General features: G+C 72.1%; 202 protein-coding genes, 3 rRNA genes, 11 pseudogenes and 2 riboswitches (2 of these 218 only partly in view). Of the genes and pseudogenes, 119 read left to right on the forward strand and 97 right to left on the reverse strand.

The window, feature by feature from the left end:
- The 5 genes and pseudogenes from E6W39_RS35335 to E6W39_RS35350 form a co-directional block, all read left to right on the forward strand.
- Positions 1-322, forward strand: partial view of a hypothetical protein gene (locus E6W39_RS35335; RefSeq protein WP_228718539.1) — the 3' end only. The gene continues 1,199 nt to the left of window position 1, outside the view; the window shows 322 of its 1,521 coding nt (coding positions 1,200-1,521); its start codon lies beyond the left edge, outside the window; the stop codon is at positions 320-322.
- Between the two features lie 290 nt (positions 323-612).
- Positions 613-1,427, forward strand: a pseudogene (locus tag E6W39_RS35340) (hypothetical protein).
- Positions 1,428-1,511: 84 nt separating this feature from the next.
- Positions 1,512-6,065, forward strand: a complete 4,554-nt coding sequence (locus tag E6W39_RS40005; protein WP_181799763.1) for a coiled-coil domain-containing protein — start codon at positions 1,512-1,514, stop codon at positions 6,063-6,065.
- Positions 6,066-6,237: 172 nt separating this feature from the next.
- Positions 6,238-6,903 (forward strand): TMEM175 family protein, encoded by a 666-nt coding sequence (locus tag E6W39_RS35345; protein ID WP_141636932.1) that lies wholly within the window; start codon positions 6,238-6,240, stop codon positions 6,901-6,903.
- A 56-nt stretch (positions 6,904-6,959) separates the two neighbouring features.
- Positions 6,960-7,559: a cadmium resistance transporter gene (locus E6W39_RS35350; RefSeq protein WP_141636933.1), complete on the forward strand. Its 600-nt coding sequence runs from the start codon at positions 6,960-6,962 to the stop codon at positions 7,557-7,559.
- Here the strand turns inward: E6W39_RS35350 and E6W39_RS35355 are convergent.
- The 3 genes from E6W39_RS35355 to E6W39_RS35365 all read right to left on the reverse strand — a co-directional run bounded on the left by E6W39_RS35355 (position 7,549) and on the right by E6W39_RS35365 (position 11,184).
- On the reverse strand, positions 7,549-9,315 hold the full coding sequence (locus tag E6W39_RS35355) for a DUF1003 domain-containing protein (RefSeq protein ID WP_141636934.1): 1,767 nt from the start codon (positions 9,313-9,315) through the stop codon (positions 7,549-7,551). The two genes, E6W39_RS35350 and E6W39_RS35355, sit on opposite strands and share 11 nt — an antisense overlap.
- Before the next feature lie 196 nt (positions 9,316-9,511).
- Positions 9,512-10,705: an FAD-dependent oxidoreductase gene (locus E6W39_RS35360; protein ID WP_141636935.1), complete on the reverse strand. Its 1,194-nt coding sequence runs from the start codon at positions 10,703-10,705 to the stop codon at positions 9,512-9,514.
- A 29-nt stretch (positions 10,706-10,734) separates the two neighbouring features.
- The gene (locus E6W39_RS35365; RefSeq protein ID WP_141636936.1) at positions 10,735-11,184 is read right to left on the reverse strand and encodes a hypothetical protein; all 450 of its coding nucleotides are present in this window, start codon (positions 11,182-11,184) and stop codon (positions 10,735-10,737) included.
- 104 nt (positions 11,185-11,288) lie between these two features.
- On the opposite strand from E6W39_RS35365, the gene E6W39_RS43255 reads away from it, so the two are divergent.
- From E6W39_RS43255 to E6W39_RS35390, 7 genes are all read left to right on the forward strand, one after another.
- Complete coding sequence (locus E6W39_RS43255) at positions 11,289-11,918, forward strand: PadR family transcriptional regulator (RefSeq protein ID WP_141636937.1); 630 nt, start codon at positions 11,289-11,291, stop codon at positions 11,916-11,918.
- Positions 11,919-12,018: 100 nt separating this feature from the next.
- A complete protein-coding gene (locus E6W39_RS35375; protein ID WP_141636938.1) occupies positions 12,019-13,332 on the forward strand; it encodes an ATP-binding protein in 1,314 nt (437 codons plus the stop codon).
- Positions 13,329-14,075 carry a tetratricopeptide repeat protein gene (locus tag E6W39_RS35380; protein WP_228718541.1) on the forward strand — a complete coding sequence of 249 codons (747 nt, stop codon included), beginning with the start codon at positions 13,329-13,331 and terminating at the stop codon, positions 14,073-14,075. Before E6W39_RS35375 ends, E6W39_RS35380 begins: the two co-directional genes overlap by 4 nt.
- A complete protein-coding gene (locus E6W39_RS42295) occupies positions 14,033-14,233 on the forward strand; it encodes a hypothetical protein (RefSeq protein WP_228718542.1) in 201 nt (66 codons plus the stop codon). Before E6W39_RS35380 ends, E6W39_RS42295 begins: the two co-directional genes overlap by 43 nt.
- On the forward strand, positions 14,230-14,427 hold the full coding sequence (locus E6W39_RS42300; RefSeq protein ID WP_228718543.1) for a hypothetical protein: 198 nt from the start codon (positions 14,230-14,232) through the stop codon (positions 14,425-14,427). The genes E6W39_RS42295 and E6W39_RS42300 overlap by 4 nt, the downstream gene beginning before the upstream one ends.
- Positions 14,397-16,061 carry an alkaline phosphatase family protein gene (locus E6W39_RS44365; protein WP_181799591.1) on the forward strand — a complete coding sequence of 555 codons (1,665 nt, stop codon included), beginning with the start codon at positions 14,397-14,399 and terminating at the stop codon, positions 16,059-16,061. The genes E6W39_RS42300 and E6W39_RS44365 overlap by 31 nt, the downstream gene beginning before the upstream one ends.
- A gap of 98 nt (positions 16,062-16,159) precedes the next feature.
- Positions 16,160-16,915: a GntR family transcriptional regulator gene (locus tag E6W39_RS35390; protein ID WP_141638146.1), complete on the forward strand. Its 756-nt coding sequence runs from the start codon at positions 16,160-16,162 to the stop codon at positions 16,913-16,915.
- A 45-nt stretch (positions 16,916-16,960) separates the two neighbouring features.
- Here the strand turns inward: E6W39_RS35390 and E6W39_RS35395 are convergent, their stop codons facing one another.
- From E6W39_RS35395 to E6W39_RS35410, 4 genes are all read right to left on the reverse strand, one after another.
- Positions 16,961-18,265: a M1 family metallopeptidase gene (locus E6W39_RS35395; RefSeq protein WP_141636940.1), complete on the reverse strand. Its 1,305-nt coding sequence runs from the start codon at positions 18,263-18,265 to the stop codon at positions 16,961-16,963.
- A gap of 20 nt (positions 18,266-18,285) precedes the next feature.
- Complete coding sequence (locus E6W39_RS35400; protein WP_228718544.1) at positions 18,286-22,128, reverse strand: Pls/PosA family non-ribosomal peptide synthetase; 3,843 nt, start codon at positions 22,126-22,128, stop codon at positions 18,286-18,288.
- A 406-nt stretch (positions 22,129-22,534) separates the two neighbouring features.
- Positions 22,535-22,927, reverse strand: a complete 393-nt coding sequence (locus E6W39_RS35405; protein WP_181799592.1) for an SSI family serine proteinase inhibitor — start codon at positions 22,925-22,927, stop codon at positions 22,535-22,537.
- 43 nt (positions 22,928-22,970) lie between these two features.
- Positions 22,971-23,348 carry an ArsR/SmtB family transcription factor gene (locus E6W39_RS35410; protein WP_228718545.1) on the reverse strand — a complete coding sequence of 126 codons (378 nt, stop codon included), beginning with the start codon at positions 23,346-23,348 and terminating at the stop codon, positions 22,971-22,973.
- A gap of 167 nt (positions 23,349-23,515) precedes the next feature.
- On the opposite strand from E6W39_RS35410, the gene E6W39_RS35415 reads away from it, so the two are divergent.
- Positions 23,516-24,622 carry an NADH:flavin oxidoreductase/NADH oxidase gene (locus E6W39_RS35415; protein ID WP_141636944.1) on the forward strand — a complete coding sequence of 369 codons (1,107 nt, stop codon included), beginning with the start codon at positions 23,516-23,518 and terminating at the stop codon, positions 24,620-24,622.
- Between the two features lie 130 nt (positions 24,623-24,752).
- Here the strand turns inward: E6W39_RS35415 and E6W39_RS35420 are convergent, their stop codons facing one another.
- Together E6W39_RS35420 and E6W39_RS35425 are read right to left on the reverse strand one after the other, a co-directional pair.
- Entirely contained in the window at positions 24,753-25,043 is a 291-nt protein-coding gene (locus E6W39_RS35420; protein WP_141636945.1) for a hypothetical protein, read from the reverse strand.
- Between the two features lie 142 nt (positions 25,044-25,185).
- Complete coding sequence (locus E6W39_RS35425) at positions 25,186-25,881, reverse strand: FadR/GntR family transcriptional regulator (protein WP_141636946.1); 696 nt, start codon at positions 25,879-25,881, stop codon at positions 25,186-25,188.
- Between the two features lie 239 nt (positions 25,882-26,120).
- Here E6W39_RS35425 and E6W39_RS35430 point away from each other — a divergent pair, with 239 nt between their 5' ends.
- From E6W39_RS35430 to E6W39_RS35440, 3 genes and pseudogenes are all read left to right on the forward strand, one after another.
- Positions 26,121-26,624, forward strand: a complete 504-nt coding sequence (locus E6W39_RS35430) for a gluconokinase (protein ID WP_141638147.1) — start codon at positions 26,121-26,123, stop codon at positions 26,622-26,624.
- Positions 26,608-28,010 (forward strand): annotated as a pseudogene (locus E6W39_RS35435) (GntP family permease). The gene E6W39_RS35430 and the pseudogene E6W39_RS35435 overlap by 17 nt, the downstream one beginning before the upstream one ends.
- A 96-nt stretch (positions 28,011-28,106) precedes the next feature.
- Positions 28,107-28,556, forward strand: a complete 450-nt coding sequence (locus E6W39_RS35440) for a nitroreductase family deazaflavin-dependent oxidoreductase (RefSeq protein WP_141636947.1) — start codon at positions 28,107-28,109, stop codon at positions 28,554-28,556.
- 42 nt (positions 28,557-28,598) lie between these two features.
- On the opposite strand, the gene E6W39_RS35445 is transcribed toward E6W39_RS35440, so the two are convergent.
- From E6W39_RS35445 to mmuM, 7 genes and pseudogenes are all read right to left on the reverse strand, one after another.
- Entirely contained in the window at positions 28,599-32,918 is a 4,320-nt protein-coding gene (locus E6W39_RS35445) for an amino acid adenylation domain-containing protein (RefSeq protein ID WP_141636948.1), read from the reverse strand.
- A 240-nt stretch (positions 32,919-33,158) separates the two neighbouring features.
- The gene (locus tag E6W39_RS35450; RefSeq protein ID WP_141636949.1) at positions 33,159-33,680 is read right to left on the reverse strand and encodes a YbhB/YbcL family Raf kinase inhibitor-like protein; all 522 of its coding nucleotides are present in this window, start codon (positions 33,678-33,680) and stop codon (positions 33,159-33,161) included.
- 113 nt (positions 33,681-33,793) lie between these two features.
- The gene (locus E6W39_RS35455; RefSeq protein ID WP_141636950.1) at positions 33,794-35,389 is read right to left on the reverse strand and encodes a glycerol-3-phosphate dehydrogenase/oxidase; all 1,596 of its coding nucleotides are present in this window, start codon (positions 35,387-35,389) and stop codon (positions 33,794-33,796) included.
- Positions 35,390-35,512: 123 nt separating this feature from the next.
- The gene (glpK, locus tag E6W39_RS35460; RefSeq protein ID WP_141636951.1) at positions 35,513-37,030 is read right to left on the reverse strand and encodes a glycerol kinase GlpK; all 1,518 of its coding nucleotides are present in this window, start codon (positions 37,028-37,030) and stop codon (positions 35,513-35,515) included.
- A 60-nt stretch (positions 37,031-37,090) separates the two neighbouring features.
- Positions 37,091-37,828 carry an MIP/aquaporin family protein gene (locus E6W39_RS35465; RefSeq protein ID WP_101379097.1) on the reverse strand — a complete coding sequence of 246 codons (738 nt, stop codon included), beginning with the start codon at positions 37,826-37,828 and terminating at the stop codon, positions 37,091-37,093.
- 385 nt (positions 37,829-38,213) lie between these two features.
- Positions 38,214-38,978 (reverse strand): IclR family transcriptional regulator, encoded by a 765-nt coding sequence (locus tag E6W39_RS35470; protein ID WP_101379096.1) that lies wholly within the window; start codon positions 38,976-38,978, stop codon positions 38,214-38,216.
- A 148-nt stretch (positions 38,979-39,126) separates the two neighbouring features.
- Positions 39,127-40,049: pseudogene (gene mmuM, locus E6W39_RS35475) on the reverse strand (homocysteine S-methyltransferase).
- Between the two features lie 29 nt (positions 40,050-40,078).
- Between mmuM and E6W39_RS35480 the strand changes: the two are divergent.
- Positions 40,079-40,642, forward strand: coding sequence for an NUDIX domain-containing protein (locus tag E6W39_RS35480; protein WP_141636952.1), 564 nt, complete (start codon positions 40,079-40,081; stop codon positions 40,640-40,642).
- An 87-nt stretch (positions 40,643-40,729) separates the two neighbouring features.
- Here E6W39_RS35480 and E6W39_RS35485 read toward each other — a convergent pair.
- Positions 40,730-41,242: pseudogene (locus E6W39_RS35485) on the reverse strand (TIGR03085 family metal-binding protein); the annotation flags it as partial.
- 199 nt (positions 41,243-41,441) lie between these two features.
- On the opposite strand from E6W39_RS35485, the pseudogene E6W39_RS35490 reads away from it, so the two are divergent.
- Positions 41,442-43,525, forward strand: a pseudogene (locus E6W39_RS35490) (acetoacetate--CoA ligase).
- A 45-nt stretch (positions 43,526-43,570) separates the two neighbouring features.
- On the opposite strand, the gene ptsP reads toward E6W39_RS35490, so the two are convergent.
- The gene (ptsP, locus tag E6W39_RS35495; protein ID WP_141638148.1) at positions 43,571-45,241 is read right to left on the reverse strand and encodes a phosphoenolpyruvate--protein phosphotransferase; all 1,671 of its coding nucleotides are present in this window, start codon (positions 45,239-45,241) and stop codon (positions 43,571-43,573) included.
- Positions 45,242-45,333: 92 nt separating this feature from the next.
- Entirely contained in the window at positions 45,334-45,783 is a 450-nt protein-coding gene (locus E6W39_RS35500; protein WP_101379092.1) for a PTS sugar transporter subunit IIA, read from the reverse strand.
- Between the two features lie 732 nt (positions 45,784-46,515).
- Here E6W39_RS35500 and E6W39_RS35505 point away from each other — a divergent pair.
- The 14 genes from E6W39_RS35505 (at position 46,516) to E6W39_RS35570 (ending at position 63,078) form a co-directional block, all read left to right on the forward strand.
- A 16S ribosomal RNA gene (locus E6W39_RS35505) occupies positions 46,516-48,037 on the forward strand.
- Positions 48,038-48,317: 280 nt separating this feature from the next.
- A 23S ribosomal RNA gene (locus E6W39_RS35510) occupies positions 48,318-51,436 on the forward strand.
- A gap of 83 nt (positions 51,437-51,519) precedes the next feature.
- A 5S ribosomal RNA gene (gene rrf / locus E6W39_RS35515) occupies positions 51,520-51,636 on the forward strand.
- The 16S, 23S and 5S rRNA genes sit together here, the layout of an rRNA operon.
- 120 nt (positions 51,637-51,756) lie before the next feature.
- Complete coding sequence (locus E6W39_RS35520; RefSeq protein ID WP_101379090.1) at positions 51,757-52,365, forward strand: CDP-alcohol phosphatidyltransferase family protein; 609 nt, start codon at positions 51,757-51,759, stop codon at positions 52,363-52,365.
- Between the two features lie 126 nt (positions 52,366-52,491).
- The gene (locus tag E6W39_RS35525; RefSeq protein ID WP_141636953.1) at positions 52,492-54,987 is read left to right on the forward strand and encodes a sugar phosphate nucleotidyltransferase; all 2,496 of its coding nucleotides are present in this window, start codon (positions 52,492-52,494) and stop codon (positions 54,985-54,987) included.
- 98 nt (positions 54,988-55,085) lie between these two features.
- Positions 55,086-56,123: a DUF881 domain-containing protein gene (locus E6W39_RS35530; RefSeq protein ID WP_228718546.1), complete on the forward strand. Its 1,038-nt coding sequence runs from the start codon at positions 55,086-55,088 to the stop codon at positions 56,121-56,123.
- The gene (locus tag E6W39_RS35535) at positions 56,120-56,452 is read left to right on the forward strand and encodes a small basic family protein (RefSeq protein WP_101379087.1); all 333 of its coding nucleotides are present in this window, start codon (positions 56,120-56,122) and stop codon (positions 56,450-56,452) included. Before E6W39_RS35530 ends, E6W39_RS35535 begins: the two co-directional genes overlap by 4 nt.
- Before the next feature lie 11 nt (positions 56,453-56,463).
- Positions 56,464-57,417, forward strand: coding sequence for a DUF881 domain-containing protein (locus E6W39_RS35540; RefSeq protein WP_141636954.1), 954 nt, complete (start codon positions 56,464-56,466; stop codon positions 57,415-57,417).
- A 226-nt stretch (positions 57,418-57,643) separates the two neighbouring features.
- Positions 57,644-58,492 (forward strand): FHA domain-containing protein, encoded by an 849-nt coding sequence (locus E6W39_RS35545; RefSeq protein ID WP_141636955.1) that lies wholly within the window; start codon positions 57,644-57,646, stop codon positions 58,490-58,492.
- Positions 58,493-58,610: 118 nt separating this feature from the next.
- Positions 58,611-59,381 (forward strand): transcriptional regulator FtsR, encoded by a 771-nt coding sequence (gene ftsR / locus E6W39_RS35550; RefSeq protein WP_141636956.1) that lies wholly within the window; start codon positions 58,611-58,613, stop codon positions 59,379-59,381.
- Between the two features lie 59 nt (positions 59,382-59,440).
- Positions 59,441-59,914: a bifunctional nuclease family protein gene (locus E6W39_RS35555; protein WP_101379083.1), complete on the forward strand. Its 474-nt coding sequence runs from the start codon at positions 59,441-59,443 to the stop codon at positions 59,912-59,914.
- Positions 59,915-60,178: 264 nt separating this feature from the next.
- Positions 60,179-60,862: a MerR family transcriptional regulator gene (locus tag E6W39_RS35560; protein WP_228718547.1), complete on the forward strand. Its 684-nt coding sequence runs from the start codon at positions 60,179-60,181 to the stop codon at positions 60,860-60,862.
- Positions 60,863-60,957: 95 nt separating this feature from the next.
- Positions 60,958-61,638 carry a SanA/YdcF family protein gene (locus E6W39_RS35565; protein WP_141636957.1) on the forward strand — a complete coding sequence of 227 codons (681 nt, stop codon included), beginning with the start codon at positions 60,958-60,960 and terminating at the stop codon, positions 61,636-61,638.
- Between the two features lie 36 nt (positions 61,639-61,674).
- The gene (locus tag E6W39_RS35570) at positions 61,675-63,078 is read left to right on the forward strand and encodes a DNA polymerase IV (protein ID WP_141636958.1); all 1,404 of its coding nucleotides are present in this window, start codon (positions 61,675-61,677) and stop codon (positions 63,076-63,078) included.
- Positions 63,079-63,159: 81 nt separating this feature from the next.
- Here E6W39_RS35570 and E6W39_RS35575 read toward each other — a convergent pair whose 3' ends face one another.
- The gene (locus tag E6W39_RS35575) at positions 63,160-64,656 is read right to left on the reverse strand and encodes an MFS transporter (protein ID WP_141636959.1); all 1,497 of its coding nucleotides are present in this window, start codon (positions 64,654-64,656) and stop codon (positions 63,160-63,162) included.
- A gap of 188 nt (positions 64,657-64,844) precedes the next feature.
- Positions 64,845-65,840 (reverse strand): PRC and DUF2382 domain-containing protein, encoded by a 996-nt coding sequence (locus E6W39_RS35580; RefSeq protein ID WP_141636960.1) that lies wholly within the window; start codon positions 65,838-65,840, stop codon positions 64,845-64,847.
- 170 nt (positions 65,841-66,010) lie between these two features.
- Positions 66,011-66,127: riboswitch (glycine riboswitch) on the forward strand.
- A gap of 1 nt (position 66,128) precedes the next feature.
- A riboswitch (glycine riboswitch) is annotated at positions 66,129-66,256 on the forward strand.
- A 101-nt stretch (positions 66,257-66,357) separates the two neighbouring features.
- On the opposite strand from E6W39_RS35580, the gene gcvP reads away from it, so the two are divergent.
- Positions 66,358-69,255: an aminomethyl-transferring glycine dehydrogenase gene (gene gcvP, locus E6W39_RS35585; protein WP_141636961.1), complete on the forward strand. Its 2,898-nt coding sequence runs from the start codon at positions 66,358-66,360 to the stop codon at positions 69,253-69,255.
- A gap of 130 nt (positions 69,256-69,385) precedes the next feature.
- On the opposite strand, the gene E6W39_RS35590 is transcribed toward gcvP, so the two are convergent.
- Both E6W39_RS35590 and E6W39_RS35595 read right to left on the reverse strand, forming a co-directional pair.
- Positions 69,386-69,577, reverse strand: a complete 192-nt coding sequence (locus tag E6W39_RS35590) for a DUF5999 family protein (RefSeq protein ID WP_101379078.1) — start codon at positions 69,575-69,577, stop codon at positions 69,386-69,388.
- A 329-nt stretch (positions 69,578-69,906) separates the two neighbouring features.
- Complete coding sequence (locus tag E6W39_RS35595; protein WP_141636962.1) at positions 69,907-70,479, reverse strand: hypothetical protein; 573 nt, start codon at positions 70,477-70,479, stop codon at positions 69,907-69,909.
- Between the two features lie 344 nt (positions 70,480-70,823).
- Here E6W39_RS35595 and E6W39_RS35600 point away from each other — a divergent pair, with 344 nt between their 5' ends.
- Both E6W39_RS35600 and E6W39_RS35605 read left to right on the forward strand, forming a co-directional pair.
- On the forward strand, positions 70,824-72,326 hold the full coding sequence (locus E6W39_RS35600) for a glutamate--cysteine ligase (RefSeq protein ID WP_141636963.1): 1,503 nt from the start codon (positions 70,824-70,826) through the stop codon (positions 72,324-72,326).
- A 49-nt stretch (positions 72,327-72,375) separates the two neighbouring features.
- On the forward strand, positions 72,376-73,179 hold the full coding sequence (locus E6W39_RS35605) for a CPBP family intramembrane glutamic endopeptidase (RefSeq protein ID WP_141636964.1): 804 nt from the start codon (positions 72,376-72,378) through the stop codon (positions 73,177-73,179).
- A 93-nt stretch (positions 73,180-73,272) separates the two neighbouring features.
- Here the strand turns inward: E6W39_RS35605 and E6W39_RS35610 are convergent, their stop codons facing one another.
- The 8 genes from E6W39_RS35610 to E6W39_RS35645 all read right to left on the reverse strand — a co-directional run bounded on the left by E6W39_RS35610 (position 73,273) and on the right by E6W39_RS35645 (position 79,370).
- On the reverse strand, positions 73,273-74,088 hold the full coding sequence (locus tag E6W39_RS35610) for a PhzF family phenazine biosynthesis protein (protein ID WP_141636965.1): 816 nt from the start codon (positions 74,086-74,088) through the stop codon (positions 73,273-73,275).
- A 118-nt stretch (positions 74,089-74,206) separates the two neighbouring features.
- Positions 74,207-74,398: a YegP family protein gene (locus tag E6W39_RS35615; protein ID WP_141636966.1), complete on the reverse strand. Its 192-nt coding sequence runs from the start codon at positions 74,396-74,398 to the stop codon at positions 74,207-74,209.
- Positions 74,399-74,789: 391 nt separating this feature from the next.
- Entirely contained in the window at positions 74,790-76,682 is a 1,893-nt protein-coding gene (locus tag E6W39_RS44370) for an eCIS core domain-containing protein (RefSeq protein ID WP_407658560.1), read from the reverse strand.
- Positions 76,683-76,877: 195 nt separating this feature from the next.
- Positions 76,878-77,735: a class I SAM-dependent methyltransferase gene (locus tag E6W39_RS35625; RefSeq protein WP_141636967.1), complete on the reverse strand. Its 858-nt coding sequence runs from the start codon at positions 77,733-77,735 to the stop codon at positions 76,878-76,880.
- Positions 77,736-77,749: 14 nt separating this feature from the next.
- A complete protein-coding gene (locus tag E6W39_RS35630) occupies positions 77,750-78,094 on the reverse strand; it encodes a VOC family protein (protein WP_141636968.1) in 345 nt (114 codons plus the stop codon).
- On the reverse strand, positions 78,091-78,276 hold the full coding sequence (locus E6W39_RS35635) for a ribbon-helix-helix protein, CopG family (protein WP_141636969.1): 186 nt from the start codon (positions 78,274-78,276) through the stop codon (positions 78,091-78,093). Before E6W39_RS35635 ends, E6W39_RS35630 begins: the two co-directional genes overlap by 4 nt.
- Positions 78,277-78,439: 163 nt before the next feature.
- Positions 78,440-78,682, reverse strand: a complete 243-nt coding sequence (locus E6W39_RS35640) for a hypothetical protein (protein ID WP_141636970.1) — start codon at positions 78,680-78,682, stop codon at positions 78,440-78,442.
- A gap of 79 nt (positions 78,683-78,761) precedes the next feature.
- Positions 78,762-79,370, reverse strand: a complete 609-nt coding sequence (locus tag E6W39_RS35645; protein WP_181799593.1) for a TetR/AcrR family transcriptional regulator — start codon at positions 79,368-79,370, stop codon at positions 78,762-78,764.
- Between the two features lie 80 nt (positions 79,371-79,450).
- On the opposite strand from E6W39_RS35645, the gene E6W39_RS35650 reads away from it, so the two are divergent.
- Positions 79,451-80,776: an MFS transporter gene (locus E6W39_RS35650; protein WP_141636972.1), complete on the forward strand. Its 1,326-nt coding sequence runs from the start codon at positions 79,451-79,453 to the stop codon at positions 80,774-80,776.
- Here E6W39_RS35650 and E6W39_RS35655 read toward each other — a convergent pair.
- Positions 80,722-81,999, reverse strand: a complete 1,278-nt coding sequence (locus tag E6W39_RS35655) for an MFS transporter (RefSeq protein WP_141636973.1) — start codon at positions 81,997-81,999, stop codon at positions 80,722-80,724. The two genes, E6W39_RS35650 and E6W39_RS35655, sit on opposite strands and share 55 nt — an antisense overlap.
- A gap of 163 nt (positions 82,000-82,162) precedes the next feature.
- Between E6W39_RS35655 and E6W39_RS42320 the strand changes: the two genes are divergently transcribed.
- A complete protein-coding gene (locus E6W39_RS42320; RefSeq protein ID WP_228718548.1) occupies positions 82,163-82,789 on the forward strand; it encodes a hypothetical protein in 627 nt (208 codons plus the stop codon).
- A 56-nt stretch (positions 82,790-82,845) separates the two neighbouring features.
- Entirely contained in the window at positions 82,846-83,262 is a 417-nt protein-coding gene (locus tag E6W39_RS42325; RefSeq protein ID WP_228718549.1) for a hypothetical protein, read from the forward strand.
- On the opposite strand, the gene E6W39_RS35665 is transcribed toward E6W39_RS42325, so the two are convergent.
- From E6W39_RS35665 to E6W39_RS35680, 4 genes and pseudogenes are all read right to left on the reverse strand, one after another.
- On the reverse strand, positions 83,234-83,920 hold the full coding sequence (locus E6W39_RS35665; protein WP_141636974.1) for a dienelactone hydrolase family protein: 687 nt from the start codon (positions 83,918-83,920) through the stop codon (positions 83,234-83,236). The two genes, E6W39_RS42325 and E6W39_RS35665, sit on opposite strands and share 29 nt — an antisense overlap.
- A gap of 148 nt (positions 83,921-84,068) precedes the next feature.
- On the reverse strand, positions 84,069-85,532 hold the full coding sequence (locus E6W39_RS35670) for a sugar porter family MFS transporter (protein WP_141636975.1): 1,464 nt from the start codon (positions 85,530-85,532) through the stop codon (positions 84,069-84,071).
- A 58-nt stretch (positions 85,533-85,590) separates the two neighbouring features.
- Positions 85,591-86,220: an FMN-binding negative transcriptional regulator gene (locus tag E6W39_RS35675; RefSeq protein WP_141636976.1), complete on the reverse strand. Its 630-nt coding sequence runs from the start codon at positions 86,218-86,220 to the stop codon at positions 85,591-85,593.
- Positions 86,214-86,896: pseudogene (locus tag E6W39_RS35680) on the reverse strand (pyridoxamine 5'-phosphate oxidase family protein). The gene E6W39_RS35675 and the pseudogene E6W39_RS35680 overlap by 7 nt, the downstream one beginning before the upstream one ends.
- Positions 86,897-86,931: 35 nt before the next feature.
- Between E6W39_RS35680 and E6W39_RS35685 the strand changes: the two are divergent.
- Positions 86,932-88,281 (forward strand): aminotransferase class I/II-fold pyridoxal phosphate-dependent enzyme, encoded by a 1,350-nt coding sequence (locus E6W39_RS35685; RefSeq protein WP_141636977.1) that lies wholly within the window; start codon positions 86,932-86,934, stop codon positions 88,279-88,281.
- 55 nt (positions 88,282-88,336) lie between these two features.
- On the opposite strand, the gene E6W39_RS35690 is transcribed toward E6W39_RS35685, so the two are convergent.
- Entirely contained in the window at positions 88,337-89,695 is a 1,359-nt protein-coding gene (locus tag E6W39_RS35690; protein WP_141636978.1) for an NAD(P)/FAD-dependent oxidoreductase, read from the reverse strand.
- Between the two features lie 170 nt (positions 89,696-89,865).
- Here E6W39_RS35690 and E6W39_RS35695 point away from each other — a divergent pair, with 170 nt between their 5' ends.
- The 5 genes and pseudogenes from E6W39_RS35695 (at position 89,866) to purB (ending at position 93,785) form a co-directional block, all read left to right on the forward strand.
- Entirely contained in the window at positions 89,866-90,630 is a 765-nt protein-coding gene (locus E6W39_RS35695) for a HipA family kinase (RefSeq protein WP_141636979.1), read from the forward strand.
- 8 nt (positions 90,631-90,638) lie between these two features.
- A complete protein-coding gene (locus E6W39_RS35700; protein WP_141638152.1) occupies positions 90,639-91,022 on the forward strand; it encodes a DUF3037 domain-containing protein in 384 nt (127 codons plus the stop codon).
- A 73-nt stretch (positions 91,023-91,095) separates the two neighbouring features.
- Positions 91,096-91,545 (forward strand): MarR family winged helix-turn-helix transcriptional regulator, encoded by a 450-nt coding sequence (locus E6W39_RS35705; protein WP_141636980.1) that lies wholly within the window; start codon positions 91,096-91,098, stop codon positions 91,543-91,545.
- Between the two features lie 97 nt (positions 91,546-91,642).
- Positions 91,643-92,304, forward strand: a pseudogene (locus E6W39_RS35710) (sulfite exporter TauE/SafE family protein).
- A 42-nt stretch (positions 92,305-92,346) separates the two neighbouring features.
- Positions 92,347-93,785, forward strand: a pseudogene (purB, locus tag E6W39_RS35715) (adenylosuccinate lyase).
- On the opposite strand, the pseudogene E6W39_RS35720 reads toward purB, so the two are convergent.
- Positions 93,761-95,273: pseudogene (locus E6W39_RS35720) on the reverse strand (MFS transporter). The pseudogenes purB and E6W39_RS35720 overlap by 25 nt on opposite strands.
- A gap of 121 nt (positions 95,274-95,394) precedes the next feature.
- Here E6W39_RS35720 and E6W39_RS35725 point away from each other — a divergent pair.
- From E6W39_RS35725 to E6W39_RS35755, 7 genes are all read left to right on the forward strand, one after another.
- A complete protein-coding gene (locus E6W39_RS35725; RefSeq protein ID WP_141636981.1) occupies positions 95,395-97,932 on the forward strand; it encodes an ATP-dependent Clp protease ATP-binding subunit in 2,538 nt (845 codons plus the stop codon).
- The gene (locus E6W39_RS35730; protein ID WP_141636982.1) at positions 97,929-98,369 is read left to right on the forward strand and encodes a universal stress protein; all 441 of its coding nucleotides are present in this window, start codon (positions 97,929-97,931) and stop codon (positions 98,367-98,369) included. Before E6W39_RS35725 ends, E6W39_RS35730 begins: the two co-directional genes overlap by 4 nt.
- Positions 98,370-98,382: 13 nt before the next feature.
- Complete coding sequence (locus E6W39_RS42330; protein WP_141636983.1) at positions 98,383-99,063, forward strand: PAS domain-containing protein; 681 nt, start codon at positions 98,383-98,385, stop codon at positions 99,061-99,063.
- Positions 99,005-100,024: a PP2C family protein-serine/threonine phosphatase gene (locus E6W39_RS35740; RefSeq protein ID WP_267286782.1), complete on the forward strand. Its 1,020-nt coding sequence runs from the start codon at positions 99,005-99,007 to the stop codon at positions 100,022-100,024. Before E6W39_RS42330 ends, E6W39_RS35740 begins: the two co-directional genes overlap by 59 nt.
- A gap of 180 nt (positions 100,025-100,204) precedes the next feature.
- Positions 100,205-100,699 (forward strand): universal stress protein, encoded by a 495-nt coding sequence (locus E6W39_RS35745; RefSeq protein ID WP_181799594.1) that lies wholly within the window; start codon positions 100,205-100,207, stop codon positions 100,697-100,699.
- Positions 100,700-100,891: 192 nt separating this feature from the next.
- The gene (locus E6W39_RS35750; RefSeq protein ID WP_141636986.1) at positions 100,892-101,656 is read left to right on the forward strand and encodes a VOC family protein; all 765 of its coding nucleotides are present in this window, start codon (positions 100,892-100,894) and stop codon (positions 101,654-101,656) included.
- 94 nt (positions 101,657-101,750) lie between these two features.
- On the forward strand, positions 101,751-102,395 hold the full coding sequence (locus E6W39_RS35755; RefSeq protein WP_141636987.1) for a hypothetical protein: 645 nt from the start codon (positions 101,751-101,753) through the stop codon (positions 102,393-102,395).
- A 22-nt stretch (positions 102,396-102,417) separates the two neighbouring features.
- Here E6W39_RS35755 and E6W39_RS35760 read toward each other — a convergent pair whose 3' ends face one another.
- Genes E6W39_RS35760 through E6W39_RS35770 form a run of 3 tightly spaced genes read right to left on the reverse strand, consistent with a single transcriptional unit; the run spans position 102,418 to position 105,155 of the window.
- Positions 102,418-102,897: a MarR family winged helix-turn-helix transcriptional regulator gene (locus E6W39_RS35760; RefSeq protein WP_220140311.1), complete on the reverse strand. Its 480-nt coding sequence runs from the start codon at positions 102,895-102,897 to the stop codon at positions 102,418-102,420.
- 5 nt (positions 102,898-102,902) lie between these two features.
- Positions 102,903-103,553, reverse strand: a complete 651-nt coding sequence (locus E6W39_RS35765) for an NAD(P)-dependent oxidoreductase (protein WP_141636988.1) — start codon at positions 103,551-103,553, stop codon at positions 102,903-102,905.
- Between the two features lie 57 nt (positions 103,554-103,610).
- Complete coding sequence (locus E6W39_RS35770) at positions 103,611-105,155, reverse strand: ATP-dependent DNA ligase (RefSeq protein WP_141636989.1); 1,545 nt, start codon at positions 105,153-105,155, stop codon at positions 103,611-103,613.
- A gap of 97 nt (positions 105,156-105,252) precedes the next feature.
- On the opposite strand from E6W39_RS35770, the gene argJ reads away from it, so the two are divergent.
- Positions 105,253-106,407, forward strand: a complete 1,155-nt coding sequence (gene argJ / locus E6W39_RS35775) for a bifunctional glutamate N-acetyltransferase/amino-acid acetyltransferase ArgJ (protein ID WP_141636990.1) — start codon at positions 105,253-105,255, stop codon at positions 106,405-106,407.
- A 28-nt stretch (positions 106,408-106,435) separates the two neighbouring features.
- Complete coding sequence (locus tag E6W39_RS35780) at positions 106,436-106,651, forward strand: DUF2277 family protein (protein ID WP_141636991.1); 216 nt, start codon at positions 106,436-106,438, stop codon at positions 106,649-106,651.
- 43 nt (positions 106,652-106,694) lie between these two features.
- On the opposite strand, the gene E6W39_RS35785 is transcribed toward E6W39_RS35780, so the two are convergent.
- The 5 genes from E6W39_RS35785 to E6W39_RS35805 all read right to left on the reverse strand — a co-directional run bounded on the left by E6W39_RS35785 (position 106,695) and on the right by E6W39_RS35805 (position 109,664).
- Positions 106,695-107,288, reverse strand: coding sequence for a maleylpyruvate isomerase family mycothiol-dependent enzyme (locus E6W39_RS35785; RefSeq protein ID WP_141636992.1), 594 nt, complete (start codon positions 107,286-107,288; stop codon positions 106,695-106,697).
- Positions 107,289-107,342: 54 nt separating this feature from the next.
- Complete coding sequence (locus tag E6W39_RS35790) at positions 107,343-107,624, reverse strand: DUF6158 family protein (RefSeq protein WP_220140312.1); 282 nt, start codon at positions 107,622-107,624, stop codon at positions 107,343-107,345.
- A gap of 87 nt (positions 107,625-107,711) precedes the next feature.
- Positions 107,712-108,206: a hemerythrin domain-containing protein gene (locus tag E6W39_RS35795; RefSeq protein ID WP_141636993.1), complete on the reverse strand. Its 495-nt coding sequence runs from the start codon at positions 108,204-108,206 to the stop codon at positions 107,712-107,714.
- 127 nt (positions 108,207-108,333) lie between these two features.
- Positions 108,334-108,558, reverse strand: coding sequence for a DUF3040 domain-containing protein (locus E6W39_RS35800; protein WP_141636994.1), 225 nt, complete (start codon positions 108,556-108,558; stop codon positions 108,334-108,336).
- Between the two features lie 38 nt (positions 108,559-108,596).
- On the reverse strand, positions 108,597-109,664 hold the full coding sequence (locus E6W39_RS35805) for an ATP-dependent DNA ligase (protein ID WP_141636995.1): 1,068 nt from the start codon (positions 109,662-109,664) through the stop codon (positions 108,597-108,599).
- Between the two features lie 58 nt (positions 109,665-109,722).
- Here E6W39_RS35805 and ligD (E6W39_RS35810) point away from each other — a divergent pair, with 58 nt between their 5' ends.
- Complete coding sequence (ligD, locus tag E6W39_RS35810; protein WP_181799595.1) at positions 109,723-110,730, forward strand: non-homologous end-joining DNA ligase; 1,008 nt, start codon at positions 109,723-109,725, stop codon at positions 110,728-110,730.
- 19 nt (positions 110,731-110,749) lie between these two features.
- On the opposite strand, the gene lnt is transcribed toward ligD (E6W39_RS35810), so the two are convergent.
- Complete coding sequence (lnt, locus tag E6W39_RS35815; RefSeq protein ID WP_181799596.1) at positions 110,750-112,300, reverse strand: apolipoprotein N-acyltransferase; 1,551 nt, start codon at positions 112,298-112,300, stop codon at positions 110,750-110,752.
- 221 nt (positions 112,301-112,521) lie between these two features.
- Here lnt and E6W39_RS35820 point away from each other — a divergent pair, with 221 nt between their 5' ends.
- The gene (locus E6W39_RS35820) at positions 112,522-113,037 is read left to right on the forward strand and encodes a histidine kinase (RefSeq protein WP_141636997.1); all 516 of its coding nucleotides are present in this window, start codon (positions 112,522-112,524) and stop codon (positions 113,035-113,037) included.
- A gap of 24 nt (positions 113,038-113,061) precedes the next feature.
- Here E6W39_RS35820 and E6W39_RS35825 read toward each other — a convergent pair whose 3' ends face one another.
- Positions 113,062-113,796 (reverse strand): response regulator transcription factor, encoded by a 735-nt coding sequence (locus tag E6W39_RS35825; protein WP_181799597.1) that lies wholly within the window; start codon positions 113,794-113,796, stop codon positions 113,062-113,064.
- An 812-nt stretch (positions 113,797-114,608) separates the two neighbouring features.
- Here E6W39_RS35825 and E6W39_RS35830 point away from each other — a divergent pair.
- From E6W39_RS35830 to E6W39_RS35840, 3 genes are all read left to right on the forward strand, one after another.
- Positions 114,609-117,362, forward strand: coding sequence for a non-ribosomal peptide synthetase (locus E6W39_RS35830; RefSeq protein ID WP_141636999.1), 2,754 nt, complete (start codon positions 114,609-114,611; stop codon positions 117,360-117,362).
- Positions 117,363-117,412: 50 nt separating this feature from the next.
- Positions 117,413-118,351, forward strand: coding sequence for an NAD-dependent epimerase/dehydratase family protein (locus tag E6W39_RS35835; protein WP_141637000.1), 939 nt, complete (start codon positions 117,413-117,415; stop codon positions 118,349-118,351).
- Positions 118,352-118,428: 77 nt separating this feature from the next.
- Positions 118,429-118,830 carry a nuclear transport factor 2 family protein gene (locus E6W39_RS35840; RefSeq protein WP_141637001.1) on the forward strand — a complete coding sequence of 134 codons (402 nt, stop codon included), beginning with the start codon at positions 118,429-118,431 and terminating at the stop codon, positions 118,828-118,830.
- A 45-nt stretch (positions 118,831-118,875) separates the two neighbouring features.
- Here E6W39_RS35840 and E6W39_RS35845 read toward each other — a convergent pair whose 3' ends face one another.
- Positions 118,876-119,277, reverse strand: coding sequence for a winged helix-turn-helix transcriptional regulator (locus tag E6W39_RS35845; protein WP_141637002.1), 402 nt, complete (start codon positions 119,275-119,277; stop codon positions 118,876-118,878).
- Between the two features lie 93 nt (positions 119,278-119,370).
- On the opposite strand from E6W39_RS35845, the gene E6W39_RS35850 reads away from it, so the two are divergent.
- From E6W39_RS35850 to E6W39_RS35860, 3 genes are all read left to right on the forward strand, one after another.
- Positions 119,371-119,844, forward strand: coding sequence for a luciferase domain-containing protein (locus E6W39_RS35850; RefSeq protein WP_141637003.1), 474 nt, complete (start codon positions 119,371-119,373; stop codon positions 119,842-119,844).
- A gap of 121 nt (positions 119,845-119,965) precedes the next feature.
- Positions 119,966-120,952, forward strand: a complete 987-nt coding sequence (locus E6W39_RS35855) for a methyltransferase (protein WP_141637004.1) — start codon at positions 119,966-119,968, stop codon at positions 120,950-120,952.
- A 118-nt stretch (positions 120,953-121,070) separates the two neighbouring features.
- On the forward strand, positions 121,071-121,421 hold the full coding sequence (locus E6W39_RS35860) for a DoxX family protein (RefSeq protein WP_141637005.1): 351 nt from the start codon (positions 121,071-121,073) through the stop codon (positions 121,419-121,421).
- Positions 121,422-121,457: 36 nt separating this feature from the next.
- On the opposite strand, the gene E6W39_RS35865 is transcribed toward E6W39_RS35860, so the two are convergent.
- Complete coding sequence (locus E6W39_RS35865; RefSeq protein ID WP_141637006.1) at positions 121,458-122,216, reverse strand: SDR family NAD(P)-dependent oxidoreductase; 759 nt, start codon at positions 122,214-122,216, stop codon at positions 121,458-121,460.
- 126 nt (positions 122,217-122,342) lie between these two features.
- Here E6W39_RS35865 and E6W39_RS35870 point away from each other — a divergent pair, with 126 nt between their 5' ends.
- A complete protein-coding gene (locus tag E6W39_RS35870) occupies positions 122,343-123,092 on the forward strand; it encodes an ABC transporter ATP-binding protein (RefSeq protein WP_141637007.1) in 750 nt (249 codons plus the stop codon).
- A complete protein-coding gene (locus E6W39_RS35875) occupies positions 123,089-125,041 on the forward strand; it encodes an FtsX-like permease family protein (RefSeq protein ID WP_141637008.1) in 1,953 nt (650 codons plus the stop codon). The genes E6W39_RS35870 and E6W39_RS35875 overlap by 4 nt, the downstream gene beginning before the upstream one ends.
- A 12-nt stretch (positions 125,042-125,053) precedes the next feature.
- Here the strand turns inward: E6W39_RS35875 and E6W39_RS35880 are convergent, their stop codons facing one another.
- Complete coding sequence (locus E6W39_RS35880; protein ID WP_141637009.1) at positions 125,054-126,463, reverse strand: phytoene desaturase family protein; 1,410 nt, start codon at positions 126,461-126,463, stop codon at positions 125,054-125,056.
- Positions 126,464-126,888: 425 nt separating this feature from the next.
- Here E6W39_RS35880 and E6W39_RS35885 point away from each other — a divergent pair, with 425 nt between their 5' ends.
- Positions 126,889-128,100 (forward strand): 4-hydroxybenzoate 3-monooxygenase, encoded by a 1,212-nt coding sequence (locus E6W39_RS35885; RefSeq protein ID WP_141638156.1) that lies wholly within the window; start codon positions 126,889-126,891, stop codon positions 128,098-128,100.
- Between the two features lie 80 nt (positions 128,101-128,180).
- On the opposite strand, the gene E6W39_RS35890 is transcribed toward E6W39_RS35885, so the two are convergent.
- Complete coding sequence (locus E6W39_RS35890; RefSeq protein WP_141637010.1) at positions 128,181-128,768, reverse strand: GrpB family protein; 588 nt, start codon at positions 128,766-128,768, stop codon at positions 128,181-128,183.
- A gap of 204 nt (positions 128,769-128,972) precedes the next feature.
- Between E6W39_RS35890 and E6W39_RS35895 the strand changes: the two genes are divergently transcribed.
- Positions 128,973-129,176: a hypothetical protein gene (locus tag E6W39_RS35895; protein WP_141637011.1), complete on the forward strand. Its 204-nt coding sequence runs from the start codon at positions 128,973-128,975 to the stop codon at positions 129,174-129,176.
- Between the two features lie 37 nt (positions 129,177-129,213).
- Here the strand turns inward: E6W39_RS35895 and E6W39_RS35900 are convergent, their stop codons facing one another.
- Positions 129,214-129,813 carry an NADPH-dependent FMN reductase gene (locus tag E6W39_RS35900; RefSeq protein ID WP_141637012.1) on the reverse strand — a complete coding sequence of 200 codons (600 nt, stop codon included), beginning with the start codon at positions 129,811-129,813 and terminating at the stop codon, positions 129,214-129,216.
- 178 nt (positions 129,814-129,991) lie between these two features.
- On the opposite strand from E6W39_RS35900, the gene E6W39_RS35905 reads away from it, so the two are divergent.
- Complete coding sequence (locus E6W39_RS35905) at positions 129,992-130,840, forward strand: helix-turn-helix domain-containing protein (RefSeq protein ID WP_141637013.1); 849 nt, start codon at positions 129,992-129,994, stop codon at positions 130,838-130,840.
- A 47-nt stretch (positions 130,841-130,887) separates the two neighbouring features.
- Here the strand turns inward: E6W39_RS35905 and E6W39_RS35910 are convergent, their stop codons facing one another.
- Both E6W39_RS35910 and E6W39_RS35915 read right to left on the reverse strand, forming a co-directional pair.
- Positions 130,888-131,376, reverse strand: a complete 489-nt coding sequence (locus E6W39_RS35910) for a hypothetical protein (protein ID WP_181799598.1) — start codon at positions 131,374-131,376, stop codon at positions 130,888-130,890.
- Positions 131,377-131,418: 42 nt separating this feature from the next.
- Positions 131,419-132,369 carry a hypothetical protein gene (locus E6W39_RS35915; RefSeq protein WP_141637015.1) on the reverse strand — a complete coding sequence of 317 codons (951 nt, stop codon included), beginning with the start codon at positions 132,367-132,369 and terminating at the stop codon, positions 131,419-131,421.
- 64 nt (positions 132,370-132,433) lie between these two features.
- Between E6W39_RS35915 and E6W39_RS35920 the strand changes: the two genes are divergently transcribed.
- The gene (locus E6W39_RS35920; RefSeq protein WP_141637016.1) at positions 132,434-133,081 is read left to right on the forward strand and encodes a TetR/AcrR family transcriptional regulator; all 648 of its coding nucleotides are present in this window, start codon (positions 132,434-132,436) and stop codon (positions 133,079-133,081) included.
- Here the strand turns inward: E6W39_RS35920 and E6W39_RS35925 are convergent, their stop codons facing one another.
- The 5 genes from E6W39_RS35925 to E6W39_RS35945 form a co-directional block, all read right to left on the reverse strand.
- Positions 133,082-133,630: a GNAT family N-acetyltransferase gene (locus tag E6W39_RS35925; RefSeq protein ID WP_141637017.1), complete on the reverse strand. Its 549-nt coding sequence runs from the start codon at positions 133,628-133,630 to the stop codon at positions 133,082-133,084.
- A gap of 25 nt (positions 133,631-133,655) precedes the next feature.
- Complete coding sequence (locus E6W39_RS35930) at positions 133,656-135,146, reverse strand: MFS transporter (RefSeq protein ID WP_228718550.1); 1,491 nt, start codon at positions 135,144-135,146, stop codon at positions 133,656-133,658.
- A gap of 89 nt (positions 135,147-135,235) precedes the next feature.
- Positions 135,236-136,015, reverse strand: a complete 780-nt coding sequence (locus E6W39_RS35935) for a class I SAM-dependent methyltransferase (RefSeq protein WP_141637018.1) — start codon at positions 136,013-136,015, stop codon at positions 135,236-135,238.
- 176 nt (positions 136,016-136,191) lie between these two features.
- Positions 136,192-138,852, reverse strand: coding sequence for a glycoside hydrolase family 31 protein (locus tag E6W39_RS35940; protein ID WP_181799599.1), 2,661 nt, complete (start codon positions 138,850-138,852; stop codon positions 136,192-136,194).
- A gap of 301 nt (positions 138,853-139,153) precedes the next feature.
- Positions 139,154-140,053: a LysR family transcriptional regulator gene (locus tag E6W39_RS35945; protein WP_141637019.1), complete on the reverse strand. Its 900-nt coding sequence runs from the start codon at positions 140,051-140,053 to the stop codon at positions 139,154-139,156.
- Positions 140,054-140,180: 127 nt separating this feature from the next.
- On the opposite strand from E6W39_RS35945, the gene E6W39_RS35950 reads away from it, so the two are divergent.
- Complete coding sequence (locus E6W39_RS35950; RefSeq protein WP_141637020.1) at positions 140,181-141,194, forward strand: NADP-dependent oxidoreductase; 1,014 nt, start codon at positions 140,181-140,183, stop codon at positions 141,192-141,194.
- On the opposite strand, the gene E6W39_RS40010 is transcribed toward E6W39_RS35950, so the two are convergent.
- The 11 genes from E6W39_RS40010 to E6W39_RS36005 form a co-directional block, all read right to left on the reverse strand.
- Positions 141,178-141,348: a hypothetical protein gene (locus E6W39_RS40010; protein ID WP_181799600.1), complete on the reverse strand. Its 171-nt coding sequence runs from the start codon at positions 141,346-141,348 to the stop codon at positions 141,178-141,180. The genes E6W39_RS35950 and E6W39_RS40010 overlap by 17 nt on opposite strands.
- A 106-nt stretch (positions 141,349-141,454) precedes the next feature.
- Positions 141,455-142,741: a recombinase family protein gene (locus E6W39_RS35960; RefSeq protein ID WP_141637021.1), complete on the reverse strand. Its 1,287-nt coding sequence runs from the start codon at positions 142,739-142,741 to the stop codon at positions 141,455-141,457.
- 146 nt (positions 142,742-142,887) lie between these two features.
- A complete protein-coding gene (locus E6W39_RS35965) occupies positions 142,888-144,069 on the reverse strand; it encodes a type III PLP-dependent enzyme (protein WP_141637022.1) in 1,182 nt (393 codons plus the stop codon).
- The gene (locus tag E6W39_RS35970) at positions 144,066-145,820 is read right to left on the reverse strand and encodes an IucA/IucC family protein (protein WP_141637023.1); all 1,755 of its coding nucleotides are present in this window, start codon (positions 145,818-145,820) and stop codon (positions 144,066-144,068) included. Before E6W39_RS35970 ends, E6W39_RS35965 begins: the two co-directional genes overlap by 4 nt.
- Positions 145,820-147,043, reverse strand: a complete 1,224-nt coding sequence (locus E6W39_RS35975) for an MFS transporter (RefSeq protein WP_141637024.1) — start codon at positions 147,041-147,043, stop codon at positions 145,820-145,822. The genes E6W39_RS35970 and E6W39_RS35975 overlap by 1 nt, the downstream gene beginning before the upstream one ends.
- Positions 147,040-148,734, reverse strand: a complete 1,695-nt coding sequence (locus E6W39_RS35980) for an IucA/IucC family protein (protein WP_141637025.1) — start codon at positions 148,732-148,734, stop codon at positions 147,040-147,042. The genes E6W39_RS35975 and E6W39_RS35980 overlap by 4 nt, the downstream gene beginning before the upstream one ends.
- Positions 148,731-149,933, reverse strand: coding sequence for an ATP-grasp domain-containing protein (locus tag E6W39_RS35985; RefSeq protein ID WP_141638159.1), 1,203 nt, complete (start codon positions 149,931-149,933; stop codon positions 148,731-148,733). Before E6W39_RS35985 ends, E6W39_RS35980 begins: the two co-directional genes overlap by 4 nt.
- Before the next feature lie 36 nt (positions 149,934-149,969).
- Positions 149,970-150,962, reverse strand: a complete 993-nt coding sequence (locus tag E6W39_RS35990) for an ABC transporter substrate-binding protein (protein ID WP_141637026.1) — start codon at positions 150,960-150,962, stop codon at positions 149,970-149,972.
- Between the two features lie 27 nt (positions 150,963-150,989).
- Entirely contained in the window at positions 150,990-151,781 is a 792-nt protein-coding gene (locus tag E6W39_RS35995) for an ABC transporter ATP-binding protein (RefSeq protein ID WP_141637027.1), read from the reverse strand.
- On the reverse strand, positions 151,778-152,764 hold the full coding sequence (locus E6W39_RS36000) for a FecCD family ABC transporter permease (protein ID WP_141637028.1): 987 nt from the start codon (positions 152,762-152,764) through the stop codon (positions 151,778-151,780). The genes E6W39_RS35995 and E6W39_RS36000 overlap by 4 nt, the downstream gene beginning before the upstream one ends.
- Positions 152,761-153,789: a FecCD family ABC transporter permease gene (locus E6W39_RS36005; RefSeq protein WP_228718772.1), complete on the reverse strand. Its 1,029-nt coding sequence runs from the start codon at positions 153,787-153,789 to the stop codon at positions 152,761-152,763. Before E6W39_RS36005 ends, E6W39_RS36000 begins: the two co-directional genes overlap by 4 nt.
- A 534-nt stretch (positions 153,790-154,323) precedes the next feature.
- Between E6W39_RS36005 and E6W39_RS36010 the strand changes: the two genes are divergently transcribed.
- The gene (locus tag E6W39_RS36010; RefSeq protein WP_141637029.1) at positions 154,324-154,641 is read left to right on the forward strand and encodes a (2Fe-2S)-binding protein; all 318 of its coding nucleotides are present in this window, start codon (positions 154,324-154,326) and stop codon (positions 154,639-154,641) included.
- On the opposite strand, the gene E6W39_RS36015 is transcribed toward E6W39_RS36010, so the two are convergent.
- Positions 154,631-155,401, reverse strand: a complete 771-nt coding sequence (locus E6W39_RS36015) for a helical backbone metal receptor (RefSeq protein WP_228718551.1) — start codon at positions 155,399-155,401, stop codon at positions 154,631-154,633. The two genes, E6W39_RS36010 and E6W39_RS36015, sit on opposite strands and share 11 nt — an antisense overlap.
- 4 nt (positions 155,402-155,405) lie before the next feature.
- The gene (locus E6W39_RS36020; protein ID WP_141637030.1) at positions 155,406-156,155 is read right to left on the reverse strand and encodes a (2Fe-2S)-binding protein; all 750 of its coding nucleotides are present in this window, start codon (positions 156,153-156,155) and stop codon (positions 155,406-155,408) included.
- 91 nt (positions 156,156-156,246) lie between these two features.
- Between E6W39_RS36020 and ku the strand changes: the two genes are divergently transcribed.
- A complete protein-coding gene (ku, locus tag E6W39_RS36025; RefSeq protein WP_141637031.1) occupies positions 156,247-157,284 on the forward strand; it encodes a non-homologous end joining protein Ku in 1,038 nt (345 codons plus the stop codon).
- A gap of 82 nt (positions 157,285-157,366) precedes the next feature.
- Here the strand turns inward: ku and ligD (E6W39_RS36030) are convergent, their stop codons facing one another.
- Positions 157,367-158,263, reverse strand: coding sequence for a non-homologous end-joining DNA ligase (gene ligD, locus E6W39_RS36030; RefSeq protein WP_141637032.1), 897 nt, complete (start codon positions 158,261-158,263; stop codon positions 157,367-157,369).
- A gap of 78 nt (positions 158,264-158,341) precedes the next feature.
- Here ligD (E6W39_RS36030) and E6W39_RS36035 point away from each other — a divergent pair, with 78 nt between their 5' ends.
- Positions 158,342-159,394 (forward strand): PHP domain-containing protein, encoded by a 1,053-nt coding sequence (locus E6W39_RS36035; RefSeq protein WP_141637033.1) that lies wholly within the window; start codon positions 158,342-158,344, stop codon positions 159,392-159,394.
- 65 nt (positions 159,395-159,459) lie between these two features.
- Here E6W39_RS36035 and E6W39_RS36040 read toward each other — a convergent pair whose 3' ends face one another.
- The gene (locus E6W39_RS36040) at positions 159,460-160,437 is read right to left on the reverse strand and encodes a hypothetical protein (RefSeq protein ID WP_141637034.1); all 978 of its coding nucleotides are present in this window, start codon (positions 160,435-160,437) and stop codon (positions 159,460-159,462) included.
- A gap of 472 nt (positions 160,438-160,909) precedes the next feature.
- Between E6W39_RS36040 and E6W39_RS36045 the strand changes: the two genes are divergently transcribed.
- On the forward strand, positions 160,910-161,332 hold the full coding sequence (locus E6W39_RS36045) for a DUF4259 domain-containing protein (RefSeq protein ID WP_141637035.1): 423 nt from the start codon (positions 160,910-160,912) through the stop codon (positions 161,330-161,332).
- 62 nt (positions 161,333-161,394) lie between these two features.
- On the opposite strand, the gene E6W39_RS36050 is transcribed toward E6W39_RS36045, so the two are convergent.
- Both E6W39_RS36050 and E6W39_RS36055 read right to left on the reverse strand, forming a co-directional pair.
- The gene (locus E6W39_RS36050; RefSeq protein WP_228718552.1) at positions 161,395-161,982 is read right to left on the reverse strand and encodes a maleylpyruvate isomerase N-terminal domain-containing protein; all 588 of its coding nucleotides are present in this window, start codon (positions 161,980-161,982) and stop codon (positions 161,395-161,397) included.
- Positions 161,976-162,614 carry a TetR/AcrR family transcriptional regulator gene (locus E6W39_RS36055; RefSeq protein WP_141637036.1) on the reverse strand — a complete coding sequence of 213 codons (639 nt, stop codon included), beginning with the start codon at positions 162,612-162,614 and terminating at the stop codon, positions 161,976-161,978. Before E6W39_RS36055 ends, E6W39_RS36050 begins: the two co-directional genes overlap by 7 nt.
- Positions 162,615-162,749: 135 nt before the next feature.
- On the opposite strand from E6W39_RS36055, the gene E6W39_RS36060 reads away from it, so the two are divergent.
- Positions 162,750-163,868 carry a Gfo/Idh/MocA family protein gene (locus E6W39_RS36060; RefSeq protein WP_141637037.1) on the forward strand — a complete coding sequence of 373 codons (1,119 nt, stop codon included), beginning with the start codon at positions 162,750-162,752 and terminating at the stop codon, positions 163,866-163,868.
- 99 nt (positions 163,869-163,967) lie between these two features.
- Positions 163,968-164,831: a GNAT family N-acetyltransferase gene (locus tag E6W39_RS36065; protein WP_141637038.1), complete on the forward strand. Its 864-nt coding sequence runs from the start codon at positions 163,968-163,970 to the stop codon at positions 164,829-164,831.
- A gap of 14 nt (positions 164,832-164,845) precedes the next feature.
- On the opposite strand, the gene E6W39_RS36070 is transcribed toward E6W39_RS36065, so the two are convergent.
- Positions 164,846-165,523, reverse strand: coding sequence for an alpha/beta fold hydrolase (locus E6W39_RS36070; protein WP_141637039.1), 678 nt, complete (start codon positions 165,521-165,523; stop codon positions 164,846-164,848).
- 197 nt (positions 165,524-165,720) lie between these two features.
- Here E6W39_RS36070 and E6W39_RS36075 point away from each other — a divergent pair, with 197 nt between their 5' ends.
- The gene (locus E6W39_RS36075) at positions 165,721-165,984 is read left to right on the forward strand and encodes an SGM_3592 family protein (protein ID WP_141637040.1); all 264 of its coding nucleotides are present in this window, start codon (positions 165,721-165,723) and stop codon (positions 165,982-165,984) included.
- Positions 165,985-166,041: 57 nt separating this feature from the next.
- The gene (locus tag E6W39_RS36080) at positions 166,042-166,467 is read left to right on the forward strand and encodes a (2Fe-2S) ferredoxin domain-containing protein (RefSeq protein ID WP_141637041.1); all 426 of its coding nucleotides are present in this window, start codon (positions 166,042-166,044) and stop codon (positions 166,465-166,467) included.
- A gap of 91 nt (positions 166,468-166,558) precedes the next feature.
- Here E6W39_RS36080 and E6W39_RS36085 read toward each other — a convergent pair.
- The 3 genes and pseudogenes from E6W39_RS36085 to E6W39_RS42335 all read right to left on the reverse strand — a co-directional run bounded on the left by E6W39_RS36085 (position 166,559) and on the right by E6W39_RS42335 (position 168,782).
- Positions 166,559-167,733: pseudogene (locus E6W39_RS36085) on the reverse strand (globin domain-containing protein).
- A 150-nt stretch (positions 167,734-167,883) separates the two neighbouring features.
- Positions 167,884-168,324, reverse strand: a complete 441-nt coding sequence (locus tag E6W39_RS36090) for an RrF2 family transcriptional regulator (protein WP_141637042.1) — start codon at positions 168,322-168,324, stop codon at positions 167,884-167,886.
- A gap of 188 nt (positions 168,325-168,512) precedes the next feature.
- Positions 168,513-168,782 (reverse strand): hypothetical protein, encoded by a 270-nt coding sequence (locus E6W39_RS42335; RefSeq protein WP_228718554.1) that lies wholly within the window; start codon positions 168,780-168,782, stop codon positions 168,513-168,515.
- 318 nt (positions 168,783-169,100) lie between these two features.
- On the opposite strand from E6W39_RS42335, the gene E6W39_RS42340 reads away from it, so the two are divergent.
- Together E6W39_RS42340 and E6W39_RS36100 are read left to right on the forward strand one after the other, a co-directional pair.
- Positions 169,101-169,424, forward strand: coding sequence for a hypothetical protein (locus E6W39_RS42340; protein ID WP_228718555.1), 324 nt, complete (start codon positions 169,101-169,103; stop codon positions 169,422-169,424).
- Between the two features lie 133 nt (positions 169,425-169,557).
- On the forward strand, positions 169,558-170,358 hold the full coding sequence (locus E6W39_RS36100; protein ID WP_228718556.1) for a DUF4389 domain-containing protein: 801 nt from the start codon (positions 169,558-169,560) through the stop codon (positions 170,356-170,358).
- 22 nt (positions 170,359-170,380) lie between these two features.
- Here the strand turns inward: E6W39_RS36100 and E6W39_RS36105 are convergent, their stop codons facing one another.
- Entirely contained in the window at positions 170,381-171,097 is a 717-nt protein-coding gene (locus E6W39_RS36105; RefSeq protein ID WP_141638164.1) for a FadR/GntR family transcriptional regulator, read from the reverse strand.
- A gap of 203 nt (positions 171,098-171,300) precedes the next feature.
- Between E6W39_RS36105 and E6W39_RS36110 the strand changes: the two genes are divergently transcribed.
- From E6W39_RS36110 to E6W39_RS36140, 7 genes are all read left to right on the forward strand, one after another.
- Complete coding sequence (locus tag E6W39_RS36110; RefSeq protein WP_141637043.1) at positions 171,301-172,848, forward strand: amino acid permease; 1,548 nt, start codon at positions 171,301-171,303, stop codon at positions 172,846-172,848.
- Positions 172,845-174,203, forward strand: coding sequence for a glutamine synthetase family protein (locus tag E6W39_RS36115; RefSeq protein WP_141637044.1), 1,359 nt, complete (start codon positions 172,845-172,847; stop codon positions 174,201-174,203). The genes E6W39_RS36110 and E6W39_RS36115 overlap by 4 nt, the downstream gene beginning before the upstream one ends.
- Positions 174,200-174,913 (forward strand): gamma-glutamyl-gamma-aminobutyrate hydrolase family protein, encoded by a 714-nt coding sequence (locus E6W39_RS36120; protein ID WP_220140314.1) that lies wholly within the window; start codon positions 174,200-174,202, stop codon positions 174,911-174,913. Before E6W39_RS36115 ends, E6W39_RS36120 begins: the two co-directional genes overlap by 4 nt.
- Positions 174,910-176,292, forward strand: coding sequence for an aldehyde dehydrogenase family protein (locus tag E6W39_RS36125; protein WP_141637045.1), 1,383 nt, complete (start codon positions 174,910-174,912; stop codon positions 176,290-176,292). Before E6W39_RS36120 ends, E6W39_RS36125 begins: the two co-directional genes overlap by 4 nt.
- A 4-nt stretch (positions 176,293-176,296) precedes the next feature.
- A complete protein-coding gene (locus E6W39_RS36130) occupies positions 176,297-177,067 on the forward strand; it encodes a 3-oxoacyl-ACP reductase (RefSeq protein WP_101378988.1) in 771 nt (256 codons plus the stop codon).
- A gap of 90 nt (positions 177,068-177,157) precedes the next feature.
- The gene (locus tag E6W39_RS36135; RefSeq protein WP_141637046.1) at positions 177,158-178,576 is read left to right on the forward strand and encodes an aldehyde dehydrogenase family protein; all 1,419 of its coding nucleotides are present in this window, start codon (positions 177,158-177,160) and stop codon (positions 178,574-178,576) included.
- 29 nt (positions 178,577-178,605) lie between these two features.
- A complete protein-coding gene (locus tag E6W39_RS36140) occupies positions 178,606-179,685 on the forward strand; it encodes a Zn-dependent alcohol dehydrogenase (protein ID WP_141637047.1) in 1,080 nt (359 codons plus the stop codon).
- A 143-nt stretch (positions 179,686-179,828) separates the two neighbouring features.
- On the opposite strand, the gene E6W39_RS36145 is transcribed toward E6W39_RS36140, so the two are convergent.
- Entirely contained in the window at positions 179,829-180,413 is a 585-nt protein-coding gene (locus E6W39_RS36145; protein ID WP_141637048.1) for a flavodoxin family protein, read from the reverse strand.
- 140 nt (positions 180,414-180,553) lie between these two features.
- On the opposite strand from E6W39_RS36145, the gene E6W39_RS36150 reads away from it, so the two are divergent.
- Positions 180,554-180,970 carry a winged helix-turn-helix transcriptional regulator gene (locus E6W39_RS36150; protein ID WP_141637049.1) on the forward strand — a complete coding sequence of 139 codons (417 nt, stop codon included), beginning with the start codon at positions 180,554-180,556 and terminating at the stop codon, positions 180,968-180,970.
- Positions 180,971-181,076: 106 nt separating this feature from the next.
- Here the strand turns inward: E6W39_RS36150 and E6W39_RS36155 are convergent, their stop codons facing one another.
- Positions 181,077-182,075: an Lrp/AsnC family transcriptional regulator gene (locus E6W39_RS36155; protein ID WP_141637050.1), complete on the reverse strand. Its 999-nt coding sequence runs from the start codon at positions 182,073-182,075 to the stop codon at positions 181,077-181,079.
- A gap of 154 nt (positions 182,076-182,229) precedes the next feature.
- Here E6W39_RS36155 and E6W39_RS36160 point away from each other — a divergent pair, with 154 nt between their 5' ends.
- Positions 182,230-183,759, forward strand: coding sequence for an MFS transporter (locus E6W39_RS36160; RefSeq protein WP_141637051.1), 1,530 nt, complete (start codon positions 182,230-182,232; stop codon positions 183,757-183,759).
- 109 nt (positions 183,760-183,868) lie between these two features.
- Entirely contained in the window at positions 183,869-185,890 is a 2,022-nt protein-coding gene (locus tag E6W39_RS36165) for an NADPH-dependent 2,4-dienoyl-CoA reductase (protein ID WP_141637052.1), read from the forward strand.
- Between the two features lie 54 nt (positions 185,891-185,944).
- Here the strand turns inward: E6W39_RS36165 and gcvH are convergent, their stop codons facing one another.
- Positions 185,945-186,319 (reverse strand): glycine cleavage system protein GcvH, encoded by a 375-nt coding sequence (gene gcvH, locus E6W39_RS36170; RefSeq protein ID WP_141637053.1) that lies wholly within the window; start codon positions 186,317-186,319, stop codon positions 185,945-185,947.
- Positions 186,320-186,501: 182 nt separating this feature from the next.
- Here gcvH and E6W39_RS36175 point away from each other — a divergent pair, with 182 nt between their 5' ends.
- The 10 genes from E6W39_RS36175 (at position 186,502) to E6W39_RS36220 (ending at position 195,233) form a co-directional block, all read left to right on the forward strand.
- Positions 186,502-187,413, forward strand: coding sequence for a phytoene/squalene synthase family protein (locus tag E6W39_RS36175; protein ID WP_141637054.1), 912 nt, complete (start codon positions 186,502-186,504; stop codon positions 187,411-187,413).
- A gap of 84 nt (positions 187,414-187,497) precedes the next feature.
- Complete coding sequence (gene leuE / locus E6W39_RS36180; protein WP_141637055.1) at positions 187,498-188,178, forward strand: leucine efflux protein LeuE; 681 nt, start codon at positions 187,498-187,500, stop codon at positions 188,176-188,178.
- Positions 188,179-188,248: 70 nt separating this feature from the next.
- Entirely contained in the window at positions 188,249-188,782 is a 534-nt protein-coding gene (locus tag E6W39_RS36185; protein WP_141637056.1) for a PadR family transcriptional regulator, read from the forward strand.
- Positions 188,783-188,877: 95 nt separating this feature from the next.
- Positions 188,878-189,351 carry a carboxymuconolactone decarboxylase family protein gene (locus E6W39_RS36190; protein ID WP_141637057.1) on the forward strand — a complete coding sequence of 158 codons (474 nt, stop codon included), beginning with the start codon at positions 188,878-188,880 and terminating at the stop codon, positions 189,349-189,351.
- 289 nt (positions 189,352-189,640) lie between these two features.
- The gene (locus tag E6W39_RS36195; RefSeq protein WP_141637058.1) at positions 189,641-191,596 is read left to right on the forward strand and encodes a S53 family peptidase; all 1,956 of its coding nucleotides are present in this window, start codon (positions 189,641-189,643) and stop codon (positions 191,594-191,596) included.
- A gap of 160 nt (positions 191,597-191,756) precedes the next feature.
- Complete coding sequence (locus E6W39_RS36200; RefSeq protein WP_141637059.1) at positions 191,757-192,131, forward strand: hypothetical protein; 375 nt, start codon at positions 191,757-191,759, stop codon at positions 192,129-192,131.
- Between the two features lie 122 nt (positions 192,132-192,253).
- Positions 192,254-192,649 carry a large conductance mechanosensitive channel protein MscL gene (gene mscL, locus E6W39_RS36205; protein ID WP_141637060.1) on the forward strand — a complete coding sequence of 132 codons (396 nt, stop codon included), beginning with the start codon at positions 192,254-192,256 and terminating at the stop codon, positions 192,647-192,649.
- 137 nt (positions 192,650-192,786) lie between these two features.
- On the forward strand, positions 192,787-193,689 hold the full coding sequence (locus E6W39_RS36210; protein ID WP_141637061.1) for an adenosine kinase: 903 nt from the start codon (positions 192,787-192,789) through the stop codon (positions 193,687-193,689).
- A 142-nt stretch (positions 193,690-193,831) separates the two neighbouring features.
- Positions 193,832-194,176, forward strand: a complete 345-nt coding sequence (locus tag E6W39_RS36215) for a cupin domain-containing protein (protein ID WP_141637062.1) — start codon at positions 193,832-193,834, stop codon at positions 194,174-194,176.
- Positions 194,177-194,183: 7 nt separating this feature from the next.
- A complete protein-coding gene (locus E6W39_RS36220) occupies positions 194,184-195,233 on the forward strand; it encodes a LacI family DNA-binding transcriptional regulator (protein WP_141637063.1) in 1,050 nt (349 codons plus the stop codon).
- A 70-nt stretch (positions 195,234-195,303) separates the two neighbouring features.
- On the opposite strand, the gene E6W39_RS36225 is transcribed toward E6W39_RS36220, so the two are convergent.
- The 3 genes from E6W39_RS36225 to E6W39_RS40015 form a co-directional block, all read right to left on the reverse strand.
- Positions 195,304-195,840 (reverse strand): DUF3515 family protein, encoded by a 537-nt coding sequence (locus E6W39_RS36225; RefSeq protein ID WP_141637064.1) that lies wholly within the window; start codon positions 195,838-195,840, stop codon positions 195,304-195,306.
- Positions 195,841-195,883: 43 nt separating this feature from the next.
- A complete protein-coding gene (locus E6W39_RS36230) occupies positions 195,884-196,438 on the reverse strand; it encodes a YceI family protein (RefSeq protein ID WP_141637065.1) in 555 nt (184 codons plus the stop codon).
- A gap of 108 nt (positions 196,439-196,546) precedes the next feature.
- Positions 196,547-196,720, reverse strand: a complete 174-nt coding sequence (locus E6W39_RS40015) for a hypothetical protein (protein ID WP_181799602.1) — start codon at positions 196,718-196,720, stop codon at positions 196,547-196,549.
- Between the two features lie 111 nt (positions 196,721-196,831).
- Here E6W39_RS40015 and E6W39_RS36235 point away from each other — a divergent pair, with 111 nt between their 5' ends.
- From E6W39_RS36235 to E6W39_RS36245, 3 genes are all read left to right on the forward strand, one after another.
- Positions 196,832-198,160 carry a serine hydrolase domain-containing protein gene (locus E6W39_RS36235; protein ID WP_141637066.1) on the forward strand — a complete coding sequence of 443 codons (1,329 nt, stop codon included), beginning with the start codon at positions 196,832-196,834 and terminating at the stop codon, positions 198,158-198,160.
- Positions 198,161-198,252: 92 nt separating this feature from the next.
- A complete protein-coding gene (locus E6W39_RS36240; RefSeq protein ID WP_181799603.1) occupies positions 198,253-198,777 on the forward strand; it encodes a GNAT family N-acetyltransferase in 525 nt (174 codons plus the stop codon).
- A gap of 105 nt (positions 198,778-198,882) precedes the next feature.
- A complete protein-coding gene (locus E6W39_RS36245) occupies positions 198,883-199,962 on the forward strand; it encodes a monodechloroaminopyrrolnitrin synthase PrnB family protein (protein WP_141637068.1) in 1,080 nt (359 codons plus the stop codon).
- Here E6W39_RS36245 and E6W39_RS36250 read toward each other — a convergent pair.
- Positions 199,934-200,761: a class I SAM-dependent methyltransferase gene (locus E6W39_RS36250; protein WP_181799604.1), complete on the reverse strand. Its 828-nt coding sequence runs from the start codon at positions 200,759-200,761 to the stop codon at positions 199,934-199,936. The genes E6W39_RS36245 and E6W39_RS36250 overlap by 29 nt on opposite strands.
- A 178-nt stretch (positions 200,762-200,939) precedes the next feature.
- On the opposite strand from E6W39_RS36250, the gene E6W39_RS36255 reads away from it, so the two are divergent.
- The 4 genes from E6W39_RS36255 (at position 200,940) to E6W39_RS36270 (ending at position 204,928) form a co-directional block, all read left to right on the forward strand.
- A complete protein-coding gene (locus E6W39_RS36255; protein ID WP_141637070.1) occupies positions 200,940-201,566 on the forward strand; it encodes a transglycosylase SLT domain-containing protein in 627 nt (208 codons plus the stop codon).
- A gap of 123 nt (positions 201,567-201,689) precedes the next feature.
- A complete protein-coding gene (locus E6W39_RS36260; protein ID WP_141637071.1) occupies positions 201,690-202,790 on the forward strand; it encodes a sugar ABC transporter substrate-binding protein in 1,101 nt (366 codons plus the stop codon).
- A gap of 12 nt (positions 202,791-202,802) precedes the next feature.
- On the forward strand, positions 202,803-203,582 hold the full coding sequence (locus tag E6W39_RS36265) for an ATP-binding cassette domain-containing protein (RefSeq protein WP_141637072.1): 780 nt from the start codon (positions 202,803-202,805) through the stop codon (positions 203,580-203,582).
- 77 nt (positions 203,583-203,659) lie between these two features.
- Positions 203,660-204,928 (forward strand): sugar ABC transporter permease, encoded by a 1,269-nt coding sequence (locus tag E6W39_RS36270; RefSeq protein ID WP_141638166.1) that lies wholly within the window; start codon positions 203,660-203,662, stop codon positions 204,926-204,928.
- Here E6W39_RS36270 and E6W39_RS36275 read toward each other — a convergent pair.
- Positions 204,925-206,319, reverse strand: a complete 1,395-nt coding sequence (locus E6W39_RS36275; protein ID WP_267286720.1) for an MFS transporter — start codon at positions 206,317-206,319, stop codon at positions 204,925-204,927. The two genes, E6W39_RS36270 and E6W39_RS36275, sit on opposite strands and share 4 nt — an antisense overlap.
- 147 nt (positions 206,320-206,466) lie before the next feature.
- Here E6W39_RS36275 and E6W39_RS36280 point away from each other — a divergent pair, with 147 nt between their 5' ends.
- From E6W39_RS36280 to E6W39_RS36335, 12 genes and pseudogenes are all read left to right on the forward strand, one after another.
- Complete coding sequence (locus E6W39_RS36280) at positions 206,467-206,868, forward strand: VOC family protein (protein ID WP_101378960.1); 402 nt, start codon at positions 206,467-206,469, stop codon at positions 206,866-206,868.
- A gap of 65 nt (positions 206,869-206,933) precedes the next feature.
- Positions 206,934-207,823, forward strand: a pseudogene (locus tag E6W39_RS36285) (UTP--glucose-1-phosphate uridylyltransferase).
- A 178-nt stretch (positions 207,824-208,001) separates the two neighbouring features.
- The gene (locus tag E6W39_RS36290) at positions 208,002-208,919 is read left to right on the forward strand and encodes a GHMP family kinase ATP-binding protein (protein ID WP_141637073.1); all 918 of its coding nucleotides are present in this window, start codon (positions 208,002-208,004) and stop codon (positions 208,917-208,919) included.
- Positions 208,912-209,937 carry a pyridoxal-phosphate dependent enzyme gene (locus tag E6W39_RS36295; protein ID WP_141637074.1) on the forward strand — a complete coding sequence of 342 codons (1,026 nt, stop codon included), beginning with the start codon at positions 208,912-208,914 and terminating at the stop codon, positions 209,935-209,937. The genes E6W39_RS36290 and E6W39_RS36295 overlap by 8 nt, the downstream gene beginning before the upstream one ends.
- The gene (locus E6W39_RS36300) at positions 209,934-211,169 is read left to right on the forward strand and encodes an ATP-grasp domain-containing protein (RefSeq protein ID WP_141637075.1); all 1,236 of its coding nucleotides are present in this window, start codon (positions 209,934-209,936) and stop codon (positions 211,167-211,169) included. Before E6W39_RS36295 ends, E6W39_RS36300 begins: the two co-directional genes overlap by 4 nt.
- Entirely contained in the window at positions 211,160-212,509 is a 1,350-nt protein-coding gene (locus tag E6W39_RS40020) for an MFS transporter (protein ID WP_181799606.1), read from the forward strand. Before E6W39_RS36300 ends, E6W39_RS40020 begins: the two co-directional genes overlap by 10 nt.
- Positions 212,506-213,303 carry an SAM-dependent methyltransferase gene (locus E6W39_RS36310; RefSeq protein WP_141637076.1) on the forward strand — a complete coding sequence of 266 codons (798 nt, stop codon included), beginning with the start codon at positions 212,506-212,508 and terminating at the stop codon, positions 213,301-213,303. Before E6W39_RS40020 ends, E6W39_RS36310 begins: the two co-directional genes overlap by 4 nt.
- 98 nt (positions 213,304-213,401) lie before the next feature.
- Complete coding sequence (locus tag E6W39_RS36315) at positions 213,402-214,055, forward strand: class I SAM-dependent methyltransferase (RefSeq protein ID WP_141637077.1); 654 nt, start codon at positions 213,402-213,404, stop codon at positions 214,053-214,055.
- 35 nt (positions 214,056-214,090) lie between these two features.
- A complete protein-coding gene (locus tag E6W39_RS36320; protein WP_181799607.1) occupies positions 214,091-214,807 on the forward strand; it encodes a YqcI/YcgG family protein in 717 nt (238 codons plus the stop codon).
- Positions 214,734-215,285 carry a non-canonical purine NTP pyrophosphatase gene (locus tag E6W39_RS36325; RefSeq protein ID WP_141637079.1) on the forward strand — a complete coding sequence of 184 codons (552 nt, stop codon included), beginning with the start codon at positions 214,734-214,736 and terminating at the stop codon, positions 215,283-215,285. The genes E6W39_RS36320 and E6W39_RS36325 overlap by 74 nt, the downstream gene beginning before the upstream one ends.
- A gap of 137 nt (positions 215,286-215,422) precedes the next feature.
- Positions 215,423-215,953, forward strand: coding sequence for an LOG family protein (locus E6W39_RS36330; RefSeq protein WP_141637080.1), 531 nt, complete (start codon positions 215,423-215,425; stop codon positions 215,951-215,953).
- Positions 215,953-217,119 (forward strand): GNAT family N-acetyltransferase, encoded by a 1,167-nt coding sequence (locus tag E6W39_RS36335; RefSeq protein WP_141637081.1) that lies wholly within the window; start codon positions 215,953-215,955, stop codon positions 217,117-217,119. The genes E6W39_RS36330 and E6W39_RS36335 overlap by 1 nt, the downstream gene beginning before the upstream one ends.
- A gap of 94 nt (positions 217,120-217,213) precedes the next feature.
- Here E6W39_RS36335 and E6W39_RS36340 read toward each other — a convergent pair whose 3' ends face one another.
- The 3 genes from E6W39_RS36340 to E6W39_RS36350 form a co-directional block, all read right to left on the reverse strand.
- Positions 217,214-218,410, reverse strand: a complete 1,197-nt coding sequence (locus E6W39_RS36340; RefSeq protein ID WP_141637082.1) for a M20 metallopeptidase family protein — start codon at positions 218,408-218,410, stop codon at positions 217,214-217,216.
- Positions 218,411-218,479: 69 nt separating this feature from the next.
- Complete coding sequence (locus E6W39_RS36345) at positions 218,480-219,133, reverse strand: GNAT family N-acetyltransferase (RefSeq protein WP_141637083.1); 654 nt, start codon at positions 219,131-219,133, stop codon at positions 218,480-218,482.
- Positions 219,134-219,173: 40 nt separating this feature from the next.
- Positions 219,174-219,776, reverse strand: coding sequence for a TetR/AcrR family transcriptional regulator (locus E6W39_RS36350; protein ID WP_141637084.1), 603 nt, complete (start codon positions 219,774-219,776; stop codon positions 219,174-219,176).
- Between the two features lie 120 nt (positions 219,777-219,896).
- Between E6W39_RS36350 and E6W39_RS36355 the strand changes: the two genes are divergently transcribed.
- Positions 219,897-221,048: an FAD-dependent monooxygenase gene (locus E6W39_RS36355; protein ID WP_141637085.1), complete on the forward strand. Its 1,152-nt coding sequence runs from the start codon at positions 219,897-219,899 to the stop codon at positions 221,046-221,048.
- Here the strand turns inward: E6W39_RS36355 and E6W39_RS36360 are convergent.
- From E6W39_RS36360 to E6W39_RS36370, 3 genes are read right to left on the reverse strand one after another with little or no spacing between them, the layout of a single operon-like run.
- A complete protein-coding gene (locus tag E6W39_RS36360; RefSeq protein WP_141637086.1) occupies positions 221,039-221,296 on the reverse strand; it encodes a hypothetical protein in 258 nt (85 codons plus the stop codon). The genes E6W39_RS36355 and E6W39_RS36360 overlap by 10 nt on opposite strands.
- Positions 221,293-222,630, reverse strand: coding sequence for a vWA domain-containing protein (locus tag E6W39_RS36365; RefSeq protein ID WP_141637087.1), 1,338 nt, complete (start codon positions 222,628-222,630; stop codon positions 221,293-221,295). The genes E6W39_RS36360 and E6W39_RS36365 overlap by 4 nt, the downstream gene beginning before the upstream one ends.
- The gene (locus E6W39_RS36370; protein WP_141637088.1) at positions 222,627-223,490 is read right to left on the reverse strand and encodes an AAA family ATPase; all 864 of its coding nucleotides are present in this window, start codon (positions 223,488-223,490) and stop codon (positions 222,627-222,629) included. Before E6W39_RS36370 ends, E6W39_RS36365 begins: the two co-directional genes overlap by 4 nt.
- Positions 223,491-223,651: 161 nt before the next feature.
- Between E6W39_RS36370 and E6W39_RS36375 the strand changes: the two genes are divergently transcribed.
- On the forward strand, positions 223,652-224,854 hold the full coding sequence (locus E6W39_RS36375) for an ROK family transcriptional regulator (RefSeq protein ID WP_141637089.1): 1,203 nt from the start codon (positions 223,652-223,654) through the stop codon (positions 224,852-224,854).
- On the opposite strand, the gene E6W39_RS36380 is transcribed toward E6W39_RS36375, so the two are convergent.
- On the reverse strand, positions 224,840-225,500 hold the 3' portion of the coding sequence (locus E6W39_RS36380) for an APC family permease (protein ID WP_228718558.1). The gene runs 767 nt beyond the window's last position; 661 of the gene's 1,428 nt are visible here — the last part of the coding sequence; the start codon falls outside the window, past its right edge; its stop codon occupies positions 224,840-224,842. The genes E6W39_RS36375 and E6W39_RS36380 overlap by 15 nt on opposite strands.

Here is a 225,500-nt window from a genome sequence, read left to right on the forward strand (position 1 = left end):
CCCGGACGACAGCCGGTTCTCCGAGGCTCAGTTGGAGGCCGCGCTGCAGCTGCTCGACCTGCCCGCCGACGCGCCCCGGCGGCTCTCCGGGCTGCTGGCCGACGCCCGCAAGCAGGATCCCGAGCTGCCCTACCTGGTCGCTCTGCTCGCCGTGCACGCGGCCAGCCCGCCCGTGGGCACCGCGTACCGCCAGGGGGAGGAGCGGCTGCTGTTCGCCGTCGACGACGGCACCCAGCTGCACGACCCGGAGTTCGGCGGTGCCGACCTGATCGTCGGCAGCGCTCTGCTGGACGCGGTCGGCATGGCGGCGGACCGGCAGTAATCGTCGCCATTAATGACCTGCATTAACCTGGGTCAACCTCAATCGGCCCGAACCAGCCAGACCGGACCCGCCAGTCGTTGCCACTAGCCGCCGCCACTTAGCCACTACCACTAGCCATCACCGCAAGCCATCACAACTAACTACAGCCATTAATCGCGACAATTAACTTAAGTGCCGCCATTAATCTCCCATATTAATGGCCCACATTAATAGCCCCCATTGACCGCCCGTCAGTACGCAAGTGGAGCACCAGGAATGACCACCCCCAGGACGCGTCGGCCACCCCGACGGTGACCGCGGCCGATGTCGCCGACGCCGCCCGGCTGGTCTCCTTCGGCCTGCAGGCCAAACTGCTGCCGGCCCGCGACACCGAGTACACCGAGCTGGTCCGCCGCTACCGGAGGACCCGCAGTTCGCGCGGCTCGCCGACGCCGTGGCCACCGGCCTCGGCCTGGTGGTGCTGGAGGTCTCGCCGCGCGCCGGAATGGCCCTGGCCGGCGCCGAGGACTCGGTGTTCGCCGTCAAGATGGGCGACTACTCGCGCCGCGCCGCCTCCGAGACCACCGACCGGTTCCTGCACGGTCTGGCCCACCTCGCCGTGGCCGCCATGGCCTTCCCGCGCCCCGAGGACCTGGCCGACGACGGCTACCTCGGCCGGATCACCGTCAACGGCGTGGACGCCTTCGTCCGCCAGGCCTGCCGCCGCCTGGAGGAGCGCGCCGAGGCCGCCGGCGACAACACCGACCCCACCAGCGACGCACCCGGCCTGGAAGCCGCCTGGCGGGTCTGGGCCCGCCGCTCCACCACCGGCGCCACCAAGGACGCCCGCCGTCTGGCCGGCTCCACCATCGGCATCACCGGCAAGGCGGTCGCGTTCCTGGTCGACTCCGGTTTCCTGCAGAAGGCCTCCGACGACGCCGGCGGCACCTACCGCACCACCGCCCGCTACCAGTTGCAGGTCCGCGAGCTGGCCGCCAGCGCCGCGATGGCCGAACTGCTGGACCTGGGTGTGGTCCCGGTCAGCGACGGCACCGCCACGCTGCTGCCCGCCGACCACACCGAGGAACTGGTCGCGGACGCCGGCCTGCCGTTCCACTCCCTCTGACCAACCCGCCAACCACGAACCCGCCAACCGCGAACCCGCCAACCGCCAACTCGTCACTTCTCGAAGACTTCTCGAAGGCTGCACATGTACGAGCTCAACCGGATCCGCCTCTACTCCATCGGTCCGGCCGGCGCCCGCTACGCCGACACCGTGCTGGACCTGCGAGGCGTCGGTGAGCCGGTGGCCAACCCCGCGCCGCTGCAACTGGGCATGTTCGGCGAGGAGCCGGCCGGCCCGCAGCGCCGCCCCGCCCCGGCCGGCGTGCTCTTCCTGGAGAACGGCGGCGGCAAGTCGGTGCTGCTCAAGCTGATCTTCTCGGTGATGCTGCCCGGCCACCGAAACACCCTGGGCGGCGCCAGCTCCGGCGTGCTGCGCAAGTTCCTGCTGGCCGACGACTGCGGGCACGTCGCGCTGGAGTGGCAGCACACCGTCACCGGTGAGCTGATCGTGGTCGGCAAGGTCAGCGAGTGGCGCGGCCGCCAAGTCTCGTCCGATCCGCGCAAGTTCGCCGAGACCTGGTACTCGTTCCGCCCCGGCCCCGGCCTGACCCTGGACGCGCTGCCGGTCGCCGAACGCGCCAACCTGGGCGACCCCGACTCCCGCCCGCGCGGCCGCCGTCGCACCATGAAGGGCTTCCGGGACGCGATGACCGAGGCCGCCAAGGCCTACCCGTACCTGGACCTCACCTTCGAGGACGGCCACGACCGCTGGACCGAGCACCTGGGCGAACTCGGCCTGGATCCCGAACTGTTCCGCTACCAGCGCGAGATGAACGCCGACGAGGGCGAGGCGGCCGGCCTGTTCGCCGTCAAGCACGACGCCGACTTCACCGACCTGCTGCTGCGCGCCGTCACCGACACCCGGGACACCGACGGGCTGGCCGATCTGGTGCACGGCTTCGCCGCCAAGCTCGGCCGCCGCGCCGAGCTGACCGCCGAACGCGACTTCACTGCCGGCTCGTTGGAGCTGCTGGAGCGGATCGTCGAGGCCACCACCGCCCGCGAGTCGGTCCGGGAGAGCCACCGCACCGCCGAGCGCCGCACCCGCCGGCTCGCCCAGGCGCTGGCCGGCCGGGCCGGCGCGGAGCGCGAGCGCGCCCAGGACCTGGCGATCGAGGTGGCCGCCGCGGCCTCGGCCGTCACCGCCGCCGAGGCCGACCGCACCCGCCACTCGCTGATCACCGCCGAGCTGACCCACCGCCACGCCACCCTCAGCCTGGCCGCCGCCACCACCGAGGCCGCCGCGCTGCGCCGCGAACTGCTCGACGCCCGCACCCTGTACTCCGCCTGGCAGGCCGCCGAGGCGGCGCTGCGCCACCGCGCCGCCGCCGACCGCGCCGCCCGGGTGGCCGCCGCGATCCGCGAGGCCGAGCTGGACGCCGCACCGGCGCTCGCCGCCCGCGCCAAGGCGGCCGGCGCCCTGGCCCACGCCCTGGAGGCCGCGGCAGCCACCGCCGAGGAGCGCGCCGAGGCCGAGGAGGCCCGCGCCGCCGACCTCCAGCAGGACGGCGCCCGGACCCAGGCAGACGGCCTGGCCGCCGCCACCGCCGGCCAGAAGGCCCGCTCCGACGCCGACCACCTGCGCCAGCGACTGGCCGAGGTGGAGCAGGAGCTGAACGCCGCGGTCGCCGCCGGCTGGATCGACTCGACCGACGACGTCGACCCGGCCCGCGCCGCCCTGCACGCCGCCGACGCCGAGCAGGCCGCGACCGCCGGCCTGGAGCAGGCCCGCGCCGCCGCCGAGCAGGCGGCCGCCCGCACCCGCGAGGCCGCCGCCGCCGAGGGCCGCGCCGAACTCGCCGCCGCCCGCGCCGCCGACGCCCGCTCGGCCGCCCAGCGCGCGCTGGCCACCGAGCAGCGCACCGCCGTCCAACTCGCCGCCGAACCGCGCCTGGCCGAGCTGCTCGGGCTCGCCTCGTACCACGAGGAGGACGAGGAGAACCGCCTCACCCCCGACGTCCTCGACCGGGCCGCCGACGACCTCGCCGAGCTGCTGGACAGCGCGATCTCCAACGCCGAGCGCACCCTGTTCGAGCTGCGCACCGCCGCCGCGGACGACTCCCGGATCCTGGCCGCGCTCGGCGACGGCGGTCTGCTGCCGCCCGGCCCTGACGTGCTGGCCACCGTGGAGTACCTGGGCGAGCACGGCATTCCGGCGCTGCCCGGCTGGCGCTACCTCGCGCAGTCCGTCGACCCGCAGGACCACGACCGGATCCTGGCCGCCCGCCCCGAGCTGGTCGACGGTGTGGTGATCACCGACCCGAACTCGCTGGACCGGGCCCGTGAGGCACTCCAGTCCGCCGCCTTGCTGCCTCGCTCCACCGTCGCGGTCGGCGCGGCCGCCGCGCTGATCGCCCCGATCACCGACGAGCCGGCCTTCTTCCTGGTGCCGCCGAACCCGGCGATGCACGACGAAAGCGCCGCCGACCAGGAGCGTCGCGAACTGCGCGAGCGGGCCGGTGCCCGCGAGGAGCGGATCCGTACGCTCGCGGCCCGGCTCGGCGGCGACCGCGCGCTGGCCGCCCGGCTCGCCTCCTGGCGCTCCTCCTGCCCGTCCGGCACCCTGGCCGAGCTGGCTGACGCCGCGTCAGAAGCCGCCGAGCAGGCCGAGATCGCCACCGCCCAGCTGGCCTCCGCCCGCGCCGCGCACACCGAGGCCGAGCAGGAGCGGACTGCCGCAGCCGCGATCCACGAGGAGCGCCGGGAGGCCGCCCAGCAGACCCGCCGCCGCGCCGACGCCCTGGCCGGCCTGGCCTTCCGGCTGCGCGAGCGCCCGGCCTGGCACCGCTCGGTGCGCGAACTCACCGAGGACGCCGCCGAATGCGATCGCCGCCAGGCCGCCTGTGCCGAGCGCGCCCAGGCCTGCGACGAGGACCGCCGGGCCGCCCAGCGCGCCGCCGACGACGCCCGCCGCACCGCCCGCACGCTGCGCGCCGAGCGGGCCGAGCTGTCCGGCACCGAGACGGTCGCCGACGAGCTGCCCACCGCCTCGCTGCCCGCGCTGCGCGAGGCCTACCGCGCCGCCGCCCAGCTCTACGAGAAGGTCGGCGTCGGTGCCGACCTGCGCGCCGAGCAGGCCCGCGCGGAGAGTGACGAGACTGCTGCCCGGGCCGAACTCGACCGGCTCACCAACAAGGTGCGCGTTCGCGCCGAGGAGCTGCTGACCAGCCCCGACGGCGCCGACGGCCCGGCCCGGCAGGCCGCCGCGGCTCGTGCCGAGGAGCTGGTGGCGACCATCGAGACCCGCGCCCAGGCGGCCAGCGAGCTGCTCGGCCGGCTGCGCGGCGAGGTCGAGCGTTCGGCTCCGGCCAGCGGCGAGGCGCACACCGAGCTGCCCGAGGAGCTGGTGCCGACCGATCCCGAGCACGCCCAGCAGCTGCTGCGCATCGCCACCGGTGAACTGGCCGAGAAGCGCGACCTGTTGGAGAACGCCCGGATCGAGCACACCGAGTTGCTGCGCACCCTGCAGGCCGCGCAGTCGGCGGCCGCGGACTTCGACGAGGCGGCGGCCCAACTGCGCGACGGTCTGCGCGACCACACCCCGGAGGAGGGCGAGGCGCCTGTCGAGCCCTACCTCGATTCACTGACCGAGGCCCGCACCACCGCCACCGAGACCCGCCGGGCGCTGCGAGTCGCTGCCGCCGAGCTGTCGGCCGCCGACCTGGCCGTCCGGGACGCCGCCGACGCACTGGTCCGGCATGCCAACGCCGCCCGCTACGAGGCGGTGCGCACCCCGGCCCGCCAGCAGATCCGTGAACTCCCGGCCGCCCTGCTGCCCGAGCACGCGGCCGCCTGGGCCGAGGCCTTCGCGCCGCGACTGCGGGTGCTCACCGATGAGTTGGCCCAGCTGGAGCGCAACCGCGGCTCGATCGTCGACCGGCTGCGCGGACTGGTGGAGTCCTCGCTCGCCACCCTGCGCGCCGCCCAGCGGCTCTCCCGGCTGCCCGAGGGCCTGGGGGAGTGGTCCGGCCAGGAGTTCCTGCGGATCCGCTTCGAGGACCCGGATCAGACGGTGCTCTCCGAGCGGCTCGGCGAGGTGATCGACGAGGCCACCCGGGCCGCCGTCAAGAAGAACTCCGACCTTCGGCGCGACGGCATGTCGCTGCTGCTGCGCGCGGTGGCGGCGGCGATCGGGCCCAAGGGCGTCAGCGTGGAGATCCTCAAGCCCGATGCCGTGCTGCGCGCCGAGCGGGTGAGCGTGGGGCAGATGTCCGACGTCTTCTCCGGCGGCCAGCTGCTCACCGCCGCCATCGCGCTCTACTGCACGATGGCCGCGCTGCGCGCCAACGACCGCGGACAGTCCCAGTTGCGGCATGCCGGCACGCTCTTCCTGGACAACCCGATCGGCCGGGCGAATGCCACCTATCTGCTGGAGCTGCAGCGCGCGGTGGCCGATGCGCTCGGCGTCCAACTGATCTACACCACCGGCCTGTTCGACACCACGGCACTGGCCGAGTTCCCGCTGGTGATCCGCCTGCGCAACGACGCCGACCTGCGCGCCGGGTTGAAGTACATCTCGGTCGAGGAGCACCTGCGCCCGGGCTTGCCGCCGGAGCCGGACCCGGACGGCCCGGTGATCCACGGTGAGATCACGGCGACCCGGATGTTCAAGCGCCCGGCGGAGGTTGAGAACGCCTAGCCCGCGGGACAGGAACGGCTGGCCCGCGGGAGAGGAACGGCTGGCCCGCGAGAGGGGGACGGCTGGCCAGCGGAACGGGGACGTCGGCTCGGCCGACTTCCCCCTTCTCCGTATCATCCTCCCCGTGCGGTGAACGCGATCTTCCGCACCACGCACCGGGGGAGAACCAACCATGTCCACGATCTACCACCGGGTCGCCGGCAGCAGCGTGCACCGGCTGGCCGCGATCAGCGACGGCATCTTCGCGGTGGCGATGACCCTGCTGGTGCTGGACCTGCACGTCCCGGAGCTCGGCCGGCTCCGCTCCGGGCAGCCGCTCTGGGCCCCCGGCTCGCTGCACGGCGAGGGCCAACTGCTGCACGCCTTGCTGCCGTTGGCCTCCCGGCTCGGGGTGTATCTGTTGGGTTTCCTGACCCTGGGGATGTTCTGGCTGGGCCAGCAGGCCCAGTTGGACCACTTCGTCCGCAGCGACCGGCAACTCACCTGGCTGCACCTGGCGTTCCTCGGCGGCATCTCGCTGATGCCGTTCTCCACCTCGCTGCTGGCCGAGTACGAGGCCTACCGGGTGGCGCTGCTGGTGTACTGGCTGCACCTGCTGGTGCTCGGACTGCTGCTGCTCGCCAGCCTGCGGTACGCGCGGGATGCCGGGCTGGTGCGGGCCGATGCGCCGGACGGGCTGGTGGAGGCGGCCCGGCGGCGCATCGTGGTGGCGCAACTGCTGTACGTGGGAGCGGTGTTGCTCTCAGTAGTAAGCACCTACCTCAGCGTGGCGCTGCTGGTGCTGCTCCAGCTGAACTCGGCAGTGGCCCCGAAGGTCCGTCCGCTGAACCGGTTCTGAACGGCTGTCCGCCACCGATAGCCTGTGCTCGAGCCACTGACGAACGGATCCCCTGGATGGCCGGCATCGCTCGGACCGCTGCCACGGCGGCGGGACTGTTCGCTGGGACCAACATCGACGACCTCGCCGTCCTGGCGGTGCTCTTCCTTGCCAGCCGGGCCGGCGGGACCATCCGACGCCGGCAGATCTGGGTGGGGCAGGCCGCCGGGTTCACGGTCCTGGTGGTGGCCTCGATGGTCGTCGCGCTCGGCCTGGCCGCCGTGCCCGGCGGCTGGATCGGCCTGCTCGGCCTGATTCCGTTGGCGCTGGGCATCGTGGGCCTGGCCAAAGCCGCACGGGCCCACCGCGGTGGCGGGCCAGCCCCCGTGGTTCCGGCCGGCGGCATGGTGTCGGTGATGGCCCTGACCATGGTCAACGGGGCCGACAATCTGAGCGTCTACCCGCCGGTCTTCCGCACCATCGGCACCGGGGCCGCTCTGGTCACCATCGCGGTGTTCGCCGCCGGGGTGGTGGTGTGGTGCCTGCTGGGCTCCCTGCTCGGCTCCCGCCGGAGCATCGTGAAGTTGGTCGAGCGGTGGGGACACTGGATCGTCCCCGCCGCTTTCGTCACCATCGGAGCCGTCCTGCTGCTCGGCTCCGGGGTCCTCACCCGTTGAGTTGCCGGTCGAGTAGCGTCGCGGTTCGGACGGCCTCCATGGCCGCGGCCTCGTTGGGCACCCGGGGCCTGGCGCCCAGGCCGAAGAAGCCGCCTTCGTTGTTGGCGTCGGCGACGGTCGTGGCGATCTCCATCAGGAACGCGCGGAAGCCGGTGAGTTCCTCCGGCGCGGTCCGGGCGACGGCGGCGGTGGCCTCGCGGATCGTCTTCAACGCGGGCCCCCGGTACCCGACATAGGTGGTGTCCGGCCGCAGGCCGGTCTCGAAGGTCGACGAACCCGCGAGTTCGCGGATGAAACGCCGGGGATGGCTGACGCTGGCCTCCCGCAGCAGCTTGACCATCGCGGAGAGCTCCTCGGGATCGGCGACGCCCTCGGCGAGTGCCACCAGCACGCCCGCCGCCATCAGGGACGTCCCCAGCGTTCCCCAGTCCTCGGGAGTGAAGTCCAGCTCACCCGCCCCGTCAGCGCCCGCTCCGGTCCGCAGCACCTGGAAGCCCACGTCGGCCAGCATGGCGGGAAGTCGCCGCACCATGTCCACGGCCTGCGCCCGTGCCCGATCGGACAGCAACTCCCAAGGCACCAGGCCGTCGCCCAGCGTGTCCCGCTGGCTGGGCAGCTCCGCCGCGCCGCGAGCCTTGCGGTCGCTCAGCCGGAGCTCGTACTCCCGCCGGGCCAGCAGCCGCGCCTCCTCCTGGTCGAAGTCGACGATCAGCGACGGGTCGTAGGTCGGGACCATCAGGCAGCCGATCTCGGCCAGCAGCTCACCGAGCTTGCGCGCCTGCAGGCGGTTGGCCTCCTTCAGCTCCTCCGGCAGCTCGTCCCAGGGGCGCAGTGCCGGCCGGCTGCCCGGCTCCTGCCCCGCCGCGACGGCGGCCTCCAGCCTGCTCTGATGGACGGCCCGCGCCAGCTGCCGGGTGACCTGGGTGCTGGTGTAGTCGGCCAGGCTGTCGATGACGCGGTCCTGCGCCACCAGACGCGCCTTCATCCGGCGGCATTCGTGGAGGATCGCCTCGGCATCGAGGAGGGTCTGCTCGGAACGGCGGTCGGCTGCCTTGTTCAGTACGTCCTGCCCGACCATGATCACGATCATGAAGACGAGCTGGGCCAGGGTGGACAGGAAGCTCATGAAGGCGAACGGGTACGGGTCGAACTTCTGCACGCCCAGCTCCGCCATGCCGATCCAGAGCAGCTGTGTCACGGCGGCGACGTAGAAGGCCCACATGCTGCCCAGCCGCTGGGTCAGCCAGGCGGCGATCCGGCCGTTGAGACCCGTGGTCTGGTCGACGGCCTGCGGTGCCGGCTGCACCCGGTGCCGCTGGATCCACGGGTGGGGGCTCGACTCCAGCAGGCTGACCCCGCGCCCGAGCGCGCGGTCGTGCCGGTCGAGATGCGCCTGCAGGTCCGTGACCCTCTCGAAGATCGCTTCGGCGTTCTCGTACGTCTGGACCGCCCGGTGGTCGGCGGCCATGCCCAGCACCCGCTGACCGACCAGGATGACCAGGCAGAGCACCAATTGGACCACGTTGTCCATGAACAGCAGGAACGGGAAGGGGTAGGGATCGGCGCCGCGCAGCGGCCCCAAGGTCGCCAGGGTGATCCATGCGGCGAAGACGACCAACGTGATGTAGAGGGCGGGCATCGAGCCCACCACTCGTGTTAACGCGGCCGCCACGGCACCGTTGAGACCGACCCGCTCGTCCGCGCTCGTCACTGGCTGCTGGCGCGGTAGGTCGGTCGTCGCACCGGCTGTGCTCATGCGCTGCTCCCCCCACTGGATCCGAAGCCGCTGGCGCAGCCCCGAACATGGTGACACTCACCTGTCATGACCTGTTCCGCATTTCGACCGCCGCTCGGCGGTTCGTCGACACGGAGTGGGGCGGAGCGGCCGCTGCCCCGTTGGTGGGGCGCGGCCACGGTCGCCGTCGCATGCTCGGTGGTGGGGTGAGGTTCCGTCAGGCGGCCGGGGCGGCCCAGTCGATCCGGTGGTGGAGGTGGGCCGAGAACTTCTCCGGGTTCATCAGCTTCATGCCGATCGGCATCAGCGCATCGCGCAGCACCCGCCCGACCGGGCCCGCCGCCTTGTTGCTGTTGGTGCGCTCGGTGTGCTTGATGATCCGCTCGACGCGCGGGCGGCGCAGCGCCTCGTAGCGAGCGAGGGCCTCATCCAGCGGCAGGTCCCTTGCGCAGCGCGCCAGTTCGACCGAGCTCTCGATCGCCAGCGAGGCCCCCTGACCGGAGCTGGAGGAGGGTGCGTGGGCCGAGTCCCCGACCAGCACCATCCGGCCGCGGCTCCAGTGCGGCAGCAGGGGCATGTTCTCCATCGGCCCGGTGATCAGCAGCTCGGCCGGGTCGGTGTGCCGGATCAGCTCCAGCGCCGGGGTGCGGTCCTCGGCACAGGCCTCGGCCAGCACCTTCAGCCAGCGCTCGGCCCCGTAGGCGACCGCCTCGGCCGGCGTCAGCGGCTCCGGGTGCGGCAGGTTGACGAACCAGACGGCGTTGCCGCCCACTACCTGCAGGCCGAAGAAGGCCCGCTTGCCGAAGGTCATGAACATCTTCCCGCCGGTGTCCGGCACCGCGCCCGCCAGCGTGCTCACCGAGCCGAAGCCCTGCAGTCCGGCATAGCGCGGCTGCGGGGCGGCCGGGTCGATCAAGTTCCGCACCGTGGACCGGATCCCGTCGGCGCCGACCAGCAACTCGCCGGTGGCGGTGGTGCCGTCGGCGAACTGCGCGGTGACGGCGTCCCTGCCCTCCTGGACCCCGACCAGCCGCTTGCCGTGCTCGATCCGGATGCCGCGGGCGCAGGCCTCGCCGTAGAGCGCCTGGTAGAGGTCGCTGCGCATGACCAGTCGGGTGGGCTCCAGGGTGCCGGGGTTGCCGATCTCGGCGAGCTGCCTGCCGTTCCAGCTCTGCAGCACGATCGACTTCATCGGGTCGCCGAGTCCGCGGACCAGGTCGCCGGCACCGATCGCGTCCAGTGCGGCCAGCCCGTTGGGCGCCAGGCCGAGCGCGGCGCCGACGCCCTCGGCGGTGCCGTCGTACGCCTCGTAGACGGTGGCCTCGATGCCGGCCTGCTGCAGGGCCATCGCGGTGACCGGGCCGGCGACGCCGCCGCCGATGACCAGGGCGGTGTTGATGTGGTCGGACATGTCCGGGTGCTCCTTCTGGGGTAGGTGGGTCAGGCCCGGGTGGGGTCGTCGACGGTGGGGGTGGTGCCGGTGCGGTGGGCCCGGCGGACGTCCTCCAGGTACTCGCGGGAGCACATCGCCGAGAGGATCGCGATGCCGCCGCGGTGGATGCGCACCTCGCTGTTGTCGGCGGTGCCGACCAGCCGGATCCGCGGCCCGGCGGGCTCACCGGTCGGGCCCTGGGCGTCCTTCACCCGGCCGCGAGCGGGCCAGGCCACGTCCCACTGGTCGATCACGGCGCCCTCGGGCACCAGCAGCTTGACCATGGCGCGCCGCAGGTCGATCCGGATCTCCAGCTCGGCGGGCAGTTCGGGGGAGCGCAGGTCGAGCACGACGGATCCGCTGCGCGCCTTGATCTCGAAGCTGCTGGTGGCGGTCCAGCGGCCGAGGCGCTTGGTGGTGGCGTGGTCGACGTGGATGCGCTCGATGGTGGTGATCACTTCGGAACTCCTCCGGTTCGGGACCGGCTCGCCGCCGGCCCATCCATAGTTGCACTGCAACTAGGTCCAGCGCAACTAGTTCCATCGGTAGTAGTATCCGGATCATGAGTACTGCCCCCCAGGTCCCCAAGAGCTCCCCGATCACGCTCACCGTGCTGTCGCTGCTGCACTTCAAGCCGCTGCACCCGTACGGGATGCAGCGGCTGCTCAAGCAGTGGGGGAAGGACCAGGTGGTCAACGTCGGCCAGCGCACCAGCCTCTACCGCGCCATCGACCGACTGCTGGGCGCCGGCCTGATCGCCGTCCGCGAGACCGAGCGCGACCAGCAGTACCCGGAGCGGACCGTCTACGAGATCACCGACACCGGCCGCGAGGCCACTCGCAGCTGGCTGCTGGAGATGCTGCGCGAACCCAAGTCGGAGTTCCCGGAGTTCCCGGTCGCCCTCGCCAACCTGATGCTGCTCACCCCCGAAGAAATCGAGCAGGCCCTGGCCGCCCGCCTCACCGCGGTGCGCGCCGGCCAGGCCGCCCAGCAGCGCTCACTCGCCGAGACGGCGGCGTTCGGCGTCCCCCGCGTCGCCATGCTGGAGAACGAGTACGCGGTCGCCCTGGCCACGGCCGAGGTCGACTGGCTGGAGTCGGTGATCGCCGACCTCCGTGCGGGCACCCTCACTTGGAGCGCCGAGGAGTTGATCGCCGTCGCCCAGGCCAGCGACGCCCAGGCGCCGCAGTAGGACTCGGTCCGGCGCGGGGCGGCGGGCGGGAGCTGGCTGTGCGTCAGACCAGGTCGAATGCGGTTGGTGCGGGTGGGTGGCGCCTTCGTAGGGTTGCTGCATGTTCGACGAACCAACCGACACCCCAACCGGCCCGGCCACCGCCGAGTCCCCACTGATCACAAGCCTGCGCGCGGCCGTTGCGGCGGCGCCGCACGACATACCCCTGCGCCTGCACCTCGCCGAGCTGCTGCTCGACGCCGGGCACGGGGACGCGGCGGTGGCCGAGGCCGCCCTGGTGCTCAGTCAGGCGCCCGCGGATGCGCAGGCGCGGGCTCTGCTGGCGCGGGCCATGGGCGGTGGGCCGGCGGCAGCAGCACCCGCGGAGCAACCAGCGGCTCCCGTCGAGCAGTTGGCCGGGTTCGACTGGGCCGCCGCCGCGCAGGAGATCGGGGATGCCGTCCCGCCCCGGTTCGCGGCGGAGGCTGATGCCAAGGAAGCCCCGCTCACCGTCGACGGCAGCGCAGACCCGGGCGAGGCGAACGCCTACGACGTGGACGCCCCCGACGGACCCGGCGCGGTGCGGCTCGCGGATGTCGGCGGGATGCAGGAGGTCAAGGACCGGCTGGAAGCCGCCTTCCTCGCGCCCATGCGCAACCCCGAGCTGCGCAAGCTGTACGGCAAGAGCCTGCGCGGCGGGCTGCTCCTCTACGGGCCGCCCGGGTGCGGCAAGACGTTCATCGCCCGCGCCGTCGCCGGTGAACTCGGTGCGAACTTCATCAACGTGTCGATCAACGACGTGCTCGACATGTGGATCGGCAACTCCGAGCGCAACATGCACGAGGTGTTCGAGACCGCCCGCCGGCAGGCGCCCTGCGTCATCTTCCTCGACGAGCTGGACGCACTCGGCGCCAAGCGCAGCCGCACCCAGCACAACGGCATGCGCAACACGGTCAACCAGCTGCTCACCGAGCTGGACGGCGTCAACGACGTCAACGAGGGGGTGTTCGTGCTCGCAGCCACCAACGTCCCCTGGGACGTGGACATCGCGCTGCGCCGCCCCGGCCGGCTCGACCGCACCCTCCTGGTGCTGCCGCCCGACGGCCCGGCCCGGGAGGCGATCCTCCGCTACCACCTGCGCGAACGCCCCATCGAGTCAGTCGACTTGGGCAAGCTGGTCAAGGCCACCGAGGGCTTCTCCGGTGCCGACCTCGCCCATGTCTGCGAGAGCGCGGCCGAGTCGGCGCTGCTCGACTCCGCCCGCACCGGCACCATCCGCATGATCAACACCAAGGACCTGGTGGGTGCGGCGAAGGCGATCCGGCCGTCCACCGAGCCGTGGTTCGCTGCCGCCCGCAATGTCGCGATGTTCGCCAACGAGGGCGGCACGTATGACGAGTTGCTCGCCTACCTGAAGAAGGCCCGGAAGCTGTGACGACCGCCCACCACCCGCTGGTCGAGCAGGCCGCCGCCCTGATGGCGCTCGACCGCACCGACGAGGCCCGCGCGCTGCTCGCCCGGCGGCTGGCCGACGACCCGAGCGATGTGCGTGCCTGGACGCGCCTCGCCCGCTGCCACCTCTCGGCCGAGGAGTACGAGGAGGCACTCGCCGCCACCGGCGAAGCACTGGCCCTCGCGCCCGAGGACTATGACGCCCACTGCGTCCGGGTCTACGCGCTGCGGCGCCTGGTCCGGCCGGACGAGGCCCTGGCCGAGGCCCAGGAGACCATCCGGATCAACCCGCAGCTCTGGCAGGGTTATGCCGCCCTCTCGGAGGCCCTGACCGCGTTCCAGCCCCGCTGGCCCGAGGCGCTGGAGGCGGCGGCGACCGCCGTGCGGCTCGGCCTGGACGAGGTCGATGCGCACAGCGCGCTGTGGAAGGCCGCCGTGGTCAATGGCCGCTTCGACCTGCGGCACCGGGCGGTGCTGGAGATCCTGCGCATCGACCCCCAGGATGCCTGGGCGCTCGGCGAGCGGGCCCGGATGGCCGAATGGGAGACCGCTAGGCCGCCGCTGACCGGCGCGGGCGCCAAACTGCCGGCCGCCGCCGAGGCGTTCGCCGACGCGCTCGCCGCCGCCCCCAGGCCCCGCAGGCCGAGCGGCAGCGCAAGCAGCTGGACGTGGCGGTGTTCCGGATGCTGCGCGGAACCCGCTGGCTGGCGCTGCTCTGCCTGGTGATCGCGGCCCTCGCCGCCCGGGTCTTCCCGACCGGCAGTGACCCCACGGCCCTGCCGGGGCCGCTCGGCACCCGGCTCTACGCGCTCGCCGTGATGGGCGCGGTCTGGGGCTTCGGCGCCTGGCGCCGCTACCGGGGCTGCGGGCCGGGGTGCGGATGAGCCTGTGGTCGCTGGTCCGGCGGGTGGGATGGGCGCGGCTGGTGGTCGGGCAGTCGGCCTGGTGCACGCTCACCGCCGTGGTCGTCGACACCGTGCCGTGGTCCGAACGCACCGTCCCGCAGGTGCTGTTCTGGGTGGCGCTGGTGCCGACCCTGCTCACCGTGTGGTTCGAGCGCGCCGCGATCCGCAGCTGACCCGTACGCACCATCCTGCCGTTCGTCTGGCCGACGCCGGACGTGCAACCGGGGGACCAGTCACGTCCTACCAGCGAGTCGAGAATCAACGGCTGTGTGATTGGGCTAGCCCAACCAACTGCATCACCAGCACGTCCTGCACCGCGACCAACAACGGCCTCGGTGACAACCTGGACGCGATCGGCAAGCCCTGGAAGCAGTACATCCAGTCGCAAACCAGCAACTGCCAGACCACCAGCAGCGGCAACTACGAGAACGACGACGCGCCGTTCTACTACGCCGCGAAGATGAAGAACGACACCACATATTGCGCGGCCCACTGGCAGCCGCTGCCCCAACTGCTCGACACCGACCTGAAGTCGACCGCCACCACCCCCGCCTTCGTCTGGGCCGACGCCGACTCCTGCTACGACATGGAGAACTGCGGCATCGCCTCGGGTGACACCTGGCTGAGCCAGACCCTGCCGACCCTGTTCAAGTCGCCCGCCTGGACCCAGCAGAAGTCGCTGCTGATCGTCACCTGGGACGAGGACGGCAGCAACGCCCCGGGTGGCTTCGGCCCGGGCCAGACCAACCAGGTCGCCACCGTCGTGGTCGGCTCCCAGGGCACCGTGAAGGCCGGCTACCAGGACGCCAAGCGGTACGACCACTACAGCACCGCCCGGGTGATCGAGGGCGCGCTCGGCCTGACCGCCACCATGACCAACAACGACAAGTGGGCGACCCCCTACAACGAGGTCTTCACCAGCACCGGCTCGACCGGCGGTAACACCGTCACCGTCACCAACCCAGGCGCGCAGAGCGCCACCGTCGGCACCGCGGCCTCGCTCCAGCTGACCGCGACCGACTCCGACCCGAGCCGGACCCTCAGCTACACCGCGACCGGACTGCCCGCCGGGCTGAGCATGAGCGCTGACGGCCTGATCTCCGGCACGCCGACCGCCGCCGGCAGCTCCACCGTGACCGTCACCGGCACCGACGCCACCGGTGCGTGGGGGCACCCCCGGCCGACGGCTGGGGGAGGCTCGGCCGGTTTCACGTACGGCATCAGCTCGGACGACTCGGGCTCGGCCTACACCCTCCCGATCGCCAACCCCGATGCGGAGACCGACACTTGCGGCAGCGGCAGCGGCGGCGGTGGCTACCCGGTGCAGGGCTGGACCGCGACCGCCAACCAGCCGCAGCAGGTCTGCTACGGATCGCCGACCTACCCCACCGCCGCCCAGGGCCCGCAGGCCCCGGCCGCGCCCGGCGACGCCTTCTTCGACGGCGGCCCCTACGCGTCGTCCCAGATGACGCAGACGGTCGACGTGACCGGCCAGGCCACGCAGATCGGCACCGGCACCCTGCCGTACACGCTCTCCGGCTGGCTCGGCGGCTACAGCACCCAGGGTGACAACGTCGGGGTGGTGGCGACCTTCCTGGACGCCTCGGGCGCCTCGCTCGGCACCGCCACGCTCGCCCCGGTCACGCCGGCCCAGCGCAACAACCGGACGGAGCTGATCCAGGAGCAGGCCACCGGCACCGTTCCGGTGGGCACGGCCTCGGTGCAGTTCACCGCGTCCTTCACCCGCCAGGCCGGAACGGACGACGACGGCTACCTCGGTGACCTGTCGATGAGCTTCGGCAGCTGACCTGCCCCTGAAGGCTCTGAAGTTCTGAAGGCTCTGCAGGCCGAGGCCGCTGTTCAGCGGCCTCGGCTACCCTCACCGATGTGAACCACAGCGGCGCCATGCCCTCCCCGATGCCCCTGGCGGCGGCCCGCGCCGGCGTGCCGGAACGGGGCGAGCTGCCCAAGTACTTCCAGGTCAAGCAGAAGATCGACGCGGTGCTGGACGAGTTGCGCCCCGGTGCGCCGCTGCCCACCGAGCGCCAGTTCGCCGACCGGTTCGGCGTCTCCCGGATGACGGTCCGGCAGGCCATCCGCGAACTGCGCCTGGAGGGACGGGTGCAGCGCAGCGGCCGCTCCTCGGTGGCCGGGCAGCCGAAGCTGGTGCAGCCGCTCACCCTCGCCAGCTACACCGAGGGCGTGCGCCGGCAGGGCCTGCGCCCGGGCCGCCAACTCGTGGTCTTCGAGCGGCTCGCGGCCCCGCCGGCCCTCGCGGCCGGCCTGCGGATCGAGCCTGGGGCGCCGGTCTTCCACCTGGAGCGCCTGCTGCTCGCCGACGAGGAGCGGGTGGGGCTGGAGAGCACCTACCTCTCGGCGGACCGATTCCCCGCCCTGACCGACGAGTTCGACCCGTCCACCTCGCTCTACGGCCATCTGCGGCGCAGCGGTGTGGTGTTCGCGGACGCGGACGAGCGGATCGAGACGGTGCTCGCCTCGCCCCGCGAGGTGCAGCTGATCGGCACCAGCCCGGCGCTGCCGATGCTGCTGCTGAACCGGGTGACCCGGGACGCGCAGGGCTGTCCGGTGGAGTGCGTCCGCTCGCTCTACCGGGGCGACCGCTTCAGCTTCACCGCCCGCCTGACACCCGAGCCGGACTAGCCGGGCGAGCCGGCCGGTCGGCCTGGATCAGCCGGTCGGCCTGGATCAGCCGGGGAAGGCCGGCAACGCGCCCTGGAACAGCCAGGCGTCGAAGAGCCCCGCCAACTCGGCGCCGCCGTACCGCCCGGCATGCGCCAGGAAGTCATCGGTGGTGACCACGCCGTGCCGCCGCGCGGCCGTCCACTCCCGCAGCAGCGCCGCGAACGCCTCGTCCCCGAGGGCCTGGCGCAGCGCGAAGACCGCGAGGCCGCCGCGCTCGTACACCCGGTCGTCGAACATCAGCCGGCGGCCCGGATCGGCCAGCACCAAGTCCTGCGGCAGCTCCGCCAGTTGGGCATACGCACGAGCCGCGTGGATGCTCGCCGCCGGGCCGCCCGCATGCTCGGACCAGGCCCACTCGGCGTACTTGGCGAAACCCTCGTTCAGCCAGATGTGCCGCCAGTCGGCCACCGTCACACTGTTGCCGAACCACTGGTGGGCGAGCTCGTGCGCCACCAGGCGCTCCCAACCGAGCTGGCCGTCAACGTGGTTGGTGCCGAACACCGCCATGCCCTGGGCCTCCACCGGGACGTCCAGCTCCTCATCGGCCACCACCACCGTGTAGCCGTCGAAGGGGTACGGGCCGAACAACTCGCTGAAGAACCGCATCATCTGCGGCTGCCGCCCGAAGTCATGCGTGAACCGGTCCAGCAACGCCGCCGGTACGTATGCGGTTTGCGGCACCTCGCCGGTCAGCAGCACCCGCTCCAGCGGTGCGATCGCCACCCCGACCAGATAGCTCGGGGTCGGCGCGGACTGCTCGTAGACCCAGGTGCTGCTGCTCGCCCGGGTGGTCCGGGAGAGCAGCCGGCCACCCGTCACCACCGTGTACGGCGACGGCGCGGTGAGGGACAGCAGGTACGACGCCTTGTCCGCCGGCCGGTCGTTGCACGGGTACCAGGAGGGTGCGCCGATCGGCTGACTGGCCACCAGCGCGCCGTCCGTCAGCTCCTCCCAGCCCAGCCCGCCCCACTGGCTGCGCACCGGCTTCGGGTTGCCGCTGTAGTGCACCTCGACGGTGAACGCGGCCCCCGCCGGGATCGGCCGGGCCGCCTTGACCCGCAACTTGCCGCCCCGGTGGGCGTAGTGCGCGGCCTTGCCGTCCAGCAGCACCCGGCCGATCCGGAAGTCGGCCAGGTCGAGCACGACTTCACGCAGCGGCTCCGAACCGGCCAGAGCCAGCAGCCGGGCGGTGCCGCCGAGCCGGTTGGGGCCGGGGCGGTAGTCCAGCGTCAGTTCGTAGCGGTGCACCCGGTAGCGCGGATCGCCGTGGTCGGGAAAGTACACATCCGCCTGCTTGCTGGGGCTCACCGAGCTGTCCACTCCCTGCGTCACGCCTGCCAGGCCTCGATCGGGTTGCCCAACCAGCGGGTGTCCGCCGGGACGGACTCGGCACGCATCACCAGCGAGGCCGGCCCGAGGGTGCTGCGGGCCCCGACGGTGCTGCCGGGCAGCACGATTCCGCCAGGGCCCAGCGTGGCGCCCTCGCGGAGGATCACAGTATCCAAGCGCATGATCCGGTCGTGGAAGAGGTGGGTCTGCAGCACGCAGCCCCGGTTGACGGTCACCCCGGTCTCCAGCGTGACCAGGTCGGCCTCCGGCAGCCAGTAGCTCTCGCACCAGACGCCCCGCCCGATCCGGGCACCCAGCGCCCGCAGCCAGAGCACCATCAGCGGGGTGCCCGGCACCGCGCCGACCAGCCACGGCACCGCCAGCACCTCCACGAAGGTGTCGGCCAGCTCGTTGCGCCACACGAAGCCGCTCCACAGCGGGTGCTCCACCGGACGGAACCGGCCGACCAGCAGCCACTTGGCAGCAGCCGAGACCAGCGCGGCCAGCAGCCCGGCGGCCAGCAGCACGAGGCCGCCGAGCAGCGCCATGGCCAACGGATCCCGCACCAGGCACAGCGTGAAAGCGGTCAGCACGCCCACCGCGGCCGAGCAGAACACCGGCAGCAGCCGGGCCAGTTCGACCAGGCCGCGCGCCCAGAGCAGCCGGGTCGGCGGGTCGTACGTCAGGCCCTTCTCGCCCTTCTCGGCGGCGCGCGGCAGCTTGACCGGCGGCAGGCCCAGGTAGGAGCTGCCCTTCTTGGCCTTCTTCGGAGTGGCCGACAGCACCCCGACCAGGCCGCGATCGGGCACCGCCCGACCCGGCGCGGTCATCCCGGAGTTGCCCAGGAACGCCTTGCGCCCGATCTCGGCGCGGTCGATCCGCAGCCAGCCGCCACCCAGTTCATAGGGGGCGATCAGGGTGTCGTCGGCCAGGAAGGCACCGTCGCCGACCGTGGTCAGGCTGGGCAGCGCCAGCACCGTGGAGACCTCGGCGCGCCGCCCGATCTTCATGCCGAGCAGCCGCAGCCAGACCGGGGTGACCAGGCCGGCGTAGAGCGGGAAGAGCCGCTCCCGGGCCTGGTCCATCAGCTGGCTGACCGTCCAGGCCTGCCAAGCGATCCGGCCGTGCAGCGGGTGGTGGCCGGGACGCAGGCCCAGGCTCAGCAGCCGGATCGCGGCGACCAGCAGCCCGGCGTACCCCAGGCCGAAGACCAGCGCGGCCGGCGCCACCGCCAGCAGCGCGCCACGCAGGGCGTCACCGAACGCCGCGTCCGCGGGCACGAACAGCCCGGCCAGCAGCAGCGCCGGCACGGCGGCCAGCAGCGGAAGCACCGTCAGCGCCAGGCCGGAGGCGCCGTAGGCCGCCGCCCAGCCGGAGTGGCGCGGCGGGCGCTGCCGGGGCCAGCCGCGCTCGGCCCGGCCCAGTTTGGCGGCCGGGGCGCCGCCCCAGCGCTGGCCGGTCGGCACCTGCCCGGTGACCGAGGAGCCGGGTGCGATCTCGGCCCGCTTGCCGACCCTGGCGCCCGGCAGCAGGGTGCTGCGGGTGCCGACCACGGCGGCCGAACCGACCCTGACCTGGCCGATCTCCAGCCGGTCGCCGTCCAGCCAGTGGCCGGACAGGTCGACCTCGGCCTCCACCGCGCAGCCCCGGCCGAGCCGCAGCATCCCGGTCACCGGCGGCAGCGAGTGCAGATCGACCTCGGGCCCGATCCGGCACCCCAGGGCTTGGCCGTAGCGCACCAGCCAGGAGCCGGACAGCCCGGTGGCGCCGCTCGCCTCGGCCAGCCGCTCGGCCGCCCAGAGCCGCAGGTGCACCGAGCCGCCGCGCGGATGGCTGCCCGGCTGCACCCCGCGCAGCAGCAGCCGGGCACCGCCCGCCGCGATCGCGATCCGGCCCAGCGGGCTGAACAGCACGGCGGCGCCCGCGCCGACCAGCCACCAGGAGGCGGTCGGCGCCCACGGATAGCCGCCGAGCAGGTGCAGCAGATTGCCCAGCGCCAGCAGCAGCACCGTCCAGCGCAGCCCGGTCAGGATGAACAGCGGTAGCAGCGCGAGCAGTTGGATCAGCTTGGCGCGGGTCGGCAGCGGGGTGACGGTCCGCTCGGCGCCGTCGGCCTGGGCGGTGCCCTCCAGGTGGCGGGCCAACTTGCGCAGCACCGGCTGCTGGTAGATGTCGAGCACGGCGGCGGCCGGATAGCGGCTGCGCAGCAGGGTGGTGAGCCGGGCGGCGGCCAGGCTGCCGCCGCCGATCGCGAAGAAGTCGTCGCGGGCGCTGGCCACTTGCACGCCGAGGATCTCGCTCCACTGCTCGGCGAGCCAGGCCTCGGTGCCGTAGAGCTGCTCGACCGGCCCGGTGGGCTCGGCGTCGGGCAGCGGCCAGGGCAGGGCGTTGCGGTCCACCTTGCCCGAGGTGCGGGTGGGCAGGTCGTCGACGACGGCGAGCAACGGGACCAGCGCGGCCGGCAGTTCGGCGCGCAGCCGGGCCACCGACTGCTCCCGGTCGAAGCCGTCGGAGGTGACCAGGTAGCCGACCAGCAGCTGGTTGCCGCCGCGCGCGGTGCGGACCGCGGCGGCCGCGCCGGCCACGCCGGGCAGCGCCTGCAACGCGGCGTCCACCTCGCCGAGTTCGATCCGGCGTCCGCCGAGCTTGATCTGCTCGTCGGCCCGGCCCAGGAAGACCAGGCCCTCGGGGTCGGCCCGGACCAGGTCGCCGCTGCGGTAGGCCCGGTCCCAGCCGAGCGCCGCCAGGGGCGCGTACTTCTCGGCGTCCTTGGCCGGGTCCAGGTAGCGGGCCAGGCCGACGCCGCCGATCACCAGCTGGCCGCTGCCGCCCATCGGGACCGGCTCGCCGGCCTCGTCCACCACGGCCAGCTCCCAGCCGTCCAGCGGCAGGCCGATCCGCACCGGGCCGTCACCGCCGAGCAGTGCACCGCAGGCGACCACGGTGGCCTCGGTCGGCCCGTAGGTGTTCCACACCTCGCGGCCCTCGGTGACCAAGCGCTCGCTCAGCTCCGGCGGACAGGCCTCGCCACCGAAGATCAGCAGCCGCACATCACCCAGCGACTCGGCCGGCCAGAGCGCGGCCAGCGTCGGGACGGTGGAGACCACGGTGATCTCCTGCTCCGCCAGCCAGGGGCCCAGGTCCGCGCCGCCGCGCACCTGGGAGCGGGGGACCGGCACCAGGCAGGCGCCGTGCCGCCAGGCCAGCCACATCTCCTCGCAGGAGGCGTCGAAGGCGACCGACAGGCCGGCCATCACCCGGTCGCCCGGGCCGATCGGCTCGTCCTGCAGGAAGAGCGCCGCCTCGGCATCCACGAAGGCGGCGGCGCTGCGGTGGCTGACTGCGACGCCCTTGGGCTTGCCGGTGGAGCCGGAGGTGAAGATGATCCAGGCGTCGTCCTCGGGGCGCGGCTCGCCGGCCACTGCGCCGGCGGGCTCGGTGGCCCGCGTGTCGTGCGGCTCGGCGGCCGCCGTGCTCCCCGGGGTTGCCGGGGCTGCCGGGGCTGCCGGGGTCAGGACGGTGAGCGCCAACCCGGCGCCCAGCACCGCGCTCACCCCGGCCTCGCCGAACACCAGGTCGGCCCGCTCCTGCGGGTCCTCGGCGTCCACCGGTACATAGGCGGCACCGGCGGCGAGCACGGCCAGGACGGCGACATAGAGGTCGTTGGTGCCGGACGGCACCCGGATGCCCACCCGGTCCCCGCGCCCCACCCCGGCGGCGGCCAGCCGTCGGCGCAGCGCGGCCACCTCGCCGGTCAGCGCCTGGTAGCTGAGCCGGGTGCGGCCGTCGTCCAGCGCCGGTTCCTGCGGGTGCGCGGCGGCGCTGGCGGCCAGGATCTCCACCAGGGTGCGCGGCGGCGGTGCCGGCCGCGCCGCGAAGATCGCGAGCGGGCCACCGGGCCCGCCCTGCTCACCCCAGTGGTGACCTGCGTCATGACAGCCATCCGGACCTCGTCCCTCGACCCCCGCCCGGGTCGCCGGTATGCCCCTTCCGACCTGCGGTTCTGCGTCGGATCACGGGCCCTCGGCGGCTCCGGAGCACAACAACCCGACCGATACTAGACCCGCATCATCGGCCACGGTGAGTGTCAACTCGACGCGATCAAGGCAAAACTGATGAATCGTCAGCTGTCATCTCGGTGCCGTCCGAATGAAACTGACGGATCGTCAGTCATTTTGACGATCCGTCAGATGGTTTTTCCCGATGTGACCCACTCAACAGCGTGCGGGCGTGTCGTGGTCGGCTTCGTCAGAACCGGAAGACCGGATCGGTGCGGGTGTGCAGGCCGCAGGAGTTGGCGAAGGTCTGCCGCCAGTGCACCGCCATGCCGGCCCAGCTGCCGTCGGCGGTGGCGGCGACCGGCGCGTAGAGGTCGTTGCAGAGCACCCCGGTGCGCGCCTTGAGCTGGTCGAAGTTGCCGCCGGCCAGGTCCAGTGCGTCGCAGGCGGCCCGGGCCTGCGGATGGCTGCCGTCGGCGGGGTGGCAGAGCAACTCGGCGGCGCCGATCGGTTCACCGGTCTCGGCGGCGATCACCCGGAGGGTGAGGTGCGAGTCGGGGAACGGGGTGGCCCGGGCGGGCGTGGCGGTGAGCAGGGCGAGTGCGACGGCGGACAGCGCCGCGCGGATGCGCAGGGAGATCACCCGCACAGAGCTACCACCGGCTGGGCCACCACGCCCAAACCGGTCACTCCATCGTGGGCGCGTCGCTCGCCGGATCCACCGGATGGCGCAGTGCCTCGGCGCGCGCCGCGACCAGGACCCGGTCGAGCAGACCCGGCAGCGTCTGCTCCAGGTCGGCGGTGCGCAGGGTGCTCACCCGGGAGGTGCCGCGCCGGTGCTGGCGGATCACCCCGGCCTCGCGCAGCACGCGGAAGTGGTGCGTGGTGGTCGACTTGCTGACCGGCAGGCTGAAGGCGATGCAGGCCATGTCCTGGTGCCCGTCGGCGAGCTGACGCACGATCTGCAGCCGGACCGGGTCCGCCAGGGCGTGCAGCACGGCGGCCAGGCGGATGTCGTCGGTGGCCGGCTCGGGCAGGAGGGTGGTCGTCGTGGCTTCGGTCACGGGGACAATCGTACGACTTCCTTCGTAGTTCGTCGGCCGTCGTACTTCGACGGATCTCGTAGTACGATGCCTCTCGTAGCAGCTGGCCGGTTCAGCCGGGCCCCTCCGTCCGTCGAAGTCCGTGCAGTCCGCGAAGTCCGTCCGTCGAAGTCCGTCGAGGAGTGCTGATGTCCGCCTTGTTCGAGCCGATCACCCTGCGCGAGCTCACCGTGCCCAACCGGGTGTGGATGGCCCCGATGTGCATGTACTCCGCCGCCACCGAGGGGCCGGAGACCGGTGTGGCCACCGACTTCCACCTGGCCCACCTCGCGGCCCGGGCGGCCGGCGGCACCGGCCTGGTGATCGTGGAGGCCACCGCCGTGGCGCCGGAAGGCCGGATCTCCCCGGCCGACCTCGGGCTGTGGAACGAGCGCCAGCAGCAGGCGCTGAGCCGGGTGACGGCCGCGATCAGCAGCCACGGCGCGGTACCCGCGATCCAGCTGGCGCACGCCGGCCGCAAGGCCTCCTCGCGTCGCCCCTGGGAGGGCGGCGCCGGCATCCCGGCCACCGACGGCGGCTGGCAGACCGTCGGCCCGACCGACGCCGCCTTCGGTGACCACCCGGAGCCGGACGCACTGACGGCCGAGGAGATCCAGCGCATCGTGCGGGCGTTCGGCGCGGCCGCCGAGCGGGCGCTGGCGGCCGGCTTCAAGGCCGTCGAGGTGCACGGCGCGCACGGCTACCTGATCCACTCCTTCCTCTCCCCGCACACCAACCACCGCACCGACGAGTACGGCGGCTCGTGGGAGAACCGGACGCGCTTCGCCCTGGAGGTGGTCGCCGCGATCCGCGCCGTCTGGCCCGCCGAACTGCCGGTCTTCTACCGCACCTCGGCCACCGACTGGCTGACCGAGAACACCGAGGACGCGCGCGACGGCTGGACCGCCGAGGACACCGTGCGGCTCGCCAAGGAGCTGCACCAGGCCGGCGTCGACCTGCTGGACGTGTCCACCGGTGGCCTGGTGCCGGACGCCAGGATCCCGGTGGGCCCCGGCTTCCAGGTGCCGTTCGCCAGCGCGGTGCGGGAGGGGGCCGGGCTGCCGGTCGGCACGGTCGGCATGATCACCGAGCCGGCGCAGGCGGAGGCGATCGTCGCCGAGGGGCGCGCGGACGTGGTGCTGCTCGGTCGCGAACTGCTGCGCACGCCCTACTGGGCGAACCTGGCCGCCCGCGAGCTGGGCGCGGAGCGCCGCTGGCCGACGCAGTACGGGTGGGCGGTGGGCAGCAACGCCTGACCGGGCGGGTGCCCGCTGTCCTGTGGGTGCGTGGTGCTCGCTTGGCGCCCTGTGCGTGGGTGAGCGCCTGCGTGCAACTGCGGCTGACTGAGCGCTTGCTCGCCCCCACCTCCGCCCCGGTGCCGTCCCCTCAGCGCCGGGGCGGCCTGCTGCCCGTCAGCGGGGCGTCCCGCCCGGGCCCGCGCCGCCGTTGTGCGGCGACCTGACGCGAGATCACGATCTCCGCCAGGCACCAGAAGATCCCGAACACCCCGACCCCGCTGACCAGCAGCGCCAGGGTCAGCGCCTTGCGCGCGTGTGCGTAGGAGGCCAGCGTCGCGTAGGTCAGGCTGACCAGGGTGAAGGCGAGGAAGACCACGGTGCGCACGCTGGCCGCGCGCACCTCGTCCGGCATCCGGCGCCTGCGGCGTGCAGCGGCCATCGACGGTACCCCGGCTGTCGTTCGATGGGGCAGCGGACCCACCGCCCCCCGTTCACTGCCTGCCCGCGCTGCCCCATCGCAAACAGCACCCCGCTGACCCACGCGCCCCCCGGCGCGCAGTACGCACAGCGCGCACCCGGCGTCAGCCGAGCTCGGCGTCCAGCTCCTGCAGCGCCCCGGTGACGATGGTGCGCATCGCCCGTTCGGCATCTTCCGCCACGCCCGCGCAGACCGCGTCGGCGACCTCCCGGTGCAGCCGCACCGCGTACTCGCGCGGTTGGTGCGGCATCAGGTTGTGCTCGGTCCGGCCGGTCAGCACCGCGCCCACCGTGTCGCCCAGGTGAGCGAACATCTCATTGCCGGAGGCGCGCAGCACCAGGGCGTGGAACGCCATGTCGTGACGGAGGAACGCGGCCAGGTCGGCAGCCCGCGCCGTCACCGTCAACTCCGCTGCCAGTGCGGCCAGTTCGCGGCACTGGTCAGGGGTGGCATGGTGGGCGGCGAGCGCGGCCGCGGCCGGTTCGACGGCGACTCGCAGCGAGCCGAGCGAGCGCAGCTGGGCGGCCCGGTCGGCGCCGGCGAGCCGCCAGCGGATCACCAGCGGGTCGAACACGTCCCAGACGTTCTTGGGCTGCACGGTGATCCCGACCCGCCGCTTGGAGCTGACCATGCGCATCGACTCCAGCACCCGGACCGCGTCGCGCACCACCGTCCGTGAGACCCCGAACCGCGCTTCCAGTTCCTCGATCCGCAGCACCGTCCCGGCGGGCAGCTCGCCCGCGGCGATGGCCGGCCCCAGTGCGTCGAGCAGTCTGCCGGGCAGCCCCTGGATCTCCATCCGGCCAGCCTAGAGGGCCCGCTTCGGGTGGCCGGTGGAGGACCCGCCGCATCAGCGCAGATAAGTATGACGATTTGATGTCACTGTCTTGAATAAGTCATACCTTTGGCGCGATAGTGACTGCACCGCAGTCAGTCAGGAGCACAACTCATGGGTCTCAACGCCGAGAACCACGACGCCGGAAACCAGGCCGAGGGCACCCAGCCCGCCTCGACCACCCGAAGCCACTGATCGTGGTGATGGGCGTCGCCGGCGTCGGCAAGACCACGGTCGCCGAACTGCTCGCCCAGCGCCTAGGGCTGCCCGAGGCCGAGGCGGACGACTTCCACCCGGCCGCCAACATCGCCAAGATGTCGGCCGGCATCCCGCTGGACGACGACGACCGGGAGCCCTGGCTGCGAGCGATCGCCGGCTGGCTGCACGAGCGCGGTGAGGCCGGCACCGGCGGTGTCGTCACCTGCTCCGCGTTGAAGCGCGGCTACCGCGACATCCTGCGGCAGGGCTGCGCCCGGGTGTTCTTCCTGCACCTGGACAGCAGCCGGCGGCTGGTCGCCGACCGGCTCGCCCACCGCACCGGCCACTTCATGCCGGCCTCGCTGCTCGACTCCCAGTACGCCGTCCTCGAACCGCTGCAGGCGGACGAGTTCGGCGCGGTGCTGGAGGTCGAGCCGGCGGACACCCCCCACGAACTCGTCGAGAAGGCCGTGGCGCTGCTGCGGCCCGTCAATGGAGACCTCGCGTGATCCCGTCCCCACCCTGCTGGCCGCCGCGCCGGCGCTCGCGCACAGCCACAGCGACAGCCGGCTGGTGCTCGCGGCGCTGCTCGGCATCGGCTCGATCGTGCTGCTGATCACCACGTTCAAGGTGCACCCGTTCCTGGCGCTCACGCTGGGCTCGATCCTGCTCGCGGCGGTCGCCGGCGCCCCGTTCGACCAGCTGACCACCAGCTTCGCCGTCGGCTTCGGGGCCACCGTGACCAGCGTCGGCCTGCTGATCGGCCTGGGCGCCATGCTCGGCAAGCTGCTGGCCGACTCCGGCGGCGCCAACATCATTGCCGACACCGTGCTCGGCAAGTCGACCAAGCGCACCCTGCCCTGGGCGATGGCGCTGATCGCCGCGCTGCTCGGCCTGCCGCTGTTCTTCGAGATCGGCGTGGTGCTGCTGATCCCGATCGTGCTGACCGTCGCCCGCCGCGGCAACATTCCGGTGCTGCGGGTCGGCATCCCGGCGCTGGCCGGCCTCTCGGTGCTGCACGGCCTGATCCCGCCGCACCCGGGCCCGCTGGTGGCGATCTCCGCGCTCAAGGCCGACCTCGGCACCACCCTGGCGCTCGGTCTGCTGATCGCCGTGCCCACCCTGGTCATCGCCGGCCCGCTCTACGCCAGGGTCGCCGAGCGCTGGGTGGGCCCGCTGGAGCTGCCCGAGATCGCCGAGGAGCAGCCGGCCGAGCGGCCCGAGCACACCCCCGCGTTCGGCGCGGTGCTGGCCACCATCCTGCTGCCGGTGGTGCTGATGCTGGCCAAGGCGCTGGCCGACGTCGTGATCGACAAGCCCACCGACACCACGCAGCGGATCATGGACACCATCGGCACGCCCCTGATAGCCCTGCTCGCCGCCGTCCTGGTCGGCATGTTCACCCTGGGCAAGGCGGCCGGGTTCGACCGGAAGCGGATCTCCGCGACGGTGGGCGGTGCGCTCGGCCCGGTCGCCGGCATCGTCTTCATCGTCGGCGCGGGCGGCGGCTTCAAGCAGACCCTGGTCGACGTCGGCGTGGGCGACGTGATCAGCCACTGGGCCGGCAAGATGCACATCTCGGTGCTGCTGCTCGGCTGGCTGATCGCGGTGCTGATCCGCCTGGCCACCGGCTCGGCAACGGTCGCCACCATCACCGCCGCCGGCATCGTGTCCCGCTGGCGCACAACATGACCGGCACCCACACGGCGCTGCTGGTGCTCGCGGTCGGCGCCGGCTCGCTCTTCTTCTCGCACGTCAACGACGCCGGCTTCTGGCTGGTGAAGGAGTACTTCGGGATGAGCGTGGGGCAGACGATCAAGTCCTGGTCGGTGATGGAGACGGTGATCTCGGTGGTCGCCATCGCCCTCATCCTTCCCCTCGGCCTCGTGGTCTGACGGATCGCCACCTGAGCGGGGCATGATGGTTCCGTAAGGGCCCTCGGGCGGTTGCCCGAGGGCCCGGGTTCCGGATCGACGGACGGGAGAACCAGCATGCCCCTCACCGGCGAGTACCAGCCGAGCGCAACCCAGTTCGTGCGCGACCAGGTCGCGTTGTACGAGTCCTCCGGCGGCACCGAGGGCACCACCATGCAGGGCAGGCCAGTGGTGGTGCTGACCACCCTGGGGGCCAAGTCCGGCAAGCTGCGCAAGACTCCGCTGATGCGGGTCGAGCATGACGGCCGGTACGCCGTGGTGGCCTCCCAGGGCGGCGCGCCCACGCACCCGGTCTGGTACCACAACCTGGCCGCCGACCCCCGGGCCGAGCTGCAGGACGGGCCGGTCCGGCGGGACGTGACGGCCCGGGAGCTCTCCGGTGAGGAGCGCGACCTGTGGTGGGCCCGGGCCGTCGAGGCCTGGCCGGACTACGCGGAGTACCAGAAGAAGACCGACCGGGTGATCCCGGTCTTCGTGCTGGAGCCGACCGCCGTGCCGCACTCCTGACCCTCGCCCTAGCCGAAGGCCCGCACGCCGCCCGACGGTCCGTCAGGCGGCGTGCAGCCGTACCGGCAGGCTCACATGCGAGTTGATCAGGGTGGTGGCCTTGCGCACCGGCGGGCCGAGCAGCTCGATCCGCTCGACCCGGGCCAGCAGTGCCTCGAAGACCAGCCTGATTTCCAACCGGGCCAGCGGTGCGCCCAGGCAGAAGTGCTTGCCGCTGGTGAAGGCGTAGTGCGGGTTGGGACTGCGGTCGATCCGGAAGGCGTCCGGCTCCGCGAAGACCTCCTCGTCGCGGTTGGCCGAGGTGATCCAGAGGCAGAGCAGATCGCCGGGCTCGAGCGGGGTGCCGCCGACCACCCGCGGCTCCAGCACGGTGCGGATGAAGTGCTGCGTCGGCGTCACCCAGCGCAGCACCTCCTCCACCGCCGAGTCCAGCAGCTCCGGGCGGCGGCGCAGCAGCTCCCACTGGTCGGGGTGCTCGGCGAACGCGACCAGGCCGCCCGCGGTGGCGTTCTTGGTGGTCTCATTGCCCGCCACGGCCAGATTGAGGCAGTTCAGCAGCACCTCGTCACGGTTCAGCCGCTCTCCGTCCGCCAACTCGGTGTCCAGTAGCCGCCGGATCAGGCCTTGCGGTGCCAGCTCGGCATGGTTGAGCAGGCCCGCCAGGTGGATCAGCAGCTGGCTGTTGGCGGTCTTGGTGGAGGCCCGCCGGGCGGCCAGCTCGCCGGCCCGGGGGTCGTCCATGGTCAGCGAGCCGGCGATGGCCCGGCTCGCCCGGTCGGCCAGCCTGTCCCACTCCCGCTCCGGGAGTCCGAGCAGCAACCCGGTGGCGGCGGCGGGCAGCCTGGCGGCGACCGCCGCGACGAAGTCGCACTCGCCGGCCCGCACCGCCTGCTCGACCCATTCGGCCACCAGTTCCTGGAGGGTCCCGTTCACCGTCTTCGCCACGGACTTGTTCAGGCCGCCGCTCAGCAGTCGGCGCAGCCGGGTGTGGCCGGGCGGGTCCGAGATCTCGATCATCTTGCCGGCCGCCGGGTCGCGGCTGCCGAGCGCCGAGTCCAGGGTCATGCCCGACTCGCAGCTGAAACCGGTGGCGTCCCGGAACACCGCGTCCAGGTCGCGGTAGCGGGTGGCCGACCAGAAGCCCGGTGCGTCCGCGCGCTCCTGGCGGTGCAGACCGTCCCGGCGGCGCAGCTCGGCGAACGCGGCGTACGGCGGGGCGGGGTCGAAGGAGCGCGGGTCGGTCAGGTCCGGGCTCACGGCCGGGGTGTCGGTTGCGGCGGGCAGGACGTCAGTCACGGCGGGCACCTCCGGTGGTGGTGGGCGGCGCCGGGATGAACCCGGACGCGTGGAAGTACGCGATGTAGTGGTCCAGCAGTTCCCGGTCGACCGGCGGGCAGTCGATCCCGGTCCCGGCCAGCTCCCGGTCCACCCGGGCGCGGTCCAGCTGCGGTGAGACGCTCTGCGCGGCCAGCTCCTGCACGGTGATTCCACCGGGGGTGACCCGCTTGGTGAAGAGCCGGGTGAGCGGGGTGAACGGGTGGTCGGGCCGGTCGGCGAGGTGTGCCAGCAGCGCCGCGATCCACTCGTCGTACCCGATGGTGCGGATCTCGTGGCCGTGCGCGCGCAGCCGGTCCACCAGATCGGCCAGCACCCTTCGCGGGGGTTGACCAGGTGGTAGGTCTGGCCTGCGGCGGGGGAGTGCAGCGCCAAGTGCACGATGGCGGCGGCCACATGGTCGACCGGCAGCAGATTGAGCGCCAGGTCGAGGTCCGGGGCCAGGCCCAGTTCGGCGATCACCCGGAACAGCTCGCAGAGCGCGGCACCGCTGTTCCAGACGTGCCCGGTGGTGTCGCCGGATATCTCGTAGGGCCGGTGCACCGCCACCGGCAGACCGCCCCGCCCCGCGCTGCGGACCACCTCCTCGGCCACCCACTTGCTCTCCGGGTAGCCCATGGCGAGCAGTTCGACGTGGTCCAGCGGGGTGTCCTCGGTGACCCGGCGCACCCCGGCCGCGCCCATGCCGTGCACCACCGCCAGCGTGGAGACGTGGTGCACCGGCACCGCCCGCCCGGCGGCCAGCCGCAGCACCTCCTGGGTGCCGTACACATTGGCGGTCCGCAGTTTCTCGTACGGGTAGAGGAAGTTGACCTCGGCCCCGCAGTGGTGGATCACATCGGCGGTGGCGGCCAGCTCGGCCCAGTCGGAGTCGCTCAGGCCCAGGCGGGGGCGGGCCAGATCGCCGAGCACCGGGCGGACCCGGTCGGCGGGCAGCGGGTGGCGGGCGCCGTAGCGCTCCTGGGCCTGGGCGAGCCGGCGCCGGGCGTGCCCGGCGTCGTCGGCCCGCACCAGGGCGTGCACCACGGCGTCGGTGCGCTGCAGCAGTTCACGCAGCAGGTAGGCGCCGAGGAAACCGGTCGCACCGGTGAGCAGCACGGTGCGCGGAGCCCGCCAGTCGGGGCGCGGCTCGGCAGCGGCCACCACCGGAACGTCCCAGACCAGGTCGGGCCGCCAGCGGTCGAGTCGCAGCCCGCCGGCGTCGGCGTCCGGGGCGGCGTCGAGGACCCGTTCCACCACGGCGGTGAACGCGCGCAGCGTCGGCTCGGCCAGCAACTCGGTCACCAGCAGGTCGCCCTGGCTGTCGTCGATCTCCAGGGTGCTCTGCACCTCGGCCACCAGTTGCACGGCGGCCAGCGAGTTGCCGCCGGACTGGAAGAAGTCGTCCTCCGGTTCGGCCTGCCCGTCGGGCAGCACCGAGGCCCAGATCCGCGCCACGGTCCCGGCGGGGGAGTCCGCACCGGCCCGCGCCGCCGGGACGGCCACCGGGGCGGGCAGCGCCGCCCGGTCCAGCTTGCCGCTCGGGGTGAGCGGCAGCCGGTCCAGCACGGTCACGGTCGCGGGCACCATGTAGCCGGGCAGCCGCTCACGCAGGAAGGCACGCAACTCGGCGGCGCTGGGCGCCGGTTCGGGCCCGTCCCCGGTGGCCACGTAGGCGGCCAGGTAGCGGCTGAGCGCGTCCTCGTGCGGCAGCACAACGGCGTCGCTGACCGCCGGATGGCCGGCCAGCGCGGCGCGGACCTCCGCCAGTTCGATCCGGTAGCCGCGCACCTTCACCTGCTCGTCGCGGCGCCCGCAGAACTCCAGGGCGCCGTCCGGCCGGTGCCGGCCGTAATCCCCGGTGCGATAGACCCGGACCGGGGATCCACCGGCCCCCAGCGCCAGTTCGACGAAGCGCTCGGTGCCGGCCCCAGGCGCGTTCAGGTAGCCGTCCGCCAGACCGCCGCCGCTCAGGCAGAGTTCGCCCTGCTCACCGGGCGCGGCCAACGAGCCGTCCTCGCGCAGCAGATGGCAGCCGGTATCGGCGATCGGCCGCCCGATCGGCACGCTGACCGCGTCGGCCGGCACCTCGGTGACCTCGTGTGCGAGCGCCACGCAGCCGGCCTCGGTGGGGCCGTAGGCGTTCACCAGGTGCTGCGGACGGCCGAGTTCGAGCACCCGGCGGGCGGCCTGAGGCTGCAGCGCCTCGCCGCCGGTGACCACGTAGCGCAGGCCGGCGAACATCTGCGGCCGCTCCCGCGCCATCAGATGGAAGAGGCTGGTGGTGAGGAAGAGCACGGTGATCCGCTGCTCTTCGATGAACCGGGCCAACGCCGGTGCTGAGAGCAGGACTTCGGTGGCAGCCGGCACCAGGCAGGCGCCGTTCAGCAGGGTCGGCCACAGCTCCAGCACGGCCGCGTCGAAGGAGAGCGTCGAGCCGTGCAGCACCCGGTCCTCGGCGCCGATCGCCAGGAAGCCGTTGTCGATCGCCAGTCGGGCCACGCCGCGCTGGGGCACCGGCACCGCCTTGGGGCGGCCGGTCGTGCCGGAGGTGAACATCACATAGGCGGGAGCCGCGGGCTCGGGTGCCGGCAGCGGGCCCGGTGCGCTGCCCGCGGCCAGCACCTGCTCGAACTCCCAGGCCGGCAGCTCACCGTGCTCGATCCCGGCACTGCCCGGCAGCCGTACCACGGCCACCGCGCGGCCGTCGCCCAGCATCATGCGGCGGCGCTCGGCCGGCAGTGACGCGTCCAGCGGCAGGTATCCGGCACCGGCCAGCACCGTGCCGACCAGGGCGGTGCAGGCGTCGGCCCCGCGTTGGCCGGCGATCCCGACCACCGCCCCGGGGGCCACCCCGAGGCGGCCCAGGCCCCGGCCGAACCGCTCGGCCGCGGCCCGCAGTTCGGCGTAGCTCAAGGCTCCGGTGGCGGTGACCACGGCCGGCCGCCCCGCGTGGCGCTCGGCCTGCCGGGTGAACAACTCGGCCAGTGGGCGCCGATAGTGCTCAACTGCCGCTCCCCGGGCGGGCAGGACACTCTCGATGGTCATCGGCGTGCTCTCTTTCGTCTCCCTGGAATGGCAGCGAGTCTAGGCAGAGCAAAGCTGTTGATGGACCGTCAAATAAGGGCGCTCGCAGGAGGATTGAGCTGCACCTGGACCTCGCGGGCAGCCGGTCCCGGGTCGTCGGGGGGTGGACACTGTGGCACTTTCGTGGTGGCACTGTGTCGAAGCCGTGAACATGACAGTGGCGGGCCCGATCGGGCCCGCCACTGTCATGCCGGTGCGTGCTTACTTGTTCTCGTACTCCGCGATGACCGTGCCGCGGGCCACGGCCCGGAAGCCGATGGTGGCGCCGATCGCCGCCGCCGAGGTGTCCGAGTCCAGGCCCAGCTTCTCGACGCCCAGCGCGGTCACCGAGAAGACGTAGCGGTGCGGACCGTGCCCGGCCGGCGGCGCGGCACCGCCGAAGTTCTTGGTGCCGTAGTCGTTGCGGCCCTGGACCGCCCCGGCGGGCAGGCCCGCGAAGTCGCCGCTGCCGGCGCCGGTGGGCAGCGAGGTCACGGTCGCCGGGATGTCGAAGACGATCCAGTGCCACCAGCCGCTACCGGTCGGCGCGTCCGGGTCGAAGCAGGTGACGGCGAAGCTCTTGGTCTCGGCCGGGAAGCCCGACCAGCTCAGCTGCGGCGAGAGGTCGCCGCCCGCCAGCACCTGGGCCTCGCCCAGCGTGCCGCCGTCGGTCACGTCGGTGCTGGTCACGGTGAGGTCGGGCACCTGGCGCTGGAAGTCGTGCGGGAGCGGTGGCCTGGTCACGGCGGGGACGCCTCCTGGGAGCGGGCTGGAAACTGACGTTGCGCCAGAGCCTAGACGAACGGGCGGCCACCCCCATCCCAGGGTGACCGCCCGTCTCGGCGAGTGCCTTGGCGTCAGCCGTGCGAACGGCCCTTCAGGAACTCGTCGACCTCGGCCCGGACCTCGGGCGTGTCCAGGCCGCGCACCGTCATGGTGGTGCGGCGCCGCAGCACGTCGTCCGTGGTGTAGGCCCACTCGTTGTCGGCCGCGAAGGCGACCTGCGCCCACACGTCCGGGCCGTCCGGGTGGATCGGCTCGCCCAGCGCCGGGTCCTCGGCGATCAGGCGGGCGATGTCGAAGGAGAGGGTGCCGTAGTGGCTGGCCAGGTGCTTGGCCACCAGCGGCTCCATCCGCGAGCCGGGCTCACGGTCGATCAGCAGGCGGTGCGCCACCGCGTTCGGCGCGCCGACGCCCGGCAGCGGCACGGTCGCGGCGATCGGGGAGATGTCCTCGCCGATCCCGGTGCCGCGCACGTGCGCCAGCTTCTCCAGCACGGTCCGGCCGATGTGGCGGTAGGTGGTCCACTTGCCGCCGGCCACCGAGAGCATGCCGCCCTTGCCCTCGGTCACCACGGTCTCGCGCTTGGCGGCGGCGGTGTCACCCGGGCCGCCGGGCAGCACCCGCAGGCCGGCGAAGGAGTAGGTGATCAGGTCGCGGTCCAGGTGCTCGTCACGGATCGCGTGGCCGGCCTCGCCCATGATCTGGTCGATGTCGGCCTGGGTGGCCCGGACGTCCTTCGGGTCGCCCGTGTACTCCTCGTCGGTGGTGCCGAGCAGGACGTGGTCCTCCCACGGAATCGCGAACGACACCCGGTACTTGTCGATCGGGATGGTCAGCGCGGCCCGCCACGGGCTGCGGCGCTTGACCACCACGTGGGCGCCCTTGGAGAGGCGGATCGACGGCGCGGCGCCGGCGTCCTCCATCTGCCGCAGGTGGTCCACCCACGGGCCGGTGGCGTTCAGCACCAGGCGGGCGTTGACGCCGAACTCGGTGCCGTCCAGCCGGTCCTTCAGCTCGGCGCCGGTCACCCGGCCGCCGGTGAACCGGAGCCCGGTCACCTCGGCGTGGTTGAGCACCACGGCACCCGCGTCGACGGCCGCGCGCACGGTCATCACGGCGACCCGGGAGTCGTTCATCTGGTGGTCGCCGTAGACCGCGACCGAGCGCAGGCCCTCGGTCTTCAGTGCGGGCACCTGCTGGGCGGCGTGCGCGGCGGTGGAGACCCGGCCCATGCCGTCACGGAACGCGGAGAGCGCGGAGTAGAGGAAGACACCGGCGCCGAGCTTGGGGGCGCTGTGCGGGCCGCCCTTGTAGACCGGCACGAAGAAGGTCAGCGGGTTGACCAGGTGCGGCGCCACATCGGTGGCGAGCGCCCGGCGCTCCTTGTGGTTCTCCGCGACCAGCTTGACCGCGCCGGTCTGCAGGTAGCGCAGACCGCCGTGGACCAGCTTGGAGGAGGCGCTGGAGGTGGCGCCCGCGAAGTCGCCCGAGTCCACCATGGCGACCTTCAGGCCGGCCTGGGAGGCGGTCCAGGCGACCGCGGTGCCGAGGATGCCGCCCCCGATCACCAGCAGGTCGTAGGTCGCCTTGCCCAGCAGCTCACGGGTCTCGGCGCGGGAAGCGGTGCGGCCGGGGGTGCGCTCGGCGCCCAGGGTCGGGATGGTAGCCATGATGTGTGTTTCCGGGTCGCGGTGCGGGCGACGCCGGGTCTCCTCTCGAATTTCGGTACGGCCGCCGGGGCGGCCAGGCAGTGCGCCGGCCGGGGGCTGTCCGCACCCCGGCCGGCCGTCGGCTCAGCTCTCCTGCTGCTCCTCCTCCACCCAGCCCATGGTGCGCTCCACGGCCTTGAGCCACTTCTTGTACTCGCGCTCCCGAGTGGCCTCGTCCATCCGCGGCGTCCACTCGGCGGCGCGGTGCCAGTTGGCCCGCAGGGTGTCCAGGTCCGGCCAGAAGCCGACCGCGAGGCCGGCCGCGTAGGCGGCGCCCAGAGCGGTGGTCTCGGCCACGTAGGGCCGCTCCACCGGGGCGTTCAGGACATCGGCGATGTTCTGCATCAGCAGGTTGTTGGAGGTCATGCCGCCGTCCACCTTGAGGGCGGTCAGCTCGACGCCGGAGTCCTTCTCCATGGCGTCGACCACCTCGCGGGTCTGCCAGGCGGTGGCCTCCAGGACGGCGCGGGCCAGGTGGCCCTTGGTCACGTAGCGGGTCAGACCGGCGATCACACCGCGGGCGTCGGAGCGCCAGTACGGGGCGAACAGGCCGGAGAAGGCCGGCACGAAGTAGGCACCGCCGTTGTCCTCGACGGTGTTGGCGAGGGTCTCGATCTCGGCGGCGGTCGAGATGATGCCGAGCTGGTCGCGCAGCCACTGCACCAGCGAGCCGGTGACCGCGATCGAGCCCTCCAGGGCGTAGACCGGCTTCTGGTCGCCGATCCGGTAGCCGACGGTGGTCAGCAGGCCGTGGTACGAGTTGACGACCTTCTCACCGGTGTTCAGCAGCAGGAACGTGCCGGTGCCGTAGGTCGACTTGGCCTCGCCCTCGTTGAAGCAGGTCTGGCCGAACAGGGCCGCCTGCTGGTCGCCGAGCGCCGAGGCGACCGGCACGCCCTCCAGGTCGCCGACCGCGTGGCCGTAGACCTCGGCGGAGGAGCGGATCTCCGGGAGCACGCTCAGCGGCACGCCCATCGAGTCGGCGATCTTCTCGTCCCAGGCCAGCGTGCCCAGGTTCATCAGCATGGTGCGCGAGGCGTTGGTGACATCGGTGATGTGCTTGCCGCCGTTGACACCGCCGGTGAGGTTCCAGATGACCCAGGTGTCCATGGTGCCGAAGAGGATGTCGCCGGCCTCGGCGCGCTCGCGCAGGCCCTCGACGTTGTCCAGCAGCCAGCGGATCTTCGGGCCGGCGAAGTAGCTGGCGAGCGGCAGGCCGGTCTCGCGGCGGAACCGGTCCTGGCCGACGTTGCGGCCCAGCTCGCGGCAGAGCGCCTCGGTGCGGGTGTCCTGCCACACCAGCGCGTTGTGCACCGGCTCACCGGTGTTCTTGTCCCACAGCACGGTGGTCTCGCGCTGGTTGGTGATGCCGATCGCGCGGATGTCGTCCTTGGTCAGGCCGGCCTTCTCCAGGGCGCCGCGGACCACGGACTGGACGCGGGTCCAGATCTCGGCGGCGTCGTGCTCGACGTAGCCGGGCTGGGGGAAGATCTGGCGGTGCTCCTGCTGGTCGACGGAGACGATCCGGCCGTCGGCACCGAAGATGATGCAGCGGCTCGAGGTGGTGCCCTGGTCGATCGCGGCAATGTAGTTGGCGGTCATGAAGTGATCCTCGGCTCTGAGGTGGGGGAGGGAAAAGAGGGCGGGCCGGCTCGGCGAGTCCTAGAACAGGGCCTTGTCGAGGAGGCCGGCGAGCAGGCCGCCGATGGCGGGGCCGGCCACCGGGATCCAGGCGTAGCTCCAGTCCGAGGTGCCCTTGTTCGGGATCGGCAGCAGCGAGTGGACGATGCGCGGGCCGAGGTCACGGGCCGGGTTGATGGCGTAGCCGGTCGGGCCGCCGAGGGAGAGGCCGATGCCGACCACGGTGAGGGCGGTGATCAGGATGCCCATGCCGCTGAGCTCCTTGCCGAGCGTCAGCCCGGAGGTCAGGATCAGCATGCAGAGCACCATGGTGCCGATGATCTCGGTGAGCAGGTTCTGGATCGGGTTCCGGATTTCGGGGCCGGTCGAGAAGATGCCGAGGGTGGGCTCCTCGTTGGCCTGGAACTGGCCGAGGTAGACCACCCACACCAGGAAGGCGCCGATGATCGCGCCGAGCAGCTGGGAGCCTATGTAGAGCGGCACGTGGCTCCAGTCGCCGCTCTTGACGGCGAGGGCCAGGGTGACGGCCGGGTTGAGGTGGGCACCCGACTTGGCGGCGGACATGTACGCGGCCACCAGCACCGCGAAGCCCCAGCCGAAGGTGATCGCCAGCCAGCCGGCGTTCTGGGCCTTGGACTTCTTGAGCGTGACGGCGGCGCAGACGCCGCCGCCGAGGAGTATCAGCGCGGCCGTGCCGAGCGTTTCGCCGACGAAGATGTCGCCGTTCGAGAAGGCGGACACAAAGACTCCTTTGTCCATATGGCCGTTTGCCTGGTGGGTGTGGTGCCCGTGGCAGGAGGCGGGTGGGGGAGGACCGGCCGGTTGGGGGGACAGCGGCCGGTGTGAGCAGGCGTTCCCGTCCCTGGGAGGCGTCCCTGCGGCGGCGAGGACGACCGGTGAGCGACGGAATCACCCAATTGGGCTCTTCCGACGGCCACTGTTCGACATTGTCGACCGCTATGCGGGAGTTTTCACCCTGGAAGGTGCCCACGTCAAGGCCGGTGACCTCCCTGTGACCCTCCCCTCGCCGGGCCCCGGGGGATGGTTGGCGAGGCCGGCGAGCAGGAGGGCGCAAACAGGGACAAAACACCGGATGGCGGACAGCACTGCTGCCCACCATCCGGCATGCCCCTCGCGGGGTGGTTCAGAAGCGGTTGGCGCCCAGATCCCGGGAGATCGCCCGGGCTGCGTCACGTACCGAGGCGACCAACTCCGGCCGCACGAAACCGTTCTCGCAGACCCGCTCCACCGCGCCGTTGACGCAGACCGCGCCGACCGGGTTGCGGCGGCGGTCCTGGATCAGCGCGCCGATCGAGGCCACCCCCTCCCAGGTCTCCTCGATGGCGTCCGCCCAGCCGCGCTCGCGGATCAGCGCGCACTCGGCGTCGACATCCTCGACATCGGTCAGGGTGCGCGGCGTGAAGGCCTCCAGCGGGCCGTCGCCCAACTCGCCCCGGGCCACCGGGTCGTAGGCCAGCAGCACCTTGCCCAGCGCGGTGCTGTGCAGCGGCTGCATCGAGCCGACCTCCAGCACCTGGCGGGTGTCGTCGGGCCGGAAGACGTGGTGCACGATCAGCACCCCGTGCTGGTGCAGCACCCCCAGGTAGACCGTCTCGCCGGCCGCCCGGGCCAGGTCGTCCGCCCAGACCAGGGCACGCGCCCGCAGCTCATGGACGTCCAGGTAGCTCTGGCCCAGGCGCAGCAGCTCGGCGCCCAGCTGGTACTTGCCGCTCTCCGGGTCCTGCTCGACGAAGCCCTCCAGCTGCAGGGTGCGCAGGATGCCGTGCGCGGTGCCCTTGGCCAGGTCGAGCGAGGTGGCCACCTCGGAGAGGCCGAGGCGACGCTCACCGCCGGCCAGCAGGCGCATGATCGCGGCGGCCCGGGAGAGCGACTGGATCGGGCCGGGCATGAGGGACCTCCACTGACAAGACTGGCACGCATTCGACAATGTCGCACGGTTCGTGGTCATGTCGACTACGGGGATATCGTCCCGAGTCTGCCAGGCGCAGTGGTGAAGATGCACGTCGCCCACCCGTTCTCGGCCGTTCCGCCACCGGCTACCCGCCCGTAGCGCGATACTCCGCCACCACCGCCGCCAGCTCGGCGATCTGCTCCGGACCCACCCGGCAGCAGCCCCCGACCAGCCGCGCCCCGTCCGCCAGCCAGCCGGCCGCGAAGCGCGACGGCCCCTCGGCGGCGCCCCGCCAGCCGTCCGCCTCCCACCGCTCCCCGCTGTTGGGGTACGCCACCACCGGCTTGCCGGTCACCGCCGCCGCCACCCGCACCGCCCCGGCCACCTCCCGCGGCGCACAGCAGTTCACCCCGACCGCGACCACCTCCGGCACCTCGGCCGCCAGTGCGAACGCCTCCGCCAGCGGCTGCCCGGCCCGGGTCCGCCCGCCGGCCACCGTGTAGCTCAGCCAGGCCGGCACCCCCAGACCCCTGACGGCCCGCAGCAGCGCCCGGGCCTCCAGCGCGTCCGGCACCGTCTCCAGCGCCAGCACGTCCGGGCCGGCCGCCGCCAGCACCTCCAACCGCGGCCGGTGGAACCGCTCCAGCTCGTCCACGGTCAGCCCGTACCGCCCCGGTACTCCGAACCGTCCGCCAGCACCGCGCCGTACGGCCCCACCGAGGCCGCCACCCACGGCGCGCCCTCCCCCAGCCTTCGGCCGGGGGAACCCCCGGATGCCCGCGCCAGCGCCACGCTCGACGCCAGCAGCCGCGCCGCTTCCGCCCGCCCGATCCCGCGCCGGGCGAACCCCTCGAAGCTCGCCTGGTAGCCGGCCGTGATCAGCACCTGCGCGCCCGCATCCAGATACGCGCGGTGAGCGGCGGTGACCGCCTCCGGCGCGTCCGCGAGCAGCCGCGCCGACCACAGCTCGTCCGCCAGATCGTGTCCGACCGCCGCCAGCTGGTTGGACAGCCCACCGTCCAGCACCAGCGGCCCAGCCGCCAGCGCCGCCGCAAAGCCCTCGGCCAAGGCCGTCACCTCCTACTACCATCCACCCCATGACCACTGACCAGGCTGCCACCCGACCCGCGACCTTCGGCCCGGGCAGGCACTGCCACTGGTGCGGCACCGCCTACTCGGCCGACACCCACGGCTGGCCGCGCACCTGCCCCGGCTGCGGCGAGATCAGCTACCGCAACCCCCTCCCGGTCACCGTCGCCCTGCTCCCGGTCAACCGCCCCGACGGCGGCCAGAGCCTGGTGGTCATCCGCCGCACCATCGAGCCCGGCTACGGCGAGCTCGCCCTCCCCGGCGGCTACGTCGACTATGGGGAGAGCTGGCAGCAGGCCGCCGTCCGCGAACTGCGCGAGGAGACCGGCATCCTCGCCGACGCCGCACAGGTCACCCTGGTCGACACCGCCTCCGACAGCCGCGGCGGCTTCCTCTGCCTGTTCGCCCTGCTCCCCGCCCAGGACCTCGCCGCGCTGCCCCCGTCCGTCCCCACCGACGAGACCGAGGGCTGGCAGCTCATCGACACCCCGATCCCGCTGGCCTTCCCCTTCCACACCAAGGTCTCCACCGCCTGGTTCGCGGGGGAGTACGACCGGTACCTCAAGGGCTGACCGCGGGCAGCCCCACCTTCCCCGCAGCAGCGCGACTTCGTCCGGCGGCCCGCTCACCGCCACCCGCGCCCGCGCACCCCGCCCGAACGCGAACAGCAGCAGCTCGCCCGGCTCGCCCACCACCCGCACCGTGCCCACCAGCTTCTGGCCGGCCACCACGTTCCGCCCGTCCGGCAGCGACAGCACCAGCCGCACCGGGGTGCGCCGGTTCAGCTCCATGCGGACCGTCAACCCAAGCCGCTGCCACAGCAGTTCATCCAAGGCGGGGTCGAGTGGCAGCGGCTGTGCCGGTGCGCCGGAAGCCCGCCGCACATCCTCCGCGTGCACGAAGTACTCCACCGTGTTCGCCGCCTCGTCCGCCCCCGGCAGCGCGAACGCCGACCAGCGCGGCGGGCCCTCGCGGAACCGGCGCAGCAACTCCTCGTACGGCAGCGCCGCGTACCGCGCCTGCACCCGCTCGGTGTGCCCCGCCAGCGCCGGCAGCACGATCCCCGTCGCCGCGTCCGGACGGGCCTCGCGCATCACCAGGTGCGCCGCCAGGTCGCGGGTCAGCCAGCCGCCGCAGAGCGTGGGGGAGTCCGGGCCGGCCGCCGTCAGCAGCTCCGCGAGCCGGGCCCGCTGCCCCGAGCGTGATTCGACATGTTGTCAGAGTAATGAAGATCACCATGGTGTGCGCCCGGCGATATGGAGTGATCCACCACAATCGCCGACGGGCCGTCGGCACCCCCTTGGCGAGCCGACGATCACATGGCATGGTCTGCACCGTCAGCACGCAGCGTCGCGGGCCGCGCCACGAGCGATGTTCCCGCGCACCCTCCGGCCGGGAGACCACACCGTGAGCACCGCACCCAAGGGCACCGACCCCACCGAACCGCTCTGGCGCCCGGACCCCGCCCAGGCCGCCGCCACCCGGCTGGTCGCCTTCCAGCAGTGGGCCGCCACCACCCACGGCGCCCCGGCCGCGCCGCTGGCCCCCGCACCGGACGACGCCACCGCCGCCACCCGCTACGCCGACCTGCACGCCTGGTCCACCGAGGACCTGGAGCGCTTCTGGACCGCCGTCACCGAGTACTTCGACGTCCGGCTCAGCACCCCGCCCACCGCCGTGCTCCCCGACGCCACCATGCCCGGCGCCCACTGGTTCCCCGGCGCCCGCCTCAACTACGCCGAGCACGCCCTGCGCTTCGGCGAGACTGGGCCTAATGGTGAGAGGGGTGCCCACGCCGACCGGCCCGCCATCCTGCACCTGGACGAGACCCGCACCGAGCCGCTCGCCGTCAGCTGGGCCGAACTGCGCCGCCAGACCGCCGCCTTGGCCGCCACCCTGCGTGCACAGGGCGTCGAGCCCGGCGACCGGGTGGCCGGCTACCTGCCGAACATCCCGCAGGCCGTGGTCGCCCTGCTGGCCACCGCCTCGATCGGCGCCGTCTGGACCTCCTGCGCCCCCGACTTCGGCGCCCGCAGCGTGCTCGACCGCTTCCAGCAGCTCGCGCCCGTCGCCCTGCTCGCCGTCGACGGCTACCACTACGGCGGCAAGAACCACGACCGCGGCGCCGTGGTCGCCGAACTGCGCCGCGAACTCCCCTCCGTCCGCACCTTCATCCACGTTCCGCTGCTGGGCACCGACGCGCCCGAAGGCGCCGTCGAGTGGCAGGACGCCACCGCGGGCGACGCCGAGCCCAAGTTCGCCCAGGTGCCGTTCGAGCAGCCGCTCTGGGTGCTGTACTCCTCCGGCACCACCGGCCTGCCCAAGGCCATCGTGCAGAGCCAGGGCGGCATCCTGGTCGAGCACCTCAAGCAGGCCGCGCTCCACCTCGACCTCGGCCCGAGGACCGGTTCTTCTGGTACACCTCGACCGGCTGGATGATGTGGAACTTCCTGGTCGCCGGCCTGCTGGTCGGGTCCACCATCGTCACCTACGACGGCAGCCCCGGGCACCCCACCACCGGCGCGCTCTGGGAGGTGGCCGCTCGCACCGGCGCCACCGTGCTCGGCACCTCCGCCGCCTATGTGATCGCCAGCCGCAAGGCCGAGCTGCACCCCGGCCGCGACCTCGACCTGAGCGCGGTCCGCTGCATCGGCACCACCGGCTCCCCGCTGCCGCCGGACGGCTTCCGCTGGGTCTACGACGAGGTGAAGCCGGACGTCTGGCTCGCCTCGGTCAGCGGCGGCACCGACGTCTGCAGCTGCTTCGTCGGCGGCGTCCCCACCCTCCCGGTCTACCTCGGCGAGATCCAGGCCCCCTGCCTGGGCGCGGCCGTCGAGTCCTGGGACGCGGCCGGCAAGCCGCACACCGACGAGGTCGGCGAACTGGTCGTCACCAAGCCGCTGCCCTCGATGCCCACCGGCTTCTGGAACGACCCCAACGGCAGCCGCTACCACGACAGTTACTTCGACACCTACCCCGGAATCTGGCGGCACGGCGACTGGATCACCGTCACCTCCCGGGGCACCGTGGTGATCCACGGCCGCTCCGACTCCACCCTCAACCGCCAGGGCGTGCGGATGGGCTCCTCCGACATCTACGAGGTGGTGGAGCGCCTGCCCGAGATCGCCGAATCCCTGGTGATCGGCCTGGAGGAGGAGAACGGCGGCTACTGGATGCCGCTCTTCGTGGTGCTGGCGCCCGGCGCCGTGCTCGACGACGACCTGCGCGGCCGGATCCGCACCGCCCTGCGCGAGCAGCTCTCCCCGCGCCATGTGCCGGACGAGGTGATCGCCGTCGAGGGCCTGCCGCACACCCTCACCGGCAAGCGGATCGAGGTACCGGTCAAGCGCCTGCTCAGCGGCACCCCGCTGGCCAAGGCCGTCAACCCCGGCTCCGTCGACAACCTCGACCACCTGCGCTTCTTCGAGCAGCTGGGGCAGCAGCGCCGCTCCTGACAACGACTGAGGGCCCCGCCGCGGCGGGGCCCTCACCCGTTCAGCTCACTCGCCCGACAGCACCTGCTGCGCGGCCGCCCGCGCACCCTCGGCGCTGTCCGCCGCCCGGGCCGCCTCGGCAGCCCGCCGGCACTGGTCCAGCGTGAACTTCGCCAGCATGGCGCGCACATACGGGATCGACGCGGACCCCATCGACAGGCTGGTCACGCCGAGTCCGGCCAGCACACAGGCCAGCAGCGGATCGGACGCCGCCTCACCGCACACCCCGCAGCTCTTTCCGGCTGCCCGTGCGGCCTCCGCCGCGGCCGCCACCAGGTCGAGCAGCGCCGGCTGCCACGGGTCCTGCAGCCGGGCCAGCGCACCCACCTGGCGGTCCGCCGCGAAGGTGTACTGGGCGAGGTCATTGGTGCCCAGCGAGAGGAACTCGACCTCCGCCAGGATCGACCGGGCCCGCAGCGCGGCCGACGGGATCTCCACCATCGCGCCGAACTTCGCGTGCAGCCCGGCCTCCCGGCAGGCATCGGCGAACGCCCGGGCATCAGCCCGGTCGGCCACCATCGGCGCCATCACCTCAAGGTGCACCGGCAGCCCCTCGGCGGCCCGGGCCAGGGCGCGCAGCTGGGTCGCCAGCACCTCGGGGTGATCGAGCAGGGTACGCAGGCCGCGCACGCCCAGCGCGGGGTTGGGCTCGTCGGCCGGGGTCAGGAAGTCCAGCGGCTTGTCCGCGCCGGCGTCCAGCACCCGCACCACCACGCGGCCCTCCGGGAACGCCTCCAGCACCTGGCGGTAGGCGGCCAGCTGGGTGTCCTCGCTCGGCGCCTTCGCGGAGTCGTCCAGGAAGAGGAACTCGGTGCGGAACAGCCCGACGCCCTCGGCGCCCGCGGCCACCGCCGCCGGCACGTCCGCCGGGCCGCCGACGTTGGCCAGCAGCGGCACCAGGTGGCCGTCCGAGGTGCGGCCCGGACCGGACGAGCCAGCCAGCGCCGCCTTGCGCTCGGCCGCCACCCGGCGCAGCTCCTGCTGCTGCTCGGCGCTCGGCTCGACCAGCACCTCACCGCTGCTGCCGTCCACCGCCACCGTGGTGCCCTCCGCCAGCTCGGTCGCCCCGGGCAGCGCGACGACGGCCGGCACACCCATGGCCCGGGCCAGGATCGCCGAGTGACTGGTCGGCCCGCCCTCCTCGGTGACGAAGCCGAGCACCAGCGCCGGGTCGAGCAGCGCGGTGTCGGCGGGCGCCAGGTCGCGGGCCAGCAGCACATACGGCTCGTCGCTGTCCGGCACGCCCGGCATCGGCACACCCATCAGCCGGGCCACGATCCGGTTGCGCACGTCGTCCAGGTCGGCGACCCGGCCGGCCAGGTACTCGCCGGCCGAGGCCAGCAGCGCCCGGTAGGCGGCGAAGGCGTCGTAGACGGCGCGCTCGGCACTGCTGCCCACCACGATCCGGCGCGCCACATCGGCCGCCAGCTCCGGGTCCTGGGCCATGAGCGCCTGGGCCTCCAGCACCGCCTGCGCCTCGCCGCCGGCCAGGTTGCCCCGGGCGATCAGGTCGGCGGCCACCGCGTCGACGGCCTGCCGGGCGCGGGCCTGCTCGCGCTCGGCCTCCTCAGCGGGGATCTGAACGGCCGTCGGCTCCAGCACGGCCGTGCCCATGTGGCGCACCTGGCCGATCGCGACCCCGTGGCTGACACCCACACCGCGCAGCGTCTTCTGCATGTCCTTCATTCCTCTCCACCCGGCACTGCTGCCCCGCCCAACCGAAGCACGGCGGGTGGGGCACTGTCCGGCCAATTGCTCGGTCGGGGTTGTCAGTTCCAGGTGAAGAGCTCGCCGCCGCTGGCCACCTCGCCGGTCTCCGCGACCGCGCTGAGCGCCTCGGCGGAGGCCTCCAGGGCCACGATCGGGGAGATCGGCGACTTTCCCTTGGCCTCCACCTCGGCCGGGTTCCACCTGACCACCGGCTGACCGCGCTTCACCTGGTCGCCCTTGCTGACCAGCAGTTCGAAGCCCTCACCGTTGAGCTGCACGGTGTCGATGCCGAGGTGGGTCAGCACGCCGCGCCCGTCGGCGTCCATCACCACGAACGCGTGCGGGTGCATGGAGACGACCAGACCGTCCACCGGGGCAACCGCCGTGGTGGGTTCGCGCACCGGGTCGATGGCGGTGCCGGGTCCGACCATGGCGCCGGAGAAGACGGGGTCGGGCACGTTGGCGAGTCCAACGGCGCGGCCGGTGAGCGGCGACGTCACAGTGGTCATGGTGGAGCCTCCCAGGTGCGGGGTACAGCGTGCGGCCGCTAGCAGCGGCTGGGGGTATGCCGATTGAAGCCTAAATCACGCCAAGTTCGGACATATGGCCACGGAACGGGCCATGAGCCGACTCGATCGAGGCGCCCGCGCGCGATCACTCCACGACGGCCGACGCTCCGATCCCGGGCCGGTCAGGGCCCTGAGCGGCTCAAGTGGTCTAGTCCTCTTGCTCGACGCGCCGCACTCTACGGCATCCGAGTGAGCTCGACGATCGCCCCGGCGCGTCGGACCGTGCGGTGCTGGCGGCCCGGCCGCCGGGTGCGCACGATGCTCGATTAGGCACTCCGGCGCGGAGCGGCTATCGTTACTCGGGTCGCCGCGAGGCGAAGGTGAATCCAGCGACACAGCTGAGTGAATGTCCGGTGAAATCGGACTGAATCTCATCTGATAAGCTCGAAACACGAAAGAACGCAGTGCCTAATGAAACGAATGCCCGGAGAAAACGCGGAAGCGAATTCGAAGGAAGCGTCCGTTCCTTGAGAACTCAACAGCGTGCCAAAAGTCAACGCCAGATATGTTGACATCCCCGGCCTTGATCCTTCCGGATCGGGGTTGGAGATTCCTTTTGAAATAAACACTAGCGAGGACGCAGTGCACGGGGCCGCCCTATTCCGGTGGTTGCTGTGCCGCTCTGCGCGAGTGTCGACCGGCCGCTTTTAATTAAGCATGGCCGAGTATACATTCACGGAGAGTTTGATCCTGGCTCAGGACGAACGCTGGCGGCGTGCTTAACACATGCAAGTCGAACGGTGAAGCCCTTCGGGGTGGATCAGTGGCGAACGGGTGAGTAACACGTGGGCAATCTGCCCTGCACTCTGGGACAAGCCCTGGAAACGGGGTCTAATACCGGATATGACCTGGAGCCGCATGGCTCCGGGTGGAAAGCTCCGGCGGTGCAGGATGAGCCCGCGGCCTATCAGCTTGTTGGTGGGGTAATGGCCTACCAAGGCGACGACGGGTAGCCGGCCTGAGAGGGCGACCGGCCACACTGGGACTGAGACACGGCCCAGACTCCTACGGGAGGCAGCAGTGGGGAATATTGCACAATGGGCGAAAGCCTGATGCAGCGACGCCGCGTGAGGGATGACGGCCTTCGGGTTGTAAACCTCTTTCAGCAGGGAAGAAGCGCAAGTGACGGTACCTGCAGAAGAAGCACCGGCTAACTACGTGCCAGCAGCCGCGGTAATACGTAGGGTGCGAGCGTTGTCCGGAATTATTGGGCGTAAAGAGCTCGTAGGCGGCCTGTCGCGTCGGATGTGAAAGCCCGGGGCTTAACCCCGGGTCTGCATTCGATACGGGCAGGCTAGAGTGTGGTAGGGGAGATCGGAATTCCTGGTGTAGCGGTGAAATGCGCAGATATCAGGAGGAACACCGGTGGCGAAGGCGGATCTCTGGGCCATTACTGACGCTGAGGAGCGAAAGCGTGGGGAGCGAACAGGATTAGATACCCTGGTAGTCCACGCCGTAAACGTTGGGAACTAGGTGTTGGCGACATTCCACGTCGTCGGTGCCGCAGCTAACGCATTAAGTTCCCCGCCTGGGGAGTACGGCCGCAAGGCTAAAACTCAAAGGAATTGACGGGGGCCCGCACAAGCAGCGGAGCATGTGGCTTAATTCGACGCAACGCGAAGAACCTTACCAAGGCTTGACATATACCGGAAACGGCTAGAGATAGTCGCCCCCTTGTGGTCGGTATACAGGTGGTGCATGGTTGTCGTCAGCTCGTGTCGTGAGATGTTGGGTTAAGTCCCGCAACGAGCGCAACCCTTGTTCTGTGTTGCCAGCATGCCTTTCGGGGTGATGGGGACTCACAGGAGACTGCCGGGGTCAACTCGGAGGAAGGTGGGGATGACGTCAAATCATCATGCCCCTTATGTCTTGGGCTGCACACGTGCTACAATGGCCGGTACAAAGGGCTGCGATACCGTGAGGTGGAGCGAATCCCAAAAAGCCGGTCTCAGTTCGGATTGGGGTCTGCAACTCGACCCCATGAAGTTGGAGTTGCTAGTAATCGCAGATCAGCATGCTGCGGTGAATACGTTCCCGGGCCTTGTACACACCGCCCGTCACGTCACGAAAGTCGGTAACACCCGAAGCCGGTGGCCTAACCCTTGGGAGGGAGCCGTCGAAGGTGGGACCAGCGATTGGGACGAAGTCGTAACAAGGTAGCCGTACCGGAAGGTGCGGCTGGATCACCTCCTTTCTAAGGAGCACATAGCCGGATGCGAGCGAATGTCTCGCACGGTTGCTCATGGGTGGAACGTTGACTATTCGGCACACAGGGTTGGTTGTCTCCTAGTACTGCTTCGGCGTGGAACGGGTTCAAGTGATCGGGTGTGTCGGGCACGTTGTTGGGTCCTGAGGGAACGGCCGTAAGGCTGGAACCTCGGTGAGCCGGTCTCATGCGAGATGCCCTGTTGCGGGTGTTGAGTGTGGGTGTCTGGTCGTTGTTTGAGAACTGCACAGTGGACGCGAGCATCTGTGGCCAAGTTTTTAAGGGCGCACGGTGGATGCCTTGGCACCAGGAACCGATGAAGGACGTGGGAGGCCGCGATAGGCCCCGGGGAGCTGTCAACCGAGCTTTGATCCGGGGGTGTCCGAATGGGGAAACCCGGCAGTCGTCATGGGCTGTCACCCATACCTGAACACATAGGGTATGTGGAGGGAACGCGGGGAAGTGAAACATCTCAGTACCCGCAGGAAGAGAAAACAACCGTGATTCCGGGAGTAGTGGCGAGCGAAACCGGATGAGGCTAAACCTTGAGCGTGTGAGACCCGGCAGGGGTTGCGCTTGAGGGGTCGTGGGATTTTTCTTGATCGGTCTGCCGGCCGGTCGGCGAGTCAGAAACCGTATGGGTAGTCGAAGGACATGCGAAAGGTCCGGCGTAGAGGGTAAGACCCCCGTAGACGAAATCTGTACGGCTCGCTTGAAGAACACCCAAGTAGCACGGGGCCCGAGAAATCCCGTGTGAATCTGGCGGGACCACCCGCTAAGCCTAAATATTCCCTGGTGACCGATAGCGGATAGTACCGTGAGGGAATGGTGAAAAGTACCGCGGGAGCGGAGTGAAATAGTACCTGAAACCGTGTGCCTACAAGCCGTGGGAGCGTCGTTGGTCGGCTTGCCGGCCAGCCGTGACTGCGTGCCTTTTGAAGAATGAGCCTGCGAGTTTGCGGTGTGTAGCGAGGTTAACCCGTGTGGGGTAGCCGTAGCGAAAGCGAGTCCGAATAGGGCGATACAGTTGCATGCCCAAGACCCGAAGCGGAGTGATCTAGCCATGGGCAGGTTGAAGCGCGGGTAAGACCGTGTGGAGGACCGAACCCACCAGGGTTGAAAACCTGGGGGATGACCTGTGGTTAGGGGTGAAAGGCCAATCAAACTCCGTGATAGCTGGTTCTCCCCGAAATGCATTTAGGTGCAGCGTCGCGTGTTTCTTGCCGGAGGTAGAGCACTGGATAGGCGATGGGCCTCACCGGGTTACTGACCTTAGCCAAACTCCGAATGCCGGTAAGTGAGAGCGCGGCAGTGAGACTGTGGGGGATAAGCTCCATGGTCGAGAGGGAAACAGCCCAGAACACCGACTAAGGTCCCTAAGCGTGTGCTAAGTGGGAAAGGATGTGGAGTCGCAGAGACAACCAGGAGGTTGGCTTAGAAGCAGCCACCCTTGAAAGAGTGCGTAATAGCTCACTGGTCAAGTGATTCCGCGCCGACAATGTAGCGGGGCTCAAGTACACCACCGAAGTCGTGTCATTCACAGAATACGCCCAACGGCGCTGTGGATGGGTAGGGGAGCGTCGTGTGCCGGGTGAAGCGGCCGAGGAATCGAGTCGTGGACGGTATACGAGTGAGAATGCAGGCATGAGTAGCGATACAAGAGTGGGAAACTCTTGCGCCGATTGACCAAGGGTTCCTGGGTCAAGCTGATCTGCCCAGGGTAAGTCGGGACCTAAGGCGAGGCCGACAGGCGTAGTCGATGGACAACGGGTTGATATTCCCGTACCCGCTTTGAAGCGCCAACGGCGAACCAGGTGATGCTAAGCCCGTGAAGCCGCCCCGGAGTCTTCGGACAAAGGGGAGTGGTGGAGCCGGTGACCCAAGTCTGTAGTAGCTGAGCGATGGGGTGACGCAGGAAGGTAGTCCAGCCCGGGCGGTGGTTGTCCCGGGGTAAGGGTGTAGGACGTGGGGTAGGCAAATCCGCCTCACATATAGTCTGAGACCTGATGCCGAGCCGATTGTGGTGAAGTGGATGATCCTATGCTGTCGAGAAAAGCCTCTAGCGAGTTTCATGGCGGCCCGTACCCCAAACCGACTCAGGTGGTCAGGTAGAGAATACCGAGGCGTTCGGGTGAACTATGGTTAAGGAACTCGGCAAAATGCCCCCGTAACTTCGGGAGAAGGGGGCCCCTCCTGGTGATGGCACGTGCTGCCTGAGCTGGGGGTGGCCGCAGAGACCAGCGAGAAGCGACTGTTTACTAAAAACACAGGTCCGTGCGAAGCCGTAAGGCGATGTATACGGACTGACGCCTGCCCGGTGCTGGAACGTTAAGGGGACCGGTTAGCTCTGATTCGTCGGGGCGAAGCTGAGAACTTAAGCGCCAGTAAACGGCGGTGGTAACTATAACCATCCTAAGGTAGCGAAATTCCTTGTCGGGTAAGTTCCGACCTGCACGAATGGCGTAACGACTTCTCGACTGTCTCAACCATAGGCCCGGTGAAATTGCATTACGAGTAAAGATGCTCGTTTCGCGCAGCAGGACGGAAAGACCCCGGGACCTTTACTATAGCTTGATATTGGTGTTCGGTTCGGCTTGTGTAGGATAGGTGGGAGACTGTGAAGCAGCAACGCCAGTTGTTGTGGAGTCGCCGTTGAAATACCACTCTGGTCGTGCTGGATGTCTAACCTGGGTCCGTGATCCGGATCAGGGACAGTGTCTGGTGGGTAGTTTAACTGGGGCGGTTGCCTCCTAAAGGGTAACGGAGGCGCCCAAAGGTTCCCTCAGCCTGGTTGGCAATCAGGTGTTGAGTGTAAGTGCACAAGGGAGCTTGACTGTGAGACCGACGGGTCGAGCAGGTGCGAAAGCAGGGACTAGTGATCCGGCGGTGGCTTGTGGAAGCGCCGTCGCTCAACGGATAAAAGGTACCCCGGGGATAACAGGCTGATCTTCCCCAAGAGTCCATATCGACGGGATGGTTTGGCACCTCGATGTCGGCTCGTCGCATCCTGGGGCTGGAGTAGGTCCCAAGGGTTGGGCTGTTCGCCCATTAAAGCGGTACGCGAGCTGGGTTTAGAACGTCGTGAGACAGTTCGGTCCCTATCCGCTGTGCGCGTAGGAGTGTTGAGAAGGGCTGTCCCTAGTACGAGAGGACCGGGACGGACGAACCTCTGGTGTGCCAGTTGTTCTGCCAAGGGCATGGCTGGTTGGCTACGTTCGGGAGGGATAACCGCTGAAAGCATCTAAGCGGGAAGCCTGCTTCGAGATGAGCACTCCCACCTCCTTGAGAGGGTAAGGCTCCCAGTAGACGACTGGGTTGATAGGCCGGATGTGGAAGCCCTGTGAGGGGTGGAGCTGACCGGTACTAATAGGCCGAGGGCTTGTCCTCAGTTGCTCGCGTCCACTGTGTTGTTCTGAAACAACGACCCCACCGCATTTGAGGCGGTGGTGCGGCCGATAGTTTCATAGTGTTTCGGTGGTCATAGCGTGAGGGAAACGCCCGGTTACATTCCGAACCCGGAAGCTAAGCCTTACAGCGCCGATGGTACTGCAGGGGGGACCCTGTGGGAGAGTAGGACGCCGCCGAACAATTCTTCAGAAGAAGCCCCCACCGGGCCAACGGTCTCGGTGGGGGCTTCTTCGCGTTCACTCGCACGGCCGGGTAAAGTCGGCCCAGAAAGTCGCCGTACGGACAGAGGAGGCCCCCGGGTGGAGGTCCAGGAGAGGCGCGTCCAGACCGACCGCGTCCTCACCATCCCGAACATGCTGAGCATGGCCCGACTGGTCGGGGTGCCGGTGTTCCTGTGGCTCATTCTCTGGCCGGAGTTCGGCGGGCCCAAGAACGACGGCTGGGCGCTGCTGATCCTGGCGTTCAGCGGGGTGAGCGACTATCTGGACGGCAAGCTCGCCCGTCGTTGGGGCCAGATCAGCCGGCTGGGACAGCTGCTGGATCCGCTGGCCGACCGGCTCTACATCTTCTCGACGCTGCTGGGCCTCACCTGGCGCGGCATCCTGCCGTGGTGGTTGACCGCGATCCTGGTGGCGCGTGACGTGTTCATCAGCGCGCTGCTGCCGATTCTCAACCGGCACGGATACGGTCCGCTGCAGGTGAGTTTTCTCGGCAAGGCGGCGACCTTCAATCTGATGTACGCCTTTCCGCTTCTGCTGCTCGGTCAGGGCCATGGGTGGATCCACAGCACGGCCGCCGCGGTCAGCTGGGCTTTCATCGGATGGGGCACCGTGCTCTACTGGTGGGCGGCGATCCTCTATGCGATGCAGACGCGACAGATCGTCAAGGGAACTGTCACGGGCGGCTAGCCGGGAGGCTAATCGGGCCGACTTTTCGCGCGGATCCGCGAGTCGGATGATTTCAGCCGGGTAGAGGTGTCCTGGAACGGTTTGATGGATGAGGAGTCCATTGCCGTGAAGGAGGACGCACCCGCAATGAAAGCCGTTGTGATGGCAGGAGGCGAGGGAACCCGTCTCCGCCCGATGACTTCGAGCATGCCGAAGCCGCTGCTACCGGTCGCCAACCGCCCGATCATGGAGCACGTGCTTCGGTTGCTCAAGCGGCACGGCCTCACCGACACCGTGGTCACCGTCCAGTTCCTCGCCTCACTGGTGAAGAACTACTTCGGTGATGGCGAGGAGCTCGGCATGAACCTCACCTATGCGAACGAGGAGGTTCCGCTCGGCACCGCCGGCAGTGTCAAGAACGCCGAGGACGCTCTCCGTGACGACTCCTTTCTGGTGATCTCCGGAGATGCCCTGACGGATTTTGATCTTACCGAGCTGATCGCTTTCCACCGGAGCAAGGGCGCTCTGGTGACGGTCTGTCTGACGCGCGTTCCCAATCCGCTGGAATTCGGAATCACCATTGTCGACGACGACGGGCGGGTGGAGCGCTTCCTGGAGAAGCCGACGTGGGGTCAGGTCTTCTCCGACACCGTGAACACCGGCATCTATGTGATGGAGCCGGAGGTCTTCGACTATGTCGCGGCCGGCACCTCGGTGGACTGGTCGAGTGACGTCTTCCCGCAGCTGCTCAAGGAGGGCAAGCCGGTCTACGGCTACGTCGCCGAGGGCTACTGGGAGGACGTGGGCACCCACGAGAGCTACGGCAAGGCCCAGGCCGACGTGCTGGAAGGCAAGGTCGACGTCGAGCTGGACGGCTTCGAGATCTCCCCGGGCGTCTGGGTGGCCGAGGGCGCCGAGGTGGATCCGGAGGCGATCCTGCGCGGCCCGCTCTACATCGGCGACTACGCCAAGGTCGAGGCCGGCGTGGAGCTGCGCGAGCACACCGTGCTGGGCAGCAACGTGGTCGTCAAGCGCGGTGCGTTCCTGCACAAGGCGGTGATCCACGACAACGTCTACGTCGGGCCGCAGACCAATCTGCGCGGCTGTGTGGTCGGCAAGAACACCGATGTGATGCGCGCGGCCCGGATCGAGGACGGCGCGGTGATCGGCGACGAGTGCCTGATCGGCGAGGAGTCGATCATCGCCGGCGCGGTCCGGGTCTACCCGTTCAAGACCATCGAGGCCGGCGCCTTCGTCAACACCTCGGTGATCTGGGAGTCGCGCGGGCAGGAGCACCTGTTCGGCGCCCGAGGCGTCTCCGGGATCATCAATGTGGAGATCACTCCGGAGCTGGCGGTGCGGCTGGCCGGTGCCTATGCAACCACGTTGAAGAAGGGTGCCACCGTCACCATCGCGCGTGACCACTCGCGTGGTGCCCGTGCGCTCAAACGAGCGATGATCTCGGCGCTGCAGACCAGCGCGATCGACGTCCGGGACTTGGAGAACGTGCCGCTGCCGGTGGCCCGGGTGCACACGGCGCGGGGCAGCGCGGGCGGGATCTTCCTGCGGACCACACCTGGCGTGTCCGACTCGCTGGACATCCTCTTCTTCGACGAGCGCGGCGCCGACCTCTCGCAGGCCGGGCAGCGCAAGCTCGACCGGGTCTACGCCCGCCAGGAGTTCCGCCGGGCGTTCCCGGGCGAGATCGGTGACCTCACCTTCCCGTCCAGCGTCTTCGACTCCTACGCGGGCAGCCTGCTGCGGGCCATCGACACCCGCGGGGTGCGGGAGGCCGGCATCAAGGTGGTGGTCGACACCGCGCACGGCAGCGCCGGGCTCGTTCTGCCGAGCATCCTGGGCCGGCTCGGCGTGGAGGCGCTGAGCGTCAACAGCGGGCTGGACGAAGCCCGGCCGACCGAGGACGCCGAGGAGCGCCGCGCGGGGCTGGCCCGGCTGGGCGCGCTGGTGTCCTCGTCGCGTGCGGCCTTCGGGGTGCGGTTCGACACCGTGGGCGAACGGGTCTCGTTCGTCGACGAGTTGGGCCGGGTCATCGAGGACGATCGCGCGCTGCTGGTGCTGCTCGACCTGGTCGCCGCCGAGCGGCGCACCGGGCAGGTCGCGCTGCCGGTGACCACTACCAGGATCGCCGAGCAGGTCGCGGCCTACCACGGCACCCAGGTGCGCTGGACCAGCACCTCGCCGGACGACCTGGCCAAGGCGGCGGCCGCTGACGGCACCATCTTCGGCGGCGACGGGCGCGGCGGCTATGTGGTGCCGGAGTTCAGCGGCGTGCTGGACGGCGCGGCGGCCTTCGTCCGACTGGTCGGCCTGGTGACGCGGACCCAACTGACGCTCAGTCAGATCGACGCCCGGATCCCGCAGGCCCACATGCAGCGGCGGGACGTCGCCACCCCGTGGGCGGCCAAGGGCCAGGTGATGCGCGCGGTGGTCGAGGCGGCGGGCAACCGCACCCTGGACACCACGGACGGTGTGCGGGTCGTCGAGTCCGACGGCCGGTGGACCCTGGTGCTGCCCGACCCGGCCGAGGCGGTCACCCATCTCTGGGCCGAGGGGCCGGACGACGAGGCCACCCAGGCACTGCTCGACGAGTGGGCGGCGGTGGTCGACGGCGCCGGGCGCTGACGGCCCCGAACACCGTGCGGCGAGTGCGCTGCCGGGCGTAGGCCCCTGCCACGGGGGCTGTTCGCCCGGCGGCGCGCTGCCGTGCGACGATGTCCCGCATGCCAGCGACGCGATCACCGAACGAGCGGAACGGCCGTTACGCCCGTCCCGACGCCTCGATGACGCTGCTGAACACGGTGATGGACCAGAGCCTGGACGAGGGCTACGCCGCGGCCGCCCGGGCCCGGGGCGAGGAGGGCCGGCGCCGGCTGCCCACCACCACCCGCGGCAAGCTGGTGCTGGCACTCGGATTGGCGCTGGCCGCCGTGGTGGTGACGGTCAGTGGGGTCAATGCCCACGAGTCCGAGCCGGCCCTGGCCAAGGAGAAGGACGCGCTGGTCAAGCGGGTCACGGACGCCACCGCCGCTGCGGACAAGCTGCAGCGCGATGTGGAGGCGGCCCGCACCCAGGTCGAGCAGCAACAGCAGCGGGCGCTGAGCCAGAGCGGCGGGGACACCGGACTGACCGCCCTGAACGGCACCGTGGGGACCGGGGCGGTGACCGGCCCGGGGGTGAAGCTGGTGATATCCGACGCGTCCGACAGCAGTACGGACGGCGGCATAGACCCGCGCACCTCGGGCGGATTCGGCGGCGGGCGGCTGCGCGACCGGGACCTGCAGCTGGTCGTCAACGGGCTCTGGGAGGCCGGGGCGGAGGCGATCGCGATCAACGGACAGCGGCTGACCGCGCTGTCGCCGATCCGGGCCGCCGGCGACGCGATCCTGGTGAACAACCGTCCGCTGGTGCCGCCGTACACGCTGTTCGCCGTCGGGGACGACAAGCGGCTGCCGGGCGCCTTCCAGGACAGCATGGGCGGTCACTACCTGCGGCTCCTGCAGGACAACTTCGGTATCAAGGCGACCGTCAGCGGCCAGCACGCAGTGGACCTGCCGGCCGCGGTGGGCTTCACACTGCGGCTGGCGGTGCCGGAGTCGCCGAGCCCCAGCCCGAGTGCTTCCAGCCCGAGCCCGAGCGCATCCAGCCCCGGCCCCGGCGCGTCCGGTTCCACCCCGTCCAGCCCCAGCCCGGCCGGCCCCGACGCCGGCAGCTCCGCCGCGCCTTCCACGTCCTCTACGACAGGAGTTCCCAAGCCGTGATCGCCGTACTGGGCCTGGTGGCCGGAGTGGTCGTCGGGCTGTTCGTGCAGCCCTCCGTGCCGTCGGCCGTCGTGCCGTACCTGCCGATCGCCGTGGTGGCCGCGCTGGACGCGGTCTTCGGCGGGGTGCGGGCGATGCTGGACGGCAACTTCGATGACAAGGTCTTCGTGGTCTCCTTCCTCTCCAATGTGGTGGTGGCCGCGCTGATCGTGTTCCTCGGCGATCAGCTGGGCGTCGGCTCGCAGCTGTCCACCGGCGTGGTCGTGGTGCTGGGGATCCGGATCTTCTCGAACGCGGCGGCCATCCGACGCCATGTGTTCCGGGCCTGAGGCGGGCGCGCATGAGTGACCAGGACGACGTGAACCCGGACGACACCGAGGACGAGCAGCAGCAGCCCGAGCCGGAGCAGGCACCCGGCAGCACCCCTGACCCCGAGCCGGAGCCCACGCCCGAGCCCGAGCCGTCCGCAGACCCGGAGCCGGCCGCAGACCCCGATCGCGTCCCCGAGCCCCAGCCCCAGCCCGAGCCGCCCGCCGAGCACCCCCAGGCCCTCGCCGCCCCCGCAGCCCCCTCCGACGGCCGCAAGCGCCTGCGCAGCGCGCTCTGGCCGCCCCGCATCTCCCGGGGCCAGCTGGTGGTCGCCCTGCTGCTCTTCGCGCTCGGCCTGGGCCTGGCGATCCAGGTCCGCTCGACCAACGACCACAGCGCCCTGCGCGGTGCCCGCCAGGAGGATCTTGTTCGGATCCTCGACGAACTGGACAGCCGCCAGCAGCGTCTACAGCAGGAGAAGTCCCAGCTCGACCAGTCCCTGACCCAGCTGCAGACCAGCTCCAACCAGGCCAAGGAGGCCCAGGAGCAGACCCGGCAGAAGGCTCTGGAGCTCGGCGTGCTGGCCGGCACGGTCAAGGCGACCGGTCCGGGCATCGTACTGACGGTCGATGACCCCCAAGGGCAGGTCAAGGCGGATATGCTGCTGGACACCCTGCAGGAACTCCGAGCGGCGGGGGCGGAGGCGATTCAGATCAACGATGTCCGCGTGGTGGCCCACACCTACTTCACCGACGTGCCGTCCGGCGGCGTGCAGATCGACGGCAAGACCGTGGTACAGCCCTATCGGTTCACGGTGATCGGCAACCCGCAGGATCTGACGCCTGCTCTGAACATCCCGGGCGGCATCGTCCGTACGTTGGAGAAGGAGCAGGTGGCCACCAATATCTCGGAGCAGCAGAAAGTGACGGTGGACGCGCTCGTGGTGCCGACTCCGCAGCAGTTCGCCAAACCGGCGGCGAAGTGAGGCGCCGCCCGCGCTCCTCCCAAAGACCTGCGCTGACGGTCCGTCGGCTGCACCACCGCTCACCTGCGTGGTTGAGTGGGCCCCGGTGCGTCGGCCGCGAACGCCGTCGGCCACACTGTGCAGTACCACTGTTGTCGTTGCGCCGGCCGGCGGCCGGATCGGCGGCTTGTCCGAGCTTCTCACCCTGCCCCGCGGGCGGGTCTGTTTCACGCAAGGGGATTCGCCCGTGAGTTTTTTCTCGAAGCTGTTCGGCCGCAACAACCGCCGCGCCGCCGCGGCGGAGGCGCCCACCGCGCGTCACCGCCGGGAGGACGAGGGCGGCCAGCTCCCCGGCATGCGCCCGGCGCCGCAGGACGGCTACCAGACGGCCGGTGACCGGCCGCTTTTCCGTGACGGCGGCTACGGCGCGTCGGTTGACCCCTCGGGTTCGCCGCGCATAGGTTTCCCGGCAGGACCCTCAACCTCTGGTGGAGGGTTTAGCTCGGATTCCTACGCCGGGCACGTCCCTGGGGGAGTGCCGCGCCAGGAGGCTGCGAACATGACCGGCCAGATCGTCTGCCCGCGCTGCGGTAACCACAACCCCGCTTCCGCGCGGTTCTGCAACAACTGCGGGACGCCGCTGCGGGTCGCCGGTGCGGAGAGCGCGGTCGAGACCACCTCGACCATCTCGATCTCCGGCCTGGAGTCCTACGACCCCAACGCCACCAGCACCGGCGCCACTCCCGCGCTCTCGCCCGAGATGCTGGCCGCGATCGACGCGCTGCCCCCGGGCTCGGCGCTGCTGATCGTGCTGCGCGGGCCGAACTCCGGCAGCCGGTTCCTGCTGGACGCCGATGTCACCACGGCCGGCCGTCACCCGCAGGGTGACATCTTCCTGGACGACGTCACGGTCTCGCGCCGGCACGTCGAGTTCCGCCGGCAGCCCGGCGGCGGCTTCTCGGTCGCCGACGTGGGCAGCCTGAACGGGACGTACGTCAACCGGGAGGCGATCGACGAGGTCGCGCTGAACAACGGTGATGAGGTGCAGATCGGCAAGTACCGGCTGGTGTTCTTCGCCGGACCGCAGCACTACTGATCCACCGCCACCGGGTCGGCCGCACGGCCGGCCCGGTGCCATCGGCGGGGCATTCTTTTCGGGCACGGACGGGCACGGGCAGGCGGGGGTCGCACACGACGTCGGCAGGAGAGCGCGAATGACCTCGAATCAGACCGTGACATCCCCCCGCCGCCCCGGGGCCGTGCAGCCGCACGGCGGTGAGCGGCGCGGAGCGGAGCTGCTCAGCATCGGTGCGGTGCTCGCCTGCCTGCGCGAGGACTTCCCCGAGGTCACCATCTCCAAGATCCGTTTCCTGGAGGCGGAGGGACTGGTCGAGCCGCAGCGCACCCCGTCCGGTTACCGCAAGTTCGGGCCGGCCGACGTGGAGCGGCTGGCCTATGTGCTGCGGATGCAGCGCGACCACTACCTGCCACTGCGGGTGATCCGCGAGCACCTGGACGCGATCGAACGCGGCGAGGCCCCGCCCGCGCTGCCCGGCGCCGACGCCCGCCCCGGCCCCCGCGAGGAGGCCGACCGGGAGCTTGAGGCGCCCGCCGGTGGCGTCCGGCTGGGCCGGGCCGAGTTGCTGGCCGCGGCCGGAGCCGAGGAGCGGGACCTCGCCGAATGGGAGTCCTACGGCCTGGTGGCGGCCGGCCCGGACGGCGGCTACGACGCCGACACCCTGCAGATCGCCCGGCTGGTCGCCGAGCTCGGCCGGTTCGGCCTGGAGCCGCGCCACCTGCGCCAGGTGAAGGCCGCCGCCGAGCGGGAGATCGCCTTGGTGGACCAGGTGGTGGCCCCGCTGCGCCGCCACCGCAACCCGCAGACCAGGGCACACGCCGAGGCCACCGCCCGCGAGCTGGCCACCCTGGCGGTGCGGCTGCACGCCACCATGGTGCAGGCCGGACTCCGTGGCAGGGGGCAGTAGTGCCCCGGCCGGACCCGGCCGCGCTTTCCTATCTCGCCCCAGGGTCATAGGGTTGCCTTGTGAATGAGCTCGACGTCGTGGGTGTCCGGGTGGAGATGCCCTCCAACCAGCCGATCGTCCTGCTGCGCGAAGTGGGGGGCGATCGGTACTTGCCGATCTGGATCGGCCCCGGCGAGGCGACCGCGATCGCCTTCGCCCAGCAGGGCATGACTCCGGTGCGCCCGCTGACGCACGACCTCTTCAAGGACGTGTTGGATGCGCTCGGCCAGCAGCTCACCCAGGTGCGGATCACCGACCTGCGCGAGGGCGTCTTCTACGCGGAGCTGGTCTTCGCCGGCGGGGTCGAGGTGAGTGCCCGTCCGTCGGACGCGATAGCCCTGGCGCTGCGCACCGGCACGCCGATCTACGGCGCGGAGGCGGTGCTCGCGGAGGCGGGGATCGCGATTCCGGACGAGCAGGAGGACGAGGTCGAGAAGTTCCGCGAGTTCCTCGACCAGGTCTCGCCGGAGGACTTCGGCGGCAACGCCCAGTAGTCCGGCCCAGTCCGGCCCCGGGCTCCCGATCGGTCGTTTCGCCCACACCCCGGTCGTGTTCGATCCGCAGTCGATCAGCTGTTTTGCCAAAGTGTTCGGTCCTACCCACACTAGGGGCACGCGAAACCACTCGTGTGAGTGATGACGCTTCGCCGGTCCGGCGTGGCGATCGTTGACGCGTCTCGGACCACTGCCTACCGTCATGGATGGCAGCCGGGGCGTGCCCCGATCCCGGCACCGGAGCACCGATGGACGGAGGTTGGCATGAGCAGCAGCGGCGATGAGGCGGCCGTGACGGGCCCGTGCGCCCTCCATCTGCCCCGGGAGCGCCGGGGCCTGGGCGGCAGGCCGTTCCCCACGCAGGCCGCCGAGACGGTGGCCGAGCTGCCCCGGGTCGGCCGCTTTCCGGCGGTCCAGGCCGGGCAGCCCGCGATCGAGCGGATCGGCCCCTCCTCCGACCTGCTCGGCTACCGCGGCCCGACCGCCTGCGCGGCTGCCGGCATCACCTACCGCCAGCTGGACTACTGGGCCCGCACCGGCCTGCTGGAGCCGAGTGTCCGCACCGCCTATCCGGCCGGCGCGCAGCGGCTCTACAGCTTCCGCGACGTCCTGGTGCTGAAGATCGTCAAGCGGCTGCTGGACGCCGGCGTCTCGCTGCAGAACATCCGGGTGGCCGTGAGCCACCTGCAGTCCACCGAGCTCGGCGAGCTGGCGGGGCTGACCCTGATGTGCGACGGCGCCACGGTCTACGAGTGCACCTCCCCGCAGCAGGTGGTCGATCTGCTGAAGGGCGGCCAGGGCGTCTTCGGGATCGCGGTCGGCGCGGTCTGGCAGGAGCTGGAGGTGACCCTCGGGCGGTTGCACGCCGAGCGCACCGACACCGGTGAGACCCTGCTCGGGCAGGACCCGGGCGACGAGCTGGCCCGCCGCCGCAACCGCGCGGTCTGACGGCCGCTCACTTCCGCGGCCCGCGGGAACCACTCGGACGTCGGCGGTCGTCCGCTCCTGACGACGGATCACGGCGGTCCGGCCGAAGGGGGATCATGCGGGTATCCGGGGTGCTGCGCGGGCGGCGACGGCAGCGGCGGGCGTTCCAGGTGATGGTGCTCGCCTGCCTGCTGGCGCTGGTGCCCAGCGGCTGGGAGTTCCTCACCCAGAGCTCGCGGATCCGCACCGTCGCCGACGTGCCGGCCGAGCCGGTGGCCGTGGTTTTCGGCGCCCAGGTGGTCGGCGAGGAGCCCTCGCCCTATCTCGCGGCCCGGCTGGACGCCGCCCTGGACCTGTACCGCGCGCACAAGGTGCAGGCGATCCTGGTGACCGGCGACAACAGCCACCCCGACTACAACGAGCCGGGCGCGATGTACCAGTACCTGGTGGACCACGGGGTGCCGGCCGTCAAGGTGGTGCGCGACTACGCCGGCTTCAACACCTGGGACTCCTGCACCCGGGCGCGGCGGATCTTCGGGGTGGACCACGCGGTCCTGGTCAGCACGGACTACCACGTGCGCCGGGCGCTGGCGCTCTGCCGGGCGGCCGGGATCGACTCCTATGCGGTCGGGGCGCCGGAGCCGCACGACCTGACCTGGTACGCCGGGTCGGTGCGGGAGCTGCCGGGAGCCGGGAAGGCGCTGTTCAGCGCGGTCTTCACGCCCGACCCGGCGCTGCTCGGGCCGTCCGACCCCGGTGTGACCCGAGCCCTGGCGGATTCCTCGGGCCGCCGCTGAGCCCGGTTGTCGTACCCGTGCGCGATCATCAATGGTGTGCGCCCCCTGCCGAGCATCCTGCACCTCGACATGGACGCCTTCTTCGCCTCGGTGGAGCAGGCGGCCAAGCCGAGCCTGCGCGGCAAGCCGGTGATCGTCGGCGGGCTCGGCCAGCGCGGCGTGGTCTCCACCTGCTCCTATGAGGCGCGGGTCTTCGGGGTCCGGTCGGCGATGGCCACGGCGGTGGCCCGCCGGCTCTGCCCCAACGCCGCCTACCTCTGGCCCCGGTTCGTCGCCTACCGGGAGATCAGCGAGCTGGTGATGGCGATGCTGCGGGAGCTGTCGCCGCTGGTCGAGCAGCTGAGCGTGGACGAGGCCTATGTCGACCTGGCGGCCGGGCCGTACGGTCCGGTGCTGGCCGAGGCGACCCTGGCCGAGGGTGTCGAGCTGATCCGGGCGATCGCCGAGGACCTGCGGGCCGACATCGAGCGGGCCACCGGGCTGACCGCCTCGGTCGGCGCGGCCTCCTCCAAGCTGATGGCCAAGATCGGCTCCGAGCAGGCCAAGCCCAACGGGCTGGTGCTGGTGACGCCGGGTCAGGAACGCGCGGTGCTCGGGCCGTTGTCGGTGCGGGCGCTGCCGGGAGTTGGCCCGGCGACCGAGCAGGCGCTGCGCCGGGCCGGGCTGCTGACCGTTGCCGAGGTGGCCGACCAGTCGGAGGAGGAGCTGGTCCGGCTGCTCGGCCGGGCGCACGGAAGTGGCGTCGCGCTGATGGCCCGGGGGCTGGACGGCCGCGCGGTGGTGCCGGACCGGGACGCCAAGTCGGTTTCGGTGGAGGACACTTACGAGGTCGACCTGATGGAGCGCGACCAGGTGCTCTTCGAGCTGGACCGGCTGGCGGCCCGCTGCGTGCGCCGGCTGAAGGCGGCCGGGCGGTCCGGGCGCACCGTGGTGATCAAGGTGCGGCGGTTCGACTTCTCCACCCTGACCCGGTCCGAGACGCTGCCCGGGCCGACCGACGACGCCCGGGTGATCGCGGACACCGCCCGCCGGCTGGCCGAGCAGGTGAGCCTGGCCGGCGGCATCCGGCTGCTCGGGGTGGGCGTCTCCCAGCTCGCCGAGTACACCCAGGAGGACCTGTTCGCCCAGGCCGCCGCCGAGCTCGCCGAACAGGAGGGGGAGGGCGGTGACGAGTCGGACGAGTCCGACGCCGAGGCCCCGCCGACGGCCGCGGCCGTGCAGCCGTTCCGCGAGCAGGTCTGGCTGCCGGGGCAGGACGTGGTGCACGCGGAGCACGGGCGCGGCTGGGTGCAGGGCAGCGGGGTGGGCCGGGTGACGGTGCGCTTCGAGACTCCCGACTCACCGCCAGGTCGGGTCCGCACCTTCCGGATCGAGGATCCGGCGCTGACTCCCGCCGAGCCGCTGCCGCTGCGCCCGCGCGGACCGTCCGAACAGCCGTGAGCCCCCATCCGGGATGCCGGATGGGGGCTCACGGGTGCCGGGGCGGCCGATCCCTGGGCGGCCCCGGCTACGGCAACCTCGTCAGGCGCCGGTCTTGGTGGGCTGCTTGGCCGGAGCAACCGGAGCGTCGGCCACCGGCTGGCTCGGCCGGGCGGTGCGGATCGCGAACGGCACCACGGCGGCGATCAGGCAGAGCGCGGCGGCGACCCAGAAGGCGTGCTTGTAGGCGTCCAGGGTCGGGATCTGCATCGGGATCATCTTGGCGATCTGCGGCGGGAACTTGATGGAGTCCCCGGTCAGGATGGCGCCCATCACCGCGGTGCCGATGGCACCACCGACGGTGCGCAGCACCGCGTTCATGCCGTTGGCGATGCCGCTCTGCTCGGCCGGCACGGCACCGTTGATGTAGGCGGGCATCGCCGCGTACGCCATGCCGACGCCGAGACCGAAGAGGCCGGCGGCGAAGTAGATGTCACCCTCGGTGCCGTGGCGCAGCGCCAGGTAGGCCATCGAGACGGCACCGAAGACGCCGCCGAGCACCAGCGGCAGGCGCGGACCGCGGCGGGCGATCAGCATGGCTCCGACCGGGGCTGCCACCATCGAGCCGAGCGCGGAGGGCAGCAGCAGCACACCCGCGTGCAGCACGGTGGCGGTGAAGCCGTAGTGCGCCAGCTTGGCCGGGGTCTGGGTGAAGTTGCTGATCACCAGGAACGAGCCGTACATCCCGAAGCCGATCAGCAGGCCGGCCACGTTGGTGAAGGCGACGGCCGGACGGGCCATCATCTTCATGTCCACCAGCGGGTGCGCGACCTTGACCTCGACGATGCCCCAGATCAGCGCGACCACGGCGGCGACGGCGAACAGGCCCAGGGTCTTGGTGGAGGTCCAGCCCCACTCGTTGCCGCGGCTGACCGCGATCAGCAGCGCGGAGAGCCAGCCGGCCAGGGTGAGCGCGCCCAGCGGGTCGGCGCCGCCGGCGCGGTCGACCACCGGGTCCTTGGGCACCCGCACCATCACCAGCAGCACCGCGATCAGACCGGCGATCAGGCCCATCCAGAAGATCGACTTGTAGTCCCAGTGCTCCAGCAGCAGACCGGTGGCGACCAGGCCGAGGCCGGAGCCGACACCCATCGAGGCGCTGATCGCGGCGACACCGCCGGTGACCTTCTCGCGCGGCAGCTCGTCACGGACGATGCTGATCGCCAGCGGCAGCACGCCACCGCCGGCGCCCTGCAGCACGCGGGCGACCACCAGCATCGAGAAGGAGTGGGTGGCCACCGCCAGGCCGGAGCCGAGCACCAGGCCGGCCAGCGAGATCAGCAGCATCGGCTTGCGGCCGCGCAGGTCGCCGAAGCGGCCGAGCAGCGGGGTGAGCACGGCGGCGGAGAGCAGGTTGGCCGTCATCAGCCAGGTGATGTTGGAGCCGGAGACGTTCAGCTCCTTGGCCAGCGACGGCAGGATCGGCACCACGGCCGTCTGGATCACGCTGTAGGCCAGCATCGCCAGCACCAGAGCGGGCAGCACCCGGGCACTGCTCGGTTTCACGGCCGTGGCGGCGGGCTGGGCGGCCTCACTCACGGATGGCTCCTTCACTCGGGTGCCGGGGCAGCCAGAGGACTGCTTCAGACACGCGACAGTTAATCGACTGAAGTAACGATCCGAGAAGTGCTTCAGTTTGTCAAATATCTACCGCTGAAGCTTCCCTGGTGCGGCATGCCGCGGCCCCGGCCCGCACTCGGGTCGGGGCCGCGGCAGCCCGGCTGGGCTCAGTGATGGGTGTCGACCGGCGCCGCCGAGCCGGTGCTGTCGTGGATCTCCACCCGCTCCCGGCGCAGCTCGTCCTTGATCACCTGCTCCTCGGTGACCCGCTCCACCACCAGCCGCACCCGCTCCATCGGTGCCAGGTACTTGCGCACCACCGGGCGCTCCTCGCGGAGCGTCACCTCCTCGACGGCCTCGGCGATGTCCTGCGCCGACAGCGCGGACTGCTCGGCGCTGCTCACCGGTACCCGCTCCACCCGGACCCGCTCCCTGGTCACCTGCACCCGGCGCTCCACCGGCTCGGTCACCACGTACTTGCGCATCCGGGCGGTGCCGAGCACGTGCCACTCGTTGGTGATCTCCAGGCGCTCCTCGCGCAGGGTCAGCTCGATCGGGCGGGGCGGGTGGGTGGTGGCCGCGCTGCCAGCGGTGCGCGCCTGCTCCGGGGTCGGCTCGACCGGGCCGGGGGCCGGCTCCACCGGCTTGTCCAGGCCGATGGTCGGCTCGACCGGCCCCTCCCGGCCGACGGCCGACCGGGCGGTGGGTGCGGTGGGTGCGGTGGGTGCGGTGGCCATCGGGCGGCCGGTGGCGGGGGCCGCGGGTGCGGTCACACCGAAGTCCATGTCGTCCGCCCGGCCGCGGGCGGTGCCCTGGGCGGGCGGAGCGGGTGCGGCGGTGCGGTCACCGGTGGGGGCGTCCAGCCCGTAGTAGCGGTAGAGCTGCAGCTCCTGGGCCGGGGAGAGGTGCTGGCCGACGCCGAAGTCCGGCGACTCCTTGATCAGCGACTTGTCATAGGGCACCCGCAGCTCCTGGCCGGAGAACTCGCTCGTGGTCAGGGGCACGAAGGCGTCCCGGCCGAAGATCCCGGTGCGCACGGCCGCCCACTCGGGCTCGCCGGTCGCGTCGTCGAGGTAGACCTCGTCCACGGTGCCGATCTTGTCGCCGTTGCGGTCCACGGCCTTGTGCCCGATCAGGTCTCGGGGATCGATATCGGTCTGCACGCTGTTCCTCTCCTGGTGGTACCGCTGTCGATTCACACCAAATGCCACAAAGGGAACAGCGGCCAGCCGGATGCGGCCGTCCGAGCCGGTGATCGCCCAGGTGGGGGAGTGCGATCGATCACCTGAGCGGTGTTGGCAATGACCGCCGCTGGTACCCTGAACACGACCGCCGAACCCGCACGGGAGAGTCTCCGGCCTTCGATTTCCCAGCGATTTCGAATAGTCCGGAGCGCCGAAGGAGCAAACCCTCCCCGGAATCTCTCAGGCATCCGTACCGTGTGGAATAGGTCACTCTGGAAAGCAGGGCAGGGCCGCCGGTGAGGGAACCGGAGGCGACCACCCTCACCGACGGTGCAAGCCGACGGGGCGTAAGCCCCGTGCGGGCGAAGCTCTCAGGTCCCGATGACAGAGGGGGAGGCCTGTCGGGCTCGTCCGCCACGGCCGCACCGTTCCCCCAGGCGGCGAGGGTCGTGGCTGCGTGCCCCCGCCGGTCCGTGACCAGGAGGCCTCGACCACCATGACTGACCAGCCGACCGCCGGTCGCTCCCAGAACGCGACGCTCGCCGACCTTGAGGCGGCCAGCCCGTTCCAGTCGCGCCACATCGGCCCTGACGCCGCCGCCCAGGAGAAGATGCTCGCCCAGGTGGGCTTCGGCTCGCTGGCCGAACTCTCCACCGCGGCCGTCCCCGAGGCGATCCGCAGCATCACCGCGCTCGACCTGCCCGCCGGCCGCACCGAGGCCCAGGTGCTGGCCGAGCTGCGTGAGCTGGCCGGGCACAACCAGGTGCTCACCTCGATGATCGGGCTCGGGTACTACGGCACCTTCACCCCGCCGGTGATCCTGCGCAACGTCATGGAGAACCCGGCCTGGTACACCGCCTACACCCCGTACCAGCCCGAGATCTCGCAGGGCCGCCTGGAGGCGCTGCTCAACTTCCAGACCCTGGTCTCCGACCTGACCGGTCTGCCCACCTCCGGCTCCTCGCTGCTCGACGAGGGCACCGCGGCGGCCGAGGCGATGGCGCTGGCCCGCCGCGTCACCAAGGTCAAGGGCGGCGTCTTCCTGGTCGACGTGGACACCCTGCCGCAGACCCTCGCGGTGATCCGGACCCGCGCGGTGCCGACCGGTGTCGAGGTGGTCGTCGCCGACCTGTCCGCCGGCATCCCGGCCGAGATCGCCGAGCGCGGCGTCTTCGGCGTGCTGCTCCAGTACCCGGGTGCCTCCGGCGCGGTGCGCGACCTCACCCCGGTGATCGAGCAGGCGCACGGCCTCGGCGCGATCGTCGCCGTCGCCGCCGACCTGCTGGCGCTGACCCTGCTCAAGTCGCCCGGCGAGCTGGGTGCGGACATAGCCTGCGGCACCTCGCAGCGCTTCGGTGTGCCGATGGGCTTCGGCGGCCCGCACGCCGGCTACCTCTCGGTCCGCGCCGAGTACGCGCGCTCGCTGCCCGGCCGCCTGGTCGGCGTCTCGGTGGACGCCGACGGCCACCGCGCCTACCGGCTGGCGCTGCAGACCCGCGAGCAGCACATCCGCCGCGAGAAGGCCACCAGCAACATCTGCACCGCCCAGGTGCTGCTCGCCGTGATGGCCTCGATGTACGCGGTCTACCACGGTCCGGACGGCCTGGCCGACATCGCCCGCCGCACCCACCGCTACGCCGCCGCGCTGGCCGAGGGCCTGCGGGCCGGCGGCGTCGAGCTCGCCCACGGCGCGTTCTTCGACACCGTCACCGCCAAGGTGCCGGGCCGGGCCGTCGAGGTGGTCGCCGCCGCCCGCGCCGAGGGCGTCAACCTCCACCAGGCCGACGCGGACACCGTCTCGATCTCCTGCGACGAGACCACCACCCGCGAGCACCTGGAGATCGTCTGGGCCGCCTTCGGGGTGGTCGGCGCCGAGGTGGCCGAGGCCGCCGACACGCTGCCGGCCGGGCTGCTGCGCTCCGACGAGTACCTGACCCACCCGGTCTTCCACAGCCACCGCTCGGAGACCGCGATGCTGCGCTACCTGCGCCGCCTCTCGGACCGGGACTACGCGCTGGACCGCGGCATGATCCCGCTGGGCTCGTGCACCATGAAGCTCAACGCCACCACCGAGATGGAGGCGGTCACCTGGCCGGAGTTCGGCCAGCTGCACCCGTTCGCGCCGATCGACCAGGCCCAGGGCTACCTGACCCTGATCCGCGAGCTGGAGCAGCAGCTGGTCGAGGTCACCGGCTACGACGCCGTCTCGATCCAGCCGAACGCCGGCTCGCAGGGCGAGTTCGCCGGTCTGCTCGCGGTGCGCGCCTACCACCTGGCCAACGGCGACACCCAGCGCGACGTCTGCCTGATCCCGTCCTCGGCGCACGGCACCAACGCCGCCTCCGCGGTGATGGCCGGCATGCGCGTCGTCGTGGTGAAGACCATGGCCGACGGTGACGTGGACGTCGAGGACCTCAAGGCCAAGATCACCCAGCACCGCGACCAGCTCGCCGTGCTGATGGTCACCTACCCGTCCACCCACGGCGTGTACGAGACCCAGATCACCGAGATCTGCGGCCTGGTGCACGAGGCCGGCGGCCAGGTCTACGTCGACGGCGCCAACCTCAACGCGCTGGTCGGCCTGGCCAAGCCGGGCAAGTTCGGCGCCGACGTGTCGCACCTGAACCTGCACAAGACCTTCTGCATCCCGCACGGCGGTGGCGGCCCGGGCGTCGGCCCGGTCGCGGTGCGCGCCCACCTGGCGCCGTACCTGCCCAACCACCCGCTGCAGTCGGAGGCCGGCCCGGCCACCGGTGTCGGCCCGATCTCGGCCGCGCCCTGGGGCTCGGCGGCGATCCTGCCGATCTCCTGGGCGTACGTCCGGCTGATGGGCGGCGAGGGCCTCAAGCGCGCCACCCAGGTGGCCGTGCTGAACGCCAACTACATCGCCAAGCGGCTGGCCCCGCACTTCCCGGTGCTCTACACCGGCCCGGGCGGCCTGGTGGCGCACGAGTGCATCATCGACCTGCGCCCGCTCACCAAGGAGACGGGGGTGACCGTGGACGACATCGCCAAGCGCCTGATCGACTACGGCTTCCACGCCCCGACCATGTCCTTCCCGGTGGCCGGCACGCTGATGATCGAGCCCACCGAGTCGGAGGACCTGCACGAGATCGACCGCTTCTGCGAGGCGATGATCGAGATCCGCGCGGAGATCGACAAGGTCGGCTCCGGTGAGTGGGCCGCGGACGACAACCCGCTGCGCAACGCTCCGCACACCGCCGCCAACCTGGCCGGCGACTGGAAGCACGGCTACTCGCGTCAGGAGGCGGTCTTCCCGGCGGGCGTCAACCCGGCGGACAAGTACTGGCCGCCGGTGGGCCGGATCGACGGCGCCTACGGTGACCGCAACCTGGTCTGCTCCTGCCCGCCGCTCGACGAGTACGGCGTCTGAGTAGCGCTCGGAGGGCTCAGCGCCCGATGACGAAGTGCCCTGCGGTGGCTGCCGCAGGGCACTTCGCCATATCCGGAGCCATATTCGGAGTCATGTCCCGAGTGCTCCGCCCGGGATCCGCTCGTGGCTGTCAGGCGGCGACCAGCAGCGTTCGGCGCGGCGCGATCACCCGGCCGTCCGGCAGCAGCTCGCCGGTGTCCTCGAAGAGCAGGACTCCGTTGCAGAGCAGGCTCCAGCCCTGCTCGGGGTGGCGGGCGACGGGAACCGCCGCCTCACGGTCAGGAGAATCGGCCGACGGGCACTCAGGTCGGTGCTGGCACATCGTGGTACCTCGTTTCACTACTCACGCTTCACGCCCCCCGCAGCGGAACGCAGGTGTGAACCAGCGCTTCTGTGGGTAGGACAGGTGGTCCTGCCACGCTGTCTCCAGTGTCCGCGCCCAGACCCCATTGCGCAGCCCTTTCGGTGACTTGCGCCACAACTACAGTCCAGAGATCACCCATTCAGATGGGTCCGACCGTGGTGCGCGTGCAAACGGGCCACCCGACCATGACTCGGTCGGGTGGCCCGTTGATGGTCAGTTCGGAGGGTGTCGGGCCACGCTCAGGCCACTTCTCAGTCGACTGCTCAGGCGACTGCTACGGACACTGCTCAGGCCACTGCGGTGACCCGCGGTGTCGGGCGGCCCAGCAGGGTGAGCAGCTCACCGGCCGGGTAGGCCCGGTGCGCGGTGATGCCGAGCGGCGCGGGGGCCAGCGGCAGCAGCAGGTCGCCGGCCGGATCGGCGTCCGTCGCGTGCAGCCACAGGGCAGTCGCGTAGTGGTCGGGCATCGAGAGCAGCCGGGGCTGGTAGGCCGTGCGCCGCTGCTGGACCAGCTGCCAGGCCTCGGCCAGTGCCCGGACCGTGGAGTCCGGGTAGGGGCCGGCCGCGAAGTGCGCGAAGGTGTGCCCCTCCGCCGACCTCACCACCTCGGCTGCCGCCACCACCACCGTGCCGTGCTTGACCAGGAACCGCCAGCCGGTCCGCGGCGCGGCGGCCAGCGCGCGCGCCGTCGTGGTGCCGGGCGGCAGCTGATGGACTGCCAGTGGATGGGCCGGCAGCAGGGCGCTCGCGGTACTTCGCGGGGCGGCCGCGCCGGGCTGCCGCAGGGCGGTCGGCGAGCTCAGGGCGGCCAGCACGGCGCGCAGGGCGCTGGGCGGTGGCTGGGGTGTCTGCAGGGTCATGGCGGGTCGCCTCTCCATGCGAGATCGGCGTGCGAAGGCGGCATACCGGCGTGGCGCGACAGGGCCGGGTCCGGTTGGGCGTGATCGCGGGGCTGAGCGCGCGGGCTCCGGGCAGCGGCACGCCGCACCGGGGTCGGAACCGGTGCGGCCGGGCCGGGACTCGAAGCCCACTCGAACAAGTGCGCAGGGTGACCTGTTTATCACCTTCTGTCGTGCCCGGCAAGTCGAGCGATAGCTGAGAAACCGTCAGTTCCCTTGTGGCATAGGGCATTAGAAGCGCTCGGGTATCGATCTTCCGGATGGGCATGATGCAGGGCACGGTGGACCGGGCGAAGGGGGTATCCATGGGGGAGAAAGTCATCGCAACCCGGGCCGACCTGTCGGACCGGCAGCACTACCGTCGAAAGCTGCAGTCCTGTCAGGAGGCCCTGGAGCGGATGCTGCACGAGCAGCGTTTCGACCGGCCCCGGGCCATGATGGGCCTGGAGATAGAGCTCAACCTGGCGGACGAGCAGGGTCTGCCGCTGATGCGCAACGAGAAGGTGCTCGCGGCGATCGGCTCGCCCGACTTCCAGACCGAGCTGGGCCAGTTCAACATCGAGGTCAACGTCGCTCCGCACCAGCTCAGCGGCCATGTCTTCGAGGAGCTGCGGGAGGAGCTGGACACCGGCCTGCGGTACGCGGACCGGCGGGCGGCCGAGGCCGGTGCCCGGATCATCATGGTGGGCGTGCTGCCGACCCTGGAGACCGTGCACACCGGGCGCGACGCGATGAGCCACAACAACCGCTACAGCCTGCTCAGCGACCAGATCATGGCGGCCCGCGGCGAGGACATCGCGCTGGACATCGAGGGCGTGGAGCACCTGCAGCTGGAGTCGGTGAGCATGGTCGCCGAGGCCGCCGCCACCTCGCTCCAACTGCACCTCCAGGTGACCCCGGACCGGTTCGCGCCGGTCTGGAACGCGGCCCAGGCGATCGCCGCCGTGCAGGTCGCGCTCGGTGCCAACGCGCCGTTCCTGTTCGGCCGGGAGCTGTGGCGGGAGACCCGTCCGGTGCTCTTCCAGCAGGCCTGCGACACCCGTTCGGCCGAACTGAAGGCCCAGGGAGTGCGCCCGATCACCTGGTTCGGGGAGCGCTGGGTGGACTCGGCGCAGGAGCTGTTCGCCGAGAACATGCGCTACTTCCCGGCCCTGCTGCCGATCTGCGACGACGAGGACCCGGCCAAGGTGCTCGCCTCCGGCGGCGTGCCGCGGCTGGGCGAGATGCGGCTGCACAACGGGACCATCTACCGCTGGAACCGGCCGGTCTACGACGTGACCGACGGCGTGCCGCACCTGCGGGTGGAGAACCGCTGCCTGCCGGCCGGACCGACGGTGGCCGACATCCTGGCCAACGCCGCGTTCTACTACGGGCTGGTCCGCGCGCTGGCCGAGCAGCCCCGGCCGATCTGGACCAGGCTGCCGTTCGCCCACGCCGACCGGAACTTCCACACCGCGGCCCGCTACGGGATCGACGCGGTGGTGCAGTGGCCCCGCCCGGGCCGCGGCACCCGGGGCGCGCCCGCGGCGGTGCCGGTGGTCGACCTGGTGCTCGGTGAGCTGCTGCCGCTGGCCTACCAGGGCCTGGACGAGTGGGGCGTGCAGCCGGCCGACCGGGACCGCTACCTGGGGATCATCGAGCAGCGCTGCCTGCGCCGCACCAATGGCGCGGCCTGGCAGGCGGCCACCGTGCACCAGCTGTGCGAGCGGCACGGCATGGACCGGGCGACCGCGCTGGCCACCATGACCCAGCGGTACATGGAGCTGATGCGGGCGGGCGAGCCGGTGCACAACTGGCCGGTGGGGTGACGGTTTGGCGTCGAGGTCGCCTCATCCTGGTGTGACAAGATGATCCGCCATGACGATCGCACCGCCCGCGCAGCCCGCGGACACCCTGCCGCCCGGTGACCGGCGGCGCCGACTGCTCGGGATCGAGCTGCTGATCGTCCTCGGGCTGTCGCTCGGCGCGAGCGGGGTCAGTGCGCTGATCAGCTTCGTCGACTCGGCCACCCGCAACGTGGGACTGGCCCACCAGACCGCCGCGCTGAACAGCTCGGCGGCCCCCGGCCGGCCCTGGATCGACCTGGCCTACCAGCTCTACTACATCACCCGCGGGCTGATGCCGGTGGCGCTGGTCGGCTACCTGCTGGTGCGCGAGGGCACCTCGCTGCGGGTGCTCGGCTTCGACCTGCGCCGCAAGCCGGCCGACCTCGGCCGCGGCGCCGCCGTGGCCGCCGTGATCGGCGGCACCGGCCTGGCACTGTACTTCGCCTCCCGGGCGGCCGGCTTCAACCTCACGGTCGTCCCGTCCGGGCTGCCCGACGTCTGGTGGCGGATCCCGGTGCTGGTCCTCTCCGCCTGCCAGAACGCGGTGCTGGAGGAGGTGGTGGTGCTCGGCTACCTGGTTCGCCGGCTCGACCAGCGCGGCTGGACGCCCGCCGCCGTGCTGCTGACCAGCGCCGCGGTGCGCGGCTCGTACCACCTCTACCAGGGGATCGGCGGGCTGGTCGGCAACATGGTGATGGGCGCCGTCTTCGTGCTGCTCTACCGGCGCTGGGGGCGGGTGATGCCGATGGTGGCCGCCCATGCGCTGATCGACACCACGGCCTTCGTGGGCTACGCGCTGCTGGCGGGGCACGTCTCGTGGCTGCCCACGGGGTGACCAAACGGTTGTTCAGCAGGGGTGGCCGAGCAGGGGTGGCCGAGCAGGGGTGGCCGAGCAGGGGTGGCCGAGCAGGGGTGAGCGAGCGCTTGCTCAGCGGGGGTGGGCGCGCAGGGTCCCCTCGACCACCGTCACCGCGTGCCCGGCCAGCCGGACGCGGTCGCCCAGCAGCTCGCAGTCGAGCAGCCCGCCGCGCACCGAGGCCTGGTACCCGGTCAGCCCGGTGCGGCCGAGGCGCTCGGCCCAGAACGGGGTCAGCGCGGTGTGCGCGCTGCCGGTGACCGGGTCCTCCGCCACCCCGGCGGCCGGTGCGAAGTAGCGCGAGACGAAGTCGTAGCCGCCCTCCCGGTCCTCCGCCCGCGCGGTGACGGCGACACCGCGGGCCGGCTGCCGGGTGATCGCGGCCAGGTCCGGCGCCAGCCCGCGGACCGCGTGCTCACTGCCCAACTCGGCCACCAGGATGCCCAGCCCGCCGGTGTCGCGACAGCTCAGCACTGCAGAGCCGAGCGCCTCGGCCAGCCCGTCCGGGACCGCCGTCTCGGTCAGCGCGGCCGTCGGCAGATCCAGGGCGATCCGGCCGTCGGGGCGCGGAGTGGCGGTCAGCACACCGCTGAGCGTGTGGAACCGCACCGGCTCCGCCGCGACCAGCCCCCCGGTACGCAGCGCATGGGTGGCGGCCAGGGTGCCATGGCCGCAGAGCGGGACCTCGGTCATCGGGGTGAACCAGCGCAGTGCCCAGTCGCCGTCCGGCAGCCGCCGGACGAACGCGGTCTCGGAGAGGTTCATCTCGCGGGCCACCTGGCGCAGCCACCGCTCCTCGGGCCAGTCGCCGTCCGGCAGCAGGCAGACGGCAGCGGGGTTGCCCGCGAACGGGCGTTCGGTGAACGCATCGATGATCGAGATCTGCATGGCCCGAGCTTACGGCTGGTCAGCGGGCGGGCACAGGTCCAATCCCGGTTAGGTGGACCACGACCGGTGCGGGGAGCGGGCTGGTGCCCCGCTCCCCGCACCGATGGCCGGCCCGCGCTCAGGCCGTGCCGGCCGCCGTCTCCTGCACCTGGGCGTACGGCGCGAGCTTGCGCAGCGACTCGATGTTCTTCAGCAGATCCTCACGGGTCTCGTGCGCGTCACCGACCACGACCACCGACCCGTTGCTCGCCTTGAGCCGGAACCGGTGCATGCCGCGTTCGTCGGTGAACAGCTCGAATTTGCCGGCCATGACAGTGGACGCCTTTCGCTAGGGTGACCCCCTCGATGGAAAGGTATGGTCAAACCTCCTGGGACGCAGACCAGTTGACCCAGTCGGGTGGTTACTGTCCGAGTCGCGGGCGGGGTGCCGTCGGGACACCGCCGGGGAGGAGGCCTTGGTCCCCGGTGCACAACCGGTGCACACCGGGGAGCCTCCGGTCACGCCGTAGAGCGGTAGCTCCGGCCGATGGCCACACGAGCCTTGTCGAGCGAGCGTGCGACCCGGGCACGTACCTATGGAGCGTGAAGGCGGGGTCCTCGTGACCGAGGAGGTCGGCCAGGGTGGCCGTTCTCCGCGAAGACAAGAACCTCCCCGGGGCAGAGTCGGACTGTTGGGGTGCGCGGTCGGAGAACCTCCGCGATCACGTCCTCGGCCGCGACGGGAGCGGCCTGTCCTCCTGGTCGCTCTCGCTCTGCGTGAGGTCCTGGTCCTTCTGGTAGGCCTTCTCGGCCCAGTTCACGAGGTTGGCCAGGTCCTGCTTGAGCTGGTCCCAGGTCTTGCGACCGCCCCCGAGCCTGCGGATCTCCATCGGCACCATGACCGACCCGTGCTCGTCGTGAGGCTCGATCGTGTTCATGCCGCCGAACACCTCCTCCTGGGTCACGTCACCCTCTGCCAACCCGGAGCCGGCGCGCTTGAAGGCGGAGTTGGCGTAGTTCTCGAACGACACCTCCCGGGAAGCCTCGTCGATCTGACGGGTGTCCTCCGGGTTGTAGCCCTCCCCATCCTTGCCCGAGAAGGTCTGCTTCTGCATGTCATCGAACAGCTCGGCGAAGACGTTGTCCTCCGCGTTGACGTCGAAGGTGTCGAGGAAGTCCTGCACGCTCTCGGGGAGCCGGGCCCGGACCGTGCCGAGGTTGGAGCGGGACAGGGCGATCAGGGAGTTCTTGGGCTGGCCGTTCTGGTAGTCGGCCATACCCGTCAACTGGGTGTAGACCAGCTGGCTGTACCCGTCGAGGGCGGCCTCGTCCTGCGCGTCGTTCCCGCGCTTGCGCTTCCCCGTGCCGGCCCACTTCCGGAACTCCAGGACCGCGTTGCGGCCGAACTCCTTGGCCTGGAACAGGCGGAACCGCGCCTGCCTGAACTGGTCGCCCGGTGCCGCCTCCTTGTTGCTGTTGTAAGGGTCCCTCTCCCGGTCGTGGGGGTCTGCCGCGCGCAGGGCGTCGAAGAAGACCGGCATGCCGGTGATGGGGACCCCCACCGAGTAGTGGACGAAGAGGCCGCCGTCCCCGTCCTCCTGCCTGGTGTCCCGGTAGGCGAGGTGGCTCGCGAGTTTGGCGGTGTTTCCCTTGTCGGTCAGCGTGAGGTTGAGGGAACCGCCGCTGAGCTTGGACCGGGGGTTATGCGCGGCCTTGGCGTAGAACTGCTGCTGGACCACCCGTATTTCGTCGGCGATGCGGTGCAGTCGCTGGGCGCCCGTCTCGTGGTCCGGCCCCACCACGGACACCGCACCGGTGACGAACTCCATGTTCGAGTACGAGGTCGTGTTGTTCAGGCTTCGTTTGTCGGTGACGACGTCGAAAGCCGGGGCCTGCTCGCCTTCGGCCAGAGGCATGGTGCTGTCACCGAGCTTGGTGTCCCCGACCTCGAACATCTGCCCGTTGCCCTTGGTCACGGGTAGGTCGATCTCCGCCTCGAACCCCACCAGGCGCTGCACGTGGCCCGTCGCCGCCCCGCTCGGCGACGCCTCGGCGTGGCCGAGCGAGGGCGCGTTGCCGGACACCACCCGCTTCGCGACCGCCTCGGCTTCACGCTCGTGTCGGTCACCGGGGTCGCTGACCCGCAGGCCACCGCCCGTGTCCGTGCCCGCGACGGGCCCCCGCCGCTGCTGGACGACGTGGAACAGCTCGTGCGCGAGGGTTTCGCGGTCGAGGGTGCCCGGTCCCGAGACGATGTGGTTACCCGAGGTGTAGGCGTGGGCGCCGAGTTCGACGGCGGAGCGCTGGGCGGCGGTGTCGGTGTGCAGGCGCACGTCGGAGAAGTCCGCGCCCAGCTTCTCCTCCATGTCCTGGCGCACAGGCTGCGCCAGCGGCGCGCCGGACGTGCGCAGGACATCGTGCACGGCGGAGCGTTGGGCGGTGATCATCCGGCTCGTCGCGGCGTTGCCCACCGAGCGCTGCAACGCCATCGCCTGCTGCGGCGACACCGGGTGGTGCGCGCACCCGGCGCCGTGTTCGTGCTCGTGGGAGCGGGTCTCGTTCCGGACGGGCGCCACGTCCTGTGCCCGGCCGTCGTCCCGCTTGTGTGCGTGCACGAATCCCTCCCGGCGTCGACCTCCGGACCCACGCTGACCCAGGCGTTGCCCCGTGAGGAGGGATGGAAGGGTAATGCTGGGGCAAGGTCGTTGCCCGAGAGGGCGGCCATGGCGCTGCGCCGTCCCATGAGTAGGGTCAATGCCCTTGCGGTGACTGCCCGGTGGGCCATCCGAGTGCGTATCCCGGCGGCCGGGTCAGGTGGTGGCGAGCAGGAACTCCTCGGCGTTGGTGGTGCGCAGGCCATCGGTCCGGGCGGAGAAGTAGCGCTCGTTCAGGAGCTGTGCCGAGATGTGCCGGGCGTCGCGGAACCCTGCCGCCAGGGCCAGTTCGAGGAGCCGGTCCGGGTTGAAGAAGCTGACGAACGGGGTGCCGGTGGCCCGGGCCCGCTCCTCGACCATCAGCCGGCCGGGACGTTCCGCCGCTTCGAGCAGCTCCAGGGGCGGCTGGAAGGTCATCGCGAACGCCGACTCCGGGGCGAGCTTGGCGAGTTGGCGGATGGTCGCGAGGTTGGCGGCCTCGGTGAGGTACATGCTGACGCCGGTGGAGGCGATGACGGCGGGCCGGCCCGGGTCGAAGCCGGCCGCGACGAGCTGTGCCCACCAGACGTGCTCGGACTCGAAGTCGCTGGGCACGAAGACCAGGTTCTCCGGGGTGCCGAGCCCGAGGTCCAGCAGCCGGCGGCGCTTCCAGTCCTGGGTCGCGGGGCGGTCCACCTCGAACACCCGCAGCCGGGCGGCGAGGTCGGGGTGCCGCAGCGCGAAGGTGTCCAGGCCGGCGCCGAGGACCACGAACTGGGCGGTGCCGCGCCGGGCCCGCTCGAGCACCAGGTCGTCGACGAAGCGGGCGCGGGCGACGATGCCCGCCCGGTAGGTGCGGGTGCCGGCGACGTCCATGTCCGGTCGGGCGCGCCAGTCCTCGGCGGGGTCGGCCAGGCGCAGGCCGATCTCGTCGTCCAGCACGTGCGGCGGCGGGTCGGCCAGGGTGTGCAGGGCGCGCCACAGGGCGACCCGCACGGCGGTGTGGTCCGGGACGACCGGGGTGTGGTCGGTCATGGCTGGCTCCCGGCTCACTTGGCCGCGGGGGCATGGAGCAGCCACTGGCGGCCGTCGGGGTCGCGCACGGTCGCCTCCCTGGTCCCGTAGTGGGTGTCCTCGAAGGGGGTGAGCAGCTCCAACTCCGGGTTGGCGTGGACGTCCTGCTCCGAGGCCACCTGGAGGACCAGCTGGGATCCGGTCGCCTGGTCCTCGGGGACTTCGGCGATGAAGACGATGGGGGAGTCCCCGTTGCGGAGCTGGCCGGAGTTGTGGTCCGTCTCGAACTCCAGCTGGTACCCCAGGGTCTGGAAGAAGCGGGCGGCCTTGCCCCAGTTGTGGGTCTTCAGGAAGACCGCGCTGATGCCGTTGGTGGTCACTTCGACTCCTGATCGTTGCCAAGGTGCGGTGCTGCGGCGGTGCCGCTGTCGAGGTAGGACCGCAGCGCGTCGGCCACCAGGGCCGACAGCGACGAACCGGTCTCGACGGCGCGCATTTTGACCTGCTTGATCAAGCTGACCGGCAGGTAGACGTTGAATTGCTTCACTTCCTCGTCAGGCACATCCAGAATGCTAGCAAGCTAGATTGCTAGCCGCTAGCCCGCAGGGCAGGCACGGATCTCCGCAGGCGATCGGCCGGACGGTCTCAGCTGATGCCGGGCGATATCAGCCGATACCGAGCGGAATCGGCCGATACCGGGCACTCTCAGTCGATGCCGGGCGGTCTCAGCCGATCAGGCGGATCAGCGCAGTGTCGAAAAGGTCGAACGCGCGCGGCAGCGGGCCCTCGTCATGGTGGTGCAGCGCGGACCAGAAGAGGTCGCCGGGCAGCGCCGAGCGATCCGCGTAGACGCGGTAGGCGTAGCGTCGGCCGTCCACGCCGGCGAGCTCGACCAGCCAGCAGCCGTCGGCCGGTCCATCGGCATCTGACAGATCGTCAATGAGCAGTCGCTGCGGTCGTCGTGGCAATGGGACTCCCTCCCGGGACGACGGGCCTCATCGAGTGGGACGAGCGTCACGGTCGGATGGTTGTAGTGGAACCGGGGATTCAGCTTCCAGCGTCGGCGGCCCGGGCGAACAGCCAGCCGTCCAGCATCAGTTGGATCTCGTCGAGGACCTTGGGATCGCCGTCGGGGGCGAACTTGAAGGCAGTGATGAGCAGTTGGGTGGTGGCGGCGACCACGAGTTCGGTGCGGAAGCGGAAATCGGCGGTGTCGGGGTAGCCGTAGCCGCGGACCAGGGCCGCATGGATCACGGCGGCGATCCGGCGGTCCACCGCCTGGTCGTACTCGCGCAGTTCGGGCGGCGGCGGGGCGTGGAACCACAGGCCCCGGTGGCCGGGCGTCCCGCGCCGCACCCGCACCTGCGCGCTGATCAGGCGGGCGCCCAGCTCGCTGGGCGTGGGCGGGAGTTCGGCGTCGACCACGCTCTCCACGGCGGCCAGGTACTGGTCGAGCCAGTGCACCATCAGGCTGCTGAAGATGGCGTGCTTGTCCGGGAAGAACCGGTACAGCACGCCGATCGACACCTGGGCCTCGGCGGCGATCAGCTTGGTGCCGATCTGCTCGTGGTCGTGCCGCTCCAGGAGCTGTGCGGTGGCGGCCAGGATCCGGGCGACCTTCTCGCGGCTGCGCTGCTGCTGCGGCGCGCGCAGCACGCCGGCCGGCAGCGGGGGAGGGCGGCGTCGGACATCGGGCTCCTTGACAATGCGTCAGAATATGAATCAGAGTCTAGTTCGTGTTCTTCGCGAAGGAGTCCGGAACGGGAGCCGCCGGCGCGCCGCTGGGACGGCGGTTCCAGCTGCTGCTGACCTCGGTCACGGTGTCCAGCCTCGGCGACGGAATGCGCTTCGTCGCCCTGCCGCTGCTCGCCGCGCGGATCTCCGGTGACCCGCGCGACCTGGCGCTGGTCGCCACCATGGAGCAGTTGCCCTGGCTGCTGCTGAGCCTGCCGGCCGGCGCGCTGGCCGACCGGGTGGACCGGCGCCGTCTGCTGGTCACGGTGGACACCGCGCGGACGCTGCTGGTCGCGGGCTTCGCGACGGCGGTCGCGCTCGGCGCGGCCGGCGTGCCGCTGCTCGCCGTGGTGGGTTTCCTGCTCGGCTGCGGCCAGACCTTCTACAACGCCGGCTGGTCGGGGGTGGTCCCCAGCCTGGTCGAGCCGGCCGACCGGCCGCGTGCCAACGGACGGCTGCAGGCGGGCGCGCTGGTCGCCGACTCGTTGATCGGCACCTCGCTCGGCACGGTCCTGTTCGCGGTGGCCGCACTGCTGCCGTTCGCGGTGGACGCGACCTCGTTCGCCAGCGCCGCGCTGCTGATGCTGCTGCTGCCCGGCGGGCTGCCCCGGCGGGACCAGCAGCCCAGCGAGGCGGTCGGCCCGCGCGGCATGCGGGCGCTGTTCGGCGGCGCGGGCGAGGGGGTGCGCAAGCTGCTAAGGCACCGGCTGCTGACCGCGCTCTGCCTGACCGCCACCGCCGTCAACCTGGTGATGGCCGGGGTGACCGCCGTGCTCGTGCTGTACACCCGTCAGGTGCTGCACCTGGGCCCGCTCGGCTACGGGTTGCTGGTGGGCGCCTTCGCGGTCGGCGGGGTCGCGGGGTCGCTCGGCGCGCCCTGGCTGGTCCGCCGGCTCGGCAGCACCTGGACCCTGCTGGTCACCCTGACGGGCGCCGCCCTGGTGCTCGGCGTCGCCGGGCTGACCTCCGACTGGCGCTGGGCGGACCTGGCCACCGCCTGCTACGGCGCCCTCACGCTCGCCTGGGGCGTCACCGCCGTGTCGATCCGCCAGGACCTGGTGCCGGAGCGGCTGCTCGGGCGGATCAGCATGGCCTACCAGATGCTCGCCAACGGCGGCATGGCCGTCGGGGCGATGCTGGCGGGCCTGGTCGCGCACGCCTGGGGACTGCGGGCGCCCATGATGGGCGGCGCCGCCCTGCTGCTGGTGATCACCCCGGGACTGGCCTGGGTGCTGCGGGACCCGAAGGCCCTGGCGCAGCAGGTGGCCCCCGCTCAGGCCGCCACCGGCTCCAGCCGCTTGGCACCCGAGCCGGCCGGGGTCGAGTGACGCACCAGCGCGCGCACTTCGGGCACCGCCAGCACCAGCAGTGAGAGCAGCGTCATCACCGCGGCGCAGCTCCACAGCGCGTCGCCCAGCCCGAGGCCGCCCGCCAGCGGCGCGGCGGCGGCCGTGCCGACCGGGGCCAGCGCCACCGAGCCGCACCAGTCGTAGGCGGCGACCCGGGAGAACTGGGCGGCCGGGATCTCCTGCTGCAACGCCACCATCCAGCTCACCCCGTAGACCGTGCCGCCGACCCCGGAGGCGAACATCGCGGCGCCGACCAGCGGCAGCGGTGCGCCGGCGGCCAGGGTGGCGGCCGGCAGCCCGAACATCAGTACCCCCGCGGTGCCGGCCATCAGCAGTCGGCGCGGCTGCCAGCGGACCATCAGCAGTCCGCCGGCCACCAGCCCCGCGCCCATCGCCGCGTTCACCAGGCCCCACGGCCGCGGCCCGCCGAGCCGCTCGTCCGCCACCAGCGGCCCCAGGACCGACTCGGCGGCGATCAGGCAGGCGTTCACCACGCCGTACTGCACCACCACCGCCCACAGCCACCGCCGCGAGGTGAACTCCCGCCAGCCCTCCCGCAGTTCGGCCAGCATCCCGGGTCCGCTCGGCTGCCGCGCCGGCGCCGCGCCGGCCCGCAGGAAGAGCCGCAGCGCCCCGGCCGCGGCCAGCCCGGCGGCGTCCAGGGCCAGCACCCAGCCTGGCCCGACGGCGGCCACCAGCGCACCGCCGAGCGCCGCGCCGACGATCTGCGAGGAGTTCAGCGCCGTGCGGAACACCGCGAAGGCCCGCGGCGCCTGTCGCTGGTCCACCGACTCCATCACCATGCCCTCGGAGGCCGGCGCGAAGAAGGCCAGCCCGACCCCGTTCGCCGCGGCGAGCACCACGATCTGCCAGAGGCGGGCCTGCCCGGTGAGCACCAGTACGGCGAGCAGCGCCTGCGACAGCGCGTTGCCCAGGTTGGCCGCGACCATCACCCGGTGCCGGGGCAGCCGGTCCGCGAGCGCGCCGCCGACCAGCAGGAAGAGCACGGTGGCGGCCAGCCGGGCGCCGGTGACCCAGCCGATCTCGGCCGCCCCGCCGCCGAGGCGCAGGATCGCGAAGGCGGTGGCGATCGGGGCACCGGCGTTGCCGAGGCCGCTGACCACGGTGGCGGCGCTGTGGATCAGGAAGTCGCGGCCGGCCCAGGTCAACTGGGGGATTCGGTGCTGGTTTAGCTTCGGCATTCGCCCGACTATGACGGTGGCATGGACTGCTGTCCACGCTACGGACAGGTATGAACATCTGCTGACAGGTTGATGGAGGTACCCTTCATCACTCGATGGGAAACGGCCAAGATCTGATCGATAATCGGTTGATCGCCCCTCGGCCCGTCTGGAGGATGCTGCGATGGACCAGATCCTCGACGCCGCCGCCGCCCTGCTGGGTGAGTCACTGTCCGACCCCGCCGACCTGGGCGGCAGCGGCCGCAGCACGGTGCTGCGGGCTCGCGCGGCGAGCGGCCGCAGTGTGATCGTCAAGGCGTTCACCGAGGAACCCGAGGCGCGCCGGGCCTTCACCGGCGAGGCGGTCGGCCTCTCCCTCAAGGCGGGCGGGCCCGAACTGCTGGCCGCCGACCCCGAGCAGCGGCTGCTGGTGCTGGCCGACCTCGGCACCGCGCCCACCCTGGCCGACCTGCTGCTCGGCGCCGACCCGGCCGCCGCCGAGCGGGCCCTGCTGGCCTGGGCCCGCCGGCTCGGCGAGCTGGCGGTGGCCGCCGCGCCCCGCCGCGCCGAGTTCGAGGAGCTCTGGACCCGCTACCAACTCGGCCTGCCCGCTTGGGACAAGGACCCCTGGATCGCGCAGAACGCCTCGCGGCTGCCGAGCGTGCTGGACTGCGCCGGCCTGACCCCGGCCCCGGGCCTGGCCGCCGAGCTCGACCGGATCGGCACCGCCGGCGGCGAGCGCTACCCCGGCTTCACCCCGGCGACACCTGCCCCGACAACAACCTGGTCACGCCCGGCGGCCTGCGCCTGATCGACTTCGAGGCGGCCTGCTTCCAGTCCGTCTTCCTCACCGCCGCCTACTGCCGGATGCCGTTCTCCAGCTGCTGGTGCGTCTTCGTGCTGCCACCCGGCCTGGCCGAGCGGATCGAGCGGACCTACCGGGAGCAGGTGGTGGCGATCCATCCGGAGCTCGCCGACGACGCCGTCTGGGAGGCCGGCCTCGCCGCGGCCGTGGCGGTCTGGACGGTGGACGCGACGGTCCGGCTGCTTTCCAAGGCGGTCACCGAGGACGCGCCGGTGCACCCGCGCCGCCACCCGGTCCCGACCCGCCGTCAGCTGCTCCACCACCGCTGGGAACAGGCCGCCGAGCTGCCGGGCCTGCCGGCGCTGACCGAGACGATGCGCGGGCTGCTGAAGCTCGCCGACGACTGGCAGGTGCCGCGGCTGCCCGGCTATCCGGCGTTCCAGTCGGGCGTCAGCCCAGATGCCCGCGCAGGAAGGTGAGGGTGCGCTGCCAGGCGATCGCGGCCTGCAGCGGGTCGTAGTTGCCGGACGGGTTCTCCTCGTTCATGAAGGCGTGCCCGGCCGGGTAGAAGTGGATCTCGGGACGCCGGTCGGTGGCCTCGCCGATCCGGATCGCCGCCTCGTCCACCAGCTCCGTCGGAATGCTCTTGTCGTGCTCGCCGTAGTGCCCCAGCAGATGGGCGGTCAGGCCGAGGTAGGAGTAGTCCGGCTCGCGCGGCACACCGTAGAACGGCACCGCGGCGACCACCCGGTCGCCCTCCCGCACCGCCAGCCGCAGCCCGAAGTCGCCGCCCATGCAGAAGCCCACCACCGCCACCGCGTCCCCGGTGGTCCCCGGCTGCTCCAGCAGGAAGTCGACCGCACCGGACAGGTCGCGCACCGCGTCCTCGACGGGCAGCTGCCGCTGCCGCTCAGCCGCCTCGGCCGCGCTGTGCACCGTCTCGCCGCCGAACAGGTCGGGGGCCAGCACCGTGAAGCCCTCGGCGGCGAACCGGTCCGCCATCGTGGTGATGTGGGTGGTCAGGCCCCACCACTCCTGGACCACCAGCACGCCGGGGCCGCGCCCGCTCGGCGGCAGGGCCAGATAGCCGTGTGCCTGCTTCCCATTGCTGGGGAAGGTGACGTTCTGCGCTCCCACGTGTCCAGCTCCATCTGCCGCGAGGTAAGGGGCCGAAGCGCCCCGCGGGGTTGATCGTATGTGGGTGGCACGCCGCCTGTCCGCCGGTCATCCAGGCCGTTTTCCGCGTGTTGTCATGACGGATCGTCATTCGACACCTGGCAGGTCGTCAGCCCATCTCCTCCAGGGCCCGGCCCCGGGTCTCCTTGATGCAGAACGCCACGAACGGGATGGAGAGCAGCGCGAAGCAGGCGTAGATGACGTAGGTGGCCGACAGGTTCCAGTTGGCCAGGTCGGGGAAGCTCACGGTGATCAGCCAGTTGGCGATCCACTGCGCCGAGGCGCCGACCGACAGGGCCAGGGCACGGATCTTGTTGGGGAACATCTCGCCGAGCAGCACCCAGACCACCACGCCCCAGGAGAAGGCGAAGCAGAGCACGAAGACGTGCGCCGCGACCAGCGCCACGGTGCCCTGCAGGCTGGGCAGGGTGGCGCTGGTGCCGGTGCCGTGCCGGTAGGAGAACGCCCAGGCGGCCGTTCCCAGTGACGCCGCCATGCCGATCGAGCCGGCCAGCGCCAGCGGCTTGCGGCCGACCCGGTCCACCAGGGCCATCGCGATCACCGTGCCGATCACATTGACGATCGAGGTGGAGATGCTGATCAGCAGCGAGTTGCTCTCGTTGATGCCCACCGACTGCCAGAGCACCGAGGAGTAGTAGAAGATCACGTTGATGCCGACGAACTGCTGGAAGGCCGAGGCGCCGATGCCGACCCAGACGATCGGCAGCAGTCCGAACCGGCCGCCGGTCAGGTCCACCAGTCGCGGCTTGTGCGTGGTGTCCAGCACCGACCGGATCTCGGCCACCCGGGCGTCCAGGTCGACACCCGGCGGCTCCACCTCGCGCAGCACCGCGCGGGCCTGCTGCTCCCGGCCGGTGGCGATCAGATGGCGCGGCGACTCCGGGATGGCCAGCGCCATCAGCCCGTAGACCAGCGCGGGCACGGTCTCCACGCCGAGCATCCACTGCCAGGCCTGCACCGGGCCGAGCTTGTTGGTGGACTCCCCGCCCGCCGCCCTGTTGAGCGCGTAGTTGGCCAGTTGGGAGACGGTGATGCCGAGCACGATCGCCATCTGCTGGAACGAGGCCAGCCGGCCCCGGTAGGCGGTGGGCGCCACCTCGGCGATGTAGGTGGGCGCGACCACCGAGGCGATGCCGATCGCCACGCCGCCCATCACCCGCCACATGCCCAGCAGTTGCACGCTGGGCGGGAACATCGAGCCGACCCCGCTGATCGCGAAGAGCACGGCGGCCAGCAGCATGGTGCGCACCCGGCCGAGGTGGTCGGCCAGCCAGCCGGCCGCCACCGCACCGGCGGCCGAGCCGAGCAGCGCGATCGCCACCACGAAGGCGGTCTCGCTGTTGCCCACGTGGAAGTGCTTCTGGATGCCGGTGACCGCGCCGTTGATGACGGCGCTGTCGTAGCCGAAGAGGAAGCCGCCCATCGCCGCCGCGGCCGAGATGAAGACGACACGGCCGAGGTGGGCGGTGTCGGGCTGCTGCGGCTGCGTCGCCGAGCTGGTAGTTGACACGCGGGCTCCGGGGAAGGACGAGGCGTCGGTGAACCTGACCATGAGATCAGCCGACCGCCCGAAATCCCCGGATTGACCCATGTTGTCGGGCCGGGCGCGGTCAGGCCTCCATCGGGCACCCGCCGCGCTGCGCCAGGCGCCGCAGCAGCTGCTCGCGCGCCCCGGCGTCCTGCGGAGCACCGCGCTCGGCCAGGCGTTCGGCGGCTGCCGCCTGGTGCTCCAGCGGCACCTTGTCGTCGTACTTGAACTTCGCCCGCACCTGGCGCACCGTCAGCCGCAGCCCGCGGATCCCGGACAGCTGCGGGCCGTACGGTGCCTCGCCCGGCACCACCCGGACCTCGGGGGTCTCGGGCTGGAAGTGCGCCAGCTGCCGGTTGAGGATCTCCGCCTTGCCCGCCGCGCCCTCCACCACCTCGGCGGTGCAGTCGAACTGCACCGAGGCGTAGTAGCTGGTGGGCACCGCGCTGGCCCGCCAGGTGGACGGGGCGAAGGCGTAGTCGTCGGTGACCGCCAGGGTGACGTGGGGGTCGGTGCGCACCGCGGTCAGCAGCGGGTTGGGTGCGGCGAGGTGCAGCACGATCTCGCCGGCGTCCGCGTCGAGTAGGAAGTGGATGGGCACCAGGATCGGCGGGCCGTCGGGGTTGTTGGCGGCCAGGGTGCCGAAGTCCCGCCCGGCCAGCCAGGCCCGCCACTCGGCCTCGCTGCCCTGGTCCCAGGAGCGGATCAGCATGCCGCACCTCCGGGCTGGAAGTCCCGCAGGTAGTCGGGCAGTTCGCGCTCGGTGCCCGGGTGCGGGGCCGGCGCGCCGTAGACCGTGCGGACCGGGACCACGCCGGACCAGTAGGGCAGGCCCTGGTCCTCCTCGTCGTCGTCCGCGCCGTCGTCCCGGGTCTTGGCCGACACCTCGTCGAGCACCAGTCGGATCACCGCGGTCGCGGCGAGCTCCTTGGGGTTGGCCCGCCGCACATCGCCGGAGCGGCCCGGCACCGCGTGGTCGACCAGGGCGTCCAGCGCCGCCGCGAGCTCGGCGGGGTCGGTCACCTGCTCGGCGATGCCGTGGGCGACCACGGAGCGGAAGTTGACGGAGTGGTTGAACGCGGACTTGGTCAGCACCAGCCCGTCCACCTGGGTGACCGTCACGCAGACCGGCAGCCCCTCGGGGGCGCCGGCCGCGCGCAGCGGGCGGCTGCCGGTGGAACCGTGCAGATAGAGCCGGTCGTCGATGCGGGCGAAGATGGTGGGCAGCACCACGGGGCGCCGTCGGCGACGAAGCCCAGGTGGCAGACCCAGGCGGTGTCCAGGATCGCGTGGATCTCGGCCCGCTCCCAGCTGGCCCGGTCCTTGTAGCGGGTGGGAGTGGTCCTGGATGTGCGGGCGTACTGCGTGGCGCTCGACGCGTCCGACATGACATCCCCCTTTGTACTAGTGCATAATAGCCTTTGTGCTAGGAGACTATCGGATCCAGGGACGACGCGCCACGGAGATCGCCGCCGACGTGGAACGGGCGGTGGCCTGCGGTGGATTGGAACCCGGACAGACGCTGCCCCCGCTGCGCGAGCTGGCCGGCGAGCTGGGCGTCAACCCCAACACCGTGGCCGCCGCCTACCGGCTGCTGCGCGACCGCGGCGTCATCGAGACCGCCGGACGCAAGGGCAGCCGGATCCGCCCCCGCCCGGTCACCACCTACCGCGACCAGGTCACGCTCGCCGTCCCGGCAGGCACCGTCAACCTCGCCGCGGGCAACCCCGACCCGCGCCTGCTGCCCCCGCTGACCGCCGCGCTGACGGCCGCCGGCGCGGCCGCCGATCGGGAACCCGTGCTCTACGGCTACCCGGCCGCCGACCCCGAGCTGATCGAGCTGGCCGCCGCCGGCTTCCGGGCCGACGGGCTGCCGGACGACGCCTACGCGGTCACTGCCGGAGCCCTGGACGCCATCGACCGCACCCTGGCCGGCCACCTGCGGCCGGGTGACGCGGTGGTGATCGAGGATCCGGCCTGGGCCAGCCTGGTCGACCTGCTGCCCGCCCACGGCCTGCGCGCGCTGCCGGTGGCGATAGACGACGAGGGCCCGCTGCCCGGCGCGGTGGCCACCGCCCTGGCCGCCGGCGCCCGCGCGATGGTCATCACCAGCCGCGCCCAGAACCCCACCGGCGCCGCGCTCACCGCCCGCCGGGCCGCCGAACTGCGCGCGGTGCTGGCCCGGCACCCCGAGGTGCTGCTGCTGGAGGACGACCACGGGCACGGCATCACCGAACTGCCGTACCACCCCGTCGTCTGCGACGCCGACCGGCGGCCCGTCAACTCCCACTGGATGGTGGTGCGTTCGACCGCCAAGGCGTTCGGCCCCGACCTGCGGCTCGCGGTGGCGGCCGGCGACCGGCAGACGGTGGACCGGGTGCTGGGCCGGCAGCGGCTGGACACCGGCTGGGTCAGCCATCTGCTGCAGCGCACCACCGTGGAGCTCTGGCGCACCGTGGGCCCGTCACCCGCCGGGGTGGCCGATGCCTACCGCGAGCGCCGCGAGGCCCTGCTCACCGCGCTGGCCCGGCACGGGCTGCGCGGCCACGGACGCAGCGGGCTCAACGTCTGGGTGCCGGTGCCGGACGAGACCGGCGTCGTGGTCGGCCTGCTGCAGCGCGGCTGGGCGGTGGTGCCCGGGGCGCGGTTCCGCCTGCAGTCCCCGCCCGGCATCCGGATCACCGTGGCCCGGCTGGACCCGGCCGACGCCCCCCGGTTGGCCGCCGATCTGGCCGAAGTGCTGGGCGCGGGCACCGGATCGCGGCAGATCTGACGACGGGAGCGCTGCCGGATGCGGCAGCGCTCCCGTCCCGAACGTCCCGAACGTGTCAGCTCTTGGCCTGCAACGCCTGGACGTGCTCGCGGACCTGATCCTTCGTCAGATAGGCGCCGGTGTACTCGAAGTCGCTCAGTCGGGCGGGCTGGCGAGCCAGGAATCCGGTGCGCACGAAGTCGTCACCGGCGGTCGCGTTGATCAGCCAGTTGCAACCGACCCGGAACTTGGCGACGTTGGTCCGCATCGCCATCAAGTGGTAGCCGCGGGCCACCAGTTGGGCCGGAATCCCGGTCATCTCCACGGCCAGCGGCTTGGAGACCGCGTCCTTGCCGCCCAGGTCCACCACCAGGCCCAAGTCCCGGTGGAAGTAGGGCTCCAGCGGCTGGTTGCGCAGCGCCGCGACCAGGTTGTCGGCCACCTTGCGGCCCTGCCGGGCGGAGTGCTGGGCGGTCGGCGGGCAGACCGCGCCGTCGCCCTTGGCCAGATCGGGCACGGCCGCCGCGTCGCCGAGCGCGAACATGCCCTCGAACTGCGGCACCCGCAGCTCGGCGGTCACCGCGAGCCGGCCGCGCACCGTCTCCGCGTCCAGGGTGCCGACCAGCGGGCTGGCCGCCACGCCGGCCGTCCAGATCAGGGTGCGCGAGGGCACCTCCCGGCCGTCGGTGAAGGTCACCGAGGTGTCGTCAACCTTGGCCACCGAGACGCCCAACGACACCTCGATGCCGCGGTTGCGCAGGATCTGCAGGGCCCGCGTGCCCAGGTGCTCGCCGAGCTCCGGCATCAGCCTGGGAGCGATGTCGATCAGGTGCCACTTGATCAACTGCGGGTCCAGCCGCGGGTAGCGGTCCAGTGCGGCGGTGGTCAGCCGCTGCAGGCAGGCCGCCGTCTCGGTGCCCGCGTAACCGCCGCCGACCACCACGAACCCCAGCCGGGTCTCGCGCTCCCGCTGGTCCAGCGTGTCGGCCGCCAGGTCCAGTTGGGCGATCACGTGGTCGCGCACATAGGCCGCCTCGGCCAGCGTCTTCATGCCGCGGGCGTGGTCGAGCAGGCCCGGGATGTCGAAGGTCCGGGTGACGCTGCCGGGGGCGAGCACCAGGTAGTCGTACGGCTCCACGACCTCCTGGTCGGTGATCTTGCGGATGATGCAGACCTTGGCCCTGGGATCGATGCCGATCGCGCCACCCGGGATGATGTCGGTGCGCCGCAGGGTGCGCCGCAGCGAGACGGCGACCGACTGCGGGGTCAGCACCCCGGCCGCGACATGCGGGAGCAGGGGCAGATACAGCTGATAGCTGAACGGTGCGACCAGCGTGATCTGTGCTTCGGTGGGGGCGAGCTTGCGCTCCAGTCGCCGGGCGCACTCCACACCGGCGAAGCCGCCGCCGACCACCAGGATCCGAGGACGTTCCATCACTCTTCCTTCGCAGCAGGCAACTGTTGCGGACGAACCGGCGGCCCGGCCCACGGGGGTTCCCCCGGCCGCCGGCCGGGGAGGGTCACCACTGCGGCCCACCCTCGCACGCGACCTGGGTAGGCGCCACCGCAACCAGGCGGACGGGGCGGCATGGATAGGGTTGGCGCGTGCTACGTGAAGTGACGGCTGTCCGCTATGTGACGCCACTACGAGAAGGCGGCTCGATGCCGGGCCTGGTGGAGGGCGACGACCACCGGCTCTACGCGTTGAAGTGGAGCGGGGCGGCGCAGGGCCGCAAGGCGTTGATCGCCGAGGTGCTGGCCGGTGAGCTCGCCCGCGGGCTCGGGCTGCCGGTGCCCGAACTGGTCCGGATCGACCTGGATCCGGTGCTGGCGCGCAGCGAGCCGGAGCAGCAGATCCAGGAGCAGATGCGGGCCAGCGGCGGCCTCAACATCGGGCTGGCCTTCGCCAGCGGGGCGTTCAACTTCGACCCGCTCTGCTTCGAGGTGCAGGCCGAGCTCGCCGCCCGGGTGCTGTGGTTCGACGCGCTGATCGGCAATGTGGACCGGTCCTGGCGCAATCCCAACATGCTGGTGGTCGACGGCGAGTTGATGCTGATCGACCACGGTGCGAGCCTCATCTTCCATCACAGCTGGGCGAGTTCGGCCGGCTGGACGAGGCGCCCGTACGACGCGGGCGACCATGCGCTGGGCCGGTTCGTCCGCGATCTGGCCGCTGTGGACGCCGAGTCGGCCGCGCGCTGCACCCCCGAGTTGCTGGCGGCCGCGGTGGCCGCGGTGCCGGAGGAGTACCTGGTGGACGAGCCGGGGTTCGAGGGGCCGGACGCGGTGCGTGCGGCGTATCTGGAGCGGCTGGGCGCGCGGCTGGCCGGGCCGCGCGACTGGCTGCCGGTGCTGGAGGTGGGCGCATGAGTGAGCCGATGACCGAGCTGCGGGAGTACGAGTACGCGGTGATCCGCGCGGTGCCGCGGGTGGAGCGCGGGGAGTGCGTCAACCTCGGGGTGCTGCTCTACTGCCGCTGGCAGGAGCGGCTGCTGGCCCGCACCCTGCTGCCCGAGGCCAAGCTGCTGGCGCTGGACCCGGCGGTGGACCTGACCGGGGTGGCCCGGGCGCTGCGCGGGATCGAGGCGGTGGCCGCGGGCGGACCGGAGGCCGGTCCGGCGGCGGCCGACAGCCCGGGGCAGCGGTTCCGCTGGCTGACCGCGCCGCGCAGCGCGGTGGTGCAGCCGGGCCCGGTGCACACCGGCCTGACCGCCGACCTGGACGCCGACCTGGACCGGCTCTTCCGCGACCTGGTCAGCTAGCTGTTCGACCGGTGCGGTTGGTTCCCTCGGTGAAAGCTGGAGTTAATAAAGCTTTTACGCGTACTGTGATCTCATGGCCGCCATGACTACCGCCGCCCAGGGCATCACCACCGCCGAACTGATGGACGCGGTGGCCGGCGTGAGCTCCGCCTTCTGGATCGACTTCGCCGCCGCCGCGGCCCGGCACGGCCTGAGCGCCACCCAGGCCAAGGCGCTCGGCGCGGTGCTGGAGCCGGTGCCGATGCGGGCGCTGGCCGAGCGGCTGGGCTGCGACGCCTCCAATGTGACCGGCATCGTGGACCGGCTGGAGAGCCTGGGCCTGGCCAGCCGGGCGGCGGCCGCCGCCGACCGCCGGGTCAAGATCGTCACCATCACGCCCGCCGGCACCGACGTGCTGCACGCGGTCCGCGACGACATGACCCGCGCGCACCGGGCGCTGCAGTCGCTGAACGCCGAGCAGCGCGCCGCCCTGCTGGCCATGTGCGCCCAGCTGCTGCCGCTGATGAAGGGCGAGTCGGCCTAGCCGAGGCCAGGACACGGGGGTCGGTGCGGTGGTCGGGGGCTTGGCGGGGGAGTTGCTGCTGGGCGGCGTCGTGCTGGTCGGCGCGTCGGTGCAGCGGATGTCCGGGATCGGGTTCGCGCTGCTGACCGCGCCGGTCCTGGCCATGCTGCTGGGCGCGGAGCAGGGCGTGCTGCTCTGCAACTGCGGCAGCGCGGTGATCAGCGCGATCGGGCTGGCCACCAGCTGGCGCCAGGTCCGCCCGGGCGCCATGCTCCCGCTGATAGCGGCGGCGGGCTGCAGCGTGCCGCTCGGCGCCTGGGTGGCCGCGCGGCTGCCCGAACCGCAACTGCTCGCGGTGATGGGCGCGCTGGTCACGGTCGCCGTGCTGGTGGTGCTGCGCGGTGCCCGGGTGGCCTCGCTGCGCGGCACCGGGGCGCGGTGGCGGCCGGCGTGGCCAGCGGTTTCATGAACTCGGCGGCCGGGGTGGGCGGCCCGGCGCTGTCGCTCTACGCGGTCAACGCGGGCTGGACGGTACGCGAGTTCGTGCCCAACGCGCAGTGCTACGGCCTGCTGGTCAACCTGTTCTCGCTGCTCGCCAGGGGCACCCCGCGGCTGTCCCACCCGGCCTGGCTGGCGGTGGCCGCGGCGCTGGCGCTGGGTGCGGTGATCGGGCACTGGGCGGGCGGCCGGGTGCCGGAGCGGCGGGCCCGCACGGTGGTGCTGCTGCTCGCCCTGGGCGGCGGGGCGACCACTCTGCTCAAGGGCCTGTCGATGCTCTGACGGCGGCCTGCCGTCCGAAGGCGCTGACCTCGACTGTTAGGCTTGCGAAGCGTGAGCGCGAAGCCCCTGATCCCCGATGTCCTGGCCGCCCGGTACGCCTCGGCGACGCTGGCCCAGCTGTGGTCCCCGAGCACAAGGTGGTCCTGGAGCGCCACCTGTGGCTCGCCGTCCTCAAGGCCCAGAAGGATCTCGGGATCGACGTCCCCGAGACCGCCGTGGCCGACTACGAGCGCGTGATCGACCAGGTCGACCTGGCGTCCATCGCGGCCCGCGAGCGAGTCACCCGGCACGACGTCAAGGCCCGCATCGAGGAGTTCAGCGAGCTCGCCGGGCACGAGCAGATCCACAAGGGGATGACCTCCCGGGACCTGACCGAGAACGTCGAGCAGCTGCAGATCCGCCAGTCGCTGGAGCACGTCCGCGACCGCACGGTCGCCGTGCTGGTCCGCCTCGGCCGGCTCTCCGCCGAGCACGCCGAGCTGGTCATGGCCGGCCGCTCGCACAACGTCGCCGCCCAGGCCACCACCCTCGGCAAGCGGTTCGCCTCGATCGCCGACGAGCTGCTGGTCGCGTTCGCCCGCCTGGAGGAGCTGATCGCCCGCTACCCGCTGCGCGGGATCAAGGGCCCGGTCGGCACCGCCCAGGACATGCTCGACCTGCTCGGCGGCGATGCCGAGAAGCTGGCCGAGCTGGAGCGCCGGGTCGCCGGCCACCTGGGCTTCGACAACGTCTTCACCAGCGTCGGCCAGGTCTACCCGCGCTCGCTGGACTTCGAGGTCCTCACCGCCCTGGTGCAGCTGGCCGCCGCGCCGTCCAGCCTGGCCAAGACGATCCGCCTGATGGCCGGTCACGAGCTGGTGACCGAGGGCTTCAAGGAGGGCCAGGTCGGCTCCTCCGCGATGCCGCACAAGATGAACACCCGCTCCTGCGAGCGCGTCAACGGCCTCGCCGTGATCCTGCGCGGCTACGCCTCGATGACCGGCGAGCTGGCCGGCGACCAGTGGAACGAGGGCGACGTCTCCTGCTCGGTGGTCCGCCGGGTGGCGCTGCCGGACGCCTTCTTCGCCTTCGACGGCCTGCTGGAGACCTTCCTGACGGTGCTGGACGAGTTCGGCGCCTTCCCGGCCGTGATCGAGGCCGAGCTGGACCGCTACCTGCCGTTCCTGGCCACCACCAAGGTGCTGATGGGCGCGGTCCGGGCCGGCGTCGGCCGCGAGGTCGGCCACGAGGTCATCAAGGAGCACGCGGTCGCCTCCGCGCTCGCCATGCGGGCCGGCGCCCGGGAGAACGAGCTGCTGGACCGGCTTGCCGCCGACGAGCGGATCCCGCTGGACCGGGCCGCGCTGGACGCCCTGCTGGCCGACCGGCTCTCCTTCACCGGCGCCGCCGGCGCGCAGGTGGCGGAGCTGGTCGACCGGATCGGCAAGGTCGCCGCGAAGTACCCGGAGGCCGCCGCCTACGCCCCCGGCGCCATCCTCTGATCGTCTGACGATCCGCCGGACCGGGACCCGGGGCACTCGTGCCCCGGGTCCACCGGCGGCGAGGCGGTGCCGCAGTACCAGGTGGCGTCCGGCTCGGCCTCGGGCCGGGTCTTCGCCGGGACCGCGACCAGGGCGAGCAGCCCCGACCCGACCAGCAGTCCGGCGCAGATCAGACACGCCGTGCGGAACGCCGCGTTCACCGAGCTCGCCACCCGGTACTGGTCCCCGCTCAGCCCGGTCAGCAGCGGTAGCGCCGCCACCGCGAGCAGCCCGGCGGCGCGCGCGGCCGCGTTGTTCACCCCGCTGGCGATCCCGGCCCGGCGCACGTCCACCGCCGCCAGCACGGTCGCCGTCAGCGGCGCCACCAGCATGGTCAGCCCGATCCCGAAGAACATCGCGGACGGGAACACATCCGACCAGTAGGAGGCGTGCGGACCGATCCGCAGCATCAGCAGCACCCCGCCCGCGGCCACCAGCGGCCCGATGGTGAGCGGCAGCCGAGGTCCGATCCGCGTCGCCAGTCGCCCGGCCCGGGACGAGAACAGCAGCATCAGCACGGTCAGGGGTGCGAACGCCACCCCCGCCACCAGCGGCGTGAACCCGGCGACGGTCTGCAACTGCACCTGCAGGAAGAACGTGATCCCGCTCAGCGCGCCGTAGATGCCCAGCGTGACCAGGTTGACCACGGTGAACAGGCGCGAGGAGAACAGCCCGAGCGGCATCATCGGCTCCGGACTGCGCCGCTCCTGCCGCACGAACGCCACCCCAGCAGCACCCCGAGGACGGCCGAGACCCCACCGCCGCCGACACCCCACCGGACGCCTCGGTCAGCGCATAGGTCACCCCGCCCAGCGAGAACGCCGCCAGCACCGCGCCGGCCACGTCGAACTGCCCGGTGGCCTGCTCGTCCCGGCTCTCCGGCACATGGCGCAGCGTCAGCAGCCCCACCACCACGGCCACCGGCAGGTTGATCACGAAGATCCACCGCCAACCCGGCCCGCTCACCAGCCAGCCGCCCAGGAACGGCCCGACCGCGGTGGCCACCCCGCCGAGACCCGACCAGGCGCCCACCGCGCCCGAACGGTCGTCCGGATGGAAGCTGGCCTGCAGCAGCGCCAGCGACCCTGGGGTGAGCAGCGCCCCGCCGATGCCCTGCAGCGCCCGGGCCGCGACCAGCACGCCGACCGTGGGCGCCACCGCGCACAGCCCCGAGGCCGCCGCGAACCAGAGCACGCCGATCAGGAAGACCCGGCGCCGCCCGTAGCGGTCGCCCAGCGAGCCGCCCAGCAGGATCAGCCCGGCCAGGGTGAGTAGATAGGCGTTGAGCACCCACTGCAGCTGGGACAGCGAGGCGTGCAGGTCGGCGCCGATGTGCGGCAGCGCGACATTGACCACCGTGCTGTCCAGCATCGCCATCCCGGAGCCGAGCGCGGCCGCCAGCACCACCCACCGGCCCTGCGCGCTGCGCAGCCTGATTCCGTTCTCCATGACTGTGATCCTGCCCAACCGGAGGCCGTCCCGCGCGCCCGGGCGCGCTCGGGTGGCGGGGCGTCAACTGCCGGGCGAGGGTGGAGGCGGATCACGTTCCCCCGTAGTCAGGTGACGCGTCATGACGTACCCCTCCGCCTTCGGCGCGGGTGACCCTTTCAGTGACCTGTTCAGCCGCTTCTTCGGGATGAGCCCGATGTCGTCGCCGCCGGCCGTGCAGCGGGTACCGATCGGCCGGCTGCTCAGCGACTCCGCCCAGGAGCTGATCGAGGCGGCCGCCCAGCGGGCCGCCGAGGACGGCAGCAACGACCTGGACACCGGCCACCTGCTCTGGGCCGCCACCCAGGTGGACTCGTCCCGGCGGATGCTGGAGCGGGCCGGCGTCGATCCGGACGAACTCGCCGACGACCTGCGCAACTCGCTGCCCAAGGGCGGCGGCGACATGACCGAGGAACCCTCGCTCACCCCGGCGGCCAAGCGCGCGCTGCTCTCCGCGCACGCCCGCTCGCAGGCGGCCGGCTCCTCCTACATCGGCCCCGAGCACCTGCTCGGCGCGCTGCTGGAGCAGGACCGCTCCGGGGCCGGCCAGGCGATGCGCGGGGTGGCGCCCAGCCAGGAGGCGCTGCGCAAGGTGCTGGACGGCTACGGCACCGGCGGCGAGCGCAGCAGCAGCGGCGAGCACCCCAGCCAGACGCCCACCCTGGACGAGTACGGCCGCGACCTGACCGTGGAGGCCCGGGCCGGCAAGCTCGACCCGGTGGTCGGCCGGGCCGACGAGATCGAGCAGACCGTGGAGATCCTCTCCCGGCGCACCAAGAACAACCCGGTGCTGATCGGCGAGCCCGGGGTCGGCAAGACGGCCATCGTCGAGGGGCTGGCCCAGCGGATCGTCTCCGGCGACGTGCCGCAGACCCTCAAGGACCGCCGGGTGGTCGCCCTGGACCTGACCGGCCTGGTGGCCGGCTCCAAGTACCGCGGCGAGTTCGAGGAGCGGCTGAAGAAGGTGATCGACGAGGTGAAGGCCGCCGAGCAGAGCGTGATCCTCTTCCTGGACGAGCTGCACACCGTGGTGGGAGCCGGCGGGGGCGGCGAGGGTTCGATGGACGCCGGCAACATCCTCAAGCCGGCCCTGGCCCGCGGCGAGCTGAGCGTGGTCGGCGCCACCACCCTGGACGAGTACCGCAGGTACGTGGAGAAGGACGCCGCGCTGGAGCGCCGGTTCCAGCCGGTGCTGGTGCCGGAGCCCAGCGTCGATGAGACCGTGCAGATCCTGGAGGGCCTGCGCGACTCCTACGAGGCGCACCACCAGGTGCGGTTCACCGACGAGGCGCTGGACGCGGCCGCCGCGCTCTCCGACCGCTACATCAGCGACCGGTTCCTCCCCGACAAGGCGATCGACCTGCTCGACCAGGCCGGCGCCCGGGTGCGGCTTCGCGACCTCGGGGCCGCCACCGAGGGCCAGGAGGTGAAGGACCGGATCGCCAAGCTGCACCGGGAGCTGGACGAGGCCGTCGCCGAGGAGGAGTTCCAGCGGGCCGCCGAGCTCAAGCAGCGGCTGCGGCAGGCCGAGGACGAGCTCGCCGAGACCGCGGAGGAGCGCGAGGGCGTGGTCAGCGTGACCGCCGACGACATCGCCGAGGTGCTCTCCCGCCGAACCGGCATCCCGGTCGCCCAGCTGACCGAGACCGAGCGCGACCGGCTGCTGAAACTGGAGGACACCCTCCACCAGAAGGTGATCGGCCAGGACGAGGCGGTGACGGCGGTCTCCCAGGCGGTCCGCCGCGGCCGGGCCGGCATGGGCGACCCGGACCGCCCGACCGGCTCGTTCCTCTTCCTCGGCCCGACCGGCGTCGGCAAGACCGAGCTGGCCAAGGCGCTCGCCGAACTGCTCTTCGGCGACCCGGACCGGATGATCCGGTTCGACATGAGCGAGTTCCAGGAGAAGCACACCGTCTCCCGGCTGGTCGGCTCCCCGCCCGGCTACGTCGGCTACGAGGAGGCCGGCCAGCTCACCGAGGCGGTCCGCCGCAAACCGTACAGCGTGCTGCTCTTCGACGAGGTGGAGAAGGCCCACCCGGACGTCTTCAACCTGCTGCTCCAGGTGCTGGACGACGGCCGGCTCACCGATGCCCAGGGCCGCACGGTGGACTTCCGCAACACCGTGGTGATCATGACCAGCAACATCGGCTCCCGCCGGATCCTGGACCACCACGGCGACGTGGACGCCATCCGCGGCGATCTGATGAAGGACCTGGGCCAGCAGTTCCGGCCCGAGTTCCTCAACCGGATCGACGAGGTGATCGTCTTCCACGCGCTCACCCGGGCCGACCTGATCAAGATCGTCGACCTGCTGCTGGAACGCAGTCGGCGCCGGCTCAAGGCGCAGGACGTCGACCTGGAGGTCACCGACGAGGCCAAGGAGTGGCTGGCCAACAAGGGCTACCAGCCCGAGTTCGGAGCCCGGCCGCTGCGCCGCACCATCCAGTCCGAGCTGGACAACCGGGTGGCCAACCTGCTGCTGGAGGGCACCGTGCGGGAGGGCGACACCGTGCTGGTCACCATCTCGGACGGCGAGTTCAGCTGCACCCTGGCCCGGCCCGCCGCATCCAAGCCGACCGGGGCCGCCGAGCAGGCCGGTGCCGCGCAGGGCGACGCATGACCCGGCGGATCGTGGTCGGCGTGGACGGCTCGCTGGCCGCCACGGCCGCGCTGCGCTGGGCGGTCCGCCAGGCGGCCGCCACCGGCGCCGACGTGGTCGAGGCGGTCAACGCCTGGGAGCTGTCCGGCAGCGTGCTGCCGCCACCGGTCGGCGTCTACGACCCGCGGCAGGTGGCCGCCAACGTGCTGCACGAGGCCGTGGTCGGCGAGCTCGGCGAGACGCCGGAGATCAAGGTCACCGAGCTGGTGCTGCCCGGACCGGCGAGCGCGGCGCTGCTGGGCCAGGCCTCGGGGGCCGAGCTGCTGGTGGTCGGCAGCCGGGGCCTGGGCGGGTTCAGCGGACTGCTGCTCGGCTCGGTCAGCCGCCACGTGGTGGAGCACGCGCCGTGCCCCGTCGTGGTGGTGCGGGCCGAGCACGCCGACGGCACGGCCGGCTGAGCGGTCGTCGGGAATGACCGGCCCGGCCGAAACGCCCGACCCGCGAGCGCCGCTGGACCGGCTGGCGGCGATCACCGCCAACCGGATCGGCTGCTTCGAATGGGTCCCGGCCGACGGGCGGTTCACCCTGGACGACACCGGCCTGGCCGTCTTCGACCTGCGGCCCGAGGAGTACGAGGGCACCATCGCCAGCCTCAACCAGCGGATGCCGGTGGAGGAGGTGATGCGCATGCACCGGCTGCTGGAGGACATCCGGGCCGGGCGCAGCGAGTCCTACAGCAGCTACGTGCGGATCCGGCTGCGGGACGGCGCCACCCGCTGGACCTACGTGCAGGGGCAGGCGGTGCACGACCCGGGCCTGCGGGTGCTGGGTGTGGTCCGCGACGCCACCACCGAGCTGGCCCACTCGGCGATGCGGCTGATGGGGAGGACGACCGGCAGCGTCAGCAGGCCGCCATGCGCGAGATGGTCGACGCGCTCGGCGAGGCGTTCACCGTGGCCGACGTGGTCACCGTGCTCACCGGCGACCAGAGCCGGCGCCGGCTCGGTGCCCAGGGGATCAGCCTGGGGTGGTGGACCACGGGCGGCTGCGGATGATCGGCGCGATCGGGCCGCTCCCGATCGGGGCCCAGGCGATGCGCCGCGCCCGGCTCACCGACCCGTGGCCGCTCAACGACGTGGTGCGCTCCGGTGAGCCCGCGTTCTACACCTCCCAGGCGGCCTTCCTGCGCCAGTACCCGGACCTGGCCGAGCTGGTCGCCGCGAGCACCGCCACCGCCGCGGCCTTCCTCCCCCTGGTCGCCCAGGGCCGCCCGATCGGCGCGATGGCCCTGATCTACGCGGGCCGACGCACCTTCAGTACCGAGGACCGCACCCTGCTCACCGCGCTCACCAGCGCCATCGCCCAGTCGCTGCAACGCGCCATAATGGTCGACCAGTCCCGGGAGATCGCCGCCGGACTGCAGAGCGCGATGCTGCCGCGCCGGCTGCCGGTGCTGCGCGGCGGCTCGCTGGCGGTGCGCTACCGCACCGCCAGGGTCGGCACCTGGATCGGCGGCGACTGGTACGACGCGGTGGCGCTCGCCGAGGACGCGGTGGGCGTGGCGATCGGCGACGTGCAGGGCCACGACACCGAGGCGGCCGCCATCATGGGCCAGCTGCGGATCGCGATGACCGCCTACGCCGCCGAGGGGCACAGCGCGGCGAGCGTGCTGGCCCGCGCCTCGGCCTTCCTCGCCGACCTGCCCGCCGACCGGTTCGCCACCTGCCTCTACGCCCAGGTGGCGCTCGCCACGGGGGAGACCTGGCTGGTCAACGCCGGTCATCTGCCGCCGCTGGTGCGCCGGGCCGACGGCACTGTGCTGCGGCTCGACCTGCCCACCGGCCTGCCGCTCGGCCTGCCCGCCGACTGGGGGGCCGGCGGCTATCCGGCCAGCGTCTTCCGACTGGACCACGGCGACAGCCTGCTGCTCTACACCGACGGGCTGGTGGAGCGGCCCGGCGAGGACCTGGAGCGCGGACTGGCCCGGCTGGCCGAGGTGTTCGCGGCCGGGCCCGCGCAGCTGCCCGCGCTGGCCGACCATGTGCGCGACACCCTGGGGGAGCGGCTGGAGGCGGAGGATGACGCGGCTCTGCTGCTGCTGCACCGGGACTGACGTGCGGATGTTCGGGCCGTGCCCGTTCGGGCTGTGTCCGTTCTGGCTGTGCCCGTTCAAAAAGTGTCAAGGACCGGCCAGATCGCGTAGCACCCGCGTCAAGAGCCGGTCCGCCGCGGCCGTTGCGGGGATGGAATGGAGGTACCCGAAGGGATCGGGGCCGACAGGAGGCGCGAAGCGATGGCTGGACAGGTTCGAGTGATCGTGGGGGTCGGCAGCTCGCTGAGCGCACTGGCCGCGGTCCGGCGCGCCGTCCGGGAGGCCGAGCAGCGGGACGCCGTGCTGGTGCCGGTCGCGGCCTGGCAGCCGGAGGACGATCCGCTGCGCCCGCTCTCCGAGCTGGAACACGCGGCCCGGCGGCGGTTGGACACCGTCTTCGAGCAGGCCTTCGGCGGCTACCCGAGAGGCGTGCTGCTGCACCCCGAGGTGGTGCGGGCGGAGCCGGGCCAGGCCCTGGTGGCGGCGGCCGACCGGTCGAGCGACCTGCTGGTGGTCGGCGCCGGCCGTCCCGGGCGGGTGAGCGGGCTGCGGCACGGCGGGGTGGCGCGGTACTGCCGCGGCCACGCCGGCTGCCCGGTGCTGGTGGTGCCCGCCACCGACCTGCTCGACGACCCGGCCGGCGACCTGGCGCCGGCCGCGGCCCGCTGTCGGACCGGCTTGGCCTACCAGGTCTGATGCGGCGTCAGGGCCCGTGCCAAATGCGGCGGTACGGGCCCTGACGCACGGCCTGCCGGGCGGGCGGACGAATTGCGGCGGGTGCCGCGCGCGCCGCCGGGCGTTGTCAGTGCGGCGGGCTAGAGTCCGGAGCCGAACACCGTAGCGGGTCGAGCGCCGGATGTGATCGACCCTCAGCGAGGGAGCGCCACAGTGCAGAACGACGAGCTGGTCACCAACGGCCCCTGCTGGGTCGAGCTGGCCACCACCGACGCGGCGGCCGCCACCGCCTTCTACACCGGCCTGTTCGGCTGGCAGGCCGCGGCCGACCAGCGCCCCGAGGCCGGCGGCTACACCATGCTCACCCAGGTCCAGGGGCCGGTCGCGGCGCTGGTGCCGCAGCACCGGGATGGCCAACCGCCCGCCTGGACGGTCTCGTTCCTGGTCGAGGACGCCGATGCCACGGCGGCCAGGATCACCGAGGCCGGCGGCAAGGTGCTCGTGCAGCCGATGGACGTCTTCGCGCTGGGCCGCTTCGCGGTGGCCGCCGATCCGTCCGGCGCGGTCTTCGCGCTCTGGCAGGCCGGGGAGTTCGGTGGTTCGGCCGTGCTCAACAAGCCCAACTCGCTCGGCTGGGTGGAGCTGCACACCAGGGATGTCGCCGCCTGCACGGTGTTCTATCCCGAGGTGTTCGGCTGGAGTTGCAGCCCCGGCGAGCACTACACCCAATGGGGCCTGGCGGGGCGGGACTTCGGCGGTATGGCCCGGATGGACGACAGCTTTCCGGCCGAGGCGCCCGCGCACTGGCTGCCCTACTTCGCGGTGGCCGATGTCGATGCCATCGTCAACAAGGCGAGCGGGCACGGCGCCGAGCGCGTGATGGGCCCGATGGACGTGCCGGACGGCCCGCGGATCGCGGTGCTGCGCGACCGGCAGGGGGCGGCCTTCGGGGTGTACCTGGCCGGCACCGAGGGGTGAGGGCCGATACCGACCCGTTCCATGTGAAAGCCCTTGCGGCGGGGCCCGATACCTGAGCTATCGTCGGGTCATCGGTGCGGTGCCGGAGGGAGGGATGGCCGTGTGGCCCGACTCCCGTGCGGCCGTCGGCTTTTCGATGCGCGTCGCGCTGCGCGGCTCCCTGGGGCGCGGTCCCGGCCCGCTCTGGCGGAAGCTGGACCGCTCGCGCAGCCGGGCCCAGCTGCTCCTGGTGCTGGGGCTGCTCGGCGCGGTGCTGTTCGGCTGCGGGGTGGCCGGGCACGGGGTGGGCACCGCCGGTGTGCAGGCCAGGGCCGAGGCCGTCCGGCTGCACCGGATCGACGCCTCCGTGGTCGGCGCGATCCGCCCCGACGCCACCGCGGTGGCCACCCGCTACCGCACCGGTGAACTGGTGTGGGTGAGTTGGACCTATCCGGCCGGGCACGCCGTGGTCGCCCGCTTCGAGCTGCCCGGTCCGGCCGCGGCGGGCGACGCGCTGCCGATCTGGGTCACCGACGACGGCGCGATCGCCGATGCCCCGCGCGGCACCGGCGCCATGGTGCTGCTCGCCCTGGGGACCGGCGCGGCGGCCTGGTCGGCGCTCACCGCAGCCGTGCTGACGATCCATCTGCTGCACCGCCGACTGCTGCGCCACCGCACCGACCGGTTCTGGGCGACCGGTTGGGAGGCCGTCGAGCCGCACTGGTCGGGCCGGCTGCGCGGTCGCCCGGATCGCAGCTAGCCGCCAGGCGCCAGGTCAACTGTCAACGCAGCGGCGGCAGTTCTTCGCGCAGTCGCCGGCCCAGCAGGTCGAGCGCCGTGACCATGGCGGCGGACTGCTCCGGTGCCAGGGTGCGGCGCAGCAGGCGGTCGGTCTCCCGGGTGTGGGCGGCGGCGGCCGTGCGCAGCGTCCGCTCGCCCTGCTCGGTGAGGAAGACCAGCTGCACCCGGCGGTCCTCGGGTGACGGCTCCCGCACCACCAGACCGGCCTCCACCATCCGGTCGACCAGCCGGGTGGCGCCGCCGCTGGTCAGCACCAGATGACCGGAGAGCCGGCTGATCGGAGCGCCCTGCGGATGGGCGGAGAGGATCAGCAGCACCTCGAACATCGAGTGGCTGATCCCGGCGGCCTGCTGGATCGCCGCGCCGAGCAGCCGCTCCAGCAGTGCCGAGGTGTGGAGCAGCACGCCGACCGCCTGTATCCGCGGATCGTCGATCGGCGCCTGCTCGTGGTGCTCTGTCACACGGATCAGTATCCGCAGGCGAAGCGCTGGCCCGGGTGGCGGGGGTGCTCGATCTCGTCGACGGCGGCGACCGCGTAGTCCTCGGCGCTGATCCGGCTGCTGCCGTCCGCGCCGATGACCAGCTCCTCCAGCTCGGTGCGGTAGTCGCCGGTGCGGTCGCCGGGCTCGATCTGGCCGGCGGGGCTGAGGTTGGTCCAGGTCACGTCGGTGACGGTGCGGTAGTAGTCCAGCGCGTCGCCGTGGGCGTGCATGATCTGCAGCAGCCACTCGGGCAGGCCCTCGGCGTCCCAGACCTGCTTGCCGTCGGGCGTGCGCAGCGAGCCGGCGCCGCCGACCGCGATCAGCCGCGGGGCCGCCGAGCCGAGCGTGCGCAGTCCGGCGACCAGCGCCTTGGCGGCGGGCTCGATGGTGGCCAGGTGGCCCGGGCCGTCGCCCCCGCCGACCGCGCTGACCAGCACGTCCTGCCCGGCGGCCGCCTTGGCGACCGAGGCCGGGTCGAGCACGTCGCCGGTGGTCACGGTGAGGTTCGGGTGCTGCTCGGTCACCTTGGCCGGGTCGCGCACCACGGCGGTCACCTGGTGGCCGCGGTTCAGTGCCTCACGGACGATGCGGCTTCCGATGGTGCCGTTGGCACCGAAGACGGCGATCTTGGACATGGTGAGGATCTCCTCTGTTGGTACGGAGTGTTACCTGACTCAACAGTACCTGACTGATCAGGTATTCCCCGAAAGAAGCTCGCGGACCGAAGCCACCGTGTCCGCGTCGGCGGCCGACTTGTCCTCCCGGTACCGCAGCACCCGGGCGAACCGCAGCGTGACGCCCGCCGGGTAGCGGGTGGAGCGCTGCACCCCGTCGAAGGCGATCTCCACCACCAGCTCCGGCCGCGCCCGGACTCCCCAGGCCGGACGCTCCACCGCCAGCTCCTGCAACCGCTCGGTCTGCCAGTCGAGCAGTGCGTCGGTCAGGCCCTTGAAGGTCTTGCCCAGCATCGCGAACGAGCCGTCCGGCTGCCGGGCGCCCAGATGCAGATTGGACAACCGTCCCGCGCGCCGACCGTGCCCCCATTCGGCAGCCAGCACCACCAGGTCAAGGGTGTGCACCGGCTTGACCTTCAGCCAGGCGGTGCCCCGCCGACCCGCCGTGTACGGCGCGTCCAGCGCCTTGAGCACCACGCCCTCCTGGCCACGGGCCAGCGCCGCGGCCGTGAAGGCCTCGGCCGCCGCGCGCTGCTCCGGCTCGGCGGGATCGGTCACCGTGAGTCGCCGCACCAGCAGCGGTTCGGGCACCAGGCGGGCCAGCTCGGCGTGCCGCTCGGCGGTGGGCAGCTCCAGCAGGTCGCGGTCGTCCAGGGCGAGCAGGTCGAAGAAGACCGGAGTCAGCGGCAGTGCCTCGCTGGCCCCGGGCACGTCCAGTCGGGAGCCGACCCGGCCGGCCGTCTGCTGGAACGGTCGCACCCGCCCGGCCGCGTCCAGGGCGATCACCTCGCCGTCCAGCACGACTCGGGCCACCGGCAACTCCCGGGTCGCCGCCACCACTTCGGGCAGTCGCCCGGTGATCTCGTCCAAGGTCCGGGTGAAGATCCGCACGCTCGGGCCGTCGCGGTGCACCTGGATCCGGATGCCGTCCAGCTTCTCGTCCACCACGCACCGGCCGAGCCGATCCAGCGCCTGCGCCACCGTGCCGGCGGTGTGCGCGAGCATCGGCAGCACCGGTCGGCCCACCGTCAGACGGAACCGCGCCAGCGCCGCCGGTCCGTCCGCCAGCAGCCGCTCGGCCACCTCGCCCAGGCTGCCGGCCAGCATCACCGCCCGGCGGACCTCGACCGCCGGCGCGCCGGTCGCCGCCGCGAGCGCGTCCACCGCCGCGGCGTCCAGCGCGCCCTGGCGGACCTCGCCGCCGATCAGCCGGATCAGGAACTCCTGCTCCTCGGCGGTGGCCGCGGCCAGCAGGCGGCCGACCAGCTCGCGCCGCCTGGCCTGGGCCCCGGCCCCGCGCACGGCGCCCAGTTCGGTGAGCGCGGCGTCCACCTGCCCGACGGTCAGCGAGGGCGCCGCGGCCGGCGGTACCGGTTCGGTGAAGCTGCTCCAGCCGACGCCGATCCGCCGCTGGGGCAGCCGCCCGGCCAGGTAGGTGATCACCACGGGGGCCTCAGCCGGTTCGGTCGCCCGGAACAGCTCGGCCAGCAGCGCGGTCTTGCGCGAGCGCGCCGAGGTGGCGGCGACTTCGCGCGAGGTGCGGGCGAGCTCGGCCAGCAGCATGACCTCATGCTCACCCGGTCATCGCACTGGCGCGACCCGTCCTCGTTGATAGAGTATGCAGTTATCGGAATGACTATTCATAAGGGGTGGAGCTTTCATGGACCAGCCGCTGCCGCAGGGCTTTCTCGCCCACACGGCCAACATGGGTCTCAAGGACGTGGCCGACGACTTCGCCGTGGTGGTCTCCGCGGTGCCCGCCGCCTCCGCGGCCGTCTTCACCAAATCGCGGTTCGCCGGACCGAGCGTGCTGCTCAGCCGGGCCGACGCGGCCCGCCAGGACGCCCGGGGCATGGTGGTGATCTCGCGCAACGCCAATGTGGCCACCGGCAAGGAGGGCGCCGCGCACGCCGAAGAAGTGCGGCGGCTGGTCGCCGCGCGGGTCGGGGTGGCGCCGGAGCAGTTGGTGATCGGCTCCACCGGGGTGATCGGACGCCCCTACCCGATGGAGTCGATCCGGGCCGGCATCGCCGCACTGCCGCAGCCGCTGCCGCCCGCCGACTTCCAGGCCGCGGCCGCCGCCATCATGACCACCGACACCCGCCCCAAGTCGATCCGACTGACCTGCGGCGACGCGGTGTTGGTCGGCATCGCCAAGGGCGTCGGGATGATCGAGCCCAATATGGCCACGCTGCTGACCTTCTTCTTCACCGACGCCGAGATCGTCCCCGCCGAACTGGACGCCGTCTTCCGCCGCGTCATGGACACCACCTTCAACGCGCTCAGCATCGACACCGACACCTCCACCAGCGACACCGCCGCCGTCTTCGCCAACGGCCTGGCCGGACCGGTGGACCTCGCGGAGTTCGAGCGGGTGCTCCACCAGGCCGCCCTGGCGCTGGTCCGCGACATCGCCTCGGACGGCGAGGGCGCCGGCAAGCTGATCGAGGTGCGGGTCACCGGCGCCCGGGACACCGCGCAGGCCAAGCGGGTCGGCAAGTCGGTGGTCAACTCCCCGCTGGTGAAGACCTCGGTGCACGGCGCCGACCCCAACTGGGGCCGGGTCGCGATGGCGATCGGCAAGCTCGACGACGACCCCGACCTGGACCCGGCCCGGACCACCATCCACTACGGCGACCTGGAGATGTTCCCCACCGAGCCCGACGACGTGCAACTGGCCGCCGCCCGCGCCTACCTGGGCAACGACGAGGTGGTGATCGGCATCGACCTGGGCCTCGCGGACGCCGCCTTCACCGTCTACGGCTGCGACCTCACCGCCGGTTATGTGGAGCTGAACTCCGGCTACACCACGTGATGTCGGTGCCCGGTGCCAGACTGAAAGCATGTGCCGAAGCATCAAGACCCTGCGCCCTCCCGTGATGCCCGAGGTCACCGAGGAGGACATCCACGCCGCCGCCCTGCAGTACGTCCGCAAGGTGTCCGGGTTCCGCGCGCCGGCCGCGCACAACCGGCTGGTCTTCGAGCAGGCGGTGGCCGCGATCGCGGCGGCCACCGCCGAGCTGCTGGCCGGCCTGGAGGTGCGCGGCGCCCGCAGCTGACCGGGGCGCGAAAGGCCTGTGACACTGCAGGGCGGGCCTCGGCTCAGCCGGTGACCTCCGGGTCGAGGGCCGACAGGGGGGCGGGGTGCCGTCCGCACAGGCCGAGCAGCCGGGCCTGCGGATCACCGGCCGCGAGCGGCAGCGCGCCGCTCTCGCGCAGTGCGAACTCCACCAACTCCGGGGCCAGATGCGGATCCTGGCAGGTGGCATGCGCCAAGTCCCAGGTGTGCACGGTCAGTTCCGTGATCAGCCGGGCGCAGTACGCCACCGCGGGCCGCTCGCCGTCGGCCGTCCGCACGGTGCGGGCCAGCGCATGCGGGGCGGCGAGGGCGGTGCGGGCGGCCTCGGCGGCCCGCACCCAGTCGGCGGCCGCCGTCGCGGTGGGCTCGGTGGGCTCCGGCGCGGCGGCCCGCTCGGCCGGCAGCTCCGGGCCGGCGCCGGCGAGCAGCGCGGGCACCCGGGCCTGCTCGGCGGTCAGCGCGCCGACCAGCCGGCCCACCGACCAGCCGTGGTACGCCGTGGGCGCCGCCCACTGGTTGCGGGCCACCCCCGCCACCCGGCGGCCGAACGAGGCCGTCGCCTCGTCGTAGAGCCGCAGCACCTCGGCGGCGGAGTGCGGAGCGCGGTCATCGGTCATCGGCGGTCCTCGGGTCCTCGGGTCCTCAGGTCGGGGTCAGCTCGGCGGTCGGGGTCAGCTCGGTGTCGCCTCGATCCGGGCGGCGGTCTCCCTGGCGCGGGCACCGGAGCGGGTCCGGGACGCGGTCACCATCCGGACCGGGAAGCGCCGCAGGTACTCGGCCTCCAGCTCGGTGGTGCGCTCGGTGTGCCGGCGCAGCGCATCGTCCGAGCCGTACAGGAAGGTCTCGTGCCGAGTGCGGTGCAGCTGCTCCAGCTCGTGCAGCAGGCGCTCGGCGGACAAGGCGCTCGCGGCGACGCCCTCGACGGCGCCGTTCGGGGTGGCGGTCAATCGCATGGCGGGTGCCTCCGCTGCTGTCGGACTCGGTGCTGTGGTCCTTGATGCCGTCTGACCAGGTCGGTCGTCTGACGAAGTCGCCCCCCGCTATCCCGGTGCCCCCTGGGCGGCGCCGGAAACCGGCCCCGGCGGGTGGCGTGGCGCGGTCTCCCGCACCGCCAGCAGCCGCAGGCCGATCTCCTGGAGGACCTTGCGGGGCAGTGCGGCGCGCAGCTGCGGGAACCAGTCCCGCTCCTCGCGCTCCATCTGCTGCACCGCGGCGCTCAGCAGCGCCGCCATGCCGCTCTCGAAGCCGGGGTCGGTGGGGCCGCGCTGGGCGACCTCCTCGCAGAGCCGGTCGATCGCCTGGTGGTCCTGGAAGCCCTGCAGCGCGGGATGGGACGGATCGCTCAGCAGCGCGGCCACCATCGGGTGGAGCACCTCGTCCACCAGGTAGGAGTGGATGGTGAGGTCGTGCACGATGTGCTGGGCCAGGTCGGCGCGGACCGCCGGGTCGCCGGAGTCCGCCGCACGGTAGGCCTTGAACAGCCGCAGCAGCTCCTTGTGCTCCTGCTTCAGCAGCACGATCGCGTCGGTGGACATCCGCCTTCACCTCTCGGCCCCGCGTAGCCCCTGACTCGATGGTGCCAAACCGGCCGGTCCGGCGGGCGGCTCGTGGCGGCCGATCGAGTGGTTCGCGGGACGCATCGCAGGCCTCTGCCGGGCATCGCTAGGGCAGCGGGATCCGGCCGCGCAGCACCTCGCGCCAGAGCCGGCGCAGCCGGGTCGCGGCCCCCTGGTCCAGATCCTGGCCGGCCGCCAGCGCGGCGGCCTCGGCGACCCGCTCACGGCTGCGCCGCCACTGGTCGAACCGTCGGGCCAGCACCGGATCCTCGGCGGTCAGCCGGGCCTCGATCCGCCGGCTCTCGCGTGCTTCCTGGCGTGAGAGGATCATCGCCCTCACCTGCTGTCCTTTCGGGGTGGCCCCCGGTGTCAGCGTCCGTCGTGCAGGAGCTCGGCCAGGTCGTAGCCGACCGGCTCCTCCAGCTGGCTGTAGTCGCAGCTGCGCGGGGCCCGGTCCGGCCGCCACCGCTGGAAGCGCGTGGTGTGGCGGAACCGCGTCCCTTCCATGTGATCGTACGCGACCTCGCAGACCCGCTCAGGGCGGAGCGCGATCCATTGCGCATCCTTGGCACCGCTCCACCGGCTCGGCGCGCCGGGCAGCCGGCCGGCCTGGTGGGCGCTCTCGTCGGTCCAGGCCGCCCACGGATGGCCGCTCGGGTCGTCCAGTCGCAGCGGGGCCAGCTCCTCGGCGAGCTCCCGGCGCCGGGCCGCCGTGAACGAGGCGCAGACGCCGACGTGCTGCAGCACCCCCGCCGCGTCGTAGAGCCCGAGCAGCAGCGAGCCGACGCCCTGGCCGTCCTTGTGCTCGCGGCAGCCGGCCACCACGCAGTCGGCGGTCCGGCCGTGCTTGATCTTGAACATCGAACGCACCCCGGGCCGGTAGGGCTGGTCCAGCGGCTTGGCGACGATGCCGTCCAGCCCGGCCCCCTCGAACCTGGTGAACCAGACCTCGGCCAGCTCCCGGTCGGTGGTGGCCGGGGCCAGCCGCACCCACGGCCCGGCCTGCGCCAGGGCCCCGGTCAGCGCGGTGCGGCGGGCCGCCAGCGGCTGGGCGAGCAGCGCCGTGTCGTCCAGCGCCAGCAGGTCGAAGGCGATGAAGCTCGCCGGGCGCTCGGCGGCCAGCTTGCGCACCCGGGACGCCGCCGGATGGATCCGCTCCTGCAGCTCCTCGAAGTGCAGCCGCCCGTCGTGGGCCAGCACGATCTCGCCGTCCAGCACGCAGCGCGGCGGCAGTTCGGCCCGGAAGGCGTCCAGCAGCTCCGGGAAGTACCGGGCCAGCGACTTGCCGGTGCGGCTGGCCACCTCCACCTCGTCACCGTCCCGGAACACGATCGCCCGGAAACCGTCCCACTTGGCCTCGTAGTGCATGCCCTCGGGGATGGCGGCGACCGCCTTGGCCAGCATCGGCTCGACGGGCGGCAGCACGGGAAGGTCCATACCCGTGATGGTGCGTCACGCCCGCGCGGTGCGCAGCGCGGCGGCCTAGCGTGGGTGTATGGCGGAATCGGTGGAACTGGAAGCCGGGGGGCGACTGGTCAAGCTGTCCAATCCGGGCAAGGTGTACTACCCCGGGCCCGGCTACACCAAGTTGGACGTCGCGCGCTACTACCAGGCGGTGGCCCCGGCGGTGCTGCGCGGGCTGCGCGACCGGCCCACCACGCTGCAGCGGTTCCCGGACGGCGTCGACGGCGAGTTCTTCTACCAGAAGCGGGCGCCCAAGAACACGCCCGAATGGCTGCCCACCGCGCACATCTCCTTCCCCAGCGGCCGCTCCGCCGACGAGATCTGCCCCGCCGAACCCGCCGCCGTGCTATGGGCCGCCAACCTCGGCTGCCTCACCTTCCACCCCTGGCCGGTCCGCCGCGGCGACACCGACCGCCCCGACGAACTGCGCCTGGACCTCGACCCGCAGCCCGGCACCGACTTCGCCGACGCGGTGCGCGCCGCCCACCAACTGCGCGAGGTGCTCGACCAGCACGGGCTGCGCGGCTGGCCCAAGACCTCCGGCGGGCGCGGCCTGCACGTCTACGTGCCGATCCGCCCCGAATGGACCTTCGCCGAGGTGCGGCGCTGCGCCATCGCGCTGGGCCGGTCGCTGGAGCGGCGGATGCCCGAACGGGTGACCACCGCCTGGTGGAAGGAGGAGCGGGGCGAGAAGGTCTTCGTCGACTACAACCAGATGGCCCGGGACCGCACCATCGCCTCCGCCTACTCGCTGCGGGCCCGCCCCGAGGCGACCGTCTCCACTCCGCTGCACTGGGCGGAGCTGGACGAGGTGACGCCGCGCGACTTCACGCTGGGCACGGTGCCCGCCCGGCTGGCCGAGGTGGGCGACCCGCACGCCGAGCTGGACGAGCACGCCTTCGGCCTGGAGGCGGTGCTCGACCTGGCGGACCGCCAGGAGCACGAGGAGGGGCTCGGCGAGATGCCCTATCCGCCCGACCACCCCAAGGCGCCGGGCGAGCCGACCCGGGTGCAGCCGAGCCGGGCGAAGAAGGACTGATCCCTGCTACCGGGTTCTGTTACCGGGCGGGGCTCGGGGCGTCCTCGGACTCCGGGGCGGGGCGGTCGGCCCCCGGCCCGGTGCGGGCCCGGTACAGGCCGGTCGCGGCGGCGGCCGCCGTCACCGCCAGCGCGGTCCACGGCACCACATCGCCCACCCGGTCGTACCAGGTGCGGTACGTCGCGGCGGGCAGCGCCAGGTGCACGGTGAGCGCGCCGCGGCCGCCGGTGCCCATCCGGGCCAGCTGCCGGCCCTGGGCGTCGAACGCCACCGAGTCGCCGGTCAGCGCCGCCTGCACCGCCGGGCGGCCGGTCTCGGCAGCCCGTACGGCGGCCAGCGCGGCGTGCTGCGCCGGGGCCCAGGTGTCCTGGAAGGTGCTGGTGGCCGACTGGTAGATCAGCAGCTGGGCGCCCTGCAGCGCGGCGGTGCGGGACAGGTCGGGGAAGGCCGACTCGAAGCAGATCAGCACCCCGGCGGGCAGCGGGGTGCCGCTGCGGTCCACCGGCCGGAACAGGTGGAACGAGTGGCCGGGGGTGCGGTTCTGGTCGGCGGCCCTGCTGATCTTGGTCAGCCAGCCGAGCCCGCCCCGGAACGGGATGTACTCGCCGAACGGGACCAGCCGCATCTTGGCGTACCGGTCCTGGATGCCGTTCTGGTCGATCAGCACGGCGTCCTTGGAGATGTGGCCGTCCGTCTTCCGGGCGTCCTCGTTGACCAGCAGGTCGCTGCCGGTGACGGCCGACAGCGCCCGCAACTGGGCCAGCGTGACGGGGTCCCGGGACAGGTCGCTGGTGATGCTGGACTCGCCCCAGACCACCAGATCGGGGCGGTCCGCCAGGTCGCGGGTGATCGCGCCGGCGGCGTCCAGCCGGACGGTGCCGTCCAGGGTCTGGCCCGGTTGGACCAGCACCACGGTGGCGGTGCGGGCGGTGACCGGGGCCGGGTTCAGCGCGAACGCCACCGGGCCGGCGGCCAGCACCAGCACGCCCGCCGCCAGGGCGCCGGCCCGCAGCACCGTGCGGTCGGCGAGCAGGGCGATCAGCACCGCCGTGTTGACCGCCACCACCGCCGCGCTGACCAGCCAGATCCCGCCGAGCGAGGCCAGCGCCAGCTGGGTGGGACGGCGCCACTGGGTCGCGCCGAGCAGCGCCCAGGGGCCGCCGAGCGCCTGCCAGGAGCGGGCGAACTCGGTGACCACCCAGACCGACGGCACCACCAGCAGCGCCGCCAGCGACCGCCGCACCGTCAGCGGGGGCCGCAGCAGGCACCAGACCGCCAGGCCCACCGCCCCCTGCAGCGCCCCGAAGAGCACCGCGATCAGCAGCAGTCCCGGGCCGATGCTCGGGATCAGCCAGTACATCGCCGCCAGCACGAACCCGGCGCCGAACCACCAGCCGCGCACCACCGCCTCCCGGGCCCGCGGCGCCCGCTGCATCAGCAGCAGCCCGGGCACCAGCGCGATCCAGGCGAACCACTCCTGGTCCGGGGCGGGGAACGCCAGCACCGGCAGCATGCCCGCGCCCAGCGAGCCGTACCGGACGGGATGGGCGAGCGCGGCACGCAGCGACATGCGCTGATTGTCCGCTTCCGAGCCGCACCGCACCATGACGCGAACCGAATCGGTGCTCACGTGTCGGGTGGGGTGTGAGTGGCCTTTGGGGCTCATGCGTCGGGTGGGGTATGAGTGGCCTTTGGGGCTCATGTGTCGGATAGTGCCTCGCCTGGCGCGGTGTCAGGTGGCCGTCGTACCGTGCCGTGAGGAACCCTCGCAAAACGGACGAAGGACGTGCCATGGCCGAGCCGACCCACGTCATGCTCTTCATCACCTTCAGTGACCAGGCCGAGGCCACCGCCGCGTTCGGCGAGGCGAAGGAGCTGCCCGGGGCGCACCAGGCCGCCGTGCTGACCCGCTCGGCCGAGGGGCTGCTGGACACGCCCGAGAGCTGGGTGAAGGGCGCGGGCGGGCCGACCGTGGCCACCGGTCTGGTCGGCGGGCTGCTGGGCCTGTTCGGCGGTCCGATCGGCGTGCTGCTCGGTTGGACGGCCGGCACCTTCATCGGCGGCGCGGCCGAGCTGAAGCGGTTCCACGAGGGCGCGGAGGGCCTGCTGGTCTACAGCAAGGACCTGGCCGAGGGCAGTGCCCTGCTGATCGTCGAACTGCGCGAGCACGACCCGGCCGCCGCCGACCAGCTCGCCGCGCGCCACGGCGGGCGGCTGCTGCGCCGCCCGGCCGAGGAGGTCGAGGCCGAGGTGCGGGCCGCGGAGCGGGCAGTCGAGCACGCTACGGACGGCGACTCGGAGTCCTGACGATCCGTCAGTTCGCCGTGGTGCTCAGGCCCCGGACTGCCGGCTGAGGGTGCAGGCGGGTCCGAGTCGGAAGCCGACGCCGCGCACGGTGGTGATCCACTCGCTGGCGCCGAGCTTGCCGCGCAGGCTGCTGACGTGGGTGTCGACGGTGCGCGGCGACCACGAGTCGCCCCAGACCTGCTGCATGAGCCGTTTGCGGGGCACCACGCTGTCGGGGTTGGAGGCAAGGACGTAGAGGAGGTCGAACTCCTTGCGGGTCACCTCGATCGGCTTGCCGGCCAGGCTCACCTGGCGGGCAGCGGCGTCGATCCGCAGCGGTCCGTGCAGGATGACGTCGGCGGGCCTGGGGCGCGGCCTGGCGCGGCGCATGACCGCCTCCATCCGGGCCATCAACTCGCGGAAACCGTACGGCTTGACCAGGTAGTCGTCGGCGCCGGCCTGCAGGCCGAGGACCCGGTCGATTTCGTCGCCCCGGGCGGTGATGGCGATAATCGGCGTGTCGGAGGTCAGTCGGATCGCCCGGCAGACCTCCAGACCGTCCAAATCGGGCAGGTCGAGATCGATCAGCACCATGTCCGCGTCCTGGTAGCGCTGCAGGGCGGCGCCACCGGTTTCCGCGTCCGCCACCGAGTGGCCATGTCGGCGCAGTCCCAGAATGAGGGACTCGGCGGAGCGGATATTGCTGTCGACCACCAGGATCCGCCAGCTCTCGCGGGTGGCGAGCGCCGGCACGGCAGTGCCGCGGGACGATGCCTCCACGGTATTCCATTCGCGGTGCGTGAGCTGATTCACAGTCCCCCCGCGGGCATAGTTCACCAGCCATTCATTGAAATCCGGCCAACCAACCGGTGCTGCGAGTCTAGCCACTGGCACCTGGGAGTCAATGTGCTTGTCCTGCGCGGCTTCCCGGCAGTTGAACGAGGGTTCCAGCGGCCCTGGGCAAGCGATTTGGGATTGGTCAGCCGCTGCCAGCGCCAAGGGGAATCCGGCGGCGCCGGCCAATACTGCGTCAAATGGCCGGGAACATCAATGTCAGTTGGTTACGGAAAAGCTCCCGAGGTGCCGCAAATGGCTCGTACGGCCACATCGCGGACCTTGTGAAGAAATAATGTCGTCCATGTGGTCCGCTGCGGCAGGCGAACCTGCCGCAGTCCCCGCGACGTGCTTATTCCCGTAGGAAAGAGCTTGCCCGGGCCGCCCGGGTGCGGTGTGCTGGGTCCGCAGTCGCACACCGCCGGTTTTCGGCGTGCCCAAGTCCTGCCCCAGCGCTGTTTGACACGGCTCTGACGTGGCGTTGACGGAAATCTGATCCGACTGCGGCGATTTGAGAAACCTGACCCAGCCCTGAACCGGCGGCGCTTGCTCCGTGCCCCGGCCGCGATGAGGGTTGGAGCAGCGCCCGGTGCGAGCGACACCGCCCCCGGGATCACGCTCCCCAGCACAGCCCGACCACCGCGCAGCCACACCGAGACCACCGCCGGCCGAGCAGCCACGCCGCGCGGTGGGGATCCGGGCGCCCCGACCAGCCCGGTCCGTGCACCTCGTCGCGAACCAGAAGAGAGGGCAACGACATGTCCCTGGCCGCTTCCGCGCCCAGCAGCATCGCCCACCTGCTGCTGCGAGCCGCCGAGCAGCACCCCGAGTGCGGCCTGCACTATCCCGAGAACTCGGCGGCGGCGCGCGACCGGCCGCCGCAGACCTACCCCGAACTGCTCACCCGCGCCCGCACCGTGCTGGGAGGCCTGCGCCGACGCGGCCTGCGGCCGCAGGACAAGGTGGTCCTGCTGCTGGAGCAGCCCGAGGAGTTCCTGGCCGCGTTCTGGGCCTGTGTGCTCGGCGGCCTGGTCCCGGTGCCGATGGCCGCGCTCGGTGGGGACCCGGAGCGCTGGGCCGCCCAACTGCAGCACGTCAACACCCTGTTGGACGGGCCGCTGCTGGTCACCGACCGCAAGCTGAAGGCCGAACTGCCGCAGGTGGCGGGCCTGGTGGTGGCCGAGCTGGACGAACTCGCCGGCGCCGAGCCCGCCGTGGAGCTGCACGAGGCCGCGCCCGAGGACCCCGCGATGCTGGTGCTCACCTCCGGCTCCACCGGAAACTCCAAGGCCGTCATCCTGACCCACGCCAACCTGCTGGCCTCGATGGCCGGCAAGAACGGCTACCACCTACTGACCTGTGCCGACGTCTCGTTGAACTGGGTCTCGTTCGACCATGTGGCCGCGCTGCTGGAGTGCCACCTGCTGCCGCTGTACGCCGGCGCCGGCCAGGTGCATGTGAGGGCGGCCACCGTGCTCGGGGATCCGCTGGAGTTCCTGCGGCTCGTCTCGGCGCTCGGCGTCACCATGACCTTCACCCCCAACTTCCTGCTGGCGCTGCTCAATCCGCTCGCCGACCAGCTCACCGAGCGCGGGCCGGTGGACCTCTCCAGGCTGCGGCACATCATCAGCGGCGGCGAGGCCGTGGTGCGCACCACCGGTGAGACCTTCCTGGAGCGCTTCGCGGCCCACGGCTTGCGGCCCGGCGCGCTCTGGCCCGCCTTCGGCATGACCGAGACCTGTGCCGGCAGCATCTACTCCCGGGCTTTCCCAACCGCCGACCAGGGCCAGGAGTTCGCCAACCTGGGCCTGCCGGTCGTGGGCCTGAGGATCCGGGTGGCCGACCAGGACGACCGCGAGCTCGGGGAGGGCGAGACCGGCGAACTCCAGCTGGCCGGCGCCATGATCACGCCCGGCTACTACAACAACGAGATCGCCACCAAGGAGGCGTTCACCGCCGACGGCTGGTTCCGCAGTGGCGACCTGGGCCGGATCGACGAGGGCCGGCTCACCCTGGTCGGACGCAGCAAGGACAGCATCATCGTCAACGGCGTCAACTACTTCAGCCATGACATCGAAACCGTGCTGGGGCAGTTGGACGACGTCGCCGGCTCCTATGTGGCCGCCTTCCCGACCCGCGCGGCGGGCAGCGACACCGAGCAACTGGTGATCGCCTTCCACCCGAGGACTGCCGACGGCGACGAGACCGGCCGCTACCGGGCGCTCTCCGCGGTGCGCTCCGGCGTGGTGGCGCACTGGGGCTTCAGGCCCGCGCTGGTGCTGCCGCTGCCCGAGGACGCGTTCCCCAAGACCAGTCTCGGTAAGATCCAACGCTCGCTGATGCGCAAGCGGTTGGAGGCCGGCGCCTACGCCGAGGTGCTCGAGGCCACCGCGGAGCTGGTGCTGCGCCGGCTCGGCGGCTACCACGCACCCGAGGGCGAGACCGAACGGATCCTGGCCGAGATCTACGCCGAGATGTTCGAGCTGGCACCGGAGAAGGTCAGCGCCACCGCCAACTTCTTCGACCTGGGCGGGACTTCACTGGACATCCTGCGGCTGCGCAACCTGGTGGCCCGCCGGCTGGGCGCCGACGACCTGCAGATCATCACGGTGCTCACCGCGCCCACCGTGCGGGCGCTGGCCGCCCGGCTCGGCGAGGGGGAGGTGGCGCGCCCCTACGACCCGCTGGTGCCGATGCAGGAGTCGGGCGACAAGACGCCGCTGTTCTGCGTGCACCCGGGCGTCGGCGAGGTGCTGGTCTTCGTCAACCTCGCCAAGTACTTCGTCGGCGACCGCCCGTTCTACGCGCTGCGGGCCCGCGGCTTCAACCCGGGGGAGCGGCCGTTCGAGAGCTTCACGGAGATGGTCGACAGCTACGTGACGGCGATCCGGGCCAAGCAGCCGCACGGCCCCTACGCGGTGGCCGGCTACTCCTACGGCGCGGCGGTCGCCTTCGAGATCGCCAAGGTGCTGGAGAGCCGGGGTGAGCGGGTCGACTTCGTCGGCAGCTTCAACCTGCCGCCGCACATCAAGTACCGCATGGATGAACTGGACTTCGCGGAGACCGCCGCCAACCTGGCGTTCTTCCTGGCGCTGATCGACAAGCGGCAGTCCCTGGAGCTGCCCGGCGAACTGCGCCACCTCGCCAAGGAGAAGCAGGCGGCCCGCCTCCTGGAACTCGCACCGCCCGCCCGACTGGCCGAACTCGACCTCACCGTCGAGAAGTTCACCGCCTGGGCCGAGCTCGCCGACGGCCTCACCAACCTGGGGCGCGGCTACGCGCCCGGTGGGTCGGTGCGCGCGATGTCGGTCTTCTACGCGATCCCGCTGCGCGGCACCAAGGAGGACTGGCTGAACAACGAGTTGAGCCGCTGGCAGGAACACACCCGGGAGGGCGTCCGGTTCATCGACGTGCCCGGCGAGCACTACACGCTGATGGGCCCGCAGCACGTTGCGGCCTTCCAGTCCATCCTGCGTGCCGAGTTGGACCGCGCGCTCGGCGAGGGCGACTGACCGGCACCCGACTCCCCGACCCCCGACCGAAGTTCAAGGAGAGGCAGTACGTGGACGGCAAGAAGATCCTGGTCACCGGGGCCACCGGGCAGGTCGCCGGGCCGGTGGCGAAGGCACTGGCCGAGCACAACGAGGTGTGGGCACTGGGCCGGTTCGGCACCCCGGGCTCGGAGGCCGAGCTCAGCCGGCACGGCATCACCACCTTCCGGTGGGACATGGACGACACCGCACCCGGCAGCCTCAAGGGCCTGCCGAAGGACTTCACCCATGTGATCCACTCGGCCGTGCGGCGCGGCGAGGACGGCGACTTCAACACCGCCGTCGAGGTCAACACGGTCGCCGCCGGCCGGCTGATGACGCACTGCCGCACCGCCGAGGCGTTCCTCTACGTCTCCACCGGCGCCCTGTACGCGCGCCAGACCCTGGACCACGCCTACCGCGAGGACGACCCGGTGGACGGCGTCGCCGAGTGGCTGCCGGTCTATCCGGTGGCCAAGCTCGCCACCGAGGGTGCGGTGCGGGCCTTCGCCCGGACCCTCGGCCTGCCGACCGTCATCGCCCGGCTCAACATCGCCTACGGGCCCGGCGGTTACGGCGGTGTGCCGATGGTCTACTTCAAGCGGATGCTGGCCGGCGAGCCGATCCCGGTCCCGATCGAGGGGCAGAACTGGTGCTCGCTGCTCCACACCGACGACCTGATCGAGCAGGTCCCGCTGCTCTGGCAGGCCGCCGGGGTCCCGGCCGTGCTCACCAACTGGGGCGGCGACGAGCCGGTCGGCATCACCGACATGCTGCACCACCTGGAGGAGATCACCGGCGTCGAGGCCAAGCTGGTGCCGAGCGAAGTGACCCGGGAGACCTACCAGTTCGACCCCACGCTGCGCCGACGGCTGACCGGCCCGTGCAAGGTCGACTGGCGCGAGGGCATCCGGCGCACCGTCGAGCTGATGTACCCGAGCACCTCAAGCACTGAACGCCTCAAGCACTGAACGCCTCAAGCACTGAACGCCTCAAGCACTGAACGCCTCAAGCACTGAACAGCTCGGCATTGGAGGGAGATCACCTCATGCGCTACACCGACAACCTGGAACTGATCCGGGCCGCCTACCAGGCCTTCCACGATCGCGACGTGACGGCACTGCTCGGGACCATGGCCGAGGACATGGAGTGGGTCCACCCGGAGAGCATGAGCACATACGGCCTGGGCGGCACCAAGGTCGGGCACGACGGCGTGCGGGCCTTCTTGGCCAAGGTGCCCACGGTGCTGGGCGGGATGAAGCTGCACCCGACGGAGTTCGTGCAGTCCGGCGACCGCGTGGTGGTCTTCGGCGTGCGCGACGTCACCTCGCTCTCCGGGCACACCGAGGAGCTGGAGTTCGTCCACTCCTGGACGCTGCGCGACGGGTTGGCCGTGCGGATGGAGGACATCTTCGACACCGTCGCCTTCCAACGCGTGATCGAAAACTGACGGCACGTCATATCGCTTGACGTGCCGTCGACCACCCCGGTCGGCTCACTCGGAGTCGTAGCTGGCCCGCGCGACGCTGATGTACTCCCGGTGCTGCTCCGACCAGTTGATCAGCGAGCCCACCTCCTTGGAGAGGGTCTGGCCGACCGGGGTGAGGCCGTAGTCGACGCGTGGCGGGGTGGTGGGGGTGACGGTCCGGGTGACCAGCCCGTCCCGCTCCAGGCTGCGCAGGGTCAGCGTCAGCATCCGCTGCGAGATGCCGTCGATGGCGCGCCGCAGATCCGAGTAGCGGTGCGGGCCGTTGCCGAGGATCGCCATGATCAGCACGCTCCACTTGTCGCCCACCCGGTCGAGGACCTCGCGCAGTTGGCAGAGCGGCTGATCCGGTCCGACCTGGGAGGGAACAGCGATGTGCGTAGCGGAATTCGATGTGCTGTCTTCTGTCACGGCGGAAGCATCGCGCAGAATCAAACCGAGCACAAGAAGTAACCAGCGCAATGGAAGTGCGCTGCCTCGGTGCTGCCGACTAGGAGATCCCCCATGACTGTCGATCTGTCAGTTCTACCTGCCCGCAGTGGTGTTCGACCGGCGACCACCGGTCGGGAGATCCCCCATGACCAGCTGGAGGACTTCTCACCGCCCCGGATCCGTGCCCAGTTGGTCGCTAGGGCGCAGGCACTGCCAGGGGTGTTCACCACCGCGAGCCGGGTCTCCGAGCCGTCCTCGCTGGCCTTCCGGCTGCACCAGCAGCAGCGCGACTTCGAGGCCTTCCTGCATCCCTCGGTGGACGAGTTCGGACATGTGCACCCCTCCGGCTTCCTGCACCTGACCGTGCCCCGGGACGCGCTGGCCACGCTGGAGCGGCTGGGCTGGACCGAGCCGCACCCGATCACCCGGCGGGCGGAATTCCCGGACACCATCGTGATGTTCTACGCACCGCGCGACGAGGAGGAGTTGGAGGTCGCGGCCGCCGTGCTGCAGGCCTCCTACGAGCAGGCGATCCGGCAGCGGTAGGCGCCGGACCGACCGACCCGTCCGTCGGTCGCAGATCGGTCGAACACCCAGCTGAACTGAGAGGCTCACCTTGGGAACCCCAGCAGAATCCGCGCCGTCCACGCCCCTGCCGTTTGACCAGATGTTCGACATCGTGGCCAACTACTGGATTTCCCGGGCGGTTTACGCCGGCACCTCGCTCGGCCTGCCCGACCTGGTCGCCACCGGCCCGAAGACCGCCGCCGAACTCGCCGAACTCACCGGCAGCGACCCGCGATCGCTGTCCCGGCTGCTGCGCGCGCTGACCGGTGTCGGCCTGTTCCGCACCGACGAGCAGGGCCGCTACGCCACCACCCCGCTCGGCGACACCGTGCGCTCCGACGTGCCCGGTTCGCTGGGCTCCCTGGTGCAGCTGGAGCTCGGCGACGCCCACCACGCGGCCTGGGGGCGGCTGGTGGACTCCGTCCGCCTCGGCGAGCCGGGCTTCGACAAGGCGGTCGGCCGCGGCATCTGGCAGCACTTCGAGGCCACCCCGGAACTCAACGCCCACCTCGGCCGGGCGATGACCGGCGGGACCGCGATGGTGGCCGGTGCCGTGCTGGCCGCCTACGACTTCGCGCCGTTCGGCAGCATCGTCGACGTCGGCGGCGGCGAGGGCGCCTTCCTCGCCGCCATCCTGACCGCCCACCCGGGCGCTCGGGGGACCGTGCTCGACCTGCCGGACGCGGTCGCCAACGGCCGCCCCAAGGTCGAGGCGGCGGGCCTGGCGGACCGGCTGGAGCTGGTCGCCGGCAACTTCTTCGAGAAGGTCCCCGAGGGCGCCGACCTCTACATCATGAAGTGGGTGCTGCACGACTGGGACGACCAGTCGTGCATCGAGATCCTGAAGACCACCCGCAGGGCGATGCCCGAGGGCGCCAAGCTGCTGGTGGTCGACACGGTGGTGCCCGACGGCGACGACTTCTCACCCAGCAAGATCCTCGACCTCAACATGATGGTGCTCAGCGGCGGTCAGGAGCGCACCGCCGAGGAGTTCCGCACCCTGCTGGCGGCGGCCGGCTTCACCCTCACCCGGATCGTGCCGACCGCGTCGCCGAACAGCGTGGTCGAGGCCGTCCCGGTCCCCTGAACCGCCTGCCCCGCCTGCGGGCCCGCCACCTCCCGAACCGCCCGTCCCCGACCGCCGGCCCACTCCTCCCGAACCGTCCGCCCCCGGGCCGGCTGCCCAACACCCTGATGGAGAAACCGTGTTCATCGCATACATCGTCGTGGCGATCCTGCTCACCCTGGTCCTGGCCGGCTCCGGCCGCGGCAAGCTGGTCCGCGACCCGAAGATCATGGAGGGCATGACCAAGGTCGGCGTGCCGGAAAGCTGGCTGCCGCGGCTGGCCGCGCTGGAGTTCGCCGGGGCGATCGGGTTGATCGCCGGCATCTGGGTGCGCGCGCTGGGCGTCGCGGCCGCGGTCGGCGTGGTGCTGTACTTCATCGGGGCGGTGGCCACCCACCTGCGCGCCAAGGACGGCAAGGGGGCTCCGGTCCCGGGTGCGCTGGCACTGCTGGCCGTGGCCGCCACCGTCCTCGGCCTCGCCACCCTCTGACAACGGCCGTGCGACGGCGGACGGTTGACCTGGAGCTCAGCGAGCCAGGTACCCGCCGTCCACCGGCAGCACCGTGCCGGTGATGAACGAGGCCGCATCAGAGGCCAGGAACGCGATCGCCCGCGCCACCTCCGCCGGCTCACCGAGCCGTCCGAGCGGATGGGCGCGGGCCATCTGGTCCAGGTACTCCGGCCCGCCCGGCTCGTCCTTGAGCGCCCGCACCCGCTCGGTGACGATGGTGCCGGGCGCCACCGCGTTCACCCGGATGCCGCGGTGCGCCCACTCGACGGCCAGGTGCATGGTCAGTCCGGAGGCGACGAACTTGGCCGGGCCGTAGGCGGCTTGGCGCGCCTGCCCGGCCAGCCCGGAGATCGACGAGAGGCAGACGATCGAGCCGCCGTTGGCCTGCATCACCTCGATCGCGTACTTGCAGGTGAGGAACATGCCCTTGCCGTCGACCGCCATCACCCGGTCCCACTCCTCCGGGCTGGTCTCCAGCACGTCGGACAGCGGGAGCACACCGGCGTTGGCCACCGCGACATCCAGCCGGCCGTTCCGCTCCACGGCCGTCGAAACCATCCGCCGGACATCGTGAGGCTCCGTCACATCGCCCACCACGCAGAGCACATCGTGGTGATCGGCGGCAAGATGGGCCAGCCCCACCGCGTCCACATCGGCGGCGACCACCCGGGCCCCGAGCCGCGCCATCAAGGTGGCCGTCGCCCGCCCGATCCCGCTCGCCGCACCGGTCACCAGACAGGACTTGCCCGTCAGGTCCACCAGAGTCTCCGCCATACCGCCGACTCCTTCCGTGATGTCGCACCGTCGTCCCATGGTCGCCCATGGCGGTCTCAACGCCCCGGAGTCGGCGAAAAACGGCTGGTCAGTGCCGTGCCGTCCGTGGTAGGCATACCCCCCGTGATGATCTTGGGGGATGACGCCGTGCTCCGGTTGGAGCAGCTCCACCGCACCTATGGCACCGGCTCGGAGGCCGTCCGCGCACTGGACGGAGTGGACACCGTCTTCGCGCGCGGCACCTTCACCGCGGTGATGGGGCCCTCCGGCTCCGGGAAGAGCACGCTGCTGCAGTGCGCGGCCGGGCTGGACCGGCCGGACTCGGGGCGGGTGGTGCTGGACGGCGTCGACCTGGGCGGACTGACCGAGACCCAGCTGACGGTGCTCCGACGGGATCGGCTGGGCTTCGTGTTCCAGGCGTTCAACCTGATCGGGTCGCTGACCGCCGAGCAGAACGTGGGCCTGCCGCTGCGGCTGGCGGGCCGCCGACCGGACGGGTCCGCGGTGCGGGCCGCCCTGGAGCAGGTCGGCCTGGGGCACCGCACCGGCCATCTGCCCGCGCAGCTCTCCGGCGGCCAGCAGCAGCGGGTGGCGATCGCCCGGGCTCTGATCACCCGGCCCAAGGTGCTCTTCGCCGACGAGCCCACCGGTGCGCTGGACAGCTCCAGCAGCCGCGACGTGCTGGCACTGCTGCGCTCTCTGGTCGACCGGGAGGGCCAGAGCACCGTGATGGTCACCCACGACCCGGTGGCCGCCGCCCACGCCGACCGGGTGCTCTTCCTGGCCGACGGGCGGATCGTCGGCGACCTGGCCGCGCCGAGTGCCCAGCAGATCGCCGAGCTGATGACCTCGCTGGAAGCGGAGCCCACGGCGTGACCGACCTGCTCACCCTGCTGCCGGTGGCCACCGCCGCGCTGCGCCGCCGCAAGGCCGCGTTCGCCGGTTCGTACCTGGCCCTCACCCTCGGCGTCACGCTGATCGCCACCACCGGAGTGCTGCTCAGCAACACTGCGGGCGACGACTCGCCGCTCGGCGCGCCCTCGCTGCACAAGGTGCTCACCTTCAGCGCGGGCATGGCCGCCTTCGTCGCGGTCTTCGTGGTGGCCTCCACCTTCGCCTTCGCGGTCGCCCAGCGCCGCCAGGAGACCGCGCTGCTGCGGGCCGTCGGGGCGACGCCGCGTCAGGTCCGGCTGCTGGTGCTGGGAGAGGCCGCCGTGGTCGCCCTGGCCGCCGCGGTCTCCGGCTGCCTGCTGTCGCTGCCCGCGGCGCCGGCGCTGGCCGCCTGGCTGGTGGACCTGGGCGCCGCGCCCGCCGGTTTCACGGCCCGGCCGGCCGTGGCGCCGATGCTGCTGGCGGCGGCCGTCGGGCTGCTGGTCGCCCTGGCCGGGGCGTTCGCCGCGGCCGTGCGAGCCGGTGGTGTGCGGCCGGTCGCGGCGCTCGGCGAGGCGGCCGTCGACCGCGGCGGGATGACCCCGGTGCGGTGGGTGTGCGCCGGACTGCAGGCCCTCGGCCTGGTCGGCACGGTCGGGTACTACCTGCTGGCTCCGTCACTGCCCCCGGCACCCGGCGGCGGCGACCAGGTCGGCGACCCGCAGTTCGCCACCCAGTGGGTGATGGCCGCCGACCTGATGGCGATCGTCACGCTCAGCCTGGTCGCCCCGCTGCTGGTGCCGCACCTGGTGCGGCTGTTCACGGTGCCGCTGCGCTGGACGGTCGGCGCGCCGGCGCTGCTGGCCCGGCAGAACGCGCTGACCGCCGTGCGCCGCACGGTCTCCACCGCGACCCCGGCGTTCCTGGTGGTCGCCCTGCTGGGCACCGCGCTCGGCTCGACCGCCGCCTTCGCCGACGCCATGACCGCCCAGACACGGGCCGCGACGGCCGCCCGCTATGTGCTGCGCCCGGGGGCCGCTCCGCTGCCCGCCGACGCCGCCAACCGGCTCGCTGCCGCGCAGCCCGGCCTGCGGGCCACCGCGACCGTCTCGACGGTGATCACCGGGCTCGGCGCCGACGCCGCGGCATTCGCGGACCGCTCGGAGGACTCGGAGGCCACGGTGCCCTCGGCGGCCACCGTGGTCGACGGGCCGCTGCCGGACGCGCTCGCGCTGCCCGCCGTCCAGGGCTCGGCCACCGACCTGCACGGCGCCACGCTGGCCGCCTCCACCGACCAAGTGCGGGGACACGGCTGGCACTTGGGCGATCAGGTCAACCTGCGGCTGGCCGACGACACGGTGGTGTCGCTGAAGCTGGTGCTGGTGTTCCGCACCCAGCTGTCACTGGACGAGGTGCTGCTGGCCGGCGATGGCGTCGCCGGGCACCTGGGTGCCGCCCACCCGGGCGCGGTCTACCTGAGCGGGCGGCCCGCGGATCTGCTGCGCGGCTTGCTGACGGATGCCCGGCAGCCCGGCCCGGATCCCGGCGCGCACTACGCCTGGATCGCGACCAGCACCATCCTGGGCCCGGCCCTGCTCTACGCGCTGATCGCGATCGTCAACACCATGGTGATGTCGGCCGCCGACCGGCGCCGCGACTTCACCACGCTGCGGCTGGCCGGCGGGCTGCGCCGCCAGGTGGTGGCGATGGTCGCCGTGGAGGCCGTGCTGGTGGTGGCCACGGCGGCGGTGCTGGCGCTGGCGGTCACGGTGGTGACGCAGCTGGGCACCATCGCGCTACTGAACCACCGGATCCTGGCCGGGCAGACGAGCGTGGCCCTGCGGCTGCCCTGGGGTCCACTGGCCGCCGGCGTGGCGGCCTGCCTGGTGCTGGCGGTGCCGGCCGGTGTGGTGCCGGCGTGGCTGGCGGTGGGGCGGCGGGCGGACCGCGGTTGACCGGGGGCGCGGTCATAGCCGCGCCAGCGCGGATCGGGCGGCGTGGTGGCCGCACATGCCGTGGGCTCCCGGGCCTGGTGGGGTGGCCGCCGAGCAGAGGTAGTGGCCGGGTAGGCCGGTGGCATACGGGTCGACGCCCACGCGGGGCCCGAAGAGCAGCTGCCGCGGGTTCTTGGCGCCGGTGAGGATGTCGCCGCCCACGTAGTTCGGGTTGTCGGTGGGGAAGGCGGTGGTGGGGCGTACCGCGGTGCCGAGCACGCGCTCCCGGAAGCCGGGGGCGAACCGCTCGATCTGCGCGATGATCGCCGCCGTGGCGTCGCCGGTGTAGCCGTGCGGGACATGGGCGTACGTCCAGACCGGATGGACGTCGCCCACCGAGCGCCCCGGGTCGGCCAGATACTGCTGGCCGACCAGCACGAACGGCCGTTCGGGCATCCGGTCGACGCTGATCTCCCGTTCGGTGGCGGCCAGTTCGGCGAAATCGCCGCCCAGGTGGACCGTGCCCGCCCGTCGTGCGGCCGGTGCCGTCCAGGGGACGCCGCCCTCGACCGCGAAATCGACCTTGAAGGCGCCCGGCCCGTGCCGGAAGCGCTGGTACGCCCTGGCCGTCCGCCGGGGCAGCCGGTCGCCCAGGAGCTCGGCCACCGCGCCCGGCGCCAGGTCGTACATGGTGACGGCCACGGGCGGCAGGGCCGCGGCGGAGCGCACCCGGACGCCGGTCTCGACGGTGCCGCCGAGCTCCGCGAGGACGGCCGCGAGCGCCCGGGTGATGGCCTGCGAGCCGCCCGCCGCGACGGCCCAGCCGTGCCGGTGCCCGGCGGTCAGGATGCCGAGGCCGATGCTCGCGCTCAGCGGGTGGTGCAGCGGCTGGAATGCATGGGCGGCGACACCGCCGAACAGCGCCCGGGCCTCGGCCGTGCGGAACAGCCGGGCCGGCACGGTGGCCGGGAGCAGCGCGGGCAGCCCGAACCGGCCGAGCCGCAGCGGGTGGCGGGGGAGCCGCAGCAGCGGGCCCATGACGTCGCCGGCCAGCTGGTCCCAGCCCGCGGCGGGGCCCGCGAACAGTCGCCGCCAGCGCGCCCCGTCCGCGCCCAGCCCGGCCGCGGTGGCGGTGACCGAGCGGTACAGCACCCCGGCCGTGCCGCCGTCCAGCGGATGGGCGCAGTCGACCTCCGGGAGCCGCCACTCCAGGCCGTGGCGGTCAAGGCCCAGACCGCGCAGGAACGGTGAGCCGACGGCCATCGGATGGACGGCGGAGCAGTGGTCGTGCAGCAGGCCGGGCAGGATCCCCTCGCCGCTGCGGGTGCCGCCGCCGATCTCCGCAGCGGCCTCCAGCACGGTAACCCGCAGGCCCTGCTGGGCCAGGGTGACCGCGGCGGCCAGCCCGTTCGGGCCGGCGCCCACCACGATCGCGTCAGTCATGGGTGGCCAGCCCTCCTCCCACACACCGGTGGTCACTTCCACGGTACGGAAGCGCCGGGCGGGCTGCCGCGCCAGGTCGGTGGGGGACCACCGTGGATGCCGCCTCGCTGCGGGGCCGGCCGCGCACGAGGAGCGGCTGATCCGGGGCCCGGCCGAGCCGCTCGCCGGGTCGCGCGCCCGCCTCGGCCGGCTCGCCCGGCTCGGCCGCCAGGGTGGCTTGGTCGGCTCGGCCGCCGAGGTGGCTTGGTCGCCGTCCGGCGATCGCCGCCGCCTGCCTGGGCCGGTTGCCCGAGCCACCTGCTGGTCTCGCTCCGCGACGGGTCACCCCGCGCGAGCCGACGGTGCCGCCGAAGCCGGTGGGCGCGGCCGACTGATGGGTTGTCAACTACGCTGGGCAGCTCTGGGCCTACCTGAACGGGGTGACCATGCTGCTGCGGACCAGGGTGGCGATCGTCGGTGCCGGACCGGCCGGTCTGGTGCTGGCGAACGTGCTGCAACAGGCCGGGATCGACTGCCTGGTGGTCGAGCGGCGCAGTCGCGCCCATGTGGAGAACCGGGCCCGGGCCGGGCTGATCGAGCACCGCACGGTGGAGTTCCTGCGCGCCCACGGGCTGGCCGACCGCCTGCTGTCCGAGGGCGTGGCCCACGGCAGTTGCGAGTTCCGCCACAGCGGCGGGCGGTTCTCCGTCCCGTACCGGGAGTTGGCCGGCGGCCGGGTCCACCACGTCTACCCGCAGCAGTTCCTGGTCCGCGACCTGATCGACGCCTATCTCGCGGGCGGCGGCACCCTGCTCTTCTCCCACCCGGCCGTGGCGCTGGCCGGGTTGGACGCCTCGGACGGCGAGCGGGCCGTGCTGCGGTGCGAGGCGCCGGGCTCCGAACCGGTGGTGATCGAATGCGACTTCATCGCGGGCTGCGACGGCTTCTACGGCGCCGCTCGCCCCGCCGTGCCCGAGGGCGGGCTGCGTACCAGCGCCAAGCAGCACGAGTTCGGCTGGCTGGCGGTGCTGGCCGAAACCCCGCCGGCCACCGGCGAGATCATCTACGCCCTGCACCGGGACGGCTTCGCGGGCCACATGCTGCGCACCTCGTCGGTGTCCCGCTTCTATCTGCAGTGCCCGGTCGGCGATCAGCCGGAGAGCTGGTCGGACGACCGGATCTGGTCGGCCCTGCACCGCCGACTGGGCCTGTCCGAGGCCGAGTTGAGGCCCGGCCCGATCATCGAGAAGACCGTGTTGGAGATGCGCAGCTTCGTGGCCGAGCCGATGCGGTACGGCCGGCTCTTCCTGGTCGGCGACGCGGCGCACATCATCACCCCGGCCGGCGGCAAGGGGATGAACCTGGCCATCGCCGACGCCGCCGAGCTGGCCGACCGGCTGCTGGCCCACTACCGCGGCGGCAACTCCGGCGTGCTGGAGGGATATTCGGCCGCGCGCCTGCCGGACATCTGGCAGGCCCAGGAGTTCTCGCACTGGCTGCTGCACCTGCTGCACAGCCCGGCGGCGGGCCCGGAGGACTTCGCGTTCCTGCACCGCCTGCAACTCTCGCGGCTGGACCAGCTGCGGGATTCGGCGGCGTTCGCGGCGAGCTTCGCGGACAGTTACGCCGGCCCGCCTGCGCGCAAACCGGTGCGCTGACGGGCCGTTGCTCGCCGGTGCGTTGGCGAGCTGTCGCGCGCCGGTGCGTTGGCGAGCCGTCGCGCGCTGAACGGGAGGTACTACGCCGTCCAGCCGGTCTCGGCGGCCCAGCGCTCGGCCACCGTGATGACGAGGTCCACCACCGGGTCCTTGACGTCGGCGTAGACGCCCACATCGGCGACCGCCTCGGCGAGGACGCTCTTGAAGCGCGCATAGGCCGGCACGGCCTCGGGGTGGGCCCGGAACCAGTCGCGGAACAGCAGCGCAAGCCGCTCATTGGGGGAACCGGCCAGGCGGACATGCAGGTTGACGTCCGGGCTGTCCGGGCTGTCCGGGCTGTCCGAGCCCGCCGGCTCGGCCTGGCCGCGCCGCGACCACATCCGCTTCGCCCAGCGCGCCGGGTCGTCGTCGAGCCCGGCGGGCACGTGGTCCCGCTGGTAGGGGGAGCGCTGGAAGCCCTGGCCGGCCAGCGGCCCGTCGAAGACCGCCTCGGCCTGCGCCAGGTCCGCCACGCTCACCTGGAGGTCGAAGATCGGCTTGGCAGCCATGCCGGGGATCGCGGTGCTGCCGATGTGCTCCACGCGCAGTGCCTGCGGGGCGAGCAGGGCGCGCAGTTCCTCGGCGAGGGCGAGGCCGGCGGGCTGCCAGGCGGGGTCGTGGTCGACCACGATGGGGCGGAGCTGGTGTGGGTTGGCATTCCGGTGAGTCTAGTGGCCCCCGAACGGGTGCTCCGGTATCAAGATCCCGTCAGAACGGCCCGGACCCGCGTAGTCCATGCGTCAAGAGCGGGTGCGATCGGCGGATCGGAGGCATGCACTGGACCTGTGGGTCCGATCGCGGCCCGCGCCGCGCCTGGAAGGAAGCCGCACGCCATGACCGACCATCAGGTCCTCCTGTCCGAGCCCGCCGCCCGGCGGCAGCCCACCCCGGCGGACGTCGCCGCCCTGCGCCGGCTGCTGAGCGGCACCGTCTTCGAGCCCGAGCCGCTCGGCTCCCAGGACGTCGAGTTCGAGTCGGAGGAGGACCGGACCGGCAGTGCGCCGCACTGCCGGCACGCGATGTACTACGTCGACTGACTCAGCGACCGACTCGCCGACCGACTCACCCGGCGGACTACAGACCGGTCGCGAACGGCCGGTCGCGGCGGGCGTCGTGCAGCACCGAGCCCCACCACTCCAGCTGGTCCAGCATCGCCTTGGCGGAGCCCTCCGGGCCCGCCGGCTCCAGCAGCGTGCCGTCCGAGGAGAAAAGCTCGTAGTAGCGCGGGAACGAGACGTAGTTGCGGACGGTGTGCGCCTGCAGCTCGTTGAAGATCTGCCGCAGCTGCTCGATCGCCAGCAGGCCGCCGCTGGCACCGCTGTAGCCGACGAAACCGATCGGCTTGGCGTGCCACTCGCTGTAGTGCCAGTCGATGGCGGCCTTGAGGGAGGCCGGGAAGCTGCGGTTGTAATCGGGCGTCAGGATGACGATGGCGTCCGCGGCCTTCAGGCGGCGGGTCAGCTCGGCCATCCCCTCGGGGCGGGGCAGGTCGGGCTGCATGGCCGGCGGCATGGCGGGCAGGGCGAGGGGCAGCTCGACGTCCGCGAGATCGATCAGGTCGACGGTGAAGGCGCCGTGCCGCTCGGCCTGCTCGACGAACCAGCGGGCGATCACCGGGGCGAACCGGCCCTCCCGGACGCTGCCGACGATCACTGCGAGGTTCAACTTGGACATGGGTGTGCTCCTGCTACGAGTGATACGAGTGATACGAGTGATACGAGTGAAGTGCTGGTCGGCCCGAGCGCCGGGCCGTGACCACCACTCTTCCGAGCCGGAGCGGGCTGAGGGAGGCCGAGCTGAGGGTGGTAGTGGAGGGCCACGATCCGGTTCGGCCCCGGTGCTACGTTCGGGGGTGAGCGACAATGAGCTGGGCCTTTTCCTGCGGCTGCGCCGGGAGGCCGTCACACCCGCCGAGGCGGGCCTGCCGACCGGGCCGCGCCGCCGCACGCCCGGGCTGCGGCGAGCCGAACTGGCGACGCTGGCGGGCGTCAGCGTCGAGTACATCACCAGGCTGGAGCAGGGCCGGGACCGGCGGCCGTCGGCGCCGGTGCTGGCGTCGCTGGCGGACGCCCTGCGGCTGGCCCCGGCGGAACGGCTCCATCTGCACCAGCTGGTCAAGGGAGCCGAGCCGGGCTTCAGCTGCATGGGGCCGGCCGGCCCCAACCGCACCGTGCGGCCCACTGTGCGGGCCTTGCTGGACAGCCTGGAGCCGGCGGCCGCCGTGCTGCTCAACCGGCTCTCCGAGGTGCTGGCCTGCACCGACGGCTACCGGCGGCTGGTCGAGCCGATCGGTCTGCTGGACTCCGCGCGACCGAACCTCGCCCGCTACGTCTTCACCGATCCGCGGGCCCGCACGGCCTTTCCCGACTGGGAGTTGGTGGCCGATGAGCAGGTCGCGGCACTGAAGCGCGGGCCCGGCCTCGCCGAGCCCGAAGTCGGGGCGTTGGCCGATGAGTTGACGGTCTCCTGCGGCGCCGACTTCACCGCTCGGCTGGACCGGGTGTCCGGGCTGCCGAGGGCGAGCGCGGTGCTGCGGCTGGCCCACCCGGAGGCCGGCGAGCTGCGGTTGGCCTATGAGACGCTCAACCTGCCCGTTGAGGACGATCAGCGGTTGCTGGTCCACCTCCCGGCCGATGACGCGACCGCCGCCGCCCTCGACCGCTTGGCCGGCCGCCGCCCGGGGGCGCTCCGAGCCGTCTGACCGGGCGCCAGGCTGCCTGCGGGCTGACCGGCGGCACCGTTGTCCGGCTAGGCGTCAGGCTCCCCGCTGACTCGCCAGTCCAGCGTCTTCCTGGCCAGCGCCGCCAGCGCCAGGCTGGACGGCAGCTCGACCAGCAGGGCCATCGCGAGCGCCACGTACCAGTCCGCGCCGCCCTCGGCGGTCATCACGTCGAACCAGGCGTCGAGCAGCAGCAGGGTGGCGGTCGCGGACCCGGCGAGCGCCACCAGCCGCGAACGCCGGACCAGCAGCACCGCCGTGGCGAGCAGGCCGGTCACCTGGAGCAGGTCCATGCCGACCCAGGCCGTTGACCAGTTCCGCACCTCGGCCTGCCCGCGGGTGGTCGACCCGAGCACCAGGATCCAGGCGAACAGCAGCACCGCCACGGCGGCCAGGACCAGGGCCAGCCGCCTACGCAGGCGCGCCGCCGCCCCCGGGTCGTCCGCCCCCGGGTCGTCCGCCGCCAGCCGCTCCAAGACGGCGGCCGTGCTGAGGCCGCCCGGTATCGCTCTTCCCATGATCCACAAGCTATCGCAGCGGTGAGCCGACGGCCGCGCAGGTCAGCTGCCGAGCTCCTGGATCAGCCGGCGGTAGGTGTCGAAGGCGGGCTTGGGCGTGTAGTCGTCCCGCAGCAGGCCGAAGCGGTCGAACAGGCCGGTGCCGGCGGAGTCGGCGTCGCGCAGCGCGAAGAGGCTGTAGCCGGTGAGGTGGAGCTCGTCGCGCAGGCCCGCGATGGTGCGGATCACCTCCTCGACCACCTCGGCCTGGCGCTCCTCGGAGCGCTCCGGGCCGGTGGGCCAGCCGTGCTCGCAGACGTGGATCGGCACCGACGGGGCGATGCCGGCGCGGGCGAGGTGGGTGGTGCGGAACTCGGTGAGCACCGCCGTCGCCGCGGGGACCAGCTGCTCGGGCGGCAGCGGACGGAAGACGTCCGGGAAGAAGTCCAGGCCCACGTAGTCCAGCGCGCGGTGGAATCGGTCGTCGGCGGCCGCGCCCAGCTCGCCCCAGAAGGGGTCGGCCGGGTCGAAGCCGGGCACGGCGTTGAAGCCCACGGCGATGTCGTACCCACACGCCAGCGCCTCCTCCTTGGCCGCGATCACCCCCTGGATCAGGGCCTGTTGGACGTTCGGGATGCTCCCGTCGACGATCGGGAGGTTGAGGTTGGGCTCCTCGCAGATCTGGAGCATCGCCAGCCGCGGGCCCTCGGTGCGCACCGTGTCGCGGATGAAGTCGAGCCAGCCGCCGAGCTCTCCGCTGGGCTCCCGGAACTGCAGCACCAGGTCGAGCTTGCGTCCGTCGCCGAGCAGGCGCTCGGGGTCGGCGGGCGTGCTGGTGGGCCGGCTGGACGCCGCGTAGTGGCGGTAGGCGCGGACCAGCAACGTCGGTGTGTCGCCCTGGAGTCGGCGCAGCGCGGCGGTGATCAGCGCGGGGTCGTCGGGGCTCACGGGATGGCGGATGCCGGTGTCGGTGCCCAGCAGGCCGCCGGGATAGATGCCGAAGGTGAAGGTCATGGGCGCCACCCTAGCCGATAATTTTGGTGTCACTCCAAATTTTCAGTGGCTCTATGATTTCTGTATGGGACTCCGTGAAGCCAAGAAGCAGCAGACCCGGGCCGCGCTCGCGGACGCCGCCATGGGCCTCTTCGTCGAGCGCGGTTTCGACGGCGTCACCGTGGCGGAGGTGGCTCGGGCGGCCGGTGTATCGGTGAACACGGCCTTCAACTACTTCCCGACCAAGGAGGACCTGTTCTTCGACCGGCAGGCCGAGGTGGAGGCATGGTTGGCCGAGGCGGTCCGCACCCGTCCCGCCGGCACGTCCGCGCTGGGTGCGGTCCGCGCGGGCCTGCTGGCGGCGCTGGAGTGCGATGAGCCGACCCTCGGACTGCGCCCCGGGGCCGCGGTGTTCTGGCGGCTGGTCGCCGAGAGCCCCGCGCTGCAGGCACGCGGGCGCGAGATCGCCGAGCGTTCCGAGGCGGCGCTCGCGGCAGCGCTGGCGCAGGAAGCGGAGGAACCGGAGGCGGCGGGCGGTGTGTCAGGGGATCCGCTGCCGGGGGTGGTGGCCGGGGCGATCGCGGGTGCCTACCGTGCGGTGCTGGCGGAGATCCGGCGCCGGGTGGTGGCGGGGGAGCGGCCCGAGGAGATCCGCCGGGCGGTGACGGCGGTGGCCGAACGGGCCTTCGGGCTGCTGGAGTCGGGGCTCGGCGGTTACCTGGCGAGGCCCTGACTAGCCCAATACCGTTCGCCGCATGGCCAGTCGCGGCCACCGGTCCAAGCCGTGCGCCGCCTCCTGCGCCCGGACCTCCCGCAGGCCGGGGCCCAACTCGGCGTCGGGCAGCGGCCGGAAGCCGCAGCGCGCGTAGTAGGGCGCGTTCCACGGGACGTCCGCGAACGTGGTCAGGGTCAGCGCCGGGACGCCCTCCGCGGCGGCCCGCTCGGCGAGATCCTCCAGCAGCGCCCGCCCGATGCCACGGCGGGCGCTGCCCGGGTGCACCGACACCTGCTCGACGTGCAGCGCGCCGTCGATCCGGTCGGCGATCAGATACGCCACCGGCGCGTCGTCACTGTCGACCGCCACCCAGGCCAGCCCGGACCGCTGGTAGCGGGCCAGTTCATCGAGCGGCAGCGGCTCGTCCTCCGCGATTTCGGGCATCCCGATCTCGCGGAAGCACTCACCGGCCGCTCGCTCGATGTCCTGGAGCAGGGGCAGTTCATCAAGGCGGACCTGGCGGACCCGGCAAAGCTGGTGGGCCTGGTGGACCTGGCGGATCGGCATGCCCCGTTTATCTCCCTGGCTGGTCTCAGGCCGCGGTCTGCTGCCGGCCGGGCAGGCCGAGGGCGAGCACGCCGGCGAGGGCGGTGAGGACGGCGGCGGCGAGGAACGCCCGGTCATAGCCGGCGGTCAGCGCGGCCGCACTGGCACCGCCGTGGGCCGCGGTGGTGTGCGAGGCGATGGTGGCCAGCAGGGCGAGACCGAGGGCGCCGCCGACCTGGCGCGAGGTGTTGGTCAGCCCGGAGGCCAGCCCGGCCTCCTCCCGGCGGGCGCCCGCGGTGGCCGCGGCGGTGAGCGGCATCATCGCCAGCCCCATGCCGAGCGTGCAGAGCATGAACGGCACCACCACGCCGGTGGCGTAGCCCCCGTGCGGGCGGAGCAGCGACAGCCACAGGAAGCCGGCCGTGCTGAGGGTCATCCCGGCGATCAGCAGCGGACGCGGGCCGGTGCGGTGGATCAGCCGGGTGGCGACCTGGGCGCAGATGATGATCGAGAAGCACCCGGGCAGGAAGGCCAGCCCCGCGGTCACCGGGCTGTAGTGCAGCACCAGTTGGAAGTAGAGCGACAGCAGGAACCACATCGCGAACATCGCCGCGCCCAGCGACAGCACCGAGGCGTTGGCGACCGCGAGGGTGCGGCGGCGCAGCACGGCGAGCGGCACCAGCGGGTGGGCGCTGCGGTGCTCGATGGCCGCGAAGGCCGCCAGCAGCAGCACCGCCACGGCGGCCGGCAGCCAGACGGCGGGGGCCGTCCAGCCGTGCGACTCGGTGGCGATGATCGCGTAGGTGAGCGCGGTGAGGCCGCCGGTCACGGTGAGCGCGCCCGGCAGGTCGAGCCGGTGCAGCCCGCCACCCGGCGCCTGAGCTGCGGTCACCCGGGCCAGCGCGGCGACCAGCAGCACGATGCCGAGTGGCACATTGACGAAGAACACCCAGCGCCAGCCCGCGTACTGGGTCAGCACGCCGCCGAGCACCGCGCCCGCCGCGCCGCCGGCCGCCATCACCGCGCTCCAGGCGCCCATCGCGCGGGTGCGCTCCCGCGGCTCGGTGAAGGTCGTCATGATCAGCGTGAGGGTGGCCGGGGCCAGCACGGCGCCGCCGAGGCCTTGGATCGCCCGGGCGGCGATCAGCAGCGGTCCGGTGGTGGCCAGCCCGCCGGCCAGCGAGGCGCCGGTGAACAGCACCAGGCCGGAGAGGAACGCCCGCCGCGCACCCACCAGATCGGCCAGCCGGCCGCCGAGCAGCAGCAGCCCGGCGAAGCCGAGGGTGTAGGCGTTGACGATCCACTGCTGGCCGGTGGCGCTCAGGTGCAGCGAGTCGCGCATCTCGGGCAGCGCGACGTTCACGATCGACACGTCGAGCACCACCATGAACTGCGCCGCACAGGCGATCAGCAGGACGGCGGTCTTCGACGACTGGCCGAGCATCGACGAGCCGGGCGGCCGGCTGGTGTCAGCGCGGCCGGCGGCAGTGCTGGCGCTGGCGGCGCCGGTGGTACTGGTAGTGCTGGTGGTGCTCAAAGCTACCCCCGGGAAGCGTGGCCGTCCGGGTGCTTGCGCACTGGCCTCAGCACCCGGACGCCCTGATATGAAGTTGATGTGACGTGACGTCAGCGGACCGCGACGAACATCGCGTCGCTGACGGAGCGCCAGGCGAGGCCCGCCTCACGGAAACCAGCGTCGACCAGGCGCTCGATATTCCACTCGGCGGTGTGGGTGTCGCCGTCCTTGTGGTCGCGGTAGACGGCCGACCGGGCCGCGACCGCCTCGGCCAGCCGCGGGTCGGCGGCCGCGGCCTGCCACCACTGGGCCCAGGTGAGCACCCCGTCGGCGCTCTCGGCCAGTTGGCGCCGCTCCTCGAAGGTCTTGTGCACGGCGTTGAGCAGCGGGGTGCCCGGCTGCGGGCAGTGGTCGGCGTTGAGGAAGACGCCGCCGGGGCGGAGCAGGCCGGTCAGGTCGCGGTACAGGCGCAGCAGCGTGTCGGTGTCCAGCCAGTGCAGGGCGGTGGCGGTCAGCACCGCGTCGAACGGGCCCTCGGGCAGGGCGGCGGCCCAGTCGGGGTCGCGCAGGTCGGCGGTGACCAGGGTGAGCCGCTGGTCGCCGCGGAAGTGGCCCTCGGCGATCTGGAGCAGCGCGGGGTCGAGGTCGACGCCGACGCTGGCGGCCTGGGGCAGCCGGGCGAGCAGGCGCTCGGTGATGCTGGCGGTGCCGCAGGCCAGGTCCAGGATCCGGGGCGCGGGGCCGCCGACCGCCTCGACCAGGTCGATCATCACGCGGAACCGCTCCTCGCGGTCCGGCAGGTACCACCCCTGCTGGCGGTCCCAACTGCGCTGCCAGCCCTCCCAGTAGGCGCGCTCGGCGGTGTCGTCGGCGATCTGGAGGTCCGTCATGGTGATTCCCCCTGTGCAGAAAGCATGGTTGAGTCGAGTAAGGACCTGCTGCACTCAGCAGGTGTTACCTAGCTTGGCGCATGCTTGAGTAATAGGCAAGAGCGAGTAGGGGTTATTACAAAGGCTGGCCGGCGGGGGTGTCGCCACCCCCACCGGCCAGCCTTGGAGCGTGTGGTTCAGCGGCCCAGGCCGCCCGCACCCGCCAGCTGCAGCGAGAAGCCGGCAGCGGTGGACTGCGCCGGGGTGGTCACATGGACCACGCCGGCTGCCGAGTCCCAGCTCCAGGAGCCGGTCGGCAGCGGATGCCCGTCGAGCAGCACCTGGGCCGGAGCCGCGCCGACATGGATGCTGAACTCATAGGCGCGCGCGGCCGGTTTGCCCGCGTAGGCACCGTTGCTCGGGCCGACCGTGATCTGGGTCGCGCCGTGCCCGTGCTGGCCGGTCGCGTGCACGGTCACCAACTGCGTTGCGCTGGAGCCCTGCTGGTAGGCCCGGGTGGTGCCGTCGTCCTCGTAGAGGGTGAACTGCGAGTCGCCCTGGGCGTAGATGTCGTAGTCCAGGCGGCTGGTGTCCCGGGTCTGCCAGGAGAGCGTGCCCTGCGGCCACATCGGCACGATCGCCCCGGCCTTGACGAACAGCGGCAGGGTGTCCAGCGGCGCGTGGTAGCCGTTGATCGTGGTCGGGCCCTGGTAGGTCTTGCCGGTCCAGTAGTCCACCCAGGTGCCCGCCGGCAGGTAGATGCCGTTGCGGGTTTCGGAGGCGTCGTAGACCGGGGCGACCAGGAAGCTGTCGCCGCTGAGGAACTCGTACTTGGCCGCGTCGCCCCAGGTGTTGGGGTCGTTCGGGTAGTCCAGCACCAGCGGGCGCACCGCGCCGACGCCGGACTGGTGCGCCTGTGCGGCCAGCGTGTAGAGGTACGGCAGCAGCCGTTCCTTCAGCTGCAGGTACTTGTTGTTGATCGAGGTGTAGGGCTCGCCGAACCGCCAGGGCTGCTTGTCGCTCTGGGCCCAGCCGTCCATCGTCATGATGGTCGGGATGAAGGTCTTCCACTGCAGGTCACGGGTCTCCACCTTCGGGTCGCTGCCGAAGATGCCGCCCACGTCACCGGTGTTGTAGGCGATGCCCGACATGGTGGAGCCGGCGTAGGTGGGGATCTGCCACTTCACGTAGTCGTAACTGCCGGTCTGGTCACCGCTCCAGAGCACCCCGCAGCGCTGCGCGCCGGCCCAGGAGACCGGCAGCCAGACGAAGCCGCGGGCGTCGCTGTTCTGCTCGATGCCGTTGTACGCCTGCTGGCAGCCGTCCAGCGCGAACTGGTAGCCCGGGCCGACCCAGCCGACGTCCAGCTTGCGCACCCGCACCCCGGCCTTGACCTCATCGCCCTGGTTGGGCAGGCCGGTCGAAGTCCACAGGCCCAGCTGCATGTTGTGGTCGCGCAGACCCTGGCCGACCTGCTGCAGGTTCTCGTAGCCGCAGCCGTAGCCGTCGTTGACCAGCATCCAGCCGAGCGGGGTCTGGTTGGCGGTGTAGCCGTCGGCCACCTTCAGGGCGTCCAGGGTGTGCCGCTCACCGCGGTTGGCGTTGTGCAGGTAGCAGTCCGAGTCGCCCGGCTCCAGGCCGTAGACCGGCGGCATGAAGGGCTTGCCGACCAGATCGGTGTACTGGCCGATCACGGTCTTCAGATCCGGGGCGTTCGGGCTGGCCATGAAGTACCCGTCGAACCGGCTCTCCTGGGCCGAGGTGCGCACCGGGTCGCCGAAGTCGTACACGCCGGGGGCGAAGGTGTTGCGGAACACGCCGTAGCCGGCCGAAGACAGGTAGAACGGTTGGGAGTTGTTGTAGCCGCCCTCGTTCCAGTTGAAGCTGTTGGCCACGTGCACGGTCTGGTCGCGGTGCGAGAAGCTGCCGTTCTGCTCGCCCGCGCCGTAGAACTGCTCCTGCGGGCCGCGCGCCAGGGTCTGGAGCATGGCGTCGCCGGTCCAGGTCAGGCCGTGGGTCTCCTGCCAGACCAGGGTGCGGTTGTCGGCCCGGTAGAGGGCGAACCGCAGCGGGCTCTTGTAGGCGCGCAGGGTGAGGTCCTTGCTGGCGATCGCCCAGTAGTCGCCGGCGTCGAACTCCCTGGTGCTCTTGATGGTTGACGGCGGATTGGGCACCATCTCGCGTCCGGCCGGGTCGGTGAAGGTGCCGGTGGGGGCGAGTTGGAGGCGGAAGACGTCCTCGCTGGTGAAGTCGATCCGGGCGGCCGCGCTGCCGGCCTGGATCCGGTAGCCGCCGTCGGCGCCCTCGGTCAGGCCGGTGGCGTTGCCCACGGTGGTGGCGGTCGGGATGGTCGCGGTCGCGGTGTAGCCCGAGTTGGTCACCGAGTAGGGCACCACCAGCACGTGGTAGGTGCCGGAGGCGTTGGGGATCACGGTCGCCTCGGGATCCGAGGCGGTGGCGCTCTCGGCGACCTCATGGCCGGAGCCGTCGTAGATGTAGAGGTCGAAGTCGTTGGTCGAGTCCGGCCATTGGATGCTGACCGGTACGCCGCCGTCGGGGTTGTCCGCCCAGTAGGAGGCCGGCACGTCGACGGTCAGGTCGAAGTGGTCGCAGGTCTGGTTGTTCGGGTCCTGGGCCTGCGCGGGGCAGTGCGACGGGTCGGGCACCGAGTCGCTGGCGTAGCTGTGGCCCTGCCAGGTGAGCGTATGGCTGCCGGTGAGCGCCAGCGTGCCGGCGGCGGGGGTGGCCGCCCGGGCAGGGGCTTGGCCGCCGAGCAGCGCGCAGACCACGGCGAGCACGGCGGCGAGGGGGATCAGGGGTAACCGGGTGTGGTGCGGTCGGGAGTGGAGTGTTCGCATGCCGCGTCCAAGGGGATCGAGGGCGAGCAGGGGATCGGAGATCGGGGGGATCGGGGGACGGGGCCGCCCGGTCGAGCGGCGCAGAAGGACAGCGTGAGGACAGCATGAGGTGATCATGACAGTCGGATGAGAATACGGGTGCGCGACTGTCCCGGGGAGGCTAGCAGTCCATTTCTGCGCGTTCAATGCTGCTGCGCGCACCTTTGCGCAAGTGGTCGACTGTGTTGGGCGCACGCTGGAAGGCAGGGGGCGAGGTGGTGGGAGATGTTCGTTCGCCACTTGCCACCGGAGCGGAGAAGGGTCAACCGCCCTGCCGCTTGGGCGTCAGGCCGGGCGGTAGCGGCACGGCCCGCAGTTCGCGAATCACCGCCCGCACCGTGGCCGTTCGGGCCAGCGCGGGCGTGCTGACGTAGCCCACCAGCCGGCTCGGCGGCTCGGGCCCCAAGTCGGTCACGGCCAGCCCGTCCGGGGCGCCGAGCAGCGCGAGCCGCGGCATGATCGCCATGCCGATGCCCTGGGCGACCAGGGAGAGCACCACCGTGTCATCGGCGACATTGATCGTGGCCTGCGGGATCCAGTCCTGCCCATGCCACCAACTCCTGGTGTAGGAGCCGCAGTTCTCGTCCCAGTCGACCAGCGGCAGGGTGCGCGGCGCCGGATGCCCGACCGGGTGGGCCAGTGCGTAGCTCTCCGCGAACAGCGGCACCGCGACCAGCCCGGGCCGCGTCGTGGTCTCGTCCATGGTGGCCAGCCCCAGGTCGGCATGGCCGTCCGCCACCTCGCCCGCCGTGCCCCGCCCGATCTCGCGGACGATCCGCACCTGCGGGCTGAGCTCGGGATGCCGCTCGGCCAGCCGCGCCAGCACGGTCGGCAGCAACTGCGCGGCGACGCTGCGGAACGCGGCGATCCGCACCGGGCCGGCCACCCGCTCCGGCTCGCCCTCGCGCGCCTCGGTGCGCATCAGCTCCAGCAGCCGCAGCACCTGCCGGGCCTGGGCCACCACCCGGGTGCCGGCCGCGGTGGGCGTGGCGCCGCTGCGGCCGCGCTCGAAGAGCACCGCGCCGAGCTTGCGCTCACCGGCGCGCACGGCATGGGAGACGGCAGACTGCGTCATGCCGAGCGCGGCCGCGGCGGCGGTGAAGCTCCGCTCGCGCTCGACGGCGACGAGCACGCGCAGCTCCTGCGGAGCGAGATCGGTCATGGGCTCAGTCTTCCATGAACGATCTTTATGGAAAACGCCCATCCATCGATGGCGAGGGCTGCCACCAGCGCATTCGGGTTCTCTAACGTACTTCTCACACCAGATCACCTGTTCGAGGAGTAGGGCCATGACCCGCACCATCCACGCCGTTCACCAGGTCTCCCGCCCGCAGGGTGCGCCCACGGCCGAGAACTTCGCCTTCGTCACCGAGGAGCTGGCACCGCTCGCCGAGGGCACCGCCCTCGTGGAGAACCTGTACTTCTCGGTCGACCCCTACATGCGCCAGGCGATGGACGAGGGACCGGTCGCCGAGGGCCACTGGGCACTCGACGCACCGCTGGAGGGCCGCTCGCTGGGCCGGGTGATCGAGTCGCGGACGCCCGCCCTGGCGGTCGGTGAGATCGTCGGCCACCGCAAGGCCTGGCGCACCCACGCCGTGGTCACCCCGGACGAGACCCGCCGGATCCCCGACCTGGCCGGAGTGCCGCTGAGCGCCCACCTGAGCGCTTTCGGCGGCACCGGACTGACGGCCTGGGTAGGGCTCACCAGGATCGCCCGTCTGCAGCCCGGCGAGTCGATCTTCGTCTCCGCTGCGGCCGGTGGCGTCGGCAGTGCCGCCGGGCAGCTCGCCAAGCTGATCGGCGCCGGCCGGGTGATCGGCAGCGCCGGCTCGCCGGCCAAGGTGAAGCTGGCCACCGAACGGCTCGGCTACGACGTCGCGTTCGACTACCACGACGGTCCGGTCATGGAGCAGCTGCGCGCCGCCGCGCCGGACGGCCTGGACGCCTACCTCGACAACGTCGGCGGCGACCACCTGGAGGCCGCCATCGAGCGGCTGCGGGAGAACGGGCGGATCGCCTGGTCCGGCGCGATCGCGCAGTACAACTCCACCGAGGCGCCGGCCGCGCCGCGCAACCTCTTCGAGGTGAACCTCAAGGCGCTGCGGATGGAGGGCTTCCTGGTCCGCCAGCACATGGACGCGCTGCCCGAGCTGTACGAGTTCCTGGCCCCGCACCTCGCCAGCGGCCGGGTGGTCCCCGAGGAGACCGTGGTCGAGGGCTTCGACCGGTCGGTCGAGGCGTTCCTGGGCCTGTTCCGCGGCGAGAACACCGGCAAGATGCTGGTCAAGGTCGCGGACTGAGCCGGCTGCCGGGCCTTCCGGGCCCGTGCGCGCCGAGCGGGGCGGGCTTGCGGATCAGGGTGGACGGCAGCGGCTCGGCCGGGAGTTCGCGACGGCTCCGCACGGGGGAGCCGTAGACCGGCAGGAAGGCCGTCGCCAGCAGTACTCCGCCCACCCACAACGCTGCCTGTACCCCAGCCAGTTGGGCGATCAGGCCGGCCAGTGCGGCACCGACCGCGATGATCCACAGCGCGGCCGCCGGGCAGCAACGGTAGCTGGGACTAACCGGCGGGGTGCCGGCGGGGGAGGAGCTCGATGCGGCTCGGGTCGAAGACGCTGCGGCTGGTGGACGACGCCGAGATGCGGATGCTGGCGAAGAAGTGCCGGAACACGGCGGCCCGGCGGCCCGGGGTCAGCCGGGACCAGCCGAACCGGGCGGCCTGCCCGACCGGCACACCGTCCAGCACCGGCGCCGACTGCGCCTCCAGCAGGGCGATGGCCCGCTCGGCGACATGCGCCTCCAACGACTCGGCGGCGATGTGCCGCGAGCAGTGCTCGGCCTCCAGGCTGCTGTTGGAGGTGCAGGCATAGGTGGGATAGCCGCCGATCGCGGAGCCCACCATGTGCCGCTCGCACCGGGTGCAGCGCAGCAGCGAGGTCAGCGGATACTCGCGGCGCGGCCGGCGGTTGGCGGCCCGGGCCCGCGCCCGGTCGTTGCGCAGCAGCTGCACCGCCTCCCAGTCGGCGACGCTGACGCAGGGCAGCCAGTCGGCCGTCACGTAACTGCCGTCCGGGGCATGGACGATGGTGCCGTCGAGCACCCGCAGGCCGGCGTAGCGCGGCGCCTCCAGGAGTCGGCCGACCCCGCTGACCGTCCACCGATTGCCGTAGGCGGTGGCGATTTGACGGTCATTCAGATCCACTGCCAGGGCGCGGAGGGACTCGCCGGCCAGGAACCGCGCGAACACCTCCCGGACCACCTCGGCCTCCTCCTCGACCAGTGCGGTCATCCCGGTCGCATAGCCGAACCGCCGCAGCCCGCCGCCGTGCGTGCGCCCCTCGGCCGCCGCCTGCCGGTGGGCCCGACGAGCCCGCGTCGAGGCCTCCCGTGCGGCCCGGGAGGCGCGTTCGGCCCGCTCCAGCAGCTCCTTGCGCACCTCGGGGTCGTTCAAGTCCCTGGGGTGGCCGTGCAGTCGCAGGTCGTACTCGGCGGCCAGCCGCAGCAGTTCGGCGAACGCGCAGGCGTGGCGCTGCAATTGCTCGGCCTGCGGCAGCAGTAGCCGCCGCACCTCCCGTCGTCGCACCGCGGCCAGCAGGCCATGCCAGCCCGGGGTCGGGCGGGCGTTGGCGTCGAGGCCGGCGGGTGGCCGGGGGTCGGTGAAGACCAGGCCGCCGGTCACGGTGAGCCCCAGTGCGGCGGCCTGCTCATAGGCCAGGCCCAGTTGGGCGTCCAGCGCCGCCCGCCGGTCGCGCGCGGTGTCGGCCGCGGCCGCTCGGGACGGGCTGCTCGGCCAGCAGTACACCGCGGCGTGCTGCGCGATGTCGCTGCCGGGAATGGGTACGGGCACGGTCTGGTCCTCGGTGTGGGCATGGCTCCGCCCCTATAACGGTGTCCGACCGGGACTGGTCATGGCGGCGCACGGAAAGCCGCCCGAGACCAGCAGGCAAGGGCAGCCTAAGGAAGGCTAGCCTATCCTCACGGTGCGGGCGCGCACTAGGGGATCAGGTGGAACGTCGGTTGACGGTGCATCAGGAAGTCGTGGTGCGAGATGTTCCAGGCGTAGGCGCCCGCCATCCCGAAGACCACCCGGTCCCCGGTGCGCAGCCGGTCGACCGGTACCCGCTGCGCCAGCGCGTCCTTGGGCGTGCACAGCTGCCCGCACAGGCTCACCCGCTCGCCCGCCACCTCGCCCCGGGGCCACGGCTGCTGCCAGTCGGCGACCGGCAGCACGGTGAAGGGCTGGCTGTGGCCGCGGGTGGCCGGCGTGCGCAGATGGTGGGTGCCGCCCCGGACCACCGCGAACGGTTCGCCGTGACTGCGCTTCACCTCCAGCACCTCCGTGGCGTACCAGCCGCAGTACGCGGTGACCGCCCGCCCGGGCTCGATCCGCAGCCGCAGCCCGGGGTGGCGGTCCAGCAGCCGGGCCAGCCCCGCTCCGTAACCGGTCCAGTCGAACCGGGCGGCCGGGTCCGTGTAGTCCACCGCCATGCCGCCGCCGATGTTGACCTCGTCGATCGCCAACCCGTGGCCGGCTGCCTTCCGCGCCGCCCAGTCGACGATGCGCTCGGCCAGCGCCACCAGGGCCAACGCGTCCAGCCCGCTGGCCAGGTGCGCATGGAAGCCGCGCAGCCGCAGGCCGGTGAACGGCTCGGTGGCGAGCAGGCGCAGGCACTCGTCCAAGTCCGCCGGGTCCAGCCCGAACGGGGTCGGCCGGCCGCCCATCGCCAGCGGCACCGCGTCCAGGGCTCTGCCTGCCACCGGCAGGTTGACCCGCAGCAGGATGTCCAGGCCGCCGGCCGGCCGCCGCGCCGCGAGCCGGTGCAGTTCCGCCACGCTCTCCACATGCCAGCGGTGCACCCCGGCGGCGAGCGCGGCCGTCAGTTCCTGGTCGGTCTTGCCCGGGCCGCCGAACGCCAGCGGCGCATCCGGCACGGTCGCCCGGACGTGCGCCAACTCGCCGCCCGAGGAGACCTCGTAGCCGTCCACGTACTCCCGCAGCGCAGTCAGCAGCGCCGGGTCGGGGTTGGCCTTGGCGGCGTAGTGGAACTCGACCCGAGCCGGCAGCGCGGCCCGGATCGCGGCGGCGTGGGCGCGCAGCGCGCTGAGGTCGTAGAGGTAGGCCGGCAGCGCGTCGACGGGCAGCGCGGCGGCGCGCTCCAGCGCGGTGGGGGTCAACGGGACTCCTCCTTGGGCGAGTTGTGCGAAGTGTGCAAGCTGTGGGTGCGGCCGGCCTGATCGATGACATCGGCGGCCAACGGCGAGGCCAGGCGCACGTATCCGGCCGCCCGATCGGCCTTGCGCTCCCAACGGGTCAGTAGATTGGCCTTCGCGGGCAGCGGCACTCCGGCCAGCAGGCCGCGCAGCCGGGGCGGGCAGCCGTGCGCGTCGGCGTACTCCCGCAGCACGATGCGTACTTCGTCCCACAGCCGCGGCTCCAGCGCGGGGCACTGGTCGGCGATCACGGCGAGCAGCTCGGCCACGTGGTTGACCAGCAGGCAGTACACCACCCGGTCCCAACCGCGCTGCGCGTCATAGGTCATCGGCCCGGCCACCTCCGGCGGCAGACCGGCGAGCAGCGCGGCATGGTGCTCGGGCAGCAGCTTGGTCCCCTCCAGGTCGCGGAACAGCACCTGCCTGGGGCGGCCGCCGGCGTCGACGCCGATCAGTACGTTCTGCAGATGCGGCTCCAGCACCACGCCGTGGTCGAAATAGGCGGCCAGCACCGGTGGGAGCAGCAGCCGGAGGTAGTCGCCCCACCAGCAGAGCAGCTCGGCCGGACCGGCGTCCGGGAGCAGCCGGGCGAACTGCGCCGAGCTGGTCGGATACTCGTCCGCCACGGCGGCGGCCAGCAGCGCGGTCAGGCCGGGCCGGAGCCGGGCCGAGAGGTCCTCCCGGACGATCAGGCCGAAGCCCTCGAAGAGGGCACCCGACGGGTCGTCGGGAAGGGCCAGCGTGCGGAAGGCGGGCTCACGCAGCATGGCCGCGGCCGGGAAGCGGGCGCCCAGCTCGTCCAGCGCGGGCGCCAGCAGCTCGGTCATGGCGACCGCGCCGGTCAGCTCGTAGGCGGCGTTCTTCCGCAGGCAGTTGGTGATCCTGACGTTCAGGCTGAACTTGAGGAACGCGCCGGCGCCGTGCAGGGTGCGCACCGAGGCGGTGGCGGCGAACTCGGGGCCACTGGTGCCCAGATCGAGCACATCGCCGCGATCCAGGGCGGCGCGCAGGGCGGGGTTGTCGGAGAGCAGCTGGTACTGCCACGGGTGTGCGGGCAGCAGCCGGTAGCCGGCCGGCACCTCGCGCAGTCCGTCCAGTACGGCCGTGGCCGCCGGGTCGACGCTGCGCTCGGCGATCAGCTCCTCGCGCACCGCCAGATACCGCAGCGGGAACGCGGCGCGGGCCTCCGGTGCGTAGGCGGCCCAGGTGGTGCCATCGGCGCCGCGCGCCGAACGGGACTTGGGCGCCGGGTGGAAGCGGTGGCCGAAGAGCAGCGCCTGCTCCGACTCCAGGTAGCGGTCCGCCCCGGGCGCCGGGCGCTCGGCCAGCGCGGCCCCGACGCCCTGCGCGCTGGAGGCCAGCTGGTCGAGGAACTCGTCGTTGGCGACACCGGTGCGCAGCGTCAACTCCGCCTGCACCAGCTCGGCCAACTCCCGCCAGCCGAGCGCCGTCCAGTCGTCGCCGGTCGCCAACTCCACCGGGCCGGCGAACCGGTGGGCGCCCAGCAGCGAGGTGCGGCGCAGCGCCACCCGCAGCAGCGCCCCGCGCCTCGGGAGGCGCAGCAGCAACCGCCCGTCGGTGACGGCGGTCTGGTGCTCGGGGCCGGAGACCTCGCGGAGCAGGCAGTTGAGCAGGGTGTGGGTGACGGCCAGGTCGGCGCCGGGCAGGGCGGTGACAGCGGCGGTGGTGGTGGTGGTGGTGGACGAGGGCGACATCAGCGGCTCCCGGGGTTGCTGGGGGAAGGGGCGGAGCGGGGGAGGGAACGGGATCGAAGGGCGCAGCAGAGTGCGGCGGTGAGGGCTGCGGCGGTGCCGATCAGCACCGGGGCGCCGGGCCCGAAGGCGGAGTTGACCAGGGCGGCGACCGCGCCGGCGGCCACCGCGCCGCCCTTGGAGGCGAGTTCGAGGGTGCCGAACATCTGCCCGGGCGCCCGGCCGTGTGCGGCGGCCGCGGCCAGCACCGCCAGGCAGACCAGCCCGAGGGTCATGCCGAGCCCGAGCACCAGGCGGGTGAGTGCGAACGCCGCCACGCTGTGCGCCGGGGCGTGCCCGGCCAGACCGGCCGCGACCAGCACGAACCCGAGCGCCAGCCCGGCCCGCGGCCGGTGCAGCACGGCGGTGTGCACCCGGGAGGCGAGCAGCAGGTAGCACAGGTGCGGCAGGGCGAACAGCAGCCCCGCGACGGTGGAGTTGAGGCCGGGGACCCGCTGCTCCACCAGGGCGATCAGATAGGGGAACGAGACGATGGTGGCGAAGACGAAGGCGAACTCCGCGCCGTAGAGCGCCCACAACGCCGAACTCGGCGTCCCGGTGGAACGCTTGGGTGGCACGCTGACCAGTCGGCCCGGCTCCGGCAGCCGGGTGAGCAGCACCGCCGCGGTGAGCGGCAGCAGCGCCATCACCACATACTGGCGGTGCGGCGACAGCCAGGGCGAGAGCGCCCCCACCAGGATCGGCGCGGCCACCAGCGCCGCTCGGGCGCCGCCCTGCATCAGGGTGAGCGCCTTGGACAGCCCCGGGCCCTCCAAGGCGGCGGCGAGATAGCCGTTGGTGGCGGCAAAGGTGCCGCCGAGGAAGCCCTGCAGCACCAGGGCCAGCGTGAACGCCCACAGGCTGTCGGCCAGCCCGGCCAGCAGGAAGGAGACGCTGAGTCCCAGTTGGGCGCGGAGCAGCAGCCGCTTGCGGCCGAACCGGTCGCCGAGGCGCCCCCAGAGCAGGGCGCCGAGCGCGCTGAACACCGTGGGCACGATGTAGAGCAGACCGGCCCAGCGGCCGTGCGGATCACCGAGCCCGGGCAGGATGGCCGTCAGATAGGGCGGCAGCCCCAGGGCGGCGAACGACGCCACGAAGTAGCAACCCGCGACCGCTTGCACCTGGCGGCGCGAGAGTCCCGCAGCGGGCGCCTGGGTCGACGGCTCGGGGGGAGCGGTGACCGTCATCGGCCCGCCAGGTAGTTGGGGCCGCTGGTGTAGTGCTTGTTGATGTCCGCCGCCCCGCTGCGGGCCTTGCTGTACAGGCTGCCCGCGCTCACCATCGCCTTGACCGGCAGGCGTTCGGCGTCCAGCAGCGCGGCTCGCAGCGGCTCGCCGACCGGCCCGAGCCGTTCGACGGCCTCGCCGAGCCGCTTGCGCAGCAGGCCCAGGGTGGTGTCCAGTGGCGCCCGGCCGTGCTCGGCCAGACCGAAGGCGAGGGCGGCCGTGCACAGGTGGCCGGTGATGGTGGTGAACAGGTCGGTCAGCGCCCGGTCGTCATCGGCGAAGATCCGGCCGTCGTCGAACTCTTCATCGCTCAACGGAAGTCGGCAGCGCGAACGGTTGATCCTGGGCCCGTCGTTGTCCTTGTACAGCAGCCGCAGCCTGGTCCGTCCGTCGGCGCGGTCCAGCAGCAGTGTGGTGTTCTGCTGGTGCGACTCCAGGGCGATGCCGTGGGCGAACAGCGTGGTCTGCCAGTCGAGCAGCAGGGTGAGCAGGGCGTCATAGAGCGCCACCGGGTCACCGCCGTAGAAGCGGTCGGCCAGCCGGTCGATCACCAGGGCGCCACCCGGCTCGGCGGCAAGCAGCGCGGCCAGTGGCACCGCCACCGACTCCGGGGCGGGCGGGAAGCGCCGCAGCAGCACCGCGAGCAGCTCATGGCCGGCGTGCGCATAGCACTGCTCGTCGGCGAGCAGCACCGTGTCGGCGAACCGCGGCTCGCGGGCGATCACCTGCGCCAGCAGCCGCTGACCTGCGGCGCCGTCCCGCAAGGTGCCGGGCTTGATGGTGCGCCGGTTGCGCAGGCCCAGGGTGGCGGTGGCCAGCGGCAGCTTCAGGTGGCAGGCCGGATCGTCCAGGACGGCGACCGTGCGCATCGACAGGGTCGGCCGCACTGCCAGATGGGGGTGCTCGGCGAGCACCGCGTGCTCGGTCAGCCCGGTGGCCCGCAGCGCCTCGGCCAGCGGTGCGCCGAGCGACAACGGGTGGACGGGGATGGTGAGATGGCTCCCGTCCAGCTCCGGCAGGCCGAGCATGGCCGGCGTCGGCCACCAACCGGGCAGCGGGGCGCTGCCGTGCACGGTGAGCGCCTCGGCCGGCAGCGCCAACCAGCGCAGCTCGAAGGAGGGGTGGCACTCCGGGGCGTGGCGCAGCAGGTCGCCGGTGTCGAGGCCGGCCCGGCCGCGTGCGGTCGGATAGACCGGGTGGTCGAGATGGGCGGCGAGCGTGTCGAAGCCCAGACTGGCCAGCGGGCCTTCCCAGGCGGCCGGGTCGTCGCCGTAGCGCTCGACCAACTCGCCCAGCACGACCGGCAGCTGGCGCTCGTGCAGCAGCATGGTGGCAAGCGTCTGGCGGCACTCCTCGGTGAACTCGGTGAATCCGGTGGCATCCATGGGGTCGGCGAGTGCCCGGAAGGCGGCGAGGATCGCCGGGAGTTCACCGCACGGCTCGCCGTCGACCTCCAACAGCGGTAGCCGGGCGCACAGTTCGCACTGGAAGCCGTCCGGCTCCACGGGCAGCGCGATCCGCTCGTCGACCAGCACCAGCCAGCGGCCGTCCGCTCGGCGCGTCAGCCTGCCGCGGCTGCGCAGCCCGGCCACGTCCTCGCGGAGCAGGGCGCTGAGCACCCGCAGGGTCAACTGCTCGACGGTGTCGCTCATGCCGTGATCTCCCAGCGGTTGGCGGCGATGAACTCGGCGACCGCCCGGTCCACGGCGCCCTGGTCGGGGCCGATCGCCCAGACCACGCCCAGGTAGTCGCGGTTGGTCCGGTAGCGCGGATGCCGCTCGCCGATCCCGCGCAGTGGGCGGTAGCGCAGCCGGATCTCGCCCAGTCGCGCATCCTGCGGACCGGGTGCCGCGGTCAGCGTGCCGGCCCGGTCGGCGCAGACCACCTCGTTGCGGGCCCGCAGATCGCCGCGCAGCCCCAGCTCGCGCGGCAGTGACTCCCCGAGGTGCACCAGCAGCACCTGCTCGAAGTACCGGATGCCCAGGATCTCCTGGAGCATCAGGTCGCACTGGTCGCCGATCGCCCGGTAGTTGACCTCGATGATCCGGGCCCGCCCGCCCGGCTGCACCACGAACTCGGTGTGGCAGGCGCCCAGTCCCACGCCGATCGCGTCCAGCTGGGCCAGGACCTGCGCGGTCACCTCGGCGGGGTGGGCCGGCACGAACTCCAGCACCTCCTCGATGAAGTGCGGCGGCGGTGACAGTCGCGTCCGGAAGCCGCCGAGCACCACCCGGTCCCGCCCGTCGCCCAGTGTCTCCAGCGTGTTCAGCTGCCCGACCAGGAACTCCTCGACCACCAGCACGGCGCCGGGTCGCCGCTCCCTGATCTCGGCGCAGCGGCCCAGCAGTTCGGCCAGGTCGGCGACCAGCACCACATCCTCGCTGGCCACCCCCTCGCGCGGCTTCAGCACACAGGGGAACGGCGGGAGTTCGACAACGGCGGGATCCTGGTCGGCCGTGAGTTCGATGCTGCGCACGGTGTCCAGGCCGGCGGCGGCCAGCCGGCGGCGCAGCTCGGCCTTGTTCTTGGCACACAGGGTGGCGCGCCAGTCCTTGGCCGGCAGGCCGAAGTACTCGGCGGCCAGCGCGGCCTGGGTCTGCAGGTGGTCGCTGTTGCTGAACACGGCGGCCGGGCCGTCGTGGTGGGCCGCGATGGCGGCGACCACCTCGCGGAAGTCGCCGACCCGGCACGCCAGCACCTCGGCCGGCAGGCCGAGTTCGGCATAGGCGAGCCGGTGCGCGGCCGGGTCGTCGGTCAGCACGGTCACCGCCAGGCCGAGCCGGACGGCGGCCGGCAGGAAGCCCTGGGAGACGGAGTCGGTGGGGTTGTGGGCGAGCAGATAGAGCCGCATGGCGTCCTCACGCATAGGGATGGGCACTTCGGACAGTCACTTGGGGACGTCGACGCCGGCGGCCTTGGCGATGTCGTTCAGCATCTGGTCGGCGGCCTGGATGCCGATGCCGGACATCCAGGTCTCGTCCGGGACGTTGAAGACCTTGCCGTTCTTGACGGCGTTGAGGCTCTGCCACACCGGCGTGGACTGCACCTGGCTCTGCTGGGTCTTGGTCGGGTCGTCGGCCACGGTGACGAACACCAGGTCGGCGTCGGCCTTGTCGATCTGCTCCGGACTGACGTCCAGCATCGAGGAGTTGACGTCCTGGGAGGCCGGGCGGCGCAGGCCGACGTCCTGGAGCACGGTGCCGCTGAACGAGTCCTTCTGGTAGAGCCGGGTCGGGCCGGCCACGAACCGCACCACGGAGGCGGTCGGCATGGTGCCGCCGTTCTTCGCCTTGATCTCTTCGCCCAGCCTCGCGGCCCGCGCCTGGTAGTCGGCCAGCGCCTGCCGGGCCGCGTCCTCCTTGCCGAGCGCCTTGGCGTAGAGCGTCAGATTGTCCTTCCAGGGGGCGCCGGTGGTCTGGGCGAAGACCGTGGGGGCGATCGCGTTGAGCTTGTCGAAGACCTTCTCGTGGCGGACCTTGGAGGAGAGGATCAGATCGGGCTTGAGCGAGGCGATCAGCTCCAGGTTGGGCTCGGCCATCGGGCCGACGTCCTTGGTGCCGCCCAACTCGCCCTTCAGATAGGAGGGAAAGCCGCCGGCGGTCTTCATGTGCGGGGAGACGGCGCCGACCGGGGTGAGGCCGAGCAGCGTCGCATCGTCCAACTCGCCGCTGTCCAGCACCACGACGCGCTGCGGCCGGCTCTTGATCTCGGCGGTGCCCATCGCGTGCTGGACGCTGCGGGGGAAGCTCGCGGCGGCGTCGTTCCCGACGGCGGAGGCAGCGCCGGTGGTCGGCTTGGCGCCGCCGCTGCTGCCGCAGCCGGCGAGCAGGGCGGTGCCGACCGCGGCGGCGAGCAGAACGGCGGGGAGGCGCTTGTGCATGAGTGCTTCTTCCTTGTGGGGGATCGGTCAGAGAGCCCGGCGGGCTCGGGGGACGACCAGCGGGGTGCCGGTCTCGGGGTCGGTGACGACTTGGCAGGGCACCTCGAAGACCCGCTCCACCAGCTCGGCGTCCAGCACCTCGCCGGGCGGTCCGGCGGCGGCCAGCCGGCCCTGGTGCAGGACGACCAGGTGGTCGGCGTAGCGGGCGGCCTGGCCGAGGTCGTGCAGCACCATGACGACGGTGCGGCCGAGTTCGCGGTGCAGGTCGGCCACCAGGTCGAGGACGTCCAGTTGGTGGCGCAGGTCCAGGAAGGTGGTGGGCTCGTCCAGCAGCAGCAGTTCGGTGTCCTGGGCCAGGGTGAGCGCGATCCAGGCGCGCTGCCGCTGGCCGCCGGAGAGCCGGTCCACCGGCTGGTCGCGCAGTTCGGCGGTGCCGGTGCGGTGCAGCGCGCGCTCCACGGCCTGCTGGTCGGCGGCCGACCACGGGTTGAGCAGCCGCTGGTGCGGATAGCGTCCGAGCCGCACCAGGCCCTCCACGGTGATCGCCTCGGGGGTGACGGGCTGCTGCGGCAGCAGGCCGAGCCGCTTGGCCAGCGTGCGGGCGGGCATCCGGTGCAGGTCGGCGCCGTCCAGGGTGACCGTGCCCGCGGTCGGGTCGAGCAGCCGGGCCAGGCCGCGCAGCAGCGTCGACTTGCCGCAGGCGTTGGGGCCGACCACGGCGGTGATCGAGCCGCCGGGCAGGGCCAGGTCCAGGCCGTCGACCACGATTCGTTCGCCGTATCGCAGGGTCAGTCGGCTGGTCGCCAGTTCGTTTCTCAACGCGCGCTCCGGGTTTGACGGATCATCAGGACGAGCAGCCAAGGGGCGCCCAGGGTGGCGGTGGCCGCGCCGACCGGCAGGCCCTGGACGGGCAGCAGATGCAGCACCACCACATCGGCGCCGAGCAGCAGCAGCGCACCGGTGAGCGCGCTCAGCAGCACGGTGCCGGGAGTCGGCGGTCCGGCCAGCAGCCGCACCAGGTGCGGCACGGCCAGCGCCACGAACCCGACCGGGCCGCTGAGCGCCGCCGCCAGCGAGGCCAATGCGATGGACAGCAGTAGGAGTTGGAGCCTGGCACGGTCCGGGCGCAGGCCCAGGCCGCCGGCCGACTCGTCGCCGAGGTCCAGCACCGCGACCCGCCGGTCCAGCAGCAGCACCGCGACCAGCAGCACGGCGACCGCGGCGCCGCCCACCTGGATCTCGGTCCAGGTGCGGCCGTACAGCGAGCCGGTGGTCCACTGCAGTGCGGAGGAAGCGAGTTCGGCCGGAAAGCGGACGATCATCAGGTTGACCGCCGCCGCCAGCCCGGCCTGCACCGCGAGCCCGACCAGCACCAGCCGGCCGACCGCAGCCCGGGACCGCCAGGCGAATGCGCCGAGCAGCCCGGCGGCCGCCAGTCCGCCGCCCAACGCGGCCAGTGGCACCAGGAGTTGGGAGGCTCCCAGGGCGAGCAGCAGCACCGCGCCGAAGGAGGCGCCACCGGTCACCCCGATCACATCGGGCGAGGCCAGCGGATTGCGGAACAGCCGCTGCAGCAACTGGCCGGAGACCGCCAGCGCGGCACCGGCGATCAGCGCCGCCAGCACCCGGGGCGCCCGGAACTCCCGCACCACCAGCACATCGCCGCCCTGGCCGAAGCCGAACAGCGCACGCAGCGCGGTGCCGGGCGACATGGCGACCTCGCCCAGGCTGAGCGCGGTGGCGGTGACGGCCAGCAGCAGCACCAGTGCGGTCAGGCAGCAGGCCGCTGTGCGGCGGTTCACCGGGCGGCCCGCCGGGCCAGTACAGCCAGCAGCGGTGCGCCGAGGAACGCGGTGACGATGCCGACCTCCAACTCCGAGGGGCGGGCCACCAGTCGGCCCAGCACATCGGCGGCCAGCAGCAGGACCGGTCCGGCGACGGCGCAGCCGGGCACCAGCCACCGCTGGTCGCCGCCGAGCAGCAGCCGGACCAGGTGCGGCGCGGCGAGCCCGACGAAGGCGATCGGCCCGGCGATGGCGACCGCGCCGGCGGCCAGCAGCACCACGGCCAGTGCGGCGGCGGTCCGGATCCGCGCCACCGGCACACCGAGTGCCTGCGCACTCTCCTCGCCGAGTGCGAGCGCGTTGAGCGCGGGCGCCACGGCCACCGCCAGCACCAATCCGACCAGCAGCAGCGGCCAGACAGGGGTGAGGACTTCGAGCCCGCGCCCGTCGAGCGAGCCGGCCAGCCAGAACCGCGCCTCGTCCAGGGTGCGGCGGCGGAGGAGCATCAGCGCGGAGGTCCAGGAGGCGAGCACCGCGGTCAGCACGGTGCCGCCGAGCGCGAGCCGGGTGGGATCCAGCTCGCCGGCCCGCCGGGCCATGGCCTGCGCCGCCAGCCCGGCCAGGCCCGCGCCGGCCACCGCGAACCAGACGTACTCCACCGGCCGGGTGAGCTGCAGCGCGTAGATCGCGGTGACCACCGCGAAGCTCGCGCCGGCGTTGACGCCGAGTGTGGTCGGCGAGGCCAGCGGATTGCGGGTGACGCCCTGGGCGACGGCCCCGGCCACCCCGAGCGCGGCGCCGACCACCAGGCCGAGCACCGTGCGCGGCAGCCGAAGGCCCGTCACCACCTGGGCGTCGGACCCGCTTCCGGCGTGGTGGCCGAGCAGCGCGTCGACGACGGTCGACAGCGGGACGGCGCGCGATCCCAGGGCCAGGCTCAGGGCCACGCAGACCAGCAGCAGGCAGATCCCGAGGCCGAGCAGCAAGGTCTGCCGGGCCGCCGGGGATCGCCGCGCCGGGGCCGCGGTGGCCGGCAGTTCGATTCTCAGCACGTGATCGATCTTAGGTTAGGCAAACCTAAGTCCGTCAAATCACCTTCGGCGGCTACGGTGCGTCAGTGTAAGGTGAGGCTAACCTTAATTCGATGGACGATGGGAGGGGTGGTGCCCGGTGCTCTCCGGCGTGTACCAGCAGCTGGCGGCCTGTGCTCCGGCGTGGCGGATGCGGGTGCTGAGCGGGCCTCAGACGGCGCCCGGGCCGGGCTGGGTGCGGGCCGACGGCTTCGCGGCGCGGATCGACGAGCTGGTCGCGGGGGAGGCGGCCCGGATCCTGGCCGACCACGGCCGCGCGGTGCCCGCCCGGGTGGCCGCCTCCCGGCTGCTGCACCACTACCTCTGGTCGGCCTGCCTGCTGGCCGGCGGGCCGTGGTACCTGGCCGACCTGGTGCCCGAGCTGCACCCCGGCCAGGTGTGGCTGCACCCGGCCACCGGTGACCTCGCCTTCCGCCCGGGGGCTGTCGGACCGACGGCTCGCCGGACCGACTGCGCGACACCATCGGCGAGTTCGCCGAACCGGCGGTGGCCGCCTTCCAGGCCGTCACCCGTCGCGGCCCGCGCGCCCTGTGGGGCATGGTGGCGGACGACCTGGTCTCCGGCATCTGGTACCTGGGCCGGATGCTCGACCGCGAGGAGCACGCCGCCGCGCGGGCGGCCGAGCTGCTGCCCGGCGGCACGGCCCCGCTGCACGGCCCGGCGGGCTTCCGCCGGTTGCCGGCCGGGGAGTTGACCAGGACCCGAGCCGGCTGCTGCATGTACTACGCGATCCGCCCCGCGGAGGCCTGCCTGACCTGCCCGCGCGTCGGCGACGCGGAACGGAGCCGGCGGCTCACCGCCTGAGTTGTTCCCCCAGCACGGTCGGGGCCTCCAACAACGACGGCCCGTACCAGGTGAGATGGCGCCCGCTCAGCAGCGCGGCCGGGATGCCGGGGAAAGCCTCCGGACCGTCGTTGGCCGTGAACCGGTACGGCTCGTCCGGCAGCACCACCAACTCCGGCTCGACCGCCAGCAGTTCGGGCAGCTTGATGGCCGGGTAGCGGTCCGGGTGCGCCTCGTACGCATTCCGCACCCCGAGCCGCCGCAGCAGATCGCCCGCGAAGGTGTCGCGGCCGAGCACCATCCACGGCCGCCGCCAGATCGGCACCACCGCCCGGCGCGCCGGACCGGTCGGTGGCGGCAGCTGTGCCCAGGCCCGCTCCGCCCGCGCCAGCCAGGCCGGCCGCGGCAGCCCGCAGGCCGCGGTGAGCAGGCGGTCCAGCGAGCGGAACGCCTGGTCGAGTGAGCGCACCTCGGTGACATGGACCGGCACCCCCGCCGCCCGCAGCGCGGCCAGGTCGGGCGCCCGGTTCTCCTCCTCATTGGCGATCACCAGATCCGGCCGCAGCGCCTGAACCGCCGCCAGATCCGGATTCTTGGTGCCACCGATCCGCGCGACCTCCAGGCCCACCGGGTGACTGCACCAGTCGGTGGCGCCGACCAGCAGGCCGGGCGCGGTCACGGCCACCGCCTCGGTGAGGGAGGGCACCAGCGACACCACCCGCCGCACGGGGCCGCGCAGCGGGACGGGGTGGCCGAGGTCATCGATGAGGGAAGCGGTCACCGGGTCAGCGTATGGGACGAGACGTTCCCGGCACCCCCGCAGCGGGGCTGACGGCGCTCCCGGGCGCGCGGTCGAAGACGCAGTCACCGCACAGGCCGCCGCCCGGGATCCGGTAGTAGAGGCAGCAGCTGTTCCGCCGCAGCGAATCGCCCCGCAGGGTCCCGAGCAGCGGCTCGCGCGCCAGCAGCTCGCCGGCCACGGCGGCCACCCGGCGATGGTCGGGCGCGGGAAGCTGCCGGCGCATCTGCCGCACCGTGCCGACCAGTGCGGACGCCGCGTTGCCCGCGAGCAGCCCGTCCGCGACGGGGGCGACCGCCTGCACGGCGGTGGCCAGCGGCGCGAGCGCACCGGCGACCGCGGCCCGGTGCACGTCCTCGGCGGGTGCGGGGCCGGCCGGCTGCGCGGCCGAGCCCGGCAGCCACAGCTCCAGCGGACCGTCCGCCGGCTGCCGCCAGTGCACCCGCTCCGCATCGAACTCCGGCACCAGCCCGCCGACCGCCAGCATGCCCAGCGTGACCGACCAGAAGCGGGCGGCGAGCCCCAGATGGGTGATTGACGCGGCCACCCGCGGCTCCGCCGTGCGCAGCTTCCCGGCGACCTCCCCGATCCGCACCGCCAGCGGCGCGCCCGGCCCGGTCGCGAAGAGCGCACCCAGCGGCCGGTACCCGTCCGGCGGGACGGGACCGGTCTCGACGGCGAAGTAGGGGCCGAGGGCGCGGACGCCGCGGAGCACGGCGGCGGAGTCGGTGGTCATGGGGTCATGTCTACCGGACCTCGGTGGGCACCAGTGCACACCGGGGAGCACCATGGGAAGCCGAAGGGGGTGCCGAGGGAGGTAGGCGGCGATGGCCAGACCGATCTGGACGGGCACGCTCAGCTTCGGGCTGGTCGCGGTGCCGGTGGGGCTCTACTCGGCCACCGAGGACCATGCCGTGCACTTCCGGCAGCTCCAGCGCGGCACCTCCGACCGGGTGCGCAACCAGCGGGTCAACGAGCGCACCGGCGAGGAGGTCGGCTTCCGCGACATCGTCAAGGGCTACGAGCTGGCCGAGGGCGAGTACGTGGTGGTGGAGCCGGAGGAACTGGAGCAGATCTCGCCCGGACGGTCCAAGTCGCTCGACATCAGCGGCTTCGTCGACCTGGGCCAGATCGACCCGATCTACTTCGACAAGACGTACTACCTCGGGCCGCGCGGCGCCGAGTACGCCAAGGTGTACGGGCTGCTGCACCGGGCGCTCGCCGAGACCAACCGGGCCGGGCTCGCCAGCTTCGTGATGCGCGGCAAGCAGTACCTGGCGGCGGTCCGGGTGGAGGGCGACGTGCTGGTGCTGCAGACCATGCACTACGCGGACGAGGTGCGCGATCCGCACCGCGAGATCGACAACCTGCCGGACCAGCCGGTGACGCCCTCGGAGAAGGAACTGGCGGTGGCCTGCCAGCTGATCGACGCGCTCAGCACCGACTGGGAGCCGGACTCCTACCACGACAGCTACACCGCCCAGGTCCGCGAACTGGTGGAGGCCAAGCTCGAAGGCAAGGAGGTGGTGGTCGCCGAGCCGGCGCCGGAGTCGACCAATGTGGTGGACCTGATGGCAGTGCTGGAGCGCAGCCTCAAGCAGGCCGGGGAGAGCGGCGGCCAGCAGGAGGAACCGAAGGCGGCCGGCAAGAAGGCCTCGGGGCAGAAGGCGGCCGCGCCCGCGCAGCAGGCCGAGGAGCCGCCCGCCGAAGCGGCGGGCGATCTGACGCAGCTGAGCAAGGCCGAGCTCTATCGGCTGGCGACCGAGCGCGAGGTGCCGGGCCGTTCGTCGATGACCCGGGACCAGCTGCTGGCCGCGCTGGGCGAGCAGGCGCCGAAGAAGCGCAGGCTGCGCGCGGTGTCGTAACCGCGTCGGTCGACACCGCGCCCGGTCGATACCGTGTGCGGTTGACGCAACGCCGAGCCCGGTCGAGCAGCCGGGCCGCAGGTCAGCCGGGCAGCGTGCCGGCCGCGCCCGGGTCGGTGAGCGCGGCATGCGGATCGCCGCGGTCGGCGACGAGTTCGGCCACGGCGCCGGGCGTGAACGCCAGGTCTTCCGCACGGCGGCAGGCGGCCAACTCCGGCCAGTCGAGCGGCGCCGAGACGGCCGGCTCCGGCCGGGCCCGCAGCGAGTAGACGGCGGCCGTGTTCTTGGCACTGCTGTTCTGCGACCAGTCCACGAAGACCCGCCCGGGCCGCAGCTGCTTGGCCATCTGGTCGACCACCAGATCCGGCAGCGCCCGTCGCAGCCTCCTGGCCAACTCCCGTGCGTACTCGGAGACTTGCTCGGCAGGCGTGTTGACCAGCGCCACCGTCAGGTGCAGGCCCTTGCTGCCGGTGGTCTTCGGGAAGGCCGTCAGGCCGTCCGCCGCCAGCAGCTCACGCGCGGTGAGCGCCACCACGCAGCACTCCAGCAGCCCGGCGCCCTCGCCCGGATCCAGGTCGATGATCAGCCGGTCGTGGCTGTCGGGCTGCTCCCGCCACTGCGGCACGTGGATCTCCAGGCAGCCCAGGTTGGCGGCCCAGAGCAGCGTCGGCAGGTCGCCCACCACCACCTGCGGCATGGTCTCCTGACGGTGCGTCACTGCCAGTCTCGGCACCCAGGCGGGCGAGCCGGGCGGCACCCGCTTGGCCCAGAACTGCTGGCCGGTGACCCCCTCCGGCAGCCGCAGGAAGCTGGCCGGCCGCCCCGCCAGGTGCGGCAGCATGGCCGGTGCCACCCGGGTGTAGTAGTGCAGCATCGCGGCCTTGGTGAAACCGCTGCCGGGGTAGAGGACGCGGTCCAGGTGGGTCAGGCGCAGTCGGCGGCCCGCCACCTCGGTGACCGTCGCCGTCGGATCGGTCATGGCACCGATAGTGGCAGGCCGCCCGCTCCGGCGCCCGCTGGACGCGCGGTGGCGTGGCCGCTGTCGGACGATGGGGGCATGGATCCTGTCGAGGCCCTGGAGCGGATCGCCTTCCTGCTGGAGCGGGAGCAGGCCTCCACGTACCGGGTTCAGGCGTTCCGCAACGCCGCCGACGTGGTGCGCAACCGGTCCGAGCTGCCCCGGACGGCCGCCGGGCTGGCCGCGCTGCCGGGAGTCGGCCCGGTGACCGCCGCGGTGATCGCCGAGGCACTGGCCGGGCAGACCCCGGAGTACCTGGCCGAGGCCGAGGCGCGGGCCGACGAGGCACTGCCGCCGCTCACCGGGGCGGCCGCCGAGCTGCGGGCCGCGTTGCGCGGCGACTGCCATCTGCACTCGAGCTGGTCGGACGGCGGCAGCCCGATTGAGGTGATGGCCCGCACCGCAAAGGAGTTGGGCCATGACTGGGCTGTGCTGACCGACCACTCGCCGCGCCTGACCGTGGCCAGCGGGCTGAGCCCGGAGCGGCTGCGCGAGCAACTGCACGTGGTCGCCGAGGTGAACCGGCAGCTGGCGCCGTTCCGGCTGCTCACCGGGATCGAGTGCGACATCCTGGAGGACGGCTCGCTGGACCAGGAGGACGAGCTGCTGGCCGAGTTGGACGTGGTGGTGGCCTCGGCCCACTCCAAGCTGCGGATGGCCTCGGTGCCGATGACCCGCCGGCTGCTGGCCGCGGTGCGCAATCCGCTGGTCGATGTGCTGGGCCACTGCACCGGACGGCTGCTCGGCCCGGAGCGGGGCGGTGGGCGCAGTGTGCGGGGCGGTGGCAAGGGGCGGCCCGAGTCGAGCTTCGACGCGGCGCAGGTGTTCGCCGCCTGTGTCGAGCACGGCACCGCCGTGGAGATCAACTCCCGTCCGGAGCGCCTGGATCCGCCGATGCGCCTGCTGCGCGAGGCGGAACAGGCCGGCTGCCTCTTCGCCTTGGACACCGACGCCCATGCGCCGGGCCAACTCGCCTGGCAGGACTACGGTTGCGAGCGGGCCGCCGAGGCCGGCGTGCCGGCGGCGCGGGTGATCACCACCTGGACGGTGGATCGGCTGCTGGACTGGACTCGTGACCAACAGGACCGGTGACGGGCGTGGTCCCCGCAGGACGGGCCTGCGGGGACCGGGTTCTGACTAAACGTCAGAGTGGTGGATCAGGAGGACATCGCGCAGCCGCCGGCGTTGTTGCTCCAGGTGGGCTGCATCGCGAAGTCGCCGGTGGGCAGCGAGATGTTGCCCAGGTTCTGCCAGGCGCACAGGTCGCCGTTCTCCGAGCCGTCGGAGGCCACCCAGCCGCTGGACGGCTCCGGGTCGGTCAGCGACTCGGCGTACTCGTGGCCGCCGACGATGCTGAAGCCGTCCAGCTGGTTGCCGACCGAGTTGGCGCCGCAGCTGGAGCCCGCGTCGAGCACGTACGGCATGTTGGTGTAGGAGACGTTGCCGTTCCAGTCGTGCCAGGCGCAGAAGCCGCTGTTCGGGAAGCCATCGGGCGAGGTGCCGCTCGGGCTCATCACCACGATCTGCACGTCGGAGCCGGAGACGCCGAAGTGCTGGGCGCCGACGTTGGCTTCGGCGGCGATGTCCGCCTGGGCGGCCGAGGCGGGCGCGGCGCCCGAGTCGTCGACCCACGTGCCGCCGAGCACGGCGCCGTTGAAGCTCGGGCCGGAGCCGGTGTTGTCGGTGTACTGCGAGGTCACGGTGGACCAGGTGTCCTGCGAGGTGCCCAGGCCGCTGAACAGGTTGGTCTGGTACTGCTGGACGCCGTTGCCGTCACTGTCCCACTGGTTACCCCAGAAGACGAGGTAAACGGTGACGTTGTGCTCCACCGGACCGCCGTTGTAGGCCAGGGTGCCCGAGGCGGCCGGGGCGGCGGACTTGCCGGTGAGGCCCTTGGCGTTGAAGCCCTTGGCGCCCTTCATCGGGATGACGCCGTGGCGGCCGTGGGTCTGGACCTGCATCTCCTGGCCGTGCGTGCGCACGGTGTGCACGCCGGCGTCGACGCCGGCCGGGGCGGGCGAGGCGGTGCTGGTGGTGGCACCGCCGATCAGGCCGGCCACGGCGAGTGCGGCCACGGCGGCGGTGCGGCGCAGGCGGCGGGAGGTGGGGGTTCGGTGTTCGCGCAAGTCGCGCATCCCGGGGCTCCTTGGTGATTGGTGTGGGGGCCAATTGGGGCCGCGCAGTCTGGGGTGCCCCGGCCGCGAGCCGGGGGCGGTCCGTCGAGGTCGTCGGCGGGGACTGCGCGGGTGCTGGGCGTGCACCGGTGGCGCCGGGTGCGGCGACAAGTCGGTGCGCACTAGCGGGATTTCACGGGTGGTCCGGTGCCGCTGGGGCCGGCGGTTGGGGGTGCCGGGATTGCGTCCGGGCCGGTTGACCGGTGCTCATCAAACAACATCGGGGTACTCCCAGCAATACTTCAGGAAGTCTCAGTTGGCAGATTTGGCGAACTGTTGACTGGCTTGACCAGTCATTGGGGGACTGGCGGGGCGGACCGAGGTGTTCGAATTCTCCGGGTGCGCGATGTGCGACGTGAACCCGTTCTGACCAGTCGAACTGTCAGTGGCGCGTGGCAGTCTGAGGGCGGTGTTTCGAACAGTGGGAGGAAGCATGGGGACGTGGGACGTCGGCTCGTTCGACAATGACGCGGCGGCCGACTTCGCCGGTGAGCTGGATGAGGCCGTCGAGGGTGCGCGCGCCGAGCTGGTGCGGGCGGCGCTGCGTGCGGTGCTTACCGAAGACGGCTACCTGGAGGGCGATTCCGGTGAGCGGGCGGTGGCCGCCGCGGCGCTGGTCGCCGCATACTGCCCGGGTGGCGAACCGGTGAACCCTGTGTACGGTCCGCGAAGGCCGGTGCCGGGACTGGGCGGTGAGCTGCCCGCGCTGGCCGCGGCGGCCCTGGAGCGGGTGGTCGCGGCAGGCTCCGAACTGGCCGAGCTGTGGGACGAGTCGGGGGAGGGTGAGCGCTGGCGAGGGCGGATCGCCGCACTGCGAGCGGTGCTGGCGACCGACCCCCGATCCGGTGGAGCCTGACGGTTCGCTGAACACCGTTGGCCTGCCGGTGCGTTGACGACGCACCGGCAGGCCGGTGGCGCTCACTGCGGCAGTGCGGCCTTCCAGACCCAGGAGGTGGGCGGCTGATGGCCCGGCAGGTCGCCGCGGCCGGTCTGCCAGAGCAGCACCTCGCTCGGCTCGCCGGCCGGCGAGCCCGGGAAGAGCCGGGCCAGCACCCTGGCGCTCGCCTCGGTCGGCGGACGCCAGTCGAGCCCCAGGCCCTGCGCGATGTCATGGGTGTGCAGCAGCGTTTCCGCGGTGCCCATCGCGGCGAACCCGCTCGGGTCGGTCGGCCCCCAGTGCCAGGCCCGCAGGTTCGGGTCCGCCGCGTCCAGCGCGGTGCTCAGCAACCGTCCGGCGGCACTGATCAGCTGCAGCAGCTGGTCGGGTCGGGCGGTCGGCTGCGCCTGGTAGTCGACGGGCAGATAGCCGTCCGGCGCGCCCGTGGCGACCTGGCCGGCGTAGGCGAGCAGGTCGTGGGCGATGTGGGCGGCGGTCTCCCGGCAGCTCCAGGTCAGCCCACCCGCCGGCACCGTCCAGTCGGCGCCGGTGTGCGGGGTCAGCAACCCGACCGTCTCGCGAACCGCGCGGTCGACGTCCCGGGCGTTCATCGGGGTGTCGGTCAGCATGGCGCCTGCCCGGGGAGGGTGGTGGTGGGGGCGGGGGTGCGCAGGCCGTCGAGGAGGACGCCCAGGGTGCGCCGCCACTGGTCCTCGGTGGCCCGCAGGCCCAGGGTGTTCCGGCCGGTGGCGATCGAGGCGAGCAGGAACGGGACGTCCTGCCAGGCCACGTCGGACCGCATCACGCCCGCCTCCTGGGTGCGTTCGACCAGCAGCCGGAACCGCTCGCGAAGCGCTGCCAGGGTGGCGTCGAGGCCCTCTCCGCAGGCGCCGCCGAGCGCCTCGCCGATTCCGCAACTCTCGCTCCGCAGCCCGACATAGGCGGCCGCGAACTCGCTCAGGCCCTGCCATGGGTCCGGGTGCGCCAGTGCTCGGTCGGCGGCCTGGATGATCTCGCCGAGCACCTCGTCCAGCACCGACAGCAGCAGCGTCTCGCGGGACGGGATGCGGCGGTAGAAGGTGCCGACTCCGACTCCGGCGCGGGCGGCGATCTCATGGGCGCTGGCGTCCACGCCGGTCTCGGCGATCGCCATCCGGGCGGCGGTGACCAGTCGTTCGACGTTCCGGCGTGCGTCGGCACGGGGCTGACGACCCGTCGGGTCGATCAGCAGCCGGTCCACGGCACTCATGGGCGTGTCCATGCGGCGAGTCTATCGGGTGAGCCGGATAACTGGACCAAAGCTGTCCGTTTCGCTAGGCTCCCCATGGAAGCGGACAGGACCTGTCCGTTTAGCTGATGGACATATGAACACAGGGCGAGGGGCGGGGCTGTGAGCATGAGTGAGAAGCGGATCCGGGTGGGCATCATCGGGGTCAACACGGAGCTGGGGTGGGCCAAGCGGGCGCACATCCCGGCGCTGCGATCGCTGCCGGACTACGAGATCACGGCGGTCGGCACCAGCCGGATCGAGAGCGCCCGCGCGGCGGCCGACTACTTCGGGGTGGCGCACGCCTTCGCCGACGCCCGGCAGCTCGCCGAGCACCCCGAGGTCGACCTGGTCGCCGTCACGGTCAAGGTGCCCCACCATCTGGAGCTGGTGCAGGCCGCGTTGGCGGCGGGCAAGCACGTCTACTGCGAGTGGCCGCTGGCCCGCACCACCGAGGAGGCCGAGGTGCTGGCCTCGGCCGCCGAGGCGGCCGGCGTCCACCATGCGATCGGACTGCAGACCCGCTACGTGCCCGCGGTGCTGCGGGCGCGCGAGCTGATCGAGGAGGGGTACCTGGGCGAGCTCACCTCGGTCACCGCCTACTCCGGCCGCGCCAAGGGTGCGGGCGACCGGATGCCCGAGTGGGCCGTCTACACCCTGGACCGCACCAACGGTGCCGGCACCCTGGAGGTGGCGGGCGGTCACACGCTGGACGCAGTGCAGCACCTGACCGGCGAACTGGCTCGAGTGCAAGCCCAGTTGGCCGTGCGCCGGACTTCCTACCTGGTGGGCGAGACGAGCGAGCGGGTGCCGGTGACCAGCCCCGACCAGGTGCTGCTCGGCGGGACGCTGCCCGGCGGTGCGGTGGTCTCCGCGCACATCCATGACGGCAAGGTCGCCGGAGCCGGAACCCGAGTGGAACTCGCGGGGACCGAGGGGGTGTTGGTGCTGGAATCCACCGGACCGGCCGGCCCCTCCGGCATCCAGATGGGCGAACTGCGGCTGCTCGGCTCACGCACGATCGGCGGTGAGCTCGCCGAACTCCCATTGCCCACAAGGCTGTTCGCGGTCGGCGCGGCGGAATCCGGGCTGGAGGGCTTCCATGTGGCACAGCTCTACGCCCGGTTGGCAGCCGATCTGCGCAGCGGCGAGCGGACGGTGCCGGACTTCACGGACGGGCTGCGCCTGCACCGACTGCTGGACGCGGTGCGGCGGTCGGACGCCACCGGGCAGCGGCAGCGACTCTGACGGTTCAGGTGGGTCGGACGGAAAGGAGTTGCGCTCGGGGAGGGCCTGCCGTTGGGTACCGCAGGACAGTCGTGCGTCACCCCACGCTCTGGAGCACTCTTGCGCATCACCGCCCTGACCGACCCCGACCGCTCGCCAACCAGCCACCGCCTGGCCTGGCTTGCCGAGGACGAGGCCGGCCACCCGCTGGGCTCGGCCTTCCTGCGGCTTCCCACCGCTGCGGGCAGGGACCACCTGGGCGAGCTGACGTTGGCCGTGCACCCCGCCGATCGCCGGGCGGGTGTCGGATCCGCCTTGCTGGCGCAGGTGGTGGCGGCGGCCGGGGCCGAGCAGCGGCGCTGCGTCATCGCCCAGGTCGAGGAGGGCTCACCCGGCGACGCCTTCCTGGCGGACCGCGGGTTCGGGCGGGCGGCGACTCTGGAGTACGCGCGCCTGGCGCTGGACTCGGAGTCGCCGACCGTGGTCCACGGGCCCGCCGACTACCAACTGCTGCACTGGGACGGCATGGTGTCGGACGAGCTGGCCGAGGCCTTCGTGGCCGCGCGCTCGGCGATGGACGACATGCCGATCGGCGAGGCCGACTTCGGCCGGGTGGTCTGGGACGTGCCCCGGATGCGGGCGGCCGCCGACGCGGTCGCGGCCCGCGGCGAACTGCTCTGCACCATGGCGGCCGTCGAGACGGCGAGCGGCGAGTTCGTCGGGTTCACCGAGCTGGTGCTGGCCGGTGACGGCACCGGCGACGCCCAGCACTACGGCACGGCGGTGCGGCCCGAGCACCGGGGTCGCGGGATCGCGCGCTGGCTGAAGGCGGCCCAGATCGAGACGGTGCGTGCGGAGTTCCCCCGGCTGGCCGGCCTGTTGACCGACACCGCCGAGGAGAACGCCGCGATGCGCCGGGTGAACGCCGCCCTCGGATACCGGACCACCCACCGGACGCATCTGTACCAGCTGGACCCGTCCTAGCGCCCGCTGCTCGATCAACTCACCTGGGCGAGAAGGAGCTTCACCAGGTAGTCGGGCGCGTCGCGGATGATGTCGTGCCCGATCGGCAGTGACTCCACCGTCCAGCTCGGGTCCTGGCGCAGCCGCTCGTAGGTGGCCAGGAACGGGCTGCCCTCGAACCCGCTGGAGTGCACATAGGTACGGTGCTTCACCTGCTCGTGCGCACCGGTCAGCCGGATCCGCTGCAGCTTGGTGGCCAGCGGGTGGGAGGTGACCCGGGCGTCCTTGGCGGTGAGGAACGCCGGGGGAACCATCGCGAAGCCGTTGCCGGCCGCAGCCGCCAGCGTTGGCTGCTGCCAGTCGGCCGGGAGGATGTCGAGCTCCGACTCGCCGTCGCGCGGGGCGAACGAGTCCAGGTAGACCAGCGACGCGATCCGCTCCGGCCGGCGGTCGGCCGCCCCGGTGATCGGCATCCCGCCGTAGCTGTGGCCGACCAGGACCGCGTCCTCGATCTCCTCGTTGTCGAGCACCTGGACGATGTCCTCGATGTGGGTGGACAGATTGATGGAGGCGTTCAGCAGGTGGTTGCGCTCGCCGACGCCGGTCAGGGTGAGCGCGTGCACGGTGTGGCCGTGCCCGCGCAGCTCCTCGGCGATCGGGCCGTACCACCAGCCGCCGTGGTAGGTGCCGGGGACGAGGACGAACGTGGCCATGGTGTGCTCCCTCGGTCGATCGGGTTCCGCGTTGCTCGTCATCCACTCTGGCCCAGCGTCAGATAGAAGTCCAAGATCTAGATCATCTGATCGGTATAACCATTCATTATCGAGAGGTGGGGCACTCGGTACGGCCCGATGCGCGTTGATCCTGGAGATGGAGAGCGTGGCGATGCCGGTCCCGGAGAGGTGCGCCGATGAGCAGTGCGGAGCCGCCCACCGAGGGCGAACCGGTCGGGGGCGAGTCGGGTGGGCCGGGTGAGCCAGGGGAGTGGGACGAGGTCGAGCTGGACGAGGCGTTCGTGCGCGCGGCCCCGGTGGTCGAGCCGTCCGGCCGGGCCCGGATGCTGGCCGCCCGCTGGCGCCGGGAGCCGCCCGAGCCGCAGCCGTGGCGCTCCGACCGGCCGCCGGCGGGCTGGTTCTGGAGCCGGGTGCGTCGGCGGCGCTGGTGGCGGGGGTGACCGGTGGCCGCTCGTCTAGACTCCCGGCGGGACATGGCGCGGAGCTTGGGCAGGGGCATGGGACGTCGGGACAAGGGCAAGGGCGCGGACAAGCGCACGGGCACGGCGGGCAGCGGTGCGCCGCGTTGCACGGTGACGGTCTGCCGGGGCTGTTGCTGCGGCACGCCGAAGGTGCCGGGCCTGGACCACGCGGCCCAGCTCACCGATCTGCGCACCTCGCTGGCGGGCGTGGCCCAGGTGCGGCCGGTGGGCTGCCTGGACGCCTGCGACCGCGCGAACGTGATCGTCATACAACCGTCGGGTGAGGGGCGGCGGGCCGGCGGCCGTCCGGTCTGGCTCGGCTTCGTCAACGACCCGGACGCCGCGCGGGACATCACCGCCTGGGTCGCGGCGGGCGGTCCGGGGCTGGTGGACCCGCCGGACATCCTGGAGCTCTACGCCTTCAGCCCGTCGCGCCGGATCCGCGAGTCGCTGGACGGCTGACCTGGCCACCGCCCCTCGCGCAACCACCCCTGGCACCAGGGGAGTTGGCGCCAGGGGCGGGCAGCGTGCGCCGGCCGCGCAGGCGGCGGGATCAGGCGCCGGCGAGCCAGAGGTCCGGGCCGAAGACCTCGTAGTGGATCGCCGCGGCGGGCAGCCCGGCGGCCAGCAGCTGGCTGCGGGAGGCGCGCAGGAAGGGCAGCGGGCCGCAGAGGTAGGCGGTGGCACCGGTGGGCAGGTCCAGCGTGCCGAGGTCGACCAGGCCGGTGCGGTCGGCCGGCCAGTCGCCCTCCGGGCTCTCGTACCAGACGTGGGCGGCGGCGTCGGGCAACTTGGCGGTCAGCTCGGCCAGATCGGTACGGAAGGCGTGCTCGGCGGGCGAACGGTCGGCGTGCACCGAGATCACCTGGCGCTGCGAACCGGTCGCCACCAGGTGGTCGAGTATGCCGATCATCGGCGTGCACCCGATCCCGGCGGAGACCAGCAGCACCGGAGCGTCGCTCCGCTCGTCCAGGAGGACGTCACCGAACGGCAGGCTGACCCGCAGCGCGCCGCCGACCTCGGCGGTGTCGTGCAGGAAACCGGAGACCTCGCCGTCGCGCTTGACCGTGAAGCGCAGCTCGCCGTCCGCGCGGCCGGACAGGCTGTACTGCCGGATCTGCCGTGCGCCGTCCGGGAGTTCGACCTGCACCGAGACGTACTGGCCCGGGCGCGTCGCGGGCAGCGCGGTGCCGTCGGCCGGGCGCACCCCGAAGGTCACCACCTGCGGCGTCTCGCTGCGCCGGGTCACCACCCGGTACTCCCGCCAGACCTCGCCCGCCGGTACGCCGGACTCCTGGTAGAGCCGGTTCTCGATGCTGATCAGCGCGTTGGCCATCAGCCAGTAGACCTCGTCCCAGGCGGCGGCGACCTCGGGGTGACCGCCTCGCCGAGCACCTCGACGATGGCGCCGAACAGGTGCTCCCGGACGATCGGGTAGTGCTCGGCGCCCACGCCCAGCGAGGCGTGCTTGTTGGCGATCCGGCTCAGCATCACGTCCGGGCGGGTGTCGGGGCGCTCCACCAGTGCCGAGGCGAACGCGGCGATCGAGCCCGCGAGCGCCTGCTGCTGGGCGCCGGAGGCCTGGTTGCCACGGTTGAACAGGTCGCGCTCGAGCTCCGGGTGGGCGGCGAAGAGGCGGCGGTAGAAGATCGTGGTGATCTCCCCGATGGCTCCGCCGACGACGGGCAGGGTGGCCCGAATGGTGGCCGTGGCGCTGGCAGACAGCATGTGGGGGCTCCAAATTGGTAGATCAGATTCGCATTTGACGCCATAGTCGGGCGCTGACAGGCATCGATGGGCGTCGACGGCATCGAGTGCGCGGGCGCGCTGACACCACCCCGGGCCGGACGGCACGGGATCAGCCGGGTTCAGGCGGGTTCAGCCGGTAGGGCGCGGACTCAGTGCGAGCAGCACCGGGCCGGTCGGCGGCGCCACCAGATCCTGGATGGAGAGTGGGTCCAGCGAGGCGTAGAACGCCTCCTGGGCACCGCGCAACGCTCCGCGCAGCCGGCAGGCGGCGCGCAGCGGGCACGGCGGGTCGTCCTCGCAGCCGACCGGATCGCCGACGCCCTCCAGGTCCCGCACCAACTGCCCGAGTGAGCCGGTCAGTCCTGCCTGGGTGAGTGACAGTCCGCCGCCGTTGCCGCGTCGGGCCGTCACCACCCCGAGGTGCTGAAGCCGGCTGACCACCTTGGCCGCGTGCGTGTACGGCACGTCGACGGCGGCGGCCACCTCTCTGGTGGTCGGATGCTGCTCCCGCAGAACCGCCAGACGCATGGCGATCCGCAGGGCGATGTCCGTTCCCTTGGTCAGTCGCACGGTTACACCGTAGCAATTGGTATCTGTGATGCGTATTAGGGGGTGGTGTGAACGGTGGTCGCTCGACTTCCCCCGATCGGGGGAGCGGGATCCCCGGGCCGGGGGAGGTGCCCCAGGGGGCGGCACTGCGAGCGTGGGCGCATGCGATCGACACGGCGAGTACTCGGCTGGGCACTGACCTACGCCCTCTACGGCTTGTTCTGCGCGGTGCGCGGGACACCGCTCTTCTGGCGCGGCCCGCACCCCGGACCGGCCGCGCTGGACTGGGCGGTGCTCGCGGTGGCCGCCGTGGCCGGGCTCGGCGCCCTCACCGCACGGCGCGGTGTGCTGCTCGCCGGTTGCGCGCTGGCCGCTGTGGGCGCCTTCGGGCTGCTGATGGAGGTGATCGTCCTGCTGACGGGGGAGCAGGTGGACAGCTGGCCGGCCGCCGGGCAGCAGGCGCTCGCTGCCGCCGGCACGCTGCTGCTCTGGCAGGCGGTCCGCGAGCACCGGCCCGCCGCGCCGACCCGCCTCAGTGGCTGGCTGACGTTGCGACGGCCCAGGCTGCTGGCGGCAGTTGGGACCGTCTGCTTCGTGCCCTACGTAGTGATGAAGCTGACCTGGGCCACCGGTGGCACCTTCGCGGGCGCCAGCGGCGCGGAGATGGTGGCGAGCGCCCGGCGCAACGGTGCGTCGGGGATCTGGCTCACCCTGGAGTCCTGGGGATTGGACGTCACGGCCCTGCTGGCCGCGCTCGGCGTGGTGCTGCTCTGGGCCTGGTCCGGCCCTGGGGTGAGGTGTTCCCGCGCTGGCTGCTCGGGCTGGCCGGTCGACGGGTGCCGCGCTGGCTGCCGCTCACCCCGGCGGTGCTCGGCGCCGCCACCCTGGCGCCGTACGGGGTGGTCGGCAGCGGGTACCTGCTGCTCACCATGGTCGGGGCGCTGCCCGCCACCGCCCCGGGTGACTTCCACACGGTGGACAACGCGCTGCTGGTCGGCTGGATCGGGATCGGTGCGTTCGGCGTCTACGGGGTGTCGCTCGCCCTGGCGGCTCGCGCGTACTGGCTGCGCACCCGCCGACCGGCGGGCCGCAGCTGGCGGCCGGTGGGCCGTAACCGCTGATCGCAGGTGCCCGACGTCCGTTCGGATGCCTGCGGATGCAGGGCGCGGCTGCTGCTGCGACGGTGGCTGGCAGGGCTCCGGTCGCGACCGGTAAGCCGCCAGCGGTGAGTCACGAGCGGTGAGGAGTGCGGCCATGGCAGAGGTGGCGGGCGGCTGGTCGATGCCGGTGGCGGCAGGGCCGCCGGAGTTCCTGCCGGTGCTGGACGTACCCGAGCCGGGGCGGCAGCGCCGGCTCACCGTCTTCCTCCGCTGGCTGATCCTGATCCCGCACCTCATCGTGGTCTGGGTGCTGTCGATCGCGGCGTTCCTCGCCGCCATCGTCGGCTGGTTCGCCGCCCTGCTCACCGCGCAGCTGCCCGCGCCGATCGCCCGCTACCTGTCCAACTTCCTCGGCTACGACACCCGGTTGACGGTCAGCCTGTTCCTGCTGATCGACCGCTACCCGCCGTTCTCGCTGCGCCAGCCGCCGGAGTATCCGGTGCGGTTCGAGGTGCGGCCGGGGCAGCTCAACCGGGCGGCGGTGTTCTTCCGGCTGATCCTGATGATCCCGGCCGCGATCATCAGCGGTCTCCTGGGCGCCGGCTGGCTCGTGCTGGCGTTCTTCATCTGGCTGTGGACGCTGATCACGGCCCGGCTCCCGCGACCGCTCTTCGAGGCCCAGGCCGCAATGGTCCGCTATCGGATGCGGTTCCTCGCGTACAGCCTGATGCTCACCTCGGCCTATCCCAAGCGGCTGTTCGGCGACCCGCCGACCGATGAGCCCCCGCAGTCGGCCACCCGGCCGCTGCTGGTCGGCATGGCGGGCAAGGTGCTGCTGGTGGTGTTCCTGGTCCTGGGGCTCGGCGCTGACCTCAGCAGCTCGGTCACCAGCTCCACCAGCTCCAACAACGACAACAACGGAACCATCAACACAGCACCGGATTACGGAAGCTGACGATCAATCACCTCAGGCGTCTTCAACCCAAGAAGCCGCGCAGCAGCGCCGCGGTGCCGGCCAGGTGCTCCTCGGTGGCGCGCCGGGCACCGGCCACGTCGCCGGCCAGGATCGCCTCCACCATCGCCCGGTGCTGGTGCGAGGAGTGCTCGATGTTCCGGTCCAGCACCGGGATCGCGTTCAGCAGGTCGTTGAGCCGCATCCGGCTCTCGGCGACGCCCGCGGCCAGCGAGTGCGAGCCGGTCACCTCGGCGATCGCCAGGTGGAACCGGGAGTCCAGGCGGCGGTACTCGTCGGGCCCGGCGGCCTCCAACTCGGCCAGCCGGCCGCACAGGTAGCCGCGCTGCTCCTCGGCCAGCCCGCGCCGGGCGGCCTGCTCGGCGGCACCGGTCTCCAGGACCAGCCGGTAGGTCAGGGCGTCCTCCAGCTCGGCGCCCATGTCCCGTACGGCCCGGCGCAGTTCGCCGAGGTCGGGCGGCGGCAGCCGGTAGGTGACGAAGGTGCCGCCGTACCTGCCCCGGCGGGACTCCACGCAGCCGGCGGCCTGCAGCGAGTGCAGCGCCTCGCGCAGGGTCTCCCGACTGATGCCGAGCCGGACCGCCAACTCCCGCTCGGGGGGCAGCCGGTCGCCGTAGCCGAAGACACCGAGCTTGACGGCTTCCAGGATGCGCTGGACGGTCTCCTCGAAGGCGTTGCCGGTCCGGACCGGGCGGAAGATCGCGCCGCCCTGCCAGTCCATCCGCGGGTCGCCACCGCCAGCTATGTCCACACCGGAATCGTACCCAGGTGCTATCTCGGTGACCGCTCGGCAGGTGCCCTTGACGGGGCAGCTGTCCAGGCGGGAGCATGCCTGGCAAGTCAATGGTCTGGTTCCGGGCCATTGGTGCCACAGTGCCGTGGGCGCATGTTTCGGATCCCCCACCGAACCCCCGAGGGGTGCGCATGTCCTCCGACCATCCAGCCGCCGACCACCCTGCCGCACAGGTGTTGCCGGCGGCCACCGCCGATGTTTCCACCGACGAACAGCGACTCCGCGAGTTGGGCTATACCCAGGAGCTGGCCCGCTCGCTCTCCGGCTTCTCCAACTTCGCGGTCTCCTTCTCCATCGTCTCGATCCTCTCCGGCTGCCTTACCCTCTACGGCTACGGCATGACCACCGGCGGCCCCGCGCTGATCACCTGGGGCTGGCCGCTGGTCGGGGCGATGACGCTCTGCGTGGGGCTGGCGATGGCCGAGATCTGCTCCAGCTACCCGACCGCGGGCGGCCTGTACTTCTGGGCCGCCAAGCTGGCGGGCCGCAACGCCCCGGCGTTCAGCTGGATAACCGGCTGGTGCAACTTCTTGGGCGGCGTCGCGGTCACCGCCAGCGTCGACTACGGCGCCGCCACCTTCACCAACGCCCTGCTGGACCTGCGCTTCGGCTATGCCGCCAGCCCGGTGCACACCGTGGAGATCTTCGCGGTGATCCTGCTGCTGCACGGGCTGCTCAACAGCTTCGGGGTCCGGCTGGTGGCCGTGCTCAACACCGTCAGCGTCTGGTGGCACCTGGTCGGCGTGCTGCTGATCGTCGGCGCACTGGCCGTGCTGCCGCACCACCACTCCTCGGCGGGCTTCGTGTTCGGACGCTTCGTCAACGAGACCGGCTTCCACAACCCGTTCTACGTGGCGCTGCTCGGCCTGCTGCTCGCCCAGTACACCCTGACCGGGTACGACGCCTCGGCGCACATGACCGAGGAGACCAGGGACGCCGCCCGGTCCGGGCCGCGCGGGATCGTCAACTCGATCGCGATCTCGCTGGTGGCCGGCTGGATCCTGCTCCTCGGGCTGACCTTCGCCATCCGGTACTACGACCCGGAGGTCAACACCCCCACCCAAGTGCCGCCCGCACAGATCTTCCTGGACGCGCTCGGCGCCAGCGGCGCCGAACTCCTGCTGATCATCGTGATCGGCGCCCAGTTCTTCTGCGGAATGGCCTCGGTCACCGCCAACTCCCGCATGGTGTACGCGTTCTCGCGAGACGGCGCACTGCCCGGCGCCAAGCTCTGGCACCGCATCGACCCGCGCACCCAGACCCCCAACAACGCCATCTGGCTGGGCACCGGCGGGGCGTTCCTGCTCGGGCTGCCCGCGCTGTGGAACTCCACCGCGTTCGCGGCCGTCACCTCGGTCTCGGTGATCGGCCTCTACCTGGCCTATGTCATCCCGGTCTACCTACGGCTGCGCCTGGGCGACGGCTTCGAGCGAGGCCCCTGGCACCTGGGCCGCTGGAGCCGGCCGATCGGCATCGTCGCGGTCGGCTGGACGGCGCTGATCACCGTGCTCTTCATGCTTCCCACCAAATACCCGATCACCGTAGGGAACTTCAACTACACCGCCGTCGCGATCGCCGTGGTGCTGGGCTTCTCGGGGATCTGGTGGCTGGCCTCGGCCCGCCACTGGTTCACCGGACCGCGCATCCAGGACGCCGCGACGAGTCAGGAGCAGCCGTGAGCGGCACCCGATTGACGCTGGACCAGCTCCGCGAGCGAGTCGCCGACGGAAGCATCGACACCGTGGTGCTCGCGGCCACCGACATGCAGGGCCGGCTGCAGGGCAAACGGCTGGCGGCCGACTACTTCCTCAGCGATGTGCTGCCGCACGCCGCCGAGGGGTGCTCCTACCTGCTGGCCGTGGACGTCGAGATGAACACGGTCGACGGCTACGAGGTCTCCTCCTGGGAGAACGGCTACGGCGACCTGGTGATGGTGCCCGACGTCGGGACCCTGCGGCTGATCCCCTGGCACCCGGGCACCGCCATGGTGCAGTGCGACCTCGCCACCCAGGACGGCACCCCGATCGCGGTCTCGCCCCGGCAGATCCTGCGCCGCCAACTGGACCGGCTCGCCGGATACGGCTGGCAGGCCTATGCGGGAACGGAGTTGGAGTTCATCACGTTCCAGGACAGCTATGAACAGGCCTGGGACCGGGGCTATCGGGAGCTCACCCCGGCCAACCAGTACAACGTGGACTACTCGATCCTGGGCACCGGGCGGATCGAGCCGCTGCTGCGCCGGGTGCGCAACTCGATGGCCGGCGCCGGCCTCACGGTGGAGTCCGCCAAGGGCGAGTGCAACCTCGGCCAGCACGAGATCGCCTTCAAGTACGCCGAGGCGCTGACCACGTGCGACGACCACGTGGTCTACAAGACCGGCGCCAAGGAGATCGCCGCGCAGGAGGGCGTCAGCCTCACCTTCATGGCCAAGTACGACGAGCGCGAGGGCAACTCCTGCCACATCCACCTGAGCCTGCGCGACGCCACCGGCGATCCGGTTTTCGCCGGCGACGGCCCGCACGGCTTCTCCCGCACCATGGAGCACTTCCTGGCCGGACAACTCGCCTGCCTCGCCGAGTTCTCGCTGCTACTTGCCCCCAACATCAACTCCTACAAGCGCTTCGTGCCGGGCAGCTTCGCACCGACCGCGATCGCCTGGGGACGCGACAACCGCACCTGCGCGCTGCGCGTGGTCGGCCACGGCCCCTCGCTGCGGTTCGAGAACCGGGTGCCCGGCGGCGACGTCAACCCCTACCTCGCCGTTGCCGCCCTGATCGCCGCCGGACTGCACGGAATCGAGCACCAGCTGGAGCTGGAACGGGAGTTCACCGGCAACGCCTACACCTCCAACGCACCCCGGGTGCCCGCCACACTGCGCGAGGCGGTGGCCGCCTTCGCGCAGAGCGAGCCGGCCGCGCAGGCCTTCGGCAAGGACGTGGTGCGCCACTACACCCATGCGGGCCGAGTCGAACTAGCCGCCTTCGACGTGGCGGTGACCGACTGGGAGCGCCGGCGCGGATTCGAGCGGCTGTGACCGGGGCACCGCTGGTGGGGATCACCAGCTACCTGGAACCGGCCACCTGGGGCGGCTGGGAGCGGTCCGCCGCCCTGATCCCGCAGCAGTACGTGGACGCGGTCACCGCCGCCGGCGGCACCGCCGTGCTGCTGCCCGCACAGCCCGGCGAGGCACCGCATCGCCTGCTGAACCGGCTGGACGCCCTGGTGGTCTCCGGTGGCCCGGACGTCGACCCGGCCCGCTACGGCAGCGAGCCGCACCCGCGCACCGGAGCGCCCCAAAGCCTGCGCGACAGCTGGGAGTTGGCGCTGCTGCGCGGTGCCATCGACAACGACCTGCCGGTACTGGCGGTCTGCCGCGGCATGCAGGTGCTCAATGTGGCCTTCGGCGGCACCCTGCTCCAGCACCTACCGGATCGAGTCGGCGACGAGACCCACCAGATCGCCCTCGGCGAGTTCTACCGCCGCACCGTGACGGTGCAGTCGGGCTCCAAGCTCGGCGCGATCCTCGGCGAGCGACCCGAAGTGCTCTGCTACCACCACCAGGCCGTGGACCGGATCGGCACCGGCCTGCGCCCGGTGGCCTGGAGCGAGGACGGCACGGTGGAGGGCCTGGAGCTGCCTGACGCGCGCTTCGCGCTCGGCGTGCAGTGGCACCCCGAAGCCGACCCGACGGACGGCCGGCTGTTCCGCGCCCTGGTCAACACCCTGGAGGAGAAGACAGCGTGACCCCGACCGACGCAACGACCTTCGAGGTGGTCAACCCCGCCACCGAGGAGGTGATCCGGACCGTGCCGCTGGCCGGCCTCGCCGAGACCGACGCCGCCGTCGCCAAGGCAAAGGCCGCATACGACAGTTGGCGCAAGGTGGCGCCGGCCGACCGGGCCCGGCTGCTGCGCGCCTTCGCCGCCGCGGTGGACGCCGACCGGGAGCACCTGGCCGCGCTGGAGGTGGCCAACGCCGGCCACACCATCGGCAACGCCCGCTGGGAGGCCGGCAACGCCCGCGACGTGCTGGCGTACTACGCGGCGGCGCCGGAGCGGCTATTCGGGCGGCAGATCCCGGTGGCCGGCGGCATCGACGTGACCTTCCAGGAGCCGCTGGGCGTGGTCGCCGTCATCGTGCCCTGGAACTTCCCGCTGCCGATCGCGGCCTGGGGCCTGGCCCCGGCCCTGGCGGCCGGCAACACGGTGGTGCTCAAGCCCGCCGAGCTGACCCCGCTGACCGCCCTGCGGCTGGCCGAACTCGCCCTGGCCGCCGGCCTGCCGGAGGGCGTGCTGCAGGTGCTGCCCGGTCACGGCCGGGTGACCGGCCGACGGCTGGTCGGCCACCCGGACGTCCGCAAGGTGGTCTTCACCGGCTCCACCCGGGTCGGCAAGGAGATCGCCGCGGTGTGCGCCGACCAACTCAAGCCGGTCACCCTTGAGTTGGGCGGCAAGAGCGCCAACATCGTGTTCGCCGACGCCGATCTGGCCAAGGCTGCCGCCACCGCGCCCTACGCGGTCTTCGACAATGCCGGGCAGGACTGCTGCGCGCGCTCCCGGCTGCTGGTGCAGCAGGGTGTCTACGAGGAGTTCCTGAGCTTGCTGGAACCGGCCGTGCTGGGCGTGCGGGTGGGCGATCCGGCGGACGAGCGGACCGAGATGGGCCCGCTGATCTCGGCCGCCCATCGGGACCGGGTGGCGGGCTTCCTAGCTGATGACGACCTGTCAGTTCACCTGCAAGGAACGGTTCCTGACGGCAAGGGCTTCTGGTTCCCGCCCACTGTGCTGGCGCCGGTGGCACCGGATTCGCGGGTGGCCACCGAGGAGATCTTCGGCCCGGTGCTCAGCGTGCTGCCGTTCACCGACGAGGCCGACGCGGTGCGCCTCGCCAACGCCACCGACTACGGGCTGTCCGGCTCGATCTGGACCAGGGACGTGGGCCGGGCGCTGCGCGTGGCCCGGGAGCTGGAGTCGGGCAACCTGTCGGTCAACTCGCACTCGTCAGTGCGCTACTCGACACCGTTCGGCGGCTTCAAACAGTCCGGCCTGGGCCGCGAGTTGGGGCCGGACGCACTGAACGCCTTCACCGAGACCAAGAACGTCTTCATCTCGACCGAGGAGTAAAGCTATGACGACGAACCGTCTGGACGGCCGAGTGGCCGTGATCACCGGTGCCGGCAGCGGGATCGGCCTGGCCAGTGCCCGGCGGCTGGCCGCCGAGGGCGCCAGGGTGGTCTGCGCGGATGTGGACGAGCGCTCCGGCAAGGCGGCGGCTGCCGAGGTCGGCGGGCTGTTCGTGCCGGTCGACGTGACCGACGAGGCGGCGGTCGAGGCGATGTTCCAGACCGCCGTGGACACCTACGGCAGCGTGGACATCGCCTTCAACAACGCCGGCATCTCGCCGCCGGATGACGACTCGATCCTCACCACCGGCCTGGACGCCTGGCGGCGGGTCCAGGAGGTCAACCTGACCAGCGTCTACCTGTGCTGCAAGTACGCCATCGGGCACATGCAGCGCCAGGGCAAGGGCTCGATCATCAACACCGCGTCGTTCGTGGCGGTGATGGGCGCGGCCACCTCGCAGATCTCCTACAGCGCGTCCAAGGGCGGGGTGTTGTCGATGTCCCGCGAACTGGGCGTGCAGTTCGCCCGGGAGGGGATCCGGATCAACGCGCTCTGCCCCGGCCCGGTGAACACCCCGCTGCTGCGCGAGCTGTTCGCCAAGGACCCGGAGCGGGCGGCCCGCCGCCTGGTGCACATCCCGCTGGGCCGGTTCGCCGAGCCCGAGGAGATCGCGGCCGCCGTCGCCTTCCTGGCCAGCGACGACTCCTCGTTCATGACCGCCAACACCTTCCTGGTCGACGGCGGTATCTCCGGTGCCTATGTCACACCGCAGTGACCCAGGCGCCTCCTTGCGCTGAGCGGGGACCGGGGCGTTGACTAGCGCTGGTAGTTAACGCCCCGGTAGCAGCGCTAGGAGAGGACCACCGTGCAGCAGCATGCGGACCAGTACATCGGCGGCAGCTGGCGGCCCAGCCAGGGCGGTGGTGCCCTGGAGGTGCGCAACCCGGCCACCGAAGAGGTGATCGCCACCGTGGCGGCGGGCACCGCGGCCGATGTCGACGCGGCGGTGGCCGCCGCCCGCGCGGCCGGCCGCCAGTGGGGCCTGACCAGCCGCGAGGAGCGGCTCGCGCCGCTGACCCGGCTGCGGGACGGCCTCGCGGCCCGGCAGCAGGAGATCGCCGAGACCATCGTCGCCGAGCAGGGCAGCCCGATCGGCTTCGCCACCGGTGTGCAGGCCGCCCTGCCGCTGCTGGTGGCCTCCTCCTACGTGGAGCTGCTGGCCGGCTACGAGTTCCAGGAGAAGATCGGCAACTCCACGGTCTACGCCGAGCCGGCCGGGGTGGTCGCCGCGATCACGCCGTGGAACTACCCGCTGCACCAGGTGGTCGCCAAGGTGGTGCCGGCGCTGGCCGCCGGCTGCACCGTGGTGCTCAAGCCGGCCGAGGACACCCCGCTGGTGGCCCGGCTCTTCGCCGAGCTGGTGGACCAGGCGGGCTTCCCGGCCGGCGTCTTCAACCTGGTCACCGGGGTGGGCAGCGAGGTCGGCGCCGCGCTGGCCGCGCACCCCGGGGTCGACCTGGTCTCATTCACCGGCTCGACCGCGGTGGGCCGCTCGATCGCCGAGCACGCCGGGCGCGGCATCAAGAAGGTCGCCCTGGAGCTCGGCGGCAAGTCGGCCAATGTGGTGCTGCCCGGTGCGGACCTGGGCCGGGCGGTCAATGTGAACGCGGCCAACGTCTTCGCCAACTCCGGCCAGACCTGCACCGCCTGGACCAGGCTGCTGGTGCACCAGGACCAGTACGAGGAGGCGGTGGCGATCGCCGTCAAGGCCGCGGCCAAGTACCAGCCCGGCGATCCCACCAGCGCCGAGACCCGGATGGGCCCGCTGGTCAGCGCCAAGCAGCGGGAGCGGGTGCGCGGCTACATCCGCGCCGGTGTCGAGCAGGGCGCCCGGCTGGTGGTCGGCGGCGCCGAGGCGCCGGACGGCCTGCCGACCGGCTACTACGTGCAGCCCACGGTGCTCGCCGATGTCACGCCCGAGATGACGGTGGCGCAGGAGGAGATCTTCGGCCCGGTGCTGTCGATCATCGCCTACCGTGACGAGGAGCACGCCCTGGAGATCGCCAACGGCACCGAGTACGGGTTGGCCGGCGGTGTCTGGGCGGCCGACGAGGCGACCGCCGCCGCCTTCGCCCGCCGGATGGACGCGGGCCAGGTGGACATCAACGGCGGCCGGTTCAACCCGCTGGCGCCCTTCGGCGGCTACAAGTCCTCCGGTGTCGGGCGGGAGTTGGGCCGGCACGGGCTGGAGGAGTTCCTGCAGACCAAGTCGATCCAGTTCTGACCCGGCCACCAACCACCCTAAGGATCAATATGGTTCGCGCTGCCCTGCTCACCGCCGTGGGCGCCCCGCTGGAACTGGCCGAGATCGAACTGCCGGCGCCTGGGCCCGGCCAGGTGCGGGTCCGCCTGGCCGCGGCCGGCGTCTGCCACTCCGACCTGTCACTGGCCAACGGTGTGCTGCGGGCACCGGCCCCGGTGGTGCTCGGCCACGAGGGCGCCGGCACCGTGACGGCCGTCGGGGAGGGCGTGACCACGGTCCGCCCCGGCGACCAGGTTGTTCTCAACTGGGCGCCATCCTGCGGTAGTTGCCACTTCTGCGAGATCTCCGAGCCTTGGCTGTGCGAGCGCGCCGCCGACGCCTACGGCCAGACCTACGGCACCCTGGCGGACGGCACCGGCGTCTACCCGGGCCTGGGTGTGGCGGCCTTCGCCGAGGAGACCGTGGTCGGCGAGCGGGCCCTGCTGCCGCTGCCCGACGGCGTGCCGCTGGCCTCGGCCGCCCTGCTCGGCTGCGCCGTGCTCACCGGCTACGGCGCGGTGCACAACGCCGCCCGGGTGCGGGCCGGCGAGTCGGTGGTGGTCTACGGGCTCGGCGGGGTCGGCCTCGCGGTGCTGCAGGCGGCCCGGATCGCCGGCGCCGGGCCGATCGTCGCCGTCGACGTCAGCCCCGAGAAGGAGGAGCTGGCCCGCCGCCACGGTGCCACCGACTTCCTCCTCGCGGACGACCAGACCGCCCGCGCGGTACGGAAGTTGACGGACGGCTACGGCGCCGACCACGCCATCGAGTGCGTCGGCCGGGCCAGCACCATCAGGGCGGCCTGGTCCGCCACCCGGCGCGGCGGCCACACCACGGTGGTCGGCATCGGCGGCAAGGAGGACATGGTCTCCTTCTCCGCCCTGGAGCTGTTCCACTTCGCCCGGACGGTCAGCGGCTGCGTCTACGGCAACAGCGACCCTGCCCGGGACATCCCGGTGCTGGCCGAGCACGTCCGGGCCGGCCGGCTGGACCTGGAGGCGCTGATCACCGACCGGATCGCGCTGGCCGACATCCCGGCCGCCTTCGAGCGGATGGCGGCCGGGCGCGGCGGGCGCTCGCTGGTGGTGTTCTGAGGCCGTACGCGTGATGGGCCGCTCCCCGCGAAACGGGGGAGCGGCCCATCGGCGTTGCTTGAGGCACTTGGCCAGGCGCCGCGGAGCAGCCAGCCGTTGGCCGGGTGCCCTGGATCAGGCGCCGTTGATCAGGTAGCCAGGGCTCAGGCCGCGGCCTTGCCCGCCACGAAGATCTTCGCCTGCTCGGCGACCCGGCGGCCCAGGTGCTCGGCGGTGGCCACATCGGACTTGTGCACGCCCTCCGGCCCCTGGTCGACGTTGCTCTGGGCGCCGGCGCCGAGGAAGAAGCCCAGGCGGTTGAGGTCGCTCTCGGCGCCCTCGGTGCTGTTCCAGCCCGGCAGCAGGCCCAGGTTCACCCAGGTCATGCCGTGCTGGGCGGCCAGGCCGGAGAGGAACTGCAGGGTGGCCAGCTTGTCACCGCTCTTGGAGCCCGAGTTGGCGAAACCGGCGGCCAGCTTGTCCTGCCAGCGGCGCTCGAACCAGCGGCTGGAGCTGGCCTCGGCGAAGGTGTGGAAGGCACCGGAGGCGCCGCCCATGTACGTGGGGGAGCCGAAGATGACGGCGTCCGAGGCGTCCAGCAGCTCCCACTGCTCCTCGGTGATCTCCTCCACCTTGATCAGGTGCACGGTGGCACCCGTGCTCGCGGCACCCTCGCGGACGGCCTCCGCGATGACGGCGGTGTGGCCGTAGCCGGAGTGGAAGGCAACGGAAATAACAGGGCTGGTCACTGAATGCTCCCCAGGGGACGTTCGCGGTGCTTGCTGCGTGGTGCTGACGCAAGAAAAGCACTATCTTTTCGAAAGCGCAACCCTTTCGAGTGACGCTTTCCCAGGGTTGGCGCCAGCGCTTTGGGGCGTACAATGTCGGGATGGCGACTGAACCCTGCGCCGGATCCCCCGCCGGCCTCGAGCAGCTTTCCGACGAGCTCCCCTACGACGTGTTCGCGCGCAACTGCCCGTCGCGGCACGTGCTCAAGGACGTCACCCACGCCTGGGGCAGCCTCACCCTGGCCGCGCTGCTGGACGGCAGCTTCCGCTTCAACGAGCTGCGCCGCCGGGTCGACGGGGTGAGCGAGAAGATGCTGTCGCAGACGCTGCACGCGCTGGAGCGCGACGGTCTGGTGCACCGGGAGGCGCAGCTGACCAACCCCCCGCGCGTGGACTACCGGCTCACCGAGCTCGGCACGACGGTGGCCCGGCAGCTGCAGGAGCTGATCATGCTGGTCGAGGGACGGCTGCCCGAGATGCTGGCCGCGCAGCAGGCCTACGACGCCCGGCAGGCCTGACCCTCAAAGGTTCACCTGACCCTCAAAGGTTCACCTGGCCCTCAAAGGCTCACCTGACCTTCGAAGGCTCGGGCGCCCGGCGGTCCGACCGCGCTGCTTCCGGGGCTCAGGCGCTCGGCGGGTCGACCAGGCGGTAGCCGTCCAGCATCATGCCCGCGCGCTTGATCGACCGCAGCTGCGGCACCACCTCGACGTGCTGCACCCCGGCCAGGGCGCCGATCCGCTCGGTCAGATAGCGGTACAGCTCGTCGTTGTCGCGGCAGAGCACGACCGCGATCAGGTTGGCCGTCCCCGTGACCGCCGCGGCGAACGGGACCTCCGGGTGCTCGGACAGCGCCGCGCCGGCCGCCGCCAGCTCGCCCGGAGCCACCGTGATCATCAGGGTGGCCCGGCTCTCCAAGCCGAGCAGCCGCGGATCGATCTCGACGTCGAAGTAGCAGGCGCTGCGCTCGCGCAGCTGGTCCAGTCGGCGGCGCGCGGTGGACTCGGAGAGGCCTGCGGCGCGGGCGAGTTCGGGGTAGCCGGTGCGCCCGTCGCGGGCGAGCACGGCGAGCATCGCCTCGTCGGCGGCGTCCAGGTGCAGCACCGGCCCGGTGAGCTGGTAGACCGGCACCGTCAGCTTCCCGAGTTGCTCCTCCGTCAGCAGATCGAGGCCGCGCCAGTACTGCGGCCCGCCGATGAACGCGCGCAGGATGCTGTGCGCGGTGATCGCGGTGACCCGACGGGTGCGCGGCAGCCGGCGCAGCAGTAGCTCGTCGTGGTCCTCCCGGGTGCGCGCCCTGGTGATGCACTGCACCTCGGTGCCACCGGAGTTGAGCGTCACCCAGGCGATGTCGGGGCGCCGGGCCAGCGCATCGGCCACCGCGAGCGCCGCGTCCGGCGGGCACTGCAGGCGCAGCCAGGACTCCACCAGGCCGACCCGCGGCCCCACCGGCAGCCCGACCACCCGGACCAGGCCCTCGCCGCGCAGTCGGCGGTAGCGGCGGATCACCGTCTGGTCGGAGACCCCCAGCACCTCGGCCAGCTGGCTGAACGGAGCCCGGCCATCGATCAGCAGGGCCTGCACGAGTGCCTGATCCAGCGCGTCCAGCTCCGAAGTCCTCATGGTTTCCATCATGTCAGGCCCCATTGGGATCGGAATCCGCCACTTCGAGGCCACTGATGCCGGTCTTCGTCGACCCGGGTGCGACCGTCGTTCGCGAAACGTGCGTTCGCGAAACGGGCGTTCCCGAGCCTGACTGAAGACGAGGAGAGTCCTGATGCGTAAGTGGCTGCCGTTGACGGCGGTGAGCCTGGGCGCGTTCATGCTGTTGGTGGACGTGACCATCGTGACCGTGGCGCTGCCCGACATGGCCAAGGGGCTGCACACCGGCTTCACCGACCTGCAGTGGGTGCTGGACAGCTATGCGCTGGCGCTGGCCGCACTGCTGCTCGGGGCCGGTTCGCTGGCCGACCGGTTCGGACGGCGGCGGATCTACCTGGGCGGCCTGGTGCTGTTCGCCGGCGCCTCGCTGGCCTGCGGGGTGTCGGGGACCGGTGGCGAGCTCGTCCTGTTCCGCGGGGTGCAGGGAGTCGGCGGCGCGGCCATGTTCGCCACCACCATGGCCCTGCTCAACACCTCCTACCAAGGGCGGGACCGCGGCGTCGCGTTCGGCGTGTGGGGCGCGGTGAACGGCGCCGCGGCCGCGGCCGGCCCGATCCTCGGCGGGCTGCTGACCGAGCAGCTGGGCTGGCGGTGGATCTTCTTCATCAACCTGCCGATCAGCGTGCTGGCGGTGCTGGTGACGGTGCGCGCGGTGCGCGAATCGCGCGACCCGCAGGCCAAGGGGCTCGACCTGCCCGGGCTGGTGAGCTTCACGGTCGCGGCCGGCGCGCTGACCTTCGCGTTGATCCGGGGCGCGGCCGACGGTTGGGGCTCGACCTCCACGCTCGGTCTGTTCGCGCTCAGCGCGGTCGCCCTGCTCGCCTTCGTGGTGGTCCAACTGCGAAGCAGCAGGCCGATGTTCGACCTGTCGCTGCTGCGCAATCCGAGCTTCAGCGGGGTGCTGGCCGGCGGGCTGCTGCTCTCCGTCGCCGCGTTCTCCTACCTGGTCTACACCTCGCTCTGGCTGCAGTCGGTGCGCGGACTCGGCCCGGTCGCGGCCGGCCTTGCCGTGCTGCCGATGAGCGTGCCGGCCTTCCTGGTCTCGGCGCTGGCCGGGCGGCGGCTGCACGGGGCTTCGCCCCGGCTGACCATCGGCGGTGGCCTGGTGCTGATCGGCGCCGGTGCGCTGCTGCAGGCGCTGATCGGGCCCGGCTCCAGCTGGCCGGTGCTGGCGCCCGGTCTGGCGGTGGCCGGCGCGGGGGTCGGGCTGGCCACGCCCGCGATGGCGGCGGCGGCGATGGCGGCCGTGCCGCAGCGGCGCAGCGGCATGGCCGGCGGCGCGTTGAACACCGCGCGGCAGCTGGGCAACGCGCTGGGCATCGCGGTGCTCGGCGCGGTGTTCCAGGCCGGTCTGGAGCGACGGCTGCGCGGCGGGGTGCTGCCCGACGCCAAGGGCGCGGCGGATGCGCTGACGGCGGGGCAGGCGGGCGCGGTGATCGGCCGTGCCGCACCGGGGCAGCGGGCCGGCGTGGTGGAGCTGGTGCACCAGGCGTTCGCGGTCGGGCTGCGGGACGCGTTCCTGGTCTCGGGGGTGCTGGGGCTGCTCGGGGCGGCGCTGGTCTTCGCGCTGGTCGGGCGGGCGCGGGGCGGCGGCGAGGCCGCTGTTCCGGCGGCCGTGCCGACCGGGGAGCCGGTGGCGCGCTGAGCCGTTGGAACCGCGCTTCATGAAACGTGCCGAGCCTTTATGAAACTGGTTGCACAGTGGGCGCCTCGGCGCCTACTGTTCAGTAACCACACCCGCGCGAGGAGTCCGGATGACCGCCTACCCCCACCTGCTCAGCCCGCTCGACCTGGGCTTCACCACGCTTCCCAACCGCGTGCTGATGGGCTCCATGCACGTGGGGCTCGAGGAGGCCGAGAACGGCTTCGCGCGGATGGCCGAGTTCTACGCCACCCGGGCCCGCGGTGGCGTGGGCCTGATCGTCACCGGCGGCATCGCGCCCAACGAGGCCGGCCGCCCGTGGGGCGGCGGCGCCAAGCTCACCACCGAGGAGGAGGCGGCCGAGCACCGGGCGGTCACCGAGGCCGTGCACCGCGAGGGCGGCCGGATCGCCCTGCAGATCCTGCACTTCGGCCGCTACGCCTACCACCCCGAGCTGGTCGCCCCGAGCGCCATCCAGGCCCCGATCAGCCCGTTCGTGCCGAACGAGCTCACCGCGGAGCAGATCGAGCAGACCATCGAGGACTTCGCCCGCACCGCCGAACTCGCCAAGCAGGCCGGCTACGACGGCGTGGAGATCATGGGCTCCGAGGGCTACCTGATCAACGAGTTCATCGCCGCGCCGACCAACCAGCGCACCGACGACTGGGGCGGCAGCTACGAGAACCGGATGCGCTTCCCGGTGGAGATCGTGCGGCGGGTGCGCGAGCGGGTCGGCGCCGAGTTCATCATCATCTACCGGCTCTCGATGCTCGACCTGATCCCCGGCGGCTCCACGCTGCCCGAGGTGATCCAGCTGGCCCAGGCCGTCGAGCAGGCCGGCGCCACCATCATCAACACCGGCATCGGCTGGCACGAGGCCCGCATCCCCACCATCGCCACCTCGGTGCCGCGCGGTGCCTTCGCCTGGGTCACCAAGAAGGTGATGGGCTCGGTCTCGATCCCGCTGGTCACCGTCAACCGGATCAACACCCCCGAGCTGGGCGAGCAGCTGCTCGCCGACGGCTCGGCCGACATGGTCTCGCTGGCCCGCCCGCTGCTGGCCGACCCGGAGTTCGTCAACAAGGCGGCGGCCGGCACCCCGGAGGCGGTCAACACCTGCATCGGCTGCAACCAGGCCTGCCTGGACCACACCTTCCAGATGAAGATCACCTCCTGCCTGGTCAACCCGCGGGCCTGCCACGAGACCGAGCTGGTGCTCTCACCGACCAAGCTGCGCAAGCGGATCGGCGTGGTCGGCGCCGGCCCGGCCGGCCTCGCCTTCGCCGTCAGCGCGGCCGAGCGCGGCCACGCCGTCACCCTCTACGACGCCGCCGCCGAGATCGGCGGGCAGCTCAACATCGCCCGCCAGGTGCCCGGCAAGGAGGAGTTCAACGAGACCCTGCGCTACTACCGGCACCAGCTGGCCGCGCTCGAGGTCGAGCTGCGGCTCGGGGCGGTGGTGACCGCCGAGCAGCTCGCCGCCGAGGGCTACGACGAGGTGGTGCTGGCCACCGGCGTCACCCCGCGCGCCCCCGAGATCCCCGGCAGCGACCACCCCAGCGTGCTCAGCTACCTCGACGTGCTGCGCGACAAGGCGCCGGTCGGCGAGCGGGTGGCGATCATCGGCGCCGGCGGCATCGGCTTCGACGTCGCCGAGTACCTGACCGACCCCGGCAAGGGCGCCAGCCAGGACCCGGCCGTCTTCTTCGAGCAGTGGGGCGTGGACACCGAGCACACCACCCCCGGCGGCGTGACCCGCCCGGTCCGCGCCGCGTCGCCGCGCACCGTCCACCTGCTGCAGCGCAAGACCAGCAAGGTCGGTGCCGGCCTGGGCAAGACCACCGGCTGGATCCACCGCACCGAGCTCAAGCACCGCGGCGTCACCATGGTCGCGGGCGTCAGCTACCAGCTGATCGACGACGCCGGCCTGCACCTGCTGGTCGACGGCGAGCCGCAGCTGCTCCCCGTGGACACCGTGGTGCTCTGCGCCGGCCAGCTGCCGCGCCGCGACCTCCTCGACGGCCTGCGGGCGGCGGGCATCGAGGCGCATCTGATCGGCGGTGCCGACGTGGCCGCCGAGCTCGACGCCAAGCGCGCCATCGACCAGGGCACCCGGCTGGCAGCGGCGCTGTAGTCGCTCGGGGGTTCCCGGGGGTGGGGCATGGCGCCCCACCCCCGGGGCGCCGGGTCACTCGTTGATGTAGGCCTCGTACTGCTCGGCGGTCAGCAAACCGTCGACGGCCTTCGGGTCGGTGACGTCGAGCTTGATCAGCCAGGCGGCGTGGGCGTCCTCGTTGATGAGCTCCGGCTCACTGTCCAGGTCGCCGTTCACCTCCGTGACCTTCCCGGCGAGCGGCACGAACAGCTCGCTCACGGACTTGACCGACTCCACCGTCCCGAAGGGGTCACCCTCCGCGAACTGCTTGCCCACCTCGGGCAGCTCCACGAACACGATGTCCCCGAGCTGCTTCTGCGCGAAGTCGGTGAGGCCCACCGTCCCCACCTTGCCTTCCAGCCGAATCCACTCGTGCTCCTTGGTGTAGCGGTAGTCCTTGGGGTACATGAAGCAGCCTCCGGGTGTGGTCAGGGGGTACGGCTGGGAAGCCTACTGACGGACCGTCAGAAAGCTCGTCAAGTACCGCGGGAAACACCAGAACGAGTGATCCCACTGGCCCGTACACCACTCGATCAGATATCGTGCGGCGGCCCTGGCCAGGGGTGAGCGGCAACGATGAGCGAGGACGAGTGGGCAGCTGGGAGCGGGCGCTGGATGCCGCCGGGATACGGGATCCCCGGCTGCGCGATGACTACGGTCGGCAGCGCGAGCAGGTGACCCGCTACCGGCGCGAGGCCGCCCTGGCCGCTCGGCTCCTGCTGCCCGCCGCGCTGGTTCCGCATGTGATCGCCGCCACCGCGTTCATGCACCGCACCGACAGCCTGCTCGACAGCGGGCCGGTCGCCGAGCGCAAGGCGGCGTTCGCGGCCTGGGAGGGCGAGGTCGCCGACAGCCTCGCCGCGGGGACGACGGACAACCCCGAACTGCGCCCGCTACTGACCACCGTGGCCGCGCACCCGGTCCTCGCAGGCCGAATGCGGGACTTCCTCGCCACGGCCACCGCCGACCTCGACTTCGCGGGATTCGCCACCGAGGCCGACTACCAGCGATACCTGGACGACTACTCGCTGCCCGCCTTCATGGTCGTGGCCGCCCTCCTCGGCCCGACCGGCGACCAGTCCGCCTACCGCGCGGCCTGCCGCACCTACATCGACGGCAGTCAGCGGCTGGACTTCGTCAACGACCTGGCGGAGGACCTGGAAGGCGGCCGACTCACCATCCCTGCAGAGTGTCTGACGCTCCATCAGGTCAGTCGGGACGACCTGGCGCAGGGGCGCTCCGGTCCGTCCGTCGTGGCCCTGCTCGCCGAGCAGCTGGACCGGGCCGACCGGACCCTGGCCGAGGGCCGGGCCGTCATCGACCTGGTGCCGCCCGCGCACCGCCCGATGGTCCGCTGCATGGTCCGCCTGGAAGAGCTCACCAGCGCCGCCGCCCGCGCCGACATCCCCGCGCTGCTCCGCCGCTCGGCCGGCCCCGGCAAGCCGGCCGCGCTGCGGCTGCTGGCCACCGAGTACCTGCGGGCACGCCGTCTGCGGGGGTGACCAGCACCACTTTCCAGCGCCCGTTCATCGCACCGTAGGCTGGGCAGCTGATCCGACCGCCGCCCCAGGAAGCGAAGACCGCCTGTGTTCGGAGTGCACCACCTGGCCACGTATGTGCTGGGCGCCCTTGTGATCGTCCTGCTGCCCGGCCCGAACTCGCTGTATGTGCTCTCGGTCGCCGCCCGCAAGGGCGTGCGGACCGGGTTCCGGGCGGCGGCGGGCGTGTTCACGGGCGACCTGACGCTGATCACGCTCACCTCGTTCGGGGCCGCCTCGCTGCTGCGGGCCGATCCGGCGGTGTTCGCGGTGGTGAAGTTCGGCGGTGCGGGCTACCTGCTGTGGATGGGCGTGGGCATGCTCCGCTCGGCGCGTGGGCTGTGGCGCCAGCACGCGGGAGCCGTGGCCGCCGCCACTCCCGAGGCGGCCTCGGAGGCGGAGGCCGCCGCCGAGCCCGTCTCCGGTGAGCGTCCGTTCCGGCGGGCGCTGGTGGTCAGCCTGCTCAACCCCAAGGCGATCCTCTTCCTGCTGTCCTTCTTCACCCAGTTCGTCGACCCCTCCTACGGTCTGCCGGCGCTCTCCTTCACGCTGCTGGGCGGCATCCTGCAGACCTTCAGCGTGCTCTACCTGACCACGCTGATACTGGTGGGCACCTCGCTGGCCGCGGCCTTCCACCGCCGCAAGCGGCTGTCGGCGACCATGACCAGCAGTGTCGCGGTGCTGTTCGCCGGCTTCGCGGCCAAGTTGGCCCTCTCCTCGGCCGCGTGAGCCGTCCCGGCTGAGCCGGCCACCCGGCCGGGCCGCCGGCCGACTGGGCGGCCGTCACTAGAATCGGCCCATGTCGCTGCCGCACGCCATCCTCACCGCCCTGCTGGAGAAGCCGTCCTCGGGGCTGGAGTTGACGCGGCGGTTCGACAAGTCGATCGGGTTCTTCTGGTCCGCCACCCACCAGCAGATCTACCGCGAACTGGGCCGGCTGGAGCAGTCCGGGCTGATCCGCTCGCTGCCGCAGCCGCCGAGCCGGGGGCAGCGCAAGGAGTACGAGGTGCTGCCCGCCGGCCGCGCCGCCCTCGTCGAGTGGGTCGCGCAGCCGCAGGATCCGAAGGCGATCCGAGAACCGCTGCTGCTGCGGCTGCGGGCGGCGGCCACGGTCGGCGGGCGCGGCCTCGCCGAGGAGCTGGAACGCCACCTGGAGCTGCACGAACGCCAGCTGGCCGAGTACCTGGAGATCGAGCGGAACGACTTTCCCCTCGAGCACGCCGCCGAGGAGAACCGCCTGCAGCACCGGGTGCTCAGCGCGGGCATCGGCCTGGAGCAGTTCTGGGTGGAGTGGCTGCGGGAGACCCTGGCGGTGCTGCGGCCGGGCGTGTGAGGCAGGTCACGGCTGCCCGCCCCGCGCACGCTGTCACATCCGGCCGGGCCGCTCCGTCGGTGCTGTGTAAGCGACGACACGGCAAGGAGACCACCATGGACGCCCGGCTCAACATCTACGCCAGCCCCGTCGGCGGCAAGGTCACGAAGTACCTCAACGCGGCCGGCAAGGCGGTCTCGGACTCGACCCTGCCCGCCGCCACCCAGGAGCTGGTGAAGATCCGCGCCAGCCAGATCAACGGCTGCGGCTTCTGCACCGACATGCACACCAAGGACGCCGCCCACGCCGGGGAGACCTCGACCCGCCTCAATCTGATCGCCGCCTGGCGCGAGGCCACCGTCTTCACCGAGGCCGAGCGCGCCGCCCTGGAGCTGACCGAACAGGGCACCCGGATCGCCGACGCGGCCGGCGGTGTCACGGACGAGGCGTGGGCGAACGCCGCCAAGCACTACGACGAGGAGCAGTTGGCCGCGCTGGTCTCGCTGATCGCCGTGATCAACACCTACAACCGGCTGAACGTGATCATCCGCCAGCCGGCCGGCGACTACCAGCCGGGCATGTTCGGCTGACGCCGGCAGCCCCGGGTGGTGGTCCGCAGGACCGGCGGACCACCACCCGGTCCGGCAACGCGGGGCAACTCTGCGGTAACTCCGAGGCAAAGCTACGAATTGTGAGCAAACGTCAGGAGAAATAGGGGGTATTGGTCACGGCCCGTCGCCGCTATGCTCGGCTCCTGCCAAGCGAGGCACACCCCATGCGCAACCGGCTCAACTCCGGTTGCTGACGCCTGCGCGCACACGAGTGCGCCGGGCCTGACGGGGTGGTTGCTCGCGAACCTTTCCCAACGCAGGGGGGTACATGACCATCAATCGTGCCCAGTGGCGTGTTGCGACGAGCGTTGCGGCGATCCTGCCGCTTGTCGCCGGCGCGCTCGTGATCGGCATGCCGTCCGCCCAGGCGGACTCCGTTCCGCACGGCCGGGCCGCGCTGAACGACACCAAGCCGGCCTGGGCGACCAGCGCCGCCGACAAGGGCGCCACCGCGGACTCCGCGCCGGTGACCGCCCGGGTGTACCTGGCCGGCCGGGACCCGCAGGGCCTGACCGCCTACGCGCAGGCCGTGTCGGACCCGAACTCGCCGCTCTACGGCAAGTACCTGACGGCCGAGCAGGCGCAGGCCCGGTTCGGCGCCACCCAGGCGCAGATCGACGCGGTCACCAACTGGCTGAAGTCGTCGGGCCTGACGGTCACCGACGCCAACCAGCACTACGTCTCGGTCTCCGGTGACGCCGCCGCCGTGCAGAAGGCGTTCGCCACGCCGCTGCACGAGTACAGCAAGGACGGCAAGACCTACCACGCGCCCCAGCACGCCGCCTCCGCCCCGGCCACCCTGGCCGACGCGGTGCTCACGGTGACCGGCCTGGACAACGCGCCGCACAAGTCCACCCCGCAGGACACCCTGCCCGGCCCGACCGCCGGCTTCCGCAACGCGGGCCCGTTCTCCACCTACTACGGTCAGAACGTCGCCACCACGCTGCCGGACGCCTACGGCAGCAAGATCCCGTACGCCATCCACGGCTACACCGGCGAGCAGCTGCGGGCGGCGTACGGCGCGGGCAAGTACACCGGCAAGCACGTGACCGTCGCGATCACCGACGCCTACGCCTCGCCGACCATGGCGGCCGACGCGGCCAAGTACGCACAGCGCAACGGTGACGCGCCCTACCGCAAGGGCCAGTACAGCGAGGACCTGCCCGCCGCCTGGAACAGCACGGACTCCTGCGGCGCGTCCGGCTGGTACGGCGAGGAGTCGCTGGACGTCGAGGCCGTGCACGCGGTCGCGCCGGAGGCGGACATCAAGTTCGTCGGCGCGTCCTCCTGCAACGACCCCGACCTGCTGGACGCCCTCACCAGGGTCGTCGACAAGCACCTGGCCGACATCGTCTCCAACTCGTGGGGCGACGTGGAGGCCAACGAGACGCCGGACCTGGCGGCCGCCTACGACCAGACCTTCAAGCTCGGCGCGGTCGAGGGCATCGGCTTCTACTTCTCCTCCGGTGACAACGGCGACGAGCTCGACAACACCGGCAAGAAGCAGGTCGACAGCCCGGTCAACTCGGCCTGGGTGACGGCGGTCGGCGGCACCTCGCTGGCCGTCGGCAAGAACGACAAGTACGAGTTCGAGACCGGCTGGGGCACCGGCAAGGCGCTGCTCTCGGCCGACGGCAAGAGCTGGGAGAGCCTGCCCGGCGCGTTCACCGGCGGCGCCGGCGGCGGCACCAGCTCGCTGACCCCGCAGCCGGCCTACCAGGCCGGCGTCGTGCCGGACGCGCTGGCCAAGGCCAACGGCAGCACCCCGATGCGCACCGTGCCGGACATCGCGGCCGTCGCCGACCCCAACACCGGCTTCCTGGTGGGCCAGACCCAGACCTGGCCCGACGGCAGCGTCTCCTACGACGAGTACCGGATCGGCGGCACCTCGCTGGCCTCGCCGGTGCTCGCGGGCATCCAGGCGCTGGCGCAGCAGGCGCAGCACTTCCCGATCGGCTTCGCCAACCCGGCGATCTACGCCCGCTACGGCTCGCCGCTGTTCCACGACGTGACGGACCACCCGCTGGGTGCCGACAAGGACATAGCGGAGGCCCGGGTCGACTTCGCCAACGGTGTCGACGCCTCCGGCGGTCTGAAGACCTCGGTGCGCACCCTCGGCAAGGACTCCTCGCTGCAGGCGACCGAGGGCTACGACGACGTGACCGGTGTGGGTTCGCCCGCCCCCGGCTATGTCGCCTCGTACGGCCCGCAGTTCAAGCACTGACAGCCGCACCCCACCTGGCACAGCCCCTGGACCCCCGTGGTCCAGGGGCTGTTCCGCGCTCAGGAGCCGATCTGCGGTCAGAACCGCCGGAAGCCTTGCCCACCGGCCCCCGGGGCTCGATCGTTGGACGTGAACCAGTTCTGCGAAGGGGACGCGGACCATGGCACGGGGGAGCGCCGCGCGCACGCGGCGCGGTGACTTGCTGCGTGCTGCGCTCTGGGGCGGCAGCGCGCTGGCGATCGACGGGGTGCTGCTGTGGGCGGTGTGGCTGCCGGGCCTGCCAGTGGGTGCGGTCGACGGCTCGTTGGCCGAGTTGGAGGTCCAGTCGTCGGTGAACCGGACGGTGCTGCTGCTCCTGCTGGTGGGGGCCGGCGCCGGGATCGGGGCGCTGGCGGCCGGCTACTGCCCCTCCGGTGCCCGGCGGCTGCGCTGCGCGGCGGAGGGTGCGCTGCTGGCGCACCTGGCGATCCCGGTCTTCCTGCTGGTCCGCTGGATGATCTACCCGCCGGCCCTCGCCCCCTTCGACCACCTCTAGTTGACCGGCCTTCAGACGCGCTGCCCCGAACGGCGGCGGCCCTCACCCGGACGGCCGTGCCGACGCGCCGTCCGGGGTGCGGCGCTGAACGCTGGAGGGGTCGCGACATCGAGGAGGCTGTGATGTTCAAGGGCTTCAAGAAGTTCGTCATGCGCGGGAACGTGGTCGACCTGGCCGTCGCCTTCGTCATGGGTGCCGCGTTCGTGGCGGTGGTGAACAGCCTGGTCAACGACCTGCTGACGCCGTTGATCGCCGCGATCTTCGGCAAGCAGGACTTCTCCGCGCTCAGCTTCACGATCCACCACAGCCTCTTCCGCTACGGCGCCTTCATCAACGCCGTCATCTCGTTCATCCTGATCGCCGCCACGCTCTACTTCTTCGTGGTGGCACCGCTGAACGCGTACAACGATCGCAAGCGCCGCAAGGCCGGACTGCCGCAGGCCGAGGAGCCGCTGACCGAGGTCGAGCTGCTCACCCAGATGCGCGACCTGATGCGCACCCCGCCGCCGCGCGTCTGATCCACGCTCGTCCACCGAAGGCCCACCCGGCGACGGGTGGGCCTTCGGCATGTTCCGGGCCGGTCGGACGACCCTATGATGACGCAAATACTTTCGGAAAGTTTCCGAAACACCTTGCTTCACTCGGAGGGGACCTGATGGAACGTCAGACCGATGTGCTGGTGCTGGGCGGCGCGGGAGTGGACAGCATCGTGCACGTCCCCGAACTGCCGCTGCCGTACGCGGACAGCTATCCGGTGCCGCGCATCGAGACCCGCGCCGGGCAGACCGGGGACTTCGTCGCGCTCGGCCTGCACGCGCTCGGCCTGCGCACCCACCATCTGGACCTCCTCGGCGACGACCACGAGGGCGAGTTGGTCCGGCGGCTGCACCGGGACCGGGGGCTCGCGCTGACCACCTTCCCGCTGCCGGGCGGCACCCGACGTGCCGTCAACCTGGTCGGCCCGGACGGGCGCCGGCTCTCGCTCTACGACGCCTCGCGCACCGAGGCGGCCGACCGGCTGCCCGTCGAGGCGGTCCGCGCGCTGGCGGCCGCCAGCCGCCATGTGCACGTGTCGATCACCCAGCCGTGTGCCGAGGCGCTGCCGGAGCTGGGCGGGTCGGGAGTGACGGTCTCCACCGACCTGCACGACTGGGACGGCTCCGACTCCTACCACCAGCCGTTCGCCGACGCGGCCGACCTGGTCTTCGTCTCCACCGCCAAGCTGGCCGACCCGGAGCGGACCATGCGGCGGATCGTCGAGCGCGGTCGGGCCCGGGCAGTCGTCGCCACGGCCGGCGCCGAAGGCAGCTACCTGCTGGTGGACGGCGAGTTGACGCACACGCCGGCCGTGGCGCCACCGGACCCGGTGGTCGACTCCAACGGCGCGGGGGACGCGTTCGCCGCCGGGTTCCTGTTCGGCTGGCTGGCGGGGGAGTCACCGCAGCGGTGCGCGCGCTACGGCGCGATCACCGGGGCACACGCCTGCACCGTGCCGGCCACCGGCGTGGATCCGCTCGGGCGGGCCGAACTGCTGGCCCGGGCCGCCCGGTTGGGCTGAGCTGCGCCGCCGTTCGGCAGCTGCTGCCGAACGGCAGGTTTTGCCATGCGGCAGATTTTGCCAAACGGTCGACCAACGCGGATGCCGAACCGGATAGCGTGCGAAACATCCACGAAGTGACGCCCGCGAAGGGGGCATTGCCATGCGCGTGATCGATCTGGTGGCAACGGCGGCCGAGTTGCCGCAGGTCTGGACGTCCGACCAGGTGGCCCGGGTGGGCACCGGCGAGATCCGGGTGCTGCGCATGGACGGCGCTGAACTGCCGTGGGAGGTCCACGAGATGGACGAGGCGCTGATGGTGGTGACCGGTCGGCTCAACCTGGAGCTGGCCGGACTGGAGGTGCCGGTGGGGGCCGGTCGGCTGATGGTGGTCCCGGCGGGCACCGACCACCGGGTGGCGGCGGGCAGTTGGGGCACCCTGGTGCTGCTTCCGGCCGCACCTGTCACAATGGCCCCCGATCCGGGCCGGACCACCGAGACGCCATGAGGTGAGGATGAGCAGCACGCAGCGACCCGTGGCCGCGGCGGGACGGGCGCCGGCCCGGCCCACCCTGGAGGAGGTGGCGGCGCTGGCGGGGGTCGGCCGCGGCACCGTCTCCCGGGTGGTCAACGGCTCACCCCGGGTCAGCGAGAAGGCCAGGGCGGCGGTGCGGCAGGCGATCGACGAGCTGGGCTATGTGCCCAACCGGGCGGCCCGCACCCTGGTCACCAGCCGCACCGACGCCATCGCGCTGGTGGTGCCGGAGGCCGAGACCCGGCTGTTCTCGGAGCCCTACTTCGCCGACATCATCAGCGGGGTGTCCGCCGAACTCGCCGACACCGAGATGCAGTTGCTGCTGGTGCTGGTCCGCGACCAGCGGGAGCGGGACCGGCTGTCGGCCTACCTGCGGGCGCAGCGGGTGGACGGCGTGCTGCTGGTCGCGGTGCACCGGGACGATCCGCTGCCCGGAGTGCTGGAGCAGCTGCAGATCCCCACCGTGCTGGCCGGGCGGCGCGGTGAGCGGGAGACGCTCAGCTGCGTGGCCGCGGACAACGCGGGCGGGGCTCGGACTGCGGTGCGCCACCTGCTGCGCCGCGGCTGCCGGCGGATCGCCACCATCACCGGGCCGCTGGACCTGGAGGGCGCGCAGGCCCGGCTGGCCGGCTACCAGGAGGCGCTGGCCGAGCAGGGCCTCGACGACGTGGGGCAGTTGGTGGCGAACGGCGACTTCACCGAGCGGGGCGGCCGGGCCGCGATGGCCGAGCTGCTGGAGCGGGAGCCGGAGTTGGACGCGGTCTTCTGCGGCTCGGACGTGATGGCCGCCGGCGCCCTCCAGGTGCTGCGGGCGGCCGGGCGGCGGGTGCCGCAGGACGTGGCGCTGGTCGGCTTCGACGACTCCATCGTGGCCCGGCACACCGATCCGCCGCTCACCAGTGTCCGGCAGCCGACCGAGGAGATGGGCCGCACCATGGCGCGGCTGCTCCTGGCGGAGATCGCCGAGCCGGACCGGGCCCGCCGCCAACTGGTGCTGCCCACCGAGCTGGTGGTGCGGGACTCGGCCTGACGAGCCGTCAGCCCGGGCCGGTGCCAGGTGGTGCTGCCGCTCAGCCGGCCGCTGCTGTAGTGGCCGGTGCTCAGTCGATCGGGTCGTTGAGGTTCCCGTTCTGGTCGGGGATGGTTGCCAGCACCACCGGCGAGACGGGAGCCAGCGGGTCGGCCGGGTAGCGCGTGGCGCCCTGGGGCACGGCGACCTCGACGTACAGCTGGTGCAGGGTAATGGTGAACTTGTAGCCGCCGTGCCCGTCGCCCTCCTGGTACCACGGGACGCCGTCCACGCCCGGCCCGGTCTTGTACCTGTTCGCGCCCTCGAGCGAGGCCGGGCGCGGCACCCCGCAGCGCAGCACGGTGCGCGGCGAGGTCGCCCAGACCGCCACATACGGTGACGGGTCGGTGCGCGGATGGCCCTCGAAGGTGGCGGGCAGCTGCTTCATCAGCGCCTGGCAGGGGCCGACGGCGTCTGCGGGGAGCTGCGGCGCGGTGGTCGGCGGCTGGTACGGGCCGGTCATCATCACGGCGGCGACGCAGCCGAGCAGGACCACCGGCGGCGCCAGCCAGCGCACCGGCGCCGGGACGGCCTGGAGTGCGCGCAACGGGCGACGGGATTCGGACACCGGCCGATGGTAACCCGGCGCCTGTTGCGCGCTCCCGCCCGGGTCAGTCCTGGCGGATCGCGGAGACGTCGAACTCCAGCGTCACCTTCTCACCGACCAGGACACCGCCGCCCTCCAGCGCAGCGTTCCAATTGATGCCCCACTCCTTGCGGTTGATCGTGGTCGACCCGGTGAAGCCGAGCCGCAGGTTGCCGTACGGGTCACGGGCGGAGCCGTCGTACTCGACCTCCAGGGTGACCGGCTTGGTGGTCTCCTTGATCTTCAGATCGCCGGTGAGGCTGAACCTCTCCCCGCCCTTGGACTCGATGCCGGTCGAGGTGAAGACGATGTCCGGATAGGTCGGGGCGTCCAGGAAGTCATTGGTGCGCAGGTGCTCGTCCCGCTTCGCGACGCCGGTGTCGATGCTGGCGGTCTTGATGGTGAGCTCGGCGCTGGACCTGGCCGGGTCGGCGCCGTCGATGGTGGCGCTGCCCTCGAACTCGCCGAAGTAGCCGTGCACCTTGGTGACCATGGCGTGGCGGGCCACGAAGCCGATCCTGGTGTGGGCCGGGTCGAAGACGTAGCGCCCGCTCAGCTCGGCGGGGGGAATCGTGGTCATGCGCAGCTCCGGGGGGTTCGCGGGTTCGGGCACCCACGACGGTAGGCGGCTCGCCCGGCGTTCCCGCCGCTACGGCACGGGCCGCTGGGCGAGCCGCCCCCGGATGGGCTAGCGCAGCTGCGGCGGCGGGCTCGGCGGGCTGCCGGGGTCGGGGTCGCTCGGGTCCGGCGGCGGCACCGGTGACGGCGGGGGCACCGGGCCGGGCACCGGCGGCAGCGGCTCGGGAGGTATCGGCGGGTGCGGGGGAGCGGCGTCCGGATCCGCCGGGAAGGGGATGGTCATGATCGGTCACCTCACTGTGCCGCCTACCCGGCGATCCCACCCCGAACCACGCGGACGGGGGGAGATAGGCTCCCGACCATACGTTCGTCTTGACCTGGGGAGGGGTCGGGGATGCTCGACGGCCTGGCTGAGTACTGCACCAAGGCGCTGGGGGAGCACGACTGCCCGTCGGTCTCGATCGCGGTGGCCCGGCGCGGTGAGGTGGTGCTGGACCGCGCCTACGGCTGGGCCGACATCGAGGGCCGACGCGCGGCGACCACAACAACTGCCTATGCCGTGGCCTCGATCAGCAAGGCCGTCACCGCAACTGCCGTCTGCGCGGCGGCAGATGACGGGCTGTTCGAGCTGGACGACCCGGTGCCGGGCCCGGACGGCGAACCGGCGCCGACGGTCCGGCAGTTGCTGCGGCACCGCGGCGGCGTGGGCGCGTACTACGACTTCCACTACGCGGACACCCCGCGGCCGATCGACAGCGACCGCTACCAGGTGCGGTTCCGCGAGCCGGGCAGCGGCTTCGAGTACGCCAACCTCGGCTACCACCGGCTCGGCCGGCTGCTGGAGCGGGTCGGCGGCCGCAGCCTGGGGGACTGCCTGCGGGAGCGGGTCTTCGAGCCGCTCGGCATGGCCGACACCCACCTCGCCGACCGCTACCCCGGCAGCGCCCCGATCGCCCGTCGCTACACCCCGGACGGCCGGGCTTACCCGCCCGTCGCCAGCAGCGGCACTCCGGCCGCCTCCTCGGTCTGGACCACCGCCGCCGACCTGGCCCGCTTCGGCCACCTGGCACCGAGCCTGCTGCGCCCGGAGACCGCCACCGCGGCCGTTGCGGCGCCGCCGATCACCGAGCACGCCGGCTACGGCCTCGGCTGGATCGTCTCCACCGGCTACGGCCCGCAGATCCGCAGCCACGGCGGCGGCATGGGCGGCGTCGCCGCCATGCTGATCGCCGCACCGGAGCAGGAGCTCTCGGTCGCCGTGCTGACCAACAGCACCAACAAGGCGGCTCGGGACGCCATCGTCGAGCACGTCATGACCGAGCTGGTCCCCGGCTACCGCACCGAGCAGATCACCCCGTTCGCCGCCGACCCCGCCCGGCCGCTTGCCCTGCGCGCCGGCAGCCGATGGGCCGGGAAGATCGTCACCGCAGAAGGTGAACTGCCCATCAGGATGGAGATCCTGACGGAGGATCAGATATCGTTCGCGCTCGGCGGCGAAGCCGTCACGGCCCCGGCCGGCGCCCATGCGGAGATCGGGCTGCGCGCCGTCGCGGAGCTCCAGCTCCCCACCGCCGACGCGCAGCTGAACAGCCCTTTGCTGGGGCTGGAGTTGAACGAGGTCGACGGCCGGCTGGTCGGCCGCGCCGTCGCCTGCAAGGCGTCCGACCGCACCGGCTGGCTGGGCAACTTCCTGCCGCACCGGTGTGAGCTGGATCGAGTCTGACCTCGGTGACCTCGCACAGTTCACCGGGTTTGATCGAATAGTTTCCGATCGGCCGTCGCGAGGTTCAGGACATGCGCTGAAAAATGGGCCGCATGCCTACGTTCAACGTCACTCCCGGCGTCGCGGACGCCGCCGAGCTCGGTCGTCTGCTGCTGACCGCCTGGCTGGAGACCTATCCCAATCCCGACGCCGGGATCGACGAGGCCTGGATCCGGGCTGCGCAGGGCCACCAGGCGACGGAGCAGGGCATCGAGCGCTGGCGGGCCTTCCTCGCCGACGTCGAGCGGGCGCCGGGCGACCACTTCTGCCGGGCGGTGCGCGGTGCGCCGGACGGCCCGCTGATCGGGATGGTCTGCGGGCTGCGGGCCGAGGAGGTCAGCCTGGGGCCGATGTACCTGCTCGGCCCGGCGCAGGGGCGCGGGGTCGGCAGTGCGCTGATGGCCGAGTTCCTGGCCTGGGCCGGGCCTGATCCCATTGCCCTCTGGGTGACCGAGCACAACCAGGCGGCCGTGCGGTTCTATGCGCGGCACGGGTTCGCGGCGACCGGCGAACGCCAGGTGTGGAAGGAGCGGCTGCCCAATCTGCGGATGGTCCGCCCGGGCGGTGGCGTGCGGTGACGGGCCCGTTTCGCCAGGTCATCACCATGATCAACATCTTGGGGGCGGCTCCGGCCGGCGCGGACGCGCGTGCGAGAGTTGAGGGCAGAAGGGGACGAGATTACCGTGCAACTGTCTGAAGAATTCTGCGCCGCGGTGGCCGCCGCCGACCCGCTCGGCGCCGATCGGGTCCTCGCCGCCCTGCCCGAGGTGAACGAGCGGGGCGACCTGCGCCGGCTCGCCGCCATCCTCACCGAGCTCGGCGAGGCCGCCGCCCGGGCCGAACTGTTCACGCTGAAGGACCGGTTGGCCGCGATGCGTGATCTCGGGATGCTGCTCGGCTCGTTCAAGCGGCACGGCACGGAGCCGCTGGCCGCCGTGCCCGCGGTCGAACCGCTGCTGCTGCGCCTCGGCGACGAGACCGACATGGTGCCGCGCGACACCGTCTTCCACTACGGCGCCTGGAACCCGTCCGGCGGCCGGCAGCGGATGTACACCGGCGCGTTCGAGGAGGGCGTGCTGATCGAGTCGGTGCGAGTCAGCGCGATGGGCCTGGAGCGGTCCGCGCTGGAGCTCGCCGCGCTCGACTGCCTCGACCCGGCGGATCCGCAGTACGCCGAGACCCTGGCCCGGGCCACCGAGAGCTTCATGGTGCTGCCCGAGCAGATCGGTCGGGTGGCCGAACTGGTGCCCCCGGCCGAGTTCTTCATCGCCCGGCTGCGGCCGTACATGGAGGACGTGGCGGTCGGCGGCCAGACGTTCTACGGCCCGGCCGCCGCCCATGTGCCGCTCTACCTGATCGACCACCTGCTCTGGTCCAGCGACCGGGTGGATCCGGAGCACGCCGCCCTCCAGCAGGGGCTGCTCGACTACGGCCTGCCCGAGTGGGGCCGGCTCCACCGCAAGCGGCAGGGCTGCGAGTCGGCGGTCAGCCAGGTGGTCCGGGCGCTGCTGGCGGCCGGCCGCGAGACCGCGCCGCAGCTGCTGGCGTCCGGTCACGCGGTGGCCGAACTGCTGCGCTCGCTGGTGGTGTTCCGCGGCCGGCACCTGCGGTTGGTCCGTGACGCCTACACCGTCGAAAGCCCGTACACCACCGGCAGCGCCGGCGCCGCGCCCGAGGTGGTGAAGCTGGTGCTCGACCTCACCCGGGACTGCGAGCGCCAGTTCGCCGGGCCGGTCAGCCCGGCCGACGACCCCATGCCGTGACCATGAAGTTCGGCGTGTAGCGGATCTCCTGACACTGGATCAACTCCAGTGCCTTGTCCAGCTCTTGGGCGGTGATCAGCCCACCGGCCAGCAGCGGGGCGCGCAGCTGGCGCAGGGTCAGCACCAGGAACGGGGTGCCACCGCGCAGCAGCGGTGCGTGCACCAGGGCGCCGATCTCGGTCAGCCCGGCCCGGGCCAGCGCGTCCGGCAGCCACCGGCCGCAGCCGGCATCGCCGCCGGCACCCCCGAAGACGGCCTGCAGCGCCGAGTACAGGCGCTCGGCCAGCCCGGTGTGGCCGGCCGGCCAGTACCGGGCCACCGCGGCCGCCATCGCGCCCTCGATGTCGAAGTCCTCGACCACCACCCAGCCGCCCGGCCGGGTCGCCGCGGCCAGTCGGTCCAGCGCCTGCTCGCGGGCCGGCAGGTGCTCCAGCAGGGCCCGGGCGTGCACCAGGTCGTAGGCGTCGGCGGGCAGCGGGTCGGTGAGCAGGTCCTGCCGGCGCACCGTGAGGTTGGGCAGGCCGTGGCCCTCGGCGAACCGCGGGTCCAGGTCGATGGCCAGCACCGAGCCGCGGGCGCCGACCCGCTCGGCCAGCCAGCGGGCCACGCTGCCGGCCCCGCAGCCCACCTCCAGGCACTGCCAGCCCTCCGCCACGCCGAGCCCGGCCAGCCGGTCCAGGGTCACGCCGTCGTAGACGGCCTCCAATGCGGCCAGCCGCTCGTGTTCGCGCTCCCACTCGCGGTCGAAGACATAGCGGTCGGCGGTGTCGGGCCGGCCGTCGCATGCGCCATCGGTCACCGGTGCTGTCCCTCCAGGGTGTCGATCCCGTAGTTGTTGATCTTCGACTCTAACCCGTGCCGACCTGCGGCCGTTCCGGCGGGCCGAGCGTGGGCATCGGGCAAGATGGCCGGTGAGGATCGGGCGGGCGTGAGCGGAGGGCGGGCAGGTGCGCGGATTCGGGCGAGTGGTGGTCGGCATGGCGGCCGTGCTGGTGCTGGGTTTGGCGGTGCACGGGGTGAAGCACGACGGCGGTACCGGCCGAGCCGCCGCGCCGACGGCAGCGGCCTCGGCACCGGGCGGTCCGCCGGGCAGCCCGTCGGCGAGACCCTCGTCGGACTCCTACGACCCGGCGCACTTCGCGGCGCAGGTCAAGGCACGGGCCGGGCAGGCCGGGATCGACCCGCAGCTGCTGATGGCGATCCTCTACAACGAGTCCTACAAGCCGCACGATCCGGCCGCCGAACGCGCCTGGCAGGCGCTCAAGCCGGACGCGGCGTTCGGCATCGCCAACATGCACCGCGCCGCCTTCGACGACACCAAGGCCGGGCGGGACTTCGCCGACCGGCGCTGGGAGGAACTGCCCGACGACCCGGACCTGGCCGTCGAGACAGCCGCCTGGTTCCTGCACGACCTGGCCGCCCAGCTGCCCGCGCACCCGGCCGCCGGCCTGACCCGGGACGAGCTGCTGGCCGTCGGCTACAACGCGGGCGCGGGAAACATGCTGGCCATCGCCCGTGGCACCACCCCCGGCCCGGCCGCCCGCTCCTACCTGGACCAGCTGCACGCCAACTGGGACAAGGCGGCCCGAGCACTGGCCGGCTGAACCGGCCTCACCGGTTGCTCCCAACGGGTGTGCTTCAGCCCGTTCGGCCCAGTCCGCCTCGTGGCGGGCGGCGAACGGTTCGCAGACTCGCGGCAGGGGGTGAACTCGGACCGGGAGGTTGCCATGAACGAGGTTCTGCGCCACGCCGCCGCCACGGCCGGGATAACCGCCCTCGCTTTCGGGGCGGCTGCCTGCGGCAACGCCAAGCAGGCGGGCGGCGGCGGCAGTGCCACCGGCTCGGCCGCGGCGACCACGATCGGCCTGCTGCTCCCGGAGTCCAAGACCACCCGCTACGAGCAGTTCGACCGCCCGTTGATCGAGGCCCAGATCAAGGCGCTGGCCCCGAACGCGACCATCGACTACTACAACGCCAACCAGGACGCCACGGTCCAGCAGACCCAGGTGGACACCGCGCTGACCAAGGGCGACAAGGTGCTGATCCTGGACGCGGTGGACGCCAAGGCGATCCAGTCCTCGGTGCAGAAGGCACATGACGGCGGCGTCAAGGTGGTGGCCTACGACCGGCTCGCCCAGGGCCCGGTGGACGCCTACGTCTCCTTCGACAACCGCAAGGTCGGCCGGCTGCAGGGCCAGGCGCTGGTGGCGGCGGTCGGCGGCAAGGCGGCGAACGGCCAGATCATCATGATCAACGGCTCGCCCACCGACCCCAACGCGGGCGAGTTCAAGGCCGGCGCGCGCAGCGAGGTCGACGGCAAGCTGAAGATCGGCAAGGAGTACGACACCCCGAACTGGGACCCGAACAACGCCAACCAGGAGGCCAGCGCCGCTATCACCGCGATCGGCGGGGCCAATGTGGTCGGCGTCTACGCGGCCAACGACGGCATGGCCGCCGGCATCGCCACCGCGCTCAAGGCGGCCAACCTGAGCGTGCCGATGACCGGGCAGGACGCCCAGCTGGACGCCGTGCAGCGGATCCTGCTGGGCACCCAGACCATGTCGATCTACAAGCCGTACAAGCCGGAAGCGAACACCGCGGGCACCATGGCGGTCGCCCTCGCCAGGGGCGAGGCGCTCGCCGCCTCGGTGGCGCCGACCACCGCCGTCAACGGCAGCAACACCGCGGTCAAGGCCGAGCTGATCGCCCCCACCGTGCTGACCAGGGACAACATCAAGAGCACCGTGGTAGCCGACGGCCTGTACACCGTCGCCCAGATCTGCACCCCGGACTACGCGGCCGCGTGCAACGCGGCCGGTCTGCACTGACAGGGGCCAGCCATGACAGCCGGTCCGGTTCTGGCGTTGCGCGGGGTGTCCAAGCGGTTCGGTGCCGTGCAGGCGCTGACCGACATCCAACTGGAGGTGACCGCCGGCGAGGTGCTGGCCCTGGTCGGCGACAACGGCGCCGGCAAGTCGACGCTGATCAAGGCGATCGCCGGGGTGCACCAGCCGGACGACGGCGTGATCGAGTGGGAGGGCCGGCCGGTCACCGTCCACCGGCCGCAGGACGCCCAGAACCTGGGCGTCGCCACCGTCTACCAGGACCTGGCGCTCTGCGACAACCTCGACGTGGTCGGCAACCTGTTCCTGGGCCGCGAGCTGACCCGGTTCGGGGTGCTGGACGAGGTGGCGATGGAGAAGCGCTCCCGGGCGCTGCTCGACACCCTGTCGATCCGGATCCCCAGCGTGCGGATCCCGATCGCCTCGCTCTCCGGCGGCCAGCGCCAGGTGGTCGCCATCGCCCGCTCGCTGATCGGCTCGCCCAAGGTGGTGCTGCTCGACGAGCCCACCGCGGCGCTCGGCGTGGAACAGACCGCCCAGGTGCTGGACCTGGTGGAGCGGCTCCGGGACCAGGGCCTGGCGGTGCTGCTGATCAGCCACAACATGGCCGATGTGATGGCCGTCGCGGACCGCGTCGCGGTGCTTCGGCTCGGCCGCAACAACGGGGTCTTCGCCCGGCGGTCGACCACCCAGGAAGAGATCATCTCGGCCATCACCGGCGCCACGGACAACGCCGTGACCCGCCGCCAGGCCCGTGGCACGGAGGGTTCCGCATGACCGACGCCCCGAACGCCCAGCGCACGGAAGACCGTCACGAGGACGGCGGGCCGCACCACGGCCTGCCCGAGGAGTCGATGCCCACCGGCGGGGTCAACGCACCCGTCCCGGTCGCAGCGGAGGCCACCCCAGCGGTGGACCCGCGGCTGATCGTCCGCCAGGAGGGCGTCAAGGGCTACCTGGGTGAATTCCGGCGCCGGCTGAGCAGTGGTGAGCTCGGCTCGCTGCCGGTGATCCTGGCCCTGATCGTCATCTGGGCCGTCTTCGGCAGCCTGAACAGCAGCTTCCTGTCGGCGCAGAACCTGTCCAACCTCTCGCAGCAGATCGTCGGCACCGGGATGATCGCGATCGGCGTGGTCTTCGTGCTGCTGCTCGGCGAGATCGACCTGTCGGTCGGCTCGGTCAGCGGCCTGTGCGCGGCGATCTACGCGGTGCTGGAGGTCACCCACGGGGTCAACCAGTGGCTGGCGCTGCTCTGCGCGCTCTGCAGCGGCGCCGCGGTCGGCCTGGTGCAGGGCTTCTTCTTCGCCCGGATCGGGGTGCCGGCCTTCGTGGTGACACTGGCCGGGAACCTCGGCTGGAACGGCCTGATGCTGCAGGTCCTCGGGGCCAGCGGAACCGTCAACCTCAGCGGGCGCGACATCGTCTCGCGGCTCTACAGCACCGTCTACGAGCAGCAGATCGCCGCCTACGGGCTGGCCACCGCCGGAGTGGCGGTGTTCCTGGCCGCCTCGCTGGTCGACTCGGCGCGGCGGAGGGTCAACGGGGTGCCGTCCCGGCCGGTCACCGACATCGCGCTGCGCACCGTGCTGCTGGCGGTGGTGGCCTACCTGGCCGCCTACACCCTCAACCAGTACAAGGGTCTGCCGCTGGCGCTGGTGGTGTTCCTGGCGTTCATCGTGGTGCTGGACTTCGTGCTGCGCCGCACCGGCTACGGGCGGCAGGTGTTCGCGCTCGGCGGCAACATCGAGGGCGCCCGGCGGGCGGGCATCAACGTCGCCCGGATCCGGATGTCGGTCTTCATGATCTGCTCCACCATGGCGGCGATCGGCGGGCTCTTCCTGGCCGCGCAGATCCAGTCGGCGAGCCAGACCTCCGGCGGCGGCAACCTGCTGATGAACGCGATCGCGGCGGCCGTGATCGGCGGCACCAGCCTGTTCGGCGGGCGGGGGTCCACCTGGTCGGCGCTGCTCGGTGCGCTGGTGATCGGCTCGATCCAGTCCGGCATGAACATCGAGGGCCTCAGCAATGCCATCCAGTTCATGATCACCGGTGCGGTGCTGCTGGCCGCCGTGGTGATCGACTCGCTGGCCCGCCGCACCCAGAAGGCCGCGGGGCGGGCTTAGGGCCCGGGCCGGGTTCGGGTGGTGGCGAGGGCGAGGACCGCGAAGGCGAGCAGGGTGGCCGCGGCGGCGCGCGGGCCGGCGGCCGGCCCGGGCACCAGGTGCAGCGCCAGGGTGACCGCCGCGACACCCACCGCGGTGCCCAGGCTGCGGGCCATGTTGACCATGCCGCCGCCGGTGCCGGCCGCCGAGCTCGGTATCGACCGCATCACCTGGGTGTTGTTGGCCGGGATGTAGACGCCCAGCGACAGCCCGAGCAGGGCGAGCGGCAGCGGCAGCAGTGCGGCGTCGGCGGGCAGCACCACCAGCAGGACCAGCCCCGCCACGCCGCCCAGCGCGCCGGCCCGGCCGCGCTGCCGGTCGCTCCAGCCGGGCGGGAGCATCCGCTCGGCCGCAGTCGCGGCCAGCGCGAACCCCAGTGGCAGCGCGGTCAGCACCAGGCCGGTGGCCAGCGGTGAGCCGCCTCGGTGCGCCAGTGCGGCCGGCACCAGCACCAGCGGGCCGAACAGCACCAGATAGCCGCAGAGCCCGCCGAACAGGCCGGGGCCGAGCCGCCGCTCCCGGAGCAGCGCCAGATCGATCAGCGGGTGCGGGCAGCGGGCCTGGCGACGCAGGAACGCCCACCCGGTCAGCAGCGCGGCCGCCCCGAGCAGCGCCGCCGACCAGGCCGGCAGGCCCAGCCCGGAGGCCACCGAGAGGGCGAGCAGCGCGGCGGTGCTGGCGGCGGCCAGCAGCAGCACGCCCGGCCGGTCGATCCTGGTGGCGGCGGCGCACTGCCGGGTGCGCGGCAGCAGGTAGTGGCCGGCCGCCAGGGCCAGCACACCGACCGGGACGTTGACCCAGAAGACCCAGCGCCAGTCGAGCGCGCCGACCAGCACGCCGCCGATGGTCGGGCCGAGCGCCAGCCCCAGCGCCTGGCCGGCCGCCTGCATGCCGAGCGCGGCGCGCATCCGGCCCGGCGGTGCGCTGGTGGTCACCAGGGCGACGCTGTTGGCCTGGAGCAGCGCGGCGCCGATCGCCTGCACCACCCGGAACAGCACCAGCGCGGCCAGCGTGGGGGCCAGTCCGCAGGCGGCCGAGGCGGCGGTGAAGACCGCGAAGCCGTAGAGGTACATCAGCTTGCGGCCGCGCACGTCGGAGAGCCGGCCGATCGGGACCAGCAGGGCGGCCAGGGTGAGCAGGTAGGAGAGCGAGACCCACTCCACGCCGGCCGGGCCGGCGTGGAAGTCGGTGCGCAGCGGCTGGTAGGTGAGGGTGACGATGCTGGCGTCCAGCTGGCCCATGAAGGCGCCGAAGCAGACCGTGCCCACCGCGAGCCGCCAGGCCCATCGGGACTCCCGGACCAGCTCGGGCCGGGCGCGCTCGGTGGTGAGCAGTGTGCGCACCGCGTTCACGAATCGACCCCCGTGTCTCGTCTTACCTGTCGGGAACAGAGTACCTCGGTTACCGACATAATCGGCAGGGGAGGTGTCCGGCACACGGGGTCCCGACTGTGAGCTGCGGCCCTTGGTCATGATCGTGCGGGGCGGTAGCGTCCGATCATGATTGATTCGACGATGACCATCCGGGTGGCCAGGCCGTCCCGGGATCTGGCCGCGGCCGAGCGCTTCTACGTCGACGGGCTCGGCCTCGGCGTGCTCTGGCGGACCACCGAACGGGTCTCGGGTGAGCACGATCTGCTGATGGTCGGCCCGGCAGGCGGCGCCTGGCACTTCGAGCTCACCCACGATCCGGAGAATCCGCTCGACCCCACGCCCACGGTGGACGACCTGTTCGTGGTCTACCTCGGCACACCGGTCGACGAGAAGCTGATCGAGCGCCTGCTCGCCGCCGGCGGCACCCGGGTGCCCGCCCACAACCCCTACTGGGACCGCTACGGCGTCACCGTCGCCGACCCGGACGGCTACCGCCTGGTGCTCTGCTCGCGCGGCTGGTCTGCCTGACCCTCCGTCAGACGGGCCTGCGCGGCGCCGGCCGGACCGGCCAACACCGCTGGTAGCGTCGGGACATGACCACCACTATCCGCCGGGCCGTGATCCCTGCCGCCGGTCTCGGGTCCCGACTGCTGCCGCTCACCAAGGCCACCCCCAAGGAGATGCTGCCGGTCGGCGACAAGCCGGTGATCGAGCACACCGTGCGCGAGCTGATCGCCTCCGGGATCACCGACATCACCATCGTCGTCTCCGAGAACAAGGACCTGATCCAGCGTCACTTCCGGCCCAACCCGCGCTGGTGGACCAGTTGCGGGCGGCCGGCAAGGACGCCTACGCGGACGCCGTCGAGGAGGTCGGCGAGCTCTCCCGGGCCGGCCACCTCACCTACCTCGACCAGTACGGCCCGTACGGCAACGGCACCCCGGTGCTGAACGCCGCGCGCAACCTCGGGGACGAACCCATGCTGGTGCTCTGGCCGGATGACGTCTTCGTCGCCGAGGTGCCGCGCGCCCAGCAGCTGATCAAGGCCTTCGAGGAGACCAACTGCCCGGTCCTGGCCCTGATGCCGATGGAGCGCTCGGAGTCCCACCGGTACGGCGTGCCGGTGGTCAAGGAGGACCTGGGGAGCGGGCTGCTGCGGATCACCGGGCTGGTGGAGAAGCCCGAGCCCGCCGCCGCGCCCTCCGAGTACGCGGCGATCGGCGGCTACGTGATCACCCCGGCCGTCATCGAGGAGCTGCGCCGACAGACCTCCCGCTGGTACGAGCACCGCACCGGCGAGGTCTACCTGACCGATGCGATCGCCGCCTACGCCGCCGAGCGCGCCGTCTACGGCCAGGTGATCCAGGGGTGCTGGTACGACACCGGCAACCCGTTGGCCTACCTGACCGCGCAGTTCGCCGCCGCCCTGGCCGATCCCGAGTACGGCCCGGCGCTGCGTCGGCTCGCCGCCGAACTGAGCTGAGTGGGTTGATGCCCTGAGGCGACATCACGATGTGTGTCGAGTGACTGGTGAGCAGGGTTGACCGCTTGAGGTGCGCGACTTACGGTCGGGACATGCCAAAGGCCCGGCAACATCGGTCATAAAAACGCACACGGAGCAGCCGTGAAGGACTCGTTCAGCGCCGGAACGAATTGCGACCATGGACGTTAGGCAGGCCATCGACTCCGGTCGCGCGGTCGACACCATGGAACTGGTCGCCCATGCCGCCGCCCACGGCTCACTGGGTGAATTGTGGCAGGGGCCGGTGCCGTACCGGAATTCCGAGCGCATCGGCCTGGTCACCCTTCCGATCCTCAGGCACAGTTATGCCAGCTTCTACGCCGGCGGTGGCGCGGACGGTCCATTTGCGCCGCTCACCGCGAAGCGGCAGCTGGCCATCACCCTCTATGCCCGCAGGTACGGTGTGGCCGAGCCGACCGGGTACTGGGAGTTCACCTCGGACCTTCCGATCGGCCACGGGATGTCCAGCTCGACGGCCGATGTGGTCGCGGTGCTCAGGTGCCTTGACATGATCTTCGACAATGCCGAGGATCCCGAGGTCACCCGGTCGATCCTCGGCCGGATCGAGCGGTCCGATCCGATTTACCGGGACCAGTACTGCCTTTATCTGAGCGGTGCCCAGGTGGCCGTTCGGGAGTACGAGTCCAGCATTTCCTACAACGTCTGCTACACCTATGCGGGAGCCCCGGTCCGCACCCGGGACTTCGACGAGCCGTACCTGTTGCGCGAGTACCGCGAGCGGATCGGCGACTATCGGGAGTCGCTGCGGCGCCTCGATGACGCGCTGGTCCGGCAGGACGCGGCGGCGGTGGCCGCGGAAGCCACCGAGTCGGCCCGGCTGGCGCAGGCATATCTGCCGAATCCGCTGGTCGGCGATCTACTGCGGGATCATCGGGAACTCGGTGGGATCGGTGTGATCCGGGCGCACACCGGAACCGTGGCGGGAATCCTCTTCGACTCCGGTCCGGATGGTGCACGACGCACCGAGGTGAGCCGCTACTTCTTGGCCCGTGGACGGCGATGTTACTTCACCCGAGGGGGCTATCCTCTTGTTTGACCACATTTCCGATGCCTATGCGCAGCCGGCCCTGGTGCGGTTGCGCCCCGGGCTCTACGGGCTGCGCTTCGAATCCATGAAGGTGGCGTCCGCACTCGGAGCGGTGCGGCAGCTGATGGCCGACGGGGTCATCGAACCGGGGGACACCCTGGTGGACAGCTCCAGCGGCGTCTACGCCTATGCGCTGGCGCTCGCCTGCCGGCGGTACGGCTTCTCCTGCCACATCGTGGCCTCACCCATCGTCGATCCGACGCTGAAGGCCCAACTGCGCCTCCTGGGCGCCACGGTGGACCAGCCCAGTCAGACCGACGACCCGTCGCAGGACCAGGCCGGGCGCGTCGAACGGGTCAAGGAGTACGTGAAGAACAACGAGCGCGCCCACTGGATGCGCCAGTACCACGACCGGGTGCACTACCACGGCTACACCATCGCGGCCCGGCAGATCACCGACGGCCTCGCCGCGGACCGGATCACGCTGGTGGGCGGCGTCGGCTCCGGGGCGTCCACCGGTGGTCTGTCAACCGCCTTGCGGCAGTCCGGTGTTGACGTAGAGGTCGCCGGTGTCCAGCCGTTCGGCAGCGTCTCCTTCGGCAGCCAGGACGTGGAGGACCCGGAGTTCCTGATAGCCGGCCTCGGCAGCGGCATCTTCTTCGGCAACATCGACTACTCGGCCTACCGCACCATCCACTGGCTGGACTTCAGCTACGCGCGCTCCGGCAGCGTCGAACTCCTGCGTGACCACTGCGTCTTCGCGGGCCTCTCCAGCGGCGCCTCCTACGTGGTGGCGGACTGGCACGCCACCCGCCTCGGCGGCGACGAGCGCCACCCCGTTGTCTTCGTGATCCCGGACACCGGCCACCGCTACGTCCAGGCCGTCTACAACGAATCGCCCGTCGTCACCCGGGACCGGGCGCCGCTGGCGATCGACGGACCCGAAAGCCTCCGACTGCCCTGGTGCCTGACGGACTGGGAACACCACGGCCACCGCTTCTCCCGGCCCGAAGCCGACCCGTCGTGACCAGGGTGGTCATGCTGGAGGCCCTGGCCTTCGGACTCGACCGGATCTCGGCAGCCGGCCGCCGCATGGGCGTCGAACTCTACCTCTTCACCTTCGACCGACCTTACTACCAGCGGCAGTTGGCCTCGGACGACTACATCCGGGTGGTCGATGTCGACACCTTCGACCGCGATGCCGTCCGGGCCGCCCTGGACAAGGCGGGCCCGGTGGCGGGGCTGGTGTCCAACACGGACACCTGGGCCAGGACCGCCGAACTGCTCGCCCAGGAGCGCGGTTTCGCCAACGTCCTGACGGACACCGAGCGGCTGCGCGACAAGAACTGGGTCAGGAACCGGGTGGTGGAGGCGGGCCTGAGCCGTGGCCGGGCCGTTCGGGGGTCCGACTGGGAGCCGGAGCGGCACGGCGAGCAGGCCGACGCGTTCGTGGTCAAGGACGCCGCCGGGACCGGGAGCCGGCACGTCCTGTTCGCGGACACGGCCGCGGCGGTCGGTGCCGCGATCCGGGCCCTGGCCGCGCAGGGAGTCGAGCCGGGGCGGATCACCGTGGAGCCGTACTTCCACGGCCCGCTGTACAGCGCCGAGACCTACACCACGCGGGCCGGAACGGTGCTGTTCGGCGTCAACAGCCGTACCGTGTCCGAGCTTCCGCAGTTCCGCGAGCTCGACCTGAGCTACCCGGTCGGACGCGGCAGCGTCTGGGAGCAGTCCGTCCGCCGCTGGGCCGCCGACGTACTGGCGCGGATCGGCCGCGGCATCGGGCCCTCCCACATCGAATTCGTGGACACCGCGCACGGGTTCGAGCTGGTGGAGGTGAACGCCCGACTCGGCGGCGGACGGATCGGCGAGGGGATCCTGCGGGCGACCGGATTCGATCCGTTCCAACTGCTGCTCCACCAAGCGCTGCAGGCCGACCTCGGGGACGGTGCGCTGCGGGCGGCCCAGGTCGGCGCCACCGCCGGCGGGTTCGCCCAGGTGCTCAAGTACGCCGCGCGGACCGGGCCGTTGGGGAGCATCGACGGCACCGGGCAGCTAGCGCGGTTCCCCGGCGAGGTGGAGTGGCATCCGGTGAAGGACCCGCAGTCGGTCATCGACGGTGTCGAGGACCAGCGCGGCTGCTACGGCTTCCTGACGGCCCTCGGACCGTCGCCCGAAGCCGCACTGCAGCGCGCGCACGCCGCCGCCCGGCAGATCCGGGTGGAGCGGCCCGACCGGGACGGCCACCGATGCGGCTGACCGCGTCGGCCCGGCGGTTCCGGCTGCCCGCCTGGTGCACCAGGCCCGTTCTGGTGCTGCTCCTCGCTTCGTTCATCAGCAGTGTCGGAGTGCTGCTGTTCGCGCCCTACCTGGCCCTCTACCTGCACCGCGACGAGGGCCTGCCGGCCGGCCTGGCCGGGATCGTCCTCGGGCTGAGCTACTGGAGCACGCGGGCCGTCGGCCTGGTCGCCGGCGGCCTGGCCGACCGCTTCGGCCCGGTGCGGGTGATGGTGGCGGGCAACGCCGTGCGAGCGGTCGGGGTGCTGCTGCTGACCGGCACCAGCCCGCTGCAGATCACGCTGGCGGTGCTGCTCGTCGGCGGGGGAGCCGGGTTGTTCTTCCCGATCTCGAAGGCCTGCCTGCTGCGGCTGGTCGACTCCGAGTCGCAGCTCAAGGCCCTCGCCGCACGCAATGTCTGCGCCAACGCCGGGGTGGCGATCGGGCCGCTGGCCGGCATGGCGGTCTTCGCGCACGGGCCGGCGCTGCTGCTGGACGCCGCCGCGGTCGTCTTCGGCGGCCTCACCCTGGTGCTGCTGGTGGTGCCGGAAGGGCCCCGCAGGCCGGCGGGCGTCTCCTACTGGTCGTCGGTCGCGCGGGTGCTGGCCAGCCGGACGGTGATCGTCGCAGTGCTGGCCACCACCGTCCTCGGGGCGGCCATCGTCCAACTGGAGAGCGCGTTCCCGCTGCTGGCCGGCCAGGGCGCGCCCGCCACCGTCGGGATCCTCTTCCTGGTGAACGCCGGGATGGTGATCGTCGCGCAGCCCGCGCTGGTCAAGGCCGTTGCCCGGTTCTCGGCGCGCTCCTCGATGTCGGGCGGGCTGCTCTGCTTCGCCGTCAGCTTCGCCGTGGCGGCCGCCGCGGGCGGCCGGTGGCTGTGGCTCGCGGCGGCGGTGGTGGTCTTCAGTATCGCCGAGGTCTGGGTCAGCCTCTGGATCGACGACCTGGTCCGCCGGGAGGGCGCCGACAACGCCGCGACCATCTACGGCATCTCCGGCCTCGGCGATGCCTTCGGCGGCCTCGCCGGCGCCATGGTGGGCGGCGTCCTGGTGGCCGCCGACTCGGGCCTGGTCCCCGGCGTCCGCAACAGCTACTGGCTGCTCGGGGCCGCCGTGCTGGTGGCCATGGCGATCGGGCAACTGCTGCTGCCCAGGGACCAGTTGAAACATGGCCGGTCAGCGGAGGGCCGGTCGGCGGAGGACCGGTCGGCGGAGAGCCCTCCCAAGGAGAGCCCTCCCAAGGAGAGCCCTCCCAAGGAAAGCCCGCCCAAGGAAAGCCCGCCCAAGGAACTCCCGTCCGAACAGAGAGAGGCAAGCCTGTGACGATCACAGTCGTGGGAATCGGCTACGGCTCGGACACCACCGCGGCCGTGGCCGAGGCGATCGGAGCGGCCGATGTCCTGATCGGACACCCGGTCTTCCTCGCGGCGGTGGACCACCTGGTCCGGCCCGGCGCCGAGTGCTTCGACGTGCTGGACCAGGCGACGCCACAGGAGGACGTCTTCGCCGTCCGGACCAGGGTCGCGGCCGAGCGGTCGGCGGCGGGGGCACAGGTGGTCATCGTCTCGGGCGGCGACCCGGGACTGCTCGGCATGGCAGGGCCCGCGCTCTCCAACCTGGAGCGCACCGGGCGGGCCGACGAGATCCGGGCGATGCGGGTGCTGCCCGGGCTGTCGGCCTGGCAGTACGCGTCCGCCGCGCTGGGCTCGCCGTTCAACTCGGGCCTGGCGGTGCTGTCCCTGTGCCTCTACGGCCACACCGAGGAGAAGATCACCCGGCAGATCGCCGGAGTCGCCGCCAGCGGCCTCGGCATCGTCGGCTACATGGTGCGGCACAACGGCGAGGACCACCCCGAGCTGTTCCCCACCGATGAGCCGCCCGCCGAGATCTCCCGCCGCCGTTTCACGCTGCTGCGCGACGAGTTGCTGAAGTCGCGCGATCCGCAGACCCCCGCCTTCCTGCTCACCGGCCTCGGCGGGGCCGACGGGCACCAGCTCGCGACCGTCCCGCTGAAGAGCGCGCTGGACCTGTGGGAGCAGGCCGGGCCGGAATCGATCGTCTGCGTCCCGGCCGAGGAGTACCAGCAGTCGTCCGGCCTCATCTGGGCCACCACCTGACCTCCGGACCCGAGCCACCCGCTGACCTCCGGTCCTGAGCCACCACCTGACATCCCTTCGCACCAAACCCTCACAGCGACAAGGATCCAGGAGCATTCATGAAGACTTCCAGCCTCTGGGGAGCCCCGCCCTCCCGCTACTACAGCCTGCTGCGCAAGGTGGCGGCAAACGCCGGCGTCGAGCACCCCACCATGGCGGTACTCGGCTGCGCAGACGGCAAGTTCGTGCTGCCGGCCGCCCGGCGCGGCTTCAAGGTGTGGGCCATCGACATCGACGAGGTCACGCTGTTCGGCGGCGTGAAGAAGGACACGTCCGGCGAGGTGCCGGTTCCCGGACTCGCGAACCGGGTCAAGGCCGAGGGGTTCGAGGACTCCGTCGAGATCGTGCACGGCGACTTCATGGCGGTGCGCCCCGACCGCACCTTCGACTGCGTCTTCACCAGCGGCGCGCTGCAGTACTCCAACAACCTCGACCACACCCTCGCCGAGATGGTCGACGCCGTCGGGGACTGCGTGAAGCCCGGCGGCCTGCTCTACATCGACTACATGCTGCCGTACGAGGAGAAGTACCAGGGGCGGCCCACCTGTCCGGAAGCGCCCTGGTGGCAGGAGTACTTCAAGAGCCGGCCCCGGTGGGACGTGAAGTACAACCGCGCGATGCCGCCCACCCTGGACAAGGCCCACCTCGACTACCCGGTGGACCACTACCACCAGTGGGGCCACGTCCTGGCCAGGCTCACCCCGGGGTCGTGATGGCCGGCCGGCCGACGACGTCCGGGGCTCGTGCGGTGGCCGCGCTGGCGCCCCTGATCGCCGGCACCCAGTGCCCGTTCGCCGTGCGCGCCCAGCTGCGCGGCGCACCCGAGTTCAATCCGCGCCTGTCGTTACGCGATAACGTGGAGCAGTCCGTCGCGGAGCTGGTCCGGTTCACCCGGGACGCTGCGACGGAGCTGCTGGACGGGTTCGTGTTGGCGTTTCCGGTCCGTTATGTGGGAGCGGATCTGCCCGACCTCGGTCGGCTGACCAGAACGCTGGTGGAGGTTCTGATGGCTCATGACCCCGTCCGACCGAGCCGGTTCCACCGTGCGGAGGTCACCGGAGCGCGATGGCGCCTCAACTTCGCCGGCGTCGACTACTTCGCGCCCGTCTTCTCGCCGGTCTACGGCTCGCGGCACAGCAGGAGCACCCACGGCGTCACCGACACCGTGTTCGTCCTGATGCAGCCGGACAGTTCGTTCCACGCGCGGCTGCATCCCCGGGGCGACCGCATCAGGGAGAACATCCGCAGCAGGTTCGAGCAGGCAGAATGCGGCTATCCGCTCTACCAGTTGGAGGCGCACAAGTTCGTGCTGCCGCACCGCGTCCAGGACGAGCCGCTCCGCTGGTACGACATCGAGATCCATGAAAAGGAACGGAGAACACTGCCCCGTCATGCGCAGGGTACTACTCGCAAGTCAGAACTCCATCAAGTTCGAAGAAGTCGCGCACATTATTCCTGGTGTTGAGCGACTGGCCGTCGAGCTGACGGAGGTCCAGGCGACGGACGTCCGGGTCGTCGTCGAGGACAAACTCGATCAGGTGGCCCGGCTCGGGTTCGAGGAGCCGGTCATCGTCGAGGACACCGGGCTGCACTTGGAGGCCTGGAACGGCCTGCCGGGCGCGTTGGTGAAGTGGTTCGTCACCGACCTCGGGGTGCCGCGGTTCCAGGAGATCGTCGCCGCCTCGGGGAACGCCCGGGCCCGCGCGACCAGCGCGGTCGGCGTCATCTGGGGCCGGGAGCGCTGCAGTTGGACCGGTGACCTGGACGGCAGGATCGTCGAAGGCCGCGGTGACCTCGGGGGCTGGACGCCGATGTTCGAGGTCGCCGACACCGGGCGGACGCTGGCCGAACTGCCGCTGGCCGACCGGCTGCTGTGGACCATGCGCCGCGAGCCGCTGCAGCATGCGCTCAAATGGCTCGCGGAGCGCGGATACCAGGCCTGAGCCGGTTGCCGAAATCCCCCTTCCGGTTTTGCCGGAAGGGGGCCCGGCATGCCGTGTTTTTCACCGGCTGACGATTCATCAGAACCAGTTGCACGAAAGGCTGTTACGGACTTCGTAGGCGTGCTAGGGTCGCCGCCATGAATATCTGTGTATTTCTCTCGGCGGCAATTCCGGATCAGAAATACATCGAGCCCGCGCGGGAGTTCGCGCGGCTTCTCGGGCGGTCCGGCCACACCCTCGTCTGGGGCGGTTCCGACGTCGGACTGATGAAGATCGTCGCGGACGAAGTCGAGTCCGCCGGCGGCAAACTGTCGGGGGTGTCCGTCAACTTCCTGGCCCATGTGGTCCGTCCGGGCGTCGACGACATGGTGATCACCGAGAACCTCAGCGAGCGCAAGACGCTGCTGCTGGAGAAGGCCGATGCCGTGGTGGTCCTGGTGGGCGGGACGGGCACCCTCGACGAGGCCACCGACCTGCTCGAACTGCGCAAGCACGAACGGTCCCAGAAGCCGCTGGTCTTCCTGAACACCGACGGTTTCTACGACGGGCTGATCACCCAGTTCCGCCGGATGGAGGCGGAAGGCTTCCTCCCGCTCCCGCTCGATCGAATCGTCTCCTTCGCCCAGACACCGCAGGAGGCCCTGGACCGCGCGGTGGCGGGCGACTGATGGAGATCCAGCCGGCGAGCGGGATAGCCGACGTCGAAGCCGACTGGCTGGCGGTCGCGGACAGCCTCTACGCCCTGCCGAACTGGCTGAAGACCGCCGAGACCCGCGACGGGGGGCGGCGGCTCTATGCGCTCTCCTTTGACGGCGGCAAGGCGACCGGAGCGCTGGCGGCGTACCCCGTGCACGCCGACAGCTGGGTCTTCAACAACCCGGTCGCCCTGCTCACCGGGGGCTCGGCCGAGTTCACGGCCTTCCTCGACGCCGGCGAACAGGACGCGCTCCAGCGGGCCCAGGAGCAGCTCGGGGCCGCGGCCGACGAGCTGTTCCCCACGCTGGCGTCGTTCCTCCCCAGCGGCTACCGCCCCGGCGTCCTCCGCTCGCCCGCCGCGGACGCCAGGACCACCGAGGCGCTGCTCGACCACCTGGAGGAGACCGCGGCGCGCGACGGGCAGCGCACCGTGGCGGTGATGCACGTCCCCGAGGACGACCAGGAGCTGCGCGGCCGCCTGCGGGCCCGTGGCTACCTGCCGTTCGTCGCCGTCGGCGACTGCGAACTGGCCACGCCCTGGCGGGACTTCGACGGCTACCTGGCCGCCCTGCCCAGCCCGCGCCGCAACCGGGTGCGCCGGGAGATCCGCGGCTTCGCGGAGTCGGGCGCGCAACTGCGGGAGGGCTCCATCGAGGCGATGGGGGATCGCCACGCGGAACTCCACGCCGGCCATCTGCGCCGCTACGGCCACCGCACCGGCATCGCCGACTCGCTGAACCTGCTCAAGGGCATGCGGGAGAACCCCACCGGCCGGGGGCGAGTGCTGGAGGCCTGGCGCGCGGGCGAGTTGGTCGGCTTCGTGGTGGCCTATGAGTTCAACGGCCGGCTGCATCCCAAGATGATCGGTGTCGCCGAGGGCGAACGCGCCGCCTTCGGCTACTTCAACATCACCTACTACGGCCTGATCCGGCTCGCGGTGGCCGAGGGTCTGCGGGCGATCGGCTTCGGCCCGGAGGCCTACGAGGCGAAGGCGCTGCGCGGCTGCGCCCTCCAGCGGTTGGTGTGCCACCTGCGCGTCCCCCAGAGCCACCGCCAAGTGGCGGCTGTGGCAGCCGAGATCATCGATCGTGCCCAGCGTCGCCGACTGGACTCCTTCCAGTGGGCAGCTTCCCGCTGACGAGGATCTACCCCTCGGTGTCCTGGAAGCACAGCTGACCCTCGGTCACCGACGGGGCGGGCCTGGGAGCAGGCCCGCTTCGTCGTGCGAACCGTCAGGTCAGCGGGTTGAGCGCGAGCGCGGCCAGCAGCGCCGCGCCGTCGGCGAGCACCGACTCGTCGAAGGCGGCCTCGGGGGAGTGGTTGTAGGGCGCGGTGGCCAGGTCGCGCCCGGGCAGCAGGGCACCCAGGAAGAAGTAGGCGCCGGGCACCTGCTGCAGCACGTAGGAGAAGTCCTCGGAGCCCGCCTGCGGGTGCTCGACCTCGGTCAGCCGGTCGTCGCCGAGCAGGGTGCGCACGGTCTCGGCGACCCGGTCCGCGTGCCGCGGGTGGTTGGCGGTGACCGGGTAGCCCTGGTGGTACTCCACGTCGGCGGTCAGCCCGTGCGCCGCCGCGACACCGTGCACCACCGGCGGCAGCACCGCCATCGCCCGCTCCCGCGCGGCTGGGGAGAAGGTGCGCACGATGGCGGTGAACCGCGCCTCGTCCGGGATCACATTGGGCACCTCGCCGGCGTGGAAGGTGCCGACGGTGACCACCACCGGGTCGAAGATCGAGAAGGACCGGGTGACCGCCGTCTGCAGCGCCGTCACCGCCTCGCAGGCGGCCGGCAGCGGGTCGAGCGCGGCGTGCGGGGCAGAGCCGTGCCCGCCGCGCCCGCGCACCACCACCCGCAGCTGGTCGGCCGCCGCCATCGCGGTGCCGCGCAGCACCGCGACCTGCCCGCCTGGCAGTCGGCTGGAGAAGACGTGCAGGGCGTAGGCGGCGGCGACCGGGCGGTCCTCGCCGGCGGCGGTGAGCACCCCTTCGTCGATCATCAGCTGGGCGCCGCCGTCGGTCTCCTCGGCGGGCTGGAACATGAAGACCACGTCGCCCGGCAGCTCGGCCCGCCGCTCGGCGAGCAGCCGGACGGCGCCCACCAGGATGGCCATGTGCAGGTCGTGCCCGCAGGCGTGCATCCGGCCGGGGATCGACGAGACCGGACCGCCGGGCTGCGGGCGCTCCGGCACCGGCAGCGCGTCCATGTCGGCGCGCAGCAGCACCGTCGGTCCGTCACCGGCCCCCCGGAGCACGGCGGTCACCGAGTCCAGCTCGCGGCCGCGGGTCACCTCCAGCGGCAGGCCGTCCAGCGCGGCCAGCAGCAGCCGCTGGGTGCGGGGCAGCCGCAGGCCCAGTTCGGGCACGGCGTGCAGGTCGCGGCGCAGGGCGATCAGGTCGGGTTGCAGGGCGGCGGCACTCTCCCGCAGGTCCATTCGTCGTCTCCCTGGGGTTGACGGTATCGGCTGGCTTCCAGCCTGCCACCGGAGGCGGCCGTTGGACCGTCAGGCAGGCTGCGGCAGGCCGAAGAGCGGCAGGCAGCGGTCCAGGCCGTCGATCGCCACCGGGGTGGTGCGGTGCCGCTCCCAGGCGGCGCGATCGATCCGCAGCCGGGTGTTGGCCACGCGGTCGCCGCGCACCACGTGGTGCTCCACGCCGTCCTCGCGGTAGCCGAGCTTGCGGGAGACGGCGCGCGAGGCGTGGTTGTAGGCCATGGCGCCGGAGGTCGCCTCCAGCGCACCCAGGCCGGTGAAGGCCAACTCCAGCACGGCGGCCCGCATTTCGGTGCCCACCCCCTGGCCGTGGTGCCGCAGGCCGAGCCAGGAGCCGCTGCTGACCTCGCGCCGCACGGCGAAGTCGCGGCCGGTGACGGCCTGCAGGCCCAGCACCTCGCCGTCCCGGAACACGGCGAGGGTGAGCGCCCAGTCCTGCGGCGTCCAGGTGCCCCGGCGCAGCCAGTGGTGCTGGACGACGGAGCGGGCCCGCTCGGCGGGCGGCAGGTCGGTCCAGGGCACCAGGAAGGGCATCCGTTCGGGCTCGTGGACGCCCTCGGCGGCGAGGTCGGCGAGCAGGGCGAGCTCGTCCTCGGTGGGCAGCCGCAGTTCGAGGCGGGGTGTGGTCAGGCGCAGGCCCAGCAGGGGCCAGTGGTCACTCAGCATGACGGAATTGTGGTGAGCCGCCGGGCCGGTCGTCATCCGGTTATTCCGGATCCCCTTGCTGCGAGCCGTCGCCGTCCAGGGTGGCGCGGATGGCGGGGGCGAGCCGGGCGACCAGCTGATCGGGCGTCAGCGCGGCGATGGCGGGCAGCCGGATCAGGTAGCGGCTCAGCGCCAGGCCGAGCAGCTGGGCGGCCAGCACCCCGGCCATCCGCGCGGCCGTCTCGGGGCCGATCGCGGCGGCCAGCGAGGGCGCCACCTGCCGGGCGAAGACCTCGTGCAGGCGCTCGGCGGCCCGCTCGTTGGTGACGGCTGAGCGCAGCGTGATCAGCAGCGGATCGTCGGCCGCCGCACCCTCCCAGCGCTCCAGGAAGTGGCGCACCACCGCCTCGGCCAGTTCGGCCCGCGGCACCGCCGTGTAGTCGGGCATCTGCAGGTCGATGGCGAGGGCGGTGTCGAAGAGCTGCTCCTTGCTGCCGAAGTAGCGCATCACCATCGAGGGGTCGATGCCCGCGTCCGCCGCGACGGCTCGGATGGTGGTCCGCTCGTAGCCGTGGGCGGCGAAACGCTCGCGAGCGCTGCGCAGGATGGCCGCCCGGGTGGTGTCCGCGGAGCGGCGCGGGGACGTCTGGTGTTCCTGAATCATGCTGCCACCATATGCCAACGCTTGTTGGCCAACATCCGTTGACATGCCGTCGCCGTCGGAGGATCGTTGTCAACGAGCGTTGGCCAACAAGCGTTGGCATCAACCGAAGGGGGCACCACCATGACCAGCACCGCACGCTTCGAGGCGGCATTTCCCGAGACCACCACCGTGGCCATCGTGGGTGCGGGCCCGAGCGGTCTCACCCTCGCCATCACCCTCGCCGAGGCGGGCATCGACTTCGTGCTGCTCGACAAGCTCGCCGAGGGCGCCAACACCTCGCGGGCCGGAGTGGTGCATGCCCGCACCCTGGAGGTGCTGGAGCAGCTCGGGACGGCCGAGCAGCTGATCGACACCGGGCTGCGGCTTAACCGGTTCGCGGTCCGCGACGGCGCCCGCCCGCTGGTGCAGCTGTCGTTCGCCGGCCTGCCGACCAAGTACCCGTTCGCGCTGCTCACCCCGCAGTCCACCACCGAGCGGGTGCTGCGCGAGCGGCTGGAGGCGCTGGGCGGCACGGTGCACCGTCCCTACCAGGTGGCCGACTTGGCGCAGGACGCGGACGGGGTCGTCCTGACCATGAGCACCGGGGAGCGGCTTCGGGCGGCCTACGCGGTCGGCGCCGACGGGATGCACAGCACGGTCCGGGAGGCCGCCGGGATCGGGTTCACCGGCGGCAGCTACGACGAGTCCTTCGTGCTCGCCGACGTCCGGATGGACTGGGCGCCGGGCGCCGAAGAAGTCAGCCTGACCCTCGGCGGGGACGGGGTCTTCGTGGTCGCCCCGCTGCCCGGTGACGGCTACCGGGTGGTCGCGGTGGTCGACCAGGCCCGGGCCCAGGCCGCGCCCGACCTGGAGACCGTGCGGCGGCTGGTCGAGGAGCGGGCGCCCGGCCAGGCCGTGGTGCACGAGGTGCGCTGGTCCTCGCGGTTCCGGGTGCACCACCGGGTGGCCGACCGGTACCGGGCCGGTCGCGTCTTCGTGATCGGGGACGCCGCCCATGTGCACAGCCCCGTGGGCGGGCAGGGCATGAACACCGGTATGCAGGACGGCTATGCGCTCGGCCGGGCCTTCGCCACCGGCGACCTGGACGGCTACGAGGTGCGGCGCCGGCCGGTCGCGCAGCGGGTGGTGGCCTTCACCGACCGGATGACCCGGATCGCCACCGCCACCGGCGCCGGCCGCCACCTGCGCAACGCGGTGCTGCCGGTGCTGGGCCGCACCCCGGCCTTCCGGCGGCGGATGGCCTACGAGATCGCGGAGTTGAGCTACCGCTGAGCGGGTGTCACGGTGCCGCTCAACCCGTCCCAGCTGACGGTGAGCTCGGCACCGTGGAACTCCCGCCCCAGCCGGGCCAGCATCGCCTCGGCGGCGCGCCTGGCCTGGTCGGGGTCGGCGTCGTCGGGCAAGTCGCCGAGCCTGCCGCAGATGAAGCCGCCGCCCTCGGGCGTGATGCTGTGCCGCCACTCGCCGCGAGCGCGCAGCAGGGTGATCCGGACGGGCAGGCGCGGTTGGAAGGCGCTCATACCGGCAGCAGCCTCTCGATCAGTGCGCCCAGTTGGCGCGCGTTGCGGCACGGGTGCATGGGGACGACCGAGGCGTAGGGGGTGGCCGCCGAGTCGCCGCTGTCCCAGAGCGAGGGCGGCTCCGGGTTGAGCCAGAAGACCCGGCGGGCCCGGGCGGCGATCAGGCGCAGGGCGGGCAGGTTGGGGTCACGGCGGTTGGTGCGGGCGTCGCCGAGGATCAACACCGAGGTGCGCGGGCCGACCGCGTCCAGCCAGCGATCGGCGAACTCGCCCAGCGCCGTGCCGTAGTCGCTGTTGGTGTGCAGCCCCATCACCTGGGCCTCGGTGAGGATCCGCTGCGCCGAGGAGCCGAGCGCCGGGCTGATCAGCTCCGTCACCTCGGCCATCCGGTTGACGAACCCGAACACCCGCACCCGGCTGAACTCCGCGCGCAGCGCCTGCACCAGCAGCATGGTGAAGTCGGCGAACCCGGCCACCGAACCCGAGATGTCGCACAGCAGCACCAACTCCGGGCGCTGCGGCCGCCGGTGGCGGTACGCCGGGCGCAGCGGCACCCCGCCGGTGGAGAGCGAGCGGCGCAGCGTGCGGCGCAGGTCGATCTCGCCGTGCGAGGCGCGGCGGCGGCGGGCGGCCAGCCGGGTGGCCAGCTTGCGGGAGAGCGGGCGGACGGCGCGGCGCAGCTCGGTGAGTTGGTCCCGTCCCGCATACAGGAAGTCGATCTGGTCGACGGTGGGCGCCACCGCGCGGCGGGCGATCCGGTCGGTGCCGCGCAGTTCGGCGATCCGGCGGCGGGCGTCGGTGCCGACCATGCCGCGGAACGCCTGGATCCGGCGGCGGATCTCGTCCGCCTCCAGCCGCTCGGTGAAGTCGGGCGCGCTGTCGCGGTCCGCGCGCAGGGCGGCCAGTACGCGGGCCAGCAGGATCTGCGGGCGCAGCCGGTCCAGGGTCTGGGAGGCCGAATAGCCGTCCGAAGCGGGGGAGTTGCCGTAGCGGCCGAGCGCCTGCACCGCCTCGGCGGCAAGCAGAGCCATCGCTGCCTGGTCGTTGGCGGTGAGCGCGGCGGCCAACCGGTCGCGCAGCTCGGCGACTTCGGTGGAGGGAGTCTCCAACGCCCCCACCCGGAGGGGGAAGTAGAGGTCGAAGGTGGCATCGAAGACGGCCCGTTGCTGCTCACCGCGCAGCAGCGCTGCGGCCAGGCCCTCGCGCAGCCGCTCCCGGTGCGCCAGGCCCAGCACCTCGACCACCGCCGCCGCGTCCACGGTCTCGCTCGGGCCCACCCGCAGCCCGTTCGCCCGCAGCGCCTGCACGAAGGCGGTCAGCCGCTCGGCGATCACGCGAGCGCCAACTTCTCGGTGGCGCGCCCGATGTCCTCCTGGTGCTTGAGCAGCACGCCGAGGGTGGCCCGCACCACGGCGTCGTCCAGGGTGTCGGCCCCGAGCGCCAGCAGGGTGCGGGCCCAGTCGACGGTCTCCGCCACCGAGGGATGCTTGCGCAGCTCCATGGCACGCAGCGCGCCGACCACCGAGACCACCGACGCGGCCAGCGCGGCATCCAGCCCCGGCACCCGCAGTCGGACGATCCGCTCTTCCAACTCGGCGTCCGGGAAGTCCAGGTGGAGGAAGAGGCAGCGGCGGCGCAGCGCCTCGGAGAGCTCCCGGGTGGCGTTGGAGGTGAGCACCACGAACGGCCGGCGCTCGGCGGTGACGGTGCCCAACTCGGGGATGGTCACCTGGAAGTCGCTGAGCACCTCCAGCAACAGGCCCTCGACCTCGACATCGGCCTTGTCGGTCTCGTCGATCAGCAGCACGGTCGGCTCGCTGCCGCGGATCGCGGTGAGCAGCGGGCGCGGCAGCAGGAACTCCTCGCTGAAGATGTCGGTGCGGGCCCGGTCCCAGGTCTCGTCGCGCCCGGCGGTGATCCGCAGCAACTGCTTGGCGTGGTTCCACTCGTAGAGCGCCCGGGCCTCGTCGACGCCCTCGTAGCACTGCAGCCGCACCAGCCGGGCGTCGGCCACGGCGGCCACCGCCTTGGCGAGTTCGGTCTTGCCGACGCCCGCCGGGCCCTCGACCAGCAGCGGCTTGCCCAGCCGGTCGGCCAGGAACACCGTGGTGGCGACCGCCGTGGAGGCCAGGTAGCCGGCCTCGGCCAGTCGCGTCGTGACCTCGTCCACCGAGGTGAAGAACCCAGTCGTCATGCCGTCAACTCCCACCCGTCGAGTCTGCCGCGGCTCAGCTTAGCCGCGGGACCGGCCAGAGGTTACTGCCCGGTAGCCGATTGCGGTCTCACCTTCCGCCACCCGCCTGCATAGAGTGGGCCGTCGCACCCCAGCGACGTTGACGGCCCGGAGGTTTGTGGATGGACGCCCGCCCGGTGACGCTGCCCGGTCCGGAGGGCGGCCCGGGGCAGAGCCAGCCGTGGAACCGGCAGCGGTTGCGCAGCAACAACGAGTGGCTGCTGCTGGAGCGGCTGCGCACCGCCGGGCCGGTGTCGCGGGCCCAACTCGCACGCGACACCGGGCTGTCCAAGCCGACCGTGTCGGCCGCGCTGGCCGTGCTGGAGCAGGTCGGGCTGGTGCGGGAGGCCGGGCGGCTGACGCCGGAGCGCGGCCGGGTGGCGGTGCTCTACGAGCCGGACCCGGCCGCCGGGCACGTGCTCGGGGTGGACATCGGGCGGGCCCGGCTGCGGGTGGCGGTCGCCGACCTGTCGGGGCGGATCACGGCCCGGCGGGACGTGCCCAACCGGGGCCGCAGCGCCAACGCGGTGGCCGACGCCGTGGTGGCCGCCGCCCAGGAGGCGATCGCCGAGGCGGGCCTGGCACCCGGCGAGGTGGTGCACGCGGCGGTCGGCTCGCCCGGCGTCTGGGACGAGTCGCAGCAGCGGGTGCACTACGCCACCAAGCTGCCCGGCTGGGGGCGGCGCGGGCTGTTCGAGCGGATCGAGGCGGGTCTCGGCACCCGGATCAGCGTGCACAACGACGCCAACCTGGCCGCCCTCGGCGAGTACGCCGGCGGGGCCGGAACCGGCAGCCGGGTCTTCGTCTACCTGCTGATCGGCTCCGGGCTCGGCATGGGCGTGGTGGTGAACGGTGAGATCCAGCAGGGCGCGCACGGTGCCGCCGGGGAGATCGGGTTCCTGCCGCTGCCGGGGAGCGGCGTCAACCTGGAGCAGGCGGCGGCCGCCGAGTCGGTGGTGCGCGAGGCCAGGGCGGCGGGGATGACCGGGCCGCTGACCGCCAAGCGGGTCTTCGCGGCGGCCCGGGCCGGTGACGCCCGGGCGATGGCGGCGGTGCTCCGCGAGTCCGAGCAACTGGCCTTCTCGGTGGCGGTGGTGGCGGCCGTACTGGACCCCGACCTGGTGGTGCTGGGCGGCGGCCTCGGCAATGGCGCCGATCTGCTGCTCACCCCGGTGGAGCAGGCCCTGCACCGCCTCACCCCACTGCGGCCCCGGCTGGCCGGGAGCCTACTGGGGGACGAGGCGGTGCTGCGCGGCGCGTTGGCGACGGCGCTCGGCACCGCCCGGCCCGAGGTCTTCGAAACCCTGACCTCAAACCTGAGCTGACTGAACGTCAGCTTGCCGGTACTCCTCGCGGATCTCCTGCGGGCCGAACGGCCAGACCCGCTCCACCTTGGACCAGATCAGGAAGGCCAGCACCCCGGCCGCCACCCAGGCCAGCGACCATTCGATCGGGTGGTAGCCCGGCGCGTTCCGGTCGGCATAGCCGTAGACGACCAGCCAGCCGATCGCGGCCACGATGCCCGGCACCGGGTAGAGCCACATCCGGTACGGGCGCGGCAGGTCGGGCTGGCGCCGGCGCAGCACGGTCACGGCCAGGATCTGGGCGAAGGCCTGGACGATCACCATCACCGTGGTGAGCAGGTTGATCAGGGTGTTGAGGTCGGTGTGCCGCCCGATCAGGAAGCCGACCGCGGTGACCGCGCCCATGGTGAGCAGGCCGAGCACCGGAAACTCGTGCCTGGCGTGCAACTTGGCGTAGGAGCGGAAGAACACCCGGTCCCGGGCCGCGTCATAGGGCACCCGGGAGCCGCCGAGCAGCCCGGTCAGCACCGAGGCGAACGCGGTGACCAGGATCAGCACGGTGACCACGTCGGCAACCCTGGTGCCCCAGGCCAGTTTCAGCACGGCGGAGGCGACCGACTTGGAGGCCACCGAGTTCTTGTCCAGCATGTCCTGCCAGTTGATCGCG

The sequence above is a fragment of the Kitasatospora acidiphila genome (assembly GCF_006636205.1).
Taxonomy (GTDB): Bacteria; Actinomycetota; Actinomycetes; order Streptomycetales; family Streptomycetaceae; genus Kitasatospora; species Kitasatospora acidiphila.

Bases quoted from the DNA above. Each gene is read 5' to 3' on its own strand.
- E6W39_RS40005 (WP_181799763.1), top strand. From the start codon at position 1,512: ATGTACGAGCTCAACCGGATCCGCCTCTACTCCATCGGTCCGGCCGGC.
- E6W39_RS35345 (WP_141636932.1), top strand. From the start codon at position 6,238: ATGTCCACGATCTACCACCGGGTCGCCGGCAGCAGCGTGCACCGGCTG.
- E6W39_RS35350 (WP_141636933.1), top strand. From the start codon at position 6,960: ATGGCCGGCATCGCTCGGACCGCTGCCACGGCGGCGGGACTGTTCGCT.
- E6W39_RS35355 (WP_141636934.1), bottom strand. From the start codon at position 9,315: ATGAGCACAGCCGGTGCGACGACCGACCTACCGCGCCAGCAGCCAGTG.
- E6W39_RS35360 (WP_141636935.1), bottom strand. From the start codon at position 10,705: ATGTCCGACCACATCAACACCGCCCTGGTCATCGGCGGCGGCGTCGCC.
- E6W39_RS43255 (WP_141636937.1), top strand. From the start codon at position 11,289: ATGAGTACTGCCCCCCAGGTCCCCAAGAGCTCCCCGATCACGCTCACC.
- E6W39_RS35375 (WP_141636938.1), top strand. From the start codon at position 12,019: ATGTTCGACGAACCAACCGACACCCCAACCGGCCCGGCCACCGCCGAG.
- E6W39_RS42295 (WP_228718542.1), top strand. From the start codon at position 14,033: ATGCTGCGCGGAACCCGCTGGCTGGCGCTGCTCTGCCTGGTGATCGCG.
- E6W39_RS42300 (WP_228718543.1), top strand. From the start codon at position 14,230: ATGAGCCTGTGGTCGCTGGTCCGGCGGGTGGGATGGGCGCGGCTGGTG.
- E6W39_RS35390 (WP_141638146.1), top strand. From the start codon at position 16,160: ATGCCCTCCCCGATGCCCCTGGCGGCGGCCCGCGCCGGCGTGCCGGAA.
- E6W39_RS35415 (WP_141636944.1), top strand. From the start codon at position 23,516: ATGTCCGCCTTGTTCGAGCCGATCACCCTGCGCGAGCTCACCGTGCCC.
- E6W39_RS35420 (WP_141636945.1), bottom strand. From the start codon at position 25,043: ATGGCCGCTGCACGCCGCAGGCGCCGGATGCCGGACGAGGTGCGCGCG.
- E6W39_RS35425 (WP_141636946.1), bottom strand. From the start codon at position 25,881: ATGGAGATCCAGGGGCTGCCCGGCAGACTGCTCGACGCACTGGGGCCG.
- E6W39_RS35430 (WP_141638147.1), top strand. From the start codon at position 26,121: ATGGGCGTCGCCGGCGTCGGCAAGACCACGGTCGCCGAACTGCTCGCC.
- E6W39_RS35440 (WP_141636947.1), top strand. From the start codon at position 28,107: ATGCCCCTCACCGGCGAGTACCAGCCGAGCGCAACCCAGTTCGTGCGC.
- E6W39_RS35445 (WP_141636948.1), bottom strand. From the start codon at position 32,918: ATGACCATCGAGAGTGTCCTGCCCGCCCGGGGAGCGGCAGTTGAGCAC.
- E6W39_RS35455 (WP_141636950.1), bottom strand. From the start codon at position 35,389: ATGGCTACCATCCCGACCCTGGGCGCCGAGCGCACCCCCGGCCGCACC.
- glpK (WP_141636951.1), bottom strand. From the start codon at position 37,030: ATGACCGCCAACTACATTGCCGCGATCGACCAGGGCACCACCTCGAGC.
- E6W39_RS35465 (WP_101379097.1), bottom strand. From the start codon at position 37,828: ATGGACAAAGGAGTCTTTGTGTCCGCCTTCTCGAACGGCGACATCTTC.
- E6W39_RS35470 (WP_101379096.1), bottom strand. From the start codon at position 38,978: ATGCCCGGCCCGATCCAGTCGCTCTCCCGGGCCGCCGCGATCATGCGC.
- E6W39_RS35480 (WP_141636952.1), top strand. From the start codon at position 40,079: ATGACCACTGACCAGGCTGCCACCCGACCCGCGACCTTCGGCCCGGGC.
- ptsP (WP_141638148.1), bottom strand. From the start codon at position 45,241: ATGCAGAAGACGCTGCGCGGTGTGGGTGTCAGCCACGGGGTCGCGATC.
- E6W39_RS35500 (WP_101379092.1), bottom strand. From the start codon at position 45,783: ATGACCACTGTGACGTCGCCGCTCACCGGCCGCGCCGTTGGACTCGCC.
- E6W39_RS35525 (WP_141636953.1), top strand. From the start codon at position 52,492: ATGAAAGCCGTTGTGATGGCAGGAGGCGAGGGAACCCGTCTCCGCCCG.
- E6W39_RS35530 (WP_228718546.1), top strand. From the start codon at position 55,086: ATGCCAGCGACGCGATCACCGAACGAGCGGAACGGCCGTTACGCCCGT.
- E6W39_RS35540 (WP_141636954.1), top strand. From the start codon at position 56,464: ATGAGTGACCAGGACGACGTGAACCCGGACGACACCGAGGACGAGCAG.
- ftsR (WP_141636956.1), top strand. From the start codon at position 58,611: ATGACCTCGAATCAGACCGTGACATCCCCCCGCCGCCCCGGGGCCGTG.
- E6W39_RS35560 (WP_228718547.1), top strand. From the start codon at position 60,179: ATGAGCAGCAGCGGCGATGAGGCGGCCGTGACGGGCCCGTGCGCCCTC.
- E6W39_RS35565 (WP_141636957.1), top strand. From the start codon at position 60,958: ATGCGGGTATCCGGGGTGCTGCGCGGGCGGCGACGGCAGCGGCGGGCG.
- gcvP (WP_141636961.1), top strand. From the start codon at position 66,358: ATGACTGACCAGCCGACCGCCGGTCGCTCCCAGAACGCGACGCTCGCC.
- E6W39_RS35590 (WP_101379078.1), bottom strand. From the start codon at position 69,577: ATGTGCCAGCACCGACCTGAGTGCCCGTCGGCCGATTCTCCTGACCGT.
- E6W39_RS35595 (WP_141636962.1), bottom strand. From the start codon at position 70,479: ATGACCCTGCAGACACCCCAGCCACCGCCCAGCGCCCTGCGCGCCGTG.
- E6W39_RS35600 (WP_141636963.1), top strand. From the start codon at position 70,824: ATGGGGGAGAAAGTCATCGCAACCCGGGCCGACCTGTCGGACCGGCAG.
- E6W39_RS35605 (WP_141636964.1), top strand. From the start codon at position 72,376: ATGACGATCGCACCGCCCGCGCAGCCCGCGGACACCCTGCCGCCCGGT.
- E6W39_RS35610 (WP_141636965.1), bottom strand. From the start codon at position 74,088: ATGCAGATCTCGATCATCGATGCGTTCACCGAACGCCCGTTCGCGGGC.
- E6W39_RS35615 (WP_141636966.1), bottom strand. From the start codon at position 74,398: ATGGCCGGCAAATTCGAGCTGTTCACCGACGAACGCGGCATGCACCGG.
- E6W39_RS35625 (WP_141636967.1), bottom strand. From the start codon at position 77,735: ATGACCGACCACACCCCGGTCGTCCCGGACCACACCGCCGTGCGGGTC.
- E6W39_RS35655 (WP_141636973.1), bottom strand. From the start codon at position 81,999: ATGCCGAAGCTAAACCAGCACCGAATCCCCCAGTTGACCTGGGCCGGC.
- E6W39_RS42320 (WP_228718548.1), top strand. From the start codon at position 82,163: ATGGACCAGATCCTCGACGCCGCCGCCGCCCTGCTGGGTGAGTCACTG.
- E6W39_RS42325 (WP_228718549.1), top strand. From the start codon at position 82,846: ATGCCGTTCTCCAGCTGCTGGTGCGTCTTCGTGCTGCCACCCGGCCTG.
- E6W39_RS35670 (WP_141636975.1), bottom strand. From the start codon at position 85,532: ATGGTCAGGTTCACCGACGCCTCGTCCTTCCCCGGAGCCCGCGTGTCA.
- E6W39_RS35675 (WP_141636976.1), bottom strand. From the start codon at position 86,220: ATGCTGATCCGCTCCTGGGACCAGGGCAGCGAGGCCGAGTGGCGGGCC.
- E6W39_RS35690 (WP_141636978.1), bottom strand. From the start codon at position 89,695: ATGGAACGTCCTCGGATCCTGGTGGTCGGCGGCGGCTTCGCCGGTGTG.
- E6W39_RS35700 (WP_141638152.1), top strand. From the start codon at position 90,639: ATGACCGAGCTGCGGGAGTACGAGTACGCGGTGATCCGCGCGGTGCCG.
- E6W39_RS35705 (WP_141636980.1), top strand. From the start codon at position 91,096: ATGGCCGCCATGACTACCGCCGCCCAGGGCATCACCACCGCCGAACTG.
- E6W39_RS35725 (WP_141636981.1), top strand. From the start codon at position 95,395: ATGACGTACCCCTCCGCCTTCGGCGCGGGTGACCCTTTCAGTGACCTG.
- E6W39_RS35730 (WP_141636982.1), top strand. From the start codon at position 97,929: ATGACCCGGCGGATCGTGGTCGGCGTGGACGGCTCGCTGGCCGCCACG.
- E6W39_RS42330 (WP_141636983.1), top strand. From the start codon at position 98,383: ATGACCGGCCCGGCCGAAACGCCCGACCCGCGAGCGCCGCTGGACCGG.
- E6W39_RS35740 (WP_267286782.1), top strand. From the start codon at position 99,005: ATGCGCCGCGCCCGGCTCACCGACCCGTGGCCGCTCAACGACGTGGTG.
- E6W39_RS35745 (WP_181799594.1), top strand. From the start codon at position 100,205: ATGGCTGGACAGGTTCGAGTGATCGTGGGGGTCGGCAGCTCGCTGAGC.
- E6W39_RS35755 (WP_141636987.1), top strand. From the start codon at position 101,751: ATGGCCGTGTGGCCCGACTCCCGTGCGGCCGTCGGCTTTTCGATGCGC.
- E6W39_RS35765 (WP_141636988.1), bottom strand. From the start codon at position 103,553: ATGTCCAAGATCGCCGTCTTCGGTGCCAACGGCACCATCGGAAGCCGC.
- E6W39_RS35770 (WP_141636989.1), bottom strand. From the start codon at position 105,155: ATGCTGCTGGCCGAGCTCGCCCGCACCTCGCGCGAAGTCGCCGCCACC.
- argJ (WP_141636990.1), top strand. From the start codon at position 105,253: ATGGACCAGCCGCTGCCGCAGGGCTTTCTCGCCCACACGGCCAACATG.
- E6W39_RS35780 (WP_141636991.1), top strand. From the start codon at position 106,436: ATGTGCCGAAGCATCAAGACCCTGCGCCCTCCCGTGATGCCCGAGGTC.
- E6W39_RS35785 (WP_141636992.1), bottom strand. From the start codon at position 107,288: ATGACCGATGACCGCGCTCCGCACTCCGCCGCCGAGGTGCTGCGGCTC.
- E6W39_RS35790 (WP_220140312.1), bottom strand. From the start codon at position 107,624: ATGCGATTGACCGCCACCCCGAACGGCGCCGTCGAGGGCGTCGCCGCG.
- E6W39_RS35795 (WP_141636993.1), bottom strand. From the start codon at position 108,206: ATGTCCACCGACGCGATCGTGCTGCTGAAGCAGGAGCACAAGGAGCTG.
- E6W39_RS35800 (WP_141636994.1), bottom strand. From the start codon at position 108,558: ATGATCCTCTCACGCCAGGAAGCACGCGAGAGCCGGCGGATCGAGGCC.
- E6W39_RS35805 (WP_141636995.1), bottom strand. From the start codon at position 109,664: ATGGACCTTCCCGTGCTGCCGCCCGTCGAGCCGATGCTGGCCAAGGCG.
- ligD (WP_181799595.1), top strand. From the start codon at position 109,723: ATGGCGGAATCGGTGGAACTGGAAGCCGGGGGGCGACTGGTCAAGCTG.
- lnt (WP_181799596.1), bottom strand. From the start codon at position 112,300: ATGTCGCTGCGTGCCGCGCTCGCCCATCCCGTCCGGTACGGCTCGCTG.
- E6W39_RS35820 (WP_141636997.1), top strand. From the start codon at position 112,522: ATGGCCGAGCCGACCCACGTCATGCTCTTCATCACCTTCAGTGACCAG.
- E6W39_RS35830 (WP_141636999.1), top strand. From the start codon at position 114,609: ATGTCCCTGGCCGCTTCCGCGCCCAGCAGCATCGCCCACCTGCTGCTG.
- E6W39_RS35840 (WP_141637001.1), top strand. From the start codon at position 118,429: ATGCGCTACACCGACAACCTGGAACTGATCCGGGCCGCCTACCAGGCC.
- E6W39_RS35850 (WP_141637003.1), top strand. From the start codon at position 119,371: ATGACTGTCGATCTGTCAGTTCTACCTGCCCGCAGTGGTGTTCGACCG.
- E6W39_RS35855 (WP_141637004.1), top strand. From the start codon at position 119,966: ATGTTCGACATCGTGGCCAACTACTGGATTTCCCGGGCGGTTTACGCC.
- E6W39_RS35865 (WP_141637006.1), bottom strand. From the start codon at position 122,216: ATGGCGGAGACTCTGGTGGACCTGACGGGCAAGTCCTGTCTGGTGACC.
- E6W39_RS35870 (WP_141637007.1), top strand. From the start codon at position 122,343: ATGATCTTGGGGGATGACGCCGTGCTCCGGTTGGAGCAGCTCCACCGC.
- E6W39_RS35880 (WP_141637009.1), bottom strand. From the start codon at position 126,463: ATGACTGACGCGATCGTGGTGGGCGCCGGCCCGAACGGGCTGGCCGCC.
- E6W39_RS35885 (WP_141638156.1), top strand. From the start codon at position 126,889: ATGCTGCTGCGGACCAGGGTGGCGATCGTCGGTGCCGGACCGGCCGGT.
- E6W39_RS35895 (WP_141637011.1), top strand. From the start codon at position 128,973: ATGACCGACCATCAGGTCCTCCTGTCCGAGCCCGCCGCCCGGCGGCAG.
- E6W39_RS35900 (WP_141637012.1), bottom strand. From the start codon at position 129,813: ATGTCCAAGTTGAACCTCGCAGTGATCGTCGGCAGCGTCCGGGAGGGC.
- E6W39_RS35910 (WP_181799598.1), bottom strand. From the start codon at position 131,376: ATGGGAAGAGCGATACCGGGCGGCCTCAGCACGGCCGCCGTCTTGGAG.
- E6W39_RS35915 (WP_141637015.1), bottom strand. From the start codon at position 132,369: ATGACCTTCACCTTCGGCATCTATCCCGGCGGCCTGCTGGGCACCGAC.
- E6W39_RS35920 (WP_141637016.1), top strand. From the start codon at position 132,434: ATGGGACTCCGTGAAGCCAAGAAGCAGCAGACCCGGGCCGCGCTCGCG.
- E6W39_RS35925 (WP_141637017.1), bottom strand. From the start codon at position 133,630: ATGCCGATCCGCCAGGTCCACCAGGCCCACCAGCTTTGCCGGGTCCGC.
- E6W39_RS35935 (WP_141637018.1), bottom strand. From the start codon at position 136,015: ATGACGGACCTCCAGATCGCCGACGACACCGCCGAGCGCGCCTACTGG.
- E6W39_RS35940 (WP_181799599.1), bottom strand. From the start codon at position 138,852: ATGCGAACACTCCACTCCCGACCGCACCACACCCGGTTACCCCTGATC.
- E6W39_RS35945 (WP_141637019.1), bottom strand. From the start codon at position 140,053: ATGACCGATCTCGCTCCGCAGGAGCTGCGCGTGCTCGTCGCCGTCGAG.
- E6W39_RS35950 (WP_141637020.1), top strand. From the start codon at position 140,181: ATGACCCGCACCATCCACGCCGTTCACCAGGTCTCCCGCCCGCAGGGT.
- E6W39_RS35970 (WP_141637023.1), bottom strand. From the start codon at position 145,820: ATGTCGCCCTCGTCCACCACCACCACCACCACCGCCGCTGTCACCGCC.
- E6W39_RS35975 (WP_141637024.1), bottom strand. From the start codon at position 147,043: ATGACGGTCACCGCTCCCCCCGAGCCGTCGACCCAGGCGCCCGCTGCG.
- E6W39_RS35980 (WP_141637025.1), bottom strand. From the start codon at position 148,734: ATGAGCGACACCGTCGAGCAGTTGACCCTGCGGGTGCTCAGCGCCCTG.
- E6W39_RS35985 (WP_141638159.1), bottom strand. From the start codon at position 149,933: ATGCGGCTCTATCTGCTCGCCCACAACCCCACCGACTCCGTCTCCCAG.
- E6W39_RS35990 (WP_141637026.1), bottom strand. From the start codon at position 150,962: ATGCACAAGCGCCTCCCCGCCGTTCTGCTCGCCGCCGCGGTCGGCACC.
- E6W39_RS36020 (WP_141637030.1), bottom strand. From the start codon at position 156,155: ATGACCACCGACTCCGCCGCCGTGCTCCGCGGCGTCCGCGCCCTCGGC.
- ku (WP_141637031.1), top strand. From the start codon at position 156,247: ATGGCCAGACCGATCTGGACGGGCACGCTCAGCTTCGGGCTGGTCGCG.
- ligD (WP_141637032.1), bottom strand. From the start codon at position 158,263: ATGACCGATCCGACGGCGACGGTCACCGAGGTGGCGGGCCGCCGACTG.
- E6W39_RS36035 (WP_141637033.1), top strand. From the start codon at position 158,342: ATGGATCCTGTCGAGGCCCTGGAGCGGATCGCCTTCCTGCTGGAGCGG.
- E6W39_RS36040 (WP_141637034.1), bottom strand. From the start codon at position 160,437: ATGCGCGACTTGCGCGAACACCGAACCCCCACCTCCCGCCGCCTGCGC.
- E6W39_RS36045 (WP_141637035.1), top strand. From the start codon at position 160,910: ATGGGGACGTGGGACGTCGGCTCGTTCGACAATGACGCGGCGGCCGAC.
- E6W39_RS36050 (WP_228718552.1), bottom strand. From the start codon at position 161,982: ATGCTGACCGACACCCCGATGAACGCCCGGGACGTCGACCGCGCGGTT.
- E6W39_RS36055 (WP_141637036.1), bottom strand. From the start codon at position 162,614: ATGGACACGCCCATGAGTGCCGTGGACCGGCTGCTGATCGACCCGACG.
- E6W39_RS36060 (WP_141637037.1), top strand. From the start codon at position 162,750: ATGAGTGAGAAGCGGATCCGGGTGGGCATCATCGGGGTCAACACGGAG.
- E6W39_RS36070 (WP_141637039.1), bottom strand. From the start codon at position 165,523: ATGGCCACGTTCGTCCTCGTCCCCGGCACCTACCACGGCGGCTGGTGG.
- E6W39_RS36075 (WP_141637040.1), top strand. From the start codon at position 165,721: ATGAGCAGTGCGGAGCCGCCCACCGAGGGCGAACCGGTCGGGGGCGAG.
- E6W39_RS36080 (WP_141637041.1), top strand. From the start codon at position 166,042: ATGGGACGTCGGGACAAGGGCAAGGGCGCGGACAAGCGCACGGGCACG.
- E6W39_RS36100 (WP_228718556.1), top strand. From the start codon at position 169,558: ATGGCAGAGGTGGCGGGCGGCTGGTCGATGCCGGTGGCGGCAGGGCCG.
- E6W39_RS36105 (WP_141638164.1), bottom strand. From the start codon at position 171,097: ATGGACTGGCAGGGCGGCGCGATCTTCCGCCCGGTCCGGACCGGCAAC.
- E6W39_RS36110 (WP_141637043.1), top strand. From the start codon at position 171,301: ATGTCCTCCGACCATCCAGCCGCCGACCACCCTGCCGCACAGGTGTTG.
- E6W39_RS36130 (WP_101378988.1), top strand. From the start codon at position 176,297: ATGACGACGAACCGTCTGGACGGCCGAGTGGCCGTGATCACCGGTGCC.
- E6W39_RS36140 (WP_141637047.1), top strand. From the start codon at position 178,606: ATGGTTCGCGCTGCCCTGCTCACCGCCGTGGGCGCCCCGCTGGAACTG.
- E6W39_RS36150 (WP_141637049.1), top strand. From the start codon at position 180,554: ATGGCGACTGAACCCTGCGCCGGATCCCCCGCCGGCCTCGAGCAGCTT.
- E6W39_RS36155 (WP_141637050.1), bottom strand. From the start codon at position 182,075: ATGAGGACTTCGGAGCTGGACGCGCTGGATCAGGCACTCGTGCAGGCC.
- E6W39_RS36160 (WP_141637051.1), top strand. From the start codon at position 182,230: ATGCGTAAGTGGCTGCCGTTGACGGCGGTGAGCCTGGGCGCGTTCATG.
- E6W39_RS36165 (WP_141637052.1), top strand. From the start codon at position 183,869: ATGACCGCCTACCCCCACCTGCTCAGCCCGCTCGACCTGGGCTTCACC.
- gcvH (WP_141637053.1), bottom strand. From the start codon at position 186,319: ATGTACCCCAAGGACTACCGCTACACCAAGGAGCACGAGTGGATTCGG.
- E6W39_RS36185 (WP_141637056.1), top strand. From the start codon at position 188,249: ATGTCGCTGCCGCACGCCATCCTCACCGCCCTGCTGGAGAAGCCGTCC.
- E6W39_RS36190 (WP_141637057.1), top strand. From the start codon at position 188,878: ATGGACGCCCGGCTCAACATCTACGCCAGCCCCGTCGGCGGCAAGGTC.
- E6W39_RS36195 (WP_141637058.1), top strand. From the start codon at position 189,641: ATGACCATCAATCGTGCCCAGTGGCGTGTTGCGACGAGCGTTGCGGCG.
- E6W39_RS36200 (WP_141637059.1), top strand. From the start codon at position 191,757: ATGGCACGGGGGAGCGCCGCGCGCACGCGGCGCGGTGACTTGCTGCGT.
- mscL (WP_141637060.1), top strand. From the start codon at position 192,254: ATGTTCAAGGGCTTCAAGAAGTTCGTCATGCGCGGGAACGTGGTCGAC.
- E6W39_RS36210 (WP_141637061.1), top strand. From the start codon at position 192,787: ATGGAACGTCAGACCGATGTGCTGGTGCTGGGCGGCGCGGGAGTGGAC.
- E6W39_RS36215 (WP_141637062.1), top strand. From the start codon at position 193,832: ATGCGCGTGATCGATCTGGTGGCAACGGCGGCCGAGTTGCCGCAGGTC.
- E6W39_RS36220 (WP_141637063.1), top strand. From the start codon at position 194,184: ATGAGCAGCACGCAGCGACCCGTGGCCGCGGCGGGACGGGCGCCGGCC.
- E6W39_RS36230 (WP_141637065.1), bottom strand. From the start codon at position 196,438: ATGACCACGATTCCCCCCGCCGAGCTGAGCGGGCGCTACGTCTTCGAC.
- E6W39_RS40015 (WP_181799602.1), bottom strand. From the start codon at position 196,720: ATGACCATCCCCTTCCCGGCGGATCCGGACGCCGCTCCCCCGCACCCG.
- E6W39_RS36235 (WP_141637066.1), top strand. From the start codon at position 196,832: ATGCTCGACGGCCTGGCTGAGTACTGCACCAAGGCGCTGGGGGAGCAC.
- E6W39_RS36240 (WP_181799603.1), top strand. From the start codon at position 198,253: ATGCCTACGTTCAACGTCACTCCCGGCGTCGCGGACGCCGCCGAGCTC.
- E6W39_RS36255 (WP_141637070.1), top strand. From the start codon at position 200,940: ATGGCGGCCGTGCTGGTGCTGGGTTTGGCGGTGCACGGGGTGAAGCAC.
- E6W39_RS36260 (WP_141637071.1), top strand. From the start codon at position 201,690: ATGAACGAGGTTCTGCGCCACGCCGCCGCCACGGCCGGGATAACCGCC.
- E6W39_RS36265 (WP_141637072.1), top strand. From the start codon at position 202,803: ATGACAGCCGGTCCGGTTCTGGCGTTGCGCGGGGTGTCCAAGCGGTTC.
- E6W39_RS36270 (WP_141638166.1), top strand. From the start codon at position 203,660: ATGCCCACCGGCGGGGTCAACGCACCCGTCCCGGTCGCAGCGGAGGCC.
- E6W39_RS36280 (WP_101378960.1), top strand. From the start codon at position 206,467: ATGATTGATTCGACGATGACCATCCGGGTGGCCAGGCCGTCCCGGGAT.
- E6W39_RS36290 (WP_141637073.1), top strand. From the start codon at position 208,002: ATGGACGTTAGGCAGGCCATCGACTCCGGTCGCGCGGTCGACACCATG.
- E6W39_RS40020 (WP_181799606.1), top strand. From the start codon at position 211,160: ATGCGGCTGACCGCGTCGGCCCGGCGGTTCCGGCTGCCCGCCTGGTGC.
- E6W39_RS36315 (WP_141637077.1), top strand. From the start codon at position 213,402: ATGAAGACTTCCAGCCTCTGGGGAGCCCCGCCCTCCCGCTACTACAGC.
- E6W39_RS36325 (WP_141637079.1), top strand. From the start codon at position 214,734: ATGCGCAGGGTACTACTCGCAAGTCAGAACTCCATCAAGTTCGAAGAA.
- E6W39_RS36330 (WP_141637080.1), top strand. From the start codon at position 215,423: ATGAATATCTGTGTATTTCTCTCGGCGGCAATTCCGGATCAGAAATAC.
- E6W39_RS36335 (WP_141637081.1), top strand. From the start codon at position 215,953: ATGGAGATCCAGCCGGCGAGCGGGATAGCCGACGTCGAAGCCGACTGG.
- E6W39_RS36340 (WP_141637082.1), bottom strand. From the start codon at position 218,410: ATGGACCTGCGGGAGAGTGCCGCCGCCCTGCAACCCGACCTGATCGCC.
- E6W39_RS36345 (WP_141637083.1), bottom strand. From the start codon at position 219,133: ATGCTGAGTGACCACTGGCCCCTGCTGGGCCTGCGCCTGACCACACCC.
- E6W39_RS36350 (WP_141637084.1), bottom strand. From the start codon at position 219,776: ATGATTCAGGAACACCAGACGTCCCCGCGCCGCTCCGCGGACACCACC.
- E6W39_RS36355 (WP_141637085.1), top strand. From the start codon at position 219,897: ATGACCAGCACCGCACGCTTCGAGGCGGCATTTCCCGAGACCACCACC.
- E6W39_RS36360 (WP_141637086.1), bottom strand. From the start codon at position 221,296: ATGAGCGCCTTCCAACCGCGCCTGCCCGTCCGGATCACCCTGCTGCGC.
- E6W39_RS36370 (WP_141637088.1), bottom strand. From the start codon at position 223,490: ATGACGACTGGGTTCTTCACCTCGGTGGACGAGGTCACGACGCGACTG.
- E6W39_RS36375 (WP_141637089.1), top strand. From the start codon at position 223,652: ATGGACGCCCGCCCGGTGACGCTGCCCGGTCCGGAGGGCGGCCCGGGG.